Source organism: Streptomyces pactum, assembly GCF_002005225.1.
In the GTDB taxonomy this organism is placed as follows: domain Bacteria; phylum Actinomycetota; class Actinomycetes; order Streptomycetales; family Streptomycetaceae; genus Streptomyces; species Streptomyces pactum_A.
Genome location: NZ_CP019724.1, coordinates 7,330,850 through 7,558,406, shown reverse-complemented (window position 1 = coordinate 7,558,406; position 227,557 = coordinate 7,330,850). Strand labels below are relative to the sequence as shown.

Annotated in this window: 197 protein-coding genes and 10 pseudogenes (2 of these 207 cut by a window edge); 102 read left to right on the top strand and 105 right to left on the bottom strand. The window is 72.4% G+C overall.

Annotation, left to right across the window (positions count from 1 at the left end; all coding sequences use genetic code 11):
- Both B1H29_RS32960 and B1H29_RS32955 read left to right on the top strand, forming a co-directional pair.
- Positions 1-1,971, top strand: the 3' portion of a protein-coding gene (locus B1H29_RS32960) for a PI-PLC domain-containing protein (RefSeq protein WP_055420470.1). The gene continues 285 nt to the left of window position 1, outside the view; the window shows 1,971 of its 2,256 coding nt (coding positions 286-2,256); its start codon lies beyond the left edge, outside the window; its stop codon occupies positions 1,969-1,971.
- A 5-nt stretch (positions 1,972-1,976) separates the two neighbouring features.
- Positions 1,977-2,678, top strand: coding sequence for a DUF6215 domain-containing protein (locus B1H29_RS32955; RefSeq protein WP_055420471.1), 702 nt, complete (start codon positions 1,977-1,979; stop codon positions 2,676-2,678).
- On the opposite strand, the gene B1H29_RS32950 is transcribed toward B1H29_RS32955, so the two are convergent.
- The 4 genes from B1H29_RS32950 to B1H29_RS32935 all read right to left on the bottom strand — a co-directional run bounded on the left by B1H29_RS32950 (position 2,662) and on the right by B1H29_RS32935 (position 10,739).
- On the bottom strand, positions 2,662-6,045 hold the full coding sequence (locus B1H29_RS32950) for a CARDB domain-containing protein (RefSeq protein WP_055420472.1): 3,384 nt from the start codon (positions 6,043-6,045) through the stop codon (positions 2,662-2,664). The genes B1H29_RS32955 and B1H29_RS32950 overlap by 17 nt on opposite strands.
- Before the next feature lie 382 nt (positions 6,046-6,427).
- Complete coding sequence (gene argG, locus B1H29_RS32945; RefSeq protein ID WP_055420473.1) at positions 6,428-7,873, bottom strand: argininosuccinate synthase; 1,446 nt, start codon at positions 7,871-7,873, stop codon at positions 6,428-6,430.
- A gap of 46 nt (positions 7,874-7,919) precedes the next feature.
- Complete coding sequence (locus B1H29_RS32940; RefSeq protein ID WP_055420474.1) at positions 7,920-9,359, bottom strand: NAD-dependent succinate-semialdehyde dehydrogenase; 1,440 nt, start codon at positions 9,357-9,359, stop codon at positions 7,920-7,922.
- A 111-nt stretch (positions 9,360-9,470) separates the two neighbouring features.
- Entirely contained in the window at positions 9,471-10,739 is a 1,269-nt protein-coding gene (locus B1H29_RS32935; protein ID WP_055420475.1) for an aspartate aminotransferase family protein, read from the bottom strand.
- Positions 10,740-11,224: 485 nt separating this feature from the next.
- Here B1H29_RS32935 and B1H29_RS32930 point away from each other — a divergent pair, with 485 nt between their 5' ends.
- Positions 11,225-12,847 (top strand): PucR family transcriptional regulator, encoded by a 1,623-nt coding sequence (locus tag B1H29_RS32930; RefSeq protein ID WP_055420905.1) that lies wholly within the window; start codon positions 11,225-11,227, stop codon positions 12,845-12,847.
- Between the two features lie 207 nt (positions 12,848-13,054).
- Here the strand turns inward: B1H29_RS32930 and B1H29_RS32925 are convergent, their stop codons facing one another.
- From B1H29_RS32925 to B1H29_RS32905, 5 genes are all read right to left on the bottom strand, one after another.
- Positions 13,055-13,414, bottom strand: coding sequence for a DUF6463 family protein (locus tag B1H29_RS32925; RefSeq protein ID WP_055420476.1), 360 nt, complete (start codon positions 13,412-13,414; stop codon positions 13,055-13,057).
- Positions 13,415-13,543: 129 nt separating this feature from the next.
- Positions 13,544-15,925: a beta-glucosidase family protein gene (locus B1H29_RS32920; protein WP_079160591.1), complete on the bottom strand. Its 2,382-nt coding sequence runs from the start codon at positions 15,923-15,925 to the stop codon at positions 13,544-13,546.
- Complete coding sequence (locus B1H29_RS32915; protein ID WP_055420477.1) at positions 15,922-16,740, bottom strand: carbohydrate ABC transporter permease; 819 nt, start codon at positions 16,738-16,740, stop codon at positions 15,922-15,924. The genes B1H29_RS32920 and B1H29_RS32915 overlap by 4 nt, the downstream gene beginning before the upstream one ends.
- Complete coding sequence (locus tag B1H29_RS32910) at positions 16,737-17,693, bottom strand: carbohydrate ABC transporter permease (protein ID WP_055420478.1); 957 nt, start codon at positions 17,691-17,693, stop codon at positions 16,737-16,739. Before B1H29_RS32910 ends, B1H29_RS32915 begins: the two co-directional genes overlap by 4 nt.
- A gap of 7 nt (positions 17,694-17,700) precedes the next feature.
- Positions 17,701-19,005: an ABC transporter substrate-binding protein gene (locus B1H29_RS32905; RefSeq protein WP_055420479.1), complete on the bottom strand. Its 1,305-nt coding sequence runs from the start codon at positions 19,003-19,005 to the stop codon at positions 17,701-17,703.
- A gap of 137 nt (positions 19,006-19,142) precedes the next feature.
- On the opposite strand from B1H29_RS32905, the gene B1H29_RS32900 reads away from it, so the two are divergent.
- Positions 19,143-20,159 carry a LacI family DNA-binding transcriptional regulator gene (locus B1H29_RS32900; protein WP_167392572.1) on the top strand — a complete coding sequence of 339 codons (1,017 nt, stop codon included), beginning with the start codon at positions 19,143-19,145 and terminating at the stop codon, positions 20,157-20,159.
- 10 nt (positions 20,160-20,169) lie between these two features.
- Here B1H29_RS32900 and B1H29_RS32895 read toward each other — a convergent pair whose 3' ends face one another.
- The 6 genes and pseudogenes from B1H29_RS32895 to B1H29_RS32875 form a co-directional block, all read right to left on the bottom strand.
- Positions 20,170-21,177 (bottom strand): HEAT repeat domain-containing protein, encoded by a 1,008-nt coding sequence (locus tag B1H29_RS32895; protein WP_055420481.1) that lies wholly within the window; start codon positions 21,175-21,177, stop codon positions 20,170-20,172.
- Positions 21,178-21,233: 56 nt separating this feature from the next.
- On the bottom strand, positions 21,234-21,896 hold the full coding sequence (locus B1H29_RS32890) for a HEAT repeat domain-containing protein (protein ID WP_055420482.1): 663 nt from the start codon (positions 21,894-21,896) through the stop codon (positions 21,234-21,236).
- A gap of 155 nt (positions 21,897-22,051) precedes the next feature.
- Positions 22,052-22,714: a phosphoribosyltransferase gene (locus B1H29_RS32885; RefSeq protein ID WP_055420483.1), complete on the bottom strand. Its 663-nt coding sequence runs from the start codon at positions 22,712-22,714 to the stop codon at positions 22,052-22,054.
- Between the two features lie 678 nt (positions 22,715-23,392).
- Positions 23,393-24,103: a 2-phosphosulfolactate phosphatase gene (locus tag B1H29_RS32880; protein ID WP_055420484.1), complete on the bottom strand. Its 711-nt coding sequence runs from the start codon at positions 24,101-24,103 to the stop codon at positions 23,393-23,395.
- Between the two features lie 125 nt (positions 24,104-24,228).
- Positions 24,229-24,372 (bottom strand): hypothetical protein, encoded by a 144-nt coding sequence (locus tag B1H29_RS38270; RefSeq protein WP_159027865.1) that lies wholly within the window; start codon positions 24,370-24,372, stop codon positions 24,229-24,231.
- Positions 24,373-24,777: 405 nt separating this feature from the next.
- Positions 24,778-25,344, bottom strand: a pseudogene (locus tag B1H29_RS32875) (gluconokinase).
- 128 nt (positions 25,345-25,472) lie between these two features.
- On the opposite strand from B1H29_RS32875, the gene B1H29_RS32870 reads away from it, so the two are divergent.
- Positions 25,473-26,177 carry a FadR/GntR family transcriptional regulator gene (locus B1H29_RS32870; protein ID WP_055420487.1) on the top strand — a complete coding sequence of 235 codons (705 nt, stop codon included), beginning with the start codon at positions 25,473-25,475 and terminating at the stop codon, positions 26,175-26,177.
- 126 nt (positions 26,178-26,303) lie between these two features.
- Here the strand turns inward: B1H29_RS32870 and B1H29_RS32865 are convergent, their stop codons facing one another.
- The 9 genes and pseudogenes from B1H29_RS32865 to B1H29_RS32820 all read right to left on the bottom strand — a co-directional run bounded on the left by B1H29_RS32865 (position 26,304) and on the right by B1H29_RS32820 (position 37,485).
- Complete coding sequence (locus B1H29_RS32865) at positions 26,304-27,779, bottom strand: GntP family permease (protein WP_055420488.1); 1,476 nt, start codon at positions 27,777-27,779, stop codon at positions 26,304-26,306.
- A 246-nt stretch (positions 27,780-28,025) separates the two neighbouring features.
- A pseudogene (locus B1H29_RS40270) lies at positions 28,026-28,526 on the bottom strand (transposase); the annotation flags it as partial.
- A 791-nt stretch (positions 28,527-29,317) separates the two neighbouring features.
- Complete coding sequence (locus tag B1H29_RS32850; protein WP_010059700.1) at positions 29,318-29,473, bottom strand: hypothetical protein; 156 nt, start codon at positions 29,471-29,473, stop codon at positions 29,318-29,320.
- 809 nt (positions 29,474-30,282) lie between these two features.
- On the bottom strand, positions 30,283-30,450 hold the full coding sequence (locus tag B1H29_RS38265) for a transposase family protein (protein ID WP_159027864.1): 168 nt from the start codon (positions 30,448-30,450) through the stop codon (positions 30,283-30,285).
- A 327-nt stretch (positions 30,451-30,777) separates the two neighbouring features.
- Positions 30,778-31,473 carry a response regulator transcription factor gene (locus B1H29_RS32840; RefSeq protein ID WP_055420490.1) on the bottom strand — a complete coding sequence of 232 codons (696 nt, stop codon included), beginning with the start codon at positions 31,471-31,473 and terminating at the stop codon, positions 30,778-30,780.
- Positions 31,470-32,711, bottom strand: a complete 1,242-nt coding sequence (locus tag B1H29_RS32835) for a sensor histidine kinase (protein ID WP_055420491.1) — start codon at positions 32,709-32,711, stop codon at positions 31,470-31,472. Before B1H29_RS32835 ends, B1H29_RS32840 begins: the two co-directional genes overlap by 4 nt.
- Positions 32,712-32,807: 96 nt before the next feature.
- Positions 32,808-35,021 carry an MMPL family transporter gene (locus B1H29_RS32830; RefSeq protein WP_159027863.1) on the bottom strand — a complete coding sequence of 738 codons (2,214 nt, stop codon included), beginning with the start codon at positions 35,019-35,021 and terminating at the stop codon, positions 32,808-32,810.
- Between the two features lie 608 nt (positions 35,022-35,629).
- Positions 35,630-35,839, bottom strand: coding sequence for a hypothetical protein (locus tag B1H29_RS32825; protein WP_159027862.1), 210 nt, complete (start codon positions 35,837-35,839; stop codon positions 35,630-35,632).
- The gene (locus tag B1H29_RS32820) at positions 35,836-37,485 is read right to left on the bottom strand and encodes a glycoside hydrolase family 27 protein (protein WP_055420494.1); all 1,650 of its coding nucleotides are present in this window, start codon (positions 37,483-37,485) and stop codon (positions 35,836-35,838) included. The genes B1H29_RS32825 and B1H29_RS32820 overlap by 4 nt, the downstream gene beginning before the upstream one ends.
- A 357-nt stretch (positions 37,486-37,842) precedes the next feature.
- Here B1H29_RS32820 and B1H29_RS32815 point away from each other — a divergent pair.
- Positions 37,843-38,535, top strand: a pseudogene (locus B1H29_RS32815) (family 43 glycosylhydrolase); the annotation flags it as partial.
- 159 nt (positions 38,536-38,694) lie between these two features.
- On the opposite strand, the gene B1H29_RS32810 reads toward B1H29_RS32815, so the two are convergent.
- Positions 38,695-39,708: a LacI family DNA-binding transcriptional regulator gene (locus B1H29_RS32810; protein ID WP_055420495.1), complete on the bottom strand. Its 1,014-nt coding sequence runs from the start codon at positions 39,706-39,708 to the stop codon at positions 38,695-38,697.
- Positions 39,709-39,915: 207 nt separating this feature from the next.
- Between B1H29_RS32810 and B1H29_RS32805 the strand changes: the two genes are divergently transcribed.
- Positions 39,916-40,881 (top strand): glycoside hydrolase family 6 protein, encoded by a 966-nt coding sequence (locus B1H29_RS32805; protein ID WP_055420496.1) that lies wholly within the window; start codon positions 39,916-39,918, stop codon positions 40,879-40,881.
- Here B1H29_RS32805 and B1H29_RS32800 read toward each other — a convergent pair.
- From B1H29_RS32800 to B1H29_RS39950, 3 genes are all read right to left on the bottom strand, one after another.
- Positions 40,875-41,312, bottom strand: a complete 438-nt coding sequence (locus B1H29_RS32800; protein ID WP_432280064.1) for a transposase — start codon at positions 41,310-41,312, stop codon at positions 40,875-40,877. The two genes, B1H29_RS32805 and B1H29_RS32800, sit on opposite strands and share 7 nt — an antisense overlap.
- 383 nt (positions 41,313-41,695) lie before the next feature.
- Entirely contained in the window at positions 41,696-41,818 is a 123-nt protein-coding gene (locus tag B1H29_RS39955) for a hypothetical protein (protein WP_267891969.1), read from the bottom strand.
- Positions 41,819-41,872: 54 nt separating this feature from the next.
- Complete coding sequence (locus B1H29_RS39950; RefSeq protein ID WP_267891970.1) at positions 41,873-42,004, bottom strand: hypothetical protein; 132 nt, start codon at positions 42,002-42,004, stop codon at positions 41,873-41,875.
- 297 nt (positions 42,005-42,301) lie between these two features.
- On the opposite strand from B1H29_RS39950, the gene B1H29_RS32790 reads away from it, so the two are divergent.
- Positions 42,302-43,699 (top strand): MFS transporter, encoded by a 1,398-nt coding sequence (locus tag B1H29_RS32790; RefSeq protein WP_055420498.1) that lies wholly within the window; start codon positions 42,302-42,304, stop codon positions 43,697-43,699.
- 42 nt (positions 43,700-43,741) lie between these two features.
- Here the strand turns inward: B1H29_RS32790 and B1H29_RS32785 are convergent, their stop codons facing one another.
- From B1H29_RS32785 to lnt, 4 genes are all read right to left on the bottom strand, one after another.
- Entirely contained in the window at positions 43,742-45,742 is a 2,001-nt protein-coding gene (locus B1H29_RS32785) for a helix-turn-helix domain-containing protein (RefSeq protein WP_055420499.1), read from the bottom strand.
- Positions 45,743-45,911: 169 nt separating this feature from the next.
- Positions 45,912-46,712 carry a 3-hydroxybutyrate dehydrogenase gene (locus B1H29_RS32780; protein WP_055420500.1) on the bottom strand — a complete coding sequence of 267 codons (801 nt, stop codon included), beginning with the start codon at positions 46,710-46,712 and terminating at the stop codon, positions 45,912-45,914.
- A gap of 54 nt (positions 46,713-46,766) precedes the next feature.
- Positions 46,767-47,246 (bottom strand): NUDIX hydrolase, encoded by a 480-nt coding sequence (locus tag B1H29_RS32775; protein ID WP_055420501.1) that lies wholly within the window; start codon positions 47,244-47,246, stop codon positions 46,767-46,769.
- 68 nt (positions 47,247-47,314) lie between these two features.
- Positions 47,315-48,928 carry an apolipoprotein N-acyltransferase gene (gene lnt / locus B1H29_RS32770; protein ID WP_055420907.1) on the bottom strand — a complete coding sequence of 538 codons (1,614 nt, stop codon included), beginning with the start codon at positions 48,926-48,928 and terminating at the stop codon, positions 47,315-47,317.
- Positions 48,929-49,227: 299 nt separating this feature from the next.
- On the opposite strand from lnt, the gene B1H29_RS32765 reads away from it, so the two are divergent.
- Positions 49,228-50,232: an O-antigen ligase family protein gene (locus B1H29_RS32765; RefSeq protein ID WP_055420908.1), complete on the top strand. Its 1,005-nt coding sequence runs from the start codon at positions 49,228-49,230 to the stop codon at positions 50,230-50,232.
- Positions 50,233-50,314: 82 nt separating this feature from the next.
- Here the strand turns inward: B1H29_RS32765 and B1H29_RS32760 are convergent, their stop codons facing one another.
- Together B1H29_RS32760 and B1H29_RS32755 are read right to left on the bottom strand one after the other, a co-directional pair.
- Positions 50,315-50,857 (bottom strand): hypothetical protein, encoded by a 543-nt coding sequence (locus B1H29_RS32760; protein ID WP_055420502.1) that lies wholly within the window; start codon positions 50,855-50,857, stop codon positions 50,315-50,317.
- A gap of 79 nt (positions 50,858-50,936) precedes the next feature.
- Positions 50,937-51,722: a glutamate racemase gene (locus tag B1H29_RS32755; protein WP_055420909.1), complete on the bottom strand. Its 786-nt coding sequence runs from the start codon at positions 51,720-51,722 to the stop codon at positions 50,937-50,939.
- 84 nt (positions 51,723-51,806) lie between these two features.
- On the opposite strand from B1H29_RS32755, the gene B1H29_RS32750 reads away from it, so the two are divergent.
- The gene (locus B1H29_RS32750; protein ID WP_199832410.1) at positions 51,807-52,982 is read left to right on the top strand and encodes a glycosyltransferase; all 1,176 of its coding nucleotides are present in this window, start codon (positions 51,807-51,809) and stop codon (positions 52,980-52,982) included.
- A 22-nt stretch (positions 52,983-53,004) separates the two neighbouring features.
- On the opposite strand, the gene B1H29_RS32745 is transcribed toward B1H29_RS32750, so the two are convergent.
- Positions 53,005-54,315 (bottom strand): TerD family protein, encoded by a 1,311-nt coding sequence (locus B1H29_RS32745; RefSeq protein ID WP_055420910.1) that lies wholly within the window; start codon positions 54,313-54,315, stop codon positions 53,005-53,007.
- A gap of 319 nt (positions 54,316-54,634) precedes the next feature.
- Here B1H29_RS32745 and B1H29_RS32740 point away from each other — a divergent pair, with 319 nt between their 5' ends.
- The 4 genes from B1H29_RS32740 (at position 54,635) to B1H29_RS32725 (ending at position 59,298) form a co-directional block, all read left to right on the top strand.
- Positions 54,635-55,075: a DUF6643 family protein gene (locus B1H29_RS32740; protein ID WP_055420504.1), complete on the top strand. Its 441-nt coding sequence runs from the start codon at positions 54,635-54,637 to the stop codon at positions 55,073-55,075.
- Positions 55,076-55,117: 42 nt separating this feature from the next.
- The gene (locus tag B1H29_RS32735; RefSeq protein ID WP_055420505.1) at positions 55,118-55,945 is read left to right on the top strand and encodes an MOSC domain-containing protein; all 828 of its coding nucleotides are present in this window, start codon (positions 55,118-55,120) and stop codon (positions 55,943-55,945) included.
- 200 nt (positions 55,946-56,145) lie between these two features.
- The gene (locus tag B1H29_RS32730; protein ID WP_055420911.1) at positions 56,146-56,751 is read left to right on the top strand and encodes an Rv1733c family protein; all 606 of its coding nucleotides are present in this window, start codon (positions 56,146-56,148) and stop codon (positions 56,749-56,751) included.
- Positions 56,752-56,859: 108 nt separating this feature from the next.
- Positions 56,860-59,298 carry a right-handed parallel beta-helix repeat-containing protein gene (locus B1H29_RS32725; protein ID WP_055420506.1) on the top strand — a complete coding sequence of 813 codons (2,439 nt, stop codon included), beginning with the start codon at positions 56,860-56,862 and terminating at the stop codon, positions 59,296-59,298.
- Between the two features lie 65 nt (positions 59,299-59,363).
- On the opposite strand, the gene B1H29_RS32720 is transcribed toward B1H29_RS32725, so the two are convergent.
- Entirely contained in the window at positions 59,364-61,772 is a 2,409-nt protein-coding gene (locus B1H29_RS32720) for a hypothetical protein (protein WP_409350926.1), read from the bottom strand.
- A 286-nt stretch (positions 61,773-62,058) separates the two neighbouring features.
- On the opposite strand from B1H29_RS32720, the gene B1H29_RS32715 reads away from it, so the two are divergent.
- Both B1H29_RS32715 and B1H29_RS32710 read left to right on the top strand, forming a co-directional pair.
- Positions 62,059-62,880: a DeoR/GlpR family DNA-binding transcription regulator gene (locus B1H29_RS32715; protein WP_055420507.1), complete on the top strand. Its 822-nt coding sequence runs from the start codon at positions 62,059-62,061 to the stop codon at positions 62,878-62,880.
- 151 nt (positions 62,881-63,031) lie between these two features.
- Positions 63,032-63,505, top strand: a complete 474-nt coding sequence (locus tag B1H29_RS32710; protein WP_055420508.1) for an SRPBCC family protein — start codon at positions 63,032-63,034, stop codon at positions 63,503-63,505.
- A 45-nt stretch (positions 63,506-63,550) separates the two neighbouring features.
- On the opposite strand, the gene B1H29_RS32705 is transcribed toward B1H29_RS32710, so the two are convergent.
- Positions 63,551-64,675 (bottom strand): PLP-dependent cysteine synthase family protein, encoded by a 1,125-nt coding sequence (locus B1H29_RS32705; protein ID WP_055420509.1) that lies wholly within the window; start codon positions 64,673-64,675, stop codon positions 63,551-63,553.
- Between the two features lie 345 nt (positions 64,676-65,020).
- Here B1H29_RS32705 and B1H29_RS32700 point away from each other — a divergent pair, with 345 nt between their 5' ends.
- Positions 65,021-65,344 carry a hypothetical protein gene (locus B1H29_RS32700; RefSeq protein ID WP_055420510.1) on the top strand — a complete coding sequence of 108 codons (324 nt, stop codon included), beginning with the start codon at positions 65,021-65,023 and terminating at the stop codon, positions 65,342-65,344.
- Positions 65,345-65,528: 184 nt separating this feature from the next.
- Positions 65,529-66,077, top strand: coding sequence for an ATP-binding protein (locus tag B1H29_RS32695; RefSeq protein WP_055420511.1), 549 nt, complete (start codon positions 65,529-65,531; stop codon positions 66,075-66,077).
- Positions 66,078-66,657: 580 nt separating this feature from the next.
- Here B1H29_RS32695 and B1H29_RS32690 read toward each other — a convergent pair.
- Positions 66,658-66,942, bottom strand: coding sequence for an SHOCT domain-containing protein (locus B1H29_RS32690; protein WP_055420512.1), 285 nt, complete (start codon positions 66,940-66,942; stop codon positions 66,658-66,660).
- 187 nt (positions 66,943-67,129) lie between these two features.
- Here B1H29_RS32690 and B1H29_RS39610 point away from each other — a divergent pair.
- Positions 67,130-67,551, top strand: a pseudogene (locus B1H29_RS39610) (TetR family transcriptional regulator C-terminal domain-containing protein); the annotation flags it as partial.
- Positions 67,552-67,873: 322 nt separating this feature from the next.
- Entirely contained in the window at positions 67,874-68,272 is a 399-nt protein-coding gene (locus tag B1H29_RS32675; RefSeq protein ID WP_055420514.1) for a VOC family protein, read from the top strand.
- Positions 68,273-68,305: 33 nt separating this feature from the next.
- On the opposite strand, the gene B1H29_RS32670 is transcribed toward B1H29_RS32675, so the two are convergent.
- On the bottom strand, positions 68,306-69,544 hold the full coding sequence (locus tag B1H29_RS32670; protein ID WP_055420515.1) for an ROK family protein: 1,239 nt from the start codon (positions 69,542-69,544) through the stop codon (positions 68,306-68,308).
- 212 nt (positions 69,545-69,756) lie between these two features.
- Positions 69,757-70,407: an alpha-ketoglutarate-dependent dioxygenase AlkB family protein gene (locus B1H29_RS32665; protein WP_055420516.1), complete on the bottom strand. Its 651-nt coding sequence runs from the start codon at positions 70,405-70,407 to the stop codon at positions 69,757-69,759.
- Between the two features lie 193 nt (positions 70,408-70,600).
- Here B1H29_RS32665 and B1H29_RS39945 point away from each other — a divergent pair, with 193 nt between their 5' ends.
- Positions 70,601-71,734: a methyltransferase gene (locus tag B1H29_RS39945; protein ID WP_055420913.1), complete on the top strand. Its 1,134-nt coding sequence runs from the start codon at positions 70,601-70,603 to the stop codon at positions 71,732-71,734.
- On the opposite strand, the gene B1H29_RS32655 is transcribed toward B1H29_RS39945, so the two are convergent.
- Together B1H29_RS32655 and B1H29_RS32650 are read right to left on the bottom strand one after the other, a co-directional pair.
- Positions 71,724-72,584, bottom strand: coding sequence for a class II fructose-bisphosphate aldolase (locus tag B1H29_RS32655; RefSeq protein ID WP_055420517.1), 861 nt, complete (start codon positions 72,582-72,584; stop codon positions 71,724-71,726). The two genes, B1H29_RS39945 and B1H29_RS32655, sit on opposite strands and share 11 nt — an antisense overlap.
- A gap of 47 nt (positions 72,585-72,631) precedes the next feature.
- Positions 72,632-73,513, bottom strand: a complete 882-nt coding sequence (locus B1H29_RS32650; RefSeq protein WP_055420518.1) for an SIS domain-containing protein — start codon at positions 73,511-73,513, stop codon at positions 72,632-72,634.
- 133 nt (positions 73,514-73,646) lie between these two features.
- Between B1H29_RS32650 and B1H29_RS32645 the strand changes: the two genes are divergently transcribed.
- Positions 73,647-74,426 carry a DeoR/GlpR family DNA-binding transcription regulator gene (locus B1H29_RS32645; RefSeq protein WP_055420519.1) on the top strand — a complete coding sequence of 260 codons (780 nt, stop codon included), beginning with the start codon at positions 73,647-73,649 and terminating at the stop codon, positions 74,424-74,426.
- Positions 74,427-74,493: 67 nt separating this feature from the next.
- Here B1H29_RS32645 and B1H29_RS32640 read toward each other — a convergent pair whose 3' ends face one another.
- The gene (locus tag B1H29_RS32640; RefSeq protein ID WP_055420520.1) at positions 74,494-75,471 is read right to left on the bottom strand and encodes a hypothetical protein; all 978 of its coding nucleotides are present in this window, start codon (positions 75,469-75,471) and stop codon (positions 74,494-74,496) included.
- Positions 75,472-75,664: 193 nt separating this feature from the next.
- Between B1H29_RS32640 and B1H29_RS32635 the strand changes: the two genes are divergently transcribed.
- The 3 genes from B1H29_RS32635 to B1H29_RS38685 all read left to right on the top strand — a co-directional run bounded on the left by B1H29_RS32635 (position 75,665) and on the right by B1H29_RS38685 (position 78,741).
- On the top strand, positions 75,665-75,910 hold the full coding sequence (locus tag B1H29_RS32635) for a heavy-metal-associated domain-containing protein (RefSeq protein ID WP_055420521.1): 246 nt from the start codon (positions 75,665-75,667) through the stop codon (positions 75,908-75,910).
- A 76-nt stretch (positions 75,911-75,986) separates the two neighbouring features.
- The gene (locus tag B1H29_RS32630; protein WP_055420522.1) at positions 75,987-78,251 is read left to right on the top strand and encodes a heavy metal translocating P-type ATPase; all 2,265 of its coding nucleotides are present in this window, start codon (positions 75,987-75,989) and stop codon (positions 78,249-78,251) included.
- Positions 78,252-78,564: 313 nt separating this feature from the next.
- Positions 78,565-78,741 (top strand): hypothetical protein, encoded by a 177-nt coding sequence (locus B1H29_RS38685; protein ID WP_167392505.1) that lies wholly within the window; start codon positions 78,565-78,567, stop codon positions 78,739-78,741.
- Here the strand turns inward: B1H29_RS38685 and B1H29_RS32625 are convergent.
- The 4 genes from B1H29_RS32625 to B1H29_RS32610 form a co-directional block, all read right to left on the bottom strand.
- On the bottom strand, positions 78,714-79,166 hold the full coding sequence (locus B1H29_RS32625) for a phospholipase (protein ID WP_055420523.1): 453 nt from the start codon (positions 79,164-79,166) through the stop codon (positions 78,714-78,716). The two genes, B1H29_RS38685 and B1H29_RS32625, sit on opposite strands and share 28 nt — an antisense overlap.
- 210 nt (positions 79,167-79,376) lie before the next feature.
- Positions 79,377-80,141 (bottom strand): cupin, encoded by a 765-nt coding sequence (locus B1H29_RS32620; protein ID WP_055420524.1) that lies wholly within the window; start codon positions 80,139-80,141, stop codon positions 79,377-79,379.
- Positions 80,135-81,064, bottom strand: coding sequence for a PmoA family protein (locus B1H29_RS32615; RefSeq protein WP_055420525.1), 930 nt, complete (start codon positions 81,062-81,064; stop codon positions 80,135-80,137). The genes B1H29_RS32620 and B1H29_RS32615 overlap by 7 nt, the downstream gene beginning before the upstream one ends.
- A complete protein-coding gene (locus tag B1H29_RS32610) occupies positions 81,061-82,176 on the bottom strand; it encodes a Gfo/Idh/MocA family protein (RefSeq protein WP_055420526.1) in 1,116 nt (371 codons plus the stop codon). The genes B1H29_RS32615 and B1H29_RS32610 overlap by 4 nt, the downstream gene beginning before the upstream one ends.
- Before the next feature lie 209 nt (positions 82,177-82,385).
- Here B1H29_RS32610 and B1H29_RS32605 point away from each other — a divergent pair, with 209 nt between their 5' ends.
- The 3 genes from B1H29_RS32605 (at position 82,386) to B1H29_RS32595 (ending at position 85,642) form a co-directional block, all read left to right on the top strand.
- Positions 82,386-82,979 (top strand): Dps family protein, encoded by a 594-nt coding sequence (locus B1H29_RS32605; RefSeq protein WP_055420527.1) that lies wholly within the window; start codon positions 82,386-82,388, stop codon positions 82,977-82,979.
- A 150-nt stretch (positions 82,980-83,129) separates the two neighbouring features.
- Positions 83,130-84,194: a hypothetical protein gene (locus tag B1H29_RS32600; RefSeq protein ID WP_079160583.1), complete on the top strand. Its 1,065-nt coding sequence runs from the start codon at positions 83,130-83,132 to the stop codon at positions 84,192-84,194.
- Between the two features lie 245 nt (positions 84,195-84,439).
- A complete protein-coding gene (locus B1H29_RS32595; RefSeq protein ID WP_055420528.1) occupies positions 84,440-85,642 on the top strand; it encodes a cysteine desulfurase-like protein in 1,203 nt (400 codons plus the stop codon).
- Positions 85,643-85,730: 88 nt separating this feature from the next.
- Here the strand turns inward: B1H29_RS32595 and yicI are convergent, their stop codons facing one another.
- Complete coding sequence (yicI, locus tag B1H29_RS32590; protein WP_055420529.1) at positions 85,731-88,001, bottom strand: alpha-xylosidase; 2,271 nt, start codon at positions 87,999-88,001, stop codon at positions 85,731-85,733.
- 284 nt (positions 88,002-88,285) lie between these two features.
- On the opposite strand from yicI, the gene B1H29_RS32585 reads away from it, so the two are divergent.
- The 4 genes from B1H29_RS32585 to B1H29_RS32570 are packed head-to-tail and all read left to right on the top strand — an operon-like array spanning position 88,286 to position 92,794.
- Positions 88,286-89,572: an ABC transporter substrate-binding protein gene (locus B1H29_RS32585; RefSeq protein WP_055420530.1), complete on the top strand. Its 1,287-nt coding sequence runs from the start codon at positions 88,286-88,288 to the stop codon at positions 89,570-89,572.
- Between the two features lie 11 nt (positions 89,573-89,583).
- Positions 89,584-90,537, top strand: a complete 954-nt coding sequence (locus B1H29_RS32580; RefSeq protein WP_055420531.1) for a carbohydrate ABC transporter permease — start codon at positions 89,584-89,586, stop codon at positions 90,535-90,537.
- Between the two features lie 6 nt (positions 90,538-90,543).
- Complete coding sequence (locus tag B1H29_RS32575; RefSeq protein WP_055420532.1) at positions 90,544-91,371, top strand: carbohydrate ABC transporter permease; 828 nt, start codon at positions 90,544-90,546, stop codon at positions 91,369-91,371.
- 43 nt (positions 91,372-91,414) lie between these two features.
- Entirely contained in the window at positions 91,415-92,794 is a 1,380-nt protein-coding gene (locus tag B1H29_RS32570) for a GH1 family beta-glucosidase (RefSeq protein ID WP_055420533.1), read from the top strand.
- A 128-nt stretch (positions 92,795-92,922) separates the two neighbouring features.
- Here B1H29_RS32570 and B1H29_RS32565 read toward each other — a convergent pair whose 3' ends face one another.
- Positions 92,923-94,176, bottom strand: a complete 1,254-nt coding sequence (locus B1H29_RS32565) for an ROK family protein (protein WP_055420534.1) — start codon at positions 94,174-94,176, stop codon at positions 92,923-92,925.
- Positions 94,177-94,313: 137 nt separating this feature from the next.
- On the opposite strand from B1H29_RS32565, the gene B1H29_RS32560 reads away from it, so the two are divergent.
- From B1H29_RS32560 to B1H29_RS32550, 3 genes are all read left to right on the top strand, one after another.
- Positions 94,314-95,495, top strand: a complete 1,182-nt coding sequence (locus B1H29_RS32560) for an MFS transporter (protein WP_055420535.1) — start codon at positions 94,314-94,316, stop codon at positions 95,493-95,495.
- Between the two features lie 29 nt (positions 95,496-95,524).
- Positions 95,525-96,328 (top strand): maleylpyruvate isomerase family mycothiol-dependent enzyme, encoded by an 804-nt coding sequence (locus B1H29_RS32555; protein ID WP_055420536.1) that lies wholly within the window; start codon positions 95,525-95,527, stop codon positions 96,326-96,328.
- A gap of 176 nt (positions 96,329-96,504) precedes the next feature.
- Positions 96,505-96,789: a DUF6332 family protein gene (locus B1H29_RS32550; protein ID WP_055420537.1), complete on the top strand. Its 285-nt coding sequence runs from the start codon at positions 96,505-96,507 to the stop codon at positions 96,787-96,789.
- Here B1H29_RS32550 and B1H29_RS32545 read toward each other — a convergent pair.
- The 3 genes from B1H29_RS32545 to B1H29_RS32535 form a co-directional block, all read right to left on the bottom strand.
- Positions 96,750-97,415: a response regulator gene (locus B1H29_RS32545; protein WP_055420538.1), complete on the bottom strand. Its 666-nt coding sequence runs from the start codon at positions 97,413-97,415 to the stop codon at positions 96,750-96,752. The genes B1H29_RS32550 and B1H29_RS32545 overlap by 40 nt on opposite strands.
- The gene (locus tag B1H29_RS32540) at positions 97,412-98,725 is read right to left on the bottom strand and encodes a sensor histidine kinase (protein WP_079160582.1); all 1,314 of its coding nucleotides are present in this window, start codon (positions 98,723-98,725) and stop codon (positions 97,412-97,414) included. Before B1H29_RS32540 ends, B1H29_RS32545 begins: the two co-directional genes overlap by 4 nt.
- Before the next feature lie 105 nt (positions 98,726-98,830).
- The gene (locus tag B1H29_RS32535) at positions 98,831-99,526 is read right to left on the bottom strand and encodes a TetR/AcrR family transcriptional regulator (RefSeq protein WP_055420539.1); all 696 of its coding nucleotides are present in this window, start codon (positions 99,524-99,526) and stop codon (positions 98,831-98,833) included.
- 160 nt (positions 99,527-99,686) lie between these two features.
- On the opposite strand from B1H29_RS32535, the gene B1H29_RS32530 reads away from it, so the two are divergent.
- A complete protein-coding gene (locus tag B1H29_RS32530) occupies positions 99,687-100,139 on the top strand; it encodes a nitroreductase family deazaflavin-dependent oxidoreductase (protein ID WP_055420540.1) in 453 nt (150 codons plus the stop codon).
- 116 nt (positions 100,140-100,255) lie between these two features.
- Here the strand turns inward: B1H29_RS32530 and B1H29_RS32525 are convergent, their stop codons facing one another.
- Positions 100,256-101,533: a geranylgeranyl reductase family protein gene (locus B1H29_RS32525; RefSeq protein WP_055420541.1), complete on the bottom strand. Its 1,278-nt coding sequence runs from the start codon at positions 101,531-101,533 to the stop codon at positions 100,256-100,258.
- A gap of 180 nt (positions 101,534-101,713) precedes the next feature.
- Here B1H29_RS32525 and B1H29_RS32520 point away from each other — a divergent pair, with 180 nt between their 5' ends.
- On the top strand, positions 101,714-103,069 hold the full coding sequence (locus B1H29_RS32520) for a dipeptidase (protein WP_055420542.1): 1,356 nt from the start codon (positions 101,714-101,716) through the stop codon (positions 103,067-103,069).
- Between the two features lie 73 nt (positions 103,070-103,142).
- Positions 103,143-103,847 carry an MBL fold metallo-hydrolase gene (locus B1H29_RS32515; protein ID WP_055420543.1) on the top strand — a complete coding sequence of 235 codons (705 nt, stop codon included), beginning with the start codon at positions 103,143-103,145 and terminating at the stop codon, positions 103,845-103,847.
- A 2-nt stretch (positions 103,848-103,849) separates the two neighbouring features.
- Here the strand turns inward: B1H29_RS32515 and B1H29_RS32510 are convergent, their stop codons facing one another.
- The 3 genes from B1H29_RS32510 to B1H29_RS32500 form a co-directional block, all read right to left on the bottom strand.
- Positions 103,850-104,893, bottom strand: coding sequence for an NUDIX hydrolase (locus B1H29_RS32510; protein WP_055420544.1), 1,044 nt, complete (start codon positions 104,891-104,893; stop codon positions 103,850-103,852).
- A gap of 181 nt (positions 104,894-105,074) precedes the next feature.
- Positions 105,075-105,269, bottom strand: coding sequence for a hypothetical protein (locus tag B1H29_RS32505; RefSeq protein WP_055420545.1), 195 nt, complete (start codon positions 105,267-105,269; stop codon positions 105,075-105,077).
- Positions 105,270-105,358: 89 nt separating this feature from the next.
- The gene (locus B1H29_RS32500) at positions 105,359-106,312 is read right to left on the bottom strand and encodes an ROK family protein (RefSeq protein ID WP_055420546.1); all 954 of its coding nucleotides are present in this window, start codon (positions 106,310-106,312) and stop codon (positions 105,359-105,361) included.
- Positions 106,313-106,530: 218 nt separating this feature from the next.
- Between B1H29_RS32500 and B1H29_RS32495 the strand changes: the two genes are divergently transcribed.
- Both B1H29_RS32495 and B1H29_RS32490 read left to right on the top strand, forming a co-directional pair.
- Positions 106,531-107,607 carry a LacI family DNA-binding transcriptional regulator gene (locus B1H29_RS32495; RefSeq protein WP_055420547.1) on the top strand — a complete coding sequence of 359 codons (1,077 nt, stop codon included), beginning with the start codon at positions 106,531-106,533 and terminating at the stop codon, positions 107,605-107,607.
- Between the two features lie 339 nt (positions 107,608-107,946).
- Positions 107,947-108,822 carry a hypothetical protein gene (locus tag B1H29_RS32490; RefSeq protein WP_055420548.1) on the top strand — a complete coding sequence of 292 codons (876 nt, stop codon included), beginning with the start codon at positions 107,947-107,949 and terminating at the stop codon, positions 108,820-108,822.
- Here the strand turns inward: B1H29_RS32490 and B1H29_RS32485 are convergent.
- The 5 genes from B1H29_RS32485 to B1H29_RS32465 all read right to left on the bottom strand — a co-directional run bounded on the left by B1H29_RS32485 (position 108,803) and on the right by B1H29_RS32465 (position 113,384).
- Complete coding sequence (locus B1H29_RS32485) at positions 108,803-110,101, bottom strand: DUF6986 family protein (RefSeq protein WP_055420549.1); 1,299 nt, start codon at positions 110,099-110,101, stop codon at positions 108,803-108,805. The two genes, B1H29_RS32490 and B1H29_RS32485, sit on opposite strands and share 20 nt — an antisense overlap.
- Positions 110,102-110,259: 158 nt before the next feature.
- Positions 110,260-111,222, bottom strand: a complete 963-nt coding sequence (locus B1H29_RS32480) for an electron transfer flavoprotein subunit alpha/FixB family protein (protein WP_055420550.1) — start codon at positions 111,220-111,222, stop codon at positions 110,260-110,262.
- Positions 111,223-111,306: 84 nt separating this feature from the next.
- Positions 111,307-112,095 carry an electron transfer flavoprotein subunit beta/FixA family protein gene (locus B1H29_RS32475; RefSeq protein WP_055420551.1) on the bottom strand — a complete coding sequence of 263 codons (789 nt, stop codon included), beginning with the start codon at positions 112,093-112,095 and terminating at the stop codon, positions 111,307-111,309.
- A 253-nt stretch (positions 112,096-112,348) separates the two neighbouring features.
- Positions 112,349-112,858 (bottom strand): flavin reductase family protein, encoded by a 510-nt coding sequence (locus B1H29_RS32470; protein WP_055420552.1) that lies wholly within the window; start codon positions 112,856-112,858, stop codon positions 112,349-112,351.
- A gap of 145 nt (positions 112,859-113,003) precedes the next feature.
- Positions 113,004-113,384: a thioredoxin family protein gene (locus B1H29_RS32465; RefSeq protein ID WP_079160581.1), complete on the bottom strand. Its 381-nt coding sequence runs from the start codon at positions 113,382-113,384 to the stop codon at positions 113,004-113,006.
- Positions 113,385-113,649: 265 nt separating this feature from the next.
- Here B1H29_RS32465 and B1H29_RS32460 point away from each other — a divergent pair, with 265 nt between their 5' ends.
- Entirely contained in the window at positions 113,650-114,378 is a 729-nt protein-coding gene (locus tag B1H29_RS32460) for a lysophospholipid acyltransferase family protein (protein WP_055420554.1), read from the top strand.
- 21 nt (positions 114,379-114,399) lie between these two features.
- On the opposite strand, the gene B1H29_RS32455 is transcribed toward B1H29_RS32460, so the two are convergent.
- The 4 genes from B1H29_RS32455 to B1H29_RS32440 form a co-directional block, all read right to left on the bottom strand.
- The gene (locus B1H29_RS32455; RefSeq protein ID WP_055420555.1) at positions 114,400-114,978 is read right to left on the bottom strand and encodes a transglutaminase-like domain-containing protein; all 579 of its coding nucleotides are present in this window, start codon (positions 114,976-114,978) and stop codon (positions 114,400-114,402) included.
- Positions 114,979-115,063: 85 nt separating this feature from the next.
- Positions 115,064-116,134 carry a threonine aldolase family protein gene (locus B1H29_RS32450; protein ID WP_055420556.1) on the bottom strand — a complete coding sequence of 357 codons (1,071 nt, stop codon included), beginning with the start codon at positions 116,132-116,134 and terminating at the stop codon, positions 115,064-115,066.
- The gene (locus B1H29_RS32445; RefSeq protein WP_055420557.1) at positions 116,131-116,877 is read right to left on the bottom strand and encodes an SDR family NAD(P)-dependent oxidoreductase; all 747 of its coding nucleotides are present in this window, start codon (positions 116,875-116,877) and stop codon (positions 116,131-116,133) included. The genes B1H29_RS32450 and B1H29_RS32445 overlap by 4 nt, the downstream gene beginning before the upstream one ends.
- 62 nt (positions 116,878-116,939) lie before the next feature.
- Positions 116,940-118,343: a DUF6421 family protein gene (locus B1H29_RS32440; RefSeq protein ID WP_055420558.1), complete on the bottom strand. Its 1,404-nt coding sequence runs from the start codon at positions 118,341-118,343 to the stop codon at positions 116,940-116,942.
- Positions 118,344-118,571: 228 nt separating this feature from the next.
- On the opposite strand from B1H29_RS32440, the gene B1H29_RS32435 reads away from it, so the two are divergent.
- Positions 118,572-119,255, top strand: a complete 684-nt coding sequence (locus tag B1H29_RS32435) for a glycerophosphodiester phosphodiesterase (protein WP_055420559.1) — start codon at positions 118,572-118,574, stop codon at positions 119,253-119,255.
- A 19-nt stretch (positions 119,256-119,274) separates the two neighbouring features.
- On the opposite strand, the gene B1H29_RS32430 is transcribed toward B1H29_RS32435, so the two are convergent.
- On the bottom strand, positions 119,275-119,814 hold the full coding sequence (locus B1H29_RS32430; protein WP_055420560.1) for a GNAT family N-acetyltransferase: 540 nt from the start codon (positions 119,812-119,814) through the stop codon (positions 119,275-119,277).
- 90 nt (positions 119,815-119,904) lie between these two features.
- On the opposite strand from B1H29_RS32430, the gene B1H29_RS32425 reads away from it, so the two are divergent.
- Positions 119,905-120,297: a VOC family protein gene (locus B1H29_RS32425; protein WP_055420561.1), complete on the top strand. Its 393-nt coding sequence runs from the start codon at positions 119,905-119,907 to the stop codon at positions 120,295-120,297.
- Between the two features lie 98 nt (positions 120,298-120,395).
- Entirely contained in the window at positions 120,396-121,160 is a 765-nt protein-coding gene (locus B1H29_RS32420; protein ID WP_055420562.1) for a VOC family protein, read from the top strand.
- A 264-nt stretch (positions 121,161-121,424) separates the two neighbouring features.
- On the opposite strand, the gene B1H29_RS32415 is transcribed toward B1H29_RS32420, so the two are convergent.
- Both B1H29_RS32415 and B1H29_RS32410 read right to left on the bottom strand, forming a co-directional pair.
- Positions 121,425-121,982: a MarR family winged helix-turn-helix transcriptional regulator gene (locus B1H29_RS32415; protein ID WP_055420563.1), complete on the bottom strand. Its 558-nt coding sequence runs from the start codon at positions 121,980-121,982 to the stop codon at positions 121,425-121,427.
- Complete coding sequence (locus B1H29_RS32410; RefSeq protein WP_055420564.1) at positions 121,979-123,673, bottom strand: FUSC family protein; 1,695 nt, start codon at positions 123,671-123,673, stop codon at positions 121,979-121,981. The genes B1H29_RS32415 and B1H29_RS32410 overlap by 4 nt, the downstream gene beginning before the upstream one ends.
- 181 nt (positions 123,674-123,854) lie before the next feature.
- Between B1H29_RS32410 and B1H29_RS32405 the strand changes: the two genes are divergently transcribed.
- The 6 genes from B1H29_RS32405 (at position 123,855) to B1H29_RS32380 (ending at position 128,363) form a co-directional block, all read left to right on the top strand.
- Entirely contained in the window at positions 123,855-124,403 is a 549-nt protein-coding gene (locus B1H29_RS32405; RefSeq protein ID WP_055420565.1) for a DUF5134 domain-containing protein, read from the top strand.
- Positions 124,404-124,510: 107 nt separating this feature from the next.
- Positions 124,511-125,446 (top strand): M56 family metallopeptidase, encoded by a 936-nt coding sequence (locus tag B1H29_RS32400; protein ID WP_055420566.1) that lies wholly within the window; start codon positions 124,511-124,513, stop codon positions 125,444-125,446.
- Positions 125,447-125,548: 102 nt separating this feature from the next.
- The gene (locus tag B1H29_RS32395; protein WP_055420567.1) at positions 125,549-126,223 is read left to right on the top strand and encodes a phosphatase PAP2 family protein; all 675 of its coding nucleotides are present in this window, start codon (positions 125,549-125,551) and stop codon (positions 126,221-126,223) included.
- Positions 126,220-126,549 carry a hypothetical protein gene (locus tag B1H29_RS40075; RefSeq protein WP_063787530.1) on the top strand — a complete coding sequence of 110 codons (330 nt, stop codon included), beginning with the start codon at positions 126,220-126,222 and terminating at the stop codon, positions 126,547-126,549. Before B1H29_RS32395 ends, B1H29_RS40075 begins: the two co-directional genes overlap by 4 nt.
- A 230-nt stretch (positions 126,550-126,779) precedes the next feature.
- Positions 126,780-127,469, top strand: coding sequence for an HAD family hydrolase (locus B1H29_RS32385; protein WP_055420568.1), 690 nt, complete (start codon positions 126,780-126,782; stop codon positions 127,467-127,469).
- Between the two features lie 183 nt (positions 127,470-127,652).
- Positions 127,653-128,363 (top strand): TetR/AcrR family transcriptional regulator, encoded by a 711-nt coding sequence (locus B1H29_RS32380; protein ID WP_055420569.1) that lies wholly within the window; start codon positions 127,653-127,655, stop codon positions 128,361-128,363.
- Here B1H29_RS32380 and B1H29_RS32375 read toward each other — a convergent pair.
- The 4 genes and pseudogenes from B1H29_RS32375 to B1H29_RS32355 all read right to left on the bottom strand — a co-directional run.
- Complete coding sequence (locus B1H29_RS32375) at positions 128,351-129,853, bottom strand: LVIVD repeat-containing protein (protein ID WP_055420570.1); 1,503 nt, start codon at positions 129,851-129,853, stop codon at positions 128,351-128,353. The two genes, B1H29_RS32380 and B1H29_RS32375, sit on opposite strands and share 13 nt — an antisense overlap.
- Positions 129,854-130,007: 154 nt before the next feature.
- Positions 130,008-130,196 (bottom strand): annotated as a pseudogene (locus B1H29_RS32370) (integrase core domain-containing protein); the annotation flags it as partial.
- A protein-coding gene (locus B1H29_RS40265) for an IS630 family transposase (protein WP_432280061.1) occupies positions 130,197-131,275 on the bottom strand; the annotation gives its coding sequence in 2 pieces (ribosomal slippage) (positions 130,197-130,774 and positions 130,774-131,275; 1,080 coding nt in all). It abuts the pseudogene before it with no gap.
- A gap of 79 nt (positions 131,276-131,354) precedes the next feature.
- Positions 131,355-132,134 (bottom strand): annotated as a pseudogene (locus B1H29_RS32355) (IS481 family transposase); the annotation flags it as partial.
- Between the two features lie 155 nt (positions 132,135-132,289).
- Here B1H29_RS32355 and B1H29_RS32350 point away from each other — a divergent pair.
- On the top strand, positions 132,290-132,946 hold the full coding sequence (locus tag B1H29_RS32350; protein WP_055420572.1) for a DUF305 domain-containing protein: 657 nt from the start codon (positions 132,290-132,292) through the stop codon (positions 132,944-132,946).
- An 18-nt stretch (positions 132,947-132,964) separates the two neighbouring features.
- On the opposite strand, the gene B1H29_RS32345 is transcribed toward B1H29_RS32350, so the two are convergent.
- Positions 132,965-133,423, bottom strand: a complete 459-nt coding sequence (locus tag B1H29_RS32345) for a DUF6214 family protein (protein WP_055420573.1) — start codon at positions 133,421-133,423, stop codon at positions 132,965-132,967.
- 237 nt (positions 133,424-133,660) lie between these two features.
- On the opposite strand from B1H29_RS32345, the gene B1H29_RS32340 reads away from it, so the two are divergent.
- Positions 133,661-135,007: an FAD-dependent oxidoreductase gene (locus B1H29_RS32340; RefSeq protein ID WP_055420574.1), complete on the top strand. Its 1,347-nt coding sequence runs from the start codon at positions 133,661-133,663 to the stop codon at positions 135,005-135,007.
- A gap of 37 nt (positions 135,008-135,044) precedes the next feature.
- On the opposite strand, the gene B1H29_RS32335 is transcribed toward B1H29_RS32340, so the two are convergent.
- Entirely contained in the window at positions 135,045-135,407 is a 363-nt protein-coding gene (locus tag B1H29_RS32335; RefSeq protein ID WP_055420575.1) for an ArsR/SmtB family transcription factor, read from the bottom strand.
- 153 nt (positions 135,408-135,560) lie between these two features.
- Between B1H29_RS32335 and B1H29_RS32330 the strand changes: the two genes are divergently transcribed.
- A complete protein-coding gene (locus tag B1H29_RS32330) occupies positions 135,561-136,640 on the top strand; it encodes an NADH:flavin oxidoreductase/NADH oxidase (RefSeq protein ID WP_055420576.1) in 1,080 nt (359 codons plus the stop codon).
- A 250-nt stretch (positions 136,641-136,890) separates the two neighbouring features.
- Complete coding sequence (locus B1H29_RS32325; RefSeq protein WP_055420577.1) at positions 136,891-137,694, top strand: pectate lyase; 804 nt, start codon at positions 136,891-136,893, stop codon at positions 137,692-137,694.
- A gap of 33 nt (positions 137,695-137,727) precedes the next feature.
- Here B1H29_RS32325 and B1H29_RS32320 read toward each other — a convergent pair whose 3' ends face one another.
- Positions 137,728-138,480, bottom strand: coding sequence for a PaaX family transcriptional regulator C-terminal domain-containing protein (locus tag B1H29_RS32320; protein ID WP_055420578.1), 753 nt, complete (start codon positions 138,478-138,480; stop codon positions 137,728-137,730).
- Positions 138,481-138,582: 102 nt separating this feature from the next.
- Between B1H29_RS32320 and B1H29_RS32315 the strand changes: the two genes are divergently transcribed.
- From B1H29_RS32315 to B1H29_RS32295, 5 genes are all read left to right on the top strand, one after another.
- Positions 138,583-140,262 (top strand): acyl-CoA dehydrogenase family protein, encoded by a 1,680-nt coding sequence (locus B1H29_RS32315; protein WP_055420579.1) that lies wholly within the window; start codon positions 138,583-138,585, stop codon positions 140,260-140,262.
- Positions 140,263-140,343: 81 nt separating this feature from the next.
- Positions 140,344-141,498 (top strand): WD40/YVTN/BNR-like repeat-containing protein, encoded by a 1,155-nt coding sequence (locus B1H29_RS32310; protein ID WP_055420580.1) that lies wholly within the window; start codon positions 140,344-140,346, stop codon positions 141,496-141,498.
- Positions 141,499-141,567: 69 nt separating this feature from the next.
- Positions 141,568-142,245 carry a uracil-DNA glycosylase gene (locus tag B1H29_RS32305; protein WP_055420581.1) on the top strand — a complete coding sequence of 226 codons (678 nt, stop codon included), beginning with the start codon at positions 141,568-141,570 and terminating at the stop codon, positions 142,243-142,245.
- A complete protein-coding gene (locus B1H29_RS32300; RefSeq protein ID WP_055420582.1) occupies positions 142,242-143,234 on the top strand; it encodes an N-acetylglucosamine kinase in 993 nt (330 codons plus the stop codon). Before B1H29_RS32305 ends, B1H29_RS32300 begins: the two co-directional genes overlap by 4 nt.
- 135 nt (positions 143,235-143,369) lie before the next feature.
- On the top strand, positions 143,370-144,293 hold the full coding sequence (locus B1H29_RS32295) for a sirohydrochlorin chelatase (RefSeq protein WP_055420583.1): 924 nt from the start codon (positions 143,370-143,372) through the stop codon (positions 144,291-144,293).
- 176 nt (positions 144,294-144,469) lie between these two features.
- On the opposite strand, the gene B1H29_RS32290 is transcribed toward B1H29_RS32295, so the two are convergent.
- Complete coding sequence (locus tag B1H29_RS32290) at positions 144,470-145,504, bottom strand: lactonase family protein (protein ID WP_055420584.1); 1,035 nt, start codon at positions 145,502-145,504, stop codon at positions 144,470-144,472.
- 194 nt (positions 145,505-145,698) lie between these two features.
- Positions 145,699-147,189: an FUSC family protein gene (locus B1H29_RS32285; protein ID WP_055420585.1), complete on the bottom strand. Its 1,491-nt coding sequence runs from the start codon at positions 147,187-147,189 to the stop codon at positions 145,699-145,701.
- Between the two features lie 215 nt (positions 147,190-147,404).
- Between B1H29_RS32285 and B1H29_RS32280 the strand changes: the two genes are divergently transcribed.
- The 4 genes from B1H29_RS32280 to B1H29_RS32265 all read left to right on the top strand — a co-directional run bounded on the left by B1H29_RS32280 (position 147,405) and on the right by B1H29_RS32265 (position 152,544).
- On the top strand, positions 147,405-147,881 hold the full coding sequence (locus B1H29_RS32280) for an Lrp/AsnC family transcriptional regulator (protein WP_055420586.1): 477 nt from the start codon (positions 147,405-147,407) through the stop codon (positions 147,879-147,881).
- Positions 147,882-147,909: 28 nt separating this feature from the next.
- Entirely contained in the window at positions 147,910-148,605 is a 696-nt protein-coding gene (locus B1H29_RS32275; RefSeq protein ID WP_055420916.1) for an HAD family hydrolase, read from the top strand.
- A 129-nt stretch (positions 148,606-148,734) separates the two neighbouring features.
- A complete protein-coding gene (locus B1H29_RS32270) occupies positions 148,735-151,563 on the top strand; it encodes a beta-L-arabinofuranosidase domain-containing protein (RefSeq protein ID WP_055420587.1) in 2,829 nt (942 codons plus the stop codon).
- Between the two features lie 240 nt (positions 151,564-151,803).
- Entirely contained in the window at positions 151,804-152,544 is a 741-nt protein-coding gene (locus B1H29_RS32265) for a DUF4142 domain-containing protein (RefSeq protein WP_055420588.1), read from the top strand.
- Positions 152,545-152,572: 28 nt separating this feature from the next.
- On the opposite strand, the gene B1H29_RS32260 is transcribed toward B1H29_RS32265, so the two are convergent.
- Complete coding sequence (locus tag B1H29_RS32260; RefSeq protein WP_055420589.1) at positions 152,573-153,382, bottom strand: LysR substrate-binding domain-containing protein; 810 nt, start codon at positions 153,380-153,382, stop codon at positions 152,573-152,575.
- Between the two features lie 84 nt (positions 153,383-153,466).
- On the opposite strand from B1H29_RS32260, the gene B1H29_RS32255 reads away from it, so the two are divergent.
- Positions 153,467-153,874 carry a DUF5997 family protein gene (locus B1H29_RS32255; protein ID WP_055420917.1) on the top strand — a complete coding sequence of 136 codons (408 nt, stop codon included), beginning with the start codon at positions 153,467-153,469 and terminating at the stop codon, positions 153,872-153,874.
- A 165-nt stretch (positions 153,875-154,039) separates the two neighbouring features.
- Here the strand turns inward: B1H29_RS32255 and B1H29_RS32250 are convergent, their stop codons facing one another.
- The 3 genes from B1H29_RS32250 to B1H29_RS32240 all read right to left on the bottom strand — a co-directional run bounded on the left by B1H29_RS32250 (position 154,040) and on the right by B1H29_RS32240 (position 156,274).
- Positions 154,040-154,591 carry a DUF1360 domain-containing protein gene (locus B1H29_RS32250; protein ID WP_079160578.1) on the bottom strand — a complete coding sequence of 184 codons (552 nt, stop codon included), beginning with the start codon at positions 154,589-154,591 and terminating at the stop codon, positions 154,040-154,042.
- A gap of 86 nt (positions 154,592-154,677) precedes the next feature.
- Complete coding sequence (locus B1H29_RS32245; protein ID WP_055420590.1) at positions 154,678-155,064, bottom strand: DUF2267 domain-containing protein; 387 nt, start codon at positions 155,062-155,064, stop codon at positions 154,678-154,680.
- Positions 155,065-155,137: 73 nt separating this feature from the next.
- Entirely contained in the window at positions 155,138-156,274 is a 1,137-nt protein-coding gene (locus B1H29_RS32240; RefSeq protein WP_409350927.1) for an MGDG synthase family glycosyltransferase, read from the bottom strand.
- 235 nt (positions 156,275-156,509) lie between these two features.
- On the opposite strand from B1H29_RS32240, the gene B1H29_RS32235 reads away from it, so the two are divergent.
- The 4 genes from B1H29_RS32235 to B1H29_RS32220 all read left to right on the top strand — a co-directional run bounded on the left by B1H29_RS32235 (position 156,510) and on the right by B1H29_RS32220 (position 161,066).
- Positions 156,510-157,364 carry an SDR family NAD(P)-dependent oxidoreductase gene (locus tag B1H29_RS32235; RefSeq protein WP_055420592.1) on the top strand — a complete coding sequence of 285 codons (855 nt, stop codon included), beginning with the start codon at positions 156,510-156,512 and terminating at the stop codon, positions 157,362-157,364.
- 27 nt (positions 157,365-157,391) lie between these two features.
- On the top strand, positions 157,392-158,318 hold the full coding sequence (locus B1H29_RS32230; RefSeq protein WP_055420593.1) for a DMT family transporter: 927 nt from the start codon (positions 157,392-157,394) through the stop codon (positions 158,316-158,318).
- 81 nt (positions 158,319-158,399) lie between these two features.
- Complete coding sequence (locus B1H29_RS32225) at positions 158,400-159,239, top strand: polysaccharide deacetylase family protein (RefSeq protein WP_079160575.1); 840 nt, start codon at positions 158,400-158,402, stop codon at positions 159,237-159,239.
- 51 nt (positions 159,240-159,290) lie between these two features.
- Positions 159,291-161,066: a glycoside hydrolase family 15 protein gene (locus B1H29_RS32220; RefSeq protein ID WP_055420594.1), complete on the top strand. Its 1,776-nt coding sequence runs from the start codon at positions 159,291-159,293 to the stop codon at positions 161,064-161,066.
- A gap of 782 nt (positions 161,067-161,848) precedes the next feature.
- Here B1H29_RS32220 and B1H29_RS32215 read toward each other — a convergent pair.
- Genes B1H29_RS32215 through B1H29_RS32200 form a run of 4 tightly spaced genes read right to left on the bottom strand, consistent with a single transcriptional unit; the run spans position 161,849 to position 166,704 of the window.
- Positions 161,849-162,979, bottom strand: a complete 1,131-nt coding sequence (locus tag B1H29_RS32215; RefSeq protein ID WP_055420595.1) for an XdhC family protein — start codon at positions 162,977-162,979, stop codon at positions 161,849-161,851.
- On the bottom strand, positions 162,972-165,119 hold the full coding sequence (locus B1H29_RS32210) for a xanthine dehydrogenase family protein molybdopterin-binding subunit (protein ID WP_055420596.1): 2,148 nt from the start codon (positions 165,117-165,119) through the stop codon (positions 162,972-162,974). The genes B1H29_RS32215 and B1H29_RS32210 overlap by 8 nt, the downstream gene beginning before the upstream one ends.
- On the bottom strand, positions 165,116-166,108 hold the full coding sequence (locus B1H29_RS32205; RefSeq protein WP_055420597.1) for an FAD binding domain-containing protein: 993 nt from the start codon (positions 166,106-166,108) through the stop codon (positions 165,116-165,118). Before B1H29_RS32205 ends, B1H29_RS32210 begins: the two co-directional genes overlap by 4 nt.
- Complete coding sequence (locus B1H29_RS32200; protein WP_055420598.1) at positions 166,105-166,704, bottom strand: 2Fe-2S iron-sulfur cluster-binding protein; 600 nt, start codon at positions 166,702-166,704, stop codon at positions 166,105-166,107. Before B1H29_RS32200 ends, B1H29_RS32205 begins: the two co-directional genes overlap by 4 nt.
- A gap of 208 nt (positions 166,705-166,912) precedes the next feature.
- Here B1H29_RS32200 and B1H29_RS32195 point away from each other — a divergent pair, with 208 nt between their 5' ends.
- A complete protein-coding gene (locus B1H29_RS32195) occupies positions 166,913-167,512 on the top strand; it encodes a TetR/AcrR family transcriptional regulator (RefSeq protein WP_055420599.1) in 600 nt (199 codons plus the stop codon).
- Here B1H29_RS32195 and B1H29_RS32190 read toward each other — a convergent pair.
- Both B1H29_RS32190 and B1H29_RS32185 read right to left on the bottom strand, forming a co-directional pair.
- Entirely contained in the window at positions 167,475-168,221 is a 747-nt protein-coding gene (locus B1H29_RS32190) for a response regulator (RefSeq protein ID WP_055420918.1), read from the bottom strand. The genes B1H29_RS32195 and B1H29_RS32190 overlap by 38 nt on opposite strands.
- A gap of 203 nt (positions 168,222-168,424) precedes the next feature.
- Positions 168,425-170,071, bottom strand: coding sequence for a sensor histidine kinase (locus B1H29_RS32185; RefSeq protein ID WP_055420600.1), 1,647 nt, complete (start codon positions 170,069-170,071; stop codon positions 168,425-168,427).
- 567 nt (positions 170,072-170,638) lie between these two features.
- On the opposite strand from B1H29_RS32185, the gene B1H29_RS32180 reads away from it, so the two are divergent.
- Genes B1H29_RS32180 through B1H29_RS32170 form a run of 3 tightly spaced genes read left to right on the top strand, consistent with a single transcriptional unit; the run spans position 170,639 to position 173,665 of the window.
- Positions 170,639-171,625, top strand: a complete 987-nt coding sequence (locus tag B1H29_RS32180; protein ID WP_055420601.1) for a Bug family tripartite tricarboxylate transporter substrate binding protein — start codon at positions 170,639-170,641, stop codon at positions 171,623-171,625.
- Complete coding sequence (locus B1H29_RS32175) at positions 171,622-172,176, top strand: tripartite tricarboxylate transporter TctB family protein (RefSeq protein WP_055420602.1); 555 nt, start codon at positions 171,622-171,624, stop codon at positions 172,174-172,176. Before B1H29_RS32180 ends, B1H29_RS32175 begins: the two co-directional genes overlap by 4 nt.
- Before the next feature lies 1 nt (position 172,177).
- Positions 172,178-173,665: a tripartite tricarboxylate transporter permease gene (locus tag B1H29_RS32170; RefSeq protein ID WP_055420603.1), complete on the top strand. Its 1,488-nt coding sequence runs from the start codon at positions 172,178-172,180 to the stop codon at positions 173,663-173,665.
- Between the two features lie 402 nt (positions 173,666-174,067).
- Here the strand turns inward: B1H29_RS32170 and B1H29_RS32165 are convergent, their stop codons facing one another.
- Positions 174,068-174,490, bottom strand: a complete 423-nt coding sequence (locus B1H29_RS32165) for a secondary thiamine-phosphate synthase enzyme YjbQ (RefSeq protein ID WP_055420604.1) — start codon at positions 174,488-174,490, stop codon at positions 174,068-174,070.
- 181 nt (positions 174,491-174,671) lie between these two features.
- Here B1H29_RS32165 and B1H29_RS32160 point away from each other — a divergent pair, with 181 nt between their 5' ends.
- Complete coding sequence (locus B1H29_RS32160; RefSeq protein WP_055420605.1) at positions 174,672-175,796, top strand: NAD(P)-binding domain-containing protein; 1,125 nt, start codon at positions 174,672-174,674, stop codon at positions 175,794-175,796.
- A 12-nt stretch (positions 175,797-175,808) separates the two neighbouring features.
- On the opposite strand, the gene mltG is transcribed toward B1H29_RS32160, so the two are convergent.
- Positions 175,809-176,678 carry an endolytic transglycosylase MltG gene (gene mltG / locus B1H29_RS32155; RefSeq protein WP_167392570.1) on the bottom strand — a complete coding sequence of 290 codons (870 nt, stop codon included), beginning with the start codon at positions 176,676-176,678 and terminating at the stop codon, positions 175,809-175,811.
- 43 nt (positions 176,679-176,721) lie between these two features.
- Entirely contained in the window at positions 176,722-178,524 is a 1,803-nt protein-coding gene (locus tag B1H29_RS32150; protein ID WP_055420606.1) for an ABC transporter ATP-binding protein, read from the bottom strand.
- Between the two features lie 97 nt (positions 178,525-178,621).
- On the opposite strand from B1H29_RS32150, the gene B1H29_RS32145 reads away from it, so the two are divergent.
- Positions 178,622-179,083 (top strand): MarR family winged helix-turn-helix transcriptional regulator, encoded by a 462-nt coding sequence (locus B1H29_RS32145; protein ID WP_055420607.1) that lies wholly within the window; start codon positions 178,622-178,624, stop codon positions 179,081-179,083.
- Between the two features lie 46 nt (positions 179,084-179,129).
- Here B1H29_RS32145 and B1H29_RS32140 read toward each other — a convergent pair whose 3' ends face one another.
- The gene (locus tag B1H29_RS32140; RefSeq protein ID WP_055420608.1) at positions 179,130-179,882 is read right to left on the bottom strand and encodes a hypothetical protein; all 753 of its coding nucleotides are present in this window, start codon (positions 179,880-179,882) and stop codon (positions 179,130-179,132) included.
- Between the two features lie 182 nt (positions 179,883-180,064).
- Here B1H29_RS32140 and B1H29_RS32135 point away from each other — a divergent pair, with 182 nt between their 5' ends.
- The 4 genes from B1H29_RS32135 (at position 180,065) to B1H29_RS32120 (ending at position 185,240) form a co-directional block, all read left to right on the top strand.
- A complete protein-coding gene (locus B1H29_RS32135; RefSeq protein WP_055420609.1) occupies positions 180,065-181,954 on the top strand; it encodes an ABC transporter transmembrane domain-containing protein in 1,890 nt (629 codons plus the stop codon).
- Positions 181,951-183,732, top strand: coding sequence for an ABC transporter ATP-binding protein (locus B1H29_RS32130; protein ID WP_055420610.1), 1,782 nt, complete (start codon positions 181,951-181,953; stop codon positions 183,730-183,732). Before B1H29_RS32135 ends, B1H29_RS32130 begins: the two co-directional genes overlap by 4 nt.
- 701 nt (positions 183,733-184,433) lie before the next feature.
- Positions 184,434-184,904, top strand: coding sequence for a DUF5709 domain-containing protein (locus B1H29_RS32125; RefSeq protein ID WP_055420611.1), 471 nt, complete (start codon positions 184,434-184,436; stop codon positions 184,902-184,904).
- Positions 184,905-184,967: 63 nt separating this feature from the next.
- Entirely contained in the window at positions 184,968-185,240 is a 273-nt protein-coding gene (locus B1H29_RS32120; RefSeq protein WP_055420612.1) for a type B 50S ribosomal protein L31, read from the top strand.
- A gap of 23 nt (positions 185,241-185,263) precedes the next feature.
- On the opposite strand, the gene B1H29_RS32115 is transcribed toward B1H29_RS32120, so the two are convergent.
- Positions 185,264-186,058, bottom strand: a complete 795-nt coding sequence (locus tag B1H29_RS32115; protein ID WP_055420613.1) for a metal-dependent hydrolase — start codon at positions 186,056-186,058, stop codon at positions 185,264-185,266.
- 145 nt (positions 186,059-186,203) lie between these two features.
- On the opposite strand from B1H29_RS32115, the gene B1H29_RS32110 reads away from it, so the two are divergent.
- Positions 186,204-188,717 (top strand): DEAD/DEAH box helicase, encoded by a 2,514-nt coding sequence (locus tag B1H29_RS32110; RefSeq protein WP_055420614.1) that lies wholly within the window; start codon positions 186,204-186,206, stop codon positions 188,715-188,717.
- 19 nt (positions 188,718-188,736) lie between these two features.
- The gene (locus B1H29_RS32105) at positions 188,737-189,603 is read left to right on the top strand and encodes an acyl-CoA thioesterase (protein WP_055420615.1); all 867 of its coding nucleotides are present in this window, start codon (positions 188,737-188,739) and stop codon (positions 189,601-189,603) included.
- Positions 189,604-189,611: 8 nt separating this feature from the next.
- Here B1H29_RS32105 and B1H29_RS32100 read toward each other — a convergent pair whose 3' ends face one another.
- On the bottom strand, positions 189,612-190,550 hold the full coding sequence (locus B1H29_RS32100; RefSeq protein ID WP_055420616.1) for a DUF6397 family protein: 939 nt from the start codon (positions 190,548-190,550) through the stop codon (positions 189,612-189,614).
- Positions 190,551-190,688: 138 nt separating this feature from the next.
- Positions 190,689-191,102, bottom strand: coding sequence for a roadblock/LC7 domain-containing protein (locus B1H29_RS32095; protein WP_055420617.1), 414 nt, complete (start codon positions 191,100-191,102; stop codon positions 190,689-190,691).
- A 106-nt stretch (positions 191,103-191,208) separates the two neighbouring features.
- Here B1H29_RS32095 and B1H29_RS32090 point away from each other — a divergent pair, with 106 nt between their 5' ends.
- The gene (locus B1H29_RS32090; RefSeq protein ID WP_055420618.1) at positions 191,209-191,637 is read left to right on the top strand and encodes a PPOX class F420-dependent oxidoreductase; all 429 of its coding nucleotides are present in this window, start codon (positions 191,209-191,211) and stop codon (positions 191,635-191,637) included.
- Between the two features lie 60 nt (positions 191,638-191,697).
- On the opposite strand, the pseudogene B1H29_RS32085 reads toward B1H29_RS32090, so the two are convergent.
- Positions 191,698-192,198 (bottom strand): annotated as a pseudogene (locus B1H29_RS32085) (GTP-binding protein); the annotation flags it as partial.
- Between the two features lie 501 nt (positions 192,199-192,699).
- On the opposite strand from B1H29_RS32085, the gene B1H29_RS32075 reads away from it, so the two are divergent.
- Positions 192,700-193,299 carry a class I SAM-dependent methyltransferase gene (locus tag B1H29_RS32075; RefSeq protein ID WP_055420619.1) on the top strand — a complete coding sequence of 200 codons (600 nt, stop codon included), beginning with the start codon at positions 192,700-192,702 and terminating at the stop codon, positions 193,297-193,299.
- 172 nt (positions 193,300-193,471) lie between these two features.
- On the opposite strand, the gene B1H29_RS32070 is transcribed toward B1H29_RS32075, so the two are convergent.
- On the bottom strand, positions 193,472-194,368 hold the full coding sequence (locus B1H29_RS32070; protein WP_055420620.1) for an oxygenase MpaB family protein: 897 nt from the start codon (positions 194,366-194,368) through the stop codon (positions 193,472-193,474).
- 68 nt (positions 194,369-194,436) lie between these two features.
- On the opposite strand from B1H29_RS32070, the gene B1H29_RS32065 reads away from it, so the two are divergent.
- The 3 genes from B1H29_RS32065 (at position 194,437) to B1H29_RS32055 (ending at position 197,427) form a co-directional block, all read left to right on the top strand.
- Positions 194,437-194,763: a hypothetical protein gene (locus B1H29_RS32065; protein WP_055420621.1), complete on the top strand. Its 327-nt coding sequence runs from the start codon at positions 194,437-194,439 to the stop codon at positions 194,761-194,763.
- Between the two features lie 136 nt (positions 194,764-194,899).
- Complete coding sequence (locus B1H29_RS32060) at positions 194,900-195,850, top strand: hypothetical protein (RefSeq protein WP_055420622.1); 951 nt, start codon at positions 194,900-194,902, stop codon at positions 195,848-195,850.
- Between the two features lie 176 nt (positions 195,851-196,026).
- Positions 196,027-197,427, top strand: a complete 1,401-nt coding sequence (locus B1H29_RS32055) for a tannase/feruloyl esterase family alpha/beta hydrolase (protein WP_055420623.1) — start codon at positions 196,027-196,029, stop codon at positions 197,425-197,427.
- Positions 197,428-197,431: 4 nt separating this feature from the next.
- Here B1H29_RS32055 and B1H29_RS32050 read toward each other — a convergent pair whose 3' ends face one another.
- Complete coding sequence (locus B1H29_RS32050; protein ID WP_055420624.1) at positions 197,432-197,614, bottom strand: hypothetical protein; 183 nt, start codon at positions 197,612-197,614, stop codon at positions 197,432-197,434.
- Positions 197,615-198,033: 419 nt separating this feature from the next.
- On the opposite strand from B1H29_RS32050, the gene B1H29_RS32045 reads away from it, so the two are divergent.
- Positions 198,034-200,745 carry a DEAD/DEAH box helicase gene (locus tag B1H29_RS32045; protein ID WP_055420920.1) on the top strand — a complete coding sequence of 904 codons (2,712 nt, stop codon included), beginning with the start codon at positions 198,034-198,036 and terminating at the stop codon, positions 200,743-200,745.
- A complete protein-coding gene (locus B1H29_RS32040; RefSeq protein ID WP_055420625.1) occupies positions 200,742-202,010 on the top strand; it encodes a hypothetical protein in 1,269 nt (422 codons plus the stop codon). The genes B1H29_RS32045 and B1H29_RS32040 overlap by 4 nt, the downstream gene beginning before the upstream one ends.
- 349 nt (positions 202,011-202,359) lie before the next feature.
- Here the strand turns inward: B1H29_RS32040 and xylA are convergent, their stop codons facing one another.
- Positions 202,360-203,523: a xylose isomerase gene (gene xylA, locus B1H29_RS32035; protein WP_055420626.1), complete on the bottom strand. Its 1,164-nt coding sequence runs from the start codon at positions 203,521-203,523 to the stop codon at positions 202,360-202,362.
- A gap of 225 nt (positions 203,524-203,748) precedes the next feature.
- Here xylA and xylB point away from each other — a divergent pair, with 225 nt between their 5' ends.
- The 6 genes from xylB to exaC all read left to right on the top strand — a co-directional run bounded on the left by xylB (position 203,749) and on the right by exaC (position 212,219).
- Entirely contained in the window at positions 203,749-205,194 is a 1,446-nt protein-coding gene (xylB, locus tag B1H29_RS32030; RefSeq protein ID WP_055420627.1) for a xylulokinase, read from the top strand.
- Between the two features lie 644 nt (positions 205,195-205,838).
- The gene (locus B1H29_RS32025; RefSeq protein ID WP_055417183.1) at positions 205,839-206,906 is read left to right on the top strand and encodes an IS110 family transposase; all 1,068 of its coding nucleotides are present in this window, start codon (positions 205,839-205,841) and stop codon (positions 206,904-206,906) included.
- A gap of 23 nt (positions 206,907-206,929) precedes the next feature.
- Positions 206,930-208,138 (top strand): ROK family transcriptional regulator, encoded by a 1,209-nt coding sequence (locus tag B1H29_RS32020; protein WP_055420629.1) that lies wholly within the window; start codon positions 206,930-206,932, stop codon positions 208,136-208,138.
- Positions 208,139-208,550: 412 nt separating this feature from the next.
- Complete coding sequence (locus B1H29_RS32015) at positions 208,551-209,156, top strand: N-acetylmuramoyl-L-alanine amidase (protein ID WP_055420630.1); 606 nt, start codon at positions 208,551-208,553, stop codon at positions 209,154-209,156.
- A 99-nt stretch (positions 209,157-209,255) separates the two neighbouring features.
- Positions 209,256-210,560 carry a GAF domain-containing protein gene (locus B1H29_RS32010; RefSeq protein ID WP_055420921.1) on the top strand — a complete coding sequence of 435 codons (1,305 nt, stop codon included), beginning with the start codon at positions 209,256-209,258 and terminating at the stop codon, positions 210,558-210,560.
- Positions 210,561-210,695: 135 nt separating this feature from the next.
- Entirely contained in the window at positions 210,696-212,219 is a 1,524-nt protein-coding gene (gene exaC, locus B1H29_RS32005; protein ID WP_055420631.1) for an acetaldehyde dehydrogenase ExaC, read from the top strand.
- Positions 212,220-212,787: 568 nt separating this feature from the next.
- Here exaC and B1H29_RS31995 read toward each other — a convergent pair.
- A complete protein-coding gene (locus tag B1H29_RS31995; protein WP_055420632.1) occupies positions 212,788-213,063 on the bottom strand; it encodes a restriction endonuclease in 276 nt (91 codons plus the stop codon).
- Complete coding sequence (locus tag B1H29_RS31990) at positions 213,011-214,303, bottom strand: cation:proton antiporter (RefSeq protein ID WP_079160903.1); 1,293 nt, start codon at positions 214,301-214,303, stop codon at positions 213,011-213,013. Before B1H29_RS31990 ends, B1H29_RS31995 begins: the two co-directional genes overlap by 53 nt.
- Before the next feature lie 433 nt (positions 214,304-214,736).
- On the opposite strand from B1H29_RS31990, the pseudogene B1H29_RS31985 reads away from it, so the two are divergent.
- A pseudogene (locus B1H29_RS31985) lies at positions 214,737-215,017 on the top strand (IS5/IS1182 family transposase); the annotation flags it as partial.
- A 111-nt stretch (positions 215,018-215,128) separates the two neighbouring features.
- On the opposite strand, the gene B1H29_RS31980 reads toward B1H29_RS31985, so the two are convergent.
- Positions 215,129-215,521: an SgcJ/EcaC family oxidoreductase gene (locus tag B1H29_RS31980; protein ID WP_055420922.1), complete on the bottom strand. Its 393-nt coding sequence runs from the start codon at positions 215,519-215,521 to the stop codon at positions 215,129-215,131.
- A 34-nt stretch (positions 215,522-215,555) separates the two neighbouring features.
- Complete coding sequence (locus B1H29_RS31975; RefSeq protein ID WP_055420633.1) at positions 215,556-216,317, bottom strand: YqjF family protein; 762 nt, start codon at positions 216,315-216,317, stop codon at positions 215,556-215,558.
- 384 nt (positions 216,318-216,701) lie between these two features.
- Here B1H29_RS31975 and B1H29_RS31970 point away from each other — a divergent pair, with 384 nt between their 5' ends.
- From B1H29_RS31970 to B1H29_RS31945, 6 genes and pseudogenes are all read left to right on the top strand, one after another.
- Positions 216,702-217,892, top strand: coding sequence for a MerR family transcriptional regulator (locus B1H29_RS31970; RefSeq protein ID WP_079160570.1), 1,191 nt, complete (start codon positions 216,702-216,704; stop codon positions 217,890-217,892).
- Positions 217,893-217,993: 101 nt separating this feature from the next.
- A pseudogene (locus tag B1H29_RS40260) lies at positions 217,994-218,419 on the top strand (DUF4132 domain-containing protein); the annotation flags it as partial.
- Positions 218,420-218,956: 537 nt separating this feature from the next.
- On the top strand, positions 218,957-219,982 hold the full coding sequence (locus B1H29_RS31960) for a LacI family DNA-binding transcriptional regulator (protein ID WP_055420634.1): 1,026 nt from the start codon (positions 218,957-218,959) through the stop codon (positions 219,980-219,982).
- 222 nt (positions 219,983-220,204) lie between these two features.
- Positions 220,205-221,350: a GH12 family glycosyl hydrolase domain-containing protein gene (locus B1H29_RS31955; protein WP_055420635.1), complete on the top strand. Its 1,146-nt coding sequence runs from the start codon at positions 220,205-220,207 to the stop codon at positions 221,348-221,350.
- 157 nt (positions 221,351-221,507) lie between these two features.
- Positions 221,508-222,614, top strand: a complete 1,107-nt coding sequence (locus B1H29_RS31950) for a lytic polysaccharide monooxygenase (protein ID WP_055420636.1) — start codon at positions 221,508-221,510, stop codon at positions 222,612-222,614.
- Between the two features lie 136 nt (positions 222,615-222,750).
- On the top strand, positions 222,751-223,143 hold the full coding sequence (locus B1H29_RS31945; protein ID WP_055420637.1) for a luciferase family protein: 393 nt from the start codon (positions 222,751-222,753) through the stop codon (positions 223,141-223,143).
- Positions 223,144-223,195: 52 nt separating this feature from the next.
- Here B1H29_RS31945 and B1H29_RS31940 read toward each other — a convergent pair whose 3' ends face one another.
- Together B1H29_RS31940 and B1H29_RS31935 are read right to left on the bottom strand one after the other, a co-directional pair.
- Positions 223,196-224,788 (bottom strand): DHA2 family efflux MFS transporter permease subunit, encoded by a 1,593-nt coding sequence (locus B1H29_RS31940; RefSeq protein WP_055420638.1) that lies wholly within the window; start codon positions 224,786-224,788, stop codon positions 223,196-223,198.
- A 174-nt stretch (positions 224,789-224,962) separates the two neighbouring features.
- Positions 224,963-225,436 carry a MarR family winged helix-turn-helix transcriptional regulator gene (locus B1H29_RS31935; protein ID WP_055420639.1) on the bottom strand — a complete coding sequence of 158 codons (474 nt, stop codon included), beginning with the start codon at positions 225,434-225,436 and terminating at the stop codon, positions 224,963-224,965.
- Between the two features lie 135 nt (positions 225,437-225,571).
- On the opposite strand from B1H29_RS31935, the pseudogene B1H29_RS31930 reads away from it, so the two are divergent.
- Together B1H29_RS31930 and B1H29_RS31925 are read left to right on the top strand one after the other, a co-directional pair.
- Positions 225,572-225,835: pseudogene (locus B1H29_RS31930) on the top strand (DUF779 domain-containing protein); the annotation flags it as partial.
- A gap of 41 nt (positions 225,836-225,876) precedes the next feature.
- Positions 225,877-227,550 (top strand): recombinase family protein, encoded by a 1,674-nt coding sequence (locus B1H29_RS31925; RefSeq protein WP_055420640.1) that lies wholly within the window; start codon positions 225,877-225,879, stop codon positions 227,548-227,550.
- Here B1H29_RS31925 and B1H29_RS31920 read toward each other — a convergent pair.
- A protein-coding gene (locus tag B1H29_RS31920) for a hypothetical protein (protein WP_159027860.1) crosses the window boundary here: on the bottom strand, positions 227,441-227,557 show its 3' end. 366 nt of this gene lie beyond the right edge of the window; the window shows 117 of its 483 coding nt (coding positions 367-483); its start codon lies beyond the right edge, outside the window — the gene reads right to left on this strand; the stop codon is at positions 227,441-227,443. The two genes, B1H29_RS31925 and B1H29_RS31920, sit on opposite strands and share 110 nt — an antisense overlap.

The window sequence follows — 227,557 nt, the reverse complement described above, 5'->3', positions numbered from 1 at the left end:
CTGCGGGCCATGGGGGACCGGCAGATCACCGAGATGATCCACTATCTGGAGGGCGACCGCGACCGGCTGCGGATCACGGTCGACCTCGAGCCCGTCGTCGCCAACGTCGAACGGCTCAGCCGGGCCTACTTCGGTGATGCCGTCGCCGCCCTGCAGCAGCGGTCCGAACCCGACTTCCAGGCCTTCGTGCAACGCCTGTCCGAACTGACGGCGCAGGTGGTGGCCGGCGAGGCGCCGCTGGAGGGCCTGCCGTCCCTGCCGCTCAGCCACGCCCAGGCGGTCGCGGCCACGGACGCGCTGATGCGGCTGGTGCCCCGGGCCGCACGCGCCGACGTCAGACCAACCGTGCAGACGGCACTGGACCGCGGGGACGTGGTCCCGGCCCTGGCCGCGATCGCACCGGTCGCACTGACGGACCAGGTCCGGGCAGCCGCCGCGGAGCTGCTGCGGGAGGCGAACCAGGGCACCTGGGTCATCACCGTCGAACTCGACCCCTCGCAGGAGGCGCTGGCCCCGGTGGACCGCGCACGTGGCGTCACCCGGCTCTTCCAGGAGGTGGTGGAACCGGCTGCCGCGGTGCTCTGCGCCGCCGCGCTCACCCTGCTGTGGTTCTCCACGCCCTCGCCCGCCAAGCGCCGGCTGATGCCCCTCGGCTGGGTACCGGCCGCCGCCGCCTCGCTGCTGGCCCTGACGGTGCTCCTCCTGCGTCTCACCCTGGGGGACGCGCTGTTCGGCACCCCGTCCTCGTGGCCCCCGGCGGCGTCGGAGCTCCTCGGCGACGTCCAGGCCACCGCCCTCGACCGGCTCCTGACCACGGCCACCGTCGTCGCGGTGATCCTGCTCGCCGCCGGCGCCCTGCTGATCACCGTCGGATGGGTCTGGCAGACCAGGCCAGGCGTGCCGGTCCTGACCGATCCGCGTCACGGTCCGGCCCTGACCCTCGCCGTCACGGCGTGCGCGCTCGTCGGCACGATGCTCGCGCCGGTGGCGATCACCGGCTCCTCACCGCGCATCTGCCAGGGCAGCGCCGAGTTGTGCGACGCCCGCTACGACGAGATCGCCCAGCTCGCGTCGCACAACGCGATGGCCACGACGGCGGACCGGTTCATCGGCCCCCTGCAGGACCCGGACATCGTCGGCCAGCTCAACGCCGGGGTGCGCGTCCTACTCCTCGACACCCACCGCTGGGAACGGCCCGAGGAGGTCGCGGACCGGCTGAGCACCTCGGACTTCTCCCCGGCCCTGCGCCGCCGGCTCACCGGGCTCCTGGAGCGGGTGAACCCGCCTCACCCCGGCCTGTGGCTGTGCCACTCGGTGTGCGGCGCCGGCGCCCTCGAGCTGGTGCCCGCGCTCCGCCAGATCGGTGACTGGCTGCGCGCGAACCCCACGGAGGTCGTCACCCTGATCCTGCAGGACGGCATCGGCTCCGTGGCGAGCCAGAGCGCCTTCCTGGAGGCCGGACTGACCGATCTGCTGTACGAGCCGGACCCGGACCCGGGCCGCCCGTGGCCGAAGCTCAAGGACATGATCGACGACGGCCGGCGCCTGGTCGTCTTCGCGGAGAAGGCCGACGGGCCCGCCCCGTGGTACCGGAACCTCTACCGGTACGGCATGGAGACCCCGTTCGCGTTCCGCAGCCCGGACGAGATGTCCTGCCTGCCGAACCGGGGCGGCACGGACAAGCGGCTGTTCCTGCTCAACCACTTCGTCACGGCCGGCGGCGGACTGCGGCTGGACGCCGGGCTCGTCAACTCCCGGCAGCGGGTGCTGGAGCGGGCCCACACCTGCGAGCGACAGCGCGGCAGCCCGGTCAACTTCATCGCGGTGGACTACGCCACGATCGGCGACGCGCTCGGCGCGGTCCGCGAACTCAACGCCGAACGACTCGAGGACGATTCCCGCTTCCCCGCCGGACGATCACCGGATAGGCTCCGCGACGCGCGAGGAACGCGCACGTCAGACGGGGGGTAGGGGACATGGCGGACGATTCCGCGAGACCCGAGAGGGGCATGGGCGCGGCAGCCCAGGCGATCACCGCGGTGGTCCTGGTCGGCGCGCTGGCAGGCGGTATGTGGACCCTGGCGCGGGCCGACGCGCAGGGCTCCGCGGCACGCGAGCCGGCCACCTGCTCGGACACGGGCGACGCCCCGCCGTCGAAGCGCTTGTCGGGGGCTCAGTTGTGCACGGCGCTGAACCGACCGGACCTGCCGGCGCTCCTGGGAACGCCCGAGGAGCCGGCGCGGAACGCCTACGGCAACGACAGCTCGACCGAACTGGCCGGCGGCAGGCAGATCCCGACGCCCGGGGCGACCGTGAGGTTCGAGACCTACACGGTGGAGCTCACGGCGTCCTACGACGATCTCCCGGTCGCCGGGACGGCCGACCTCCTGGGCGAGGTGGCGGAGGTGAAGCAGGTGCTGGGACGCGCGGCGGTGCTCTACTCGAACCAGACCATCGCCATCACTTTCGGCGGTGACGGTGCGGGCGCCGGCCCCGGCGGCACAGCCCGCAGCCTGGTGGTCGCCGGGGACGCGAAGGACAGCGGCGGCTCCTACGAGCTCTCGGTCTGGCGCGAGGACGGGATGCCGCCCGACGACGCGCTGGTCCTCCGCGTCGCCGAGCGGGTGCTGCCGGCGGTCCCGGGCTGGACCGCCGGCCGGCTCACCGGTCGATCCTGAACTGGGATCCCGGCTCGATCCGTACGTCCTCTTCGGCCGAGTCGGTGATCGTGACGTCGGTCAGGGTGGCGCTGCCGCGGGCGCCGCTCATCGCGAGGATGCCCGAGCCGTTGTTCGACTTGTCGATGCGGACGCCGGTGATCCGCACGTCCGGCATCGCACCGCCTCCCGTCTTGAACTGGATGCCGTCGTAGGTCGAGTCGAGGATCTCGGTGTCCCGGATGGTCACGCCCGGGATGTCCTGGCCCTGCGCGAAGAGGGTGATGGCGCCGAACTCCTGCGCCTCGCCCCAGAACGCGCCCCCGGTCCGGTGCAGGGCGTTGCCCGCGATCAGGGTCTGCCCGGAGAAGGGCAGCGGGTCGTGGTCGGTGGCGAGCATGATGCCGGGGTAGTTCATCGTGTCGGAGATGACGTTGTTCTCGATGGTGTTGCCGTAGCCGCCGTAGACCGCGATGCCGTTGGCCCGCCAAGGGAGCTGGATGGTGTTGTTGCGGAAGTGGTTGTCGTGGCCGACGTCCACGGAGGTGTCCTTGACGTACTTGCTGGCCCACACCGCGAGCGAGTCGTCGCCGGTGTTGCGGAAGGACGAGTTGTAGACCGTGGAGTTGCGAGTGCCGTTGGCGAAGTTGATGCCGTCGGCGTACGTGTTGCGGATCCGCATGCCGGTGAACTCCAGGCCGTCGCCGGGGCCCCACAGCTCCGGGATGTTCGAGTAGTCGCGGCCGGCCCAGACGCCGACGTTGGCGTGCTCGATCCACACGTTGGTGATCTTGGTGTCCTTGCCGAAGCGGCCGTTGAGACCGACGCCCCCCTCGTGGTTGCCGTCGCCGCCGCGGATGGTGCCGGAGCCGAAGATGGCGATGTCGGAGATCTGGGTGTTGTGGTCGATGTCGAAGCCGAAGTTGCCCTCGTGCGGGTGGTTGATGCCGCCGGCCTCGTGCGGCGGGGTCAGGGTGTGGAGCCGGGAGTGCCACATCCCGGCGCCGCGGATGGTGACGTCGCGGATGCCGACCTGGTTGAACTGGCCGCGATTGAGCGGGTCGTCGGTGAGGATCTTCTGCTCCTGGCGCCACTGCCCGGCCGGGATCCACACGCAGGAGATCCGGCCCTCCTGGTCGGCGGTGACGGCGCGCTGGATGGCGTCGGTGTCGTCGAGTCCGTCGCCGGGGACGGCCCCGTACTCGGTGATGGACGTGCAGTTGTCCGGCTTGCTCTTCGGCGGCGCGACCTGCTCCAGGTCGATCAGGTCGATGACGTGGAAGGCGGCCGAGTCGTCCGCGTCGCGCTGGAGGCGGAACTCGGTGCCCTGCGGGAAGGTCTTCGACAGCAGCGCGTGGGACTCGTCGAACAGCCGCCGCGCGTCACCGCCGGGCCGGTTGGTGAGGCCCTCGGGGTCGTCGGTGTTGCCGTACAGCCAACTGTGCTTGGACGACAGGGTCAGCTTCTGTACGAACTCCCCGTCGGCGTAGAGGCTGATCGTGGTCTCCGCTCCCCCGCCGCCGGGCGCGTCGGGGACGGAGTTGCGCACCACGACGGAGTTGGTGGGTGTGGTGGAGGTGAACTCGACGTACTCGCCGGTGGAGTCGAGCCGGACGGACTTGCGACCGGAGGACTCGGTGCCGAAGTTGGTGTGGCCGAAGGTGCGCTTGGCGTCGGTGGTGAGCAGGGTGCCGTTGTGACGGCCGTCCTCCGCCTCGTACTCCGTGTACGGCACGGCGGCGCCGCGTCCGACGACGAGGGATCTGGCGAGCACGTTGTTGTTCTCGTTGGTCTCGGTGACGATGTCGGTGGCGTCGGCGGTGGCCGAGAGCGTGACGCCGCCGCCGGTGGCCGTCCAGGTGCCGCTGACGGGCACGTTCACGGTGGCGCCGGGCGCCACCTGGCCGGTGGTGCCGTTCAGGGTGGTGGAGCCGGCCTGGACCCGGGTCACCGAGCCGGGTCCGACGGCGCTCGTGCCGCGGTTGTGCACGGCGACCGTGAAGGAGACGCGGGCGCCCACGGCCGGGGCGGCCGGGTTGGTGGTGAGGGAGCGCACCTCGAGGTCGGGTCCGGGGGCCCGGTCGACGACCAGCCGGCCGGGGGCGGTGCGGCTGTTGTTGGTGTCGTCCAGTTCGGCGACCGTGTCGCGCGGGTCGGCGACCGCGGCGACCGCGTAGCTGCCGGCCGCGTGGGTGCCGGTGGAGACGGCGACCTCGGCCGACTCGCCGGGGTCGAGCGCGGGAACCTCCGCGCTGCCCGCGGCCGTTCCCTCCACGGTGACCTCGGCGGTCGTCGCCGCCGAGCGCGCGGTGCCGGCGTTGCGGACCGTGGCGTTCACGGTGACCTCGTCCCGCTCGGAGGGGTCGGCGGGTGACCAGTCGAGCCCGGTGACGGTCAGGTCGGGAGCGGGCGCGGCGGTGCCGACGACCTGGAACTCGGCGACCTGGCCGCCGGGCGCGCCGGTGTTGGAGAAGAACCTGAGCCGTACGTCGGACACGCGGCCGGTGACCGGGATGGTCACGGTGTTGTCCTTGCCCGGGCTGAAGGAGTAGTCGGCGCGGGCGCGCAGCGAGGTGAAGTCGCTCTGGCCCCGGGCACGGCCGAGGACCTGGATGCTCTGGGTCCGGGCGGCCCAGACGGGGTCCGGGTCGAGCTTGACGACCACGGCGCCGACGTCCGCGTCGGCGCCGAGCTTCACGGTGAGGTCGGCGGGGTGGCCCGCGGCCTCCCAGTAGGTCGAGGCGGAGTCGTCGGTGGCATTGGCCGCGACGTAGGAGTGCACCGACGAGGTGGCCTCGACCGGCTTGTTGCGGGCCAGGTTGGTGCCGGTGGGAGGCGGCTCGGTGACCACGTCCTCGCCGTACACCTCCAGCTCGGAGAGCTGTGCGGCGTTCCAGCCGGTGTTGCCGGTGACGTGGACGCGGACGTACCGCGCGTCGGAGGGGGAGGCGAGGTCGACGGCGACGGTGTTGGCCCGGTCGGGGCTGAACGCCCGTGCGGCCGATCCGGCGAGGGAGTGGAAGGCGGAGCCGTCGGCGCTGCCCTGCAGGGACAAGGTCTGGCTGCGGCTCTCCCAGCCGGCGGGCAGTTTGAGGACCACCCGTTCGATGTTCCGGGCCTCGCCGAGGTCGACCTGGACCCACTGGGGGAAGGCGCCGGCCGGGCCCTCCCAGTAGGACGCCTGGGTGCCGTCGGTGGTGTTGCCGGCCGGGTAGGCGCCGTGCGAGCCGCCCGCCGTGGCCGGACGACCGAGGGCGAGGTTGACGTCGGCGGCGGCCGTCGCGGCCCGCGCGCCGGCCGCGAAGGGCAGCGGGAGCAGCCCGACCGTCAGCAGCCCGGCCACGACGGCGCCCGTCAGCGACCGTCGGCCGAGGGATCTCCATCTCATGGGGGTCCTCTGTTCCGTGGGGAGTCGGGGAGCGCGACAGGCCGGCGACGAGGGAAAGTACCGACCATGCGCGCCAATTGAGCAGGGCAGTCGATTCTTTGCGGAAAGTGCGTCATCAGATTTCTATCGCGTCTTCTGTTTGTCAACGGTCCCCGTTGCGGCGGGATTTGGGACGTAAACAGCTTGCGGTGTTTGCAGAGCACTTGCGTTGAGTCTGGCCTGGCAGGTCGTCACCGCCCGGGCGTGAAGGCGGCGGCTGAACCTCACAGCGCACGCAAGTGATGCACCGGGCGGAGAAACTGACGGGTAAAACGGAAGAGGCCGGCCCGACGCCCGTAGGCGTCGAGCCGGCCCTTGCCGGTGCGGGTGTCGAGGGGACCGGTCAGTCCGTGCCGAACTCCATGGCGGCGCGGTCCAGCAGCTCGTCGTCGCCGGAGACCTCGCCGCGAGAGGCGATGGCCTGCGCACCACCCTCCGGCATGGCGCCGATCAGCCCGGTCGAGGCGGCCTGGGCGGCGCCGATGGCGGGGTTGGCGGTGCCGATCAGGCCGAGCCCGGCGTACTGCTCCAGCTTGGCGCGCGAGTCGGCGATGTCGAGGTTGCGCATCGTGAGCTGGCCGATGCGGTCCACCGGGCCGAACGCGGAGTCCTCGGTGCGCTCCATCGACAGCTTGTCCGGGTGGTAGCTGAACGCCGGGCCCGTGGTGTCGAGGATCGAGTAGTCCTCGCCGCGCCGCAGCCGCAGGGTGACCTCGCCGGTGACCGCCGAGCCGACCCAGCGCTGCAGCGACTCCCGGATCATCAGCGACTGCGGGTCCAGCCAGCGGCCCTCGTACATCAGCCGGCCCAGGCGGCGTCCCTCGGTGTGGTACTGGGCGAGGGTGTCCTCGTTGTGGATCGCGTTGACGAGGCGCTCGTAGGCCGCGTGGAGCAGGGCCATGCCGGGCGCCTCGTAGATGCCGCGGCTCTTGGCCTCGATGATCCGGTTCTCGATCTGGTCGGACATGCCCATGCCGTGCCGGCCGCCGACGGCGTTGGCCTCCATCACCAGGTCGACGGGGGAGGCGAACTCCTTGCCGTTGACCGTCACCGGGCGGCCCTGGTCGAAGCCGATCGTGACGTCCTCGGCGGCGATCTCGACCGACGGGTCCCAGAACCGCACGCCCATGATCGGCTCCACGGTCTCCACGCCGGTGTCGAGGTGCTCCAGCGTCTTGGCCTCGTGGGTGGCGCCCCAGATGTTGGCGTCGGTGGAGTACGCCTTCTCCGTCGAGTCCCGGTAGGGGAGGTCGTGGGCGAGGAGCCACTCCGACATCTCCTTGCGGCCGCCGAGCTCGGTGACGAAATCCGCGTCCAGCCACGGCTTGTAGATCCTGAGCTGCGGGTTGGCGAGCAGGCCGTACCGGTAGAACCGCTCGATGTCGTTGCCCTTGAACGTGGAGCCGTCGCCCCAGATCTGGACGTCGTCCTCGAGCATCGCCCGGACGAGGAGCGTGCCCGTGACGGCACGGCCCAGCGGCGTGGTGTTGAAGTAGGCACGCCCGCCCGAGCGGATGTGGAACGCCCCGCAGGTGAGTGCGGCCAGGCCCTCCTCGACCAGCGCCGCACGGCAGTCGACCAGGCGCGCGATCTCGGCGCCGTAGGCCTTCGCGCGGTCGGGCACCGAGGCGATGTCGGGCTCGTCGTACTGGCCGATGTCGGCGGTGTACGTGCAGGGGACGGCGCCCTTGTCACGCATCCACGCGACCGCGACCGAGGTGTCGAGGCCGCCCGAGAAGGCGATACCGACGCGCTCGCCGGTGGGAAGGGAGGTGAGGACCTTGGACATAGGAAGAGTATGCATGAGAACGCATGGCCATGCAAAGCCCGGGTGGTCACCGGGCCGGCATCGCGACGTACTGGTACTCCAGGAACTCCTCGATCCCCACCGCGCCGCCTTCCCGCCCCAGCCCGGACTGCTTGACACCGCCGAAGGGCGCGGCCGGGTTGGAGACGAGCCCGGTGTTGAGCCCGACCATGCCGACCTCGAGGCGTTCGCTGACGCGCAGGGCCCGGTCCAGACCCTCGGTGAAGACGTAGCCGACGAGCCCCCAGGGAGTGTCGTTGGCGCGGCGCACCACCTCTTCCTCGTCGTCGAAGGTGAGGATCGCCGCGACGGGACCGAAGATCTCCGTACCCATCAGGCGGCTGTCCGGACTGACGTCGGTGAGCACCGTGGGCGGGTAGAAGCAGCCGGGGCCCTCGGGCGTGCGTCCGCCGCACAGCACTCGCGCGCCCCTCTCGACCGCGTCGGACACCAGGTCCTCGACCTTGGCGCGCCCGGCGGTGTCGATGAGCGGGCCGACGTCGACGCCGTCCCGGGTGCCGGGGCCCACGACGAGTGCCTCCATCCGCCGGGCGAGGCGCCGCGCGAACTCCCCGGCCACCGAGCGGTGGACGAAGAAGCGGTTCGCGGCGGTGCACGCCTCGCCCATGTTGCGCATCTTGGCGGTCATCGCGCCGTCCACGGCAACGTCCAGGTCGGCGTCGTCGAGGACGATGAACGGAGCGTTGCCGCCGAGCTCCATCGAGGCGCGTACGACCGTGTCGGCGCACTGGGCGAGCAGGAGCCGGCCGACCTGCGTGGAACCGGTGAAGGAGAGCTTGCGGATCCGTCCGCCGCGCAGGAGCGGTTCGCACACCTCCCCGGCCCGGGAGGTGGTGACGACGTTCAGCACCCCGGCCGGCAGCCCGGCCTCCTCGAGGACCGCGGCGAGGGCCAGGCTGGAGAGCGGGGTCTGCGGGGCGGGCTTGAGCACCATCGTGCAGCCGGCCGCGATCGCCGGGCCGATCTTGCGGGTGCCCATGGCCAGCGGGAAGTTCCACGGGGTGATCAGCAGACAGGGCCCGACCGGGCGCCGGGAGAGGAGCATGCGGTTGCGTCCGTCGGGGAGGATGCCGTGACCGCCGTCGATGCGGACGGCCTCCTCGGAGAACCAGCGGAAGAACTCCGCCGCGTACGCCACCTCTCCCCTGGCCTCCGCCAGCGGCTTGCCCATCTCGGCCGTCATCAGGCGGGCCAGCTCGTCGGTGCGGTCGAGGATGATCTCGTAGGCGCGGCGCAGGATCTCGCTGCGCGCCCGCGGTGCCGTGCGGGCCCACGCCTCCTGCGCCCGGACCGCCGCGTCCTCGGCGAGCCGGGCGTCCTCGGGGCCCGCGTCGGCGACATGGCAGATGATCTCGCCGGTCGCGGGGTCGTCCACGGGCATGACGGCGCCGTCCGCGGCGTCCGTCCAGGCACCGCCGACGAACAACTGGGTCGGTGTGTCGGTCATGAGGTCCCTCCTCGTCGGCCGGCACGGGGGTCCGGCTCGGTCTGCGCGGCGCGGGCCGCCGTCCGGCGCACGGCGGCGGTCACCGGTCCGCCGTGCGCACGGCGGCGGCGGTCACCGGTCCGCCGCTCCCGACGTGCCCGCCTCGACGGCGGCCGTCCACGCCCGGAGCCCCTCGTCGACGGCCGACTCGTCGATGACCAGTGCCGGAATCATCCGGACCACCTGGTTCCAGGCCCCGCAGAGCAGCAACAGCAGGCCCTCGTCGACGGCGGCCCGCTGCACCCGGGCGGCGGTCTGCGGATCCGGGTCGCCGTCCTCGGTGACGAACTCGCTGCCCAGCATCAGCCCCAGCCCTCGCACGTCCCCGATGGCGGGGGTCCGGGCCGCCACCGTCTCCAGCCCGTGGCGCAGCCGTGCCCCCATGGCCTCGGCGTTCTCCACGAGCTTCTCGTCGCGTACCACGTCGAGCGTGGCGCAGGCCGCCGCGCACGCCACCGCGTTGGCGCCGTACGTGCCGCCCTGCGAGCCCGGCCACGCCTTGCGCATCAGCTCCTCGGAGGCGGCGATCCCGGACAGCGGGAACCCGCTGGCCAGGCCCTTGGCGGTGATGAGGATGTCCGGAGTGATACCGAAGTGCTCGTGGCCCCAGAACCGGCCGGTGCGGCCCACGCCGGTCTGCACTTCGTCCAGGATCAGCGGGAAACCGTGCCGGTCCGCGCGTTCCCGCAGGCCTTCCATGAAGGCGCGGGTCGCGGGGACGTACCCGCCCTCGCCGAGTACCGGCTCGACGATGACGGCTGCCGTGTCGGCGGGCGAGGAGATCGTCTGAAGGGTGTAGTCGAGCTCCTGGAGGGCGAAGCGGGTGGCGGTCTCCTCGTCCCAGCCGTATCGGTAGGCCGTCGGGAACGGGGTGACGACCACCCCGCTCATCAGCGGTGAGAAACCGGACCGGAAACGGGTGCCGGAGGTGGTCATGGAGGCGGCGGCGACGGTCCGGCCGTGGAAACCGCCGTGGCAGACCAGGACGTTGGGCCGGCCGGTGGCCTGGCGGGCCAGGCGCAGCGCCGCCTCCACCGCCTCGCTGCCGGAGTTGGTGAAGAACAGGCTGTCCAGACCGGCGGGCAGCACCTCGCCGAGCCGGTCGACGAGGTGGCGCAGCGGCTGGTGCATGACGGTCGTGTACTGCCCGTGGACCAGGGTGCCCACCTGCTCCCGGGCGGCGGCCACCACCCTGGGGTGGCAGTGTCCGGTGCTGGTGACGCCGATACCGGCGGTGAAGTCCAGATAGCGGCGGCCGTCCTCGCCATGGATGTGGACGCCCTCGCCCCGGACGGCCACCACGGGTGTGGCCTGGCGAAGGTGCGGCGACAGTGCGGTCATGCTCGTCTCCCGGCCTGCTCGTCGGTTCTGCTGCGGTCTGTCGAGCATGCCCGCGGTCCCGGCTTCGGCAACGCGTGATCTGTCCGGCCGGGCCGCGGTGTCCGGACGTTGTGTCAACCGCCCGGGTCGCGGTGCACCGCCCGTCAGGCGCGGCGTCCGCCGCCCGGACGCTCTTGCGCAGGTCAGCGAGGCTTGTCAGAGTGACAAGGGCGCGCGCGCAGGGAGGCACCGTGAGCGAGAACCCGCACCCGGACCCGGAGCGCGGCTCCGACGCCCCGGACGATCCCGGTGCCCCGGACGGCCCCAGCGCCCCCGACGACCCCAGCACCCCCAACGGCCCCGATACCCCGGACGACCCCAGCACCCCCAACGGCCCCGGTGTCCGGGGCGACCCCAGCACACCGGACGATGCCAGCGCTCCGGACGGCGCCGGCAGTGCCCCGGACGACTCCGGTGCCGCGGGCGATCCCGGTGCCCCGAGGGCCGTGCGGTGCCCGGACCCGGCAGGCCGTCCGCTCACCGTGGCCGACGTGCTCGCACTGCCCGTGCTGGCCGGCGGGGGCCCGCGGGTGGTCACCGGCGTGGACCGCGTCGACCGTCCGGTCCGGTGGGTGCACATCACCGAACTGACGGACCCGGCCTCCTTCCTCAAGGGCGGCGAACTCGTCCTCACCACCGGCATGCCCCTGCCCGACGACGCCGCCGGTGTGCGCCGCTACGTGGGCGAACTCGCCGCCGTGGGTGCCGCCGCCCTGGTCATCGAGCTCGTACGCCGCTACCACCGGCCGCCCGACGCCCTCGTCGACGCCTGCCGAGCCCACGGCCTGCCCCTGGTCACGCTCGCGAAGGACGTCAACTTCCTGGAGGTCACGCAGGTCGTCCACGCGCTGATCCTCGGCAACCAGGCGGACGCGATGCGCAGGACCCAGCGCGTCCACGAGGCGTTCACCGCCCTCACCCTGCGCGGCGCCGGTCCCGAGGACGTGGTGCGTGCCGCGGCGGAGATGAGCGGACGCACGGTCGTGCTGGAGAACCTGGTCCACCGGGCACTGGTCTGCGAGCCCTCCGGTGGCACGGTGGAGGCCGCGCTCACCGGCTGGGAGCGGCGCTCCCGGGCGACCCCGCCGGCCGACCACACGGAAGTCCTCGGTCCCGGGGGCTGGCTGGTGACCCCGGTGGAGTACCAGGGGGAGCGCTGGGGGCGGGTGGCCATGCTCCCCGGCCCGCCCGGCACGACCGCCGCCCCGTCCTTCGGCCCCGAGGACGTCACCGTGCTGGAGAGAACGGCGATGGCCCTCACCATCGCCCGGCTCACCCGATCCGCCCCGTGGGAGCGCACGGCACACCGGAACGCCCTGCGGGACCTGGTCGAGCAGCGCCACCGCTCCCCCGCCGACGCGCGCGCCCGGGTCGCGGCGCTGGGGCTGCCCACGGACCGCACCCGCTTCGTCGCCGTCCTCGTGGACGTACCGGCACGGGAGGACACGGCGAGAGCCGAGGCCCGCCTCTCCGAGGAACTCGACGCGACGGGACACCAGGCACTCGTCGGACTCCTCGCCCCCACCCGCCTCGGCGTTCTGCTGGCGCTGCGCCCCTCCCGGCCCTGGCGGCAGGCCGTCGAGCGGCTGAGCCGCGTCGCGCTCGCCCCGGCGCCGGGGACGACGGTGAGCGTCGGCTCCCCGGCCCCGGACCTCGCCGACGTCGCCCGCTCGTTCCGCGAGGCGGCCCGGGTGGCCGAGGCCACCGGGCCCGGTGAGCCCCTCCCGCCGGACCGCTCCTTCCACGAACGGTCCGACATCGGCCTGCGCCGCCTGCTGTTCGCGCTCCGCGACGACACCAGGATCCAGGACTACGCACAACGGCGGCTGGGCCCGCTCCTCGACCACGACGCCCGCCACGGCACCGACCTGGTGACCACCCTGCGCGGATATCTGGAGGCCGCCGGCAACAAGACCGTCACCGCCCGCCTCGGCGGTCTCTCCCGGGAGACCGTCTACCAACGGCTGCGCACGATCGAGCGGCTGCTCGGCCGGGACCTCGACTCGGGCGATCAGCGCACCGAACTGCACGTGGCGCTCCAGGTGCTCGACGTGCTGCGCGGCCGCTGACGCCGCCACGACGGACGACCGGCGAACGCGTCGGGCGGTGCCGGGTGCGCTTCCGGTCGCAGACCCGGGAGTGGAGGGGTGCAGGAGTTCCCCGGCCACTGGGTGACGGCGAAGTACGCCGTCTGCGCCCCCCCTTCACCGGCACCATGCGCGAGAACGCCGTAGACGTCGTCCGCCGAAAGGAGCTCCCCGCGCCGGCCCTGTGGCTCAGCGGCGCCGGGACCTGCGCAGCAGGAGGCCGCCGAGCCCCGCCAGGGCGGGGAAGCCGCCCTTCGGCACGGCCGCGGTGCCCGCCAGCCCCACGGCGGTCAGCACGACGCCCGCGGCGCGCTGGGCCGGGATGTCCCCGTGCTCCTCGGCGGACCGCAGCAGCCGGCCGCCCATCCACAGGGCGGGCGCGGCGGCCAGGAACCAGAAGGCGGTGGCGCGGTCGCCCCGGTCGGGCACGGAGCCGAGGGGGTTCGCGCGCGCCATGTCGGCGAGCACGTCTCGGTAGAGCACCGCGCCGACGGCGCCGTGTGCCACACCGACGACCTGGAGGCAGCGTCCGGCTGGACATCGCTTCATGCCCCCATCGTACGAGCGCTCGGGGCGCCGGAGCGGCCCGCCCCGCCCGCTCCGCCCCACAGACGCCGTACCCAACGAGCGGTGCTCACGGGCGAGTTGCCGTGAGCACCGCTCGTCGTCGCCGGCGGATCAGGCGTCGGCGGTGTCCGCCCGGCCGAAGACGGCGTGCAGGCGCCGCGTGTGGTCGGCGGGGCGTTCCGGGCCGGTGAGGGTGACCGTGGCCGTCAGGCGCGGGTCGGTGCTGGACGCGGCGAACCGCAGCTCCAGGTCGCCCGGTTCGACGACCCGGCGCCCGTCGCGGCCGGTGAAGGAGGCGAGGTCGGCCGGGACCGTGACGCGTAGCCGACGCGCCTCGCCGGGTGCGAGCGGCACCCGGGTGTAGCCGACGAGGCGCTGCACCGGCTGGACGACGGAGGCGACCGGGTCGTGCAGGTAGAGCTGGACGACCTCGGTGCCGTGCCGGTCGCCGGTGTTGCGGACGGTGAACGCCAGCGAGAACTCGCCGTCGGTCGCCGCTACCCCGGTGTGCGTCACGAGGTCGCTCCAGGCGAACGTGGTGTACGTGAGGCCGTGTCCGAAGCCGAAGGCGGGCGTCGGGTCGACGTTGGACACCTCGCTGGCGTGCGCGAGCCGCGCTCCGAGGTAGGTGGCCGGCTGGACCCCCGCTCCGCGCGGCACGCTGACCGGCAGCCTGCCGGAGGGGTTGACGCGTCCGCCGAGCACCCCGGCGATGGCGGCGGTGCCCTCCGCCCCCGGGAAGAACGACTGCACGATCGCGGCGGACTCCTCCACGGCCCGTCCGAGAGCGTAGGGACGCCCCGTGAGCAGCACCGTCACCACCGGCTTGCGGGTGTCGAGCAGCGCGTCGAGGAGCTGCTGCTGCGCGCCGGGCAGGGCCAGCGACTCGGTGTCGCAGCCCTCGCCGCTGGTGCCGCGGCCGAACAGTCCGGCGCGGTCGCCCAGGACGGCGACGACGACATCGGCGTCCCGGGCCGCCCGCGCCGCCTCGGGGATGCCGAAGACATCGCCGTCGTCGACGCCCGTGCCGCGTACGACCGTGACCTCGGCGTCGGGGAACTCGGCGGCCAGGGTGTCCCGCAGGGTGGGCAGTTCGATGCCGACCGGGGTCTCGGGATGGTGCACGCCGATGTGCTGGGGGAATGAGTAGCAGCCGAGTACGGCGGTGGGCTCGTCGGCGTTGGGCCCGATCAGGGCGATGCGGCGCGGCCGGTCCAGCGGCAGGGTGCCGTCGTTGCTCAGCAGCACGACCGCTTCCTCGGCGACCGTGCGGGCCAGCTCGCGGTTGCCGGGACCGTCGAGGTCGATCCTGCCGCGCAGAGCGTCCAGGTCGTCCAGGTCGGTGCCGTCCAGGGCGGGCGGCACGGGGTTCCAGTCCGGGTCGAGCAGCCCGAGCGCCGCCTTCTGGGTGAGTACCCGGCGCAGTGCGCGGTCGATCACCGCCTCGGGTACGCGGCCGGCGGCGACGGCCTCCACCAGGGGCGCGCCGAACGTCTTGACGGTGGGCAGTTCGACGTCGACGCCCGCCCGCAGCGCCGCGCCGGCGGCGCCCGCCCAGTCGGCGGCGATGCCGTGCAGCGTCCTGAGGAAGGCGATGCCGAAGTAGTCGGCGACGACGGTTCCGTCGAAGCCCCACGTGTCCCGCAGCAGCCCGGTCAGCAGGGTCTCGTCGGCCGCGGCGGGCACGCCGTCGGTGTCGGTGTAGGAGTGCATCACCGACCGGGCCCCGCCCTCGCGGATCGCCATCTCGAAGGGCGGCAGCAGGACGTCGGCGCGCTCGCGCGGACCCATGGGCGAGGGGGCGAGGTTGCGTCCGGCGCGGGAGGCCGAGTAGCCGACGAAGTGCTTGAGGGTGGCGACGATCCCGGCACCCTCCAGTCCGCGGACGTAGGCGGTGCCGATGGTGCCGACGAGGTACGGGTCCTCGCCGATGGTCTCCTCGACCCGGCCCCAGCGGGCGTCGCGCACCACGTCCAGGACGGGCGCGAGGCCCTGGTGGACGCCGACGGACCGCATGTCGCGGCCGATGGCGGCGGCCATGTCCCGCACCAGGTCCGGGTCGAAGGTGGCGCCCCAGGACAGCGGGACGGGGTAGGCGGTCGCGCCCCAGGCGGCGAAGCCCGCCAGGCACTCCTCGTGGGCGACGGCGGGGATGCCGAAGCGGTTGGCCGAGGCGATGCGTGCCTGGGTGCGCAGCAGGGAGAGCGCGCCGAGCGCCGGGTCGACGGGCGCGGTGCCGAAGGGGCGGGTCAGTTGGCCCAGTCCGGTGGGCAGGAGGGTGTCGAGGTCGACCGCCTCCTCCATGTCGTGCTGGTGGGGGGCCACGTCGCCGCCCTCGTCGGACGCGCCGACCCACACGCCGTACAACTGGGCGATCTTCTCTTCCGGGGTCATCGCGTCGATCAGTGCGGACACCCTGGTGCTGACGGAGTGGGCGGGGTCGTTCCAGAGGGGGACTTCGGGGGTGGTCTCAACGGCCACGTTGGCGATCACTTTCCTCCGACGCCCATCAGACCCTGGACCAGGGCGCGACGGGCGAACAGGTAGACGAGCAGGACGGGGACCATGGACAGCACCACGGCTCCCAGCAGACCGGGGATGTCGATGCCGTGTTCGGTCTGGAAGTTGTACAGACCCAGGGTGACCACCTTGGTGGAGTCGGACTGGGTCAGGACGAGGGGGAACAGGAAGCCGTTCCACGCCTGGAGGGCGGAGAACACGATGATGGTGGACAGCCCGCCACGGGACAGCGGCAGTACGAGCTGGAAGAACATGCGTCGCGGGGTGGCACCGTCCATGGCCATGGCCTCGAACAGCTCCGAGGAGATGTCACGCATCGCGCCGCTGAGGATCAGCGCCGACATGGGCAGGCAGAACGCCGCCGTGGGCAGGATGACGCCGAGCAGGTTGTCGTACAGCCCTGCCTCGCTGATCAGGTAGAACATCGGCACGATCACGGCCTGGGCCGGGATGGCGAGCCCGAGGAGGAACAGCCGGAAGACCGCCGAGGTGGCCCTTCCGTGGCTGCGCACGATGGCGTAGGCGAGTGGCGGGACCAGCAGCAGGACGATGCCGATCACGCACACGGTGACGACGAGCGTGTTGAAGAAGTACTGGCCGAAACCGGAGTCGAAGGCGCTGGTGTAGTTGTCCAGGGTGAAGCTGTCCGGGATGGACACCGGACCGTTCGCGGCGTAGTCCGTGCGGGTGCGCAGCGTCGCGGCGAGCATCACGTACAGCGGCAGGCCGACCAGGAAGAGCCAGACCAGGGAGCCCGCGCCGGCCAGGTAGTTGGGGCGGCGCCTCATGACACACCCTCCATGGAGCCGCGCATCTTGTCGTAGCCGGACACCCGGACGACGATCAGCGAGATGATGGTGGCGGCGATGACCAGGGCGAGGGCGATGGCCGAGCCGGTGCCGAAGTCGAAGCCTTTGAAGGCCTTCTGGTACATGTAGTAGGCGCTGATCGTGGTGTCGGTGCCCGGTCCGCCCTGGGTCAGGATGAGGACCGTCTCGAACGTGGTCAGGCCGCCGACGATCATCAGGATCATCGAGGTGATCATCGAGGTGCGCAGTTGCGGCAGCGTGATGTGGAAGAACTGCCGGTAGCGGCCCGCCCCGTCGATCTCCGCCGCCTGGTACAGCACCTGCGGGACGGCGCGCGCCGCACCTTGGTAGATCAGGGTGTGGAACGGGGTGAACTGCCAGGTGCTCACGAACGCCAGCACCCCGATGGCGGTGGCCTGTTCACCGAACAGGTTCCCGTCGCCGAACAGCCAGACGGCGTCGGCGGGGATGCCGAAGTTCGGGTCGAGCAGCGCCCGCCAGAGCACGGACACGGCCGTGGCGGACAGCAGCAGCGGTACGAAGTAGATGACCGACAGCACGGCGCGGTTGCGCTGGTGACCGGCGGCCCACACGCCGAGCACGATGCTCAGCGGCGTCTGGATGACCACGCCGAGCGCGGTCAGGAGCAGGGTCAGCCAGATGCTCTTGAGCATCACCGGGTCGTCGACCAGGCGCGACCAGTTGTCCATGCCGACGAACTCGGGCGAGCCGAGTCCGTTCCAGCTCATGAAGGACAGCACCGCGACCATGATCAGGGGGACGATTGCGAACAGGGCGAAGAACACGGTGGCGGGGAGCGCCCAGGTGAAGCCGGGGCGTCCCACGTTGGTTGCGGAGTAGCCGTCCGGCCGCCGCCGGGCTCCCTTGCGGGGCCCGGCGGCGGGACGGGCGCTCGTGATCTGTGTGGTCATGAGCCGTTCACTCGGTCGGGAGGGCCTGCATGGCCTTGATGAAGCCGTCGGCGTCCAACTGACCGTTGAAGAACTGCTGCACGGCCTGGTGCATGGGCGCGCTCGCCGACGGCGGGTACGCCTGGTCCCAGGAGAGCTGGAACGACGGCGCGTCGGTCACCAGGTCGTACTGGAAGCGGGAGTACTCGGGGGTGGCCGAGGTCTCGATGAACTCGTCGGTGTTGGTCGTGGTCGGCAGGTTGCCGATGTCCAGTTGCGCCTTGACGAACTCGTCGGAGTACATGAGCTTCAGGAACTCGGCGACGGCCTCGGGGTGCTCGGTCTTCTTCAGCACCGAGTAGAAGTTGTTGGTGTTGCCGACGATGTTGGCCGGATCGCCCTTGCCGCCCTCGACGGTCGGGAAGGCGGCGTAGCCGAGGTTCTTCTCGGCGAACTCCCTGGCGTCCGTCTGCTGCTGGGAGTAGTACCAGGAGCCCATCAGCTCGAAGCCGGCCTTGCCGGAGGCGAGCAGCGCGGGTGAGGCGCCGTTGGTGTACTTGACGGAGTCGTAGTTCTTGCCGAAGGCGCCGGCGTCGACGAGCTCCTCGAGCATGCTCAGGGCCTTCTTGCTGTCCGCGCTCTCCCAGGCGCTCTTGTCGCCCCCGACGGCCTTCTCGAACAGCTCGGGGCCGGCCACGCGGTCGTAGAGGTACTGGAACCACATCTGCGTCGGCCAGCGGTCGCCGCCGCCGAGCGCGATCGGGGTGACGCCCTCGTCCTTGAGCTTGCCCACCACGTCGAGCAGCTCGTCCCAGGTCTTCGGCGGCTGGACGCCGGCCTTGTCGAGGACCGCCTTGTTGTGGAAGAGCAGGATCGGCTGGGTGCCGCGCATCGGGATGCCGTAGGACTTGCCGTCCACGACCGCGCTCTCGAAGACGTTGGGCAGGAACTTGCTCTTGAGGTCCGGGTTCTTCTTGATCATGTCGTCGAGCGGCAGCAGCAGGTCGGCCTTGACGAACGGCTTGATGCTGCCGCCGCCCCAGTTGAAGAAGACGTCCGGCGCCTGGGGGGTGCTGATGATCGTCTGGAGCTTCTGCTGGTAGTCGGCACCGGGGATGGTGTCGAGAACGACCTTGACGTCGGACGTCTTGTTGAACGTGTCGACGATCCGCTTCTCGACCTTGTTGCTGGCGTCCCCGTAGACCAGGACATGGATCTTGCCGTCGTCCGACGACGCCCCGCCGCTCCCGTCGCCGCAGGCCGCGAGGCTCAGCGCCAGGGCGAGCGTCGCACCGCAGGCGACCAGTCTGGGCAAGCGCGCACGTGTCTTCATCGTTCGCCTTTCGAAAGTTTCGGCACCATCACCGAAAGTCCATGCTGACGGACAGTAAAGTCAGACGGGAATTCTGGTCAATGGCCCTGCACGCTCCGGCTCAAAACGTTATCCACGGCATGGCCTATCCTGCCGCTATGCACGACGAAGCTGAGGTGGACGCTAGGGTGACCCTGGCCGAGGTGGCGAAAGAAGCGGGGGTGTCCCCTCCGACAGTTTCGAAGGTCCTCAACGGTCGTTCGGATGTCTCCAGCCTCACCCGGGCCAAGGTCGAAAGCCTTCTGGAGGTCCACGGTTACCGTCGCCGGACCTCCGCCCCACCTCGCTCGCCACTCGTCGAGCTGGTCTTCCACGAACTGGACAGCGTCTGGGCGATGGAACTCGTCCGGGGCGTGGAGAGCGTCGCCAAGGCGAACCGGGCCACCGTGGTGCTCACCAGGAGCGGCACCCGGCACGCACCCGCACCCGACTGGATAGAGGGTGTGCTCCGGCGCCGGCCGCTGGGTGTCGTGCTGGTCTTCTCGTCGCTGCCCGCCGAGGTGAAGCACCGGCTCAGGGCGCGGGACATCCCGTTCGTCATCGTCGACCCGGCCGGCGACCCCGACCCCGACGTGCCGTCCGTGGGCTCCGCCAACTGGGCCGGCGGTCTCGCGGCGACACGCCATCTCACCGGCCACGGACACGAACGCGTCGCGGTCATCACCGGACCCGAGGACATGCTGTGCTCACTGGCCCGGCTCGACGGGTACCGCTCGGCCATGACCATGGCGGGCCTGCCGACCGACCCGCGCCTCGTCCGCTTCGGCGACTTCCATGTGCGAAGCGGCTTCGAGCACGCCATGGACCTGCTGAACGGCCCCGAGCGGCCGACGGCGATCTTCGCGGGCAGCGACCTCCAGGCCCTCGGCGTACTGGAGGCCGCCCGGTTGACGGGCCTGAGGGTGCCGGAGGACCTCTCGGTGGTCGGCTACGACGACGTGCCGCTGGCCCAGTGGGCGAGCCCGCCACTGACCACGGTCCACCAGCCGCTGCGGCACATGGCCGAGGAGGCGGCCCGCATGCTCTTCCGCCCGGACGAGCCCGGCAGGACCGCCCAGCGCATCGCACTGGCGACCCACCTCGTCGTTCGGCAGAGCACGGCGCCCCGGGGCTGACGAAGATCCGTCACCGTGCTCCGCGCAGCTCGAGAACATAGGTCGCGGTGAGCGCCACGGCACGGTCTTCGTCCTCGGCCAGATCCAGGAGGGCACGTGCCGCCGAGACCCCCGGGATGTCCGCGAGCGCCTGTGCCAGCCGTCGGCGCGCGGCCGGACCGGCGGTGCCACGGGTGAGGCGTGCGACGAGCCCGGCGGTGATCCGGTCCGCCAACGCGGGATCACGCGCCAGCGCGCCCAGCGCATCGGCCGCATCGACGTCGTGGGCCTCCTCGACGACCATGTCGACGAGGATCGGAACCGCTTCGGCCACCCCACGTGTCCCGAGCACCACGGCCGCATACCTGCGGACCACGGTGTCGGGATGGTTCATGAGGGCGTCCCGCAGCAGTGCGGTCGCCGCACCGTCCGCGATCTCGGCGATGGACTGCACGGCACGTTCGCGCACCTCGGGCTCGGGCGAGCCGAGTCCCTCGGCCAGCAGCGCCAGTCCGCCGTCACCCGAGTGTGCCAGAGCCCATCGCAGAGCTCCGGCGACGTTCGGGTCGGTCTCCCTCAGCGCCGCCTCGGCCAGTGCTTCCACCGGCACCGGCATCTCGTCGACCGAGGACAGGGCGGCCCGCTGGCGCGTTCCGGCGCTCTTCGACCCCAACGCCCGCAGGAGTGCCACGGTCTGGAGGACGTCCTCCCAGCCGGCGGGCTCCGCGGCACCGATCCGGCGGAGCCGCGTGAGCAGCTCCGTCTCACGCGCGATGCGTTCCCGCGTCCGGCGGACGAGGTCGTCGACGAGCTCCGAGGGCGTGAAGCCGGGATCGTCGAGCGCGCGCCCGATGTCACGCAGCGACAGCCCCAGCGCCCGCAGGCTCTCGATGTGGAAGATCCGCCGGATGTCCTCGTCGGAGTACTCCCGGTACCCGGCACCGGTGCGGCCCGTCGGCCGCACCAGGCCGAGCGACTCGTAGTGCCTGAGCATGCGGGCGCTGACCCCGGACCGTCGTGCCACCTCACCGATCAACACTGCCTGTCACGCCTCCCGGCCCGTCCCGCTGTCACGCCTCCCGGCCCGTCCCGCTGTCACGCCTCCCGGCCCGTCCCGCCGAGGGCCAGGATGCGCTTCGCCTCCTCGATCGCGAAGTCGAACCCGGCATCCGGGTCACGCAACAGCCGTTCCGTGGCGATCGCGTGCCGACGCACCCGTGGATCGGGACCCGTCATCGCGGCGCTCAGGGCCGGCGCGATCACCTCACCGAGCGCGCTCAGCGCCCGGCTCAGGCTCAACTGCGTCTCCCGCCCTCCACGCCCGAGCTGTGTCGCCAGCGCTTCGGCCAACTCGTGCTCCTCCCCCTCCGGTACGAGCACCACCGCTGCCCGCCAGGCGCTCCGCGCGACCTCGTCGTCGGCGTCGGTCACGAGCGCCCGGGTGATGGCCGGCCACGCTCGCCGGTCCCCGATCTTGGACAACGTGTGCAGGGCCTGGCTCCGTGCCTGCGCACGCTCCGAGCGGAGTTCCTCGAGCAGGGCCGGCAGCGTGACCGAGGCCGGGTGGCGGGCGAGTGCCCAGGTGAGCATGTCACGCACGTGGAATTCGGGTTCGACCGCGCATCGTCGCACGAGCGCGTCGACGCATCGGGGGTCGGGGCTCGTACCGGCCGCCAGCGCCGCCCGCAGCCGCACCGAGGAACTGCTGTCCTCCAGTTGCCGAAGAGCCTGATGCGCGACCTGGTTCTGTTTCGTCATGTCGTCGGGTCACCTCCTGGGCCGCAGTCAAGACCTTGTCACCGTGTCAAGGTCAACTTCGGCCCGGCGAACGCCCGACGACGCCCGGCGACATCCATGACACCCATGACGCCCATGGCGCCCGTGACACCCGTAGTGTGGCTTCGCCCCGTCCCTCAGCGCTGGTGCGGGGAGCGACCGTAGGCGTGGAGACCCTCGACGACCTCGTCGTCACCGACCTGCTCGAAGTCGTCGTACCACTGGCCGACCGCCCGGAAGTCCGACGGCCGGTGCAGGCAGATCACGTCATCGGCTTCCGACTCCATTTCGGCCGCGGTCTCGGCGGCGCCGACGGGGACGGCCAGGACCAGTCGCGCGGGACGCAGACGGCGCAGGTGGCGCAGGGCGGCGCGGGCGGTGGCGCCGGTGGCGAGTCCGTCGTCGACGAGGACGACGGTCCGGTCCCCGACTTCGGGCGGTGACTGGTCGCCCCGGTACAGCAGTGCGCGACGGTGCAGTTCGGCGCGCTCGCGGGCCACATCCGGGAGGAGCCGGTTCTCGTCCAGGCCGAGCAGGTCGAGCGCCCGCCGGTCGAACAGCGGCGGATCGTCGCCCACTATCGCGCCGATGCCCGTCTCCGGTTGGCCGGGAACGCCGATCTTCCGGGCGACCAGCACGTCCATGGGCGCTCCGAGTACCCGGGCGACCTGGGCGGCCACGGGCACGCCGCCCCGGGGCAGCGCGAGGACGACGAGGTCTCGGAGGTCGCCGTCGCCGGCCCATTCCCGGAGGCGGACGGCGAGTTCCTGGCCGGCTTCCCGGCGGTCGTGGAATCGCATGACCGGGTATCCGCCTTTCTCACGAGGGAGACGGCGTGCGAGCCGCGCGGCTTCACACGGCCGGTCGGGGCTGCCGCCGCCCTGCTCCGCACCGTCCCGGGCAGCCAGTCGCGGCACGCCACCGGCGGGAGCCGACCGTCCAGGACGATCTCCGCGCCCCGCCGGGGGCATTCGGTTCCCCGGCCGGCGTCACATCGTCCGGGTGCCCCGTACGGATTCGAAGGCCACGCGCGTTCGTCTCCCCTGGTGCTGTCCCATGGCCCGGTACGGGTACCCGGCGGGCGGCCGGCCACTCCGGCCGGCCGGGTGCCGCGGCACCCGGCCGCGCTCGCTGGGGCGAGACTGGCTCGCGGCGGGGCCGACGCGGCCGTGGCCCGTCATGGCCGGGGGAACCCGCCCTCGCCCCGCCGGCCCACCCGCGGCGAAGGCGAGCCCACACCCTTCCCGACGCCCCCGTCTTCTACGAGGCGGTCGAGGCCGCAGAACCCGCCGAAGCGGTGACGGGGCCACGGAAGCGGTAGGCACGCTTGTCGAGCCCCGTGCCGACGGTCCGGCCTCTCCGGAAGCCGGCCGTCCTCTCCCTCCGCATCCTCCGCCTCGCGTCGACGCCGGTGCCGGTTCCGGTGCCTGGGCCTGTGCCTGTGCCTGTGCCTCTGCCGGGCGGGAACGGCTCGTCGGTCACCGTGCGCGGTCTGCGGCGGACACCGCGTCCGGGCGGGTCCGCAGCGGCCGCAGCACCGCCGTCCCCTCCTCGAGTCCGACCTTCATGGCGAAGTCGAACCGGTCCACCTCCAAGCACAACTCCACATCGGCGGGGTGGGCACCACGGCGCCGCCCGCCGCGCAGGTCGTCCGCGGCCGGGGAGGTGGCGGCGCGGTGCAGATAGGGGCCGGGATCGGGACGGTTCCCGGCCAGGAGCCGGTCCAGGTACTCGGCGCAGGCCAGGTCCTCGGCGGCACGGCCGTCCTCGCCCGTGGCGACGAAGGTCACCGAGTCGGTGCCGGTGTCCGTCAGGACCCGGGCCGTGGCACCGGCCACGGCGAAACTGGCGCACAGCGCCAGTTTCGCCTCGACGACGGCCAGGGCCCCGACCGTTCCCGCGGTGGTCTTCTGAATCACCGTGCGACCGACCAGGTCGGCCTCCTGGATCAGGCGCGGGGAGTTGACCAGGTCGAAGCCGTCGGCGGATGCCCCGTCCTTGAGCGCGAGCCAGCCCGGGTGACCCGCCTTGACCGCCAGCGCCTCGTCCTCGTCGGCAGCGAGGACGATCTTGGCTGCCCCACGGTGGAAGGCCCATGCCGCGGTGGTGAACGCCCGCATCACATCGATCACCACGACCACCTGTTCGGTGCCGTCGACCTCGGGTATCCCCACCACACGCGAGTCCATGCCGGGATGATCGCAGCCCGCTGAAGCGGCCCACAAGACCGGCAACCTCCCGGCACGGCAGCGGTGGGGAACTTGGAGAGACCGCCACGCCAGGAAGAGGCAGCGCGCTGTGTTCCGGGGCGCTGCTACCCCTGCGTGGAGCGCCGGCTCCGCTTCTTCCACGGGATGTGGGTGGCGAGCATGTCGCCCACCGTGCCGACCACATTGAACGCGAGCCAGCCCACGCCCTTCAGGACGCGCACGACCGCCGAACCCGCAGCCTCTTCCATGTTCTGATCTCCTCTTCGACCGTAGCCGTCCCGCGGCTTGCTTCGATCTTGAAGATGCGTTCAGTCGCCACTCGGTTGTCCGGGGGAACGGCGATCTGGGCCACAGTCGAGAAGACGGGCCGCTTCGGGAAGACCGGATCCTTCCCGTGCTCACTCCCTCCAAGCGGTGGTGCACGCGGTCGCAGCGGGCTGCCGGACACGGCGTAGGCCGGCCACGTCGGATCGCCGCCGTGCAAGTCACGGATGGTCTGCCAGGCCTCCAGGGAAGCCTGACCGAGTGGCTGGCGGTGCGCAATGAACTGGTCGTAGCAGGCCTCGGCGAACTGCAATGCGGATCGTGACCGGACGGGCCGGAGAGTGCCGATGAAGGGCCCGCCTCCCGCGTTGAGGGACTGGGGTGCCCGCTCAAGGCTCTCGCCGAACCAGTCGATCTCCCCGGCACTTCGGCAGGCGTTGAAGAACACGAGAGCCGACGTCCCGTCCGCCCACCACCATGAGGCGTGCGTCCGCGGTGGGCGCCGTCCCGCACTCGTCCGCCTCCAACGGCTCCAACGTGGCGTACTGCGAGTCCAGCAGCGCCTGGGCATGACGTGGCGCCCGGCCAGCCGCCCGGCGATCAGCTCGCGGTCACCCGCGCAGGTGCGGGAAGTAGAACCCGGCCCCGGCCGCCCGCAACCGGTTGCGGTAGCTCCGTTCGAGCGCCGAGCAGCCGACCACACCGGCCAGGCCGGGCCCGTCGGCCTGCCGCTCCCGCGCCCACGCGGCGATCGCGTCGAGCCAGGGCGCCCGGTCGGTGTCGTCCAGCGGCGTACCGGCGGACATCTTGGCGATGTTCGCCGGTGGGTGGAAGTCGTCGGCCTCGGCGTAGGGCACGCCGAGCCGGGTGGCCAGCGGCTGACCCACGGTGGACTCGCCCGTGCCGGACACCCCCATCACGACCACGACCTGCTGCGCTGCGGACGCTGCGGACATCACTTCCTCGCTTGTCCTGCCTCCGTTTTCTTGCCCAGTACATCCAATGCGATAGATGCTACGTATCCAGGAAAAGATGGCGCAAAAGTCATACATATTCGGGGAGAGTGACCCGTAGGTTGAGTGTCATGAACAAGCAGCAGCACCAAGGTCTGCACGCGAAAGTGCTCGCCACCCTCGGCCCCGCCATCACCGGTGGCGACTACGCACCGGGGAGCGTGCTGCGCACGGACGAGCTCGAAGCCCGCTTCCAGGTGTCCCGTACGGTCATGCGCGAGGCGATACGCGTGCTGGAATCCATGCATCTGGTGCAGTCGCGCCGTCGGGTGGGAGTCACGGTGCTGCCGACCGAGGCATGGAACGTCTTCGACCCGCAGGTCATCATCTGGCGCCTGCAGGGCGCGGACCGGCCCCGGCAACTGCGTTCGCTCACCATGCTGCGGTCCGCCGTGGAACCGGCCGCCGCCCGGCTGGCGGCACAGCTCGCCACCGGCGAGGAGTGCGCAAGGCTGACCGAGCACGCCCTGGGCATGGTGGCCACCTCGCGGGGTCAGCAGCTCGAGGGCTATCTGGTGCACGATGTGGCCTTCCACCGGGTGATTCTGCGGGCGTCGCGGAACGAGATGTTCGCTCGGCTCGGGGACGTGGTGGCCGCCGTGCTGACCGGCCGTACACAGCATCAGGTGATGTTCTCCGACCCGGATCCGGCGGCCGTCACCCTGCATGTGCGGGTCGCCGAGGCGGTACGGGCCGGGGAGCCGGACGTCGCGGAGGAGCTGACCCGGCAGATCACCGTGGGCGCCATGGCGGAGCTGGACGTTCTGGCGCCGTGAGACCGGACGGTCACGCGCCGTGAGGCACGGGGCACCCCCGCTGCAGGAGCGCGGGGGTGCCCCGTGGACCGATGGCCACCGGTAACGGTCGGTGACGGCCGCCACCGGTGCGCCGGCACACCGGCGTCAGATCACGGCCCAGAGGCCGAGCGCGACGGCGAACGCGGAGAGACCGAGCGTCGTCTCCATCACCGTCCAGGTTTTCAGGGTGGTCTTCTCGTCCATCCCGAAGAACCGGCTGACCAGCCAGAAGCCCGAGTCGTTCACATGCGAGAGCACCGTGGCGCCCGCGGCGATGGCGACGACCAGCAGCGCGATCTGCGGGTTGCTCAGCCCCGCCTCGCCGACCGAACCGGCGATCAGGCCGCCCGTGGTGGTCAGCGCGACCGTGGCCGAGCCCTGGGCCACCCGCAGCAGCGTGGCGATGATGAACGCCTGGAGGATCAGCGAGAACCCGAGGTCGGACAGCGAGGAGCTCAGCGCGTCCCCGATGCCGCTCAGCTCCAGCACTCCGCCGAACATGCCGCCGGCGCCGGTGATCAGGATGATGGCGCAGATCGGCCCCAGCGCCTCGTCCACGATCTTGCGGACGCCCTCCATGGACGTACGGGGCTTCCCCAGGACCATGATGGCGACGATGACGGTGATCATCAGGGCGACCGGCGTCGTGCCGAGCAGCCCGAGGAACGCGGGGAACCCCTCATCGGCGTCGAGCGTGCCCGCCGTGCCCAGGGTGTCCAGCACGGTGTCGCAGGAGATCAGGACCAGCGGAATCAACAGCAGGCCGAGAACCGTACCGAAGCGCGGCGGCTGCTGCCCGAGGCGGACACCACGCTCGCCGGGGACACCCGCCTTGCCGGGGGCGTCGTCGTTGCCGGGGGCGTCGTCGTTCTCTACACGCTCCGCGTCCGTACGGCCGTGCGCGTCGCGGGCGGCACCGAAGACCACGTCGGACACGGAGACGAACACCCGGGCACCGAGGAAGCGGGAGACCAGGTAGACGCCGACGTACCAGGCGACGAGGGCGATCGGGATACCGATCAGCAGTGTGACGCCGATGTCACCGCCGAGCTGTTCGGTGGCCGCCACCGGACCCGGGTGCGGCGGCACGATGGCGTGCATGGCCGCGAAGGCACCGGCCGCGGGCAGCGCGTAGAACAGCAGCGAACCGCCGAAGCGGCGGGCCACGGTGAGGATGATCGGCAGAAAGACGACCAGCCCGGCGTCGAAGAAGATCGGGAAGCCGAAGAGCAGCGCCGCCACACCGAGCGCGAGCGGTGCCCGGCGTTCACCGAAACGGGCGATCAGGGTGTCCGCCAGCACCTGGGCGCCGCCGGTGACTTCCAGCAGCCGCCCGAGCATCACGCCGAAGGCGACCAGTAGCGCGACCGAGCCGAGCGTATCGGCGAAGCCGAACATCAGGACGTCCGGGATGTCGGCAAGCGGGAAACCGACTGCGAGCGCGGTCAGCACGCTGACCAGGACCAGTGACACGAAGGCGTGCAGTTTCACCTTCATGATCAGAAAGAGCAGCAGGGCCACCGCCCCCGCTGCGATCAGCAGCAGCGTGGCCGTGCCGTAAACCGGCTCTATTGCTTCCATGGCAACTCCTCGTTGAGACGCTCGGGAAGTTACGCCATAGGTAGTACGTATTCAAGAGTCTGACGAAAAAAGTCATACGAAAGAGCTGAAGGGGATGGCGCACACGGGTGCGCCCCTCGCTTCCGGCCTGGTCGGGAGCGGGGGGCGCACGGTGGCGGGGAGTCGCGGGGCTCGGGGGCGTGCGGGGCCGGGGGTGCCCGGAGGCAAGGCCCCTCGCCATATCACCCGCGCATCACACAGACGCCCCTATAACGCGGGGGTGCGGGAAACCGGTCTGACCAGGTTGATGACCTCGCGGGCGGCATACCGCTTGAGGCACCGGATGATTTCACGTCGGGTCTTGCCTTCCTGGGTACGGCGTTCGTAGTACGCCTGGGTGCGCGGGTCGTGGCGCAGCCGGGTGAAGACGATGCGGTGCAGGGCGGCGTTGGCCTGCCGGTCGCCGCCGTAGTTGAGCCGGCGCGTGCGCCGTCGGCCGGAGGAATACTCGATGGGGCTGACTCCGCAAGGGGCGGTGAGCTGTTCGATGCGCTCGGCGAGCATGCGTAACGTCATGTGGGTGGCCTGGATCACCGCGTCCTCGTCTCCCCCACCGTCGGGTGGGCCGAGGCGCGCACAGGTGCGGAACAGCTCGGCGCTGCCGAGGCTCGACATTCGTTCCCGCAGGGCGGGGTCGGCGATGACCAGGACGGCCTTGAGCTGGTTGATCGCCTGGGTGCGGGCCTTGACCGCGGAGTCCTTGGCGAGCTTGTACATACGGGCGCTGTGCACCGGGCCGTCACCGGACTTGGCCCGGGCCCGGGCCAGACCGCTGGCCGCCGAACTCGGCCTCGACGCGCTGGTCCAGCACGCGGTCGACGCCGCCACCCGCCTGGCCGGAGCGGGGCGGGGCGTTCGGCGCCAACGTCCTGGGCGAGACCGGGGAGTCGTACCTGCTTTACGTGATCTCGATGTCGACCGGTCGGCCTTCGACAAGTTCCCCATGCCGCGCAACACCAAGGTGTTCGATCCGCTACGGCACCATTGCCCGCCTGGACCGGCGTCGGCTATCTCACCGCAACCGCCTCCTGGGATGCTTTCCCGGGGCACACCCCCGACGACGTGCAGAGCGGCATCGGCGTCGTGCACAACGCGCTCCTCCTGGACGGGCCCGAGCGCACCGTGGTCCGGAGCCCGTTCCACCCCGCGCCCCAGGCTCTCCTGCACGGGGTTCAGCTTGATCGGGCGGGCACTCTGGGCACCGATGCAGCACGCCCGTCACTTCCTGACCAAAGCGGCGGCATCCGCCTCACTCCGCAGCCAGGTTCTGCCCTCGACGACCGGCGGGCAGGGCCCGGCTCAGGGCAAACCCATCGCCAACGAGACAGGGCGTGCGGCGCATGGCCCCGCCCACGGGGTCCCCAACTGTCTCTCTGGCCGGGCTCTCACCTCGTCCCGGCCTCGAGTGGTCCAGAAGCTCCTCATGGTGTGGACTTTCCGACGCGGAGGGAGTCACGGACACGTCACTCGTCGCAGAGAGTTGGTGAGGCGCCCTGACCTCAAAAGAAGTGCTTGCGTCCACCGACTGCGCGACCGGTCGCACCCAGGATCCACAGGATGGCGCCAACCAGAATGAGGATGCCACCGATCGTCGTCAGCAGACCCATACCAACAAGCAGGCCGATGATCAGCAGAATAAGCCCAAGAATGATCATTTAAAACCCCATCGTCAATTTCGGCTCAGGCGCGTGTGCGTATGAGCTTCACAAGGGCCTGAGTTCGTCCGTTAGTGGGTAGATCCCGACCAGCTCCGAATGCCAGGACCTCGGTGCGATAGTCCTTGTGCCCGGCGACACGGTGTTCACACCCTCTGCAGGAAGGCGCACCTCTGCCCGCTTCCGATCCCTTCCCTGCCTCGGACACCTACGGCTCCTGCGAGAGCTGCGCGCATGAGCACGACCCCCTCACCACGGTGACGGGGCACTGAAACTCCGGGTGGGTCGGTGGTCGCAGCCACGACGGAGCTTCAATGGTCCCTGACGGAAGACTTTTCTGGCGCCAGCCCCCGCCCTGCCTCCCCGCAGGGTTCCGTCGTCTCACTGCTGCAATGTTGACAGCGGATGCGATCGCAGATCCGTCGTCCCCACAAGCAAAGCAGGCACCTGCTGAGTGACGAGCCGAACGTGTCCTGTGCGCCAGCGCGTTCGACCTCATGGCGAAGCCGCACCGGAGTGCTCCGGTGCGGCTTCGCCGCTCACGGATCCGCGCAGAGCTCCCGCCCGGACGGACCTCGGTGGGGTCTCGCCGTATCACCCGCGTATCACAGACGCCCCTATAACGCGGGGGCGCGGGAAACTGGTCTGACCAGGTTAAAGACCTCGCGGGGCGATGAGGGCATCTGGCCCGTTCCCTCCGGCGGACCCAGTGGGCGACTCCATGACCGGATCGTGGCCGAGAACAGATGAGAGGGCGGTGATGCGCCGATAGCTGATCTCGACCTCCCCCGCCCTGCGCACCAGCGGTTTCAGCTCGGCTCGGTGAGCCCTTCCACCTGCTCGACGAACGTGCGGCGTCCGCACTCCGACGCCCGGCACCTGAACCGCCGCACCGCCAGGTCGATCACGACCCTCCGACCGGCGATGGCCAGGTCGGCCAGGCGCCGCCGGTACCCGCCGTGGACGCGTGCGGACACCTGCCACAGCCTGGGCAGGCCGCCTCCCGGGTTACCGTCCGCGCGGCGAAGGCCAGCGCGGCATCGTCCACCACAACCTCCTCGACCACCACAGATGACAGATGGCCAAAGGCCGTCGAGAGCACGTAGCAATCACACGAACGGCCATCCTTCCAGCAGCCTGTGACTGCCCGTCACCGAACCACAAGAAGTGGATCAGAGCCGAACGAAGCGGCCGTTGACAGCTATCCGCGGGAAGACCTCAGACAGATCCGGCCGCCGACGATCCGTCAGCCGTCCATCAGGGTCGACCGAGGCTCAGCGCCGGTTTTCGTTCCGCTGGAATTCCTATACCGCGGTGGGGGCCCCGTTCGCCCCTCCCGCCTGGACCAGGCCCGTCTGGTACGCGATGACGACGAGCTGTGCCCGGTCGCGGGCGTTGAGCTTCGTCATCGCGCGGTGGATGTGCGTCCGTGCCGTCAGTGGGCTGACCACCAGCAGCTCGGCGATCTCCGCGTTGGACTTGCCCTCGGCCGCCAGCGCCATCACTTGCCGTTCCCGTCCGGTGAGGTCGGCGAGCCGTTCCGGGGGCACCAGGTGGGTGCCGGGGGCCGGGGAGGTGAGGAAGCGGGTGATCAGGGTGCGGGTGGCGCCGGGGGAGAGCAGCGCCTCCCCGGAGGCCACCGTGCGGATGCCGGCCAGCAGGGCGTCCGCGGTGACGTCCTTGCCGAGGAAGCCGCTGGCCCCGGCTCTCAGCGCCTGGGCGACGTAGTCCTCGGTCTCGAAGGTGGTCAGGATCAGCACGCGGGTGGTCGCCAGCTCCGGATCGGCGCAGATCGCCGCGGTGCCGGACAGACCGTCCGTCCCGGGCATGCGGATGTCCATGAGCACCACGTCCGGGTGGTGGGTACGGGCCAGCTCCAGCGCCTCCGCCCCGTCGGACGCCTCCCCGACGACATCCATGTCCGGACAGGAGTCGATCAGGATGCGGAACGTGGCCCGCAGCAGGGCCTGGTCGTCCGCGAGCAGCACCTCCACGGTCATGGAGACTCTCCTTCGACGGCGGCGGCCGGTTGCAGCGGCAGCGCGGTGGTGACCTCGAAGCCACCCTCGGGGCGAGGGCCCGCGCACAGGTCGCCACCGATGGACTGGGCGCGCTCCCGCATGCCCCGCAGCCCGAAGCCGCCGGACGTCCCGTTGACGGCGGTGGCGGTGGCCGGGCCGTCGTTGCTGACGGTGATGAGCAGCCGGGAGTCGGCGTAGGTGAAGCTGACGTGGGCGGCGCGTTCGGGGGCGTGCTTGGCGACGTTGGTGAGGGCCTCCTGCACGATCCGGTACGCGGTCAGGTCCACGCCCGGCGTCAGCGGGCGGCGCACGCCCTCCTGGTGGACGACGACTTCCAGGCCCGCCGAGCGGTAGGAGTCGATCAGCTCGGGAAGGCGGGCGAGCCCCGGCGCCGGTTCCAGGCCCTCGCCCTTGGGCCGGTCGTCCTGGCGCAGCAGGCCCAGGGTGGCCTTGAGCTCGCGCAGCGCCGAGGAGGTGGTGCCGGTGAGGTCGTCGAGGATCTTCCGGCTCTGCTCGGGGTTGCTGCGCGAGAGGTGGGCGGCGGTGCCGGCCTGGGCGTTGGCGAGGGCCAGGTGGTGGGCTACGACGTCGTGCAGCTCGCGGGCGATGCGCATGCGTTCCTCGGTGACCCGCAGCCGGGCCTCCTCCTCCCGGGTGCGTTCGGCGTGCTCGGCGCGGGCCTTGACCGCTTCGAGGTAGTCGCCGCGCAGCCGGGCCAGGCTGCCGCCGACGAGCGGCAGGGCCATCCAGAACACCGGGCCGATCACGGTCAGGACCGGGGAGAGGTCGCGCATGCCGTCGGAGAACAGGTGCACGGTCAGCAGGGCCACCGTGACGACGAGCGCGTACAGGCGGACGGTCCGGCGGTCGCACAGGACGGCCAGCCAGTACATCGCGGCGAGCAGCGGGGCCAGCAGCATCGGGGTGAGCAGGTAGCCGCGCGCGATCGCGGCGATGGTCACCCCGGCGACCACGACCACGACCGTGCGGGTGTGGGTGCGGTACTTCAGCAGGACGAAGCAGGACAGGCCGAGCATGACCTCCAGCGACTTCCCCGCCTCCGGGCTGTTGACGCCGGGGAGGCTGAGCTGGGTGCCGAAGGAGGCACAGCCGATGAGGGCCAGCACCACCATCACGTCCAGGAAGCGGGGGAAGCGCGGGAAGCGCGACGCGTACTGCTCCACGCGCTCGGTGTAGCGCTCCAGGCTGCTGCTCATGGTCGGCTCTCTCGACGAGGGGACTGGCATCCATGGTGGACGATGCGAAGCCGCCCGGGTCGCTGGGACGACCCCGGGCGGCTCCTGCGCACCCGGTCAGGCGCGGGCGAGGTCCTTCTCGGCCGGTTCCGCCTCGGGCTCGGTCGGGCGGGTCAGCGCCTCGCCCTCCACATCGACCCGGGGCAGGATCCGGTCCAGCCACTTCGGCAGCCACCAGGCCCGCTCGCCGAGCAGGGCGAGGACGGCCGGGACGATCGCCATCCGGACCACGAAGGCGTCGAGCAGGACGGCCGAGGCGAGGCCGAAGCCGATCATCTTGATCATGGCGTCGCTCTCCCCGATGAACCCGGAGAACACCGCGATCATGATCAGCGCGGCGGCCACGACGACCCGGGCGCTGTGCTGGAACCCGGAGGTCACGGCCTGGGCGGGCCGCTCGCCGTGGACGTACGCCTCGCGCATCCGCGAGACCAGGAAGACCTCGTAGTCCATGGCGAGGCCGAAGACGATGCCCACCAGGAAGATCGGCATCAGGCTCATGATGGGGCCGGTGGTCTCCACGCCCAGCAGGTCGGCGCCGTGGCCCTGCTGGAAGACCACGACCACCGCGCCGAGCGAGGCGAGCACCGAGAGCAGGAAGCCGGCGGCCGCCTTCAACGGGACCAGGACCGAGCGGAAGACCACCAGCAGCAGGATCACGGCGAGCCCGACCACCACGAGCAGGTACGGCACCAGCGCGGACTGCACCTTCTCGGAGATGTCTATGTTCATCGCGGTAGTGCCGGTGACCTCGAAGGTCGCCCCGGCCTCGGACTCGATGCCGGGCCGGTCGCCGCGGACGGTGTTGACCAGGTCCTTGGTCTCCTGGTCGGTCGGCGCGGTGGTGGGGACGACGGAGAAGACGGCCGTGTCACCGGATTCGTTGAACTGGGCCCGCGACACCGACACCACGCCCTCGGTGCCGCCGATTCGCTCGGAGACGGTCTCGGCCGCGGCCTTCGGGTCGTCGGCGCCCTCGGCGTCCACGACCACGGTCAGCGGTCCATTGAAGCCAGGCCCGAAGCCCTCGGCGAGCGCATCGTAGGCCCGCCGCTGGGTGGTCTCCGTGGACTTGGCCTCGTCGCCCGGCATACCGAGCTGAAGGTCGGTCATCGGCAGCGCCAGGGCGCCGAGGCCCGCGACGGCGGCGAGCAGCACGGGCAGCGGGCGGCGCAGCACGAAGCTCGCCCAGCGGGTGCCGCCGTTGACCTTGCGCGTCTCCCGCGGCGTGCCGCCCGCTCGGCGAGCCTTGCGGTCCTTGCGGGTCAGTACGGCGTTGGGCCAGAAGCCGAGCAAGGCCGGGACCAGGGTCAGCGCGATGAGGACGCCGACGACGACCGCGCCCGCCGCGCCCAGGCCCATCTCGGTCAGCATCGGGATGCCGACGACGGAGAGACCGGCGAGCGCGATGACGACGGTGAGCCCGGCGAAGACCACGGCGGAGCCCGCGGTGCCGGTGGCGAGGGCGACGGCCTCCTGGGGCGCCCGCCCCTTGGCGCGCTCCTCGCGGTAGCGGGAGACGATGAACAGGGCGTAGTCGATGCCGACGGCCAGGCCCAGCATGATCGCCAGCGTGCTGGTGGTGTCGGTCAGGCCCAGCGGACCGGCCAGGGCCGTGATGGCGAACAGGCTGATGCCGACGCCGATGAGCGCGGTGAGCAGCGGGATTCCGGCGGCGGCCAGTGAGCCGAAGGTGATCAGCAGGACGACCGCGGCGACGGCGATGCCGATCGCCTCGGCGGCGCCGCTGGGTCCGCCCGTGTCCTCCATGGCGTCGCCGCCTGCCTCGACGGTGAGCCCGGAGTCACGGGCGTGCTCGAGCGACTCGTCCAGGTGGCTGCGGCTGGCGTCGGTGAGTCCGGAGGCGTCGACCTTGTAGGTCACGGTCGTGTACGCGGTGGAGCCGTCCTCGCTGACCGCGCCGGACTCGTACGGGTCGACGGTGCTCGCGACCTGCGTGCCGTCCCCGAGTTCGGCTATCGCGGCCTCGACGGCCTTCTTGTTCTCGGTGGCGGTGACCTTCTCGCCGTTCGGCGAGACGAAGACGACGCGGGCGGTCGCGCCGTCGGCGGCGGCGCCGGGGAACCGCTCCTCCATCAGGTCGAAGGCTTCCTGCGATTCGATCCCCGGCATGGAGAAGGGTTCCTCCTCCGCCTCCGGCGCGGTCATGCCGGCGAGTCCTACGGCGGCCAGCACGGCGGCCCAGACAAGGGCGACGGTCCAGCGTCGCCTGAAGGTCAAGCGGCCCATTCGATACAGAAAAGCAGCCACGGGGAGGTCTCCACATCCGGGTCTCGAAGGTGCCTCCAGACTCCTGAAGAGGGGGGTGTCCTGTCGTCGTGCGGCTGCCGACACTGCGCGGTACTGAATCCGCGGTACTACGCCCTCCGCGGGTCCCACCCGGGGACGAGAGCGGGTCGGTCTCAGGTAGCGGGGTTGAGTTCCTCAACCCTGAGAACGGCACCGGCGGTCATCCCGCTACAGCGTCCGGACGGCAGGGGTCGCGCGTCTCCGTCCACCGGTGCCGCCTTCCCCCGTCTCTCTGTCTTTCCGGGAGTACACCCATGCCGGCGCGCGGCAGCGAGTACGGCATGGACGACGGGGAGGCAGCCCAGCGGATCGCTGCCTGGACCGGCAACTGCGACGGCGAATCCGCCATGTACGCCACCGCGTGTGGCCTTCGCCAAGGAGACAGCCCGGACTGAAGTGACCCCTCAGGTCCCGACACCTGGCAGCAAGAGTGCGGTTGGAGCGCTACGCAGACGGTCGCGGGCTGCTCGACGACGCACTGCCTCACCGCGTCGGGAACCACGGTGACGGGCACGACGTCCTGAGCCGGGACCGTGCCCGCCCGGAGATCTCCCGGGCGGACACGGCGCTCAGCCGCAGGCGGTGCCGTGCAGGGTGCAGGTGCTCGGCGGGGAGGTGTTGCCGGTGTGGGTGGCCGGCCTGGAAGCCGATGCACCGACGCCCGGGGCCCCGCCGCAGCCGGAGCCGGGGCCGGCCGTGCCGGCCGATGCGGCAGCCGTGCGGGAGGCCGTGGCCAGGGTGTTGTCGCTCCGGCCATGACCCAGTGCCGTGTCGCTCACGCGCGGGTCCACTTCTGGTTGGCCTGGCCGTTGCAGGTCCACAGCACCAGCGGGGTCCCGTTGGCGGTGCCGGCCCCGTTGGCGTCGAGGCACAGTCCGGAGCGGACGTTGCGGATCGAGCCGTCGGAGCCGACGGTCCACTTCTGGTTGTTCTGGCCGTTGCAGGGCCAGGTGATGACACGGGTGCCGTTCGTGGTGCCCCGGTTGTAGGCGTCCAGGCACTTGTCGCCGTAGACGCGGATCTCGCCGCCCGCCCATGTGGTCCACAGCTGGTTGGCGGCCGTGTGGCAGTCCCACAGCAGAGTCGCGGCGCCGGCGGCCGTGGAGGCGTTGTCCACGTCCACGCAGCGGCCGGAGGCGTTGCCCCGCAGGCGTGAGGTGGTGGCGGCCAGCGGGCTGCCGCCGCTCACCCGGTACGCGGCGACGCCGTGCGCGGGGACGCTCGCCGAGATCTGCCCGGACGTGCTCGACGTGCCGCCGGTCCACAGGTCGGTGAGGGTGAACGGTCCTCCGCTCAGGCCGATCTGGGCGGCCGTCGTGGTGACCGTCGCCGCGCTCCCGCCCCGGTTGAACAGCCCCACCGCGACCGAACCGTCCGCCAGGGGCTTGGCGAACACCTCGATGTCGCCGTCGTCGCGCACCCTGCGTCCGCCCGCGCCCTGGGAGTCCTGGTTCACCGCCAGCAGGCGCGGGTTGCGCAGGATCGCGCTGACGTCGGCGGACATCGTGCGGATGTCGTTGCCGGCCATCAGCGGGGCACTCATCAGCGCCCACAGGGCGAAGTGGGAGCGGGACTCGGTCAGCGACAGGCCGGGGCGGCCGACGACCAGCATGTCGGGGTCGTTCCAGTGCCCCGGGCCGGACTGTGCGGCCAGCGGCGCATTGACGTCCAGGACGTTGCCGACGCCCATCGGGTAGCTGTTGGTGTTGCCGTTCTGCCAGATGTCGAGCAGGTCCTCGGTCGTCCGCCACAGGTCGGCGACCTCGCCCCAGTTGTACGTGGACCCCGTGATGGCGTGGAAACTGTTGGGGTTGATGCTGTAGACGATCGGCCGACCGGTGGCGCGCAGGGCATCACGCATCAGCTTGAACCGCGCGACCTGCTCGTCACGCGTGCCGCTCGAGGAACACCAGTCGTACTTGAGGTAGTCGACCCCCCACGTGGCGAACGTGGCGGCGTCCTGGACCTCGTGGCCCCTGCTGCCCGTGGAGCCCGGGTATGTGCCCACGGTCTGCGCGCAGGTGCGCTCGCCCGGCACCTGGTAGATGCCGAACTTCAGGCCCTTGCTGTGGATGTAGTCCCCGAGGGCCTTCATCCCGCTCGGGAACTTCGTCGGGTTGGCCCGCAGGTTGCCCTGCGCGTCACGCTGCGGGTCGAACCAGCAGTCGTCGACCACCACGTACCGGTAGCCGGCGTCCCGCATGCCCGAGGACACCATCGCGTCGGCGGCCTGACGGACCTGGGACTCGGTGATTCCGCACCCGAAGCTGTTCCAGCTGTTCCACCCAAGCGGTGGGGTGAGCGCCGGACTGCCCGGCGCGGCCGTCGTGGCGGTGGACTGCCCTGAGGCCGTCACGGACGCGGTCACCGTCAGCGCGGCGGCCGTGAGGAGGCGGAACAGCCGTCCGCCTGATCGTCTGGGCACCCGGAACTCCTTCGGCAGGCAAGAGAGAGGAGAGGAGAGGAGAAGTTCGAAATATCGATTGACGTTCGGAAACTTCAGATGCCCCACGGATACTAGAGAGGCGTCCGGTCATGTCAACACCTCCTGGAGGAACAGGTTTTGTCGCGTAATCAGCAAGGGAGTAAGGCTGAGGCGCACTGGCTCCGCCCCAGCCGCTTCGAACATTTCGAAGCGGCGCACGACTATATGCGAGAAGGGTTGACGGGGTACGCCAACCTCCTATCATCCAGAATGCTCGACAAGTCGCACTACGTTCGACATTTCAAACGCGACAGAGCCGCTCCGATCGAAAAACTCGAGGTGAACACCTCCTTGAATCTGTCATGTCCGCATCAACCCCTCACTCGTCGCCGCACGCTCGCGGCCGCCACCGGCCTGGCCGCCGGCGCCCTCCTCCCCGCCGGGCCCGCCCTCGCGACCGCGGCGCAGTACACGAACCCGGTGATCTGGCAGGACTTCGCGGACATCGACATCATCCGTGTCGGCGACACCTACTACGCCTCGGCCTCGACGATGCACTACTCGCCGGGCGCGCCCGTTCTGCGGTCGTACGACCTGATGAACTGGGAGATCGCCGGCCATTCGGTACCCGTCCTCGACTTCGGCGCCAAGTACGACCTGAACGGCGCCCGCGGCTATGTCAGAGGAATCTGGGCATCGTCACTGGCCTACCGGCCCAGCAACAGGACCCTCTACTGGCTCGGCCAGATCGACTTCGCCCGGACGTACCTCTACAACGCCACCGCGGTGGAGGGGCCGTGGAACAGGCTGACGACGATCAGCACCCCTTACTACGACGCCGGCCTGCTCGTCGACACCGATGACACCCTCTACGTGGCGTACGGCAACACCACCATCAGCGTGGCCCAGCTCTCGCCCGACGGCCGCAACCAGGTCCGTACGCAGGAGGTGTTCAGGACACCGTCCAGCGTCGGCACCTTGGAGGGCGCCCGGTTCTACAAGATCAACGAGCAGTACTACATCTTCCTGACCCGCCCCGCGAACGGCCAAGGGGCAGGCTGCAACCAGTACCCAAGCCATCGGATCGGACGGCAGTCGCTGCTTCCGCTGCTGAACCTCGACCACCCTGGCCGGCTCCCTGGACGCCCCGCGCCGCGTCCGAGAGCAACCCGTTCGGACCGGAGCCCGCCCCTCCCGGACAATGAGGAGTCAGGCGCTGGCCCGGAGGGCCAGGCGGGTGGGGAGGACCAGCGGGGTGGGGTCCTGCCCGTTGACGAGCGCGACGAGCATGCGCGCCATCTCCCGTCCGAGAGCCTCTACAGGCTGATGGACGGTGGTGAGCGGCGGATCGGCGATCTGGGCGGCCGTCAGGTCATCGAAGCCGACCACGGCGACGTCGGCGGGGACCCGTCGGCCGGCCTCCCGCACGGTGCGCAGCGCTCCCGCCGCCATGTTGTCGTTGGCGGCGAACACTCCGTCCACGTCGGGGTGTTCCGCCAGCAGCGCGGCCATGGCGGCGGCTCCGCTGCGCTCCGTGAAGTCCCCCTCCAGCGGCGGGAAGGGATCGAGACCGGCGCCCAGCATGGCGTCCCGGTAGCCGCGGTACCGGGCGCGCCCGGCCTCGGTGTCCAGACGTCCGCAGATCACGGCCACGCGCCTCCGGCCGAGTGAGACCAGATGCTCGGTCGCCTCGCGCGCTCCGCCGACGTTGTCCACGTCCACGTACCACCGGGGAGCAGAACCGACCGGGCGCCCGCCGAACACGACGGGCATCTGCGCCTCGTCGGCCATCCGGGTCAGCGGATCGTCCTCGCGCAGCGCCATCAGCATCACACCGTCCGCGCCCCTGGACCGCAGGAGCTCCTCGACCCGCTTGCGGCCCCGGTCGGAAGCGGCCAGGCACAGCATCAGATGCAGGTCCGCCTCGTCCAGGGCGGCCGACGCCCCCACGATCACCCGGGCGAAGAACGGATCGGCGAAGATCGACGGATCCTCTCCCGAGACGACCAGGGCGGCCGCTCCCGTCTGACGGGTGGCCAGCGCGCGGGCGGTCGGATTGGGTACGTAACCGAGTTGCCGCACGGCCCGTTCGACAGCCTCGCGCTTGGCGCGGCTGACGTGCGGGGCGTTGTTGAGGGCGCGGGAGGCCACGGAGCGGGAAACACCGGCGCGTTCGGCCACCTCGTCGAGCGTCGGATGCCGACGCGGCGCTGCTTCTGCCATGGCTCGTGAGTCTTTCACAGGCGGGGAGCACTCAGGGACGCAGGGATGGGACCGCTTCCAGTGCAGCGGCCTACAGGACCTACGTTTCCCTGTGAAAGTCGAATGCTGCGCCGACTATTGACAGCTCATCCGCCCACTCACACGATTGGGATCGCTTCCAGTGGGAGCGCTCCCAAAGCGCACATCCTCTGAAACCGAGGTACTGTCTTGAGCCGCAGACTCCGCACCCTGATGGCAGCGCTCTGTGCTCTGCCGCTGGCGTTCGCCGCCGCACCCTCCGCCCACGCGGCCGACCCCACCACCATGACCAACGGGTTCTACGTGGACCCCGACTCGAGCGCGAGGCGGTGGGCGGCCGCCAACCCCGGCGACGGCCGGGCCGCCGCGATCAACGCCTCCATCGCCAACACACCTATGGCCCGCTGGTTCGGCTCCTGGAGCGGCACCATCAGCACCGCAACAGGTGCCTACGTCGGAGCGGCGGACTACCGGGACAAGCTGCCCATCCTCGTCGCCTACAACATCTACCACCGTGACTACTGCGGCGGGCACTCCGCCGGCGGAGCCGCCTCGCCGTCCGCCTACGCCGGCTGGATCGCTCAGTTCGCCGGAGGCATCGCGGCCCGCCCGGCCGTCGTCATCCTCGAACCGGACTCCCTCGGAGACTACGGCTGCATGACCCAGGCCCAGATCGACGAACGCGAGGCCATGCTCACCGGTGCCCTCGCCGAGTTCAACCGCCAAGCCCCCAACACCTGGGTCTACATGGACGCCGGCAACCCGCGCTGGGCCGACGCGGCGACCATGGCCCGGCGCCTCCACGAAGCCGGCCTCCGACAGGCCCACGGCTTTTCGCTCAACGTCTCCAACTACATCACCACCGCCGAGAACACCGCCTACGGCAACGCCGTCAACAACGAACTGGCCGCCCGCTACGGCTACACCAAGCCGTTCGTCGTGGACACCAGCCGCAACGGCAACGGCTCCAACGGCCAGTGGTGCAACCCCTCCGGCCGCCGCATCGGCACGCCCACCCGGACGGGCGGAGGCGCCGAAATGCTCCTGTGGATCAAGACCCCGGGCGAGTCCGACGGCAACTGCGGTGTCGGAACCGGCTCCACGGCCGGCCAGTTCCTCCCCGAGGTCGCCTACAAGATGATCTACGGCTACTGATCCAGGACTCCCGCCGCCCGCACAGGCGACCAGCAGTCCGCCGGGGCGGCGGGCACTCCCCCGACCATCTCACCGGAGAGGGGCCGACGTGATCCCCCTTTGAGGGCCTGGACGTGCGATCCGTCTACAGAGCAGTCATCCAGTTCCAGCAGGTCGGCGCGACGCATCCCGGTCAGCAGGGCTGAATGCAGGCGCGGCCGGACTCCGGCCACGGTCCAGTCCCGCAGCCCGCGCCAGGCCGTCACCCCGGACCGGCCCACTACTTCTCTTGGCACGTCGCACCAGGCCACGCCCTTGTGCAGGACGTCAACGATGCCCGCCAGTGCGACCCTGTCCGGCACCGGGAGCCGTCCGGGATGGCGGTGCCGCCGTGGGCGCACCGGCAGCAGCGGGGCTGTCCGGTCCCAGGGATCACCGGGGACAAGGTTCACGTTCACGAGGCTGCAGCTTGCCGGAGAACCCGGTTGAGCACGCCGAGCCGGATCGACATACTCCCCGGATGAAGAGGTGGTCCCAAACTGGCGAGGAGTTGGGCGGCCGCTACTTCTGGTGCTCTGACGGACTGATAGTCCGGGACCCTGGCATCGACTGCATGACACGGGTACTCGCCGGCCCGCTCGAAACCGGTGACCTCACGCAGGTTCTTCAGCGACTCGATGGCGAGTAGCCAGTGCCCTCATCCCGCCACGACGGGCCTTGGGCGCCCGCTCGTCGATGCGCACACGGTGCTGATGCCGGGCGAGGCTATCTCGACCAGGGACACTCCGCGCACGGCGTACACGGAGCGGGACCTGTACGTCAGTGAGGAGACCGCTCAGGCCATCAGGGAGGCCGAGGAGGAGGGTTCCCCGCAGCGGCGCACCGCGATGCGGCTGTTCGAGGCATGGTGTGCGGAGCAGGGGAGGGTGGCGAAGTCGTGCACGACGGCGACGTACACCGAGTACGGCCGTCACCACATGGCGCAGGGCCTGAAGGTCACCACGATCCGGCACTACATGTCCCTGGTCCGTACGTCGATGCCGGCGGGGAAGAAGCCGGACAACAGCCTGTATCGGGCGCTGTTGGCGCAGTACCGGCGGAAGAACAAGCGGGCGCTGCGCAGGAAGGAGGCGTTCCCGCTCACGCTGCCGTACCTGGTGCCGATGATGGAGAAGGCGGAGGCGGCCGGCCGGCCGATCGGCTGGCGGGATGCGGCGATGTTCGCTCCGCACCGTCGAATCACCCTGAACTGCGCGTCCCGAACGGCACTCGTTTCGACCACCACCGATCCCCTGAGACACCTTTCCCTCAGCCGGCATGGTGGCCGCGCGCATAGCCGACCCTCGAACTATGTTGCGCCGCCACATGTGCGCTTGACCTGCGGTTTCCTACGGTATGGCGACACGCAAACGTCCCCGTCACACCCCAGGAAGTGGTGCCGATGTCGTCGCCCGCAACCGCTCCGCCAGCTCCGAACAACCTCAAGCGCATCGTCGCCGCGTCCCTCATCGGCACCACCATCGAGTGGTACGACTTCTTCCTCTACGGCTCCGCCGCCGCCCTCGTCTTCAACAGGCTGTTCTTCCCGGACTCCGACCCACTGGTCGGCACGCTGCTGTCGTTCCTGACGTACGCCGTCGGGTTCGCCGCACGTCCGCTGGGGGCCCTGGTGTTCGGGCACTACGGTGACCGGATCGGGCGCAAGAAGCTCCTCGTGCTGAGCCTGTTGATGATGGGCGGGGCAACCTTCGCGATCGGCCTGCTCCCCACGCACGCGACCATCGGCACGGCCGCTCCCGTGCTGCTGACCGTGTTGCGGCTCGTCCAGGGTTTCGCGCTCGGCGGCGAGTGGGGCGGGGCGGTGCTGCTGGTGTCGGAGCACGGGGACGCGCGGCGGCGCGGGTTCTGGGCTTCGTGGCCGCAGACCGGGGCGCCGGCGGGGCAGTTGCTGGCGACCGGCGTGCTGTCGCTGCTGACGGCCGTGCTGTCGGACTCCGCCTTCAACAGTTGGGGCTGGCGGATACCGTTCCTGCTCTCCGGCGTGCTGGTCATGGTCGGTTTGTGGATTCGTCTGTCTGTCGATGAATCGCCCGTCTTCAAGCAGGCGTTGGCGCAGGCGCAGACCCGCAAGACGCAGGCCGAGCCGCTTCCGCTGGTCTCCGTGCTGCGGCACCACTGGCGTGACGTACTGATCGCGATGGGCGCGCGGATGGCGGAGAACATCAGCTACTACGTCATCACGGCCTTCATCCTCGTCTACGCCACCACCTCGGCCGGTGTCTCCGAGCAGTCCGCGCTCAACGCGGTGCTGATCGCCTCGGCCGTGCACTTCGCGGTCATCCCGGCCTGGGGGGCGCTGTCGGACCGGATCGGCCGGCGCCCCGTGTATCTGCTGGGCGCGGCGGGTGTCGGCCTGTGGATGTTCCCGTTCTTCGTACTGATCGACTCCGGTGACTTCGGCAGTCTGCTCCTCGCCGTGACCGTGGGACTGGTGCTGCACGGTGCGATGTACGCGCCCCAGGCGGCCTTCTTCTCCGAGATGTTCGCGACGCGGATGCGCTACTCCGGTGCTTCGATCGGCGCCCAGTTCGCCTCCGTCGCGGCAGGGGCTCCCGCTCCGCTGATCGCCACCGCGCTGCTGTCCGAGTACGACAGTTCCACCCCGGTCTCCCTCTACGTCATCGCCGCGGCCGTGCTGACGCTGATCGCCGTGGGCGTGGCGAAGGAGACCCGGCATCGGGACCTCACCGACGTCATGTCCTGCCACGATCACGAGGCCGGGGACGGGGAGGAGCCGGAGGGGGGTGTCTCCCGGGAGCCGGGGGCGCGCACCATGTGACCTGGCCCGCCACCAACCCCCGTGCGCCCGTGCGTGCGGGGGTCAGTGCGGTGCCGGTATCGACAGCCGGTGGAGCCTGAGGGCCAGTTGTATCTCCAGTGCCCGGTCGGGGCTCTGCCAGTCGTCGCCCAGGAGGCGGCCGACGCGTTCGAGGCGCTGGGCGACCGTGTTGACGTGGACGTGCAGTGCGTCCTTGGTGCGGGCGGGGCTCATGCCGCAGGCGAAGTACGCGTCGAGGGTGCGCAGAAGTTCGGTACCGCGTCGCTCGTCGTAGGCCACGACCTCGCCGATGGTGCGCTCGACGAAGCCGGGGACGTTCTGGTCCCCGGCCAGCAGCAGACCCAGGAAACCGAAGTCCTCGGCGGCGGCACCGTCCCCGGAGCGACCCAGCAGGCGCAGCGCGTCCAGGCAGCGTCTGGCCTCGGTGTAGGCGGCGGCCACGGCGTCGGGATGAGCGGCGAGGTCCTCCACGGGGCCGGAGGCGCCGACGGTGACGGCCTCGTGGACGGCCGTCCCGAGGTGCCTGGCGGTGCGACGGGCCAGGTCCGTGGCACCGCCCCCGGCGGTCAGGGGCAGCAGCAGGACGGTGCCGCCGTCCCGGGCGGCGGCCAGGCCGTGCCGGGTCGCGGCCAGGTGGGAGGCGGCGGCCCACAGGCGTCTGCGCGCGTCCGCCTCCTGGTCGGCGTCGGGTGCGGTGGCGTCGAGGCGGGCGGCGAGTACGACGTGGGTGGCGTCCAGGTCGGCACGCAGCCGTCGGGCGCGGTCGCCCAGCAGGCGCGGATCGCGGTCCCGGGCGTCGAGCAGGTCGTCCAGCAGCTCGCCGCGCACGCGCTGTTCGGCCTCGGCGGCGGAGCGCCGGGCGAGCAGGAGGAGGGAGGTGACCATCGCGGCGCGTTCCAGGGTGAGCTGGTCGACGGGGTCGAGCCCGGGGTGGCCGCGCAGCACGAGGGCGCCGAGCAACTCGTCGCCGGCGGCGACGGCGGCGATCCAGTCGTCCTCGTGCCGCACCGCGTGACCCTCGGCCCGGGACGTCGCCAGGGCCCGCGCCGGCGCCGAGGCGGCCTCGGTGAATTCGACGGTGCCGGCCAGCACCTGGGAGACGGCGGCGGCGACGTCGTGGACACCGCCGCCGCGCAGCACGAGCTCGGCGAGCCGGTCGTGGACGTCCGACGCACGCTCGATCACGCCGCTGCGGTCCCGGATGATCTCGTTGGCCCGCTCCAGGCCGGCGAGGGCCGAGCGGGTCTCGGCGAGCAGGTTCGCGGTGTCGATGGCGGCTGCCGCGAGGGCGGCGAAGGAGCCGAGCAGGGCGATCTGCTCGCGCTCGAAGACGCGGGCGCGCCGGTCCGCGGCGAAGAGCACGCCGATGACGTGGTGGCCGAGCATGAGGGGTACGCCGAGGATCGCGACCAGGCCCTCGTCGTGTACGCCCGCGTCGATGGTGCGGGTGTGCTGGAAGCGGGCGTCCTTGAAGTAGTCGTCGGTGACGTAGGGGCGGGCGGTCTGGGCGACGAGGCCGCCGAGCCCCTCCCCCATGCCGAGCCGCAGTTGCTGGAAGCGGGCCGCGACCGAGCCCTCGGTGACGCGCATGTAGGTGTCGCCGCGGGCCGGGTCGTTGAGGCTGAGGTAGGCCACGTCGGTGCCGAGCAGCGAGCGGGCCCGCTGCACGATCGCGCGCAGGACGGCGTCCAGGTCGCGCAGCCCGGCGAGGTCGTGGGCCGTCTCGAACAGTGCCGACAGCTCGGCCTCACGCCTGCGCCGGCCCTCCAGTTCGGAGCGCACGCGCAGGGCGAGGTCCTTCGCCCGTTCGAGCGCGGCGATCCGCTCGGCCGGTCCCGCCTCGGCGCGGGCGAGCAGCACCGGCTGCTCGTAGGCGTCGGCGGACGCGCCCCGGGCCAGCAGCTCCAGGAACGGCGTCTCGACGGCGGCGGTCGCCGGGTGCACGGCGTCGCCGGCCTCGCGGAGCGACGCTTCGGGCTCCCCGGCCGGCGCTCCGGCGTCGTGGGCGAAGCGCTCGGCGGACTGCACGTGATCGCGGGACATGCTCTCAGGATTCCCCATCGCACGGTCGTCCCGGCAGCCCTGTGGAAAACCCGGGCAGCCGAGGCACCTCCAGGCTCGGTGAGCGGACCGCCACCGGTCTCGGTGCGTGGTCCAGGCAGCACGCCGCGGTCCAGGCAGCACCCCGCGGTCCAGGCAGTGCGCGGTCCGGTCAGTGCGCGGTCCAGCCGCCGTCCAGGACGAGTGAGGTGCCGGTGACGAAGGACGCCTGCGGGCCGCACAGGTAGGCCACGGCGTCGGCGACCTCCTCCGGTTCGATGAGCCGCCGCACGGCGCTGTCCCGCAGCAGTACGTCGGCCAGCACCTGTTCCTCGGGGATGCCGTGCGCCCGGGCCTGGTCGGTGATCTGCTGCTCCACGAGCGGGGTGCGCACGTAGGAGGGGTTCACGCAGTTGGAGGTGACGCCGTGGGCGGCGCCTTCGAGGGCGGCGGTCTTGGACAGTCCCTCCAGCCCGTGCTTGGCGGAGACGTAGGCCGCCTTGTAGGCCGAGGCGCGCAGACCGTGGACGGAGGAGATGTTGACGATGCGGCCCCAGCCCTGCCCGTACATGTGGGGCAGGGCGCCTCGGATGAGGCGGAAGGGTGCCTCCAGCATCACGGTGAGCACGGTGTGGAAGACGTCCGGCGGGAACTCCTCGATCGGCCGCACCAACTGCAGCCCGGCGTTGTTCACCAGGATGTCGGTGCCGGCGGCGGAGAGCTCGGCGGCGTCCAGGTCGGTCAGGTCCAGGACGTGGGGTTCGACGCCGCCCGCGAGGTCCGCGCAGCTCTCGGCGAGCGCGTCCAGCCCGGCGGCGTCCCGGTCGACCGCTCTGACCTTGGCTCCCGCCGCGGCCAGCCGCTGCGCGCAGGCACGGCCGATGCCGCCGGCGGCGCCGGTGACGAGGGCGGTACGGCCGCCGAGGTCGAGCGGGGAGGCGTGGAGGGCCGGGAGGACACTGGGCGAGGTCATGTCCCGACCCTACGGAGCGCCCGCCCCACCCCCCATGTGGGCACGCACCATACTTCAGCGGGAACCAGTGGGGTCGAACCATGTGGGGGCGTCGGACAGTGCCTGCTTGACCCGGGTCCGCCCGAATTCCCTGAGGTCCGGCAGCGCGTCCACCGCGAACCACCCCACGTCCAGCGACTCGTCGTCGTTGACCCGGGCCTCGCCGCCGACGGCCCGGCACCGGAAGGTGACGTCCATGTACTGGCAGACGTCGCCGTTGTCGTACGTGACCGGGTTCAGCGCCTGGACGAGGACCACCCGCTCGACGACGCACCGTACGGCCGTCTCCTCCTCGACTTCGCGCACGGCACAGGCGGCGGGCTGCTCTCCCGGTTCCGGGATGCCGCCGATCAGTGACCAGCGCCCATTGTCGGCCCGCCGGTTCAGCAGCACCCGGCCCTCGTCGTCGAAGACGACAGCGGTGACTCCGGGGAGCCACAGCAGTTGGTGTCCGGCCGAGGCGCGCAGGTCGCGGATGAAGTCGGGAGTAGCCATGCCCACGACCCTAACGGGCCGGTCGGGCCGCTCCCGCCGACGCCGCGGGGCATGCGGCGGGCGTACGGCTACACGCCACGGGCGCGCCGCCCGCGCACACCGGCGGCGACGGCCCAGCCGAGCCCGCCGGCCGCGACCAGCAGGAGTACGGTCTCCGGCACCACGCCCAGCCGGGTGGCGGGCGTCTCGGAGGAGCGCAGGGGCACCTCCTGGACCAGGGAGTCCGCCACGAACATGCCGGTCTTCTGGGTGATCCTCCCGTCCGGCATGATGATGGCGCTGACTCCGCTGGTCACCGGCACGGTGACGGTCCGGCTGTGCTCGACCGCGCGGATACGGGACATGGCGAGCTGCTGGTAGGTCATCTCGCTGCGGTCGAACGTCGCGTTGTTGCTGGGCACGGAGATCATCTGGGCGCCGTCGAGGACCTCGGAGCGCACCGCCCAGTCGAAGGCTGCCTCGTAGCAGGTGACGAGCCCGACCTTGGTGTCGGCCATGGTGAACACGCCGGGTTCGGTGCCCCGGCTGAAGTCCTGGCTGACCATGGAGGTCCAGTCGTCGTTGATCGCCCCGATGAGCGAGCGCAGCGGGAGGTACTCGCCGAACGGCTGGATCTGCCGCTTGTCGTAGGTGTCCACGGGACCCTTGTCCGGATCCCAGAGGATCTGCTCGTTGAACAGCCTGCCGTCGCGTTCCACCACGCCGCCGACCGAGATGGGCGCGCCGATCGCCTTGGCGGCCCGGTCGATGACCGCGCGGGCGTCGGGGTTGGCGAACGGGTCGATGTCCGAGGAGTTCTCCGGCCACAGCACGAAGTCGGGCCGGTCCACCTTGCCGGCCCTGACCTCGGCGGCCAGGCGGTCCGTCTCGCGCGCGTGGTAGTCGAGTACGGCCCGCCGCTGGGCGTTGAAGTCCAGGCCCGCGCGCGGCACGTTGCCCTGGATCACGGCGACCGTGGCGGTGCCGTCCTCCGCCTCGTCGCTGACCAGCGGCAGGGCCGCCAGGGCGCCCGCGATGGGGGCCGCCACGCCGAGGATGGCCACCGCCGCCGCGCCCCGCCGTACCTCCCGGGTGCGGCGCGCCCGGACGGCCAGGCGCACGACCTCGCTCAGGCCGAAGCCGCACAGGACGACCGCGAAGCCGAGCACCGGTGTGCCACCGACCGCGGCGAGCGGCAGGAACACGCCGTCCGCCTGTCCGAACGCGATCTTGCCCCAGGGAAAGCCCTCGAACGGCACGCGCGCGCGTGCGGCCTCTCCGGCGATCCACAGCGCCGCCGCCCAGACGGGCCAGGCCGGCAGCTTCGACACGGCGGCGACACCCGCGCCGACCAACGCGACGAAGAGCGCCTCGATCGCGACCAGGGCGAGCCAGGGACCGGGGCCGACCTCCACGCCGGTCCACACCAGCAGCGGCAGCAGGAAGCCGAGGCCGAAGAGGTAACCGAGACCGAGTCCCGCCTTCCAGCCGCGGCCGCGCAGCACCCGGCCGAAGACGGCGAAGGCGAGCGGGGCCAGCCACCACAGGGTGCGCGGCGGGAAGCTGACGTAGAGCAGCACTCCGGAGAGCGCGGCGGCGGCGGCCGGGAGGAGGCGCGGGAGCAGCGCGGCGACACGCGAGGCGGGCGCGGTCTGCGGCTGCGTCCGGTCCGACTCGCCGACGGAGGTTGCGGTGGCTGTCACCCCCCGGAGTGTACGGCGGATGACCACGCCGCCGACAGCACGGTCGGAGGCCGCCGGGAGCGCTGTCGGCCGGTGCCGCATCGTTTCGGCACATCCGGGTGCCGGGCGGTCCACAACCCGCCGACCGGCCGTTACGGTGTCCGCGAGCCTCAGTCGCCGGTCGACCCGGCCGGTTGGCCGGGGCCCGTCAGGTCGGGGGCGACGCGGGCGGGGGACACGTGGGTGCGAGGGGGACGGCGTCCGGGGCCGGTCCGGGCGCGGACGGCGGCAGACGGAGCGGCGCGGACACGGCGGGTGTGGTGATCCTCGGGGCATGCGCCTCCTGGTCCCTGATCACGGCAGCCGCGCGGGACGGGCGCCCGGAAGGCGTGCTGCTCGCGGTGCTGGCCGTGGCCGCCGGTTACGCCGCGGGACGGGTCTGCGGGGCGCTCCTTCCGGTCGCCGCCCCCGGTGCCGCGGCGCTCGCCGGCGTCGCACTGACGGTGGCGGTGCCGCATCTCTCGCCCGGGCCGCGGATCACGGCGCCGCTCGGACACGCCGGTGCGACCGCCGCCCTGCTCGCGCTGTCGGCGGGCGCAGCCTGCTGCGGGGCATGGGCGAGTCCGGTGCCGGCGGTGCGGGTCGTGCTCCGGCTGCTGGCCGTCGGGATCGCCGTCACCGCGGCGGTCCTGGGCTCGGCGGTCGGCTGCGCCGCCTGTGCGGGGGTGCTGCTCTGCTCGCTCGCCGCGGGCCGCGTGCGCCGCCGCGGTGCGGGTATCGCCGGGCTGGTGCTGGCGGCGGGCCTGGTGGCCGGCCTGACCTGGGTGGTCCTCGCGGACTTCGTGCCGGACGGGCTCGCCGATTCCGTGGAGGGACCCCTGACCTCCCATCGCCTGCGGCTGTGGGGCGACGCGCTGCACCTGCTGCGCGAACACCTCGCGCTCGGTGTGGGCCCCGGTCGATTCGGGGCGCTGAGTCCGACGGCGGCACAGTCGTCGGTGACCGACGGCAGACCCCACTCGGCGGTGTGGCAGCAGGCGGCCGAACAGGGTGTCGTCGGTGTGGTCCTGCTGGGCGCGGCCTTCGGCTGGATGCTGTACGCCCTGTGGGGGTCGTCGCGCCCCACGCCGGTGGTTCTCACCGCGGGCGTGGCCCTGACCGGCCTCGCGGCGATGGCCGCCGTCGGCAACGCGCTGAGCTTCACCGCGGTGTCGGTGGGCGCGGGTCTCCTCGCGGGACTGGCCACGGCACACCTCGTGGCCGACGACCCGTCCGCGCGGGCGGGCGGTGGTGTACGCCCGCGGGGAGACCGGCTGTCCGAGTGAACGCCGGTGCCCGGCCCTTCATGACGATGCGCGCTATGGCGATACGCGAGGAGGCGCCTTCCCCGCCCGGACCTCGCGGCGTTCAGTGGGCGGGGCCGGGAGCCTTCGGGCGCAGTCGGTCCTTGATGACCTGGACTGCCACTTCCGCGTCGTCCACGGTGATCGTGAAGGTGTGGCCGTCCCACAGGCGCAGAACCACGCCCTCCCCGCGCCGTACCACGACCGCGGTGCCCTTCTCCGGCCGCCAGCGGTAGCCCCAGCCGCCCCAGTGGCGCGGGGTGACGTGCGGGGCGAACTCGGCGCCCGCGACGTGGGAGAGGGGGATGCGGCGACGGGGCAGGCCGATGTGGCCGCAGCGCACCTCGAGGCATTCCTCGTCGACTCTCAGCGCGACGTGCACGAACGCCAGCGTGCCGAAGAGCACCAGCAGTCCCGCCGCGATGCAGCCGACGACCGCCATGGCGAGCGGGGCGACGCCGGACTCCCAGGCCGATTCGACGGCCAGCGCGATGCCGAGCGCCATGCAGGCGGCGCCGATGAGCGCCAGGAACCACTGGACCCGGTTGGTGGCACGTCCGGTCCAGACGTCCGGCTGTGGGGTGCTCTCGCCGCGGCGATGCCTCATGGATACGAGGTTACTCATGTTTCGCTGTGCGGGTACCTCGTCGCACAGGGTGACTGGGCCGACCGGGCGGGCCCGCCGGTCAGCGGGCGGGTGTGACCGCGCGCAGGAGCCGGCCCTCGGCGTAGGCCAGCGCGGGCGCGGGCAGCGTGCCCTCCCGTCCGCTCAGCAGGACGGTGAGCGTGCCCTCGGCCGGGGCGCCGGGGTCCGGGCGGGCGCCGATCCGGCGCAGTGCCTGGGCGGCGACCGCACCGGCGGAGCCGTGCAGGACGAGGCGCGGGGCGCCGGGGCGCTGAACGGCGGCACGGATGCGTTCGGCGACCAGTTCGTAATGGGTGCAGCCCAGGACGACGGTCGTCACCGCGTCGGGTGTCAGGGCGGCCGCGGCGGCGACGGCCGCGGTGATCGCGGTCTCGTCCGCGTGCTCGACGGCGTCGGCGAGCCCGGGGCACGGCACCTCGGTGACCGTCGCGTCGCCGGCGTAGTCCTCGATGAGACCGCGCTGGTAGGAGCTGCCGGTGGTGGCGGGTGTCGCCCAGATCGCCACGGGTCCGCCGCCGGCCGCGGCGGGCTTGATCGCCGGGACGGTGCCGATGACCGGCAGTGCGGGCTCCAGCCGGGCGCGCAGCGCGGGCAGTGCGTGCACGGTGGCGGTGTTGCAGCCGACGATCAGGGCGTCCGGGCGGTGCGCGGCGGCGGCCTCGGCCACGGCCACGGCCCGCGCGGTCAGGTCCTCGGGGGTACGCGGGCCCCAGGGCATGCCGTCGGGGTCCAGGGACAGGATGAGATCGGCGTCCGGTCGCAGGCGCCGTACCGCGGCGGTGGCCGCCAGCAGACCGATTCCGGAGTCCATGAGCGCGATCTTCACCCGGCCACCATAGACGATGCGCCGCCGCGGGCCGGTGCCGTGGGGCAGACTGCGCACGTGAGCGCCGATGCGTGGACTTCGCCCATGACCGTCGTGACCTTCGTGTCCGCCCTGTCCCTCGCCTCCTGGCTGTGGCTGCTGCTCGCCCGGGGCTTCTTCTGGCGTACGGACGTCGGGTTGCCGGCCCGGGAGGAGCCCGGCGCCTGGCCCTCCGTGTGCGTCGTCGTCCCGGCGCGCGACGAGGCGGCGGTCCTGCCCGGCAGCCTGCCGTCGCTGCTCGCCCAGGACTATCCGGGGCGGGCGGAGGTCTTCCTGATCGACGACGGCAGCACGGACGGCACGGGCGGGCTGGCGTGCGAGCTGGCCCGGCGGCAGGAGGGTCTGCCCCTCACCGTGGCCTCGCCGGGGGAGCCGCCCGACGGCTGGACGGGCAAGCTGTGGGCGGTGCGGCACGGCATCGACCTGGCACGCGCGCATGAGCCCGAGTACCTGCTGCTGACGGACGCCGACATCGCCCACGCGCCGGACAGCCTGCGCCGGCTGGTGGCGGCCGCCCGCACCGGCGGCTTCGACGTCGTCTCGCAGATGGCCCGACTGCGGGTGGAGAGCGTGTGGGAGCGGCTCGTGGTGCCGGCCTTCGTCTACTTCTTCGCCCAGTTGTACCCCTTCAGGTGGATCGGCTCGAGGGACACGCGGACGGCGGCAGCGGCGGGCGGCTGTGTGCTGCTGCGCGCGGAGACCGCCGAGCGGGCGCGGATCCCGGAGGCCATCCGGCACGCCGTCATCGACGACGTGGCCCTCGCCCGAGCGGTCAAGGGCGGCGGCGGGCGCGTCTGGCTGGGCCTGGCCGACCGGGTGGACAGTGTGCGGCCGTATCCGCGGCTGCACGACCTGTGGCGGATGGTGGCGCGCAGCGCGTACGCGCAACTGCGGCACAACCCGCTGGTGCTCGCCGCGACGGTCGTCGGCCTGGCCCTGGTGTACCTCGTGCCGCCGGTGTCGGTGGTCGTGGGCGCGGCGACGGGGAGTGCGGCGGCGGCCGTCCTCGGCGGTGGCGCCTGGCTGGTGATGGCGGGGACGTACGTGCCGATGCTGCGCTACTACCGGCAGCCGCTGTGGCTGGCCCCGCTGCTGCCGTTCACCGCGTTCCTGTACCTCCTGATGACGGTCGACTCGGCGGTGCGGCACTACCGGGGGCGCGGTGCGGCCTGGAAGGGCCGCACCTACGCCCGTCCGGACGCCCTTCCGGACGAGGGCTGAGCGCCCGCGCCGGGGAGGGGGTTCACTTCCGGCCGGGGGTCCAGTTCATGCCCCAGCCGTAGGCGTGGTCGACCGTCCGCTGCGGGCTCACCCCGCGTTCGGGCACCAGGTAGCGGGCCTCGCGCTGGACTACCAGGTCGCTGCCGGTGTTGGTGATCAGTGCGAGGGCGCACACCGTCGAGGGGACCGTGCACTCGTCGAGCGAGAAGTCGATCGGGGCGCCGTACTGCGGCTGGAGGGTGACTGTGGCGTGCAGGTCGGCGAAGGAGCGGGCCCCCTCGTAGATGGTGACGAAGACGAGGACGCGCCGGAAGTGCTGCTTGTGGTCGAGACTGACGGTGAGGTTCTCACCGGTCGTCACGGCGCCGGTGCGGTCGTCGCCGTCGAGGTGGATGAACGGCGGCTGGTGCAGGGATCCGAAGGCGTTGCCGAGAGCCTGGACGACTCCCTTGCTGCCGTCGGTGAGTTCGTACAGGCAGCACAGGTCGAGGTCGAGGTCGTCGTGCATGGCCATCGGGCGGCCGAGCTTGCGGGCCCAGCCGGAGAACTGCTTGCGCGTCTGCCAGTTGAGGTGGACGCGCATGGCGCCCGAGGTGCCGCCCTGTTTGGCCAGCGAGACGGAGGGCGCCGCCTTGGTGAGCGTGACCTTGGTCAGGCGGACCGGCTCGGCGGCCGGCGGCGGAGCGGCGGCCGGCGGCGTCGCGCTCGGGGCCGGGGGTGCCGGCGGGGGCGTGGTGACGGCGGGGGCCTGCGGTGCCGGAGGAGCGGGCGGGGTGGGCGGAGCAGCGGGCGGGGCGGCCGGGCTCGCCTGCTGCGGTTCGTCCACCGAGATGCCGTAGTCGGTGGCCAGGCCCTCGAGCCCGCTGTCGTAACCCTGGCCGACGGCACGGAACTTCCAGGCGCCCTGGCGGCGGTAGAACTCGCCGAGCACGAAGGCCGTCTCCACGGTCGCGCCCGGATTGTCGAACCGGGCCGCCACGGTGTTCCGCGCGGCGTCGCGGACCTCGATGTACAGCTCGGGCACCTTGCCGAACGGCCCGCCGTCCGAGGAGGCCGCGAGGATCACGGTCTCGATCGCGGGCTCCACGCGCGCGAGGTCGACGAGCAGGCTGTCGGTGACTCGGCCGCCGGCGTCCCGCTTGCCCTCGTGACGCACCGCGCCGGAGGAGTGCGCCGGCTGGTTGTAGAAGACGAAGTCCGCGTCGGACCGGACCCTCCCGCCGACCAGGAGCAGGGCCGAGGCGTCCGCGTCGGGCACACCGGGGCCGGATCGCCAGCCCAGTTCGACCCGCAGCGCCGTCGTCGGCACCGGGGTGTTCGATCCTTTCGACATGGACATGTCCGCCCCCATCACGTGTCACCGAACCGGGTCGCGTCCCGGCGGTTCGCCAAGTTCTCCCCGCCCAACCTATTCCCCTCGTCGCCCGCCCCTGGCGAGGAGTGGGGCAAGACGTCCGGACAACCGCGGGCAAGACGTCCGGCCAACCGCCGGTAACCCACCTGGAACTCGGCCTTTACCGCAAGATCGCGCCGCGCGATGCCCTATTTTGCCAAGTTCGCTCACATTGGGGATCCCAGGTCACTGCGGACACGTAAAACAACCCTCTTATCGGTCTCCCCAACCAGCACATCGTGGGCTTAACTTATGTGCCATGACCTCCCCCCGCTCCACTTATGGCGGCGGCTATTACTCCGCCTCCTTCCCGGACACTCCGATCTACGACTCGCTCGTGGCCGAGCGGGGGACCCCGCAGATCGCCCCGATCCGGGTCCCCGCCGCGTACGACGCGCCGGGCAGCCACCTGCCCGCCCTCCCGCCGGCTCTGCCCGCCCTCCCGGCCGGCCCCTCCCAGCCCTCCTACGGCTACCCGCAGCAGGTGCCGCAGCCCGCCCCGCTGCAGCAGGCCCCCGCCGCGTACATCCCGCACCAGGCGACCGCGCCGCGCGGATACCCCGGCCCCCAGCAGCCGCAGCAGCCCCGCCCGGCCGCGCCCGGCCCCGCGGGGTACGAGGCGATGCGCCCCGCGGCTCCCCGGCCGGCCCCGGCTCCGTATCAGGATCCGTACAACCAGCAGCAGTACCGCGGCTACTGAGCCGGACCCGGTGTTGTCGGTGCCACCTGGCACGATGACCCCATGGGGAACGCGCGACTGCAGTCGATCCACGTCCATCCGGTGAAAGCGTTCCGGAGCCTGTCGCTCCGGGAAGCCGTCGTGGAGCCCTGGGGGCTGACCGGAGACCGTCGCTGGATGCTGATCGATAACGGGGGAAAGGTCGTCACGCAACGCCGGCAGCCGCGCCTCGCCCTGGCCGCCGCCGAGCTTCTGCCCGGCGGCGGTGTCCGGCTGTCCGCGCCCGGCCGGGAGCCGCTTACGGTGCCGGTCCCCCGTGCGGGGGGTCCGGTTGTGACGCAGCTCTTCCGCGACAAGGTCGAGGCGCTCCCCGCGGAGGGCGGGGCCGCGCACGCCTGGTGCAGCGACTTCCTCGGCGCGGACGTGCGGCTGGTGTACCTGGACGACCCCGCCTCGCGCCGGCCCGTGGACCCGGAGTACGCGCTGCCGGGCGAGACCGTCTCCTTCGCCGACGGCTTCCCGCTGCTGCTCGTGACCACGGCCTCCCTCGACGCCCTCAACTCCCTGATCGCCGTGGGCGAGCACGCGGACGAGGGCCCGTTGCCCATGAACCGCTTCCGGCCGAACCTGGTCGTCTCCGGCACCGGCCCGTGGGCCGAGGACGGCTGGTCCCGCATCGCCGTCGGCGAGGTCGCCTTCCGGGTCGCCAAGCCGTGCGGGCGGTGCGTCGTGACGACCACCGACCAGGGCACCGCCGGGCGTGGCAGAGAGCCCCTGCACAGCCTCGGGCGGTATCGCAGCGTCAACGGCAAGCTGGTCTTCGGGCAGAATCTGGTCCCCGTCGGCCGCGGCACGGTCCGGGTCGGCGACCCGGTGCGGACCGTCGAGTGACGTGGCGCTGCCCGGGCCGCGTTCCGGACACCGGCGTGCACCCAGGAACCCGGTCCGCGGCCCGCGCGTTGGGCTTCGTGAGACGTTCATGAGAAACCCGGCCGCGAGCCCTGACGAGAGGCGATGGCGCGCTCTTCCGGTCCGGCCCGCGCGTGAACGGCTCGGCCGGGGGCGGCAGGAAGCGGAAGGGGGTGCGGATCGTGCGGGCGATCAGCGGGCTCTGGCGCTGGCGGCGCAATCCTCTGTGCCGCGCGACCGACCGGGCCGAGGCGTGGGTGGCGCTGGCGGGACTGCTGCTGATCCTGTTGGCGGCCCCACTGACCGGCGCGCTCGTGGGCGGCGCGGCGCAGGACGCCCTGCAGCGGTCGGTGCGCGACCAGCACGAGTCCCGGCACCGGGTGACGGCCACCGTGGTCCGCGCACTGGAGCGTCCGCCCATGACCGTCGACCCCGAGGGCGCTTCCGCCGGGGAGTTGCGCAGCCGTGTCCTGGCCGGCTGGACCGCACCGGACGGCTCGCGGCACGAGGGATCCGTCATGGCGAGCATCGGCGACCCGGCCATCGGCGACCGCTTCCCGATATGGACGGACGGACGGGGCCGGGCGGTGACCCGCCCGCTGGACTCCGCGACCGCGACGACCCACGCCGTGCTCGCCGGTTCCGGTGCCGCCGTGGTGGCCGCCGCCCTGGTCGAGACCGGCCGGCGGATCGTCGTGTGGCGCATGGTCCGCCGCCGCTACGCGCGCCTGGAACGGGAGTGGGACCGGGCGGGCCCGGACTGGGGCAGGACCGGCGCGGGCAGTTGACGGGCTTCCGCCTCCGGTCAACTCACCACCTGTGCGCACGCTACGGTGGACCGGCCGAACCGAATCGGCGACGACCCGCGTACGACGAGGTGGGGGCACAGCAACGCCATGGCACAGGGCACGGTCCAGGTGACGCACACCGGCACCTCGCGGTGGCGGCGCCGCACAGGTGAGTACGCATCGCTCGCCGCCGCCCTGGAGGCCGCGGCCGACGGTGACGTCCTCACCGTCGCCCCCGGGACCTACCGGGAGAACCTCGTCGTCCAGCGCGCGGTGACCCTCCGCGGGCCCGAGGGCGCCCAGGGTTCGGTACGGATCGCGCCGGTCGACGGGGTCCCGCTGACCGTGCGCGCCTCGGCGGTGATCCGGGACCTGCACGTGGAGGGCCAGGACGCGGCGGCTCCCGCGGTGCTCGTGGAGGAGGGGACGCCGGAGCTGCTGGACCTGCGGGTGGTCACGCGTTCCGCGTCCGGGATTGAGGTGCGCGGCAGCGCCCGGCCGACGGTGCGGCGGTGCACCGTCGACAATCCGGCCGGTGTCGGTATCGCCGTCCTCGACGGCGGGGGCGGCGTGTTCGAGGAGTGCGAGGTCGTCTCGGCCGGTCAGGCGGGCGTCGCGGTGCGCTCCGGCGCGCACCCCCGGCTGGACCGCTGCCGGGTCCACCACGCCGCGGGTTCGGGCCTGACGGCGACGGGTGAGGGGTCCTCGCTGGAGGCCGTGGGCTGCGAGGTCTACGAGGTGCGGGGCAGCGGCGTGCAGGTCACCGGCCGGGCCACCGCCCACATGACCGACTGCGACGTGCACCGCACCACCGGCGACGGCGTCACGCTCGACACGGACGCGGTGCTCACGCTCGCCGACTGCCGTATCCACGACATCCCGGAGAACGCGGTCGACCTGCGTTCCCGCTCCGTCCTCACCCTGACCCGCACCACCGTGCGGCAGTTCGGGCGAAACGGCCTGTCGGTGTGGGACCCGGGCACGCGGGTGGACGCCAACCAGTGCGAGATCTTCGACAGCACCGGCGACTACCCGGCGGTCTGGGTCAGCGACGGCGCGACGGCGGTGCTCGACTCCTGCCGGGTGCACGACGTGCCGGACGCGCTGTTCGTCCTGGACCGCGGTTCACGCGCGGACGTCGTCGACAGCGACCTGTCGCAGGTGCGCAACACGGCGGTGTCGGTGAGCGACGGCGCCACCGCTCAGCTCGACGACTGCCGCATCCGGGACGCGGCCACCGGCGCCTGGTTCCGCGACCACGGCAGCGGCGGCACCCTGAACAACTGCACCCTGGACGGCAACCGCACCGGCGTGATCGTCACCAAGGGCGCCGACCCCACCATCGAACGCTGCACGGTCGACTCCCCCTCCGAGGCGGGCGTCTACGTGTCGGCCGGCGGCCGCGGCAGCTTCCTGAACTGCCGGGTGACCGGCAGCGCCGGTTACGGCTTCCACGTGATCGACGGCTGCCGCACGACACTGCGCAAGTGCCGTACGGAGCGGTGCGCGCGCGGCGGGTACGAGTTCGCGGACGGCGGCCCGGACACGGCGTACGGCTCCGGGCCGCTCGTCGAGGACTGCACCAGCGACGAGAGCGGCGGCCTGACGCCGCCTCCCGCGCCGGAGCCCGTCGTGCAGACGGTGAGCCAGTCCCCCGGCCTGCTGGGCTCCATCCCGGGGCAGCGCAGCACGGAACAGGAGCCCCTGATCGCGGGCGCCGGGCCGCAGGAGCCGACGCGGACCTCCAAGGCCGTACTGGGTGAACTGGACGCGCTGGTGGGCCTCGACAGCGTCAAGCGCGAGGTGCGGGCCCTGACCGACATGATCGAGGTGGGCCGGCGCCGGCAGCAGGCGGGCCTGAAGGCCGCGTCGGTCAAACGCCACCTCGTCTTCACCGGCTCTCCCGGCACCGGCAAGACGACGGTCGCCCGGCTGTACGGCGAGATCCTCGCCTCCCTCGGCGTGCTGGACAAGGGACACCTGGTCGAGGTGTCCCGGGTCGACCTGGTCGGCGAGCACATCGGCTCGACGGCGATCCGCACCCAGGAGGCGTTCCAGCGGGCCCACGGCGGCGTGCTGTTCATCGACGAGGCGTACGCGCTGTCCCCCGAGGACGCGGGCCGGGACTTCGGCAAGGAGGCCATCGACACGCTGGTGAAGCTGATGGAGGACCAGCGCGACGCGGTCGTGGTGATCGTCGCGGGGTACACGGCGGAGATGGAGCGCTTCCTGTCCGTCAACCCCGGGGTGGCGTCCCGCTTCTCCCGGACCATCACCTTCGGCGACTACGGGCCCGAGGAGCTGCTGCGGATCGTGGAGCAGCAGGCCGACGAGCACGAGTACCGGCTGGCGCCGGGCGCGTCCGAGGCGCTGACGAAGTACTTCACCGCGATCCCCAAGGGCCCGGCCTTCGGCAACGGCCGTACCGCGCGGCAGACCTTCGAGGCGATGGTGGAGCGGCACGCGAGCCGGGTCGCCCAGGTGGCCGATCCCAGCACGGACGACCTGACCCTGCTGTACGCCGAGGACCTGCCGGAGCTGCCGTAGCGAGACCCACCGGGGCCGCGGTGGCAGCCCCGGCTGGCGGGTGGGCTCCGCGGGGATCCGAACGCCTAGCAGTCCTCCGGTCCGCCGTCCGCCGCCGGGACGGACGGCGGCCGGTCGGTGTGGCGCGGCGCCGGTACCTCCGGGCGCAGCCGGGCCAGCAGCCGCTGCCGCTCCTCGGCGAAGGCCGGGTCGGCCTGGTAGTCGGAGTGGCCCAGGATCGGCGCGGGCAGCGGGTGGAGTTCGGTGCGGCCGTAGGTGAGCGGGTCCCTGAGGGGGGCGCGGTCCACCGCGGGGCCCGAGTCGCCGGGCAGCCGCATCGGGCCGCCGATCGGGTCGGTGCGCCGGTACAGGTTGCGCCAGCAGTCGACCTCCTCGTGCAGCGAGGCGAGCGCGGCCGGTCCGAAGTGGGCGGGGAACCAGCGGCCGTACAACCGCTCCAGCGGTGAGCCGTAGGTGAGGAGGGCGACCCGTTTGCGGGCGGACGGCTCCAGTTGCCAGGCCGCCGAGGCGGCCAGCACGCTGCCCTGCGAGTGCCCGGAGATGACCAGCCGCCCGCCGGTGGCCCGGGTCCAGGTCGCCATCCGCCAGGTCAGGTCGGGCACCGCGCGCTCGGCGTAGCAGGGCGGTGCGAAGGGGTGGGCGGCGCGCGGCCAGAAGGTGCCGACGTCCCACAGGATGCCGATGGTGCGCCGCGCGGAGGCGTCCTTGTAGGCGCGCCTGCCCCAGGTGACGAACAGGATGAAGCCGAGGCCGATGAGCCAGGAGCCCAGCGCCTGCGCGGTCTGTGCGGCCCCTTGCACGACGGCGTACGTCCCGCGTGCGGCGTCGCCGGGCACCTGGTCGGTCGTCAGGGCGCCCACCAGCGCTCCGGCGCCCAGCAGCAGGGTGGCGGCGGAGGTGATGGCGACGAGGAGGGGGGCCCGGTCGGTGAGGGTGGCCATCGCGCGGATGAGCGCGATGCGCCGGGTGCGTCCCTGGTCCCCGGCCTCCCCGGGGTGATCGCCCTCCACGGCCTCCCGTTCGGCGCGGGCGAGGCGCCAGGTGTGCCGGGCGAGCGCGGCGCAGAGCAGCAGTACGACGACGAGCAGCGGTGGGATGACGGACGCCTGCCAGGTCAGCAGGACGGGCGGGCCGTCGATGGAGGCGCCGGTGCCGTCCAGCCAGTCCGACACGCGCTGGGAGACACCGCCGGACATCACGCCGCCCAGCGCGCAGGCCAGCATGGCGACGGCGGGCCCGCCGAGGCCGCGGACGGCGGCGCGGGCGTGGGGAAGACTGCGGTGGAGGAGGTGGGCGACCACGGCGAGAGCGATGACCAGCAGGCCCTGGACCAGGGCGATGCCGCCGAAGGTCATGTCCCCCGGCAGCCGGCCGGCCGACGTCCACTGCGGGCGGGCCCAGCCGCCGTACAGGAGTGCGAGGACGAACAGGACGAGGGCGGCGAGCGGCAGGCGTCGTACCAGGTGCTCGTCGAGTTCCCGGTCGAGGCGGTTCTCGCTGCGGCCCCGGCGGCAGACCACGGCGACCACGGCGACCGCCCCGGCGACGAGGGCCGCCACCAGGAGCCAGCCCAGCGTGTCGAGCAGCGCGGGTCCGCCGGGCCGGCGGTCGAATCGGGCCGCCGGCGCGCCGACCGCCGCGGCGACCGTCAGCAGGGCGGCGGCGGTGTGGGCGGCCCGCAGCCGGGCCACCAGGCGGCGCCCGTACCAGAAGCCGGGCCGGCCCAGGGCCGTGCGGGCGGCCTCCGCCTCGGGGTCGGTCTCGCGGTCCATCGGCTGCTGGGACTCGTACGCCCGCCAGGTGCGCAGCGACAGGTACCAGAGCAGGCCGGTGAGTGCGGCGGGCACCGCGGCCGCGAGGGCGAGCCTGCGGCCGGGCCGGCTCCACCAGCCGCCGTCCGACATCACGGGCGAGAGGAAGCCCAGCCAGGAGTGCCGCTCGGCGCACGCCCGCGTGCCCGCGCACTGCCAGGCCACGAGGTCGATCGCGACCTCGCAGGCCGCGGCGACCAGCAGCACCGTCAGGGTCAGTCCCACGAGCCGCACCAGCAGCCCGTAGAGGCGGACCGTCCGGATCCGGTCCTGTGCGGTGGGCCGCATCCAGTGGGCGAGGTTGACCACCATGAAGGGCAGGAGCAGCAGCCACAGGGCACGGGTGCCGTTGCCGGAGGTGAGGTTGCACCAGACGTAGGCCTCGGGCACCGGCCGGCCCCGGTAGTCCTCGGGCCGGGACTCGGCGTCGGCGTCCTCGGTGCGCCGGAAGACGGCCGCGATGTGGTCGCCGGTGATCCGCACGGTCCGCGGGTCGTCCAGCATCTCGGCGGGTGTCGTGCCGCCCACTCCGTGCACCAGGAGTTCCAGGGCGGTGCCGGTTCTCCCGTCCTCCCCGTCTCCTCTGCCCGTCCCGTCCGTCCCGTCGCGCGGTCCGGGGGCGCCCCGTCCGCCCGCCCCAGCCCGCTCCTGCGCCTGTTCCACTGTCCGCACTCCCCCGTGACGCGCCGTCGGCTCTGTCCGTGCGGGCACAAGGATCTCCGCTCGGCGGGCGTCGTACACCCCTCGGCACGGAATCTCCCCGAACCGTGTGCACGGTGACGCCGGGACGAGGTGGAAATGGCATGTGCACGGCGGACAGGTGGTGGCGCGGCCCCTGGCGGGGCGTGCGAGGATGGGACGTCCGCGCACCGGAGCGGGGAGAACTCCTCGTCGGTGCAGGTGCGCCGGGTGTGTCGGACGGTTTTGCGGCGAAAGGACCGAAGCGTACGTGAGCGAGAACCCGAACCTCCTCGCGGAGCAGCGGCGCACCCTGATCCTCGACGAGGTGCGCCGCCGGGGCGGAGTCCGGGTCAACGAGCTGACCCGCAAGCTCGGCGTGTCGGACATGACGGTCCGCCGTGACCTCGACGCGCTGGCCCGGCAGGGCGTGCTGGAGAAGGTGCACGGCGGCGCGGTCCCGGTGGTCGAGGCGAGCACGCACGAGCCGGGCTTCGAGGCCAAGTCCGGTCTGGAGCCGACCGCCAAGGAGGACATCGCGCGGGCCGCCGCGGAACTGGTCGCGCCGGGCGCGGCGATCGCCCTGTCGGGCGGTACGACGACGTACGCGCTGGCTCACCGGCTGCTGGACGTGCCGGATCTGACGGTGGTCACCAACTCGGTGCGGGTGGCCGACGTGTTCCATGTGGCGCAGCGCACCTCCGGGGCGCGGCAGGGCGCGGCCACGGTGGTGCTCACGGGTGGTGTGCGCACTCCGTCCGACTCCCTGGTGGGCCCGGTGGCCGACCAGGCGATCGCGACGCTCCACTTCGACGTGCTGTTCCTCGGCGTGCACGGGATATCGGCCGAGGCCGGCCTGTCGACGCCGAACCTGGCGGAGGCCGAGACCAACCGGCGGCTGGTGCAGTCGGCGCGGCGTGTCGTGGTGGTCGCCGACCACACCAAGTGGGGTGTCGTGGGACTGAGTTCGTTCGCGGCCCTGGATCAGGTGGACACGCTGGTGAGCGACGCCGGCCTGCCGGCGGACGCCCGCGCGGAGATCGCGGAGCACCTGGGACTGGTCGTGGCGGGCGAGCCGGAGACGGCCGACTGACCTCGGTGAACGCCCGGTGCGCGTCCCTGGCCCCGACCCGGGGCCGCCCTGGTCCGTCCTGGTCCCGCTGACACCCGGCGCAACCCCCGCTATCGTGACGCCTCCCGGCCGATCGTCCGCGTTCGCGGTTTCGCCCAAGGGGGTTGTACGCATGGCTCGCCGTCTGCGTCCGGTGGGTCTCGGCTTCGTCGGGACGGCTCCGGTACGCCTGGTCTTCGCGCGCGAGATCTCCGCCGCCCCGGACGCGGTCTTCCGCGCGCTGGCCGAGGACGTACCGGGCTGGACCGCCTGGTTCTCGGCGGTGACGTCCGCCCGGCCCATCGGTGCGGGCGCGGGCCGCGAGATCCGGCTCAGGGGCGGTACGCGCTTCGTGGAGACGGTGCTGGCGGCCGAGCGGCCCGAGGTGTACGCCTACCGCGTGGACGTCACCAACGCGCCCGGTGCCCGGGCCATCGCCGAGGAGTGGCGGCTGGCACCCGCCGGGACGGGTACGCGCGTGCGGTGGACGTTCGCGGCGGACGGCACGGCGCCGTTCCGGTTCGTGCTGAACCGCGCGCGTCCGGGTCTGGGCCGGGCCTTCCGGGACGCGGTCGCCTCGCTGGACCGGCGGCTCACCTGCCCGTAGCGCGCCGCCCGCCCCGCCCCGCGGCCCACGACTCGTCGCGCCGGGTCAGCCGGGCCAGGTGCCCGTGTGCAGCAGGGAGTCGATCGCCGCCGTGTACGGGCCGATGTCGAGGCCCTGTTCGGTGAGCCAGGCGTCCGAGTAGTACTTGTCGAGGTACCGGTCCCCCGGGTCGCACAGCAACGTCACCACACTGCCCTGGCGTCCCTCGGCCACCATCTCGGCGACGATCTTCAGCGCGCTCCACAGCCCGGTGCCCGTGGAGCCGCCGGCCTTGCGCCCGATGGCCTGTTCCAGGGCCCGGACGGCCGCCACGCTCGCCGCGTCCGGCACCTTCATCATGCGGTCGATGGCGCCGGGCACGAAGCTCGGCTCCATACGGGGCCGGCCGATGCCCTCGATCCGGGAGCCGCAGTCGCAGGTGACGTCCGGGTCGCCGGTGGTCCAGCCCTCGAAGAAGCAGGAGTTCTCCGGGTCGGCGACGCAGACGCGGGTGTCGTACTGCATGTAGTGGACGTAGCGCGCGAGGGTCGCCGAGGTGCCGCCGGTGCCGGCCGTGGCGACGATCCACGCCGGTTCGGGGAACCGCTCCAGCCGCAACTGACGGAAGATCGACTCCGCGATGTTGTTGTTGCCGCGCCAGTCCGTGGCGCGTTCGGCGTAGGTGAACTGGTCCATGTAGTGGCCGCCGGTCTCGGCCGCGAGGCGGGCCGACTCCTCGTACATCCGTCGGGAGTCGTCCACGAAGTGGCACCGTCCGCCGTGGAACTCGATCAGGCGGATCTTCTCCGCACTGGTCGTGCGCGGCATGACGGCGATGAAGGGGACTCCGATCAGCTTCGCGAAGTACGCCTCGGAGACGGCCGTGGAGCCGCTGGACGCCTCGATCACCGGGCGGTCCGGCCGGATCCAGCCGTTGCACAGGCCGTAGAGGAAGAGCGAGCGGGCGAGCCGGTGTTTGAGGCTGCCGGTGGGGTGGGTCGACTCGTCCTTCAGGTAGAGGTCGATGCCCCACCGCTCGGGCAGCGGGAAGAGGAGCAGATGGGTGTCGGCCGAGCGGTTGGCGTCGGCCTGGACCTTGCGCACGGCTTCTTTCAGCCATGCGCGGTAGGCGGTTTCACTGTGGTCGACGTCGAGGGTGGCGCCGGTGCTGATCTGCTGGGGGGTGCTCACGACGGGGCTCCTTACGCTGCGCGCCGACGGCGCGTCGCGCGGCCGACGCCTCGATCATAAGCACCTTCCACACGCTTCTCACCTGCATAAACACAGCTTTGGGAGCCTCAAAGGCACCCCTGGGGCCCGGCCGTCGGCCCGGTGGGGGCGCATTCGCGCGAGTGCTCCGGTCACCTCCGGAAAGGGGCGGGGCGTACTGGTGCTCGACGCGCGGTGCGGGCAGACTGCCAGCGGGCGGGACCGGGCTCCTGCCGCGGGCGCACACTGAGCACGACACGAGCCGGCCGGTACCGGGCCCAGCGAGGTGCACGGTCCGGTAACCGACGGGCACGAGGGGGCGACGGCATGGCGGAGCCGGAGTTCAGGGCCACGGGGGTGCGGATCGCCAAGCGGCTGCGCTCACTCACCCGGGGCGGAACGGTCCGGATCAGCGGCGGCCGCGTGGAGTTGCTCACCAGCTACGGCAGTGAGATCGACAGCGCTCCGGTGCAGGCGGTGCGCGCCTCCCGGCCCTGGTTCGCTCCTCAGGACCGGGCTCTGGCCGACCTCAACGGCAAGCGGTACCTGCTGACGCTCGGCGAGCGGGACCCCGCGCCCGGCGAGCCGGGGCCACCCGCGGCTCGCCGCTTCATCGAGGCGGTGCGCAGGGCGGCCGGGCACCGCGCTTGAGATGTCCGTAAGTTGCGGTGCCTCACCCCTTGCGTCACGCTGGCCTCACGTCACTCTGGGTTTACCGGCGATAACGCTGCGAACCAGCCCGCCGGCCTTGACAGCAGGCGGCGGCGTGCCGCGTGCGCCCTGCTGGATCCGAACTCCGTGTTCTTCCGGACCTCTATGTCGGGGAGTCGCAGCCGTGATCAGTCACCCAAGCAGACACTGCACGGTAGAGCTGCAAGCCCTGCCGTCGCGGATCGGCCAGGTCCGCAGAATCGTATCTGCGCAATTGCGCTACTGGCATATGGATCTCCTGATCGACCGGGCCGCGCTCGGCGTGACGGAGTTGCTGACCAACGTCCACCTGCACGCCCGGCCCGACAAGACGTGCACCGTGGAGATGGAACTGCTTCTCGACCGGCTCACCGTCTCCGTGCGCGATCACGACCCGCGGCTGCCCGTGGTGGACGACGCCGAGCCGCTCGCGACCTGCGGGCGCGGGCTCTCCATGGTGGCGGCGATGAGCGAGAGCTGGGGCGCCCGGCCGGACGGCGAGTCCGGCAAGATCGTCTGGTTCACGCTCCCTACGGCCGTCACCGCCGCGCCGGTCACCGCGTCGCCCGTGTCCGCGCGCCCGCCGCGGCGCCTGGTCGAGGAGGTGCCGGCCACCGCCTTCGCGGAGGTCGAGCACGCGGTCGACCTGGGCAGATCCCAACCCGCTCCCGCTCGGTCGGCCGTTGCCGGCTGACCGGGCGGTGACCCTTCGCTGCCGTGGGCCGTGCGGGCGGACACCGGCCTGGCCACCGGTGGCCGGGCCCGGCGCGCCGGTTGCCGGTCGGCGCCCGCCCGGTGGACGGGCCCTGAGGGATACGTACCGGCCGTCGCCGCACGGTCCACGGCCCGGAGCCACACCCACCGGCCACCACCCCACGGTGGACGGCCCCGGAGCAACGCGTGTCGGCCACCGCCCGGTAGACGCCGCCGGAGCCGCGCCCCCCGGCTGCCACCGCCCGGCAGTTGGGCCGGTCGCCGGTCATCGCCGTCCGGGGGACGCGCCCCTTCGCCAAGTGCCGGTCATCGCCTTGCGGTTACCCTGCGCGGGTGCCTGACCCGGCCTCCGCGACCGGCGCCGAGCCTGCATGCCTGCCGGAGGCCGGCCGGCCTCCGGCAGGCATGCAGGGCGCCCGGACGGCACCCGCGAGACCGCCCCCGCCGCCCCGGTACCACCGGGCGGGCCGGCCGTCGCAGCGGCGGCGTGGGCGGGCGGCGCGGTCCCGCCCGGTCGTCGTCGAGGAGGCGGGCGGCGGCCCGGATGGTGGTCGTCGTGGTCATGCCGCACCGCCCTTGCCCGTACGGCCGAACTGCTCGTCCAGCACGGACAGCCGGCGCCAGTACTCGTCCTCGTCGATCTCGCCGGAGGCGAAGCGGCGGCCGAGGACGCTGATGGGTGAGTTGTCCTCGACGGTGGGCGGCCGCCCGGGCGCGCGGCGTCCGCGCCAGACCGTGCGGCGCAGCAGGGTGATGCCGCCGGCGATGACCAGCGCCCAGATCACCGGGAAGAACAGGATCCACGGGCCGGGCCCGCCGTCGCCGAAGTGTGCCAGGGTCTGCATGTCGTCCAACTCCTCGGTAGCGGTCCTTGGTGATGTGCTGCCGACGTCCTCGGTGACGTCCTTGTTCGTCGCTTCCGAGCCTGGCCCCCGGGGCGGGTCCCGGTCGTCGTACGGCCAGCGGCAGTGTGCGTACCCCGCGGGGAGTACGCACGGGGTGTGTTCCTGCTTCCTGCGCCCTCGGTTTTCCAAGGGCAAGCCCGGTCTCGCGCCGGCCGCGGTCCGGCGGACCGCCGAGAAGCTGCGGGCTACCGCCGAGGAAGTACCGGCCGGTCCCGGGACGCCGTACGAGCACGTCGCGGCGTATCCGCGGCGCGAGCGGGACGTGCCGCGCGGCTGCCCGGTCGGGCGGCTGACGATGGACCCGCACGTGCTCGCCGAGGACGCCCCGCGCGCACCCGTCGACGAGACGCTCGACCGGCTCCGGGAACAGGGCGCCCGGATCGTCGAGGAGGGCGGGGAGCGGGGCGAACTCGCCCCCTCGGTGGACGGCGAGGAGACCGCGGCGGCGGTCGTCGCGACCGTGCAGGCGGCTACGTCCTCGCCCGCGCGTCCGGATCGCCCGCCGCCTTCGACGCGGCGGTCCTGGGCCTGCTCGCACTGCTCGCGCCGCCGAACACCCGTGCCCGGCAGCGGACTTCACGCCCGCCCACGGAGACACTCCGTGCACACCGAGCGGTACGCGTCCGCCCTCCCGCCGACCACCCGATGGACACCGTCCGGGAGTGGTCGCCCGCACCGGGCACCTGCGTCGCGATCACGCCGCGGTCGGGGCGGACGGCCGGGCGGCGGCAGGCGTCGTACCGGCGGATCGCCGCGAACCCGCCGAGGCGTACGCGGGTACCGGACCCCAGAACGTCTTCGTCACCCTGGCCGAGAACACCTCCGCCGACCGACCGCTGGGCCATGGGGCCGCCCACGTAGGCTCGGACCCATGCTGAGACTCGGTATCCCCGTCGTCGGCGTCACGGACCTGCCGCGCGCGGTGGCGTTCTGGACGGCCGCTCTGAATCTGACCGTCACCGAGGAGTGGGCGAGCGACACGTGGCGCACGCTCGTCCACGCGGACGGTTCCGGCCACGCCCTCGGCCTGCTGCGCAGCGAGTCACCGGCCGAGCCGCGTCCCCGTCTCCACCTCGACCTGTACACGGACACGGCGGAGGAGCAGCGGGCGGAGGTGCGGCGGCTGATCGGTCTCGGTGCGCGGACCGTCGACTGGGACCTCTACCCGCCAGATCCCGACTTCGTCGTCCTGGCCGACCCGGACGACAACATCTTCTGCGTCGTCGACCTCAGCCACGCTCCCAGCGGCGGCGCCCGGCCGGCGCCCTGAACCGACGGCGCCGCTCCGGCCGGACACGGGCCGCTAGGCCAGCGCGCCCAGCGGGTCGTCCAGGACCGGCTGCCAGGCCAACTCGGCCGCGCCGACCAGGCTGTTGTGGTCCAGACTGCACGGCAGGATCGGCACGCCCCCGCTCTGGCCCCACAGGCTGCGGTCGGCGACGACCGCGCGCAGGCGCCCGGGGTCGGCGTCGAGGAGGGCGCGGTGCAGTCCGCCGAGGATGATGCGGTCCGGGTTGAGGATGTTGACGAGGCCGGCCAGGCCCAGGCCGAGGCGGTCGATGAGGGTCTCGGTCGCGGTGCGGACGGCCGGGTCGGCGTAGTGGCCGCGGATGAGGTCCTTGGACTGCTGGAGGAGGGACACCTCGGGTCCCGGCTGGCGGCCGGCCGCGGTCAGGAAGGCCAACGGGTCGGTCTCCACGTCCAGGCAGCCCCGGCTTCCGCAGTGGCAGGGGCCGCCCTCGGGATTGACGGTCAGGTGGCCGACCTCCAGGGCGAGACCCGAACTGCCCATGTGCAGACGGCCGTCGAGGACCAGGGCACCGCCGACCCCGCGGTGGCCGGTGGCCACGCAGAGCAGGTCGCGGGCTCCGCGCCCGGCCCCGTGCCGGTGCTCGGCGAGCGCGGCGAGGTTGACGTCGTTCGCCGCGAACGCGGGGCCGTCGATGCCGGCGGCGCGCACCTGTTCGGCGAAGATCCGCCGCACGGGCGCGCCCGCCGGCCAGGCCAGGTGGAGCGGGTTCAGGGCCAGGCCCTCCGGTTCCGCCACGGCGGACGGTACGGCGAGGCCCGCGCCGACGCAGCGGCGCCCGGTCTCCCTCAGGAGTTCCGCGCCGGCCTCCACGACGGACCCGAGCACCTTCGCCGGGTCGGCGTCGACCACCTCGCAGCCGGGCGCGGTGGCGACGATCCGGCCGCCGAGGCCGACGAGGGCGGCACGGAATCCGTCGGCGTGGACCTGGGCGGCGAGGGCGACGGGCCCGCCCTCGGCGACCGCGAGGCGGTGCGAGGGGCGCCCCTGCGAACCGGCCGCGGCGCCGGGCCGGGCGTCCACCCGGATCAGGCCGAGCGCCTCCAGTTCGGCGGCGACCGCGCCGGCCGTCGCCCGGGTCACGCCGAGTTCCGCGGTGAGGACGGCCCGGGTCGGGGCGCGTCCGGTGTGCACGAGCTCCAACGCGGGTCCGAGCGCGCCGCGCCCCCGGTCCAGCCGCGTCCTCGAGGTGGTCCCTTCCCCCGCCGCCCGGGGGTCCGCCTTGCCGCTCATGAGGGGGAGTCTCCCATGATCCGCGGGTGCGGGGCGCTGGGCCGTGTCCGCAAAGTCCCTCCGTCCGCCCGGAGGGCGGGCCCCACGGCGTCTGGTGCGTGCTCTCGGTGGGCCGGGCGCAGTGCCTCGTACTTGGGCGCACTCGGGGCTGTGCCCGGTGCGGCGAGAGTGCGTGCCGGGCGTCGCGGGGCAGGGGGACGTCGCGGACAGGCCTAGAGGCCGCCGACCCGGAGCGTGATGTTCAGCCGCCCGGTGAGCCCCAACTCGGGCGGCCCGGTGCCCGCGTGCACCCGGGGCACCCCGTGGTAGGCGAGCCGGGACGGCCCGCCGAAGACGAACAGGTCTCCGCTGCGCAGTTCGACGTCGGTGTAGGGGCGGGTCCTGGTCTCGGAGTTGCCGAAGCGGAAGACGCAGGTGTCGCCGAGGCTGAGGGAGACGACGGGCGCGTCGGACCTCTCGTCGGCGTCACGGTGCATGCCCATGCGGGCGTCGGCGTCGTAGAAGTTGATCAGTGCGATGTCGTACGGCGTCCGCGCCACCGCGTCGGCCCCGAGCGCGTCGGTCACCGCCCGGCGGGCCAGGTCGCCGAGCCAGGCGGGGAAGGGTTTCACCGGCGCACCGTCGCCGTCGACGGCCGTGGGGGCGTAGGCGTACGGGTACCAGTGCCGGCCCAGGCAGACCTGCCTCGCGGTCATGGTGCCGCCGCCGGGGGTGCGGACCGTACGCAGTCCGGCCGGCGGGCGGGCCCACTCGCGGCAGGCGTGCAGCAGCTCGCGCTGCGGTCCGGGGCCGAGCCAGTCCGGCACGTGGACGGCGCCCGGCGCGGTCTCGGTACGGCTCCTGCGGAACAGCTCGGCGTCCATGTCTCCCATCCTGCCCGCCACCCCCCGCGCTCCGCTCCCGCCCGCGCCCCCCCTTCACCGCGCGTTACGCCGGGCGGACGAGCGCACGCTCCGCGAGGCCGGCCCGCACCCCGCGGGCCCCTCACTTCGCCCGGCACGGCCTGAGCTGCGGCTCGGCTAGCCTGGACGCACGATGAACGACCGCGACGACCGTATGACGACGCCATGGGGCGAGCACGTGCTGGCCCGCTTCCCCGAGGACCCGCGCGACCGGCTCCGTGCCTGGGACGCCTCCGACGAGTACCTGCTCGGGCACCTCGCGGAGCAGGAGGTTCCGCTGTACGGCACGGTCGTGGTCGTCGGCGACCGCTGGGGGGCGCTGGTGACGGCGCTGGCGGCGCACCGGCCGGTGCAGATCACCGACTCCCACCTGACGCGGGAGGCGACGCGCGCCAACCTGGAACGGGCCGACGCCGCGCCCGGCGCCGTGCGGCTGCTCACCACGCAGGACCCGCCGCCGGACCGGGTCGACGTGCTGCTGGTGCGGGTGCCGAAGAGCCTGGCGCTGCTGGAGGACCAGTTGCTGCGGCTGGCGCCCGCGCTGCACGAGGGCACGGTCGTCGTCGGCACGGGGATGGTCAAGGAGATCCACACCTCGACGCTCAGGCTGTTCGAGCGGATCGTCGGGCCGACCCGGACCTCGCTGGCCGAGAAGAAGGCGCGGCTGATCTTCGCCACTCCCGACCTCTCGCTGAAGCGCCCCTCGAACCCCTGGCCGCTCGGCTACCGGCTCCCCGACGACGTGGGGCCGCTCTCCGGCCGGACCGTCGTCAACCACGCGGGTGTCTTCTGCGCCGACCGGCTCGACATCGGCACCCGGTTCTTCCTCCGGCACCTGCCGGACACCGGCCGCGCCCGGCGGGTGGTGGACCTGGGCTGCGGCAACGGCGTGGTCGGTACGGCGGTGGCACTGGCCGACCCGGACGCCGAGGTGCTGTTCACCGACGAGTCCTTCCAGGCCGTGGCCTCGGCGGAGGCGACGTACAGGGCGAACGGGGCGGCGGGGCAGGCGGAGTTCCGGGTCGGTGACGGGCTGGCGGGAGTACCGGACGACAGCGTCGACCTGGTGCTCACCAACCCGCCCTTCCACTCCCACCAGGCGACGACCGACGCCACCGCGTGGCGGATGTTCACCGGGGCGCGGCGCGTGCTGCGCCCCGGCGGTGAGCTGTGGGTGGTCGGCAACCGGCACCTGGGCTACCACGTCAAGCTGCGGCGTCTGTTCGGGAACAGTGAACTGGTGGCCGGTGACCCGAAGTTCGTGGTGCTGAAGGCCGTCAGGAAGTAGTCCGGGCGACCACCCGGATGGTCGCCGCCACCGTCCGCACCATCGCCTCCCTGCCCGCGGTGAGGTAGCCGCGCGAGTCGACGGCTTCGGGGCGGGCGGCGAGGTACTCCCTGATCGCGCCGGTCATGGCGATGTTGAGCGCGGTGCCGACGTTGACCTTGGCGATGCCGCCCGCGACCGCCGCGGCGAGTTCGCCGTCCGGGACTCCGGAGGAGCCGTGCAGGACGAGTGGCACGTCCAGCGTGCCCGACAGTTCCTTGAGCAGGTCGTGGTCGAGGGCGGCGGTGCGGGTGGTCATGGCGTGGGAGCTGCCGACCGCGACGGCCAGGGCGTCCACGCCGGAGTCGGCGACGAAGGCGCGCGCCTCGGCCGGGTCGGTGCGGGCTCCGGGCGCGTGGGCGTCGAGGGGCGGTGCGCCGTTCTTGCCGCCGACCTCGCCCAACTCCGCCTCGATCCACAGCCCCTGGGCGTGCGCCCAGTCGGCGGCGGCCCGGGTCGCCGCGAGGTTCTCCGCGTACGGCAGCCGGGAGGCGTCGTACATCACCGAGCTGAACCCGGCGTCCCGGGCCTGGCGCAGCAGGCCGTCGTTCTGCACATGGTCGAGGTGCAGGGCGACGGGCACGGCGGCGCTCTCGGCCGCGGCGACGGCCGCGCGCGCCAGTGGCAGCAGGCGGCCGTAGCGGTACTTCACGGCGTTCTCGCTGACCTGGAGGACGACGGGCAGGCGCACGGACTCGGCGCCCGCGACGACTGCCTCGATGTGTTCCAGGGTGACGACGTTGAAGGCGGCGACGGCGCAGCGCGCGGCTGCGGCGCGGCCGGCCAGGTCGCCGGTGGTGGCGAGGGGCACGGTCTCTCCCTTCCCGGGCGCCGGAGCGCGGGGTGTCGGGGCGGGCGTCAGGGGGCGAGGATCACCGAGCGGGTGAGGTGGCGGGGCCGGTCGGGGTCGAGGCCCCGGGCGGCCGCGACGGCGACCGCGAGGCGCTGGGCGCGGACCAGTTCGGCGAGCGGATCGAGATCCCCGGGCACCCACAGGGCGCCGGTGTCGCGGACCTGGCCGGCCAGGCCGTCGGGCGCCTCGCCGAACATCCAGGTCGCCGTGCCCGCGGTGCTGATGCTGATGGGGCCGTGTCGGTACTCCATGGCCGGGTAGGACTCGGTCCAGGACAGGGAGGCCTCGCGCATCTTCAGCCCGGCCTCGTTGGCCAGTCCGACGGTCCAGCCCCGGCCGAGGAAGGTGAACTGGGTGCGTTCGACGAGCCCTTCGGGCAGCTCGGCCGCGAGTGCCGTGCGCGCGTCGGCGACGACCGCGTCGGTGTGCAGACCCAGGTGGGCGCGGAGCAGGGTGAGGGCGGTGGTCGCGAACCGGGTCTGCACGACCGACCGTTCGTCGGCGAAGTCGAGGACCACCGCGTCGTCGGCGGCGGTCATGACGGGTGTGTCCGGGTCGGCGGTGAGCGCGACGGTGCGGGTGCGGCCCCGCAACTCCGTGAGCAGTTCCAGCACTTCGGTGGTGGTGCCGGAGCGGGTGAGGGCGACGACACGGTCGTACGCGCGGCCCTTCGGGAACTCGGAGGCGGCGAACGCGTCCGTCTCGCCCTGGCCCGCGCCCTCACGCAGCGCCGCCGCCGACTGGGCCATGAAGTACGAGGTGCCGCATCCGACGATGGCCACCCGCTCCCCCGCCGACGGGAGCGCCGGCGCGTGCCGTGCCGCCTGGGCGGCGGCGCGGATCCAGCACTCGGGCTGGCTGTTGAGCTCGTCCTCGACGTACGTCATCCGCACACTCCCCGATCACGGAACGATCTGACTGTTCCTGCAAGATATAGCTATCTTTCGAGCACAATCAAGCAATGAATGGGAAGAGGGCGGTGCGCTAGGGTCGGCGGGAGATCGAGGAACGGAGGCGCGGATGTCGCGCGACGCCCGCTGGAAGGCGCTGCTGGAACTGCTCGTGGAGCGCGGCCGGCTGGACGTCGAGGAGGCGGCGACCGAGCTGGAGGTCTCGGCCGCGACGATCCGCCGTGACTTCGACCGGCTCGCCGAGCAGCAGATGCTCGTGCGCACGCGCGGTGGCGCGGTCGTGCACGGGGTGTCGTACGAACTGCCGCTGCGCTACAAGACGGCCCGCCGGGCCTCGGAGAAGCAGCGCGTCGCGCAGGCGGTCGCCGCCCTGGTTGCGCCCGGCGAGGCCGTCGGACTGACCGGGGGCACGACGACCACCGAGGTGGCGCGCGCCCTGGCCGTGCGCGCCGACCTGGCCTCCGGCACGCCCGCGCTGACCGTGGTCACCAACGCGCTCAACATCGCCAACGAGCTGGCCGTCCGACCACAGTTCAAGATCGTGGTGACCGGCGGCGTGGCCCGGGCGCAGTCGTACGAGCTGATCGGGCCGCTCGCGGACGGGGTGCTGGGTCAGGTGACCCTCGACATGGCGGTGCTGGGCGTCGTCGCCTTCGACGCCACCCACGGCGCCGCGGCCCACGACGAGGCGGAGGCCGCGATCAACCGGCTGCTGTGCGAGCGCGCCGAGCGCGTGGTCGTGGCCGCCGACTCCAGCAAACTGGGCCGGCGGGCGTTCGCCCGGATCTGCGCGGCCGAGTCCGTGGACACACTGGTCACGGACGGCGCGGCCGACCCGGACCTGGTGCGGCGGTTCGAGGAGGCGGGGGTCCGGGTCGTCACGGCCTAGGACGACCGATCCCGTCATCCGTTCCCCTCCGCCACCGCCCACCACCGCGACCGTCGGCGGCGGGCCTTCAGTGCCCGTGACCGTCGGTGTGCTCGCTCGGCGCCGGCGGAGCCGTCGGGGCGGAGTCCCGTGCCGCGGGTGCCGATCCGGTCCTTACGGTGAACGCGGCGGTATGGACCTTCCCCTGGTGCCGGAAGTCCAGGAAGAGGCGGTAGGTGCCGTCGCTGGGCGCGGTGGCCGTGAAGGAGATTTCCGGGCCGGGCCTCGTGGTGCCGTCGCCGGGTTCGCCGTTCGGGTGGACGTGGAGGTAGGCGAGGTCACCGGAGCGCAGCGCGACCAGGTGGCCGTAGGCGCCGAGGTAGGGCTGGAGGTCGTTGACGGGTTCTCCGTCGCGGAGGACCTTCAGCTTCAGCTCGCTCGCCTTGCCGGGGCGCAGGGTTCCGCCGAGTTCGACCTGGTAGCCGTCGGTCCGGGCGGTGCCGCCGGGGGCCGGCAGGCTCGCGGGCTCGTAGCGGCCGGCGGCGGCGAGGTCGGCACCCAGGGTGAGGTTCTCCGCGTTCGTCGCGGCCGGGGTGAAGTCCGCGAAGACACGGTAGCCGCCCGCGCGGGGCAGGTCGACGGGGGTGCTCCAGGTGCCGTCGGCGGCGCGGGTGGGGTGCAGGTGGCGGTAGGTGACCAGGTCGTGCGAGGCCAGGATGAGGTGGAGCTCCTTGTCGTGCTCGGGCTGGTACGCGGTGACGGCCTCGCCGCTGCCGTCCCGGACGGTGAAACGCAGTTCGGTGCACTGACCGGCGGTCACGCGCGGGGTGGCGAGGTCGAGGGTGTAGCCGTTCTCCGAGATCTGCAGTCCGCCGGGCGGGGTGCTCTCGTGTCCTCCGTGACCGTCGCCCCCCTCCGGTTGCGCTGACGGCCGGCCGTGCTCGTCGTGGGGCGCGGCCGTACTCTCCGCGACGACCGGGTCCACTCCCCTGCCGACGCCGTAGGCGGTGCCGAAGGTTGCGGCCAGTGCGGCGGTGAACGCGGTGATCCTCAGTCCGGTGTTCATGACGGTCGTCTCCTCGGATTCCGGGTCTCCGGCTCGTTCGTACGGAGGCCTCCCCGGGCACCTCACCATACCCCTAGGGGGTACTGAGTCAAGTCGGGAGAAGAGTTGCACTCGGTACCCCCTAGGGGTATACATGGTTGCGGCAGGGATACCCCGCCCCCGTATCGTCATCACACACATTCCGGAGGAAGACATGGCCGCGACCGTCACCAACCCCCTCACCGCGCCGGTCAGCGCCACCTACACCGTCGCCGGGATGAGCTGCGGCCACTGCAAGGCGACGCTCACCCGCGTGATCGGTGAGCTGGACGGTGTCACCGGGGTCGACGTCCAGGTCGGCACCGGCCGGGTCACCGTCACCGCGACCGCCGAGCCGGACGACGCCGCGATCGCCGAGGTCGTCGACGAGGCCGGCTACGAGCTGACCGGCCGCGTCTGACCGACCCGCACAGCCCGCCGCACCGCCGGGACCCGCGCGCCGGGTCCCGGCCCGACGACCCGCGTCAGGAGCAGCCATGACCACGAGTACGACCAGCGCACCGGCCGAGGTGGAACTCGCCATCACCGGCATGACCTGCGCCTCGTGCGCCGCCCGGATCGAGAAGAAGCTCAACCGGATGGACGGGGTCACCGCCACCGTCAACTACGCGACGGAGAAGGCCAAGGTCCACTACTCCGGCGACGTGTCCGTCACGGAGCTGATCGCCACGGTCGAGGCGACCGGTTACACCGCCCGCGAGCCCGAACCGGTACGGGTCGAGCCCGCGCCCGGCACGGACGCCCCCGAGGCGGCCGACGCGCTGCGCCCGCTGCGGGAGCGGCTGATCACCGCCGTGGTGCTGGCCGTCCCGGTGATCGCGATGGCGATGGTGCCGGCGTTGCAGTTCGAGTACTGGCAGTGGCTGTCGCTGACCCTGGCGGCGCCCGTCGTCACCTACGCCGCCTGGCCCTTCCACAAGGCCGCCCTCACCAATGCCCGGCACGGCGCGGCCACCATGGACACGCTGATCTCGGTCGGCACGTCGGCGGCGTTCCTGTGGTCGCTGTGGGCGCTGTTCCTCGGCACCGCGGGCACGCCCGGCATGACCCACCCCTTCGAGCTGACCATCGCCCGCACCGACGGCGCCGGGAACATCTACCTGGAGGCCGCCGCCGGGGTGACCGCCTTCATCCTCGCCGGGCGCTACTTCGAGGCCCGCTCCAAGCGCAAGGCCGGCGCAGCGCTCAAGGCCCTGCTGGAACTGGGCGCCAAGGACGTCACCGTACTGGACCCCGACGGCGGCGAACGGACGATCCCCACGGCGGAGTTGGCGGTGGGCGACCACTTCCGGGTGCGCCCCGGCGAGAAGATCGCCACCGACGGCACGGTCGTCGAGGGCACCTCCGCCGTGGACGCCTCCATGCTCACCGGCGAGTCGGTACCGGTCGAGGTCGGCGTGGGCGACCCGGTCACCGGCGCCACCCTGAACGCGGGCGGCCGTCTGGTCGTCGAGGCCACCCGGGTCGGCGCCGACACCCAGCTCGCGCGGATGGCGCAACTGGTCGAGGACGCACAGAACGGCAAGGCCGCCGCCCAGCGCCTCGCCGACCGCATCTCCGGGGTCTTCGTCCCCGTCGTGATCGCCCTGGCCCTGGCCACCCTCGGCTTCTGGATCGGCAACGGCTCCGGACTGACCGCCGCCTTCACCGCCGCCGTCGCCGTACTGATCATCGCTTGCCCCTGCGCCCTGGGCCTGGCCACGCCTACCGCGCTGATGGTCGGCACCGGGCGCGGCGCCCAGCTCGGCATCCTCATCAAGGGCCCCGAGGTCCTGGAGTCCACCCGCAAGGTCGACACCATCGTCCTCGACAAGACCGGCACCGTCACCACCGGCCGCATGACCCTGCTCGCCGTCCACACCACCGACGAGACCGACGACACCGAAGTGCTGCGGCTGGCCGGCGCGTTGGAGCACGCCTCCGAGCACCCGATCGCCCAGGCCGTGGCGGCGGGGGCGGCCGACCGCATCGGCACCTTGCCCGTCCCGGAGGACTTCTCCAACGTCCCCGGTCTCGGTGTGCAGGGCATCGTCGACGGCCACTCCGTCCTCGTCGGCCGCGAGCAGTTGCTCGCCGAGTGGGCCATGGCCCTTCCGGCGGACCTGGCACGCGCCAGGGCCGAGGCGGAGACGGCCGGCCGCACCGCGATCACCGTCGCCTGGGACGGCGAGGCGCGGGCGGTCCTGGAGGTCGCCGACGCGGTGAAGGAGACGAGCCCCGAGGCGATCACCCGGCTGCGGGCGCTGGGTCTGACCCCGGTGCTGCTGACCGGCGACAACCGCGCCGTGGCCGCCTCCGTCGCCCGTGCGGTCGGCATCGAGCCCGAACGCGTCATCGCCGAGGTCATGCCCGAGGACAAGGTCGACGTCGTCAAGCGCCTGCAGGGCGAGGGCCGTTCGGTCGCGATGGTCGGCGACGGCGTGAACGACGCCGCCGCACTCGCCCAGGCCGACCTGGGGCTGGCCATGGGCACCGGCACCGACGCCGCCATCGAGGCCGGCGACCTCACCCTGGTCCGCGGCGACCTCCGCGCCGCCGCCGACGCCATCCGCCTGGCCCGCAAGACGCTGGGCACCATCAAGTCCAACCTCTTCTGGGCCTTCGCCTACAACATCGCCGCCCTGCCGCTCGCCGCCGCCGGCCTCCTCAACCCGATGATCGCCGGAGCGGCCATGGCCTTCTCCTCCGTCTTCGTCGTCGGCAACTCGCTGCGCCTGCGGTCCTTCCGCGCCGCGGCCTGACCCACCACCACACCACCACACCGCCGAGCCGCCGGCCCGCCCCTCACGGGCCGGCCGGCGGCTCACACGTGTCTGCGGCCGCTCACTGGTCGCGCCGACGCGTGCCGACGTCGGCCGTCGCGGTCGCCCGGTGCAGGCCCGCGGACGAAGCGGGAGGCGGCGGTCGGTGCTCGCGGGGTGTCGGAGAGTCCCTGGCCGGTCCGGGCTGGCACCACGCACCCTCACGGTCGCGAGCACGGGCACGGGCACGGTCGTAGTCGCGGTCGCGGTCGCGGGGGCGGGTGCAGTCGCGGGCACGGGTGCAGTCGCGGGCGTGGGCGTGGGCACGGGCGTGGGCGTGGGCATCGCCGGTGCGGCCGCCGCGCTCGCTGTGGCGGCGGCCGCTCCGGTGCCGGGCCTGCGGTCCGTCTACTCGTCGGCGCCGTCCTCCGCGTCCGTGCGGGCCGGCGCGGCACCGGACCGTCAGCCGAAGGCCCGCACGGCCTGGTAGTACGTCCACGCCGTGCTGTTGCAGGCGGTCTTGGTGGCGCCGCCGTAGCGGGCGCAGACCCGCTTGAGGTCCTCGTAGAAGGCGCTGTCGAGGCGGGACTTGTTGGCGCTGAAGGAGCCGGCGTCCTTGTAGTTGCGGTAGCCGAAGTCGTGTCGTGCGCAGGAGGTGCTGAAGGGGAAGCCGAACGGGTTGTCCGGCGAGGAGGAGCAGTAGTCGGTGGTCCAGTCGAACCCGTAGGCGGCCCAGGCGGACTGGTTCGCCCGCGCGGCGGTCCAGGCGCTGTAGCTCGACGCGCTGGTCTGGGTCCAGCTCGCGAGTACCCGCGGTTTGTCGGCGGGAGCGGCGTCCGCGGTCGCGGCGGTGGCGACGACGGTGGTCACGGCAAGGGCCGAGGCCGCGAGTCCGGTGGCGAGTCTGCGGTGCATTCCACACCTCCATGAGGCTACGACCCGCCCCTCGGGCCGCAGGTTCATGTCAAGATGATGCGCATTCAGACCCTCCTTTCACACATCCGCCGCCCTAATGGTCCATTAACTCTTCCGCCCGGTGGGACATCGGGACGTGAACGTCCCGATGTCCCACCCTCCCGGCCGGTCAACTCCCCCGTGCGCGCGGCACGTCGGCGGCCGGGAGCGTCAACGCTCATCCTCGTACGGCAACGTCGTCCCCGGCAGCGCGTACTCGTCGCGGCGGCCGCACATGCCGTAGCCGCCGAGCCGGGTGGGCGCGGCCTCGTACGCGGTGGCCTCGGTGAGATACGCCGGGTCGCCGCCGGTGAGCGCGTCGAGCTGGGCGCCGGTGCGCTCGGCGGCGGCGAGCGCACCGGCCCGCCACAGGTCCCGCCAGCCGGGCACCTTGTCGCGCACCAGACGGGCGGCGGCCCGCTGGAACTCCCGGTACGGGCCGTCGTCCCCGGCGACCAGGGCCTCGCGCAGGACGAGGTAGCCCTCGACGGCGAGGTCCCTGCGGCGCCGGGCCGCCGCCGCCGTCTCCGGCCCGGTGCCGGGCGGCAGCGTGGCCGCCGCGGTGTACGCCCCGGGGTCGGCCAGTACCTCGGGCGGGAAGGTGAAGACGGCGTCCCCGGCCTCGGGCAGGCCGCTGTTCTGCATCAGCACCGTGACGCGCAGACCGCCGCCCTGCACCATGCGGTGCACGGTGCCCGGCGTGAACCAGGCGACCGAGCCGGGTTCCAGCGGCATCTCCCGGTAGCCGTCGGGGCTGAGCGTCTGCACCGCGCCGCGCCCGCCGGTGACGACGTACGCCTCCGTGCACACCAGGTGCAGGTGGGGACTGCCGCCGCACACGCCGTCGGTCGCCGCCCAGTCGTAGGCACTCAGGTGGGACAGGCCCACCGCGCCGGGCAGCGGATGGGGAGGGGCGGCCTCGGGACCGCTCACCACGGCAGCCTCTTCAGGTACGTCGCGGCCCGGTCGCCGTCCCAGGCTCCGTCGGCTACCACGACGCGGTAGCGGTAGGCGAAGGAAGCGCCCGGCGGCAGCTCGAACTCCTCGAAGAACGCCCAGGAGAACGCCACCGTCGGGATCGGCTCGGCGCGTACGAACCAGTGGGAGGGGTGGATCGCGGTCGTCTGGTCGAGGTTCTCGGGTGCGTGCGCGAAGACCAGCGTGGAATGGGCGTCGACGTCGTCGTGCTCGGTGGTGAAGGCGAGCCACGGACTGCGGGTGCCCATCAGCTCGGCGGCGTCCGCGTCGGTGCCCGGGGCGAAGGCGGTGCCGCCGGTGAAGTCGCGGGGGCCGCGCCACTGGAGGCCGGTGTAGCCGGCCATCTCCCGGCCGGCGGTGGTCGGGGAGCCGAAAAGCAACGGCTCGGCACGGGTGTTGGTGAGGCGGATCGACCAGTCCAGGGCCCAGGCACCGGCCTCCTCGTCGACCGAGTGGACGGTCAGGCCGCGCTCCTCGCGGGCCCACTCGGCGCCGGCGTTCTCGATCCAGGTGAGGTTCTCGGTGAGTGTGAGCCGGTCGTCCTCGACCGTGAAGCCGGGGAAGCCGTCGTGCCGCATCGATCCGATGCGCTCGGGCAGGGCCCGGTAACCCTCGCCGTGGACATAGCAGTTGCCGCCCCAGAAGTTCTGCCCGGAGAGGTGACTGGCCGTCATCTGCAGGCCCTTGTGCCAGCGGTGGTCGCTGGGGCGATAGCCGGTCACCGTACGTCCGGCGAGCGTGCGCACGGGGTGGGCGTAGGGCTTGCGGGACTCGAAGGCCTCGGGGTCGGGGCGGTAGACGTAGCGGAGGATCTCGGTGCCGTTCGCGGCGGTGACGGCGATGTGGTCGCCGTGCGTGTGACTGACGCTCAGGGTGCTCACGCGCGCTCCTCGGGGGCCCAGTCGGGGTGGTCGCCGTGCATGGCCGAGTGGAAGGGGTCACCGGGTGCGATCTCGCCCGCGAGGACGGGCCGCCCGGTGAACGCCGCCTTGTACAGCGCGGCGGCGAACTCGAGCGTGTCGCGGGCACCGGGACCGCTGCCGGGCGGCCTGGTGCCGGTGTCCCAGGCGTCCAGCACGGCGCCGAGCTGCGCGGTGTGGGAGCTGGGCACGTCCGCCGCCGGGGTGCGCCAGGCGGCGGCCCGCTCGGCGGCGACGTGCCGGGCGGGGGTGTAGGTCCAGTCGTCGTTGCGGTGCCCGTACAGGTGGGTCAGCTCGACCGTCGCGTCGGCGCAGTCGACACGGACGCGGCTCACCTCGTGCGGGGAGAGCACGCTGTTGACGACGGTGGCGAGGGCGCCGTTCCGGAACCGCACCAGGGCGGTGGAGACGTCCTCGCTCTCGGTGTCGTGGACCAGGCGGGACGCCATGGCCCGCACCTCCGCCCAGGGGCCGAGCAGGTGCAGCAGCAGGTCGTACTGGTGGATGCCGTGGCCCATGGTCGGGCCGCCGCCCTCGGTGGCCCAGCGTCCGCGCCACGGCACCGCGTAGTAGGCGGCGTCGCGGTGCCAGGTGGTCTGGCAGTGGGCGACCAGCGGGGCGCCCAGCTCGCCGCTCGCGATCAGGTCACGGGCGTGCGCGGCGCCCGAACCGTACCGGTGCTGGAAGATCACGGACGCGTAGGCACCGGACGCCTCCTCGGCCGCCGCGATGTCGTCGTACTCGGCGAGGGAGAGGCACAGCGGCTTCTCGCACAGCACCCAGGCACCGGCCTTGAGCGCGGCCACCGTCTGCTCCCGGTGCAGGGACGGCGGCGTACCGACGAGCACGAGGTCGGGGCGTACGGCGTCCAGCATGGCGCCCATCGACGTGTACCCGGCGACGCCGCCGCCCGCCTCGGCCCGGAAGGCGTCGAGCCGGGCCGGGTCCACGTCCACGGCGGCCACCAGTTCCGTACGGTCGGCGTGAGCTCTGAGGGCGGGCAGGTGGCTGCCGGTGACGATGGCACCGGTACCGACCACGGCGACCCGGCGGCGGGCGGGACGTGGGGACATGCGGTCCTCCTCGGACGCCGGCGCACGACATGCGCGCACGCCGCTAGAAAGCGCTTGCTCTGCGGCAGACCATAAGTGCGGAGCGAATGTCTGGACAACCCCCAGCGTTTGCGGGCCCGGCATGCGGCTGGTCGACTGTCGCGGGGGGACCGGAGCCGGTCCACCCCGCGCCGGCACACCTTTCAGTCCTTTCCAGAAGGAGTCCAGGCGTGAGCAACCCCGAGTCGTCGTCCGTGGAGCACCGGTCCGACGGCAGCCAGCCCTGGCTGCACCAGAAGGGCCGGACCATCCAGGAGTTCGGCACCGTCAAGCAGTTCCCCGTGGCCCTGACCATGGAGACCCGCCTCTACTCCTGCCAGCGGCTCAACAAGGTCCTGGCGGACACCCGGATCCTGCACGACCTGTACAAGAAGTACCACTGGCTCATGCGCGGGGCGACGTTCTACCAACTGCACCTGCTGCTGGACAAGCACGCGGGCGAGCAACTGGAGCTGATCGACACCATCGCCGAGCGCGTCCAGACGCTCGGCGGCGTCGCGATCGGCGACCCCCGGCACGTCGCCGAGATCACGACCGTGCCGCGTCCGCCGGACGGCGTCGAGGAGGTGCCGTCCATGCTCTCGCGGCTGCTGGAGGCGCACGAGCTGATCCTGACCGACTGTCACGACGCGGCGGCCCGCACGCAGGACCTCGGCGACGACGGCACCAACGACCTCCTCGTCTCCGAGGTCGTGCGCACCAACGAGTTGCAGGCGTGGTTCGTGGCGGAGCATCTGGTGGACACGCCGCTGGTGCACGCCTGACTCCGCGCCGGGGACCCCGCGCACGCGCGGCCGGCCCTGCTCACGGAGCGTCAGCAGGGTCCGCGCGGCCGGCCCCGCTGACGCTCCGTGACCCCCCGGGCGACGGCGCTCTTGGTGCCCTTCGGCCCCGGCTGTGGAAACGTCCTCGGCATGGCCCACATGTCCCACGGCGCCCATGCCCAGCCTCCGACGAGCGGGCAGCGGTGGTCCGCGTTCCGGCAGTCGCCGTTCTGGCCGGCCACCGTGCTGGTGCTGATCCTCGCGGCGGCGGCGGGCCTCTTCGCCGGCTCGTACACCTACTCGATGGCGGACCCGACGCCGCACTCGATCCCCACGGCCGTGGTCGGCTCGTACGAAGAGGCCCGGGGCCGAGCGTTCCTGGACGGCCTGGAGAAGGCGCTGAACGCCTCGGTCAAGGTGCGTCCCTACGAGAGCGAGGCCGCGGCCCGCGAGGCGATCCAGGACCAGGAGGTCTTCGCGATCTTCGAGCTGCGCGACGACGGACGGACCGCCGTGCTCGACCTCTCCAGCGCGTCGGGCGCCTCGGTCGCCCAGGTACTCGCCGACACCGCGCCGGCCGTGGGGAGAAGGACCGGCGTCGAGGTCACCGTCCGCGACATCAACCCCTTGCAGGAGGGCGACCCGCGCGGGCTGGCGATCTTCTACATCTCGCTGGCCGCGGTCATCATCGGCTTCGTCGGGGCGATCCAGCTAAGCGTGCACGCGCGCTCCCTGACGCCCGCCGAACGCATCCTCTTCACGGCCGCCTACGCCTTGCTCGGCGGGTTCGCCATCGCCGCGACGGTGGACTGGCTGCTGAACGCGCTCGATCTGCCGTTCGCCGAGTCGTGGCTGATCCTGGCGCTCACGATGTTCGCGTCCGGCATGGTCTTCACCATGTTCAACACCCTGTTCGGACGCTGGGCGATGCTGCCGACCTGGGGACTGATGGTGCTCCTCGGCAATCCCTCGTCCGGCGGCGCGGTGTCCTGGCCGCTGCTGCCGTCCCCGCTGGGGGCGATCGGCCAGTGGCTGCCGCCCGGGGCCTCGGTCAACGCCCAGCACACCGCGGTGTACTTCCAGGGCCATCAGCACGCGTTCCCGTTCCTGGTGCTGGGCGGGTGGGCGCTGCTGTCCTGCGCGGTCTTCTGGATCTGGCGGCACCGCCATCCCGGCGGCCGCGAGAAACAGCCGGCGCACGCCGCGGACTCCTGACCCGTACGGGACGCGCGACGGTCGCGTACCCCTCCGCGCTCGCCGCCGTCGCTCACCCCTCGCGTTCGCGGGCGTCGCGTGCCCGCCCGGACTCCCGGCCGCCGCGTTCCCACCCCGGACTCCCGGCCGCCGTATACCCGCCCGGACTCCTGACCATTGGGTACCCGTCCGTCACGCGCGTCTGTTCCGGACGCCGCTCGGCTGCGATCATGAGGCGCGAGTCCCCGCCTTCGGTTGGAGTGCACATGGCCCTCGACGTCGACGCGATCCGCGCGCAGATCCCCGCCCTGAAGTCCGGCTCGGCCCGCTTCGACGCGCCGGGCGGCACCCAGACCCCGCAGCCCGTCATCGACGCCGTCGCCGAGGCGCTGGCCAACCCGCTGGCCAACCGCGGCCGGACGACCGAGGGCGAACGCAACGCGGACGACATCGTCGCGGGCGCCCGGAGCGCGCTCGCCGACCTGCTGGGCGCCGAGCCGCGGGGGGTCGTCCTCGGCCGCAGCGCCACCCAGCTCGCCTACGACCTGTCCCGGACCCTCGCCAGGACGTGGCGGCCGGGTGACGAGGTGGTCGTCAGCCGCCTCGACCACGACTCCAACATCCGGCCCTGGACCCAGGCGGCGGAGGCGGCGGGCGCGAGCGTGCGCTGGGCGGACTTCGACCCGGCCACCGGTGAACTGCTCCCCGGGCACATCGAGGCGGTGCTCTCCCCGCGCACCCGCCTGGTCGCGGTGACGGCCGCGTCCAACCTCATCGGCACCATGCCCGACCTGCCGGCCATCGCCCGCCTGGCGCACGGCGTCGGCGCGCTGCTCCACGTCGACGCGGTGCACTACGCCTCGCACGCCGTCGTCGACCCGGCGGCGCTCGGCGCGGACACGCTGGTGTGCTCCCCGTACAAGTTCCTCGGTCCGCACCTGGGGGTGCTGGCGGCCCGGCCCGAGTTCCTGGAGACGCTGCGCCCGGACAAGCTGCTGCCGTCCAGCGACGCCGTCCCCGAGCGCTTCGAGCTGGGGACGCTGCCGTACGAGCTGCTGGCCGGCGCCCGTGCCGCGGTGGACTTCCTCGCGGGCCTGGAGCCGGACGCGCGGGGCAGCCGCCGGGACCGGCTGGTCGCCTCCTTCGCGGCGCTCAAGGCCCACGAGGACGCGCTGCGTGAGCGGATCGAGCGTGGGCTGGCGGACCTCGGCGGGATCACCGTGTACTCGCGGGCCGCGCGGCGCACGCCGACCCTGCTGTTCACCGTGGCGGGCCTGCGCCCGGCCGACGTCCACCGGCGACTGGCCGAGCGGGCGGTGGACGCGCCCGCCGGGTCCTTCTACGCCCTGGAGGCCTCCCGCCGGCTGGGGCTCGGCGACGAGGGCGGCGTACGGGTCGGGCTGGCGCCGTACAGCAGCACGGACGACGTGGACCGCCTGCTGACGGCGCTGGCCGGCCTCGACCGCTGACGGACGCGGTGCTGGGTGCGACGTCCCGTCGGCACGCGATCCGCCACGGCGTGCCGCCGGGCCTTCGCTCCCGTCACCGCCACCGGCCTCACCCCAGCGGCACGCTCACCTCCCCGCTGCCCTCCGCGCTCGCCCCGCCCGCGACGCGCACGGTGAACGGTCGGCCGGTGCCGCTCGCGGTGACCCGCAGGACGTCCCCGTCGCGCCGTACGCGGAACGTCGCGGCCGGCATGCCCAGCAGGTCGGGCACGGTGGCCTCGGCCGCGTAGTCCACGTCGGCGGGCGGGTGGACCAGCAGGGTGGGGGCGTCCAGCCAGTCGCCGTCGGGGCGGCCGTCGTCGGAGGCCAGCGGCAGGACGGCGCCCTCACGGACGTACAGCGGCAGACTGTCGTAGCCGTGCCGCTCGGTGCGCCAGGCCGGGCCGGTGACGCGCTCACCGGTCAGGAGGTGGGTCCAGGTGCCCTCGGGGAGGTAGACCTCGACCTCGCCGTCCTCGGTGAAGACCGGGGCGACCAGGAGGTCGGGGCCGAGCATGTACTGGCGGTCCAGCGGGCGGCAGCCCGGATCGTGCGGGAACTCCAGGACCATCGGACGCATCATCGGCACGCCGGTGCGGTGCGCCTCGGCGGCGACGCCGTACAGGTAGGGCATCAGGCGGTGCTTGAGGAGGGTGAAGCTCCGGGCGACGCCGACCGCCTCCTCGCCGAACTCCCACGGCACCCGGTACGACGAGGAGCCGTGCAGGCGGCTGTGCGAGGAGAGCAGGCCGAAGGCCAGCCAGCGCTTGAAGACGGCCGGGTCGGGTGTGCCCTCGAAGCCGCCGATGTCGTGGCTCCAGAAGCCGAAGCCGCTCAGGGACAGGGACAGGCCGCCCCTCAGCGACTCGGCCATCGCCTCGAAGGACGACCAGCAGTCGCCGCCCCAGTGGACGGGGTACTGCTGGCCGCCCGCGGTCGCGGAGCGGGCGAAGAGGACGGCCTCGCCCTGTCCGCGCTCCTTCTCCAGGAGTTCGAAGACGGTGCGGTTGAACAGGTGCGTGTAGTAGTTGTGCATCCGCTCCGGGTCGGAGCCGTCGTGCCAGACGACGTCGGTGGGGACGCGCTCGCCGAAGTCCGTCTTGAAGCAGTCCACGCCCTGGTCGAGCAGCGGCTTGAGCTTTCCGGCGTACCAGTCGCGGGCGGCCGGGCTGGTGAAGTCCACCAGGCCCATCCCGGCCTGCCACAGGTCCCACTGCCAGATGTCGCCGTCCGGCCGGCGCACCAGGTGCCCGAGCGCGGCGGCCTCGTCGAAGAGGGGGGACTTCTGGGCGATGTACGGGTTGATCCAGGCGCTGACCTTGAGGCCCCTGGCCTTGAGCCGGGCGAGCATGCCGTCCGGGTCGGGGAAGACGTCCGGGTCCCACTGGAAGTCGCACCACTGGTACTCGCGCATCCAGAAGCAGTCGAAGTGGAAGACGGACAGCGGGATGCCGCGCTCGGCCATGCCGTCGACGAACGTCGTCACCGTCTCCTCGTCGTAGGAGGTGGTGAAGGACGTGGTGAGCCAGAGGCCGAAGGACCAGGCGGGCGGCAGGGCGGGGCGGCCGGCGAGGGCGGTGTAGCGGGTGAGGACCTCCTTGGGGGTGGGGCCGGCGACGACGTAGTACTCCAGCGTCTGGTCCTCGACGCTGAACTGCACCTGGCCGACGGACTCGGAGCCGACCTCGAAGGAGACGGCGCCGGGATGGTTGACGAAGACGCCGTAGCCGCGCGAGGAGAGGTAGAAGGGGATGTTCTTGTACGCCTGCTCGCTGCTGGTGCCGCCGTCGGCCTGCCACATGTCGACGACCTGGCCGTTCTTGACGAACGGGGTGAAGCGCTCGCCGAGGCCGTAGATCTGCTCGCCGACGCCGAGCGCGAGCCGGCTCAGCATGTGGTGTCCGCCGTCGCCGGTGGTGGCGAAGGCCGTGCTCCTGGCGCCCGCGCGGGTCAGCTCGCGTCCGTCCGCGTCGTGGAAGGTGAGCCCCCAGGGGCCCTCGCGGTCCAGGCGGAGGGAGAGCGGGCCGCTGGTCAGTTCGGTGACCGTGCCTTCCTGGCGCACCGCGCCGGCACCGTCCGCGGCGCCCGTGAGGGCGAAGTCGGGGCCCGGCCGGCGCTTGCCGGCGTGGTGGGTGACGCGGACGCCGATGACGCCCTCGGCGGGAGAGAAGCATTCGGCCGTGAGGAGCGGCGCGTTGAGCGTGTCCCCCCTCCGCGTCACCTTCTTCACGGCGGCATGAGCGGTGAAGCGCTTCGATTCGGGGCGCACATCGCGTACCTCAGTGGCGTACGAGAGATGCACGCCCTCGCGGATGAGCCAGAAGCCGTCGGTGAACTTCATGATCTTCCTCGGGTGGGGCGGGAGCTGTCGGATGGGAGCACGGAAGCCGTCTCACAGCATTTTGATCGTACACAGAACAAATCCCCGCCAGGAGGGTCCCACCTCGACCTCACCGCACTGAACAGGGGTGATTACCCATGAGAACAGCATCCTCACGCCACGAAGTGTCGAGAGGGGGGCCACTTTGCTCTAGCGCGACAGCGGGTCCTTGACGTATTAGTCATCACATCAAACAAAACGGTCCGGCAAGGAAGCCGGACGGTACGACAGCAAGGGCCCGCACCATGTCGAAGCGCTTCACCTCGCTCGCCTTGACAGCACACCCTCCGGCTGCCACGCACCGCGGGCGAGGACGCTCACGCCGAGCCGTCGCCCCGTTCGCCGCCGCCTCCGTCCTGGTCGCCGGGGCGGCGCTCACGGGCTGCGGACAGCAGCGGGACGCCGACGTGTACACCGTGATGAACTCCTCGACCGACGAGTCGTACCACCGCTGGGACGCGGAGGCGATGGCCCGCTGCGGCGAACGGCTGGGCGTCACCATCGAGCAGCAGAGCGTCCCGGCGTCGCAGGTGATGACGAAGGCGCTGCGCATGGCGTCGTCCAAGTCGCTGCCGGACGTCGTGCAGTTCGACGCGTCCGAGATGCCGACCTTCGCCGACGCCGGGGGCCTGGTCGACCTGCGGACCCTCGGGCTGAGCACCGAGGACATCCCCGAGGGCATCGTCGACTTCGGCTCGTACCAGGGGACGTACTACGGTGCGGCCCGCTCCGTGAACACGCTCGCGCTCTTCTACAACAAGGACGTCCTCGACCGGGCGGGCGTCGAGGTGCCCACCACCTGGGCACAGTTGCGCGAGAGCGCGGAGAAGCTCACCCAGGGCAGGCGGTACGGGCTGGCGCTCAGCGCGGGCGGCGCGGAGGACGGCGTCTTCCAGTTCATGCCGTTCATGTGGTCCAACGGCGGTGACGAGACCGACCTCGACGGTCCGCGGGTCGTCGAGGCCCTCGACTACTGGAAGGGCCTGCTGAAGGACGGTTCGCTGTCGAAGTCGACGGTCAACTGGACGCAGGCGGACGTCAACGACCAGTTCATGGCCGGCAACGCGGCGATGATGATCAACGGGCCGTGGCAGGTGGAGACACTGAACAGCGACAAGTCGCTGCACTGGGGCATCGCGCCGATCCCCGTGCCCGAGACCGGTGACGACTCGGTGGGCCCGCTCGGCGGTGCGGTGCTGACCGTGCCCAACACCGGTGACGAGGCGCGGGAGAAGACGGCCGGGAAGATCGTGGCGTGTCTCTCCAGCGAGCAGGAACAGCTCACCTACGCGCTCAATAGCTGGATGGTCCCGGCCAACGCCAAGGCCGCCGCCGTCTGGCGCGAGCGGGTGCCGGAGCTGGACTCCCTCGCCGACCAGGTGGCCGTCGCCCGGTCCCGGACCGCGAAGCTCGGCGCCGGCTGGTCGAGCGTGTCGCTCGCCCTGCAGAGCGCCTTCCAGTCCGCCCTGACCGGCCAGTCCAGCGAGACCGCCCTGAAGCGCGCCCAGCAGCGGGCCACGAGCGGGAACTGAGGTACGCGCCCATGACCACGTCCACCGTCACCGCCCGGACGCCGGCGAAGGCGTCCACGACGGCCACCGCGCCGGACCCGGACCGGCTCAGGCGCCGGCGCCGGCTCGCCCAGTGGGGGTTCGTCGCCCCCGCCGTCGTCTTCATGCTGCTGTTCTTCGGCTACCCGCTCGTCCGCAACGTCGTGATGAGCTTCCAGCACTACACGCCGAAGACCTTCTTCACCGGTGAGGCGCCCTTCAACGGCACCGACAACTGGTCCAACGTGTTCCAGGACGCCCTGTTCGGCAAGGCGCTGTGGCACACGCTCGTCTTCACCGCGGGCTCGCTGCTGGGGCAGTTCTGCATCGGCCTGGCACTCGCGGTCTTCTTCAGCCGCCGCTTCCCGCTGAACGGGGTGCTGCGCTCGCTGATCCTGCTGCCCTGGCTGGTGCCCATGGTGGTGTCCGGCATCGTCTGGCGCCGCATCCTCGACCAGGACACGGGCGTGCTGAACTCGTTCCTGGACACCCTCGGGATCGGCGGCCACACGCCGTGGCTGACCAGTCCGGAGATGGCCCTGGTGTCGGTCATCCTGGTCAACATCTGGATCGGCATCCCGTTCAACATGGTCATCCTGTACGGCGGTCTGCAGGAGATCCCGAAGGAACTGCACGAGGCGGCCGCCCTGGACGGCGCGTCGGCCTGGCGGACCTTCCGCTCCGTCACCCTGCCGGTGCTCAAGCCGGTCGTCACGGTCGTGCTCGTCCTAGGCTTCATGTCGACCGTCAAGATCCTCGACCTGATCCTCGCCCTCACCGACGGCGGTCCCGCCGACGCCACCCAGACCCTCGGCACGCTGACCTACCAGAACTCCTTCGTGCAGTTGGACTTCGGCGCGGGCGCCGTCGTCGGCAACGTACTCATCCTGATCTCCGCCGTGTTCGCGGTGTTCTACCTGCGGGCCAACCGCACCGAGGGGAAGTGACCGACGATGGCAGCTCAGACGCCCACCGCGTCCCGGCGCCGCTGGGGCTCCACCGTCGCCGGTGTACTCCTCCTCGGCGTGATGCTGTTCCCGCTGTACTGGATGCTCAACACCGCGCTGCAGCCCGACTCCGGGCTCCTGCAGGTCGACCCGGTGCCGGGCAGCCTGGACCTGTCCGGCTTCTCCAAGGCCGTCAGCGACCAGGGCGGCAACCTGCTGACCTCGCTGGCCGTCTCGCTCGGCGCGGTCGCCATCTGCCTGGCGATCTCGGCGCCGGCGGCGTACGGGCTGGCGCGGTTCGGGCTGCGCGGCTCGCGCACCATCGTGTTCGGCACGCTGATCACCCAGATGGTGCCGGGCATCGTCATCGCCAACGCGCTCTACAACTCGTACGTCGACCTGGGCCTGGTCAACTCCTACTTCGGCCTGATGCTGGCGGACGCCTCGTTGGGCATCCCGTTCTCCATCGTGCTGATGCGCTCCTTCATGGTGTCGATCCCGGGCGAGGTGATCGAGGCCGCGCAGATCGACGGCGCCGGGCCGGTGCGGACGTTCGTGCGGGTGGTGCTGCCGATGAGCCGCAACTCGCTGATCACGGCCGGACTGTTCGCGTTCCTGTTCTCGTGGAGCGACTTCATGTTCGCGCTCACCCTGAACACGACCGACGACGTCAAGCCCATCACCCTGGGTATCTACCAGTACATCGGCGCGCACGTCGGCGACTGGGGCTCGGTGATGGCCGCCTCCGTGCTCTCCGCGGTACCGGCGGCGATCCTGCTGGTCCTCGCCCAGAAGTACATCGCCGCCGGGATCACCGGCGGCTCCGTCAAGTGACCCCTGAACGCACCCCCGTACGCATGGAGATGAGCTGCACAGCATGAGTGACTTCCCCAGTTTTCCGCCCGGTTTCGTGCTCGGTGCCGCGACCGCCTCGTACCAGATCGAGGGCGCGGCACGGGAGGACGGCCGCGGTCCGTCGATCTGGGACACCTACAGCCACACCCCCGGCCTGGTGGTGAACGGCGACACCGGTGACGTGGCCTGCGACCACTACCACCGCTACCGGGAGGACGTGGCGCTGCTGCGCGACCTGGGCGTGGACTCGTACCGCTTCTCGATCGCCTGGCCGCGCATCGTGCCGGAGGGTTCCGGCACGGTGAACCCCAAGGGCCTGGACTTCTACTCCCGTCTGGTGGACGAGCTGCTCGCGGCGGGTGTCGAGCCGGCCGCCACCCTCTACCACTGGGACCTGCCGCAGGCCCTGGAGGACCGAGGTGGCTGGCGGGTGCGGGAGACGGCGGAGCGGTTCGCCGAGTACACGGCCGTGGTCGCGGAGCACCTGAGCGACCGGGTGCCGCGCTGGATCACCCTCAACGAGCCGTGGTGCAGTTCCTTCCTCGGCTACTCCATCGGGCGGCACGCGCCCGGTGCCAGGGAGGGCCGGGGCGCGCTGGCCGCCGCCCACCACCTGCTGGTCGGCCACGGACTGGCGGTGCGGGCGCTGCGGGCGGCCGGGGTACGGGAGGTCGGCATCACGCTCAACCTGGACCGCAACCTGCCGGCCACCGACTCCCCCGCCGACCTGGCGGCCGTGGTCCGCGCGGACACGCAGCACAACCTGGTGTGGACCGAGCCGATCCTCGCGGGCCGCTACCCGGCCACCGAGGAGGAGACCTGGGGCGAGCTGATCACCGGGGAGGATTTCCGGCGGGACGGCGACCTGGAGCTGATCTCCCAGCCGCTGGACTTCCTCGGCGTCAACTACTACCGGCCCATCGTGGTCGCCGACGCCCCGCACCGCGAGAGCGACCCGGCGCGACGGGTGGCGACCGACAACCGCTACGAGGAGGTCGGGTTCCCCGGTGTCCGGCACACGGCGATGGGCTGGCCGGTCGTCCCGGACTCCTTCACCGACCTGCTCGTCCAGTTGAAGAAGCAGTACGGTGACGCGCTGCCGCCGATCCACGTCACGGAGAACGGTTCGGCGGAGGACGACGCGCCCGCCGCCGACGGCACGGTGCACGACGCCGACCGCGTCGCCTACCTGCGCGACCACCTCACCGCACTGCGGGCGGCGATGGACGCGGGCGTGGACGTACGCGGGTACTACGTGTGGTCGCTGCTGGACAACTTCGAGTGGGCGTACGGCTACGACAAGCGGTTCGGCATCGTCCGGGTCGACTACGACACGCAGGAGCGCACACCGAAGGACAGCTACCGCTGGTACCGGGAGCTGATCGCCGCGAACCGGGGGTGACATCGGAGCGCGGGGGCCTCGGCCGGGCGGCCCCCGCGTCGGCTCACGTCCCGCCTCGGCTCACGTCCCGCCTCGGCTCACGTCCCGCCTCGGCTCACGACCCGCCTCGGCTCACGACCCGCCTCGGCTCACGTCCCGCTTGAGCGCGCGTCCCGCTCGGCGCACGCCGCCGGATCGGCCAGCACCTCGCGGACGATCACGCCGGCCGCGCCCCGGGCCGCGTCACCGAGCGAGGACGACGCGCGCAGCCGCTTCCCGCCCTCGCTCCACAGCCCGGAGACGACGCGGAGGGAGAGTTCGCGGTCGACGGCGGGGGCCAGCCAGTCCATCAGCTCCCGGTAGACGCCGCCGAGCATCACCGCGTCGGGGTCGAAGAGGTTCACCGCGCCCGACACGACGACGCCCAGTTGCCGCCCGGCACGCTCGACCGCCGACAGCGCGGCCGGGTCGCCCCGCCGGGCGCGGCGTTCGAGTTCGGCGACACCCTGTACGCCCGCGTCCGGGTCGATGCCCGCGGCCCCCAGCAGCGCGGCCTGGCCGGCGTACTGCTCCAGGCAGCCGCGCGCGCCGCACCGGCACAGCGGCCCTTCCGGATCGACGACCATGTGACCGATCTCCCCGGCGAACCCGTGCGCACCGCGCAGCAGTTCGCCCCCCAGCACCAGGGCGCCACCGATGCCGATCTCGCCGGTCAGGTACAGGAAGCTGCGGACGCCTTCGGTGCCCGCGCCGAACCACAGCTCGGCGAGGGCGGCGGCGTTGGCCTCGTTGTCGGAGCTGACCGGCAGGGGGCGGTGGGCGGGGCGCAGGGCGAGGAGCGCCTGGGCGAACAGCCCCTCGACCGCGACCCGCTGCCATCCCAGGTTGGGGGCCTGGCGCACGGTGCCGCCGGTCACCAGGCCCGGCAGCGCGACATGGACGCCCGCCGGGACGAGGTCCTGCTCGGCAGCCGAACCGATGGCGCGGGCCGTCAGCCGGGCCGCGCGGGCCAGCACCTCGGAGGGCTGGACCCCTCGGTTGTCGAAGTGCTCCACGAGCCGGACCCGGTCGGTGCCCGCGAGATCGACGACGCACACGGTGACGTAGTCGATGTTGATCTCGACACCGAGACCCGCCGGGCCCGACCGGGAGACCTTCAGGACGGTGCCCGGCCGCCCTGCCTGACCGCTGCTGGTCTTGCCCCACTCGGAGACGAAGCCGTACTCCAGCAACTGCTCGACCAGGGACGACACCGCCGCACGCGTCAGCCCGACGTGCGTGGCGATACCGGCCCGGGTCGCCTCCCCCGCGTCGTGCACGGCCCTCAGGACGAGGCTGAGGTTGTGCCGTCTGACCGTGGCCTTGTCGGCCTTCGGCTCCAGGGGGGTGAGGTTGCTCTTCATGGTGCTGTCGAGCGTATGCGACGCCGGGGGCGCCGCCCCGAGCCCCCGCGCCCGGCCGGGATCCCCTTGCCCCTCCCCCGTCCCGCCCCTAGCCTGACTTTGTGCCGCAAATAAACAAAGCCCGATCGCACAACGCCGTGCCGGGCCCCAGCGACAACCTCACCCGCCTCCGCGTCGCCCTGACCGCCTTCTTCGCCCTCGACGGCTTCGTCTTCGCCGGCTGGGTCGTACGCATCCCCGCCATCAAGGAACAGACCGGCGCCTCCGCCAGCGCCCTGGGGCTGGCGCTGCTGGGTGTCTCGGCGGGTGCCGTCGTCACCATGACGCTCACCGGTCGGCTGTGCCGCCGCTACGGCAGCCACCCCGTCACCGTCGCCTGCGCGGTCCTGCTCTGCCTCAGCGTGGCCCTGCCCCCGCTCACCCATTCCGCGCTCGCCCTCGGCGCCGTACTGCTGGTGTTCGGCAGCGCGTACGGCGGGATCAACGTCGCCTTCAACAGCGCCGCCGTCGACCTAGTGGCCGTACTGCGGCGCCCGATCATGCCCAGCTTCCACGCGGCGTTCAGCCTGGGCGGCATGATCGGCGCCGGGCTCGGCGGGCTCGTCGCCGGGTCCCTGTCGCCGGTGCGGCACCTGCTCGGTCTCACCGTGACCGGCCTCCTCGTCACCCTCGTCGCGGGCCGCGCCCTGCTGCGCTGCGAACCCGCCGTGCCACCGGAACACACCGGCCGAACCGACCGGGACGGCAGCGCTCCCCGCCGGCTCGACCGCCGTACGCGCCGCCTCGTCATCACCTTCGGCCTGATCGCCCTGTGCACGGCCTACGGCGAGGGCGCCATGGCCGACTGGGGCGCTCTGCACCTGGAGCAGGACCTCGACGCCTCGCCGGGCATGGCGGCGGCGGGTTACTCCTGCTTCGCACTGGCCATGACCGTCGGTCGGCTGACCGGCACGACGCTGCTGGAGCGCCTCGGCCGGACGACCACGGTGGTGGCCGGCGGCACGACCGCCGTCGCCGGCATGCTGCTCGGTTCGCTCGCCCCGTCCGTCTGGGCGGCGCTGTTCGGCTTCGCGATCACCGGACTCGGGCTCGCCAACATCTTCCCGGTCGCGGTCGAACGGGCCGGGGCGCTGGGCGGTCCCAGCGGTGTCGCGACCGCGTCCACACTGGGCTACGGCGGCATGCTGCTCGGGCCGCCGGCCATCGGCTTCATGGCCGACTGGTTCTCCCTGCCGACCGCGCTCACCAGTGTGGCGGCGCTCGCGGCGGTGGCGGTACTCGTCACCGCCGCCACCCGGCGCGCGGCGGCAACGGGCTGAGGCCTGCCCCCATCCGGCAGAATCCCGCCATGGAGACTGCCACGTTCGTCCAAGTCCTGGACCGTGAAGGTGTGTTGCTCGCAAAGGCCGCCGAGGCGGCGGGCACCGGCGGCAAGGTGCCGACCTGCCCCGGCTGGCAGGTGCGGGACCTGCTGCGGCACACGGGGATGGTGCATCGCTGGGCGGCGGCGATCGTAGCCGAGGGGCACACCGCCCCCCGACGCGACGGTGGCCTGCCCGACCTCGACGGCACCGCGCTGCTGGCCTGGTTCCGGGAGGGACACCGCGGGCTCGTCGACACCCTCGCCGGTGCCTCACCCGACGTGCGCTGCTGGCACTTCCTGCCCGCGCCGTCGCCCCTGGCGTTCTGGGCCCGGCGCCAGGCGCACGAGACGACCGTGCACCGGATCGACGCCGAGTCGGCCAGCGGCGGCGAGCCCACCGGCATCGGCGTGGACTTCGCGGTGGACGGCATCGACGAGCTGCTGCGCGCCTTCCACGCCCGCCCGAAGAGCGCGGTCCGCACCGAGACACCCCGCACGCTCCGGGTGCGGGCGACGGACGCGCCCGGCGCCGTGTGGACCGTACGGCTGTCGACACGGCCACCGGAGACCGAACGCGGCGATGCCGGGCGCACCGGGGTCACCCATGACACCGAAGACACCGAGAACGTCGAGGACACCGAGGACGTCGAGGACGTCGACTGCGAGCTGGCCGGACCAGCCGCTCAGCTCTACTCGGCGCTGTGGAACCGTCGCCCGTTCCCGGAGGTGGCCGGCGACGCCTCGCTCGCCGCGTTGTGGCGTGAGAAGTCGGGCGTGACCTGGAACTGAGCGGGACCGCGCGGCGACGCCGGTCAGCCGGCCGGCACCCGGTGCGGCGCCGCCCGCCACCCCGGAGCACCTCGCCGGCCCCTGCCCGGCCCCGGACCCCAGGTCCGCACCGGTGCGAAGTGGCCGCGGCCGACGTCGTACTGCCGCATCGGCGCGGTTCTGGGAAGCTTGCCTGCATGGACACCTATGGGGGACGGCGCACGCAGGGCGAGCGGGACGCGATCACGGTGGAGATCGGATACGCGCTGAGCAGCGCGGCGTTCGCGGCGGCCGTGCTGTTCGGGGCCGTGGCGGGACCGGCGTATCTCTTCGGCCTGCCGTCCCGGATGCAGGGCGTGCTGGTCGGCTCGGGTACCGTGCTGGCCGTCGCGGTGTTCTCGGTCCGTGTGGTGAGCGTGCTGGTCCGGTTCGCCCGGGGCGGTCAGCCCAGCCAGCCCGGCCGCACCAACCCCGACTCGTAGGCCAGCACCACCAGTTGGGCCCGGTCGCGAGCGCCGAGCTTCACCATCGTACGGCTGACATGGGTCTTGGCGGTGAGCGGGCTGACGACCAGACGGCGGGCGATCTCCTCGTTGGACAGGCCGATGCCGACCAGCGCCATCACCTCCCGCTCCCGCTCGGTCAGCCGGGCCAGTTCGCCGGCCGCCGCGGGCTCCTTGGAACGGGCCGCGAACTCGGCGATCAGGCGGCGCGTCACCCCGGGTGAGAGCAGCGCGTCCCCGTCGACCACCGCCCTCACGGCACGCAGGAGTTCCTCGGGCTCGGTGTCCTTGACCAGGAAGCCCGAGGCGCCGGAGCGGATCGCCTCGAAGACGTACTCGTCGAGTTCGAAGGTGGTGAGCATGACGACCTTCACGTCCCGCAGTCCGGCGTCCCCGGTGATCCGGCGGGTCGCGGCCAGGCCGTCGAGGAGGGGCATGCGGATGTCCATCAGGACGACGTCGGGGCGCAGTTCGCGGATCGCGCGCACCGCCTCCTCGCCGTCGGCGGCCTCACCGGCCACCTCGATGTCCGGCTGTGCCTCCAGCAGCGCCCGGAAGCCGGCCCGTACCAGTGACTGGTCGTCGGCGAGCAGTACGCGGATCACCGGCCCTCCTCCTTGACGTCATCGACGTCCTCCTCGGCACCCCTGACGTCCTTGGCGCCCCTGACGCCCTCGGCATCCCTGACGTCCCTGGTGTGCTTCACGTCGATCGGCAGGGTCGCGAGCACCCGGAAGCCGCCGTCGGCGCGCGGACCCGCCTCGATGGTGCCACCCAGCGCCGCCGCCCGCTCCCGCATTCCGGCCAGCCCGTTGCCGCTGCCGCCCGCCTCGGCGCCGGTCGCGGGACCGTCGTCGTCGACGCGCAGCCGCAGCGTGCCGCCGTCCCGGCCCACGTGCACCCGCGCGCGCCGCGAACCCGAGTGCCGTACGACGTTGGTGAGGGCCTCCTGGACGATACGGAACGCGGCCAGGTCGGTACCGGGCGGCAGCCGTGGCGGCTCCCCCTCGAGCTCGACGGTGAGGCCCGCGCTCGCCGCCTGGCCGACCAGTTCGGGAAGCCGGTCCAGCCCGGGGGCCGGGGCACGGGGCGCGTCTCCGGGGGTGCGGAGGGTGTCGAGGACCTGGCGCACCTCGCCGAGCGCCTCCTTGCTCTTGGCCTTGATGGTGGTGAGCGCGGTGCGGGCCTGCTGCGGGTCGCTGTCGAGCAGGGCGAGACCGACCCCGGCCTGCACGTTGATGACGGAGATGCTGTGGGCGAGGACGTCGTGCAGTTCGCGGGCGATCCGCAGCCGCTCCTCGTCCGCGCGCCGCTTGGCCGCCTGGGCCCGTTCCGCCCGCTCCCGCGCCCACTGCTCCCGCCGGGCCCGGGTCAGCTCCGACAGTGCCACGATGGCCACCACCCAGGTGGCGATCACGATCTCCTGCCCCCAGGACGCGGCCGAGTCCCCGGACGGTGGCAGCCAGCGGTAGAGCCAGTGCGTCAGCAGGGCCAGCCCGGCCCACATCGTCCCCATCGCCGCCCACGCGGCCCTGCGGTGCCCGGCGACGACGGCACCGAAGCAGGCCACCGCGACGGCCACGAACACCGGCCCGTACGGGTATCCGGCGAAGAGGTAGACCAGGGTGGTGGCCGCCGTGCCGAACACCACGGGCACCGGGTACCACTGCCGCCACAGCAGGGCTGCTCCCGTCAGGAACAGCAGCACGCGCCCGAAGGGGTCCAGTGCGACCCGCTCCCCCTCCTGGGCGTGGGCGGCGAAGTTGGAGCCGACCAGCACGAACGCCGTGATCAGCAGGGTGGAGCGCCAGGGCCACCGGGCGCGGTGCCCCTCCTCGCCCCGGTGGTTCCACCACGGGGGTCCGGGCCGCCACCACTGCGGCGGCCCGCTCCCGTGCTCGCGCTGTCCGTCCATGGCCGCCACGCTAGACGCCGCGCACCGTGGGCAGCGTCACCCGCGCGTGGTGATCACGCGTACTCCCTGTGAAGTACGGCCTCCCCGTCCGGCCGCCCCGCCTCGCTACGGGAAGACCAGGCCCACCCCGTGGGCGAGCCGCTCCGCCGCGTGACGGAAGAACGCCTCCCGGTCCTCCACGACCCGATGGAACTGCCCGAACACCTCGAAGCCGACCAAACCGAACAACTCGGCCCAGGCGGCCACGAACGCCGTCACCGTCTCCGGTGGCAGGCCGGGGGCGAGATCCGCCGCCATCCGCTGGGCCTCGGGCCGCAGTTCGGCGGGCAACGGAGGCTTGGCCAGACCCGGGCCCCGGTGCGCGTCGCGCACGATGCCCATGAACACGTAGGCCACCCGGGCGGCGGCGGGGACGGTGTCGTCGGGCGCGCTGTAGCCGGGCACCGGCGAACCGTAGATCAGCGCGTACTCGTGGGGATGCGCCAGCGCCCACCCGCGGACCGCCTCGCACACCACGGTCCAGCGGCGGGCGTGCCCGGCACCGGCCGCCGCGTCACGGGCCGCCTCGGCGGCCTCACCCAGCGAGTTGTAGGCGTCGATGATGAGTGCGGTCAGGAGGTCGTCGCGGCTGGGGAAGTAGCGGTAGAGGGCCGAGGACGCCATACCCAGCTCGCGGGCCACGGCCCGCAGCGACAGCCTGGCGGCGCCTTCCGCCGCGAGCTGTGCGCGCGCCGCCTCCTTGATGGCGGCGGTGACCTCGATCCGGGCGCGGGCGCGGGCTCCGTGTGCGGTGCTGCTCATGGGGACCAGTGTTCCATGATCCAGAGCAGTGCACACAAAAGAGAGCAGTGCTCTTGCTTTGCCGTGTCGACCTCATGCAGACTGAAGCCCGGAGCGAGAGCAGTGCTCACAGAAGTGAGCAGTGCTCTCGCCGTCACCCAGCCGACCTGGAGGTCGTCCGATGTCGTCAGCGACGTATTACCGCAAGGGCAGCCCGATGGCCCTCCGGCTCAACAGCGTCATCGGCTGGCTGGCCCGGCACGGTGTCAGCCTCGCCGGCGCCGCGGAGATGTCCGTCCGCGGCCGCAAGAGCGGCCGGATGCAGCGGATCCCGGTCAATCCGCACAGTCACGGCGACGCGCGGTACCTGATCTCGGCGCGCGGTCACTCCCAGTGGGTCCGCAACATGCGCACCGCCGGGGGCGGCGAGTTGCGCGTCGGCCGCAAGGTCCGCTCCTTCACCGCGGTGGAGCTCCCCGACGAGGAGAAGCTCCCGATCCTGCGGACCTACCTGGAGAAGTGGGGTTGGGAGGTGAACCAGTACTTCCAGGGCGTCACCGCCAAATCCTCCGACGAGGAGATCGTCGCGGCCGCCCCGGACCACCCCGTCTTCCGGATCGAGACCGAGGACTGACGGACGACGCCCACCGGCGGAACGGCGACCACCGGCGGAACGACGACTGACGGAACGACCACCGGCGGATCAGGGCGGGCGGAATCCGGGACTCGCGGAATCCGGGACTGCCGAAATCAGGAACCGTTCTCGTCGCCCGCCCTCCCGGGAGCGTCCGCGGAGCCCGCCGCCCCCGCCGCCCCCGCGGGCCGGCGGTCCGTCGCCGCCAGCGCCCGCTGTGCCAGCGGGTGGCTGCGAATCAGCTCGCCCAGCGAGGTCGAACCCTGGGTGATGTCCTTGAACGCCTTCCAGGCCGGACGGAAACCGGTCAGGGCCGCGTGGAAAAGCCCCGGCCGGCGCTCGAACACCGCCAGCATGCGCTTGCCGACGCTCATCTCCACACCCAGCCCGGCCTTGATCGCGAAGGCGTAGTTCAGGGCCTGCTTGCGCGCGTCCACCGCGTCGTGCGCCTCGGAGATCCGCACCGCCCACTCCCCCGCGAGCCGCCCGGACCGCAGCGCGAAGGAGATCCCCTCGCGCGTCCACGGCTCCAGGAGCCCGGCGGCGTCACCGCACACCAGGACCCGGCCGCGCGACAGCGGCGAGTCGTCGGCACGGCAGCGCGTCAGGTGGCCGGAGGAGATGCTCGGTTCGAAGCCGGCGAGGCCGAGCCGGCCTACGAAGTCCTCCAGGTACCGCTTGGTCGCCGCACCCTCGCCGCGCGCCGAGATCACGCCCACGGTCAGCGTGTCGCCCTTGGGGAAGACCCAGCCGTAACTGCCGGGCATGGGTCCCCAGTCGATGAGGACCCGCCCCTTCCAGTCCTCGGCGACCGTGTCCGGCACCGGGATCTCCGCCTCCAGCCCCAGGTCGACCTGGTCGAGCTTGACTCCGACGTGCGCCCCTATCCGGCTGGCGCTGCCGTCCGCGCCGACGACGGCCCTCGCGAGCACCGTCTCGCCGCCCTGGAGTACGACGGCGACCGTGCGCCGGTCAGGCACCCCCGACCCGTGCTGCTCCACACGCGTCACCGTCGCCCCGGTGCGCAGCTCGGCGCCCGCCTTCTGGGCGTGCTCGACGAGTTGCTGGTCGAACTCGGGCCGGTTGATCAGCCCGAACAGCATCTGCCGGGAGCGCCGGGTCCGGGTGAACCGCCCGTTGTTCGAGAACGTCACCGCGTGCACACGGTCCCGAAAGGGCAGTTCGAAGCCGGGCGGGAGGGTGTCGCGCGAGGGACCGATGATGCCGCCGCCGCACGTTTTGTAGCGGGGCAGGTCCGCCTTCTCCAGCAACAGCACACGCCGCCCCGCGACCGCCGCCGCATAGGCGGCCGAGGCCCCCGCGGGTCCCGCGCCCACCACGACGACGTCCCAGACCTGACGCGCGTCGTCCGCCGAAGAGTTCTCGCTGCTCACGATGGTCTACTGCTCCCAACAAACCGCATGCCGCACCTGACCCCCGCATCCTACGGCGGGCATCGCCGCAGGCCACTGTGGGAGGATCGGGCCTACCAATCCCAGTACTCCAGTACTCCCAGTACTCGCGGTACTGCCAGTACTCCTCGGTACAACGTCGCACCCACAAGGAGCGTGCCCATGTCGTCGAATCCGGTCGCCGAGACCGTCTCCTCCCTGATGCCCAGGGCGAAGGAGGAGCTCACCGCGCTGGTGGCCTTCAAATCGGTGGCGGACTTCGACCAGTTCCCGCGCAGCGAGAGCGTGGGCGCGGCCAACTGGATCGCGGCCGCGCTGCGCGCCGAGGGATTCCAGGACGTGGACCTGCTCGACACGCCGGACGGCACGCAGTCGGTGTACGGGTTCCTTCCCGGGCCCGAAGGCGCGAAGACAGTGCTGCTCTACGCCCACTACGACGTGCAGCCGCCGCTGGACGAGGCCGGCTGGGCCACCCCGCCGTTCGAACTGACCGAGCGCGACGGCCGCTGGTACGGGCGCGGCGCGGCCGACTGCAAGGGCGGGGTGCTGATGCACCTGCTCGCGCTGCGCGCGCTGAAGGCGAACGGCGGCGTGCCGGTGCACGTCAAGGTGATCGCCGAAGGTTCGGAGGAGCAGGGCACCGGCGGCCTGGAACGGTACGCCGAGGCGCACCCGGAGCTGCTGGCCGCCGACACGATCGTCATCGGCGACGCGGGCAACTTCCGGGTCGGACTGCCGACGGTCACCTCGACGCTGCGCGGCATGACCCTCGTCCGGGTGCGGGTCGACACGCTCGAGGGCAACCTGCACTCGGGCCAGTTCGGCGGCGCGGCGCCCGACGCGCTGGCCGCCCTGATCCGCGTACTGGACTCGCTGCGCGCCGAGGACGGTTCGACGACCGTCGACGGACTGGCGGCGGACAGCGCGTGGGAGGGCCTGGCCTACGACGAGGAGCAGTTCCGCCGGGACGCCCGGGTCCTGGACGGCGTGGAGCTGATCGGGTCCGGCTCGGTCGCCGACCGGATCTGGGCGCGGCCGGCCGTCACGGTGCTCGGTATCGACTGCCCGCCGGTCGTCGGCGCCACGCCGTCGGTGCAGGCGAGCGCCCGCGCTCTGATCAGCCTGCGGGTGCCGCCGGGCGTGGACGCCGCCGAGGCCACCAAGCTGCTCCAGGCCCACCTGGAGGCGCGTACGCCGTGGGGCGCCCGGGTGGGCGTCGAGCAGATCGGCCAGGGCCAGGCGTTCCGCGCGGACACCAGCAGCCCGGCGTACCAGGCGATGGCGGACGCGATGGCGGTGGCGTATCCGGGCGAGGAGATGCAGTACGCCGGCCAGGGCGGATCCATCCCGCTGTGCAACACCCTGGCGGCGCTCTACCCGCGGGCGGAGATCCTGCTCATCGGCCTGAGCGAGCCGGAGGCGCAGATCCACGCCGTGAACGAGAGCGTGTCCCCCGAGGAGTTGGAGCGGCTGTCGGTCGCGGAGGCGCTGTTCCTGCGCAACTACGCGGCGAGCTGAAGGCGGCAGGCTCCGGTTCTGCCGTGGGCAGAGGGGCCTCGCCACCGGGCGGAGCCCTGCCTACGGTCGTTGCGTGGACGTCATCGAGCTCCTCCCCCGCCTGCACCTGCTGCGCTTCCCGGTCGGCCAGGCCTACCTCTGGCGCGACGGCGACGACCTGACGCTGATCGACGCCGGACCGGCCGGGTCCGGGGCACGCATCGCCGCGCTGGCCGGATCCCTCGGACGCGTACGGCGTGTCGTCCTCAGCCACTTCCACGAGGATCACGCGGGCGGGGCCCAGGAGGTCGCCGCGCTCACCGGGGCCGAGGTGGTGGCCCACGCCCTGGAGGCGCCGGTGGTGCGGGGCGAGGTGCCGGGCCCGCCGCCCGAGTTCGAGGACTGGGAGCGCCCGCTGCACGCGGACGCCCTCCGGCGGCTTCCCAAGGGCGGGTTCGACCGGCCGGCGCGGGTGACCGAGGTGTCCGACGGCGACGTCCTGGACTTCGGCGGCGGGGCGCGCGTCGTCCACGCCCCGGGCCACACGGACGGGAGCATCGGGCTGCATCTCGCACGGCACGGTGTCCTGTTCACGGGGGACGCCGTCGCCGCGTCGCCGGTCGACGGGAGTGTGATGCTCGGCGTGTTCAACGTCGACCGGGACCGGGCCGTCGGCTCCTTCGGGCGGTTGGCCGGCCTCGACACGGAGGTGGCCTGCTTCGGTCACGGCGATCCGGTGACCGGCGGGGCGGGTGACGTACTCCGGGCATCGGCGCGGACCTACGGGGCGGTGGGCTGACGTCAGCCCACCGGAGTGCCCGCCTCCAGGTACAGCGCCGCACCGCGTTCCCGGGCCCGCAGGGCCCAGCGCAGCCGCTCGTAGCGGACCGGGGGCAGCAGGCCGGCGGCCTCGTCCTCGGTGACGAAGCGCCAGTCGCGCAGTTCGGGGCCGGGCAGCAGCACGCGGGCGGCGTCCGCGGCGTCGAGCCGGCCGCCGTCGAAGAGCAGTCGCAGGCCGCCGTAGCCGGGGGGCACGGGCGATTCCCAGTCGACGACCAGCAGGGCGGGTACGTCGTCGAGGCGGATGCCGGTCTCCTCGGCGACCTCGCGCATCCCTGCGCGCGCGGGGGCCTCGCCGGGTTCCACGACGCCGCCGGGGAACTCCCAGCCGGGCTTGTAGGTGGGGTCGACGAGCAGCACCCGGTCCTGCTCGTCGAAGAGCAGGACCCCGGCGGCGATGGTCTCGGCGGTGGGCTCGGGCGTCTGCACGATGTCGCAGGCCGGCACGGCGCCGGTGCCGACGGCCTCGGCGATCCGGGCGGCGGCCTCGTACGGGGAGAGCGCGCCGGTGTCGATCGGGTGGGCGTCGGCGGTCAGCCAGGAGGCGAGGGCGGCACGATATGGCTCGATGTGATCGTACGACCACTGCCGTACGCGTATCTCGCCGTCCGGCAGGCCCTCCGGTATCTCGCGGCCCGCTATCCGCTTCCGCAGGATCGTTTCGGCCGGAGCGAGCAGGACGTGCCGGACCGCGATCCGGCGGGCGGCGAGTCCGCCGAAGATCTCGTCGCGGTACTCCTGCCGCAGCAGCGTCATGGGAACCACGAGGGTTCCGTCCAGCTCGGCGAGCATCGCGGCCGCGGTGTCGGTCACGAGGCGGCGCCAGATCGGCAGGTCCTGGAAGTCGCCGACCTCGGCGAGGCGTTTGGGCGGCAGCAGATGCGCGAGTGCGCCGCCGATGACCTCGGGGTCGAAGAGTGTGCTGTTCGGGATCAGTTCGATCAGTTCCCGTGCGGTGGTGGTCTTTCCCGCACCGAACGCGCCGTTGATCCAGACGACGGTCACAGGTCCCCCTCTTCTGTTGGCCCCCTGTGGCTTGCCCGCTTCACCCTGCCACGGAAACCAGGCCCAGTTGAGGGAGTGAGACGACGGCGCCGGCGCCCCCGCGAGGGACGCCGGCGCCGTGCGGTCCGGGTGGTGCGGACCGGGTGATGCGATCCGGGTGGTGCGATCCGGGCGGTGTGCGTCAGCCCAGCGGCCCGAGGGCGTCGTCGTCCACGTCCAGGCTGTCGACGGCGGCGGTGTCCTGGACGGTGCTGACGGTGTCCTCCACGTCGAGGTTGAGCGGGTGGTCGCCCGGGACCGCGTGGGACGGGCTGACGGCCGCGACGACGAAACCGGTGGCGAGGGACGCGATGGCGAGCATGCTGCGCTTCTTCATGCCTGCTTCAACTGCGCCACGGCGTCGGGGTCACGGGTGAGAGCGCGGGAGCGGCGGAAGAGACCCGGCGCCACGAGCCCGCGATGGGCTCAGACTCGCGCCGGGGTCGCGTCCGCCGTCCTCGTGAGCGCCGCCGCGGCCGCCCCCACCAGCCCGGCGTCCGTGCCCATCTGGGCGGGCACGACGGCCAGGCGCTGTACGAAGGACAGGGTCGCGTACCCCGCCAGGGCCTTGCGCAGGGGCGCGAAGAGCACGTCGCCCGCCTTGCCGACGCCCCCACCGATCACGGCGATGTCGATCTCGACGAGGGTCGCGGTGGCGGCGATACCGGCGGCCAGTGCCTGCGCGGCCCGTTCGAAGGACGCCACGGCGACGGGGTCGCCCAGGCGGGCGGCGGCGGCGACCGCGGCGGCGGACGTGTCGCCGTCCGGGCCGGGGCGCCAGCCGGCGTCGAGGGCGCGCCGCGCGATGTTGGGGCCGCTCGCTATGCGCTCCACGCAACCGCGCGCGCCGCACGGGCACGGGTCGCCGTCCAGGTCCACGCTGATGTGGCCGATGTGCCCGGCGTTGCCGGTCGGGCCGGGGTGCAGTCGGCCGCTCAGAACCAGGCCGCCGCCGACACCCGTCGAAACCACCATGCACAGCGCGTTGTCGTGGCCTCGGGCGGCGCCCTGCCAGTGTTCGGCCGCCGTGATGGCCACGCCGTCGCCGATCAGCTCGACGGGCAGGTCACCGGCGGCGTGGCGGACCCGCCGGACGAGCGGGTAGCCGCGCCAGCCCGGCACGTTCACCGGGCTGACCGTGCCGGCGGAGGCGTCCACCGGGCCGGCGCTGCCGATGCCGACGGCCGTCACCCGCCCCCACAGCGGCGACGCGGCCAGTTCCCCGAGCACCGCCTCGACGGCCCGCATCACGGTGTCGCCGTCCTCCCGGGCGGGCGTGGCACGCTGCGCGCGCGCCTGGATGCGGCCGTGGCCGTCCACCAGCGCCCCGGCGATCTTGGTGCCGCCGATGTCCAGCGCTGCCACGAGGTCGGTGTGCATCAGAGTCGGATCTCCCCGTCGGACCGAAAACAGCGAAAATGACGAACACAAGAAGGCACAACGGACCGGCCCCGCGGTGGGGACGAGGGCCGGAGAGTGCGATGGACAGTGTCTCCTGCATCTGACAACGTTGTCCAGGCTCTATGCTCGACGCCACATCCTCATACAAACGCATGACCGACACATCCCCCGTGGACGACAGGAGCCGACGCACTCCCGTGGACGACAGGACAGGACACCGCATCGTGCCCGACGCGACCCGCCGCGCAGACCGCCTCCCCGGGAACCGTTACGGCAATCGCCCGACCATGAAGGACGTCGCCGCCCGGGCCGGGGTGGGTCTCAAGACCGTCTCCCGGGTGGTCAACGGGGAGCCGGGTGTCACCCCGGAGACCGAGCGTCGCGTCCAGGAGGCCATCGACGCGCTCGGCTTCCGCCGCAACGACAGCGCACGAGTGCTCCGCAAGGGCCGTACCGCCAGCATCGGCTTGGTCCTGGAAGACCTGGCCGACCCCTTCTACGGGCCGCTCAGTCGTGCCGTGGAGGAGGTGGCCCGGGCCCACGGCGCCCTGCTGATCAACGGGTCCAGCGCGGAGGACCCGGACCGCGAGCAGGAGTTGGTGCTGGCGCTGTGCGCGCGGCGCGTGGACGGGCTGGTGGTGATCCCCGCCGGGGACGACCACAGGTATCTCGAGCCGGAGCTCAAGGCGGGCGTCGCCACGGTGTTCGTGGACCGTCCCGCGGGGCAGATCGACGCGGACGTGGTGGTGTCCGACAACTTCGGCGGCGCCCGCGACGGCGTGGCGCACCTCATCGCGCACGGACACCGCAGGATCGGCTTCATCGGCGACATGCCCCGCATCCACACCGCCGCCGAGCGGCTGCGCGGCTACCGGGCCGCCATGGAGGACGCCGGCATACCGGTGAAGGACTCCTGGATGTCCCTGGGCGTCACCGACCCCGTGCGGGTACGCCGGGCGGCCGAGGAGATGCTCGCCGACCCGCACCCGGTCACCGCGATCTTCACCGGCAACAACCGCGTGACGGTCACCGTGATCCGCGTCCTCGCGGATCACGCGCGCGGCGTCGCCCTGGTCGGCTTCGACGACATCGAGCTGGCCGACCTGCTCCAGCCGGGCGTCACCGTGGTCGCCCAGGACGCGGCGGCCCTCGGCCGCACCGCAGCCGAGCGGCTCTTCAGGCAGTTGGACGGCACCCTGATCGCGCCCGACCGCATCGAACTGCCGACCAGGCTGGTCACCCGGGGCTCGGGCGAGCTGCCGCCGGCGGACTGAGCGCACGGGGCGGACCGGCCGCCCCGGCCTCCGGGGACGGCCGTAGCGTGCGCCGTGCGACCGCACGAGGACGCCGGCCGTCCGCGGAGGGGCCCGCGCCGGCGCACGCCGGGCCGGGACGGACGGGCGCCACCCTCGCTCCGGCTCGGATCGCGACCGTTCGGAGACGGCCGGAGCGAGCCCCGCAGCCCCGCAGCCCCGCAGCCCCGCAGCCCCGCAGCCCCGCAGCCCCGCAGCCCCGCAGCCACAAGCCGCTACACCGCACAGCGCCACAGCCACAGCCACAGCCACAGCCACAGCCACAGCCACAGCCACAGCCACAGCCGGGAGGATCGCACCGTGTCGCAGTCAGCCGGCGAGGAGCGGGAGCCCGCGCGTCCGCGCGGCGAGGACCGGACGCTGCGGGCGCTCGGCCTGGCCGGCGTGCCGCGGGAGGAGCCGCTGCTGTATCCGGGCCCGTGGCCCCGGGAGTCGGGCCTGCTGGACGGGGACCGGCTGCTGCCGCTGGACCGGCCGGTCCACGAGGACGGGAACGGGGAAGGCCGGGTTCCGGTGCTGGCGATCGGTTCCAACGCCAGCCCGGGCCAGTTGCGGCACAAGATGGCCGAGTTCGGCATCGATTCGCCGATCCCGATGGTCAGGACGCGGGTCACCGGCCTCGACATCGGCGTGTCCGCCCACGTGAGCCGCATGGGATACGTGTCCGCCTCACCGGTGAGCGCCCCGGGCGTCGCACGGGAGCTGTTCGTCCTGTGGCTCGACGCGGAGCAACTGGCCGTGATCGACGCGAGCGAAGGTGTGCCGATGGCGTCCGGCAACTTCGACCGCGTCTGGCTCCCCGCACCCGACGTGCGCGTCGAGCCGGCGGACGGGGACGGGGACGGCACGGTGCTGCGCGGCGCGTACGCCTACGTCAACCGCCACGGCGTCCTGCACGACGGCACCGGAGCACCACGCCGGCACCCGGGCGACCAGCGCGTCCTGATCACCGAGCTGCTCCAGGGGTCGGCCCGGCTGCGAGAGCTGTTCGGGGTGACGCCCGAGGAGTTCTGCGCCCGGGCGCGGGTCGACCGGCGGCTGTGCGCGCGGGGGACGCGGCTGTTCGCCGAGGAAAAGCGGGTGACGGCGTCCGGCCTGGAGCGGTATGTACGCTCCGGCCGGACCGGCGAGCCGCTCCCCCGCACCCAGCCGCCGCCTACTGCGCCGATGCCGTGAGGTCACCGCGCCGCGGGGACGAGAAACCCTCCAGGTCGGCGCGGGTCAGACCGGTCAGCCGGGCGACCTCCCCGATGTCGAGGGCGCCGCAGTCCAGGCCGCGCAGCAGGTAGCCGCTGAGGGCCTTGGCGGTGGCGGGCTCGTCCATGACGTCGCCGCCGGTGCGGTTGGCGTAGCGGGTGAGGCGGGCGGCCGCCTGCTCGAAGCCCTCGCGGTAGAAGGCGAAGACGGCCGCGTACCGGGTCGGGATGTGGCCGGGGTGCATGTCCCAGCCCTGGTAGTAGGCGCGGGCGAGCGCGCGGCGGGTGAGGCCGAAGTGCAGGCGCCAGGCGTCGTGGACCTTCTCGGTGGGGCCGATGGGCAGGACGTTGGTGGAGCCGTCCGAGACGCGTACGCCGGTGCCGGCGGCGGCGACCTGCATGACCGCCTTGGCGTGGTCGGCGGCCGGGTGGTCGCTGGCCTGGTACGCGGCGGAGACGCCGAGACAGGCGCTGTAGTCGAAGGTGCCGTAGTGCAGACCGGTGGCGCGGCCCTCGGCGGCCTGGATCATGCGGGCGACGGCGGCCGTGCCGTCGGCGGCGAGGATGGACTGGCTGGTCTCGATCTGGATCTCGAAGCCGATCCGGCCGGGCTCCAGGCCGCGTGCCTTCTCGAACGCCTCCAGGAGCCGCACCATGGCGGTGACCTGCTCGGGGTAGGTCACCTTCGGCAGGGTGAGGACCAGCCCGTCGGGCAGGCCGCCGGCCTCCATCAGGCCGCTGAGGAAGACGTCGAGGGTGCGGATGCCGCGGGCGCGCACCGGGGCCTCCATGCACTTCATGCGGATGCCCATGTACGGGGCCGCCGTGCCCTGCTCGTAGGCCTCGGCGATCAGCCGGGCCGCGCGGGCGGCGGACTCGTCCTCCTCGGCGTCCGTGCGGTTGCCGTAGCCGTCCTCGAAGTCGACGCGGAGGTCCTCGATCGGCTCGCGCTCCAGCTTGGCGCGCACGCGGGTGTACACCGGCTCGGCGAGCTCGTCGGTGAGGCCGAGGACGGCGGCGAAGGACGCGGCGTCGGGTGCGTGTTCGTCGAGGGCGGCGAGCGCCCGGTCGCCCCAGGAGCGGATCGTGTCGGCGGCGAAGACGTCACCGGGGACGTAGACGGTGTGGACGGGCTGGCGGGTGCCCGGGTCTCCGGGGTAGCGGCGCTCCAGCTCCGCGTCGACCGGTGCGAGGGAGGCACTGATCTCCTCGCCGACGCCGCCCGCGAGACTCGTCGCCACCTTCTCCTGCTGACCCATCCCACACCCTCCTGTTTTCCGCTGAACGGAATCGAATATCCGTAGAGCGAAGTTATCTGTCGGTCACTCGCCGGTCAACACCATCCTGCGCAGACGCCGAGGCCCCCGCGACCAGGAAGGACGGTCGCGGGGGCCTCGGCCGAAGCTGCGAGCGGGTGTCAGCCCTTGCGGGTCTTGACTTCCTCGGTGAGCTGCGGGACGACGTCGAAGAGGTCGCCGACCACGCCGTAGTCGACCAGGTCGAAGATCGGGGCCTCGGCGTCCTTGTTGATCGCCACGATCGTCTTCGAGGTCTGCATGCCCGCGCGGTGCTGGATCGCGCCCGAGATGCCGGAGGCGATGTAGAGCTGCGGCGAGACCGACTTGCCGGTCTGGCCGACCTGGTTGGTGTGCGGGTACCAGCCAGCGTCCACCGCGGCGCGCGAGGCGCCGACGGCCGCGCCGAGCGAGTCGGCGAGGGCCTCGATGATCGCGAAGTTCTCCGCGCCGTTGACGCCACGGCCGCCGGAGACCACGATCGCGGCCTCGGTCAGCTCGGGGCGGCCGGTCGACTCACGCGGGGTGCGCGAGGTGACCTTGGTGCCGGTCGCCTGGGCGGAGAAGGACACCGACAGGGCCTCGACGGCACCGGCGGCCGGGGCGGCCTCGACGGCGGCCGAGTTCGGCTTGACCGTGATGACCGGGGTGCCCTTGGAGACGCGGGACTTGGTGGTGAAGGCGGCGGCGAACACCGACTGGGTGGCCACCGGGCCCTCGTCGCCGGCCTCCAGGTCGACGGCGTCGGTGATGACGCCGGAGCCCAGGCGCAGCGCCAGGCGGGCGGCGATCTCCTTGCCCTCGGCGGAGGACGGGACCAGCACGGCGGCCGGGGAGACGGCCTCGACGGCGGCCTGGAGGGCGTCGACCTTGGGTACGACCAGGTAGTCGGCGTACTCGGCGGCCTCGTGGGTGAGCACCTTGACCGCGCCGTGCTCGGCGAGGGCGGCGGCGGTGTCACCGGCGCCGTTGCCGAGGGCCACGGCGACGGGCTCGCCGACGCGGCGGGCCAGCGTCAGCAGCTCCAGGGTGGGCTTGCGGACGGCGCCGTCCACGTGGTCGACGTAGACGAGAACTTCAGCCATGGGACTTCTTCTCTCCTGCTTGCGAGATAGAGGGGCGGTCGGCGAATCCGGGGCTCAGATGACTTTCTGGCCCGCGAGGCTGCATCACACGAACTTTCGCTCCGCGAGGAAGGCGGCGAGCTGCTTGCCGCCCTCGCCCTCGTCCTTGACGATCGTGCCCGCGGTGCGCGCCGGGCGCTCGGTCGCGGAGTCGACCGTGGTGTAGGCGTTCTCGAGACCGACCTCGTCCTCGTCGATGTCGAGGTCGGACAGGTCCCAGGACTGAACCGGCTTCTTCTTGGCGGCCATGATGCCCTTGAAGGACGGGTAACGCGCCTCGCCCGACTGGTCGGTGACCGACACGACGGCCGGGAGGGAGGCCTCGAGCTGCTCGGTGGCGGAGTCGCCGTCGCGGCGGCCCTTGACCGTGCCGTCCTCGACGGAGACCTCGGACAGCAGCGTCACCTGCGGCACGCCCAGACGCTCCGCGAGCAGCGCCGGTACGACGCCCATGGTGCCGTCCGTGGAGGCCATGCCGGAGACGACCAGGTCGTAGCCGGCCTTCTCGATCGCCTTGGCCAGGACCAGGGAGGTGCCGATGGCGTCGGTGCCGTGCAGGTCGTCGTCCTCGACGTGGATCGCCTTGTCCGCGCCCATGGACAGCGCCTTGCGCAGCGCGTCCTTCGCGTCCTCCGGACCCACCGTCAGGACGGTGATCTCCACGTCGTCGTCGGAGTTCTCCGAGATCTGCAGCGCCTGCTCGACCGCGTACTCGTCCAGCTCGGAGAGCAGACCGTCCACGTCGTCCCGGTCGACGGTCAGGTCATCGGCGAAGTGCCGGTCGCCGGTGGCGTCGGGCACGTACTTCACAGTGACAACGATCCTCAAGCTCACGCCGGCTCTCCTACTGCGTCGACATTTCAGTGCTGCCTCTTGCAGGCAGCATAGGCGCCCCAAGCGGCCGATCCCGGTCGGGGCGACCTGCGCTCCGCCCGGAATATTACTCGTCAGTACACCCAGTTCTTTCCCGCTAAGCAAGCGCTTTGAACTGTGACCTTCGCAACGCAGCGTAACCGGAACCCGACGGCTTCGCAGAAGGGGCCCCCGGGTCCGGCCGGTCGCGCGGACCGGCCCCCCGGAGACCGGGTCAGTCGCGCAGGCCGTTGTAGCGCCCCTGGTGGTACAGCAGCGGACGGCCGGCACCCGCGGGGTCACCGAGGAGGACCTCCGCCAGTACGACGCGGTGATCCCCCGCGGGCACGCGGCCGACGACGCGGCACACGAGCCAGGCGAGGACGCCGCCCAGCACGGGCACGCCCTCGGGTCCCTCGCGCCAGGTGGTCGGCGTCGCGAAGCGGTCGGCGCCGCTGCGGGCGAAGGTGGCCGCCAGCTCCTCCTGGTGGTCGCCGAGCAGGTGGACGCCGACGTACTCGGCCTCGGACACCGTCGGCCAGCTCGAGGAGCCGGTACCGATGCCGAAGGAGAGCAGCGGCGGCTCGGCGGAGACGGAGGTGAGGGAGGTGGCCGTGAAACCGACCGGACCGGCCTCACCGCGGGCGGTGATCACGGCGACTCCCGCCGCGTGCCGCCGGAAGGCGGACCGCAGCAGGTCGGCGGTGGCGAGCCGCGGCGCGGCGACCTCGGGCGTGACCGTCATACGGGGTGTCCTTCTGCGTTGCGCCTCGGCCCGGGGAGAGGGGAGCGAGGGCCTACGGGCAGGCTGACGACGGGTGGCACACACAGTCAAATACGTCCCGGATGTGGAGACTGTGGAGAACGCCTCACAGGTGACGTGGCGGTGGTCACACCGCCTCGCCCAGTGCGGCGATCACGTCCGCCTTGCGCGGCTGCCCGACGGCACGCCGCACGACGCGGCCCTCGGTGTCGAGGACCAGTACGGTCGGCGTCTTGAGCACGCCGAGTGCGCGCACGAGCTCCAGGCGGGCCTCGGCGTCGATCTCGACGTGGGTGACGCCGGGGACCATACCGGCCACCTCCCCGAGGACCCGCCGGGTGGCCCGGCAGGGAGCGCAGAAAGCGCTGGAGAACTGCACGAGTGTGGCGCGCGCGCCCAGCTCCGCGCCCAGGTCGGCCGCGTCGAGCCGCGGATGGGAGATGTCGAGCCGCCCGCCGTCGCCCTGCCCGCGCACCCGTTCGCCCCTGTTCCGCCGCCACCGCGGCACTCACGGACGCGCGTGACCCGCGCGCCACCAGTCCGGTCGTCCTCAGGTGCAGCGCTCGCGAGACGCCCGGGATTCCCGGCTCACCGTCGTGTTTCAGCCACCCAGGGGCCGACGACGTGATGAGGATCTCGCCACGGGCGGGCACCAAGGCTGGTACACGGGCCGTTCTTGGGGCACGATCTGCCACAAGCCGTAAACCTACGGCTGCGTAACTTTCGGCTGGGAGTCCCCTTCCCAGGCTGACAAGAAAGGGTCCGACCCGCCCATGGCAGAACTCGCCTACCGCCCGGCCATCGGTCTCGCCCGCACCCTGTTCAAGGTGTGGGATCTCAAGATCGACTGTCAGGGTTCGGAGAACATCCCGCGCTCGGGCGGCGCCGTGCTGGTGAGCAACCACATCAGCTACCTGGACTTCATCTTCGACGGCCTGGCGGCGCTCCCCCAGAAGCGGCTAGTGCGCTTCATGGCGAAGGAGTCGGTCTTCCGGCACCGGGTCTCCGGTCCGCTGATGCGGAACATGAAGCACATCCCGGTGGACCGCAAGCAGGGCGAGGCGGCATACGCGCACGCCCTGGACTCGCTGCGGTCCGGCGAGATCGTCGGAGTCTTCCCGGAGGCCACGATCTCCGAGTCGTTCACACTGAAGAGCTTCAAGTCGGGCGCCGCGCGCCTGGCGCAGGAGGCGGGCGTCCCGCTGATCCCGATGGCGTTGTGGGGAACGCAGCGGCTGTGGACCAAGGGTCACCCGCGCAATTTCAAGCGCAGCCACGTCCCGATCACGATCCGGGTCGGCGAGGCGATGGAAGCCTCCCGCGAGCAGTACGCCGGCGCCATCACCCGCCGGCTGCGCGAGCGGGTGCAGGAGCTGCTGGAGGCCGCGCAGCGCGCCTACCCGGTGCGCCCCAAGGGGGCGGACGACACCTGGTGGATGCCGGCCCACCTCGGCGGCACCGCCCCGACGCAGGAGCAACTGCGCACGGCCGAGGCGCGCTGACCCCGGCCGGGGCGGTCGTTCCTACGACGCCAGCGCGGGCGGCAGCGTCTCCCACAGGTGGGACCGGTCCGCGGCCGCCCTCAGCACGTCCAGCACGACCGGATGGGGCGCGGCGTACAGGCCCGGGTAGTCCGCCTCGCCGGCCGCGGTGTCCGGCGTGAAGGCCAGCCGCTCCCGCCCCAGGGAGAACCGGGCGTCCACGCCGGGCTTGTTGCCGCGCGGGTCCTGGCGGTGCCAGGCACCGTTGAACCGCACCGCGACCAGCCCGTGCACCACGTCGAACCGCTGGTAGCACAGGGCGGTCGGGATGTCCTCGGCCCGCAGCAGCGCGGTCAGCGCGTGGGCCTTGGCATAGCAGATGCCGGTGCGCTGTTCCAGGACGTCCGAGGCGCGCCAGGTGACGCGGGGGTCACCGGAGTCCTGCGAGTGCGGGATGGTGTCACGCACGAACTCGAAAGCCAGCCGCGCATAGGCATACGAGTCCTCCGCCTCCTTGGCGAGCCGCCCGGCCACCTCCCGTACACGCGGGTGATCGTGGTCGATGACCTCGTCGGCGGCCAGGTAGGCGGACAGGTCGGGGTTGTTCTGGATCAGCTCCATGCCCGCAGAGCATAGAAACGCGATCACCCGTCAGTCAATGACTTTTCAGGTGACCGCATACCTATGCACTACTGGAGAGGCCTCGTCAGCGTGCCGTCTCCTCCTTGAGGGCGGCGACGAACGCGTCGACGTCCTCCTCGGTGGTGTCGAAGGCGCACATCCAGCGCACGTCGCCCGCGGCCTCGTCCCAGAAGTAGAAGCGGAACCGCTTCTGCAGGCGCTCGCTCACGTCGTGCGGCAGCCGGGCGAAGACCGCGTTGGCCTGCACCGGGTAGAGGATCTCCACGCCGTGCACGGCGCGCACGCCCTCGGCCAGTCGCTGGGCCATCTCGTTGGAGTGCCGGGCGTTGCGCAGCCACAGGTCCTTGGCGAGCAGCGCCTCGAGCTGCACCGACACGAAGCGCATCTTGGAGGCGAGCTGCATCGACAGCTTGCGCAGGTGCTTCATGTGGCGCACGGCGTCCTGGTTGAGGACCACGACCGCCTCGCCGAACAGGGCGCCGTTCTTGGTGCCGCCGAGCGAGAGGAGGTCGACGCCGACCGCGTTGGTGAACGTCCGCATCGGGACGTTCAGGGAGGCGGCGGCGTTGGCTATCCGGGAGCCGTCCAGGTGCACCCTCATGCCGTGCGCGTGGGCGTGCTCGCAGATGGCGCGGATCTCGTCGGGCGTGTAAAGCGTGCCCAGCTCGGTGCTCTGGGTGATCGAGACGACCTGCGGCATCGCGCGGTGCTCGTCGTCCCAGCCGTACGCCTGCCGGTCGATCAGGTCGGGCGTGAGCTTGCCGTCGGGCGTGGGCACGGTGAGCAGCTTGAGGCCGCCCATGCGCTCGGGGGCGCCGCCCTCGTCGACGTTGACGTGTGCGCTCTCGGCGCAGATCACCGCGCCCCAGCGGTCGGTGACCGCCTGGAGCGCGACGACGTTGGCGCCGGTGCCGTTGAAGACCGGGAACGCCTCGGCGCCGGAGCCGAAGTGGCTGCGGATCACGCGCTGGAGGTTCTCGGTGTAGTCGTCCCCGCCGTACGCGACCTGGTGCCCGCCGTTGGCCAGCGCCAAGGCGGCGAGCACCTCGGGGTGCGCGCCGGCGTAGTTGTCACTGGCGAAACCGCGGACCTCGGGGTCGTGATGGCGACGCGCGTCGGTCTTCGGTGGGTTCACGGCTTCTCGGTCAGCCACAGACGGTTTCCGTTCACTTCCGGGGCGGGCTTCTCCCAGACTCCGGCGACGGCCTCGGCGAGGTCACGCACGTCCGTGAAGCCCGCGAACTTCGCGTTGGGACGCTCGGCGCGCATCGCGTCGTGCACCAACGCCTTGACCACCAGGATCGCAGCCGCGGACGTCGGGCCCTGCTCGCCCCCCGCCTTGCGGAAGTAGTCCGCCATGGCCAGCGTCCACGCCTCGGCGGCGGCCTTGGCGGCCGAGTACGCGGCGTTGCCCGCGGTCGGCCGCGACGCGCCCGCGGCGCTGATCAGGACGTAGCGGCCGCGGTCGCTGCGCTGGAGCGCCTCGTGGAAGGCGAGGGAGGTGTGCTGCACCGTGCGGATCAGCAGCTTCTCCAGCAGGTCCCAGTCCTCGAGGTCGGTCTTGGTGAAGGTCTGGCTGCCGCGCCAGCCGCCGACGAGGTGGACCACGCCGTCGACCCGGCCGAAGTCCTTCTCGATGCGGTCGGCCCACGCACGGGTGGAGCCGAGGTCGAGCAGGTCGACCTTCTCGCCGGTGACCGTGGCACCGCCGTGCGCGTAGCGGGCCGCGTCGACGGCCTCCGCCAGCCGTTCCGGGTCGTTGTCCGAGCCGACGACCGTCGCGCCCGCCTCGGCGAGCCGCAGCAGCGCGGCCCGTCCGGCGGGTCCGCCCGCTCCGGCCACCGCGATCACCGCGCCGTCGAGCGTCCCGTTCCCCATGGTCCTCGCCTCCCGAGCCTGTGCTGTCTGCCGAGTCTGTTCCCGCGTGCCGGTGCCGTCGCTCACGCGGCGGCCCGCTCGGCGCCGTCCGCCGTGGCGGTGATGCCCTTGGTGGAGGCGATCACGTTCTTCAGCTTCTTGGACAGTGCCTCGTAGAACATGCTCAGCGGAAACTCGTCCGCAAGCACGTCATCGACGAGTTTGCGCGGCGGCAGGGACAGGTCCAGGGCGTCGGGACCCTTCGCCCACTTCGAGCCCGGGTGCGGGGCGAGGTAGGTGGAGACCAGCTCGTAGCCGGCGAACCAGTGGACGATCTTCGGGCGGTCGATGCCGTCGCGGTAGAGCGTCTCGATCTCGGCGCAGAGCTGGTTGGTGACCTGCGGGGCGCGCTGCCAGTCGATGAAGAGCTTGTTGTCGGTCCAGCGCACGACGTCGTGCTTGTGCAGGTAGGCGAAGAGGAGCTGGCCGCCCAGACCGTCGTAGTTGCGCACGCGCTCGCCGGTGACCGGGAAGCGGAACATGCGGTCGAAGAGGACCGCGTACTGCACGTCGCGGGCCTGCGGGACGCCGTCCGCCTCCAGCTTCACGGCCTCCTTGAAGGCGGTGAGGTCGCAGCGCAGCTCCTCCAGGCCGTACATCCAGAAGGGCTGGCGCTGCTTGATCATGAACGGGTCGAAGGGCAGGTCGCCGTGGCTGTGGGTGCGGTCGTGGACCATGTCCCACAGGACGAAGGCCTCCTCGCAGCGCTTCTGGTCGTCCACCATCGCGGCGACGTCCTCGGGCAGCTCCACGCCCAGGATGCCGACGGCGGCGTCGGTGACGCGACGGAAGCGGGCGGCCTCGCGGTCGCAGAAGATGCCGCCCCAGGAGAAGCGCTCGGGTGCCTCGCGCACGGCGATGGTCTCCGGGAAGAGAACGGCCGAGTTGGTGTCGTAGCCGGCCGTGAAGTCCTCGAAGGTGATGCCGCAGAACAGCGGGTTGTCGTAGCGGGTGCGCTCCAGTTCGGCCAGCCAGTCGGGCCAGACCATGCGCAGCACGACCGCCTCGAGGTTGCGGTCCGGGTTGCCGTTCTGCGTGTACATCGGGAAGACGACCAGGTGCTGGAGGCCGTCGGCGCGGTTCGCGGCGGGCTGGAAGGCCAGCAGCGAGTCCAGGAAGTCGGGCACCTGGAAACCGCCGTCGGCCCAGCGGCCGAGGTCCGTCACCAGGGCCTCGTGGTAGGCGCGGTCGTGCGGGAGCAGCGGGGACAGCTCCTCGACGGCGCCGGCGACACGGCGTACGGCGTCCTCGGCCTCGGCCCGGCCGGGCGCGCCGTCGGCGTCGAAGTCGATCGACCCGTCCTTGGACTGCCATGGCCGGACCCGCTCCACGGCATCCTTGAGCACGGGCCACGCCGGGTGCTCCACCACCCTGCTCGCCGGAGGAATGTTCTCCTCCACACCCACCTGCACAAGAATTTCCGTCATGTCCCATCCTCCACGGGAGAAGCTCGCGTCAGGACACCGTAGGCATACGAGGTTTCTCCCAGCAAGGGGAGCCTCCGTAAATTATCCTGCCAGACCCGGGCCTTCACCGCATTTCTTCCTGCCGGATGCCGGAGTCCGGATACCAGGCGCGGCAGTGGGGAAACGGTCCCGCAGGGCCGTTAGGCTGCCGCCCTGCCATCGCCGACGTCGACGGAAGCGAGTCGAGCCTTGAACTTCCTCACCATCGGTCACCGCGGAGTGATGGGTGTCGAACCCGAGAACACCCTTCGTTCCTTCGTCGCCGCCGAGCAGGCCGGCCTCGACGTCGTCGAACTGGACCTGCATCTGAGCAAGGACGGCGCGCTCGTCGTCATGCACGACGCGGACGTGGACCGCACCACCGACGGCACGGGCGCGATCGCCGAGCAGACCCTCGAGGAGCTGCGGGCCCTGGACGCGGGCCGCGGAGAGCGGGTCCCGGTCTTCGAGGAGGTGCTGGACGCCGTGTCGGTGCCGTTGCAGGCCGAGATCAAGGACGCGGCGGCGGCGCGTACGCTCGCCGAGGTGATGCACCGGCGGGACCTGGTGGACCGGGTGGAGGTGATCTCGTTCCACGACGAGGCCATCGTGGAGATCGCCCGGCTGGTGCCGGGCGTGCGGACCGCGCTGGTCGCCCAGTACTACGGCCCCGAGGTCGTGGACCGTGCCGTCGAGGCCGGCGCCGGCACGCTGTGCCTGGACATCAACCGGATCACACTGGAGATCGTGCAGCGGGCCCGGAAAGCGGGCCTGCGGGTCTTCTCCTGGACCGTGAACACGCAGGACCATCTGCGGCTGGTGCGCGCCCTCGGCCTGGACGGCGCGACGACCGACTACCCGGAGATCAAACGCACCGGCCGCTTCACCGCGTGAGCGCCACGGCGGACGGACGTCAGGCCAGCGGCTTGACCAGCAGCTCGAACTGAAGGTCGTCGCGCTGCGGAACGCCGAAGCGCTCGTCGCCGTACGGGAAAGGGGTCATCTCTCCCGTACGGCGGTAGCCGCGGCGCTCGTACCAGGCGATGAGGTCCTCGCGTACGGAGATCACGGTCATGTGCATCTCCGTCACGCCCCACGCCTCGCGGGCCTGCCGCTCCGCCTCCGCGAGGATCGTCTTGCCCAGGCCCTCGCCCTGCAGCGCGGGGCTGACGGCGAACATGCCGAAGTAGGCGTGCGCCCCCCGGTGCTCCAGTTGGCAGCAGGCCACGATCCGGCCGTCCCGCTCCACCGTCAGCAGCCGGCTGTCCGGCGACTTCACGACCTCCAGCACCCCCTCCGGGTCCGTGCGCTGCCCCTGGAGGATGTCCGCCTCGGTGGTCCACCCGGCCCGGCTGGAATCCCCGCGGTACGCGGACTCTATGAGGGCGACGATGCCGTCCACGTCGGCGTCGGTGGCGTCGCGGTAGGTCAGTGGGCTGGCGGCGGTGTCCATGTGGGGCGTCTCCGGTTCGTTCTCGACGATCCGCTCGCGGGCGCGGCGCGGGCACCGATGAGACTAACGCCGCCAGTAGTCTCGGGAAGCATGGTGCATGTACTCAGCAGCCGGATCCTGCTCCGCCCCTTGGACCCCGAGCGCTCCCGCGCCTTCTACGGCGAGCAGCTCGGCCTCGCCGTCCACCGGGAGTTCGGCACCGGACCCGAGCGGGGCACCGTCTACTTCCTCGGCGGCGGCTTCCTGGAGGTCTCCGGCCGCTCCGAGGAGCCCCTCGCCCCCGCGCTCAAGCTGTGGCTCCAGGTCGAGGACGCGGCGGCGGCCCACGACGAACTGCGCGCGAAGGGCGTCCGGATCGTGCGGCCACCGGTCCAGGAACCGTGGGGACTGGTGGAGATGTGGATCGAGGACCCGGACGGTACGCGGATCGTGCTCGTGGAGGTGCCCGCCGACCATCCGCTGCGCCACCGGCCGGGGATCTGAACCACCGCGCCGCCACGTGCCGGATGGCCGCCGCCCGCACCCGGCCTTAGCGTGCTGGAGAGGGACGGTTCCCGGCTCTGCGGAAGGACGGCCACGCGATGAAGCTCCACGAACCGGTGACCGGCGGGCCCTGCTGGGCGGAGCTGGGGACCAGCGACCTGGCAGCGGCCAAGCGGTTCTACACCAAGCTGTTCGGCTGGCGCCCCGAGACGGACTCCCGCCAGCAGGCGGGCGGTTACACGATCGCCCGCCTCGGTGACGCGGCGGTCGCCGCCCTGACCCCGCTCTACCAGCAGGCGCAGCCGGTCGCGTGGAACGTGTCGTTCGCCGTGCGCGACGCGGACGCCGCCGCACGGCAGGTGACGGCGGCCGGCGGGGCGCTCCAGCAGGGACCCACGGACGTCTTCGACTCGGGCCGGTTCGTGGTGGCCGCCGACCCGACCGGGGCGGTGTTCCAACTCTGGCAGGGGCGCTCGTTCCCGGGCGCCGGGCTGTTCAACGCGCCCGGCTCGCTGGGCTGGGTGGAGCTGCTGACCCGGGAGCCCGGCCGGGCCGCCGACTTCTACACCACGGTGTTCGGCTGGAGCGTCACCGCCTCGGACCGGTACCCGCAGTGGGGGATCGACGGGGCGGACTTCGGCGGCATGGTGACGATGGACGAGAAGTTCCCGCACGAGGTGCCCGCTCACTGGCTGCCGTATTTCGCGGTCGCGGACGTGGACACCGCCGCGGTCGACACGACCGACGGTGGCGGCACCGTGCTGATGGAACCCACTTCGCCTCCCGACGGACCGCGCATCGCGGTGCTGCGCGACCCGCAGGGCGCGATGTTCGGCGTGTACCGGGCGGGCGAGGAGCGCTGAGCCCCGGGCCCGTGCCCGGCCCGGCCCGGCTTGTCCTGGCCACGGCCCGCCTTGGCACCGGGCCCCGGGCCGCCCGCACGACTTCGTCGGGGAACCGGCCGGCACCCGCGACTTCCACGGTGACCGCTGGACCGAGACCGACGACCGCCGGTCCGGCCACCGCCGCACGCTCCATCACGTGCTCCGAGCACCGCACGGTCCGCTGCGTGCTCCGAGCACCGCACGGTCCGCTGCGTGCTCCGAGCACCGGACCGCGCCGGCCCGTCACACCCGCAGTGCGCCCAGGCGGCCCTCGAGCTGGCCCAGCAGCGCCCCGAGGAGCGCGGCCAGCTCACCCTGCTCGGGCCCGTCCACGCCGGACAGGACGGCGGACTCGTAGGCGAGCTGTTCGGGCAGGATGCCGTCGACGAGGTCGCGTCCGGCAGCCGTGAGGCGGACGTGGGCGACCCGGCGGTCGCGGGTGTCGCCGCGCCGCTCCGCCAGTCCGCGCTCGGTGAGCTGCTTGAGGCGCTTGGTGACGGCGGCGCCCGAGGAGAACGTCTCGCGGGCCAGGTCGCCGGGGGTCAGCTCGTGCCCGGTGCGGCGCAGCGCGCCGAGCAGGTCGAACTCGGCTCGGCTGAGGCCCGCCCGGCGCAGCGGGGCGTCCTCGGCCTGCTGGAGGAGGGCGGCGCAGCGGTTGATGCGGCCGATGATCTCCATCGGGCCGGTGTCCAGGTCCGGGTGGACGGCCCGCCACTGGCGTACGACCGCGGCGACGGTGTCCCCGCCCGGTCCGCCTCTCTCGTCGCCCCCGGTCGCCGAGCCCCCGTCGGTTGCGGTCATGGCCGTACGTCCTCCGTTCTCGTGCTCGTGCCCGTGTCCCGGTCCGGACGCGCTGCCTGGCGTCGCACCGTTGCGGCGAGCGTACGGTGTCCGGACTGTTCGGCGAGTACGACCCTCTCCTGGGGCAGGGCGCGCCCCCACCATTCGCCGGCCGCCGCGTCGACGGTGGCGCGCAGGTCGGCGAGCGCGGCGGCCAGTTGCCGGCGGGCGGCCTCCAGGGCGCCGGGGGCGGGGTCGGGCTCCGCCAGGAGACGGGCGGCGTGTTCGCGGGCGCGGTCGGCGGCGGTCACCGCCTGCCCGACGCGGCTCCCGGCGCGCCGGTTGGTGACGGCGACGGCGGCCAGGAAGCCGGCCAGGGCGCCGACCAGGGTGTCGGCCACCCGCTCGGTGATCAGCTCGCCGGGTGCCTGGTACCCGGCGAACTCGGTGATGAGCAGCGCCATCGGGGTCACGCAGACGCTGCCGAGCCAGTAGTTGCGGGTGATGAGCGCCTCGGCACCGAAGTTGAGGGCGAGGCAGAACAGCACGAGGAGCGCCTGCCCGAAGTGGGCCAGCGGGGCGATGGCGGCGAACAGCAGCACCCCGGCGACGTTGCCGACGACGCGCTGGACGGCGCGGCTCCAGGTCAGGGCCATGTTGGCCTGGTAGAGCGCGGCGGCGGTGACCAGGGCCCAGTAGGGGCGGCCGATACCCAGGGCGAGGGAGGCGTAGCCGGCCAGGGCGCAGCCGAGGGCGGTGCGGGCGGCGATCGGGGCCAGCGGGCCGAGCCGCCGCCACAGGGGCGTGGGGCGGGCGGCGAGCTCGGCGTCCACGCCGAGGAGTTCGTCGGTGGCGCCCGGCGTGTCGCCGGCGCGAGGGATCCGGCCGGTGCCGCGCAGGGCGCGGGCCCAGGCGCGCAGCCGCTCCGGGTCCGTGTCGGCGGGCGCGGCGAGCGCGACCTCGGCGCGGACGACGAGGCGCTCCAGGGCGTGCCGGGTGGTGGCGCGGGTGCCCGTCGCGGGGAGGGACAGCAGCGTCTGCCAGGCGGCCTGCACGGCGGCGTACCCGGCGGCGCGGGCGGCCGGGTGGCCGTCCCCGGTGCCGCGGGTGTCGGCGTACGCGGCCGCGGCGTTCAGGGCCTGGGCGGTGGCGCGGCGTTCCGGGCCGTGCGGGCGGACCAGGGCGGGCGCCATGCCGACGAGCCAGGCCCAGGCTCCCGCGGCGGCGCCCAGTGCCAGGTGAGAGGGGACCTGGCCGAGGGTCTGGGGTGCGAACAGGGCGGCGGAGCTGATGAAGGTCAGGACCACGTTGCCCGGCGGGCCGACGCGGGTGGCGTCGCAGAGCGCCTTCTGCGCGGCGGCGAGCAGGGCGCCGACGGTGACGAGGACGACGGCGTTCCGCGTGAGCGAGGCGGTGACCAGGGCGACGGCTACGCCGCCGAGCATGCCGAGCACCACCCGGGCCAGGGTGCGGGCCCGGGCGGCGTAGGGGCGGTTGTGGGCGTAGAGCGCGCACAGGGAGCCGGCCATGGTGTACATCGCCAGGTCGAGCCGGCCGAGTGCCAGCAGGATCAGGTTGGGCGGGGCGACGGCGGCGACCGAGCTCAGGGCGGGCTTGAACCAGATCTCGGAGGGCCGGCGCAGGCGCAGCACGCCGGTGAGGGACAGACGTCGGCCCGAAGAGGTGCCGGAGGTGGGGGTCGCACTGCTCATACGATGAAGCTTAACAGGTGTTTTACCAGTAAAGGAAAGGTCCAGGCGTCGCCGGTCGCCCACCGGCGACGATGCCCCGCGCTCCCCCAACACCCCCCGTGTACATCCTCGCGCTCGCGTGCGCGCCGCACGGTCCGGGCAGTTCTTGACCGACCGTCGAGCACCGAGCGGGGAGGCACCCGTGCACGGACCGGCCTCGTCCGGCTGGCTGCTGGTCGCGCTCTGCGCGGCGACCGGTGCCTACTGCCTGCTGCGCATGCGCAGCAGTGTCGAGGAGCAGCGCCGCGCCGCGGGCGGCGAGGCCTTCATGGGGTTCGGCATGGCCGCCATGGCCGTGCCCGCGGCGGTGTTCACCCCGCCGGGATGGGCCTGGCCCGGCTACGCGGTGGTGTTCGGCGCCGCCGGACTGCGCGCCCTGTGGGCGGCCCGGTCGGGGCGTCACCATCTGCACCATCTCGTCGGGACCGCGGCCATGGTCCACATGGCGGTGGTGATGGCCGGCTCCCCCGCCCGCGCCCACGGTCACGGCAGCTCCGGAACACCCCTGCTGACCGGGGCGTTGCTGCTCTACTTCACCGGCTATGTGCTGCTGACCGGCGTACGTCTGATACCGGTCGTCGCCGTGACCGGGGGCGGCCCGGCGGCCGGATGGGGCGACCGTCCGGAGCTGACGCGGGCGTGCCGGCTCTCCATGGGGATCGCGATGCTGACCATGCTGCTGACCATGTGACACCCGAGTGCCGCACCTACCCGGCAAACCCCGTACGCAACCGTTGCCTGCGTCACTTCGGACGGCGGGCCGCACCGCCGGCGGCGCGACGCTCATAGGCTGCCCCCATGATTCTCCCCGCGGCACTGTTGCTGCTCGCCGCTGTGGCCGCCGTGCTCGCCCCCAGGCTGCTCGCCCGGGCGGACTGGCCGGACCGGGAACCGGTGGTCGCGCTGTGGGTCTGGCAGTGCGTGGTGGCGGCCGTCCTCGTGTGCTGCGCGCTGTCGATGACGTTCAGCGCGGCGGCCGCCTGGCACGCGGTGGGCGGGCACGTCTTCGCGACGGCGCCGGGCCCGGTGGTCGAGGCCTACGCGCTCGGCACCTCCGGCCTGTGGGCGGACACCACCGCCGTCACGCTGGCCTGCGGGGGGCTGTGGAGCGCCGCGATGCTGGCGCGGGAGGTCGTACGGGCCAGGGCCCGGCGTCGCCGGCGCCGGGCCGAACTCCTGCTGCGTGCACCGGTGCTGCCCGGCGAGGTGCCCGGCTCGGACCCGCTCGTCGTCCTGGAGGGTGAGCGGCCCGACGCCTGGTGGCTGCCGGGCGCTTCCCCGCAACTGGTCGTCACCACCGCCGCGTTGCGGCGCCTCGAGGGCCGGCGACTGGACGCGGTCCTGGCCCACGAGAAGGGCCACGCGCAGGCGCGGCACGACTGGCTGCTGCACTGCTCGGCCGCGCTGGCGGACGGGTTCCCGCAGGTTCCGGTGTTCGCGGCGTTCCGCGACGAGATGCACCGCCTGGTCGAACTGGCCGCCGACGACGTGGCCTCCCGCCGCTTCGGCCGGCTGACGACCGCTCTGGCACTGGTCGAACTCAACGAGGACCGGGGCGTGTTCGGCCCGTGCCCCACCACGCAGGCCCAGGTCCCGCAGCGCGTACACCGCTTGCTCACGCCGCCGAACCGGCTGTCGGCGGCCCGGCGGCTGCGGTTGACGGCGGCGGCCGCGCTGGTACCGGTGGTGCCGGTGCTGGTGGCCTTCGTGCCGGGCCTGCGGGCGCTGGGGTAGTCCCTCGCCGCGCTCCCGCCCCCGGGACCGGCCCCCGGGTGCCTGCCCGGAGGCCGGCCCGCGAATTGGCCCCGGACCCCCCGGGTCGGCGAGTATCGCAGGATGCAGACGCCGCCCGTCGACTCCCCGCCCCGTCCGCCGCAGCCCCGCACCGCCCTCCGCGTCACCTGGGCGCTGGCCCTGTGCTCCGCGCTGCTGCTCTCCCTGGTCGCCGTGGAGTGGCGCCCGTTGACCGGCCTGGACGACGACATCGCCGGCACGACGCACCGCTGGGCGGTCGACGAACCGGGCATCACGCACGCCATGCGGATCCTCACCGACTGGGTCTGGGACACGTGGACGATGCGGCTGCTGTGCGCGGCGGTGGTGGTGTGGCTGTGGTTCCGGCGCGGGGACGACCGCTGGACGGCCGTGTGGCTGGGGGTGACGTGTCTGCTGGGCAGCCTGTCGCAGCAGGCGCTGAAGGCGGCGGTGGACCGCGCCCGCCCGGTCTGGCCCGATCCCGTGGACTCCGCGCACTACGCGGCCTTCCCCTCCGGCCACGCCATGACCGCGACGTTCGTGTGCGGCCTGCTGGTCTGGCTCCTGCACTACTACGGCGCCGCCCGCGCCGCACGCCTGGCAGCCCTGGCCGTGGCGGTGGTCTCCGTGGCCGGAGTCGGCGTGACGCGGGTGTGGCTCGGCGTCCACTGGGCCACCGACGTCGTCGGCGGCTGGCTCCTGGGCTCCCTGGTCGTGGCCGTCGCGGTGCTGGTCCACCGGCGTCGGCACCCGTGACCACGCCGGCGCACGGCCTGCGGTCCGTCTGCGGCTACGTGGGCCCGCCCGAGCTGCGGGCTGCCGCCCGGTCCGGCACGGAGGGCCGTTCGATCCGCTCGGCCGCCGACGTCGGGACCTGGGTGACGGATCGGGGCCCGGCGGCGGGCGCGGAGCCGTTCACCCGCGTCGTCGGCCTCGACGGTCCGCTGCGGCTCGCTCCGCGCCGCGGCGAGCACGTGGCGTGCGCCGGCGGCCGGAACGTGCTGGGCGCGGGCGGCCGGAACGTGCTGGGCGCGGGCGGGATCGCCTTCGACCGCGTGGCCGGGACGTGGACGGTCACCTAGCTCGGCAACCACTCCACCGGCTACCGCCCCGACCTCGTCCCGTGGGGCCCGGTCGCCCATGCCCCGGACCGGGCCGGCCTGCCCCGCCCCGGCCGCTTCACCCACGAAGTCGCCTACTGGCGCTGCCCGTCCTGCGGGGCGTGCTCCGTCGTCCGCGAGCAGGACTTCGCCTGCGTCCTCCGCGGCCGGGATCTGCCCCGGAGTGGAACACCGCCTCGTAGGATCGGCCCATGGCCGCCGTCCTGTTCGACTTCTCCGGGACCCTCTTCCGCGTCGAATCCGCCGACGCCTGGCTGCGCGCGGCGCTCGCCGGTGCCGGACTGGCCCTCCCCGGCCCGGAGCTGGCCGAGACGGCCCGGGCGCTGGAGGCGGCGGGGGCGCTGCCGGGCGGCGCGAATCCGCTGCGGGTGCCCGAGGAACTCGCCGAGGTGTGGGAGACCCGCGACCAGAGCCCCGAGCTGCACCGGGCCGCGTACACCGGGCTCTCCCGGCAGGTGCCGCTGCCCGGCCCGGGGCTGCACGACGCGCTGTACGACCGGCACATGGCACCGGTCGCGTGGCGCCCGTACCCCGACGCCGCCGAGGTGCTGGGCGCGCTGCGCGGGCACGGGATCGCCGTGGGCGTGGTCAGCAACATCGGCTGGGACCTGCGCCCGGTCTTCCGCGCGCACGGCCTCGACCGGTATGTGGACACCTACGTCCTGTCGTACGAGCACGGCATCCGCAAACCCGACCCGCGGCTGTTCGCGACCGCCTGCGCGGCGCTCGGCGCCGAACCGGGCAGGACGCTGATGGTCGGTGACGACCGGCGGGCGGACGGCGGTGCGGCGGCCCTCGGGTGCGCGGTGCACTTCGTGGACCATCTCCCGGTGACCGAGCGGCCGGCCGGACTGCGGCCGGTGCTGGATCTGGTGCGCTGACGGCACCCCGCGCGGGGAACGCCCGCGCGGGCCGGGCACGTGGCCCGGGGCAGCCGGGCGTCCGCCCGCCTCAGACGATCCCCCGTGTCGCCCGAGGCAGACGGTGACCGGACCTGGCCCGCTGGGCCCGTCCGTCTGCGCCGAGTATGGTTGGCTGTCGGCCAGTCAACGCAGGAGTACAGCATGTCCCCGCGCAGCGCCTCGGTCAATGAAGAGTTGCGGAAGCGTTCGAAGGAGCGCCTCCTGCAGTCCGCGGTGGAGCTGGTGGGTGAGCGCGGGTACGACGCGACGACGCTGGGCGACATCGCCGACCGGGCGGGCTCGGCGCGCGGTCTGGTCTCGTACTACTTCCCCGGCAAGCGCCAACTGGTGCAGTCCGCCGTGCACCGGCTGATGCACCGCACGCTGGAGGAGGCGCTGGAGCGGGAGCCGCACACTTCCGAGGGGCCGGAGCGGATGGCGCGGGCCATCGACGCGATCCTGGGCCTCGCCCGGGACCGGCCGGTTCTCATGCGCCAGCACATGGCGGGCCTGCTCCAGGCCGAGGTGGGTTTCGTGCCCTGCCCGGAGCAGCGACGGCTCGCGGAGCTGCTGCGCGACACCGTGGCCCGGCACGGCTCGCAGGACGTCGACCGGGACTACCCGATGCTGCGCGCGCTGCTGATGGGCGCCGTCTTCGCCGCCCTGATGCCGGGGGCGCCGATGCCCGTGCCGCTGCTGCGCGCCGAGTTGTTCGAGCGCTACCGACTGGAGTGGGAACGGGGCGTCCCGCCGGACGCCGAGACGCCCGACGGGACGAGGTGCGACACGGATCTGTCACGGTTCTTCTCGACCGGAGTGCCCGGTCGGCCGGCCCCGACGGATCGGACCGGCCGGACGGCTCAGTCGAAGTAGTCCGGCTGCGTCTGCGCGTTGAGTTCGCGCAGGTGGACCCGCTTGGCCGGGTCGGTGCGCCGGTCATTGAGCTTGAGGACGTCGAAGCCCTTGGCGATGTCGTTCGAGTAGATGTAGCCGTTGTAGTAGTACGCGGACCAGGAACCGCCGGTGGTGATGTTGTCCGTGGTCAGCGGGCCCCGCTCGAAGTAGGCGATCTCCCTCGGCCGCTCGGAGTCGGTGAACTCCCAGACGGAGACGCCGCCCTGGTACCAGGCCTGGACCATGATGTCGCGGCCCTTGACCGGGATGAGCGAGCCGTTGTGGGCGACGCAGTTCTCGGTGTCCGCCTGGTGGCGCGGGATCTTGTAGTAGCTGCGGAAGACCAGTTCGCGGTGGTCGCCCCTGCCGACGATGTCGTAGATGCCGTCGGCGCCGCGGTGCGGGCCGATCTCCGCGTTGCAGGTGGCGGCTCCGCCGCCGCCCAGTTCGTCGGTGAAGACGACCTTGTCGGCGTCCTGGTCGAAGGTCGCCGAGTGCCAGAACGCGAAGTTGACGTTGTCCTGGATCCGGTCGATGACCTTCGGACGCTCGGGGTCCTCGATGGAGAACAAGATGCCGTCGCCCATGCAGGCGCCCGCCGCGAGGTCCTCGGAGGGCAGGACGGTGATGTCGTGGCAGCCGGTGGTCTTGGAGACACCCGGGTTGGTGGGCCCGCCCGGGTTGCCGCCGCCGTCGGGCCCCTCACCGGGGAACAGCACGGGGAAGTCCACGACCGCCGCCCGCTCGGGGGCCTTGCGCGGCACCTTGATGACGGAGATGCCGTCGTGCGGCGGCTGGCAGTCGGGGTAGGCGGCGTTCGGTGAGTACGAGGAGACGTAGACGTAGACGTTCCTGCGCTCGGGCACCAGCGTATGGGTGTGCGAGCCGCAGGCGGTCTCGACGGCCGCGACGTACTTCGGGTTGCGCTTGTCGCTGATGTCGAAGACCTTCATGCCCTCCCAGGAGGACTTCTCGGTCGCGGGCCGAGTGGTGCTGTTGCAACTGCTGTCGCTGCGCGAGGAGTCGGTCGACAGGAACAGCAGGTCGCCGGAGACGGAGATGTCGTTCTGGGAGCCGGGGCACAGTACCTGGGCGACGGTCCTCGGCTTCTTCGGGTTCTTGATGTCGAAGACGCGGAACCCGTCGTAGTTGCCGGCGAAGGCGTACCGTCCCTGGAAGGCCAGGTCCGAGTTGGTGCCGGACAGCGCGTCCTTGGGGATGTTGGTCAGGTGCTCGATGTTCTCGGAGTGGACTGTCTCGTCCTGCCCGGGTATCTCGCCACTCTCGATGGCGTCGCGCACCTCGGCGCGCGCGCTCTTGGACACCTCCTTCGACGTGGCCGGACCGTCCCCCGGGTCGGGGGTCGCCATGGCCGGGCCGGCGGTGAGCAGCGCGGACAGGAGTCCGGCGGCGGCGGCCGCGACTCCCAGGCGTCTGCGCCGCGTTCGCGGGTCGTTCAACAGGGTCACTGTTTCCTCCCTACGTCCGTTCCCGTCGGAACGGTTCACCCATCCCCGCAGTATCGTATTGACCATGTACATATCAAGAGGGCCTCAACAAACTCGCACGGAGGTTTCTTGATCAGTGAGGCACGGAAGCCTGCCAGGACGCTCATCGCACCCACTAGGTGTATTGACCTGAAGCGTTGTTCACGCGGCTGATGGGTGGGTGGCCGCCGAGTGCGGTGTGGCAACGGTGGTGGTTGTAGGTGTGCAGGAAGTCTGCCAGGGCGGCGGTGCGTTCAGCGTTGCTGGTGTAGGGCCGCAGGTAGGCCCATTCGTCGAGCAGGGTGCGGTTACTGACTTCGGCTCGTCAGGGTGAGGCAGGTTCGTCGAGAGTCAGGCCGGTGCCGGCTATGAAGCCGTCGAGGGTGCCGGGCCGGTACTGAAGGCGCTTGAGTCGGTTACGGACGAGTGCTTCGAGCCGGTCGAGCGCGACGACGGCGAGGTTGGCCAGGCTGCGTTTGATGTGTGCCCATACCCATTCGACGGGGTTGAGGTCGGGTGAGTAGGCGGGCAGCAGGAACACTGTCAGCCATGCGCGCTCGGCGATCAACTTGCGCATGGCGTGAGAGACGTGGGTGTTGAGGCGGTCCCAGACCAGCACGATAGGTGCCTTGAGGAGCTGGTGGACGCCGTCGACGAGCGCGATGAAGTCACGCTCGCCCATGCTGCGGCGTTTGCCTCTGCCCGCCCGGTGGGCGCGCAGGCGGTGGCACAGCCGGGTACGGGAGCCGGGCCGCATGGCGATCAGTCCGGCCACCGACAGCCGCCCCGAGCGTCGCCCGCTGACGGTCACGACCGGGGTGTGCCCGCGCCGGCCCCAGGTTCGTCCCCGGGGCGGCTTCCGCGTGAACCCTGCTTCGTCCTCGAAGCAGATGTAGCCCCCGCAGGCCGCCCGGGCTCTTTTACCTCCGCCCAGGTCACCTCCTTCCACACGGTGACGGCCCTCTCGTCGCGCTCGGCGACCCGCCGTGCGGGGACCTGCGGGCTGAAGCCGAGCCGGTGCATCAGCCTCGTGGCACCGGAGACGCTGTAGGAGACGTGGAACTTCCGGCCGATCAGCGTGGCCACCCTCGCCGCGGTCCACACCTGGTCCTCCACCCAGCCGTGGGCGGCCGGGCCCTCATCGAGGTACGCAGCCAGTTTCTCCAGACAGCGCGGGGACAGCCGGCAACGGGATCCGCTCGGGCCGCGGGAGGCCAGAGCCTCATGACCACCGTCCCGCCACAGCTGGTGCCACTGGTAGGCCGATTTCAGGCTCACCCGCAGTCGCCGTGCCACCTCCGGCGGCTTGATCTCCTGCTCGAACAGCTCGGCCGCCTGCATCCGCACCGACTCCCGGCGCCGACGTCCCGCAGCGGTCAGCCCGCCCCCATCCGCATATCTCACACACCACGGAATACAGCCACCGCTCCAGACCCATCAGGGACTTCGCAAAGATTCACCCTGGCGAGCCGAAGTCAGTAAAGCGTTCGACCTTGCCGTTGGTCTGCGGCCGGTAGATGCGCGTGAGCTTGCCGGACGCGCCGAGGTCGGCAAGCGCCTGCCGCCAGGCGAAGCTCTTGCGGTAGGGCCAGGCATTGTCTGTCAGGACGCGTTCGACGCGGAGGATGCCACAGGTGGCGAAGAAGGCTGCGGCCCGCTGCAGGAAGGCCGCGCAGGTGGCGGCCTTCTCGTCCGGGTGGACTTCGCTGTAGGCGAGGCGGCTGTGGTCGTCGACTGCGGAGTGGATGTAGTCGAAGCCGGTGGTGCGGCGGCGGTCGGGGCAGGCGGCACGGCCGTGGATGCGCCATCCGCCGCCGTCGGGGATGCGGCCGAGTTTCTTGACGTCGACGTGGACGAGCTCGCCGGGCCGGCTGCGTTCGTAGCGGCGGATGACCTGTCCGGTGGGGCGGTCCAGGAAGGCCAGACGGTTCAGGCCGTGTCGGGCCAGGACCCGGTGGACGGTGGAGGCGGGCAGGCCCAGGATCGGTCCGATGCGGGCCGGGCCCAGCTTGCGTTCTTGCCGCAGTCGGCAGACCCGGTCCTCCAGCGCGGCCGGGGTCCGGTGCGGCGTCCTGCGGGGCTGGCTGGAACGGTCGTGCAGGCCGGACTCGCCCTCTGCTCGCCAGCGCAGCAGCCATTTGTGAGCCGTGGGCCGTGAGACGCCCATCTCGGCCGCGACATGCGCTACCGGACGGCCGGAACGGACACGCTCGACCAGCAGCCGCCTGCCGTGAACGGTCAGCCGGGCATTACGGTGGGACATGAAGACCTCCGTGTGGTGCGTTCCTAGACAGCTTCACCACACCGGAGGTCTTCGCCGTGATCAAGCCCCGCCGGCGTTAACAAGGCTCGTGATCAATACAACTAGGTGCCTCGCATCCCTCCCCGACAGAGCACGCCCAGCCACAGGAGGTCGTTGTGCCCTTCAGCCCCGCACTGTCCCGAGCGTCGCTCGTCACGGCCTCACTGACCGCACTGGCCGTGCTCGGGCTCGGGGCCTGCGACTCCGGTCCGGACACCGGACCGGCTGCCGCGGCCGGGCCATCGGTCATCGCTCCGGGCGAGCCGGGCGAGGGGAACCGCACGCTCTCCGCCGAGGACGCCGCGAAGCAGCGCGCCGACGACGACTCCCCCAACTCGGCGGACGTCTCCTACGCGCGGATGATGATCCAGCACCATGCCCAGGCGCTGGAGATGACCGAACTCGTGCCGGAGCAGGCCGAGTCCGGCCGGGTCGAAAAGCTCGCCGCACGGATCTCCGCCGCGCAGGGGCCGGAGATCGAGGCGATGAGGGGCTGGCTCGAGAACCACGGCGAGAAGGAGACCGGCGGCGGCCACGACCACGCCTCGATGCCGGGGATGGCGACCAAGGCCCAGTTGGAGAAGCTGCGCGCGGCGAAGGGCGAGGCCTTCGACCAGCTCTTCCTCAAGCTGATGATCACTCACCACGAGGGCGCGATCACCATGGCCACGGACGTGAAGTCGCAGGGCAACAACGTGCGGATCGAGGAGATGGCCGATGACGTGGTGGCCCAGCAGACCAGCGAGATCTCGCGGATGCGCGGGATGCTCTGACGGGCCGTCGGCAGCGCCTCAGCGCCGTGCGCGACGCGGGGCCAAGAAGCCCTCGTCGCGCGCCTGGCCGATCAGCCTGAGCGACCTGCGCCGGCTGTGCCCGGTCGCGCGCATCACCGCGAGGACCGGGTCGCCGCCCACCTCCCGGGCGGCCCGGTACTCCTGCGCCGCGAGCCGGCGCCCCTCCCTGCCGCGCGGCCAGGCCGGACGGGCCCGTCGCCGCGCGGCGGCGGGCGGGTCATCCGCGGAGCCCGCCACACACGCCTCGAAGAGCGGGTTCTCCAGCCACTCGGCGAGCACGGCCAGGTCGTCGAGGGACAGTGGCGGGTCGGCCCGTACGTCCTCGACCCGCACGCCCTGACCGGACAGCACGGCGAGCGCCTCCACGCGGGCGCCGTCGGCGAACGTCAGGTGGACCTCGAACCACGACGTGACGGTGTCACCCTCACGCACCACCCAGGTGTGCCGCACGGACATCTCACCGTCGTCCGGACAGCGATCGGAAAGCTGGAGAGAACGATCAACGAAGGATGCTTCGAGCACACACGCAACGTAACCGAATGATCACATTCCATACGAACGGAACACGCACGGAACATGCGCCGTTCACCGGGCGCGGCACCCTGTCAGCGGAGCGCCGGCGGTGGGATGCTGGGAACACCAGCGAACCCTCTGGCTTCCGGACCATTCGCCTCCCGGACAAGGAGTTCCGCCGTGCTGCGTGTCGCCGTCGTCGGCTCGGGACCGAGCGGGTGCTACACCGCCCAGAGCCTCGTCCAGCTCGGCCGTGACGTGCGCGTGGACGTCCTGGACCGGCTGCCCTGCCCCTACGGGCTGGTGCGGTACGGAGTGGCGCCGGACCACGAGAAGATCAAGTCGCTGCAGAACACCCTGCGCACCGTCCTGGAGCACGAGCGGGTGCGGTTCCTCGGCGGCGTCCCGGTCGGCCCCGGGGGCGTGCCGTCGGCGCGGCTGCGCGAGCTGTACCACGCGGTGGTGTACTGCGTGGGCGCCGCCACCGACCGGCGGCTGGGCATCCCCGGCGAGGAACTGCCGGGAAGCTGGTCGGCGACCGAGTTCGTGTCCTGGTACAGCGCCCATCCGGACGCGGTGGACGACGGCTTCCTGCGCGGGGCGCGGTCCGCGGTCGTGATCGGGGTGGGCAACGTCGCCGTCGACGTGGCGCGGATGCTGGTGCGCGGCACCGCCGAGCTGAGCGGTACCGACATGCCTCAGGCGGCGCTCGACGCACTCGCCGCCGGGCGGGTGGCCGACGTGCACATGGTGGGCCGGCGGGGCCCTTCGCAGGCCCGCTTCACCACCAAGGAGCTGCGTGAGCTGGGCGCCCTGCCGGACACCGCCGTCGTGGTGGACCCGGCGGAGCTGGCGCTGGACGCCGGGTACCGGGATCCCTCCGGACTGCCCGGTGCGCAGCGCCGCAACGTGGAGGTGCTGCGCGACTGGGCAGGGCGGCCCGCGCCGGACGCCGCCCGGCGGATCCGGCCGCGCTTCTTCCTGCGCCCCGTGGAACTGACGGCGGACGGCGACGGCCGGGTGGGCGCCGTGCGCTTCGAGCGGACGGCGCCGGACGGGCGCGGCGGCGTGACGGGCACCGGGCGGTACGAGGAGATCGAGGCCCAACTGGTGCTGCGGTCGGTGGGCTACCGCGGGGTGCCGCTGGAGGGGCTGCCGTTCGACGCGGCGAGCGGCACGGTGCCGCATCGGGCGGGGCGCGTGCTGCGGGGCGGCGTGGTCGCCCCCGGGGAGTACGTGGCCGGCTGGATCAAGCGTGGCCCCACCGGCGTCATCGGCACCAACCGCCCCTGCGCGAAGGAGACGGTGACGTCCCTGCTGGCGGACGCCGCCGCGCTCACCGGACGGGCCCTTCCGGCGGACCCCCTCCCGCTCCTGCGCGCCGAGGGGCTCGAGCCGGTCGAGTGGTCCGGGTGGCGGGCCATCGAGCGGGCGGAGGCGGACCTCGGCACCTCGCTGGGGCGCCACGTGGTCAAGCTGCCCGACTGGGAGTCGCTGCTGGCGGCGGCACGGACGGCCACGACCTGAGGGCGGACGGCCGCGCCCCTGGTACGCGGGTCCCGGCTCAGCCGGCGCCGAGGCGGGCGGCCTGGCGGGCCGCGGCGGCCAGGAGGGCGTCGAGCAGCCCCGGGAAGAGGGCGTCCAGGTCGTCCCTGCGCAGGCCGTTCATCTTGGCCGTACCCCGGTAGGTCTGCCGGATCACCCCGCTCTCGCGCAGCACCCGGAAGTGGTGCGTGGTGGTGGACTTGGTGACCGGCAGGTCGAAGTAGGAGCAGGAGAAGAGCTCGTCGCTGTCGGCGGCGAGGTCCCGTACGATCCGCAGCCGCACCGGGTCGGACAGGGCGTGCAGCAATCCCTCCAGCCGGATCTCCTCGCGTGCCGGGTGCGGCAGGTCGCGGGGGCCGGCGGCGGTGGCGGCGGGGGTCACGGCGGCTCCAGTTCGTCCGGGAGGTCCCACCGCTCGGGAAGGACCTCCGTTGGCCCACTCATTGTACGAGAACCATCATAGTTTGACACTCGCCGTACTACGAGGTTTATCGTACGAGCTGTTCCTCCTGCCGCGACCAAGGGAGCAGCCCTCATGAGCGCCCTCTTCCAGCCCCTCCGACTGCGTGACACCACGATCCCGAACCGGGTGTGGATGCCGCCCATGTGCCAGTACTCCGCCGCACCGGAGGGCCCCCTGGCGGGCGTCCCCGGCGACTGGCACTTCGCGCACTACGGCGCACGCGCGGTGGGCGGCACCGGGCTGATCGTCGTCGAGGCCACCGGCGTGTCCCCCGAGGGCCGCATCTCCCCCCAGGACCTCGGCCTGTGGAACGACACCCAGGTGGAGGCCTTCCGCCGGATCACGGACTTCCTGCGGTCCCAGGACACGGTTCCGGCGATCCAGCTCGCCCACGCGGGCCGCAAGGCGTCGACCGCGCAGCCCTGGAAGGGCGGGGCTCCCGTGGGTGCGGACGCGCACGGCTGGCAGCCGGCGGCCCCGAGCCCGCTCGCGTTCGACGAGCGCCACCCGGTGCCGACCGAGCTGACGGCCACGCAGATCCGGGAGATCGTCCGCCAGTTCGCGGACGCCGCGCGCCGGGCCCTGGCGGCCGGTTTCGAGATAGCCGAGATCCACGGCGCGCACGGCTACCTGATCCACGAGTTCCTGTCGCCGCACTCCAACCACCGCACCGACGCCTACGGCGGCTCGTACGAGAACCGCACCCGGTTCGCCCTCGAAGTCGTCGACGCCGTGCGGGAGGTGTGGCCGGACGACAAGCCGCTGTTCTTCCGCGTCTCGGCGACCGACTGGCTGGAGGAGGGCGGCTGGACGCCCGACGACACCGTCCGCTTCGCCCGCGACCTCCGGGCACACGGCATCGACCTGCTCGACGTCTCCACCGGCGGCAACGTCCCCCGCGTCCGGATCCCGACCGGGCCCGGCTACCAGGTCCCGTTCGCCGCGCGCGTGAAGACTCAGGCCCCGCTGCCGGTCGCCGCCGTGGGCCTGATCACCGACGTCGAGCAGGCCGAGAAGATCGTGGCCAACGGCGAGGCGGACGCGGTGCTGCTGGGACGCGAACTGCTGCGCAACCCGTCGTGGGCCCAGCAGGCGGCGCGGGAACTCGGCGACCCGGTCCGGATGCCGGACCAGTACGGCTGGGGCATGTGAGGCGGCGCGTCGCTGGGGCATGTGAGGCGGCGCGTCCTCGCGTGCGCGAGGCGGCGCGCCCTCGCGCGAGGCGTTGACTAGAAAGCGCTTGCCCTCTACGGTCCGTTCATCAGCATGACCGTCGCGAGCGCGGTGGGTCACCCAGGACCCCACCAGTGACCCGCCGCGTTCGCGACACCGAACAGGACGACGCACAGCGTTCACGTACATGTTCCGTTCCACCCCCACTCCCTATGGAAGGGATCAGAACATGACCGCTACGACACGCCCCCGCGCGCGGCGGCGCGCCGCGACCGGCGCACTGGCCGCACTCGGGCTATCGGTTGGCATGCTCATGACCTCCGGAACCTCCGCGGCACACGCCGCCACCTGGCCGACCCCCAACGGCAGCGAAGGGGTCTCCTCGACCATCCCGGTCTCCGGTACCAAGGACTACGGGATGAAGCGTCTCTACGGCACCGGCGACCTCGGCTCCGGCGGCCAGGACGAGGACCAGGGCCCGATCCTGGAACTGGCCCCGGGCGCCGTCCTCAAGAACGTGATCATCGGCGCCCCCGCCGCGGACGGCATCCACTGCAAAGGCGGCTGCACCCTGCAGAACGTCTGGTGGGAGGACGTCGGCGAGGACGCGGCGACCTTCCGGGGCTCCTCGTCGTCGAACGTCTACACCGTCTCCGGCGGCGGCGCCAAGGAAGCCAGTGACAAGGTGTTCCAGTTCAACGGAGCCGGAACCCTGAACGTCTCCGGCTTCGCGGTCAAGAACTTCGGCACCTTCATCCGCTCCTGCGGCAACTGCTCGACGCAGTACAAGCGGACGATCAACCTCAACACCATCGAGGTGAACTGGAAGGGCAGCCGGATCGCCGGCATCAACACCAACTACGGCGACAGCGCGACGCTGCGCAACATCACGATCGTCGGGGACGGCGACAAGAAGATCGTCCCGTGCCAGAAGTACATCGGCAACGACGACGGCGACGAGCCGGACTCCAACGGCTCCGGCCCCGACGGCACGCACTGCAAGTACGCGTCGTCCGACATCACCTACAGGTGACGCGGCGAACGACGGCGGCCTGACGCCGTCGCCTCAGGTCCGGGTGCCCCGCGCCCGGACCTGTCCGGCCTGCTCCCGCTGGTAGTCCGTGTAGGCGTCGCGCAGGGCCCGGCCCGGCCAACGTGCCGGGAGGAGCTCCGGGGGCAGGACCGGGTCGGCGAGCAGGTGACGGACGACGGCCGCGAAGGCGGTGAGGCGGTCGGCCGGACGCCGGGCCCGGTCGACATGGGCGAGCAGCGCCCGGGCCGTGGCGGACCAGGCGTCCAGCGGCCACAGGCTCGCGGCCAGTTCGGCGGCCGGGCGGCCGGGGCGCGTGGCACAGCGCTCGGCCACCAGGTCCAGCTCGGCCGGCAGCGGGCGGCGCAGGTTGGCCGGGCGCAGCCAGACGCCCTCGCGGAGTTCGGCGAGACGCAGGACGGTCAGCCGGGTGCGCAGGTCGGCGCGTTCGGCGGGACCGCGCCCCGTCGCGGTGATCACGACCATCTCCCAGTCCCCCTCCCACGCGCGCGTGTGCGGGTGTACGGCCTCGTCCTGGCGCCGCTGGCGCTCCAGCAGCCGCTCACTGAGGCGGTAGCCGGCGTCCGTGCGACGCAGGTCACCGGCGGCGGCCATCCGGCTCAGCGCGGCGCGCACGGTGGACCCGCCGACGTCGAATCCCTCGACGAGCCGAACCAGCTCCCGCACCGGCAGTTCGGGGGGATGGGCGCCGAGCAGCAGGCTCAGGACGACCGAGCGCGCGGACAGCGGGCGCAGCACGAGCTCGCCGGGGGGCGCGGAGCCGTTCATCCGCGCGGGCACGTGTCGTCCGTCCACATGAGCACGTACTGTACGTGCGCCTCCCGTGTTGCACTATTGCTGCGGTCGCAGGAACAGTGCAACACTCCCGTCATGACGACACTCGCGCAGGAGCCGTACGAGTCCGCGGGCCGACCGGCGGGGTACGCCACGCACGACGTCACCAATCAGCCACCTCCCCTGGCCCCCTACGACGCCTCCGACGACACGGCCCTGCTGGAGGGGGTGCGGCGGGAGGACGCCGGGTGGGCCGAGGAGGACCTGCGGCGGCTCGGCAGGCGGGCGGGGAGCGCGCAGGCACAGGAGTGGGGCGACCTGGCCAACCGCCACGAGCCCGTGCTGCGCACGCACGACCGGTACGGCAACCGGGTCGACGAGGTCGAGTACCACCCGAGCTGGCACCATCTGATGCGCGTGGCGGTCGGCGAGGGGCTGGCGGGCGCGCCCTGGGCCGACGACCGGCCGGGCGCGCATGTCGCGCGGACCGCGGGCGGGCTGGTGTGGGGGCACACCGAGGCCGGCCACGGCTGCCCGACCTCGATGACCTACGCGGCCGTCCCCGCGCTGCGTGCACAGCCCGAGCTCGCGAAGGTCTACGAGCCGCTGCTCACCGGCCGGGAGTACGAGCCGGGGCTGCGCACGCCCACGGAGAAGCGGGGCCTGCTGGCCGGCATGGGGATGACCGAGAAACAGGGCGGCTCCGACGTCCGTACGAACACGACGGCGGCCACCCCGACCGCCGAACCCGGCGTCTACACGCTGCGCGGGCACAAGTGGTTCACGTCGGCGCCCATGTGCGACGTGTTCCTGGTGCTGGCCCAGGCCCCGGAGGGCCTGTCCTGCTTCCTGGTGCCGCGGGTGCTGCCGGACGGCGGTCGCAACACCTTCCGCATCCAGCGGCTGAAGGACAAGCTCGGCAACCGGTCCAACGCCTCGTCGGAGCCCGAGTTCGACGGGACGGTCGCCTGGCGGGTCGGGCCCGAGGGGCAGGGCGTCAAGACGATCATCGAGATGGTCAACTGCACCCGGCTGGACTGCGTGATGTCCTCGGCGACGCTCATGCGCAAGACGCTCGTCGAGGCCGGGCACCACGTACGGCACCGCGGCGCGTTCGGCGCCCGGCTGGTCGACCAGCCGCTGATGCGCAACGTCCTGGCCGACCTGGCGCTGGAGTCGCAGGCCGCGACGACGCTCACCCTGCGGCTGGCGGGCGCGGCGGACCGGGCGGTGCGCGGCGACGCGGGGGAGGCGGCGTTCCGGCGGATCGCCACCGCCGTCGGCAAGTACTGGGTGACCAAGCGGGGCCCGGCGTTCACCGCGGAGGCCCTGGAGTGCCTCGGCGGCAACGGCTACGTGGAGGAGTCGGGCATGCCCCGCCACTACCGCGAGGCGCCGCTGCTGTCGATCTGGGAGGGCTCGGGGAACGTCAACGCCCTCGACGTCCTGCGGGCGCTCGGCCGCTCCCCCGCCACCGCGCACGCCTTCTTCGACGAACTCGCCCTCGCCCGCGGCGCGGACACCCGGCTGGACGCCGCCGTGGCCCGGCTGGAGTCGGGGCTGGCGGAGGCGTCCGAGACCGGTGCCCGCCGCCTGGTGGAACTGATGGCTCTCACCCTCCAGGCCTCCCTCCTGGTCCGGCACGCCCCGCCCGCCGTCGCGGACGCGTTCTGCGCGAGCCGGCTCGGCGGCGACTGGGGCCATGCCTTCGGCACGCTGCCGACCGGGGCCGACCTCGGCGGCATTCTGGCGCGGGCGCTGCCCGGGGAGGGCTGAGCGGTCGGCGCGAGGACCGCTCGCCGGACCCGACGCCACCGCTCTGACCTGCGGCGACGGCCTTTCCAGAGGTGACTGTCAGTGCTGGGGTGCAGACTGGCCCGTGTCCGAGATGAAGGCGTCGACGACGACGCCGCGGAGGTGATCGGCATGACCGAGGTACTGCTCGCCGTGGGCACCCGCAAGGGCCTGTTCATCGGGCGCCGGCGGGGTGGCACCTGGGAGTTCGACGAGAGTCCCTACTTCAACGCGCAGGCCGTCTACTCGGTCGCCCTCGACACCCGCGGCGACACCCCGCGGCTGCTGGCCGGCGGGGACAGCGCCCACTGGGGCCCGTCGGTTTTCCACTCCGACGACCTGGGCCGCACCTGGACCGAACCGGCGCAGCCGGCCGTCAAGTTCCCCAAGGAGACCGGCGCTTCGCTGGAGCGGGTGTGGCAGCTCCACCCGGCCGCCGCCGAGCCGGACGTGGTCTACGCGGGCACGGAGCCGGCCGCGCTGTACCGCTCGGAGGACCGCGGCGAGAGCTTCGAGCTGGTCCGCCCCCTGTGGGAGCATCCCACGCGCTCCCAGTGGGTGCCGGGCGGTGGCGGCGAAGGGCTGCACACCGTGCTCACCGACGAGCGGGACCCCAAGTCGGTGACGGTCGCCGTCTCCACCGCCGGTGTGTTCCGGACGGCCGACGGCGGCGCGAGCTGGGCACCGTCCAACTCCGGGGTCTCCGCCGTCTTCCTGCCGGACCCGAACCCGGAGTTCGGCCAGTGCGTGCACAAGGTGGCGCGGGACGCGGCGACCCCGGACCGGCTGTATCTGCAGAACCACTGGGGTGTGTACCGCAGCGACGACGCGGGCGGGCACTGGACGGACATCGGCGCGGGCCTGCCGTCCACGTTCGGCTTCGCCGTGGCGGCCCACCCGCACCGCGGCGACACGGCCTACGTCTTCCCGATCAACGCCGACGCGGACCGGGTCCCGGCCGACCACCGCTGCCGGGTCTTCCGGACGGCGGACGCGGGCAAGAGCTGGGAGCCGCTCACGGCGGGACTGCCCCGGGAGGACCACTACGGCACGGTGCTGCGCGACGCGCTGTGCACCGACGACGCGGAACGGGCGGGCGTGTACTTCGGCAACCGCAACGGCGAGGTGTTCGCGTCCGCCGACGACGGCGACAACTGGCGGCAGTTGGCGTCCCACCTGCCGGACGTGCTGTGCGTGCGGGCCGCGGTCGTCGGGTGAGGCGGGCCGGAGGACCGGCCTCGGCCACCGGTTGCCGGGCGTCACCCGTACGGCAGTAGGGTGACGCCCGTGGCACCACGACCCTTGCATGAAATCGTCGAAGCGGGCTGGGCGCAGGCTCTGGAACCCGTCGCCGGGCGGATCACCTCGATGGGTGAGTTCCTGCGCGCGGAGATCTCCGCCGGACGCACCTACCTGCCGGCCGGATCCAACGTCCTACGGGCCTTCCAACAGCCCTTCGACGACGTCCGAGTCCTGATCGTCGGACAGGATCCGTACCCGACCCCGGGGCACGCGGTGGGGCTGTCATTCTCGGTCGCGCCCGAGGTGCGTCCGCTGCCCGGCAGCCTCGTCAACATCTTCCGGGAACTGAACAGCGACCTGAACCTGCCGCAGCCCTCCAACGGGGACCTGACCCCGTGGGCCCGGCAGGGCGTGCTGCTGCTCAACAGGGCGCTGACCACGGCCCCGCGCAAGCCCGCCGCCCACCGCGGCAAGGGCTGGGAGGAGGTCACCGAACAGGCGATCCGCGCCCTGGCGGCGCGCGGCAAGCCGATGGTGTCCATCCTGTGGGGCCGCGACGCCCGCAATCTGCGGCCGCTGCTCGGGGACCTGCCGGCCGTCGAGTCAGCGCACCCGTCCCCGATGTCGGCCGACCGGGGCTTCTTCGGCTCCCGCCCCTTCAGCCGGGCCAACGACCTGCTGGTCCGACTCGGAGGTCAGCCGGTCGACTGGCGCCTGCCGTGAGCGGCGGCTTCCTGGCCGTGGACTCCGGCGGCTCGGGGCTGCGCGTCGTCGTGGGTGCGGCCGGGGACGACGCGGGCGGCGGTTCGGGCGGGCTCGGGCGGCGGGCGTCGCGGGAACCGGTCCGCACCGGTGCGCGCGGCATCGATCCCGAGCATCTGATGGCGCAACTGGTTCCCATGGCCCGGGCGTTGACCGCCGAGACCGGGGTGGCCGGGTTCGACACCGTCGTCGTCGGGGCCGCCGGGCTCGCCACGCTGGGCGACGCCCTGCGCGCCGAACTGCCGGGCGCGCTGGCCCGGGAGCTGGGTGCGCGCACGGTCGCACTGGCCGCCGACGCCGTCACCGCCTATGCCGGTGCGATCGGCCCCCGGGCAGGAGCGGTGGTCGCCGCCGGCACAGGACTGATCGCCACCGGCACGGACCTGACCCGCTGGCGCAGGGCGGACGGCTGGGGGCATCTGCTGGGCGACTGCGGGGGCGGCGCCTGGATCGGGGGGGCCGGCCTTCAGGCCGCGCTGCGCGCCCACGACGGGCGCCAGGGCGGCTCGGCGCTGCTACTGGCCCGCGCCGAGGAACGGTTCGGGCCGGTCGCGGGCCTGCCCGGTCAACTGTATCCGCGTACCGACCGTCCCGCCGTCCTCGCCTCCTTCGCGCCCGAGGTGGCCGCCTGCGCCGCCGGCGACCCCGTCGCCGCGGAGATCCTGCGGGCCGCCGCCCGGCACATGGCCGACTCGGCCGCCGCGGTGTGCCCGGCCGGCGGCGAGCCCCGCGTCGCGGTCACCGGCGGCCTGCTGAAAATGGGCGACCACCTCGTCGTACCGCTGGAGGAGGAGCTGGCGAAGCGGCTGCCGCATGCGCGGCGGACGGCCGCCGAGGGTGATCCGCTGGACGGTTCGGTGCGGATCGCGACCGCCCTGGCGACCGGCTCGCTCGCCCTCCCGGGCGACGAAGGCATGCTGTGGGTGACGACCGCGCCGGGCGGCCGATAACCGATCCGCCGGTGAGGTGAATCATGCCGATGTCGGCCGATCCGTACATCACTCATCAGACAAAACCGGACGGATACCGCTCACCTGCACCCTCCCCGAACAGGGAAACCGGGGAAACCAGTAACATGCGGCGCCATGAGCTCCCCCACTGGGCCCGCGTCCGGCCTGCCAGTACGAATGCCGCGCCCCCGCCAGCCAGGACGGCACCGCCGTCCCGAACCCCTGGTGGCTCCCGAGGGCGCGCCGGCGCTCGTCCTCGCGGTGCCGGGGACGCCCAGTAGCGCCACCCGGGGCCTCGCCGACGAGGTCATCAGCATCGCCCGCTCCGAGCTTCCCGGCCTCGACGCCCGGATCGGCCACCTCGAAGGGGACGACGAGGAGTTCCTCTCCCTGTCGACCGTCCTCGTGCGTGCCGCCGAGGAGCGCACCGCCCGCTACGAGCAGGCGCGCGCCGCCGGCCTGGAGGTGAAGGAGCCCGAGGGGCCCGTCGCCGTCGTCGTGCCGCTGCTCGCCGGCCCGGACGGCGCACTGCTGCGCCGGATCCGGCAGGCCGTCATGGACAGCCGGATCGCGGCCGAGCTGACCGACGTGCTCGGCCCGCACCCGCTGCTCGCGGAGGCGCTGCACGTGCGCCTCTCCGAGGCCGGTCTGGCCCGCGCCGACCGTGCCCGCCTGTTCACCGTGGCGACCGCCGCGGACGGCATCATCCTGGCCTCCGTCGGCGGTGACGAGGCCGTCCAGGCGGCCGGGATCACCGGTATGCTGCTCGCCGCGCGCCTCGCCGTGCCGGTGATGGCGGCGGCACTGGACGAGGACGGCTCGATCGCGTCCGTGGCCGAGCAACTGCGCTCCTCGGGCTCGCAGCAACTGGCGCTGGCACCGTATCTGATCGGCCCGGAGATCGAGGCGTCCCTGCTGGAGGAGGCGGCCAAGGAGGTGGGCTGCTCCACCGCCGAGCCGCTCGGCCCCTACCCGGCGATCGGCAAGCTGGCGCTGGCCAAGTACACGACGGCGCTCGGCATCTCGCCGCAGCAGCCGCAGGGCACGCCGGTCCGCTGACACGCACGGACGTGCGGGCGCGCGGCGTCCGCGCGGGACGGTACGACCGAAAGGGCCCGCTCCGGTGGAGGAGCGGGCCCTTCGTCATGTCCTTCTCGTCTCGTGCTCGTCTCGTGCTCGTCTCCTGCCCGCCTCGTGCTCGTCCGGTGCGGCGCGGCAGGTGGGCCGCCGCCGGGTCAGCCGAAGACCACGCAGGACGCCGCCGGGACCGCGAGCGAGCCGGAGCGCCGCGGTACGCCGGTCTCCGGGTCGAGGGCGAACCAGGTCACGTCTCCGGAACGCTCGTTGGCCGCGTACAGGAAGCCGTCCGACTCGGCGATCTCCCGCGGCCAGTGCCCGCCGCAGGGCACGGTCCCGAACAGCCGGAGCCCGTCCGGCTCCACGACGAACACGGAGAGGACGTCTTCTCCGCGGGTCGCGGTCCACACGAAGCGGCCGTCGGGCGAGACCACGACGCCGGACGGGAACGCGTCGCCGGACGGGGCACCGGGCAGTACCGGTACCTCGGTGAGGGGCTGCAGTACGCCGTCGGCGGCGTCCCAGCGGCAGGCGGTGACGGTGGGCGCCAGTTCGTTGACCACGTAGGCGCGGGTGCCGTCCGGGTGGAAGGCCAGGTGGCGCGGGCCCGAGCCGGGGCGCAGCGCGATCTCCCGGTGCACGGCGAGGGCGCCGTTCGTCAGGGTGCAGACCCGCACGGAGTCGGTGCCGAGATCCACACTGACCGCCCACCGCCCGCTCGGGTCGGGCCGCACCTGGTGGGCGTGCGGCCCCTGCTGGCGCTGGGCGTGCGGGCCCGATCCGGTGTGCTGGAGGACGCCGGACGCGGACCGGGCGAGGGCGCCGTCCGGGCGGACCGGCACGGCCGTGACGCTGCCGGATCCGTAGTTGGCGGTCAGGACGTGCCCGGCGTACAGGCTGAGGTGAGTGGGCCCGTCACCGCCCACGGGTACCGGCCGCCCGGCGGGCTCGGGCTTGTCCCCGGCCACGCGGTAGGCGGCCACGGCGCCCTCGGCCGTCTCACTGACGGCGTAGAGCATGTCCCCGTCGGGCGCCAGCGCCAGGTAGGAGGGGTCGGGCACCCGGTCCGTGCCGCTCAGGACCGTGAGCGCGCCGCTGTCGGGTGCGACGGCCGCCGTCAGGATTCCTGGGCCGCCGGCCGCCGTGAACGACCCGATGTACGCCCGCCGCTGCCGCCTGTCACCGTCCGTCACCGCTGTCCCTCTCATCCCGCGTCGTCCCGCATCGTCCCGCGCCTCGGTACGTGCCTTGGCCTCGGTGCGTGCCTCGGTACGTGCCTTGGCCTCGGTGCGTGCCTCGGTGCGCCGACCGATCGTCTGCCCCGGGGCGACGGTAGCAGTCGATCACTTGCGGTCCAGACCAAATGGGTGGCACGGGGCCGGGCGGATCAGGCGCCGACGAGCGGCGAGCCGGAGGGGGTGCGCAGGGGTGCGGCGAGTTCGGCCAGGGCGCGTTCCAGGCCGTGGAGGTGGGCCAACGCGGGTTCGGTGGCGCGTGGCCCGTCCGCGTGGGCGGGAACGGTCCCACCGCCCGTGAGCGCCTCGACCGCGGTCTCGACACGCCAGCAGGCGGCGGCCAGCCGGGCGTCGTGCGAGGCCTCGGGGTCGGCCGCGACGGCGACCAGACCGCGGATCTCCCGGGCGCATTCGTCGAGCAGGGCGAGTACGCGGCGGGCGCGCCGCTTGCGGCCGTACATCGGGTTCAGCGGGTGTACGAGCGGGGCGACCGAGAGCCTTACCCGGCCGAGCAGTTGCTCCAGTTCGGCCACGCGCGGCGCCGGGTCGGCGCCCTCGGTTCCGGCGAGGCGGGCGGCGGCCTCGGCGGTGCAGGCGTGGACACAGCGCAGGGCCCGCTGGATCCAGGCGTCGGTCACGGTGTGCGTGGTGACCGGCAGGACGACGAGCACCGCGAGAGCGGCGCCGAGCGCGCCCACGCCGGTCTCGGCGAGCCGCAGGGCGAGCAGGCCGGGGCTGAGGAAGTCCAGGAGACCGTAGAGCAGCTCGGCGAGCAGGGTCACGCAGAGCATCATCCAGGTGTAGGAGACCGCGGCGGTGTAGAAGATGCCGAAGACGCAGGCGGCGGCGAGCACGGCCGTGGGCACCGCGGATCCGGCCAGCGGGACGGCGACCAGGAAGCCCAGGCCGATGCCGACGACGGTGCCGAGGACCCGGCGGAAGCCGCGGACCAGGGTCTCGCCGCGCGAGGTGGTGTTGACGAACACCCACCAAGTGGCGCCGACGGCCCAGTACCAGCGCTCGTCGGACACGAGCTGGCCCACGACCAGGGCGAACCCGGCGCCGACGGTGGCCTGGACGGCCTGGCGGGTGGTGATCCGGTCGAGTCCGGTACCGGCGGGCGGTGCGGGGGCGGCGGGCGGCGGCAGGCGGCGCTCGTAGCACCACAGGCCGAAGCGCACCGCCGCGGCGGCGGCCACGGACAGCAGGACGGCGGCGAACATCTCGGGCAGCCGGTCCGTGGTCGCGTGCAGGAACTGGGCGACGAAGAAGGTCATGAAGGCGAACACGCCGAGGCTGTGCCCGCGCGGGCCCCAGCGCCGGGCGTACACGCCCGCGCCGACGACGGCGAGGAAGGTGAGGTCCCTGGCGACGGGAAGGTCGTGCAGCGCGGCCGCGGCGGTCAGCACGGGCAGCCCGGCGACCGGCAGCAGCGCGGTGGTGACCGCCTGCCCGCGCACGGTGGCGTCGGTGACGGTGAACAGCGCCAGCAGTGCGGCGAGCCCGCCGGTGACGGCGCCCACGAGCGAGGTGCCGGCCAGGCCGCAGACGACGACGGCCAGCCCGATGCCGAGGACGGCCCGAGCGGCGAACCGCAGCCGGGACCGTCCCGGGTCCGGGCTCACGAACACCCTCTTCAGCACTGATTACCGCCCCCTCGCGCACTGGCGCACTCGGACCCGAAGTCACCGGCATGAAAAAGGCGCCGCGGGATCCGCAGCGCCATCGACCCTCCTATAGGAGCATCTTCGCCACCAGTGGCTCAACAGGCTCGTCTCAGAGTGGGCCATTGGTACAGTACAGAAGGCATTCCTACGGCCATCGAAGAGCCAATGGCCGACGAGGGGACCCGGACACCGTGGCCGTCGACGAACTCGACACCCGCATTCTGCGGCTGCTGCTGGAGCAGCCGCGCACCAGTGTGCGCGAGTACGCCCGCCTCCTCGGGGTCGCCCGCGGCACGCTCCAGGCCCGGCTCGACCGGCTGGAGCGGGACGGCGTGATCACCGGCACCGCACCGTCCCTCTCCCCCGCCGCTCTGGGCCACCCGGTGCTCGCGTTCGTGCACATCGAGGTCACCCAGGGCCACCTGGACGAGGTGGGCGAGGCGCTGGCGGCCGTGCCGGAGATCGTCGAGGCCTTCTCCATCACCGGCGGCGGAGACCTGCTGACCCGGGTCGTGGCCCGCGACAACGCGCACCTGGAGGACGTGGTCCAGAAGCTGATCAGCCTGCCGGGGGTGGTCCGTACCCGCAGCGAGGTGGCGCTGCGCGAGCGCGTCCCGCACCGGCTGCTGCCCTTGGTGGAGTCGATCGGGCGCACGGCGAGAAAGTGACCGCCGGGTCCTTGGCATGCTGGTCCTCATGAGCACTCTCGGCGGCATCTCGGTCATCTTCGATCTCGACGGAACGCTCGTGGACAGCGAGCCGAACTACTACGAGGCGGGGCGGCAGACCCTCGCCGAGTACGGCGTCCCGGACTTCACCTGGGCGGACCACGAGGGTTACGTGGGCATCAGCACCCAGGAGACGGTCGCCGACTGGAAGCGGCGGTACGGTCTGAGCACCCCCGTGGAGGAACTGCTCGCCGTCAAGAACCGCCGCTATCTGGAGCTGGCCCGCACCTCCGCCCGTGCGTACCCCCGGATGCGCGAGTTCGTCGAGCTGCTGGCGAGGGAGGGCGTGCCGCTGGCCGTGGCGTCGGGTTCCTCGCCCGCGGCCATCGAGGCGATCCTGTCCCGCACCGGCCTGGACACACACCTGCGCACGGCCGTCTCGGCCGACGAGGTCGCGCGGGGCAAGCCCGCACCCGACGTCTTCCTGGAGGCGGCGCGCCGGCTCGGGGCGGACCCGGAGAACTGCGTGGTCCTGGAGGACGCCGCCCCCGGGGCCGCCGCCGCGCACGCGGCCGGGATGCGCTGCATCGCGGTCCCGTACGTCGCCGCACAGGCCGACGCCCCGGAATTCGCCACCGCCGGCCTGCTGCTGCGCGGGGGCCAGGGCGAGTTCACCGCCCGCGCGGCGTACGACTGGCTCGTGCGGGCGGTCCGGACCGGCTGACCGTACTCGTCGGTACCGTTGACGCTCCGGTGCCCCTTGCCTATCTTCTGGGCGACCTTTCGAACGGCATTCGATATTTCGAACCGACGAAGCACCGAAGAGACGAAGCACCGAAGAAACGAGGAGCACATGGCAGCGCCCCTCTCCCGGCGGGCCCTTCTGCTGGCCGCGGCGATCGCCGCGGGAACACCCGCGGTCTCGTACGCGGCGAGCGGCCGGCCCGGCGCCGGGCCACGGGCACCGGGCGCGCTCGCGGGCCCCGCGGCACCGGTGGCCTGGTCCGTACGGCCCTTCGGACTGGAGGAGGTGACACTCGGCCGGGGCGCCTTCGCCGACAAGCGGCGGCTGATGCTGGACCACGCCCGCGGCTACGACGTGAACCGGCTGCTCCAGGTCTTCCGCGCCAACGCCGGTCTCTCCACCCTCGGCGCCGTCGCCCCCGGCGGCTGGGAGGGGCTGGACGGCGAGGCCAACGGCAACCTCCGCGGTCACTACACCGGCCACTTCCTGACCATGCTGTCCCAGGCGTATCGCAGCACCGGCGAACAGGTCTTCGCCGAGCGGATCGGCACCATGGTGGGCGCGCTGACCGAGGTGCGCGAGGCCCTGCGCCACGATCCGGCCGTGCTGAGCGTCCAGGGCCGCTTCGGCGCCGCCGCCGAGAACGTGCGCGGCTCCCACCAGTACGTCGACCTGCCCGCCGGTGTCCTCGGCGACACCCCGGAGATCACGCTGGCCGCCTGGGTCAAGCCCACCCACGACGGCGACTGGGCCCGTGTCCTCGACTTCGGCGACGACACCAACCGCTACCTCTACCTCGCCGCCCGCAACTCCGACGGCGTGCCGCGCTTCGCCATCACCGACAGCGGTGCCGCGGGCGAGCAGGGCCTCGACGGCACGGCCGCGCTGCCCCTGGACGAGTGGAGCCACCTGGCCGTGACGCTCTCGGACGGCACCGGCACCCTCTACGTCGACGGCACCGCCGTGGCACGGAACACGGCCATGACCCTGACCCCGGCGGCCCTCGGCCCGCTCGCCCACCACTGGCTCGGCCGCTCGCACTACCCGGCCGACCCCGTCTTCGCGGGTGCCTTCGAGGAGTTCGACGTCTGGTCGCGCGCCCTGAGCGCCACCGAGATCGGCGCGCTGCGGGACCGCCGCGCCGCCGGATCACCGGCCGGCCGGGGCGATCTGGCGTCGTACGCCTTCGAGGAGACCGACGGCAAAACGTTCGCCGACGCCTCCGGCCGGGGGCTGACGGCCACTCTGCGCCGCACGTGGGGCGGGCCCAGCCATCCCGGGTTCCTCGCGGCGTACCCGGAGACGCAGTTCATCCAGCTCGAGTCGATGACCGGCAGCGACTACACCAAGGTCTGGGCGCCTTACTACACCGCGCACAAGATCCTCCGGGGCCTGCTGGACGCCCACCTGGCCACCGGTGACCAACGGGCGCTGGATCTCGCGTCCGGCGTGTGCGACTGGATGTACGCGCGGCTGTCCGCTCTGCCCTCGGCCACCCTGCAGCGGATGTGGGGCATCTTCTCCAGTGGTGAGTTCGGCGGCATCGTCGAGGCGATCTGCGATCTGCACGCGGTCACCGGCGCGGCGGAACACCTCGCGCTGGCCCGCCTGTTCGACCTCGACCGGCTGATCGACGCCTGCGCCGAGAACACCGACGTCCTCGACGGTCTGCACGCCAACCAGCACATACCGATCTTCACCGGTCTGGTGCGGCTGTACGACGAGACGGGCGAGGAGCGCTACCTCACCGCGGCCAGGAACTTCTGGGGCATGGTCGTACCGCACCGCATGTACGCCATCGGCGGCACCAGCGCCGGGGAGTTCTGGAAGGCGCGGGACGTGATCGCGGGCACGATCGGTGCCACCACGGCCGAGACCTGCTGCGCGTACAACATGCTCAAGCTGAGCCGGACGCTGTTCTTCCACGACCAGGACCCGGCGTACATGGACTACTACGAGCGGGCCCTGTACAACCAGGTACTCGGCTCCAAGCAGGACGAACCGGACGCGGAGAAGCCGCTCGTCACCTACTTCATCGGGCTGACGCCCGGGCATGTGCGCGACTACACGCCCAAGCAGGGCACGACGTGCTGCGAGGGCACCGGAATGGAGAGCGCCACCAAGTACCAGGACTCGGTGTACTTCGCCGCGGCCGACGGCAGCGCCCTGTACGTCAACCTCTACAGCCGCTCCACCCTGACCTGGGCCGAGCGCGGCGTCACCGTGACCCAGACCACGGACTATCCCCGGGAGCAGGGCAGCACCCTCACCATCGGCGGCGGCAGCGCGTCCTTCGCACTGCGGCTGCGGGTGCCCTCGTGGGCCACGGCGGGGTTCCGCGTCACCGTCAACGGGCGCGCGGTGCCGGGTACTCCGACACCGGGGAGCTACTTCACCGTGTCCCGGACCTGGCGCCGGGGTGACACCGTGCGGGTCCGGGTGCCCTTCCGGCTGCGGGTGGAGAGGGCCCTCGACGACCCGTCGCTGCAGGCCCTGTTCTACGGCCCCGTCAACCTGGTCGGCCGCGACCCGTCCACCGGTCACCTGGAGTGCGGCCTGTACGGCAACGCGGCTCTCTCCGGCGACCTGCTGCCCACGCTGACCCCCGTCCCCGGCAAGCCGCTCCACTACACGCTGGACGGCACCGAGTGGGCGCCGTTCGCCGAGGGGACCGAGGATCCGACGCACGCCTACTTCCGCCGCTCGGAACCCCGGGTGGTCCTCGGCGGCACCGACTCGGGCGTCGCCAACCCGGCGAAGGACGACGGCACCACCCTGCTCGACGAGATCTGGGCGGCGGCCCCGTTCCGCGGCAAGGGCGCGCTGGTGACGCACGTGCGGTCCACGGTGGACGCGTGGGTGGAGGCCGGGCTGCTCGGGGGCGACGAGGGCGAGCGGGTGGTGCGGACCGCGCGGAAGGCGTCTTACGCGGACTGACGGGAGGACGAGACCGACGGGAGGGTGAGACCGACGGGAGGGTGAGACCGACGGGAGGGTGAAACTGACGGAGAGCGAGGCTGACGGAGAGCGAGGGACCGAGGACCGAGGGACCGACGAGAGGTCGACGGGGGCGACGAGGGGGCCGACGCGAGCAAGTTTTTACCCGGGGACGTGATCGGTCGGCCGTCCGTATCCGTACCTCCTGGTGTCCGAGCCTGTCTTGCCCCAGGAGGCACGATGCGCATCACGCGCACCACGGCAGGGACCGCCTTCGTGGCCGGTGCCCTGGTCCTCACCCTCACCGCGCTCGCCTACCCGACCATGCTCGGGGTGCGGAACACGGCCAGTACTCAGGACCGTGTCATCACCAACACGGTGTTCGGGCCGCTCACCGAGGCCGACCGGGACTTCGTGGTGAAGGTCCGTGCCGCGGGGCTGTGGGAACACCCTCTGGGGCTGATGGCCATGGAGCGGGGCTCGTCGCCGGAGATGAAGGAGGCCGGCGAGCACCTGGTCGTCGGGCACGCCCGGCTGGACGCGACCTGCCGCAAGATCGCGCCCGAGCTGGGCATCACCCTGCCCAACCAGGCGTCCCCCCAGCAGCAGCAGTTCGTGTCGACCGTGGACGGGACCACGGGCAAGCAGTTCGACACCACCGCGGTCAACATCATGCGGATCACTCACGGCCAGATCTTCCCGGTCATCGCCAAGGTCCGCGCCAACACCAAGAACAGCCTGGTGCGGCAGTTGGCCGATCAGGCCAACGACACCGTGCTCGACCACATCACCGTGCTGGAGAAGACGGGCCTGGTCAACTTCGACCAGGTCAACTTCCAGCAGTCGGCCCCACCGAGCCTGCCCAAGGTGCAGCTCACCCCGCCGGCTCCGCAGCCGGGTGAGCCGGTGCTCTCCCTCACCGCGCCGCCGGGGCTGGAGGTCAACACCTCGGCGCCGACACCGAGCCCGACGGTTCGCTGACGGTGCGGCAAGGGGCGCGGCGGCTGCGTCAGCCGCGGCGGGGCTTGCCGCGCCTGCCACCTCTGGTGCCGCCGCTCCTGGCGCCGCCGCCCCTGCTGCCGCCCTTGCCGCCGGTCACGGGGCCGCCGGCACCGCGCCGAGCGCCGCCGGTCTGCTTCCCGGGCGGCGGTGTGCGCCGCCCGGGGGCCCCTTCGGTGCGCCCGCCCTTCGCCGGCGCCTGGGCGGGCTGCCGGCCACGGGTGCTGTTGACGGTCCGGCCGCGGACGATGCCGATGAAGTCCTCCACCCGGTCCGTGTGCGCGTCCTCGGGCCAGGACAGCGCCACGCTCGACTCGGGGGCGTCCGTGACCGTCCGGTGCGTGAGGTCCTTGCGGTGGTGCAGCCGGGCCAGCGACAAGGGCACGAGCAGCACGCCGATCCCGGCCGCCACCAGCTCGACGGCGTCCACCGTGGTGGCCGGACGCTCGAGGGCGGGCCTGCCCGGCGGCCGTTCCCAGCCGAGGACGTCGTCCAGCGGGTGCAGCACGATTTCGTCGGCCAGGTCCTCGACGGTCACCTCGTCGGCCGCGGTGACGAGGTGATCCTTGGGGATCACGACCACCGTGGTCTCGGTGTAGAGGGGGATCGCGCTGAGGACGGTCCGGTCGACGGGCAGCCGCACCAGCCCGGCGTCGGCGTCGCCGCCCAGCAGCACCTCGTCCGCCTCGGCGGCGGGAACCTGGGTCAGGGACAGCGGGACGTCGGGCAGTCGCTCGTTCCAGATGCGCACCCATTTGTCGGGCGTCACCCCCGGGACGTACGCGAGCCGGAACGAGGGGGTTTCTTCCGAGCCTGTCACCCGGCCAGGTTACCGGGCGTGGTCGGACCCCGCGGTCCCCCGGCGTGGTCGGCGATCGCGCAGACGCTCGATACCCTTGACACCATGACGTCGCACCAGAACACCCAGACCATGAAGCCCGCGACCGCGGCGAAGAAGCTGGGTGTGTACCTCGAGGCCACACCCGCCGAGTTCCGGGAGGGCGTCGTCACGCGCGCCGAGCTCAACGCGCTTCAGACCGATCCGCCCGCGTGGCTGCGGGATCTGCGGCGCGACGGCCCGCACCCGCGGCCGGTGGTCGCGGCCAGGCTGGGCGTCTCCATCGCGGGTCTGCACCGGGGCGGGGTCGCGGAACCGCTCACCACGGAGCAGATCGAGGCGCTGAGGCAAGAGCGCCCGGAGTGGCTGGAGCGGGAGCAGGCCGTCCAGGCCGACGTCCGCAAGGAGGCGGCCCGTGTGAAGAAGCTGCACGCCGAGCAGGCGGAGCGGGCCGAAAGCGCGAAGCGCGACTGAGGACGGGGCGGGCGCGCTCGCGCGCCCGCGCTCCGCCCTCGCCCAACCTCAGCCCGTCCCTCGCCCAACCTCAGCCCTGTCCCTCGCCCCCCGTCCCTGGGTCATCCCGTCCCTCGTCAATCACCGTCCCTCGGTGGTCCCCTCCCTCGGTGACCCGCCCCGCTGTCACTCCTCGGCCTTCTGTTCCGTCACACTCCACGCGTACTGCAGCCAGTCCGACACCACGACGGCGCTCAGGCCCGCGCACACCAGCCGGGCCGCCCGGGGCGCGACGGCGTAGGTGCCGACGAGCCCGCCGGCCACCCAGGCGGAGGTGCAGAAGGGGCAGGACACCAAGTCGCCGACGGCGCGGCGCAGTCCGTCGCCGCGCGGCGCGTCCATCACCTCGTTGGCGTTGCTCTCGCGCTCGCGCCGCGTGAACGGGGCACGCAGGAAGCTGGTGACCTTGTCTTTGGTCAGCAGCCGGGACGCCTTGAACGTCGCCACCCCCAGCAGTGCCACGTCCCAGGCCGGGACGGTGTCGGGCAGTCGCACCCCCCGGCGCCACGCGGTCGCGGCGAAGATCGCGGCACTCGCCGCGAAGGTCGACGTGAGCGCCGCGTAGCCCCCGAGCGGCGCGTTCTCCTCTTCGTCGTAACGTGCGTCGGGGCGTGCGTCGGGACGTGCGTCATGGTCTGCGTCGTGGCGTTCGCCGGGGTGCTGCTCGCCGTCCGTCATCAGTGCCTCCTCACGGGTACCGTCTCTTCGGCCGGGACCGGGTGCCCGCTTCCCGCCCTGTCCAACGCGGGCGTGCGAAGCCGCGCTCAGTGCGGTGCCGGTCCCCCGAAGAGGTCGGCGCAGTCCGCGGGCAGGTGGTCCAGGAGACGGTCGACGTGCTCGCCGGGGACCGCTTCGGTCAGGGTGGAGAGCACGGCGCCCGCGTCCCATTCCGCGGTGCGCGGCCGGGCGCCGGTCTGCCGCGCCACACGCCGCAGGAACTCCTCCCGGTCGAAGGACTCGGGACGCCCGCGTTCCAGGCGGAGCGCGTCGTCCAGGGGCGCGGGCAGGCCGGCGGCCAGGCGCGCGGCCTCCTCGGGGCCGACCCGGGACGCGAGCACCCACAGCACGGCCGTACTGACCTGCTCGGCCTCCTCCTCGCTGTGGTATTCGCCGCGGTCGCGGACCAGGGTCAGGAATTCGTCGAGCCGCACGGCGTCGCCTCCTTCGCCGGTTCACGCTCCGAGCCGGGTGCCCAGCGTCCGGGCCGGGGAAACGGCCGCGGTCTCACGGGTGCGCGCTCGGCCTCACCGGGTGTGCGCGCTCGGCGTCGACGAGGGCGGTCACCCGGGCCACCGCGTCGTCCGTGAACAGCGCGTGTCCGGCGGCGATCCGGTCCCGGCGGGCCCGGCCGGGGGCGGTGAGCCGCCGCAGTGCGCCGAGCAGCGCGGTCCCGTCCTCGGCGAGGTCGGACACGCCCAGTGCGGCCATCCGCCGGACGCCGTCGGCGCCGTGTCCGGGTATCGGGCGGTATCCCACGACCGGCAGTCCGGCGGCGAGCGCCTGAACGGCGGTCTGGCCGGCGGCGTTGTCGATCAGGGCGCGGGCGGCGTGCAGCAGGCCGGGCATGTCCGTCACCCAGCCCAGCGGGACCACGTCCGGTGTGCCGGACAGCTCACGGCGCAGCCGTTCGTTGTCCCCGCAGAGTACGACCGGCAGGAAGCCGTGGTCCGTCAGGATCCGGACGGTGGCCTCCAGGTGTGTGCCGACCCCCCAGGCACCGGCGGACAGCACCACGGCGGGCCGCCCCGGACCGGTCCGGTCGAAGAGCTCCCGCCATCCGGCCACTCCAGGAGGGGAGGGAGCGGAGGTGTCGGCGGTCGCAGGGTCGGCGAGGAACTCCGGAGCCACGACCGGGCCACACGTCCACGCGGACCCGCCGGTACTCTCCCGCACCTCGCGCGCCGCCTGCTCCGTGAGGCACAGGTGGTGGTCGTTGCCGGGGTGCAGCCACTGCCGGTGGACGGCGAAGTCGATCACGAGGACGACGCTGGGCACCGGCAGCAGGCCGCGCGCGCGGAGATGGCCGGTCAACTGGGCGCCGAGATGGAAGACGGGGACCACCACGTCCGCGCCCGAGCGCTCGGCCAGCTCGCGCAGCCGCCCGCCGGCGAGCCGGGCGAGGGGTGTCCCGCCGGGGCGGCGACCGGCGCCGGGACGCAGGAACAGGCGGTACAGGACGGCGTACACCCAGGGGAAGTGGCGTACCGACCCGCGGTAGAAGCGCCGCAGCGCCCCGCCCAGCCCGTACGGCAGCAGCGCGAGGACGTCGACGATCAGGGCGTCGTCCCCGCGTTCCCGGGCCCGGCGGACCAGTTCGGCCGCGACGGTGTCGTGCCCGGCGCCCATGCTCGCGCTGACCACCAGCAGGCATCTGCCGGCCCGGGACGCGCGCGGGATCGCGGGCCGGCGGGGCGCTGATGAGCTGGGAGGACGCACGGCGCTCCAAGTTGCCCCTCCGAAAGACTCCAAACCACTACACAAGTGAATGTTTCGGGCATTCCGCCAGGGATACTCCGTGACCGCCCGTCCGGTCGAACACCGGAGCCCGACCGTCCGGTCGGTCTCCCGATGTCCGCCCCGAGCCAAGGTGGTCCTCATGGTCCATGCGTTCTCCCGTCCCCGGCCCGCCCCCGGACCGCAGGTCGTCGCGCCCGGCGCGGATCTCGCCAGGATCCGGCGGGAGCCCGACGGCGTCCGGGGCGCGCTGACGCGTACCGCGCTCGTGACGGGAGCGTCCTCCGGCATCGGCGCGGCCCTGGCCCGACGGCTGAGTGACGAGGGCGGGTGGCGGATGGTGCTCAGCGGACGCGACCCGGCCCGGCTGCGCGAGGTCGCCGAGGACGCCTCGGCCACCGCCTTCGCCGCGGACCTCACGCTGCCCGGCGCGGACCGGCGGCTCGCCGACTTCACGCTGGCCACGGTGGGGCCGGTGGATCTCCTGGTGGCGGGTGCCGGGGTCGGCTGGGCCGGGGAATTCCTGGACATGCCCCCGCACACCATCGACGAGGTGCTCGACATCAACGTGCTGGCCACCCTGCGGCTGGTGCGACTGGTGCTGCCGGGCATGGTCGAGGCGGGGTCGGGGCGGGTAGTGCTCATCGGATCGCTGGCGGGGAGTGTGGCGGTGCGCGACGAGGCCGTGTACTCCGCCGCCAAGGCCGCGGTCGGCGCCTTCGCGGACGCGCTGCGCTATGAGTTGCGAGGTACCGGCGTGGGGGTCACGCACGTGGTGCCCGGTGTCGTCGACACACCGTTCTTCGAGCGCCGCGGCGCTCCCTACCTTCGGTCCAGGCCGCGTCCGGTGCCCGCCGAGCGGGTGGCCGAAGCGGTGCGGACGGCGGTGGCGCGGCGCAGGGACGAGGTCTATGTCCCCGGCTGGCTGCGTCTGCCGTGCCGGGTGCGGGGCGCGGCTCCGGGGCTGTACCGGCGACTGGCCGCGCGGTTCGGGTGACTGCCGGATGAGCGGGAGCGCGCGACGGTGAGTGTCCTCACCGTCGTCCTGGCCCTGTTCGCGGCGTTGTCCAACGCGGCCGCGTCGGTGCTGCAGCGCCGGGCCGCGGCGCAGGACGAGGACCGGGCCGGCGCCGTCCACACGGTGGTGCGCTCGCTGCTGCGGCTGGTGCGCGACCGGTACTGGGTGGCCGGCGCGGCGCTGCTCGCCCTGACGACGGTGCTGCAGGCGGCCGCGCTCGCGGTGGGCAGTCTGGCCGTGGTCCAGCCGCTGATGGCCAGTGAGCTGCTGTTCACCCTGATGATCGGCAGCGTGGTCTTCCACCGGCCTCCCGACGGGCGGACCTGGCTGGCGTTCGTGGCGCTGGCCGCGGGGCTGGCGCTGTTCCTGGGTGCCGCCGCGCCGGCGCCCGGCCACGACACGGCGACCGCGGGCCGGTGGGGCTGGGCGGGCCTGGCGCTGTTCGTCGTGGTGACCGCCCTCGCCTCGATCGGCAGCCTGGTACGGGGCGCTCCCCGCGCCGCGCTGTTCGGGTCGGCGTCCGCGGTGGCGTTCGGCGGTACGGCGGGGCTGCTGAAGGAGGTCACCGGGCGACTCCCCCAGGGGGTCGGTGCCGTGCTGACCCAGTGGCCGCCGTACGCCACGGCGGTGGTCGGTGTGATCAGCTTCCTGCTGCTGCAGAGCGCGCTGCGGGCCGGGACCCTCGCGGCGTCGCAGCCGGCGCTGACCCTCGGCGACGCGCTGACCAGCGTCGCCCTCGGCTGGGCCCTGTTCGGCGAACAGATCGCCCTCGGCGTGCGGGTGCTGCCCGAGCTGATCGGCGTCGCGCTGATCGGGCTCGGCAGTGTCGGACTGGCCCGCGCACCGTCGGTCCACGGCGCGTGGGACACGGCCCCGGCGGCCCGGGACGGTCCGGGGCCGGCCGGACGGAACCAGGAAGAGGGAGGGTCATGACCGGGCCGCGCGAAAGAGTGAAGTCGCGTCACCGCACAACCGCAGAGCCGCGTAACCGCGCAACACACGGGAGGCAGACGGATGCGTGAGGGGTTCGGGTTCCCCGCCGGGCCGGCGGCGTACGCCGTCGCGCCGGTCCTCGTCACCGCCGCGCTGGCCCACATCGGTCCGGCCGCGACCTGGCTGCCGAAGCTGCGCCGGCGCCGCTTCCCGGGCCTGGCGGGGCAGGGCCGCCCCGGCCACGTCGCCCTCACCTTCGACGACGGCCCCGATCCGGCGTCCACACCGCGCTTCCTCGACGTACTGGACGGGCTCGGTGTACGGGCCACGTTCTTCGTGCTGGGCGAGAACGTCGTACGCCACCCGGAACCGGCCCTCGAACTGGCCCGGCGCGGGCACGAACTCGCCGTCCACGGCTGGGCGCACGACCGCCCCTGGCTGCCGTCGCCGGCGCGGGACGCGCGCGAGCTGCGGCGTGCCGTCCACGCCGTGGGCGAAGTCGCCGGGTGCGTCCCACGCTGGTACCGCCCGCCCTACGGCATCCTCACCTCCGGGCGCTGGGCCGCCGCCCGCCGGGCCGGTCTGCGGCCGGTGCTGTGGACGGCGTGGGGCAAGGACTGGCGGCCGGACGCCACGCCCGCCTCGGTACGGGCCACCGTCGCTGCGGACCTGTGTGGGGGCGGCACGGTCCTGCTTCACGACACCGACCACGCCTCCGCCCCCGGGAGCTGGCGGGCCGCCCTCGGCGCCCTGCCCGGCATCGTGCGCGACTGCCGAGAGGCGGGGCTGGCGGTGGGTCCGCTCAGTGAGCACGAGGTGAACGGGGCGGAGGAGCGGGGGCTGGACCGCGCGGAGGGGGCGGGGCAGCGGGGCACGTCCGACGCCACGCCGTCCGACACCCTCCCGCGCGCGTCCCGGTGACGTCGGTGGCCTCGCCGTTTCGGTCACCGGCGCCGGGATAGGCGTAGCGGCATGAACGACAGCGGCGATCAGCGCGCGGCGGTGCCGGACCCGTCGTGTCCTCCCTGGGCCCTGCGCGAGTACGCCGTGCTCGCCGACGGTGAGCGGGGGGCGGTCCTGGACCCCCGGGGCCGGATCGTGTGGCTGTGCGCCCCGCGCTGGCACGACGACGCGGTGTTCTCCGCGCTCATCGGCGGGGCGGGGCACTTCACCGTCGAACCGGCCGACCCCTGGCACGTCTGGGGCGGCTCCTACGAGGAGGGCACGCTGATCCGGGTGAGCCGGTGGGTGACCTCCGAGTGCGTGATCGAATGCCGTGAGGCCCTCGCCTTGCCGGCCCGTACCGACCGGCTCGTCCTGCTGCGCCGGATGCGTGTGGAGCGGGGCGAGGCACACCTGGACCTGGACCTGGATCCGCGGCCCGGCTTCGGGAACGGCCGCATGCGCGACCCCCGTCAGGAGAACGGGGTGTGGACGGCCGGGACCGAAGGGCTGCACATGCGGTTCGCCGGGGCGCCCGAGGCGGTCTGGCGGGCCGGTGGCGGGCTGCGCGGGCGGTTTCGGCTGCGCGAGGGCGAGACCCACGACCTGGTGCTGGAACTGGCCGAGAGGCAGGAGACCGAACCGCTCGACCCCGACGCGTTGTGGCGGTCCACGGAGCGCGCGTGGCAACGGGCCGTCCCGGACTGCTCGCGGCTGGTCGCGCCACGCGACGCCCGGCACGCGTACGCCGTGCTGCGTGGGCTGACCAGCGTCTCCGGCGGCATGGTGGCCGCCGCGACCACGTCGCTGCCGGAGCGGGCCAACAGCGGGCGCAACTACGACTACCGCTTCGCGTGGCTGCGCGACCAGTGCTACGCCGGTCTCGCGGTCGCCGCGCACGGCCCCCACCCGCTGGTCGACGACGCCGTGCGCTTCGTCGCCGAACGCATCCTCGAGGACGGCGACAAGGTGCGCCCCGCCTACACCGTCGACGGACTGCCGGTGGGCGGGGAACGCTCGCTGCGGCTGCCCGGCTACCCCGGCGGCACCGACCACGTCGGCAACGACGCGGGGGCCCAGTTCCAGCTCGACACCTTCGGCGAAGCGCTGCAGCTCTTCGCCGCGGCCGCCGCGCACGACCGGCTGACCGAGGACGCGGAACACGCCGCCGCCGTCGCCGTGGACGTCGTGGAACGGCAGTGGCTCAAACCGGACGCCGGGCTGTGGGAGCTGGAGGACCGGTGGTGGACCCACTCGCGACTGAGCGTGGTGTGCGGTCTGCGGCGGATGGCGCAGGTGCTGCCCGGGGCGGCGGGGCAGCGCTGCACCGCACTCGCCGACGCCGTGCTGCGGGAGACCCGGCGCCGGTGCCTGAACCGCGACGGCCGCTGGCGGCGGGCCGAGGACGACGACGGGCCCGAGGCCGCGCTGCTCGTGCCGATGGCGCGCGGCTGCGCGTTCGGGGACGACGGCGGTGCGGCCACCCGCGCCTACATCGAGTCCCGGCTGGCCGAGGACGGGTACCTGTACCGGTTCGAACACACCGGAGAGCCGCTGGGTGACGCCGAGGGGGCCTTTCTGCTCTGCGGCTTCACGATGGCGCTCGCCACCCACCGGGTCGGTGACCGGGCCGGCGCGTTCCGCTGGTTCGAACGGACCCGGGCGGCCTGCGGACCGCCCGGGCTGTTCGCCGAGGAGTACGACGTGCGCCAGCGGCAGTTGCGCGGCAATCTCCCGCAGGCCTTCGTGCACGCGATGATGCTGGAGTGCGCCGTTCGTCTGGCCGGCGAGTCGGCCCTGCCCTGACGGGCCGGCGCGCGCCCGGCCACCCGTGCGGGGCGACGGTCCTGGAGCCGTCGGCGGCCGCCACGCCGGTCACCCGGCACCCGGCCGACCGAGCGGCTCACCCACGGTCACCGCCGGCCATCGTCGGGCCATGGGGAGGCAGCCCACCGAGCCGGCCATCGTCGGGCCACGGGGAGGCAGCCCACCGAGCCGGCCACCGCGGGTCGCCAGGAGCCGGCCCACCGAGCCGGCTACCGGTAGCCGCCGGGGGCCAGCCCTCCGAGCCCGTCACCGCCGGCCATCGGGAGGCAGCCTGCCGAGCCCGCCACCGCGGGGTCGCCGGGCGGGAGCCCACCAAGCCCGCCACCACCGGGCGGCCGGCTCGGCGGGACCTCACGGGCCGCCGCCGGACACGTGCTTTCCGCTGGGCCGGCCCGACCAGTCGCCGACAGGCCGCCGGCCGCCCCGGCTCAGCCCCCGGCGGCAGCATCAGCGCGTCTCACCGGGCGACCGCCGGCGTCGGGCCGCGCCCGCAGTGCTGGGCCACCGCCGCCCGCGCCGGCCCGCGCCGGGCAGCCTCTACGGCACTGCCCTGCCCCGGTCAGGTGCCGTCGGGCAGTCGCCCTGGCCACGCCCATCAGGCGCCCGCCACGGCCCTCCTCCCGCCGAGCAACCACCTGCGGGCACCCCCCTCAGGGCACCCCGCACCGGCCACGCCCCCTCAGCACACCCGCACCGGCCAAGCCCCCTCAGGGCACCCGCACCGGCCACGCCCCCTCAGGCTCCCCACCCGGCCGCACCCCTCAGGCCGCCACCCCGGCGACGTCCCGGTGGATCGGCGCCGCCCCGCCCGTCAGCGGTACGCCCGTTCCGCCGCGCCGGGAGGCGACGATCTCCGCCGTGATGGAGAGCGCGGTCTCCTCGGGTGTCCGGGCACCGAGGTCGAGGCCGATCGGTGAGCGGAGCCGGGACAGCTCGCGCTCGGTCAGGCCCGCCTCGCGCAGCCGGCGGTTCCGGTCCTCGTGGGTGCGGCGCGAGCCCATCGCGCCGACGAACGCGACCGGCATCCGCAGCGCCTCCGTCAGCAGCGGTACGTCGAACCTCGCGTCGTGGGTCAGGACGCACAGCACCGTGCGCTCGTCCGTGCGCGTGCTCCGCAGGTAGCGGTGCGGCCAGTCGACCACCACCTCGTCGGCCTCGGGGAAGCGGGCCGCGGTGGCGAAGACCGGCCGGGCGTCGCACACGGTCACGTGGTGGCCGAGGAACTTGCCGGCCCGCACCAGTGCCGCCGCGAAGTCGACCGCGCCGAAGACGATCATGCGGGGCGGCGGCACACTCGACTCGACGAGCAACGTGAGCCCGCCGGGGCAGTGCGAGCCGTCCTCCGAGAGGCCCACCGTGCCGGTGCGGCCGGCGTCCAGCAGCGCGCCGGCCTCGGCCACCGCCGTGCGGTCCAGGTCCGGGTGGCCGCCGAGACCGCCCTCGTGCGAGCCGTCGGGGTGGACCAGCAGGGCCCGGCCCAGGAGCCCGGACGGCCCCCGGACGACCCGGGCGAGGGCGGCCGTACCGCCCCCGGCGGCGGTCGACAGCGCCGCCCGGAACACCTCGCGCGAGGGCGAGTCCGCCCCGACCGGCGTGACCATCACGTCGATGATCCCGCCGCAGGTCAGCCCGACCGCGAAGGCGTCCTCGTCGCTGTAGCCGAACCGTTCGCGCACCGTCTCGCCGCTCCGGAGGGCGTCGGAGCACAGCTCGTACACCGCGCCCTCCACACAGCCGCCGGAGACCGAGCCGATCACCGTGCCCCCGCTGTCGACGGCGAGGGCGGCACCGGGCCCGCGCGGCGCGCTGCCGCCGACCGAGACGACGGTCGCGACGGCGAACTCCCGGCCCTCGGCGAGCCAGTGGTCCAGCTCGTCCGCGATGTCAAGCATCGGCCGCTCCCCCGCCCGCGGCCCCCGCCGACAGCACGCGGTCGGGCCGGATCGGCAGGTTCCGGTGGCGTACGCCCGTGGCGTGCCAGACGGCGTTGGCGACGGCCGCCGCGGCGCCGACGATGCCGATCTCGCCGACGCCCTTGATGCCGACCGGGTCGTCCTGGTCGGGGTCGTCCACCCAGTCGGCCTCGATGTCCGGGACGTCGGCGTGCGTGGCGACGTGGTAGCCGGCGAGGTCGGGGCCGTAGAGGCCGCCGCTCGCCCGGTCCCGGACCGCCTCCTCGTGCAGGGCCATGGAGATGCCCCAGACCATGCCGCCGACGAGCTGGTTGCGGGCGGTGAGCGGGTTGACGATGCGGCCCGCCGCGAAGACGCCGAGCATGCGCCGCACCCGCACCTCGCCGGTGGCGGTGTCCACGGCCACCTCGGCGAACTGCGCACCGAAGGAGTGCCGTTCCTTCTGGGCGAGGGCGCCGAGGGCCTCGGTGGTGTCGGACCGTACGGTGATGCCCTCCGGCGGAATGCTCGCGCCCAGGGCGAGCCGCTCGCGCAGTTCACGGGCCGCGATGGTGATCGCCCAGGCCCAGGAGCGGGTGCCCATCGAGCCGCCCGCGATCATCGCCGGCCCGAAGTCGCTGTCCCCGATGCGGACCCGGACCCGCTCGGGCGCGGCCTCCAGCGCGTCGGCCGCGACCAGGGTGAGCGCGGTACGGGCACCGGTGCCGATGTCGGCGGCGGCGATCCGCACGGTGAAGGTGCCGTCGGCCTCGGCGGTCACGAGAGCCGTGGAGGGGCCGGCGCCGGCGGGGAAGGAGGCCGCGGCCGTGCCGGTGCCCAGCAGCCAGCGTCCGTCGCGGCGCAGGCCGGGACGCGGGTCGCGGTCGGCCCAGCCGAACCGCCGGGCGCCCTCGCGGAAGCAGGCGGCCAGGTTGCGGCTGCTGAACGGCTGTCCGGAGACCGGGCCGGCCTCGGGCTCGTTGCGCAGGCGCAGTTCGACCGGGTCGACCCCGCAGCGCTCGGCGAGTTCATCGAGGGCCGCCTCCAGCGCGAAGGAACCAGGCGCCTCGCCCGGCGCCCGCATGAAGGTCGGGGACGGCACGTCGAGCCGTACGACATGGTTGGCCGTGCGGTGGGCCTCGGCGTCGTACATCACCCTGGCGACACCGGCGCTGGGCTCGACGAACTCGTACACGGTCGACGTCTGGCTCAGTGAGCGGTGTTCGAGGGCGCGCAGCCGTCCGTCGGCGTCGGCGCCGAGCCGGACGCGCTGGGTGGTGGGGCTGCGATAGCCGGCCAGCGAGAACATCTGACGCCGGGTCATGACCACGCGCACCGGCCGCTGCAGGACGGTCGCGGCCATCACGGCGGAGACCTGGTGGGCGCGCAGCCCCTTGCTGCCGAAACCGCCGCCGACGTGTTCCGACCGCACCCGCACGGCGGTCTCGTCGAGGGAGAACAGCTTGGCCAGTTCGCTCTGGATCCAGGTGGTGCCCTGGTTGGAGTCGACGACCTCCAGCCGGCCGCCGTCCCAGAGGGCGGTGGCCGCGTGCGGCTCCATCATGCTGTGGTGCTCTTCGGGGGTGGTGTACTCCGCGTCCAGGACGACGGCGGACGAGGCCAGTGCGGCCGCCAGGTCGCCCTTCTCGGTCTCCGCGGGCATGTGTCCGTCGAGCGGGTAGGCGTCGGGACGGTCGGCGGTGAGCGTGCTGTCGTGCGGTTCCTCGTCGTAGGCGACGACGAGTGCCTCGGCGGCCTCCCGGGCCTGCTCGGGCGTCTCGGCGACGACGAGCGCGACCGGCCAGCCCACGTGCGCCACCCGGTCGTTCTGGAAGACGGCGGCGGTCGGGTCCGGCGGGATGCCCAGCATGCCGACGTAGTCGGTGTCGACGCGCGGGGCGTTGCCGTGGTGCAGGACGGCGAGCACGCCCGGCATGCCGAGGACGGAGTCGGTGTCGATCGAACGGATGCGGCCGCGGGCGACGGTGGACAGCACCAGCCAGCCGTGCGCGAGGTCGGCGAAGGGGATCTCCCCGGCGTAGCGGGCCGCTCCGGTGACCTTGTCCCGGCCCTCCACGCGGGTGTGTGCGGTGCCGACGACGCCCTTCGGCGTCGTACGGCCGGTCGTGGCGGTGGTCATCGGGCGGCCTCCTCTGCGAGTTCGGTCAGGACGGCCACGACGAGGTTGCGCATGAGGGGCACCTTGTATCCGTTGTCGGGCAGCGGCCTGGCGGCGGCGAGTTCGGCGTCCGCGGCGGCGGCGAAGGTCTCGCCGTCGGCCGGCCGGCCGGTCAGCACGTCCTCGGCGGCGCGGGCTCGCCAGGGCCGGGAGGCGACCGCGCCGAGGGCCAGCCGCGCGTCGCGTACGACGCCGTCCTCGATGTCGAGCGCGGCGGCGACGGAGCCGATCGCGAAGGCGTACGAGGCGCGCTCGCGGACCTTGCGGTAGCGGGAGCGGGCGGCGACCGGGGCGGGCGGCAGGGTGACGCCGGTGATCAGCGCGCCGGACGGCAGCGCGGTCTCCCGGTGCGGGGTGTCCCCGACGGGGAGGTAGAAGTCGGCCAGCGGCAACTCGCCCGGCCCGTCGGGGGTTTCGTAGGTGACGACGGCGTCGAAGGCCGTGAGGGCCACCCCCATGTCCGAGGGGTGCACGGCCACGCAGTGGTCGGTGGCGCCGAGGACGGCGTGATTGTGGTGCTCGCCGGTGACGGCGGAGCAACCGCTGCCGGGTACCCGCTTGTTGCACGGCTTGCTCACGTCGGTGAAATAGCCGCAGCGGGTGCGCTGGAGCAGGTTGCCGCCGACGGTGGCCATGTTGCGCAGTTGCCCGGAGGCGCCGGCCAGCACCGCCTGGGTCAGCGCCGGGTAGCGGCGGCGCACTTCGGGGTGGGCGGCGAGGTCGCTGTTGGTGACGGTCGCGCCGACGCGCAGGCCGCCGTCGGCGGTCGGCTCGATGCCGTCCAGGGGGAGCCGGCGGACGTCGACGAGCCGGGTGGGGCGTTCGACGCCGGTCTTCATCAGGTCGACGAGGTTGGTGCCGCCGCCGAGGAAGCGGGCTTCCGGGTCGGCGGCGAGCAGGGCCACCGCGCCGGAGACGTCGTCGGCGCGCTCGTAGCCGAACTCCCTCATGCCGCCGCCTCCTTCGCGGTCCCGCCCTGGTTCGCGTCGCCCCCGGGCGCCGTCGCCTCGTGGGCCTCGGCCGCTCGGGCGACCGCCTGGACGATGGAGACGTAGGCGCCGCAGCGGCACAGGTTGCCGCTCATCCGTTCGCGGATCTCGTCCGGCGTCAGGGGTGGCGGTCCGGCCTCGGGCCGTACGTCGTCGGTGACGGCGCTGGGCCAGCCTGCCGCGTGTTCCTCGATGACGGCGACGGCCGAGCAGATCTGGCCGGGCGTGCAGTAGCCGCACTGGTAGCCGTCGAGGTCGAGGAAGGCCTGCTGCACCGGGTGCAGCCGGTCGCCCTCGGCCATTCCCTCGATGGTGGTGATCTCGCTCCCCTCGGCGGCAACGGCCAGGTTCAGGCAGGACACCTCGCGGCGCCCGTCGACCAGGACGGTGCAGGCACCGCATTGCCCCTGGTCACAGCCCTTCTTCGTGCCGGTGAGGTCGAGTCGCTCGCGCAGGGCGTCGAGCAGTGTGGTGCGGTGGTCGACGGTCATCTGGTACTTCTCGCCGTTGATGTTCAGGACGACGGCGCTGGACGTCGACGAGGGCGCTGGGGCCATGGTCAGCCTTCTCTGGTGTCTGGTGACAGGGAAATGGGCTGTAGGCAGCAAATTCGACATGGGCGGAGGTTTCCGGCCGGTCCCGCCGGCCGGCATCCGCCGCTAAAGTGGGCGGGCAACCGGACAACTGTCCGCTCACTGGAAACGTAACGGACAGTTGTCCGCTTAGCAAGCACGGGATTCGGCCACGAACCCGGGAGGAGGACGCGTGCCACCGCCGAAGAAGGACCAGAAGGATCAGAAGGACACTCCGCTGCGCTCGGACGCCCAGCGCAACCGCGAGCGGATCCTGCAGGTGGCCACGGAGGAGCTGACGCGCTGCGCGGACACTCCCCTGAGCGCCATCGCCAAGAAGGCGGGCGTCGGGCAGGCCACCTTCTACCGCAACTTCCCGAACCGCGAGGCGCTCGTCCTGGAGCTCTACCGCTACGAGATGCAGCAGGTGGCGGACGCCGCTCCCCACCTGCTGGCCACGCGGGAGCCCGAGCCGGCCCTGCGCGAGTGGCTGGACCGCCTGGCCGGGTTCGCCATGACCAAGGCCGGCCTGGCGGACGCGATCCGGCTGGTCACCAGCGCCCCCGGGGGGCCGGAGAAGCCGCGCCCCACCCCGGTCATGGACGCGGCCCAACTCCTGCTGCGCGCCAACGAAGAGGCCGGCACCATCCGGCCCGGCATCTCCGCGGACGACTTCTTCCTGCTCATCGGCGGTCTCTGGCTGATCGATCCCGGCGAGGACTGGCAGCCGCGGGCCACCCGGTTCCTGAACCTCGTCATGGACGCGCTGCGGGCGGGAGCGCCAGGCCGGTGACCGCGCCGCGGAAGCGGTAACGGCGTTCGGGACGGCCCGCCACGCCGTAGCGCAGGGAGACGTCCGCGCTGCCCACGGTGTGGAAGTACTCCAGGTAGCGGCGGGCACTGACCCGGGAGACGCCGGTCAGCGAGGCGCACTCACTCGCCGACAGAGTGCCGTCGGCCTCGCGGAGAGTGCGCTCGACCAGCTCCGCGGTCTCCACACTCATGCCCTTGGGCAGGGCCGGGGCCGGCGCGGCCGGCGCCGCTCCCGCCAGCACGCGGTCGACGTCGGCCTGGCTGCGCACCACCGTGCCGAGCAGCCGGCCCCGCTGGACGGCGTAGCGCTCCAGCCGGACCCGCAGGTCCTCGAACTCGAACGGTTTGAGCAGGTAGTCCACCACGCCGTGCCGGACGGCACCGCGCACCGCGTCGGCCTCCCGGGCCGCGCTGATCACCATGATGTCGCAGTCGTGGCCGGCGGCGCGCAGCCGGGGGATGACGTCGAGGCCGAAGACGTCCGGCAGGTACAGGTCGAGCAGGACGAGGTCGGGGCGGAGTTCCCCGACGGCCGCGAGGGCCTGCTCCCCGGTGCCGGCGACCCCGACGACCCGGAAGGGCTCGACACGCTCCACGAACGCGCGGTGGACCCGGGCCACCATGAAGTCGTCGTCGACCACCAGCACGCCGATCGCGGCGTCGACGGCGCGGGGCGCCGCCCCGGACACGGCGGCCGGACCGGTCGCGCGTGCCGTACCGGTCGTTGCGGTGTCGTGGGCTGTGCCGGCCGTTGCGGTGTCGTGGGCCCTGCCGGTCGTGGCGGTGCCGTGGGCCCTGCCGGCCGTTGCGGTGCCGTGGGCCCTGCCGGCCGTGGCAGTGTCGTGGGCCGTGCCGGTCGTGGCGGTCGCGTCGGCCGGGCCGCTCGAACCCGTCATGGTGTCGCTCCTTCCGCCACCGCGTCGGCGAGGTGGCTGACGGTCATGCGTGCGGTGAACATGGCCCCCTCGGGGGTGTTGGTCACCGAGATCTCACCGCCGTGACGCTCGCAGACCAGCCTGGTCAGCGCCAGGCCGATGCCGCGCTCGCCCTGCCTGGCGGCCTTGGTGGTGAAGCCGTGGGAGAAGACCTCGCGGGCGAGTCCGGGCGCCACGCCCGGCCCGGAGTCCCGGACCACTATCTCGACACTGGAGGCGTCCTGCCTCAGCTCGACCTCGACCCAGGCCTCGTGGTCGTCACCGGTCGCCGCCGCGGCGTCCACGGCGTTGTCGACGAGGTTGCCGACCACGGTCGCCACGTCCGCGGCGTCCTCCGGGGCGAGCCGGTCGAGGGCCGTGCGGTCCGATACGTGCAGGGCGACCCTCCGCTCGGCCGCGAGGGAGGACTTCGCCGTGAGCAGCGCGGCGACGGTGGTGTCGCGGACCCGGCGGCTGAGGGTGACGTCCAGGGACTGGCGGCGCTGGTTGAGCGCGCGGATGTAGCGGACGACCTCGTCCTGCTCGCCGATCTGGATGAGTCCGGAGATGGTGTGCAACTGGTTGGCGAACTCATGGGCCTGGGCGCGCAGCAGCTCGGAGGTGCTGCGGAAGGAGCCGATCTCCCGTTCCAGGCGGGCCAGTTCGGTGCGGTCGCGCAAAGTGGTGACCGAGCCGAGCGGACGGCCGTCCTTGGTGACGGTCATACGGTTCATCACGAGGACCCGACCGTGGCGGACGACGACCTCGTCGCGGGGCTCGGCCTCGTTCGCCGTGGCGCCGGCCAGGACGTCGCGCAGTCGTCCGTCGATGCCGAGCCCGTCCAGGCTCTGGCCCACGCAGTCGGCGGGCAGGTCGAGCAGGCGTCGGCCCATCTCGTTGACCAGGGTGAGCCGGTGCTGCGGATCGAGGGCGACGACGCCCTCGGCGATGCCGTACAGCATGGCCTCCCGGTGCTCGGCGAGCCCGGCGATCTCGCGCGGCTCGAGACCGAGGGTCTGCCGCTTGACGCGCCGGGCGAGCAGCCAGGAACCGGCCACGCCGAGGCCGCTGGCGATGCCGAGGTAGGCGAGCAGGTAGGAGGAGGCGCCGCTGAGGCGCTGCCACACCGTCGGGTCGGCCTCGCCGACCATCACCGTGCCGAGGTGCCGGCCGAGGGTCTGCCGGGTGGCGCCGAGCACGGGGACCTGGGCGACGAGCTCCCGGCTGCCGTGCAGCGTCAGCGGTCCCGACCAGCCGCGCCCTGCTGCGGCGCCCTCGCCGCTCGGCAGCCGCCCGCCGATCATCGTCGGGTCGGTGGAGCTGACGACGCGGCCGTCGGCGTCGGCCACCGTGACCGAGGTGACCCCCGACTGGGTCTGCGTGGAGTTCACCAGCGGGGCGAGGGCCTCCTGCGGCACGGGGCGCAGGAGCTGGCTGCGCACCAGGGGCGTGGCGGCGAGCTGCTCGGCCAGGGCGGTGACCCGGCGGCCCTCGACGCGGTTGAAGGTGGCCTTGGACTGGGCGAGCGAGACGGCGGCGACCGCGAGCAGGACCACCACGACAATGGCGAGCTGGAGGACCAGCATCTCGCCCGCGAGGGTCTGACGGCGGAAGGTGGGGGCCACGGCGGACTCGATCTCGGCTGACGGGGGGCGGGGGTGACCGGCGGGTGCACCGGGTCGCCATCATGGCGCCCACCTGCGGCGAAGGAAAGGGATGTGCTGTCTTCGCAATGAACCGGCGATCCACCGGCGACCTACCGGGACGCTCCACCGGTGATCCGCGAGCAATCCACCGGCCACCAGCCAGGACGCTCCACCGACGATCCGCGAGCGATCCACCGGCCACCAGCCAGGACGCACCACCGACGATCCGCGAACAATCCACCGGCCACCAGCCAGGACGCACCACCGACGATCCGCGAACAATCCACCGGCCAGGACGCACCACCGGCGCCCCACCGGGACGATCCACCGGTCGCTCCGCCGGCCTCCACCAGGCGGCCCGGGTCACTCCACCCAGACTGCCCCGGCCACTCCACCCAGGCGGCCCCGCGACCGCAAAGACCACAACCTCCCTTGGTTCCGCAAGGAAGACAGGCCACCGCCGCCCGGGCACCATGTGGCCCACGTCACCCTCCCCCACAGGGTTCTCCCCTTACCGCTCTACCCAACCGACAGGTGGTGTCATACGTGCGCCTGCGCACTCCCCTTGCCCTGCTCGGGGCCGCCGTGCTCGTGCTCGCGGGACCGCCGTTGCTCTCCACGGGCAGCGACGCCGAGACCGGCACGCAGATCCCCGGCCTGCGCTTCATGGTTCCGAACACGCCGGGCGGCGGCTACGACATCACCGCCCGCACGGCCGCGAAGAACGCCGAGGACGCCGGGCTCACGCACAACATCGAGGTGTTCAACCTGCCCGGCGCGGGCGGCACCGTGGGCCTGAGCCGCCTGGTGAGCGAGCACGGCAACGGCAAGCTCGCCATGTCCATGGGACTCGGCGTCGTCGGCGCGGTCCGCTCCAACCACGCCCCCAAGACCCTCGCCGACACCACCCCGATCGCGCGGCTCACCGAGGAACAGGACGTCGTCGTGGTCGGCAAGGACTCGCCGTACAAGACGATCGACGAGCTGATCACCGCTTGGAAGAAGGACCCGGGCAAGATCCCGGTCGGCGGCGGCTCGTCGCCGGGCGGGCCCGACCATCTCGCGCCGATGCTGATGGCGCAGGCCGCCGGGATCTCCCCCAAGTCGGTCAACTACATCCCCTTCGACGGCGGCGGCGAACTGCTCGCCTCGATCCTCGGCAACAAGGTCGGCTTCGGCGTCTCCGGTGTCGGTGAGTACCTGGACCAGATCAAGGCGGGCGAGCTGAGGGTCCTCGCGGTGACCGGACCGGAGCGGGTCGACGACCTGAAGGACGCGCCCACGCTCAAGGAGTCCGGCTACGACGTGGACTTCACCAACTGGCGCGGCATCGTCGCCCCGCCCGGCTTGTCGGAGGCGGAGCGCAAGAAGCTGACCCGCCTGGTCGAGGAGCTGCACGACTCTCCCGAATGGAAGAAATCCATGGACCAGAACGGCTGGGACGACGCCTTCCTCGCCGGTGACGAGTTCGGCGCGTTCCTGGACGCCCAGGACCAGCGTGTGGTGTCGGTACTGAAGGAGCTGGGACTGTGACGACGCGGACCGACTCCTCCCCGGCGCCGGACCCGGTTCCGGCCCCGGCGACCGAGCGGCGCTCGTGGCTGCGAGACCGCTCCGAACTGGGCGTGTGCGTGCTGCTGCTGGCGCTCGGCGCCCTGGTCCTGACCGATGCGCTCACGATGGACGTCGACATCACCCAGCGCGGGCCGGTCGGCCCCAAGACCGTCCCGATCGTGGTCGGCATCGGGCTGCTGGTGATCGCCGCGCTGCTCGCCGTGGACGTCCTGCGCGGTGGCCGGGGCGAGGCGGAGGGCGGCGAGGACATCGATCTCTCCGAACCCGCCGACTGGCGCACGGTGCTGCTGCTCTCCGGGATCTTCCTCGGCGCGGCCGTGCTGATCGAGCCGGCCGGCTTCCCGGTCGCGGGGGCGCTGCTGTTCTGGGGAGCCGCCTTCGCCCTGGGCAGTCGCCGCCTGGACCGCGACCCGCTGATCGCCGCGGTGCTGTCCCTGTTCACCTACGTCGTCTTCGACAAGCTGCTCGGCGTTCCGCTGCCCGGCGGTCCGCTGATGGGAGTGCTCTGACATGAACGCCCTCAACTCCCTCATGGACGGCTTCGGAACGGCCCTCACGCCCCTCAACCTCCTGTGGGCCGCCCTCGGCGTGCTGCTCGGGACCGCCATCGGCGTCCTGCCCGGCATCGGACCCGCGATGGCGGTGGCACTGTTGCTGCCGGTGACGTACGGCCTCGACCCCGTCGCCGCGTTCATCATGTTCGCCGGCATCTACTACGGCGCGATGTTCGGCGGTTCGACCACCTCCATCCTGCTCAACACCCCCGGTGAGAGCGCGGCCGTGGTCGCGGCCATGGAGGGCAACCCCATGGCCAAGGCGGGGCGCGGCGCCCAGGCGCTGGCGGCCGCCGCCATCGGTCACTTCGCGGGCGGCATGATCGGCACGATCCTGCTGGTGGCGCTGGCGCCGACGGTCGCCGACCTGGCGGTGGACATCGGCGCGCCGGACTACTTCGCCATCATGGTGCTGGCGTTCATCGCCGTGACGTCGGTGCTGGGCTCCTCGCGCGTCAGAGGTCTGGCCTCCCTGCTGATCGGCCTGACGATCGGCCTGGTGGGCCTGGACCAGATGACGGGCCAGCAGCGGCTGACCTTCGGCTCGCTGCAACTCGCGGACGGCGTCGACGTCGTGATCGTCGCGGTCGGCCTGTTCGCGATCGGCGAGGCGCTGTGGGTGGCGGCTCATCTGCGGCGCGGGGCGGCCGAGCCGATCCCGGTGGGCCGCCCCTGGCTCGGGCGCGCCGATGTGAAGCGGACCTGGAAGTCCTGGCTGCGCGGCCCGTTCATCGGCTTCCCGTTCGGCGCCATTCCGGCGGGCGGCGCCGAGATCCCCACGTTCCTGTCGTACGTCACGGAGAAGCGCCTGTCCAAGAACAAGGACGAGTGGGGCAAGGGTGCCATCGAGGGCGTGGCGGGCCCGGAGTCGGCGGCGTCGGCCTCGGCGGCGGGCACGCTGGTCTCCATGCTGACCCTGGGGCTGCCGACGACGGCGGTCGCGGCGGTCATGCTGGCCGCCTTCCAGCAGTACGGCATCCAGCCCGGCCCGCTGCTCTTCGAACGCGAACCCGAGTTGGTGTGGGGCCTGATCGCGTCCCTCTTCGTCGGCATGGTGCTGCTGCTCGCGCTCAACCTGCCGCTGGCGCCGGTGTGGGCCAAGCTGCTGCGCATCCCGCGGCCGTACCTCTACGCGGGGATCATGTTCTTCGCGGCGGTCGGCGCGTACGCGGTCGGCGGCGAGGTCGTCGACCTGGTGATCCTGCTGATCATCGGCCTCGTCGGTTTCGGCATGCGGCGCTACGGCCTGCCCATCCTGCCCGCGGTGATCGGCGTCATCCTCGGCCCGAACGCCGAACAGCAGTTGCGCCGCGCCCTGCAGATCAGCGACGGCAGTGTGACGGGTCTGGTCAACACGCCGTTCGCGGTGACGGTGTACGCGGTGATCGTGCTGCTGCTGGCGTGGCCGCTGCTGAAGCGGCTGGTACGGCGGGTGAGCCACTGACGGTGTCCGCGGCGCCGCCGGGACCGGCCGGTGGCGGGGCCCGGCGGCGCCGTCCGCCGTCCCCGCCGTCCGCCGTCCCCGCCGGCCGGGTCCGCGTGGCCGGGGCGCCGCCCCGGTCGCGCCGACGGTCTCAGACGGGGGCTTCGTCGTCGTCCGTCAGTTCGTCAGTTCGTCCATCAGCCTGCGCTCGATGGCCTCGATCTCGTACCGGGCATCCGGGTCACCGCCCCGCCCACGGACCCGCGCCCCGCACCAGAGCGAGGTAGAGTCCAGGCCGACGACGCCGGACCTGCCGCCGTGCCCTCGCCGTCGGGTGTCCGGGCGGCCCAGCCGTTCGGGCCGGGTATGGGCCCCAAAGGATGAAACGCCTCCCGAACGGTGGACGACGTCCACGGGCCCGGTCTACCCGAGGAACGACAGGCGCACGCGACGGTCGGGGTTGTCCCGGTTGGTGTCCACCAGGCACACCGACTGCCAGGTTCCGAGTTCCAGCCGTCCGCCGATCACCGGCAGCGTCGCGTGCGGTGGTACGAGGGCGGGCAGGACGTGGTCCCGGCCGTGGCCGGGGCTGCCGTGGCGGTGCTGCCAGCGGTCGTCGGCGGGGAGCAGCGTGTGCAGGGCGGCCAGCAGGTCGTCGTCGCTGCCCGCGCCCGTCTCGATGACCGCGATCCCGGCGGTGGCGTGCGGGACGAAGACGCTGAGGAGACCGTCGCGCCCGGCCGCCGTCTCGCGCAGGAAGGACTCGCACTCACCGGTGATGTCGGCGACCCGCTCCGCCGAGCCGGTGGCGAGGTTCAGTACTCGGGTGGTGAAGGCATCTGGCATGTCTCCCATCCTGACGTAAGCGGCGGGCCTGGCGCCGGAACGTCGGGCTCGCGGTCGTCCCGGGGCGGGGCGGGGAAGGCCGGGACCCCGGTCGTCCCGGGGCGGGCGGGGAAGGCCGGGACCCGGGTCGTCCCGGGGCGGACTGGGGAAGATCGGGGCCCTCGGCTCCGTTGGCAGAAGCGTGAACGACTCATACGAGGCCGCGACGCATGAGACCGGGACGCCTGAGGCCGCGAAACGCGAGGTCGAGGTCGTCGTCATCGGTGCCGGTCAGGCGGGACTCGCCGCGGCCTACCACCTGCGGCGCACCGGGTTCGAACCGGAACGCGACTTCGTGGTGCTCGACCACTCCCCCGGGCCCGGCGGCGCCTGGCAGTTCCGCTGGCCGTCGCTGACGTACGGCAGGGTCCACGGGATGCACGCCCTCCCGGGTATGGAGCTGACCGGGGCGGACCCGGCGCGGCCGTCCGCCGAGGTGGTCGGCGAGTACTTCGCGGCGTACGAGCGGACCTTCGGCCTGCGGGTGCGGCGGCCCGTCGACGTCCGCGCGGTGCGCGAGGGGGCGGACAGGCGGCTGCTCGTCGAGACGTCGGCAGGGGCCTGGTCGACGCGGGCGCTGATCAACGCGACGGGCACCTGGGACCGGCCCTTCTGGCCGCGTTATCGCGGGCAGGAGACTTTCCGGGGACGGCAGTTGCACACCGCGCGGTACGCCGGTCCCGAGGAGTTCGACGGGCAGCGGGTGCTGGTGGTGGGCGGGGGCGCCTCGGGGACGCAGCATCTGCTGGAGATCGCCCCGTACGCCGCTGCCACCACGTGGGTGACCAGGCGGCCGCCGGTCTTCCGTGAGGGCCCCTTCGACGAGGACGCGGGCCGGGCCGCGGTGGCGCTGGTGGAGGAGCGGGTTCGGCAGGGGCTGCCGCCGAAGAGCGTGGTGTCGGTGACCGGGCTGCCGCTGAACGACGCGATCCGGGCGGGGCTGGAGTCGGGGGTGCTGGACCGGCAGCCCATGTTCGAGCGGATCACACCCGAGGGGGCCGAGTGGAGCGACGGGCGGCGGGTGGCTGCCGACGTCATCCTGTGGGCGACCGGGTTCCGGGCCGCCATCGACCACTTGCGGCCGCTGCGGCTGCGGGAGGCGGGCGGCGGGATCCGTGTGGAGGGGACGCGCGCGGTCACCGACCCGCGGATCCACCTGGTCGGCTACGGGCCGTCGGCCAGCACCATCGGTGCCAACCGGGCCGGGCGCGCGGCCGTACGGGACATCAGACGGCTGCTGGCCGAGCGGGAGCCGGTCGCCGCGTGACGCCCCGCCGGCTCACTCGGCCTCGGCCGCCTGCTTCGAGGCGCTCTCCCGGATGCGGTTGAACTCCGCGACGTTGCGCTGGTGTTCGGCGTAGTCGGCGGTGAAGCGGGTGTCGCCGGACTTGACCGTGACGAAGTACAGCCAGTCGCCGGGGGTCGGGTTGATCGCGGCACTCATCGCCTCGTCGCCGGGGTTGTCGATGGGGGTGGGCGGTAGCCCCATCCGCTGGTACGAGTTGTAGGGGCTGTCGATCTTGGTGTCCTCGGTGGTGGTCCTCAGGTCGGAACGGCCCAGGGCGTAGTTGACGGTGGAGTCCATCTGCAGCGGCATGCCGCGTTCCAGCCGGTTGAAGATCACCCGGGCCACCTTGCCCATGTCCTCCTTGGCGGCGGCCTCCGCCTGCACGATGCTGGCGATGGTGACCGCCTGGTAGACGTTCAGCGCGTTGCGCTGGGCGCCCGCGGCGATCGGCGCGCCGGTGAACTTCTCGTTCGCCTTCCCGACCATGGCCGTCAGCAGCTTCTCCGGCGTCGGGTTCTCGCCGAGCGGGTAGGTCGCCGGGAAGAGATAGCCCTCGGGGTTGCCCTCGGCGTCGTTCGGCAGCTTGAGGTCGGCCTTGGCGAGAGACTTCTTGGTGGTGCCGGGGGGCAGGGCGAGGGTCTTGTCGACGGCCTCGTAGACCTGGGTCGCGCGCCAGCCCTCCGGGATCACCAGGGACGTGGGCCGGGACTCGCCCTCCTCTTCCGTCATCAGCAGCGGCACCGCCACGGCGGTACCGGCCACGACGGCGCCGGTCACGATCAGGGCGATGCGGCCCCGGCGCGTCAGTCGGATCGTTCTCCTGGTGCCTCTCGTGCTCCGTCGCGGAGTGTTCGTCTGCATGCGGGCACGGTAACCTCCATTCGCACACAAACCCGGCATATCGTCATTTTGTCGGCTCCAGTCGGGCGTCCCTGCGGAGCAGGGCCGCATACCGCCCGTTCCGCTCCAGCAGCTCCTCGTGCCTGCCCTGTTCGGCCAGGCGCCCGGAGTCGAGGACCACGATTTGGTCGGCGCCCCGGACCGTGGACAGGCGGTGCGCGATCGTGATCGTGGTCCGGTTGGCGGACAGGGCGTCGACGGCGTCCTGCACGGCTGCTTCGGTACGGGTGTCCAGGGCACTGGTCGCCTCGTCGAGGACGAGGACGGGCGGGTCCCGCAGGATGGTGCGGGCGATGGCCAGGCGCTGCTTCTCACCGCCGGAGAAACGGTGCCCGCGCTCGCCGACCACCGTGTCGTAGCCGTCGGGCAGGGCGGCGATGTGGTCGTGGATCTGCGCCGCCCGCGCCGCCGCCTCCAGTTCCGCGTCGGTGGCGTCCGGCTTGGCGAAGCGCAGGTTCTCGGCGACCGAGGCGTGGAAGAGGTACGTCTCCTGCGAGACGACTCCGACGGCACGGGCGACGGTGTCGAAGTCCAGGTCGCGCACGTCGACCCCGTCGAGGGTGACCCGGCCGCCGGTCACGTCGTACAGCCGGGGCACCAGGTGGCCCAGCGTGGACTTGCCGGCGCCGGTCGGGCCGACGACGGCGAGGCTGCTGCCGGCCGGGACGGTGATGTCGATGCCGTCGAGGATCGCACCGGCCTTGCCGTCGTAGCGGAACTCGACGTTCTCGAAGCGGACCTCGCCCTTGATGTGGTCGAGGTGGACGGCGTCGTCCCGCTCGGTGATGTCGACCGGCAGGTCGAGGTACTCGAAGATGCGCTGGAAGAGCGCGAGCGACGCCTGGATCTGGACGCCGGTCGACAGCAGGCTCACGGCGGGGCGGAAGAGTCCCTGCTGGAGCGAGACGAAGGCGACGATCGTGCCGAGGGAGACGTCCGGGCCGCCTAGTTGCAGGGCGATGCCGGCGGTCCAGTAGATGACGGCGGGCATGGCCGCCATGACGATCGTGATGACGGCCATCCGCCAGCGGCCCGCCATGTTCGACTTCACCTCCAGGTCGACCAGCCCCTCGGACTCGTCGGAGAAGGCGCGGGTGAGCGAGTCGGAGCGGCCCATGGTGCGGCCCAGCAGGATGCCGCTGACGGAGAGCGACTCGGTGACCGTGGCGGCCATCGCGGCCATCTGCTTCTGCCGCCGGGTGGTGATCTTCCTGCGTTCCCTGCCGACGCGGCGGCTGATCCACACGAAGACGGGGAGCAGGAGCAGTGAGACGACGGTCAGGCGCCAGTCGAGGACGACCATCGCGGCGATCGTGGCGACCACGCTGGTGAGGTTGGAGATCAGGGAGGTCGCGGTGGAGGTGACGGTGGCCTGCATGCCGCCGATGTCGTTGGCGATACGGGACTGGACCTCGCCGGTGCGGGTGCGGGTGAAGAAGGCGAGGGACATCCTCTGCAGCCGGCCGTAGACGGCGGTGCGCAGGTCGTGCATGACGCGCTGGCCGACGGTCGTGGAGATCAGCGTCTGCAGCACACCGAAAACGCTGGTGAGGACGGCGCCGAGGATCATGCCGAGGGCGAGCAGACTCAGCAGGCCCGTGCGCCCCTGGGGGATCGCGACGTCGAGGATCTCCTTGAGCAGGAAGGGGGTGGCGACCGTCACCAGCGACGCGGCGCCGACCAGGAGCCCGACGATCGCGAGGCGGCCGCGGTAGGGGCGGAACAGCTTCAGGATGCGGCGCACCTGCCGGGGCTGTTCCTCGGCGTCGGCGGGTGCGGTCCAGGTGGATTCGCGGTCGGGGTGCATGGGCTCCTTCGGAGGGCGACGCGTCTGTCGAACCTAACGGATCGTAGTTCATTGTTACCTATACTCACAATGAACATCATCCTGATATTGTTCCCGCATGACCGCCCCCGATTCCGACGGCCCGCTGGCCGAGCAGTTGCTGCGGCTCACTCGCCGGGTGCACCGCATCCAGAAGCGCCACCTGGAGCATCGCGACCTCGGCATCACACCGGCCCAGTCCCGGCTGCTGCGCACCCTGGCGCACTACGGCTCGCCGCCCCGCATGGCCGATCTGGCCGAGCGCCTGGAGGTCGTGCCGCGGGCGGTGACGACGCTGGTCGACGGGCTGGAGACGGCCGGGAAGGTACGCCGCGTCCCGGACCCGGCCAACCGCCGGGTGATCCGGATCGAGCTCACCGACGACGGGCGCGCCGCCCTGCGGGAACTGCACGGCGCGCGCCGGTCCGCCGCGGAGGAGATCCTCGCCCCGCTGACGGACGAACAGCGCGCGGTGCTCGGCGGGCTGTTGGACGCGTTGATCGACGGACCCGGAACCGCGCCAGGCCGGTCCGGGGCGTGACCTCGAGTCGGGCGAGGCCGGACAGAAGCGTGTTCCCGGGGCGCGGTCAAGCCCTCAGACGCGCCCGGTCCCCCATGACCACCACCGGGTGCCGGTCCGGGTCCAGCGTGCGCAGCAGGTACTCCATCGCCGGCTTCGGCAGGCTGACGCAGGCCGACGTACCGCTGCCGTGGTCCATGTGCAGCCAGATCCCGCCACCCTTGGACGCGCCCTCGGGACGGGTCGGGTCGTTCGGCGGGGTGCCCTTGACCCGGTTGTAGTCGATGGCGATGACGTAGTCGAAGTCGTGCCGGTACGACGCGTCCCACCACCTCGGCGCCGCGAAGGCGGCGGACCGGGTGTACGGCAGCCCGGCGCCGGGGGCCGGGTCCGGGAGGACGCCGCCCGCGTCGCTGAGCGTGAACACCCCGACGGGGCTGCGCCTGTCGTTCTCGTGGTGGTCGGTCGCCCACCCCTTCGTGCCGTTGTGCGCCGCCCAATCGCGGGCGCGGTGCCAGGCGGAACCCTGCTTCGTGTACAGCACGACGGTCGAGTCGGGGGAGTCCCTGCCGTCGCCGTACACCGCGACGACCTGACGGGAGTCCGCGGGGATGCGGCGCTGGATCCGGTCGCCGACACCGGGAATCCGTGCCGGGTCGGCCGAGGTGGCACCGCTGCGGCCCCCGCCGTCGTCGGCGGGATCGCCCGCCGATGTGCTCGTGCCGTGCCCCGACGGGCCGCCGCACGCGGACAGTGCCGTCATCAGGGCCCCGAGGCCCGCCCACGCGACCGCCGTACGCCGTACTCCACCGCTCCGCATCGGTCCATGGTCGCACTCGCGACGGTGCGGCACGGGGCGGTGCGACGGGCGGCAGCCGGATTCGTACCCCACCGCGGAAAACCGCTTGATTTTGGGCACCCCGCGACGCGAACCTTTCACGGTTTGCAGTCTCTTGATGCCGCATCGCAACGGCACCCCCTGACACGAGCCACTGGGACGTCATGCAGATCCAAGACCTTCCGTATCCCGACCCGGGCGTGCCGGACGCACGCTCGGGCCCCCGATTCCTTTGGTGGCTGTTCCGCAACCAGCTCGGTGGACAACTCAAGTCACTGGCCTGGGGCCTGCTGCACTTCGCCTCCGTCTCCGCCCTGCCGTTCTGCGTCGGTCTCGCCATCCAGGCCGTCGTCGACCGTTCCGGCACCCGGCTCGCCCTCGCGGGCGGGGTCATGGTGCTGTGCTGCGCCGGCAACGCGATCGGCGACACCTTCCTGCACCGCGCCGCCGTCACCAACTGGATCACCGCCGCGGCCCGCGTCCAGCAACTGCTGGCCCGCAAGACCGCGCTGCTGGGCTCGGCGCTGACCCGGCGCGTCGCGGCCGGCGAGGTCGTGGCCGTCTCCACCGGCGACGTCGAGAAGATCGGCTGGTTCGTGGAGGCCGTCTCCCGCTTCACCGCGGCGGCCCTGACCATCGTCCTGGTCTGCGTGGCCCTCGTCGTCTACGAACCGGCGCTCGGCGTCGTCGTGGTCCTGGGCCTGCCCGTGCTGGCCCTCGCGGTACTGCCTCTGCTGCCCCGGGCCACCCGGCGGGCCGACGTCCAGCGCGAGAAGGCCGGCCGCGCCACCGAACTCGCCTCTGACACCGTCGCGGGGCTCCGCGTCCTCCGCGGTATCGGCGGCGAGGAACTCTTCCTCGACCGCTACCGCGGTGCCTCCCAGGACGTACGCCACGCGGCCGTGCGCAGCGCCCGCATGTGGTCCCTGATCTCCGCGATCCAGGTGCTGCTGCCTGGGCTGCTGCTGATCGCGGTGGTCTGGCACGGCGTCCACCTGGCCCGCGAGGGCCGCATCGGCGTCGGTGAACTCGTCACCGTCTACAGCTCCGTCATGATTCTCACCTACCCGCTCCGGCACTTCGAGGAGATCGCCATGGCGTACTCCTTCTCGCGGCCCTCGGCCAAGCGGGCCGCACGGGTGCTGGCACTGGAGCGGGCCACCGACACCGCGGGGTCGCGCGCCGCCGAGGTCCCCGCCGGGGACCTGTACGACCCCACGACCGGTCTCCTCGCCCCTGCGGGTCGGTTCACCGCCGTGGTCTGCGGCGACCCCGACGAGGCCGGACGCCTGGCGGAACGGCTCGGCGGGCACCCCTCGGAGCAGGGTGCCTCGGCGCTGCTGGGCGGGGTGCCGCTCGACGAGCTGCCGCTGAACTCCGCGCGTACCGCCGTCCTGGTCCAGGACAAGGACCCGGTGCTGCTCTCCGGCACGCTGCGTGAGCTGCTCGACGTGCCCGCGTCCGGTGCGGTCGCCGCCGAGGACGCACTGGCCGCCGCCCAGTGCGACGACGTCCTGACGGCCCTCGCGCAGGGTTCGCTCGGCGCCGACGACGCGATGGACGCCCGCATCACCGAGCGTGGCCGCTCGCTGTCGGGCGGCCAGCGCCAGCGGCTGGCTCTCGCCCGGTCCCTGATCACGGACCCGGAGGCACTCGTCCTGGACGAACCGACCTCCGCCGTGGACTCGCACACCGAGGCACGGATCGCGCACGGGGTGCGTACCCTGCGCGCCGGACGCACCACGGTGGTCTTCACCTCGTCGCCGCTGCTGCTGGACCGCGCGGACCGGATCGTGTTCCTGCACGACGGCGCGGTCTCGGCGGTCGGCACGCACCGGGAACTGCTGCACACCGAGCCCCGGTACCGGGCGGTGGTGACCCGCGAGACCGACGAGGAGACCACGACGCACCGGGACGGGACGCCCGCCGGTAACCAGCCGGCGAAGACCCTCGGCAAGAGCCTCGACAAGAACGCCGGCAAGACCCTGGACGACGATGCCCTCGCCGACGACGACGTACTGCACCGACTGGAAGAGATCGAGGAGACGGCATGATCGGCGTCGCGCCACCGTCGTACGACCCGGCGGCCCCCACGACGGCGAGCACCCTGCCCGTCGGCGCGCCCGCGACCGTACGCGCGTACGCGGGAGAACTGCTGCGTCGGCACCGCCGCGCGTTCCTCTTCCTCGTCACCGTCAACACCGTCGCCGTGATCGCCTCGATGGCGGGGCCCTACCTGCTGGGCGGGCTCGTGGAACGGGTCTCGGACAACGCGCGCGAGCTGCACCTCGGCCTCACGGCCACGCTGTTCGTGCTCGCGCTCGTCGTGCAGGCCATGTTCGTACGCGAGGTGCGGCTGCGTGGGGCCATGCTCGGCGAGCGGATGCTGGCCGATCTGCGCGAGGACTTCCTCGTGCGCTCGGTCGGCCTGCCGCCCGGCGTGCTGGAACGGGCCGGCACCGGCGATCTGCTCTCCAGGATCACGACCGACGTCGACCGGCTCGCCAACGCCATGCGCGAGGCCGTGCCCCAACTGGCCATCGGCGTGGTGTGGGTGGTGCTGCTGCTCGGCGGGCTCGTGGTCACGGCTCCCGTGCTGGCGCCCGCGGTGCTCATCGCGGTGCCGCTGCTCGTCGTCGGCTGCCGCTGGTACTTCCGGCGGGCACCCTCCGCCTACCGCTCGGAGGCCGCCGGGTACGCCGCCGTGGCCGCGGCGCTCGCCGAGACCGTGGACGCCGGGCGCACCATCGAGTCCCACCGCCTGGACGCCCGTCGCATCGATCTGTCGGAGCACCGGATCAAGGAGTGGACGGCCTGGGAGCGCTACACGCTCTGGCTGCGGTCGGTGCTCTTCCCGGTCATCAACGTCACCCATGTGACCGTGCTCGCCTCCGTCCTGCTGATCGGCGGTGTGTTCGTCCTGCAGGGCTGGATCGGAGTCGGTCAGCTCACCACCGCGGCCCTGATCGCCCAGATGCTCGTCGACCCGGTCGGCATCATCCTGCGCTGGTACGACGAGCTCCAGGTGGCGCAGGTGTCCCTGGCCCGGCTGGTGGGCGTGCGGGACATCGAGCCGGACGCCGGTGACCCCTCGCTGGCCCCCGACGGACGGCACGTGCACGCCGACCGCGTGCACTTCGGCTACCTCGAGGGCGTGGACGTCCTGCGCAAGGTCTCTTTGGAGGTCGCCCCCGGTACGCGGCTCGCCCTGGTCGGCCCCTCGGGCGCCGGCAAGTCGACGCTGGGCAGGCTGCTGGCCGGCATCTACGGTCCCCGCGACGGCCGGATCACCCTGGGCGGCGCGGAGCTGTCCCGGATGCCGGCCGAGCGGGTCCGCTCGCACGTCGCCCTCGTCAACCAGGAGCACCACGTCTTCGTGGGCTCGCTGCGCGACAACCTCCGCCTCGCCCGGCCCGGCGCCACCGACGCCGAGCTGTGGGCCGCGCTGGGCGCGGTCGACGCGGACGACTGGTCCCGCGCGCTCGATGAGGGCCTGGACACCGAGGTCGGCTCGGGCGGCTTCGCGCTCACCCCGGCACAGGCCCAGCAGATCGCGCTGGCCCGCCTGGTGCTGGCCGACCCGCACACCCTGGTGCTGGACGAGGCGACGTCCCTGCTCGACCCGCGGGCCGCACGCCACCTCGAACGGTCCCTGGCCCGGGTCCTGGACGGCCGCACGGTGGTCGCGATCGCCCACCGTCTGCACACCGCCCACGACGCGGACGTCATCGCCGTGGTCGAGAAGGGCCGGATCAGCGAGCTGGGCAGCCACGACGAGCTCGTCGCGGCGGACGGCGCCTACGCGGCGCTGTGGCGGTCGTGGCACGGGTGAACACGCTCCTTCGATCGACTGCCCGGCCGGTGCGACAGACCCCGGCCGGGCCTTCGTGGCCGGCGTCGGGCACGACTGCCCGGCCGGTGCGACAGGCCCTGACCAGGCCTCCGTGGCCGGCGTCGGGCGGTTGGGGCGGACCGGTGTTGATCTCTCTCATCGCAGTTGGCGAAGCAGCGGCTTGTTCGCGGTTCGGAACCCGGTCGGGCGCGACGAGTCGCGACGGGCGCTGACGGTGCCCGGCCGGAACCCACGAGCCTTCGGCGGGGGCCGACCGGGGGACCGGCGCGTGCCCGGAGGGCGGCGCATGACCGGACCGACCCCACCAGCACTCGGCCGGAACGGCGGGAGCTCGGCCGGGCTCGGCAGTCCCTTGGCGGGACCAAGCCGTACCCGGACGGAGAGACCGGGGTTCGGTCGTAGCCGGCAAGGGCCGGGCGGGCCCCGGCCGGCCGGAGCGGGTCCTGGTCGGCCCGAGCGGGGCCCGATCGGCCTGCTGGGCCGCGGGTGCCGGGGCCGCCGGTCGGCGGCCGTGCCGTTGCGCGGTCCCGAACGGAAGTGGAAGTCTGGGAGGAGGCACCGGCTCGGGGTAGACCCGAAAACCGTGCGGTTCCGAGACAGGTGACGCCTGTGCCCCGTGCAGCGGCGGCCCGCCGCGGTCCACGGCGAGAAGGGGCCCGTCCCCACCCCTGGAGGTACCCGTGAACAGCGCCGACGGATGGGGAGATGACGTCTACCAGCCCGACGGATCCGAGCAGCGGGAGGACACCGGCCTGCTCGACGGCGAGGACACCCTCGAGTACGACGGTGTCGACGATCCTCTCGACCGGGGCTGGTCCCCGCCCGAGCGCCCCTGGGCGGTGGAGCACACCGGCGTGACGGCCGCTGAACGGCAGCGAGGCGAAACGCTGGACCAGCGGCTCGCCGAGGAACGGCCGGACGTGCTCGCACCCGACGGCGACGGACTGGGCGACTCCGACGGCACCGACGGGGAACTGCTGGACAACGAGGTAGGCGCGGACCGCTCCGGCCGGCTCGTGGCACCCGACGAGGGGACGCACGAGGACGAGGAGCCGGCGCTGGTCGCCATGGACGTGGGCATCGACGGCGCGGCCGCCTCCGCCGAGGAAGCCGCGATGCACGTCGTCGACGAGGACTCCCTGCCCGGCTGACGCCACCCACGGCGGCGTTCGAGCGCCGCCGACCCGATGATCCGCGCCGTACGAGGAGCAGCCATGCAGCAGGACAAGCATTCCGACTACCGGCCCGTCGTCTTCCGTGACCGCGGTGCCGGGTACGCCTTCCTCACCCGGTCCACCGCGACCAGCGACCAGACCATCGCGTGGGACGACGGTGAGACCTACCCCGTGGTGGACGTGGAGATCTCCTCGGAGAGCCACCCGTTCTACACGGGCAAGGCGCGGACGGTCGACTCGGAGGGGCGCGTCGCCCGCTTCGAGCGGCGCTACGGCCAGGGCGAGGCGCAGGGTGCCGACGGAACCGGCTGAGCGGGCCGGCCCCCGCTCGTCCCTCAGATGAAGTTGAGTGCGGCCGCGCCGCCCACTCCCCCGAGCAGCATGAACGCCGGCATCAGCACCTTCAGCTCCACCCAACTGCCCGCCCTGAACCGCATGGCCTTCGGCGGGCCGATGGGGTACCAGCGCTTGCGGCCCACGGGTATCGGCCAGAGTATGGGGCAGCCCGAGACGGTCAGCGCGTCCCCGATGTCGTGCACCAGCGCGCCGAGCACGATCGGCAGCCCCAGCCACAGGTACTCCTGGCCCGGTGCGGTGAACAACCAGTCCGCGCCGCCATCCGGCTTGTCCAGTATCCCGGCCAGGATCCACGCGCTGGTCCCGGCCAGCAGCCAGACCAGTACGTCGCTGCTGGAACCGCGGGTCGCCCGCCAGAGCAGGCCCTCGATCGCCAGCACCATGTGCACGAAGAGGATCGCCAGTACCGCCCAGCGGCCCCCCGTGACGGCCAGCACCGAGGTACCCCCGCCGATCAGGACCGCCCACAGCCAGGTGTGCGTCAGCGTGCGGTGTCCACCGGAGCGGCGCGGGTCGCCCTGCTTCTTCGTCGCCTTGTAGACGGCGTACGACAACTTGTCGACGATTTCGCACAGCGCCCGTGAGACCGGTCCGAAGGCCCGGGAGATGGTGGCCGCCTTGTGATCGAGGTCCGGGGCGAGCGCTGCTCCGGCGCAGATCAGGCCTCCGGCGAGCAGCACCGGCCAGGGCATCGGGTGCCCCGCGGCGGCTGTCGCCGCCCCGACTCCGAGCCACGCCGCGGCGCCCGACAGTGAGTGCGCTGGTCCCATCATCGCCGTTGCCCGCCCCATTCCTCGTGTGCCGCTGTGCAGTTGTCCCGGTCCGCCGAAGCCTCGTCGGCGACCCAGCGTAGCGTTCGTGATCTTCACACGGACAGCCGATTCCCTCATCACGGCCGAGGCCAGGCAAGATGGGAGCGTGACCCTCATCGATCAGCTGCCGCGGACCGCCGACCCCGATGCCCTGTACGAAGCCTTCGAGGCGTGGGCCCAGGAACGCGGTCTCACGCTCTACCCCCATCAGGAGGAGGCGCTGATCGAGGTGGTCTCCGGCGCCAACGTGATCGTGTCGACGCCCACCGGCTCCGGCAAGAGCATGATCGCGGCGGGTGCCCACTTCGCCGCCCTGGCCCGGGACGAGGTCACTTTCTACACGGCCCCGATCAAGGCGCTGGTGTCGGAGAAGTTCTTCGAGCTGTGCAAGATCTTCGGCACCGAGAACGTCGGCATGCTGACCGGCGACGCCTCCGTGAACGCGGACGCCCCCGTGATCTGCTGCACGGCCGAGGTCCTGGCGTCCATCGCGCTGCGTGACGGCAAACACGCGGACATCGGCCAGGTCGTCATGGACGAGTTCCACTTCTACGCGGAACCGGACCGGGGCTGGGCCTGGCAGATCCCCCTGTTGGAACTGCCGCAGGCCCAGTTCGTCCTGATGTCGGCCACGCTCGGTGACGTCGCCTTCTTCGAGAAGGATCTCGCGCGCCGCACCAGCCGTCCCACGGCGGTGGTCCGCTCGGCCACCCGGCCGGTGCCCCTCTCCTACGAGTTCCGCTACACGCCGCTCACCGAGACGCTCACCGATCTGCTGGCGGCCCGGCAGGCGCCCGTCTACATCGTGCACTTCACTCAGGCGCAGGCCGTGGAGCGGGCGCAGGCGCTGATGAGCATCAACATGTGCACGCGGGAGGAGAAGGACCGGATCGCCGAGTTGATCGGCAACTTCCGGTTCACCACGAAGTTCGGCCGCAATCTCTCCCGCTACGTCAGGCACGGCATCGGCGTCCACCACGCCGGCATGCTGCCCAAGTACCGGCGGCTGGTGGAGAAACTCGCACAGGCCGGCCTGCTGAAGGTGATCTGTGGAACGGACACACTGGGCGTGGGCGTCAACGTCCCGATCCGGACCGTGCTGTTCACGGCGCTGAGCAAGTACGACGGCACCCGGGTACGCACACTGCGGGCCCGGGAGTTCCACCAGATCGCCGGCCGGGCGGGGCGCGCGGGGTTCGACACGGAGGGCTTCGTCGTCGCCCAGGCCCCCGAGCACGTCGTCGAGAACGAGAAGGCGCTCGCCAAGGCCGGTGACGACCCGAAGAAGCGGCGGAAGGTCGTCCGCAAGAAGGCTCCCGAGGGCTTCGTGGCCTGGTCGGAGAGCACGTTCGAGAAGCTCATCGGCTCCGAGCCGGAGCCGCTGACGTCCCGCTTCCGGGTCACGCACACCATGCTGCTGTCGGTGATCGCGCGGCCCGGCGACGCCTTCGCGGCGATGCGGCGCCTGCTGGAGGACAACCACGAGCCGCGCAAGCAGCAGCTCAGGCACATCCGGCGGGCGATCGCCATCTACCGCTCGCTGCTGGACGGCGGCATCGTCGAGAAGCTCGACCGGCCGGACGCCGAGGGACGTGTCGTCCGGCTCACCGTGGACCTGCAGCAGGACTTCGCGCTCAACCAGCCACTGTCCACGTTCGCCCTGGCCGCCTTCGAGCTGCTGGACCCGGAGTCGCCGTCGTACGCGCTGGACATGGTGTCGGTCGTGGAGTCCACCCTGGACGACCCTCGGCAGATCCTCGCCGCCCAGCAGAACAAGGCGCGCGGAGAGGCGGTGGCCGCGATGAAGGCGGACGGCGTCGAGTACGAGGAGCGCATGGAGCGCCTCCAGGACATCACGTACCCGAAGCCCCTGGAGGAACTGCTCTTCCACGCCTACGACACGTACCGCCTCAGCCACCCCTGGGTGGGCGACCACCCGCTGTCGCCGAAGTCGGTCATCCGGGACATGTACGAGCGGGCGCTGACCTTCACGGAACTGGTCTCCCACTACGAACTGGCCCGCACCGAGGGCATCGTGCTGCGTTACCTGGCGAGCGCCTACAAGGCCCTCGACCACACCGTCCCGGACGACCTGAAGTCGGACGACCTGCAGGATCTGATCGAGTGGCTCGGCGAGATGGTGCGCCAGGTCGACTCCAGCCTGCTGGACGAATGGGAGCAGCTCGCCAACCCGGAGGAGATGACCGCCGAGGAGGCGCAGGAGAAGGCGGACCAGGTGCGGCCTGTCACCGCCAACGCGCGCGCCTTCCGTGTGCTGGTCCGCAACGCCATGTTCCGTCGTGTCGAGCTCGCCGCCCTCGACCAGGTCGACGCGCTGGGCGAGATGGACTCCGACGCCGGCTGGGACGCCGACGCGTGGGGCGAGGCGATGGACAAGTACTGGGACGAGTACGACGACCTCGGCACCGGTCCCGACGCCCGCGGCCCCAAACTGCTGGTGATCGAGGAGGAGCCGCAGAACGGCCTGTGGCGCGTACGCCAGATCTTCGACGACCCGAACGACGATCACGACTGGGGCATCAGCGCGGAGGTCGATCTCACAGCCTCCGATGCGGAGGGCCGGGCGGTCGTCCGCGTCACCGATGTCGGCCAGCGGTGAGTACAGGAGAATCCCACCGATGACGAATCCGGCCGAGAGCCTCGTCGCCCTGCTCGATTTGGAACAGATCGAGGTCAACATCTTCCGTGGCCGCAGCCCCGAAGAGTCGCTGCAGCGGGTCTTCGGCGGCCAGGTGGCCGGCCAGGCGCTGGTCGCCGCCGGCCGCACCACCGAGGGCGACCGCCCGGTGCACTCGCTGCACGCGTACTTCCTGCGCCCGGGGCGCCCGGGCGTGCCGATCGTGTACCAGGTGGAACGGGACCGGGACGGGCGGTCGTTCACGACCCGCCGGGTCACCGCCGTGCAGCAGGGCCGCACGATCTTCACGCTCACCGCCTCCTTTCACAAGCCTGAGCAGGGGAGTTTCGAGCATCAGTTGCCTCCGGCCCGCAAGGTCCCGGATCCCGAGTCCCTGCCAACGGTCACCGACGAGGTGCGGGAGCACCTGGGCGCGCTGCCGGAGCAGTTCGAGCGGATGGCCCGCCGCCAGCCCTTCGACATCCGTTATGTGGACCGGCTGCGCTGGAGCGCGGAGGAGGTCGAGGGCGCCGAGCCCCGCAGCGCGGTGTGGATGCGCGCGGTCGGGCCGCTCGGCGACGACCCGCTCGTGCACACATGCGCCCTGACCTACGCCAGCGACATGACCCTCCTGGACGCCGTACGCATCCCGGTGGAACCTCTGTGGGGTCCACGTGGCTTCGACATGGCGTCGCTGGACCACGCCATGTGGTTCCACCGGCCGTTCCGCGCGGACGAGTGGTTCCTGTACGACCAGGAGTCGCCGATCGCGACCGGCGGACGGGGCCTGGCGCGGGGACGGATCTATGACACGGAGGGGCGCCTGCTGGTGTCCGTCGTGCAGGAGGGGTTGTTCCGGACCCTGTAGGTCATAGGTCAGGATTCTCTGCCCAACAGCCGGCCGAGCAGGCCACGGAACCGTCCGGATTCCCGCGCGTCGTGCGGCGTGGGTTTCCGGTCGGGTGGGGCCGGCACGGGGCGAAGGGCCGGGCGTGGTGCCGGACGCTGTCCACGTGCGGCTTCCACCGCGTCCGCCAGGTCCGTGCGGAGCCAGTCGACCTCGTCCGGGTCCGCCGCCGTCATGATCTCTTCGGCGAGCCGCGCGGCCGGGGAGCCTGGTGAACCGTGGGCGGGCGGCGCCGGCCGGAACCGCAGCAGGTGGGAGCGCTCGTACGGGTCCCTGACGACGTCGGCGACCTCGACCGGGTCGAGCAGCGACGCGACGGCCGCGGCCCGGGCCCACGGGTCGTCGGCCTGGCGGAGCAGGAATCCCAGGTGCCGTCCCCGCCAGTGGCGGGGGCGCAGGTCCAAGCCCTCGGCCAACTGGTCCCGCAGGCCCTCGGGCGTACGACCCTTCAGCAGTGGGGCGTTCCTCTCGTCGGCCGCGAACTGTCGTAGCTCGTCGGCCAGGTACAGCCAGACGACGGCGCGGTAGCGGTTCACATAGAACTTCACGGGCACCAGCAGCCCCAGCCGTGCGAGGCGGGTGTACCGGGCCCTGGTCACTTCCATGAGAGCCGCGCCCTCCGTGGTGCCGACGGCCCGGACGCCGGCCCTCAGCGCCTCGGGGAAGCCCTCACCCTCCCGGATCCGCTCGATCTCCTCCCGCGCGATGCGTCGGCGGCCACCTCCCTCGTCGTCGGGTACGGTGCGGATGCGACCGAGGTGCACGGCGAGGTCGAACTCACTGCGCCTGAGACCCAGTTCCCGTGCCGCGCGGTTTGGTGCGAGCGAGCCGTCGCGGGTGGTGCCGCGGGTGGTGCCGATCGGCTCGGCAGTGGCTGCGTTCTCGTGCGTGATGGTGTTCCCGGACATGGTCGTCTCCCCCGTGGAGTGTGCGGCCGAGCGCTGTCCGCGCCCGACTGACACAAGACCGTAGCCGCTGCCGGGACAGCCGTGGCGAGCCTGTGGAAAACTCCGCAGCCGCCTTCACGAAAGCAGAGAAAGCCCAGGTCAGAGATCTGTGGGCGATATCCGGCCCGGCTGTCGCGCGTCGACGTCGAGGTGTTCACCGACCCGGTTCACGAGCAGGGTCATTTCGTAGGCGATCTGGCCGATGTCGGTCTCCGCACCGCTGAGCACGCACAGGCAACTGCCCGAGCCCGCCGCTGTGACGAACAGCACGGCGTCGTCGAACTCGACCATCGTCTGCCGTACCTGACCCGCGCCGAAGTGGCGGCCCGAGCCTTTGGCCAGGCTGTGCAGTCCGGACGAGACGGCCGCGAGGTGCTCGGCGTCCTCGCGTCGCAGGCCCGTACTCGCCCCGGTCACCAGCCCGTCGTTGGACAGGACCAACGCATGCCGGACGTGTTCGACGCGCTCGGTCAGGTCGTCCAGCAGCCAGCCAAGTCCCTGGTTCTGCACCATGGTCCGGTCTCCCCGTGTTGTCCCCGTATGCATGCTCTCCTCCTGGCCGGAGGATCTGCCCGCCAGCCTTCACCACGCTTGTGCTCCGGGCAAGGAGGATGGGGGCATGGCACAGAAGATGACCGATGAGGAATGGCGGGCGTTCGTCTCGGACGGCACCCGCACCGCAAAGCTCTCGACCGTCCGGGCGGACGGCAGCCCGCACGTGGCACCGGTCTGGTTCCTGCTGGACGGGGACGACGTGGTGTTCAACACCGGCAAGGACACCGTGAAGGGACGCAATCTGGCCCGTGACGGCAGGGTCGCCCTGTGCGTGGACGACGACCGGCCGCCCTTCGACTTCGTCGTGTTGCAGGGGCGCGCACGGATCTCGGAGGACCTCGCCGAACTCCGGTACTGGGCCGCCAGGATCGGGGCCCGGTACATGGGCGAGGAACGCGCCGAGGAGTTCGGGGCCCGCAACGGCGTGCCGGGCGAACTCCTCGTCCGCGTCACCGTCGACAAAGTCCTGGCTCAGAAGGCCGTGGCGGACTGAGACTCCCTCCGGCCGAAGGGCCCCGCAGCCGGCCGGCCCAGCCGGAGGAGGCTGGACCGGTCAGCGCACGGAGTCGAGCAGCCGGGCGGTATGCATCCGTCCGGCGTACTCGACGAGCCGGATCAGCACCTCCTTCCCCGAGTCCCGGTCCCGGGCGTCGCACAGCCCCACGGGCGTTCCCCGGTCGAGGTCGAGGGCCCGCAGGACGTCCTGGGCGTCGTACCGGCCCGCCCCCTTGGAGCAGTTGACGGCCACCACGAACGGGATGCGCCGGTGCTCGAAGTAGTCCACGGCCGGACAGCAGTTCGCGTGGCGCCGGGTGTCCACGAGGACGACGGCACCGAGGGCGACCTGCGGGAGTTCGTCCCACAGGAACCAGAAGCGGTCCTGGACCGGTGTGCCGAACAGGTACAGGGAGAGGTCGGACCGGATGGTGACGCGCCCGAAGTCCATGGCGACGGTCGTGGTGACCTTGCGGTCGATCCCGTCGGTGCCGCCCACCAGTTGACCGGCCTCGCTGAGCATCTCCTCCGTGCGCAGCGGCCCGATCTCGCTGACCGCGTCCCGTGGGGCCGGGCCGGGTGCGTCCGCCGGTCATCGCGCAGGGCCGCACCGGAGGACCGGTCCCGTCGTCGTACCACTGGCTGCCCGGCCGCTCGCGGCCGCCGCCCGTGGTGTCGTCGGCCACCCGCGCGGCCCTCCCGCGTCGTCCGCCGACGGGCGGCCGTTCCGATCACCGGGGCCGCGGGGAGGAGCCGGTCGCGGCGCGCGCACGGTGGCGGAGAGGTCGTGCACGATGACGAGACGGCGCGCACGGTGCGGCGCGGTCTGAGGGCTGCGCCGGTACAGGTCCTCGCGTACGACGGCGCGGGGGCCAGCCCGTCCAGGGCGGCGTGGTGCAGGTGTCCCATGGCCCGGGACGCTCGCCTTGGCAAGGGCGCACAACGGGGGCGCACTTCGAGAGGTGGTGCTGTCTGACACAGGAACGCGCTGGAATGATCGCGTCACGTCCGGACGTGTGCACTGCGGCATCCTCTGTGCCGTTGAGGGATCATGCGGAGCATGAGCGACGACCACACGCACGTCCAGGAGTTCTTCGGCGCCCGCGCCGCCGACTGGGACCGCCGGTTCCCCGACGACGGACCCGCCTACGCCGCCGCGGTCGCCGAGCTGGGGCTACGGGAGGGGGATCGCGTGCTCGACGCGGGATGCGGCACGGGACGGGCCCTGCCTCCCTTGCGCGCGGCTGTGGGGCCCTCGGGCCTGGTCGTCGGGGCCGATCTGACGCCCGCCATGCTCCAGGCCGCCGTACGAGCCGGGAGGGACCGGGACGGACGGTTGCTGCTGACCGATGTCGCGGCGCTGCCACTTCGGTCGCGGACGCTCGACGCCGTGTTCGCGGCGGGCCTCCTGGCGCACCTGCCCGATCCGGCAGGGAATCTGCGGGAGTTGGCGCGCGTTGTGCGGCCCGGCGGTGTCCTGGCGCTGTTCCATCCGATCGGAAGAGCGGCACTCGCAGCCCGGCAAGGGCGGCGGATCACCCCGGACGACCTGCGCGCCCAGCCCAACCTCCGGAGCCTGCTCGCCGGTTCCGGGTGGTGCATGACGTCGTACGTCGACGAGGAGGCCCGCTTCCTGGCCCTGGCCGTACGCGAGGGCTGACCGCTCGCGGCGAGTACAGGCCACCGGTACAAGCGCCGAAGGCTCGGCCCAGTCCCGCGACCATCGCCGCGTGGCCGCCTTGGACGTGACCGTCCTCGTCGCAGGAGGCGATGCGGCTGCTGTCCGCGGCCGGTCCCGGTCCGGCCTCAGCCGGCTGCGCGAGCCGATCGGTTCACTCGCCGGCCGACGTGTCGATGTGGCGGACCGGGCACCCCCGCACGCCGGGGACCGGGCGGGTGCCCAGTTCGGCCAGCCGGTAGCCGTTCGGGTAGCCCTTGATCTCCCAGTTCTGCCGGGCGTGGTGCGGAGTGCGCCTCGGTGGCATCAGACGGACCGCGCGCCCGCGCAGCCACACCGCGCGGCGTACGAGTGACCGGGTGGCGGGGCTGGGCGGTGTGTAGCGGAAGGCCCGCAGGAGGGGCTCGTCGAGCAGGGCGAGGGTCCCGGTCCGCAGAACCGGTGCGAGGGGACTCGGGTACCAGGAGGCCATGAGGTCGAGTGTGGCGTCGGAGACCCGGCGCGCTCCTTCGTCCCAGGCGAAGTGGGTCTCCTCATAGGCGTCGAGACAGGCTTCGAATTCCTCGTAGGACCCGGGAATGTCCTTGATGCCCATGTGCCGCCCCAGCGTGCGGTAGTGGACGGCGGACGCGATGGTCTCGTGACGCGACATCCTGCGCCACCCATAGGCGTCGATCCAGCGTTTGGGGGTCACGACGAACGTGCACAGGACATACCGCATGTCGTCGTTGGTGATGTCGTATGCGTGGTGCATCTGGTTGATGCGCCGGATGGCCGTGCGGCCCTGCTCGCTGCCGAAGCCGTGCTCGACGACGGCGTCCAGCAGGAGGGCCGTGTCGTCGTACCGCTTCTGCGCCCGGTCGGTGAACTGCGCCGTCTCGGCCAGCAGTCGCCCGATGCTCGGAACGGCGTAGGTGCGGTAGAGAGCCAGCTCGAGAGCGCGGGCGACGTCCCACGGGAACTCATAGGCCGAGGCCAGTCGATAGATCTCCGAAGCGTCCTCGTACGGGTCCATCCGCCGGATCTGTGCCAGCCGTTCGAAACGCTTCACCGTGGCTGTTCCCTTCTGCCGTCGAAGGTTCAACTCTACGTTGAGCAGCAGGAGATGAACGATCAGTCATGGCTATCGACAGGGCAGGGGTGGTCCGATTGTTCGGCAGGATTCACGAGGCCTGGGACAGATCTCGCGCCGCTCGGCGCACGGAGCGGAGAACGGGAGGGGAGCGGCGCTCGCACAATCTGTTCGAGGCTGCCGCCGCGTACGTCGCGGCGTGCGCGGACGACGATCAGGAGCGGATCGACGAGGCGGCGGGCTGGGTGTCACCGGAGGCCCTGTCGTTCGGGGTGAACGAGTTGGCGTGCAGGGCCGTGATCGCGCTCGCACGGGAACGCGACGAGTCGCCGCGGGACGTGGCCCGAGCGCTCCTGGGGCTGCCCGCGGCGTGACCCGCCCGCCCGGCACAGGCGGGCGATTCGCCCCGTCCACCCGGAAACCTGCAGCTCGGGTGCGTCTGCGAGTCGTGACAAGGGCTTCCCCGGCGCATTAGGGTGCGCGCCATTGGACAACCGAGGGGAGGCTGGGATGGCCGGGACGGACGAGGACGCCGTCGCCGCCGAGGACGATGCGCTCTATGTGCTCACGGCGGTGCTGCTGACGCCGGCGAAGTTCCCGAGTGTGCTGGGCGACGACTACCCGGAGGCGTGCGCGGCGCTCGGTCTCCCCCCGCTGGCGGACGGCTACGGCCTGGTATTGGGCCAGGACGGGGACGGCGCTCGTTGGACGGTCGTCGTCGACGACGTCTCGCTGGTGGCCGTCGCCGTGGCCTCCTGGGACTGCGGCATGGAGTACGACCTCTCGCCGGACGGGCGTACGGTCGTCGCCGCGCTGCCCGGCTGGCCCCTCGCGGTCGCCGTGGCGGCTCCTGGCGTGCCCGCGCCGCACGACCCCGGCCCCGAGTCCGCCGACCAGCCCGCGCTGTCGCCGCCGGACACCAGCGTGTGGGGGCCCGCGCAGCGGCGTCTGGGAGCCGACGAGATCGCCCTGCAGTGGGCCCAGTGGCGGGACCAGATCGACGACGCGGACTTCCCGGTGGCGGGCGGCGACGCCGGTTCCGTGGACAGCGCGGCGGACCGCGACGCTGCGGGCGAGGAGACCCCCGAAGGCGCGGAGGCCGGGGCCGCGGACGTCGAGGTCGGCGCCACGGACGACGAGGTCAGGGCCACGGACGGCGGGACCGGTGCCGGTGCCGATGCCGGGTCCTTGGGGCACGGTGGCGTCCGGCGGGTGCTCGCGGAGGCCCGCGCCTACGTCGACACGCCCCCGCCGCTCGGCCGGGTCCGGTCCTCGTTCGCGCCCGGGGACGCTCGGACGCTGCGTGCCGACGGCCCCGGTTGGTCGCTCGTCGCCAGAACCGACGACATCGCCTTCATCCTGCTCGACGAGGAACCCGGTGAGGTGCTGCCGGTGGGCCGAGGGCCGTCGCTGCCCGGACTCCTGGAAGCCCTCGACAAGATGGCCGTCCGGCCGAGCTGACCCGGGATAGCGAGGCCCGTCACCTCACGGAACCGGGAGCGTACACGTCCCGACTGTCTTCAACCTCTATGCCCGGCCCCTTTCCCATGTGGCTCCCGCCCATGGAAGAGGCCGTCGCGGGCCCGCACGATGAGGCAACCCTCAGCTCCACTCCCCCATCGCGCCTGGAGGTCCTGATGCGTCCGCCCCGTGGTGTCCCGTTCCTCGCCGCCATGCTGACGGCGGTCTCGCTCATCGAGCCGTCGCCGGTCGCCGCGGCGACCGGCGGCGGGGACGGAGCCGGACACTGCGCCCGCCAAGAGCGTGTACGGGTACCGGGCGCGGCCCTCCAGCGCAGGGCCTGTCTGGACGACCTGACCACCACCGGGCTGGCGGGCACCCCCTACACCGACCTGGCCGACCAGGCCGGGCTGACGGCCGAAGGCACCCGGACGCCGTCCGGAGTGCCCGGCATCCAGGTCGACGGGTACTTTCCGGACTCCTCCCGCTTCAACGACACGCACGGCTGGCGGCACGACGCACAGTTCGTGATCCGGTTGCCGGACGACTGGAACGGCGGCCTCGTCGTGACGGGCGCGCCGGGCACCCGCAAGCAGTACGCCACGGACAGGGCGATCTCCGACCGGGCCCTCGCACAGGGGTACGCGTATGCCTCGACCGACAAGGGCAACAGCGGAACGGACTTCTACCGGGACGGTGTCCGGCCCGGAGACGCGGTCACCGAGTGGAACGCACGCACCACCCAGCTCACCCGGGCCGCCCGCCGGGTGGCCGCCCAGCGCTACGGGCACCTGCCGCGGCGCACCTACATCGCCGGCATCTCCAACGGCGGCTATCTCACCCGCTGGCAGTTGGAGAACCACCCGGAGCTGTACGACGGCGGCGTGGACTGGGAGGGGGCGCTGTGGACCGCGGACGGCCCCAGCCTCCTCACGTCCCTGCCGGTGGCAGTGGCTCGGATGTTCGGCACGACACGGGACGAGGAGCTGTACACGGCGGGCTTCGCGCGCGGCTCCGAGTTCCTGTGGCCCTACCACGAGACGGCGTACTGGGGCCTGACGCAGAAGATCTACCGGGCCGAGTTCGACCCGGCCCACGACCCCAGATGCCCCGGTCCGACCGCCGGCTCGACGCCGGAGGCGATCCTGGCGCCGTGCCGCTCCGACGCCACCTACGACTACGCGGAACGCCCCGCCTCCGTCCACCGTGCGGTGGCCCGGGTCGCACTGACCGGACGCATCGGCAAGCCCCTGATCACGCTGCACGGCGATCTGGACGCACTGCTGCCCAAGGCCGCCGACTCCGACGTGTACGCGCGCATGATCGACGCGAGGGGGCGAGGCCGCCTGCACCGCTACTACACGGTCGCGGGCGGCACGCACGTCGACGGACTGTACGACACCTATCCCGACAGGTTGCGGCCGATCCTGCCCTGTTTCCGATCGGCCTTCGACGCGCTGACCGCATGGGTGGAGCGGGACACCACGCCACCCGCGGACCACACGATCGGCAGGCCCGCGGACGGCGACGTGGTCAACTCCTGTGCCCTTGCCGCGCCAGCCGAGACGCGGCGTTAGCGCCTCAACGACCGATCTCCTTGCGTGTGCCGCGGCGCAGCCTGCGCCGCTGCGCGGGGTCCAGGGTGAGGTACGCGGCGGCCGGCACTCCCAGGACTATGAGCAGGGCGGCCCACCAGGGCAGCCAGATCAACAGGATGAGCCCGGCCGCCACTCCCCCCGCTGCGACTTTGGCGTTCTTCGACATGGTGTCGCCTCCTTCGCGGCCACTGCCGCTCTCTGTCCTGAAAACGGACCCGTGCTCCCGGCGGTTCCGGCCCGCGACCCTGAGACGTCCCTGAGGCCGGACCCTTACGCGCCCCTGAGAGCCCGCCGGCGACTCCGTCCTGGAGAGAGCACCTCCTTACTTGAATAGTGACCCACACCACAGCTTCACCCCACCCCGCAACCGCAGAAATCATGTACAGTCGGCGACCGCGTCCCGGAGTAGTCAAATTTGAGGAATACATCATCGCTGCGCAGACCGCTCTTCCGGCCACACAGTCCGAGATTGCCGAACTCGCCCGCTGCTGTGCTGTCTTCGTGCCCGGTGATCCCGCCCGCAGCGGCAGAGTCGCCTTCTGGCGGCCCGACGGCGAGGACCCCGCCGCCGTCTCCTCGGGGACCATGGAAACTCTGACGGTCGCACTCCCCCACTGGGACGGCGTGGGTACGGCCGGCGTGCCCGCAGTGCTGCTGCCCGTGCGAACGGCCCTGCCGATTCTCACGCGCGCGCGTGAGGGCGTGGACGGCCACCGGGCGACCGTGTTCTGGGGCACGGTCGTCGTGGAGGCACTGCACGTCGTGGCCCGCGGCCTGCTGCTGCCCGGCCTGTCCGCGGCCGACCACGATGCCTGGCGCACGGGCCCGCTGGGTGCGGAGGAGACCGAACGGATCCGCCATCTCGCCGCCGCCATGCCGCCGGAGGCACATGCCGTCCCGGTCGACGTCACCGAACCGCTGCGGCTGCCAGACCCGGAACAACTGGTGCGCGCCTTCCTCGACGCGGTCGCCGACACGCTGCCCCGCTCCCCCGCCGCCGAACTCGTCACGGGCCAGCCCGCCTACGCCTCGCGAAAGCCGCAGCGGATGCCCGAACTGCGCGAGTGGGCGGCCGATGTCGCCGCGGGACACGACACGGGAGTACGGCTGTCGCTGCGCGTCGAGGTACGGGGCCTGTCGGCCGCTGCTTCCCAGGAGGCCCGACCCGCCTTCCGGGCCGTGCTCCAGGTGCACAGCGTGAGCGACCCCGCGCTCGTCGCGGACGCCGCCGAGGCGTGGGCGGGCACCGTGAGCGACGGGTTCGGCAAGCGCGCGCGGATGGACGCCCTGCTCGCGCTCCGCCGTGCGGCGCGGGCCTGGCCCGCGCTCACGCCGCTGCTGTCGGCCGCGGTGCCGGACGCCGTCGAGCTCGCCGACGAAGAGGTCACCGAGCTGCTCGGAGTGGGCTCCCGGGCACTCGCCGGCGCCGGCGTCGACGTGCACTGGCCGAGGGAGCTGGCCCGTAACCTGACCTCCCGCGCGGAGGTCGGGCCGCCCGATGACGAGCCGTCGCAGCGCATGGCCGCGTCGGACACCGGTCCGTCCTTCCTGTCCGCCGACGCGCTGCTCGCCTTCAACTGGTCGTTCGCCCTGGGCGAGCGGCGGCTCACGCGCGAGGAGCTGGATCTGCTCGCCGAGGCCAACCGCCCCGTGGTGCGCCTGCGCGACCAGTGGGTGCTCGTGGACCCCGAGGAGGCACACCGCGCCCGCACCCGGCAGGACCACAAGGTCACGCCCGTCGACGCGCTCGCCGCGGCCCTGACGGGCTCGACGGAGGTCGACGGGCGCCGCGTCGAAGTGCGTCCCACGGGGTGGCTGGCGTCCCTGCGGGAACGGCTCGCCGACCCCGAGGTGCAGGATGCCGTCGCCCAGCCCGCCGCCCTCGACGCCACGCTGCGCGACTACCAGCGACGGGGGCTCAACTGGCTGGCCCGCATGACGTCGTTGGGCCTGGGCTGCTGTCTCGCCGACGACATGGGCCTGGGCAAGACCATCACGCTGATCGCCCTGCATCTGCACCGCCAGACCGACGAGTCCGCGGCCGGCCCCACTCTGGTGGTCTGCCCGACCTCCCTCATGGGCAACTGGCAGCGCGAGATCGAAAGGTTCGCGCCCGGCACGCCCGTACGCCGCTTCCACGGCACCCGGCGCGACCTGGAGGGCCTCGCCGACGGCGAGTTCGTCCTCACCACCTACGGCACCATGCGCCTGGACACCGACCGGCTCTCCGCCGTGCCGTGGGGCATGGTCGTGGCGGACGAGGCCCAGCACGTGAAGAACCCGTACTCGGAGACCGCGCGGCGATTGCGTTCCATCAGCGCACGCGCGCGGGTGGCGCTCACCGGCACCCCGGTGGAGAACAACCTGTCGGAACTGTGGGCCATCCTCGACTGGGCCACCCCGGGACTGCTGGGCCGGCTCGGCACCTTCCGCAGGCACTACGCGCAGGCCGTCGAAGGCGGCCAGGACCCGGCGGCGGCGGAGCGGCTGGCGCGGCTCGTACGGCCGTTCCTGCTGCGACGCCGCAAGTCGGACCCCGGCATCGCGCCCGAATTGCCTCCGAAGACCGAAACCGACCACCCGGTGTCGCTGACCGCGGAACAGACGGGGCTGTACGAGGCGGTGGTGCGCGAGGCGCTCGCGGAGATCGCCGGAGTCGACAGCATGGCGCGACGCGGCATGATCGTGAAACTCCTGACGAGTCTCAAACAGATCTGCAACCACCCGTCGCAGTTCCTCAAGGAGGACCGGCCGACCATCAACGGCCGCTCGGGAAAGCTGGAACTGCTGGACGAGCTGCTCGACACCATCCTCGCCGAACGGGCGAGTGTGCTGGTCTTCACCCAGTACGTGCAGATGGCACGGCTCCTCGAACAGCACCTCGCCGCCCGCGGCGTGGCCTCGCAGTTCCTGCACGGCGGCACGTCCGTCACGGCGCGGGAGTCCCTGGTGCGGCGGTTCCAGGACGGTGAGGTCCCGGTCTTCCTGCTGTCGCTCAAGGCGGCGGGCACCGGACTGAACCTCACGCGCGCGGAGCACGTCGTGCACTACGACCGCTGGTGGAATCCGGCCGTCGAGGCGCAGGCCACCGACCGCGCCTACCGCATCGGCCAGACCCGCCCCGTGCAGGTGCACCGTCTGATCGCCGAGGGGACCATCGAGGACCGCATCGCAGCCCTGCTGAACCGCAAGCAGGATCTGGCCGACGCGGTGCTGGGAACGGGCGAGGCGGCGCTCACGGAGCTGACGGACGCGGAACTGGCCGACCTGGTCGAGCTGCGAGGGGGTACGCGATGACCCGGTACGACGACGACACGGAACGGACGTTCGCCGCGCTGCCGCCCGCCCACGGACAGGGCTTCGCCCAGAGCTGGTGGGGCCGGGCCTGGTTGAAGGCGCTGGAGGACGCGGCACTGGACACGGCGCAGGTGAAGACGGGCCGTCGGCTCGCGCGCGCGGGAGCGGTCGGCGCGGTGTCGGTACGTCCGGGACGCATCACCGCGGTCGTGCACGACCGGGACCGCACCGCGCACCGGGCCGACGTCCTGCTGGAGCAGTTGTCCGACGCGCAGTGGGACCGTTTCGCCGACATGGCGATCGAGCGGTCGGGTCACGTCGCGGCGCTGCTGGACCGCGACATGCCGCCACACCTCGTGGAGGACGCAGCGGGCGCCGGCATCGACCTGCTGCCGGGCCTGGGCGACTTGGAACCGGAGTGCGACTGCGGCGCCTGGGACCACTGCGGGCACACCGCGGCGCTCTGCTACCAGGTCGCCAGGCTGCTGGACCAGGACCCCTTCGTCCTGTTGCTGATGCGCGGCCGGGCGGAGGGCGCCGTACTCGACGCCCTTCAGACGCGCGGCGACGCAGCCGCACAGGACGCCGCCTCCCATCCGGAGGGTGTGGACGCCGCGGAGGCGTACGCGGCGGGGCACGTGCTCCCGCCGCTGCCCGCCCTGCCCGACCTCCGGGAGGAACCGGGCGTACCGCCCTCACTGGACACCGAGGGCGCGCCGCCTCCGGGCGTCGACCCGGCCGCCCTGGCCTTCCTGGCCTCCCGGGCCGCGGCGGAGGCGCACCGCCTGCTCGCCGAGGCCCTGCGGAGCGGACACGGCGGGCAGGCGGTGGAAGCGGAACCGACCGCCTCGCAGGACGCGGTGCGTCTGGCCGCGGGCGATCCCGTGTCGGAGGTTCTGCACCGCCTCGGCGACGGCTCGGGGCGCACCCAGGAAGCACTGGCTGCCGCCGTACGCGCGTGGCGGCTCGGGGGCTCAGCCGCTCTGTCGGTGCTCGATGAGGAGTGGGCGGTGGAGGGCGACTCGCTCGCACGCGCGCGTGCGGCGCTGGCATCGGCCTGGGACGAGGACGAACGACCGTCACTGCGCGCGCGGGCCAACCGATGGACCGTCGTCGGCGCGCCGCACCAGCTCCGTCTGGACCGCGACGGCCGTTGGTGGCCGTACCGCAAGGAGCACGGCCGTTGGGTCCCCGTGGGCGGCGCCGCCCAGGACCCGGCGACGGCTCTGGCCACGGCGGTACTCGCGGCCGGAGACGAGCCCTGAGAGCCACGTCCCGGCGTCGGCCCGGCATCGACCGCGCGGAGGGCGGACCGGGTGAGGAGCGGGCCGGCGTCCGGGACGAACGCCGGTGCCGGGCCGGGCCGCCCCGCCACAGCCACAGCCACAGCCACAGCCACAGCCACAGCCACAGCCACAGCCACAGCCACAGCAGCCAACCCCCGTGCGGACTGTCTGGTGACGGTTACGCGGCCAGGACGTACGCCGGCAAACGCCCCTCCTTGCCGGCGGCGGTGACGGACGTTCGGCCGCCGAGCCGTATCCGACAACCCGACGGGCTCCGGCCCCGACCGTCAACCGGAAGGGGCCGGAACCTCGCGCAGCGGAAGATCGCTCAGCGGGCCCCGAGGAGGTGGTCCATGGCGAGCTGGTCGAGGTGCTCGAATGCCATGCCCCGGGCTGCGGCCGCGTCCACGTCGAAGGTGTCGTAGGCGGTCGGGTCGGCCAGCAGGGCCGCGAGACCGTCCTCGGCGGTCGGCTGGGCCAGTTCGTCCAGCCGGGCCGCGGCCAGCGCCTCCCGCACCTGCGGATCGGCGCGGAAGGCGGCCGCCCGGTCCTTGAGGATCAGGTAGTTGCGCATGCAGCCGGCCGCCGAAGCCCACACCCCGTCGAGGTCCTCGGTCCGCGGCGGCTTGAAGTCGAAGTGCCGCGGACCGGCGTACCCGGCCCTCTCCAGCAGGTCGACGAGCCAGAACGCGGCCCGCAGGTCGCCCGCCCCGAAGCGCAGGTCCTGGTCGTACTTGATACCCGACTGGCCGTTGAGGTCGATGTGGAACAGCTTGCCGGCCCACAGCGCCTGCGCGATGCCGTGCGGGAAGTTCAGCCCCGCCATCTGCTCGTGACCGACCTCCGGATTCACGCCGTACAGCTCCGGCCGCTCCAGCCGCTCGATGAACGCCAGCGCGTGCCCCACCGTCGGCAGGAGGATGTCACCGCGCGGCTCGTTCGGCTTGGGCTCGATCGCGAACTTCAGGTCGTAGCCCTGCTCGGTGACGTACTCGCCCAGCAGGTCGAAGGCCTCCTTCATCCGGTCCAGCGCGTCCCGTACGTCCTTGGCCGCACCGGACTCCGCACCCTCACGGCCGCCCCAGGCGACGTACACACTGGCGCCCAGTTCCACCGCGAGGTCGATGTTGCGGATGGTCTTGCGCAGCGCGTACCGGCGCACGTCGCGGTCGTTCGCCGTGAAGGCGCCGTCCTTGAACACCGGGTGCGTGAACAGGTTCGTCGTCGCCATCGGCACCTTCATGCCGGTCGCGTCCAACGCCTGCCGGAACCTCTTGACGTGCTCCTCGCGCTCGCTGTCGCTCGACCCGAACGGGATCAGGTCGTCGTCGTGGAACGTGACCCCGTACGCGCCCAGCTCGGCCAGGCGCCGCACCGACTCCGCCGGGTCCAGCGCCCGCCGGGTGGCATCACCGAAGGGATCCCGGCCCTGCCAGCCGACCGTCCACAAACCGAACGTGAACCTGTCCTCGGGAGTGGGCTGGTAGTTCATTCCGTGACTCCTCACTCGCTGCCGATCACTCGCTGCCGACTATTTCGTCATGGCGCTTTACAAATTAGTATGCACACAGGGACCTGGGAAGGCACAAGGTGTGTCCCCGAAGGAGTGACGTCCGGGCCGCGAGGACCGGAGGAACCACGAAACCCCTGTTCAGCGCAGGTCTCGTCCAGGCAGTCCAGTCAGATCCCGCAGAGCCGCGGAAGAGGGAGAAGCCCGATGTCAGCAGCCGAGGGTCCGCTCGTCGTCGGCGTGGACACGTCCACCCAGTCCACCAAGGCGCTGGTCGTCGACGCCGCCACCGGCCAGGTCGTCGCGAGCGGCCAGGCCCCCCACACCGTGTCCTCCGGGCCCGGCCGTGAGAGCGACCCACGCCAGTGGTGGGACGCGCTCCGCGAGGCCCTGCACCAGTGCGGTGACGCCGCGCGGGAGGCCGCCGCGGTGTCCGTCGGCGGGCAGCAGCACGGTCTCGTCACGCTGGACGCCCAGGGCGACCCGGTGCGCCCGGCCCTGCTGTGGAACGACGTGCGCTCGGCCCCGCAGGCCCGCCGCCTGATCGAGGAGCTGGGCGGCCCCAAGTCGTGGGCGGAGCGCACGGGCAGCGTGCCCAGTGCCTCCTTCACGGTCACCAAGTGGGCCTGGCTGGCCGAGCACGAGCCGGACGCGGCGCGCGCGGCGAAGGCCGTACGCCTTCCCCACGACTACCTCACCGAACGCCTCACCGGTGAGGGGACCACCGACCGCGGCGACGCGTCCGGCACCGGCTGGTGGGCGTCCGGCACCGAGTCGTACGACGAGGATGTCCTCGCGCGCGTGGGACTGGATCCGGCATTGCTGCCCCGAGTGGTCCGGCCCGGCGAGGTGGCCGGCACCGTGCGCGACGGTCACGGGCTGCCGTTCTCCAAGGGCACCCTGGTCGCCGCCGGCACCGGCGACAACGCGGCCGCCGCGCTGGGCCTCGGGCTGCGTCCCGGCGTACCCGTGATGAGCCTCGGGACGTCCGGCACCGTGTACGCCGTGTCACGCCGACGGCCCGCCGACCCGACCGGCACGGTGGCGGGCTTCGCCGACGCACGCGGCGACTGGCTGCCACTGGCCTGCACCCTCAACTGCACCCTCGCCGTCGACCGGGTCGCGGCCCTGCTGGGCCTGGACCGGGAAGCCGTCGAACCCGGCACCGACGTCACGCTCCTGCCCTACCTGGACGGCGAGCGCACACCGAACCTGCCGCACTCCTCCGGCCTCCTGCACGGGCTGCGCCACGACACGACCGCCGGTCAGGTACTCCAGGCCGCGTACGACGGCGCCGTGCACTCGCTGCTCGGCGCGCTGGATCTGGTCCTGGACACCGACGCGGACCCCGCCGCGCCGCTGCTGCTGATCGGCGGCGGGGCGCGCGGGAACGCCTGGCAGCAGACCGTACGGCGGTTGTCGGGACGTCCTGTCCAGATCCCCGAGGCCAAGGAACTGGTCGCACTCGGCGCCGCGGCACAGGCCGCCGGCCTGCTGACCGGCGAGGACGCGGCAGCGGTCGCCCGGCGCTGGAACACGGCCGCCGGACCGGTGCTCGACGCCGTGGAACGGGACGAGGCGACGCTGACCCGGATCACCGGGGTACTCTCCGATGCGGCACCGCTGCTGGAGCGGAACACTGACTCGCTCTGAGGACGCGTTCCCGCGGCGACGTCAACGACAGGTACCGTCACGGGCCGTTCCCCCGGTACGCCGTCGGCGCGTGACGTCGGCGGCGGCGCGTCGGCGTGGACCTCGTCCGACGCACACCGTCGCAGGGCCTGGCCATGGGCCGCGACGACGCTCGCCGCAGAAGGGGATCCCGGTGGAACGTGACCGGCGTCCGCCGACGGGAGGAGTGTCCGTGGGACTTCGACTCGACAGCCACCGTCGGAGGGCGTTGTGAAGCCATCGTCGGAGGGCGTCCCGAGGCGGGTCTGCGACGGCCGTCGCCCACGGGCGCCCCGGTGCTGTCTCCGGGAGCACCTTCGGAGGCGTTCTCCGACGCCGCCCACCGCTCACCTGGGCGAGGACCGGACCGACCGAAGAGCGACCGAGGACTGACAGTGATGATTGCTGTGGCTCCGCCCGGGGGTCTGACTCAAGGACTGACTGGCGCTACGGCTGTCCTTCTCTCGATTTGTCGGCCGTCCGGGCGGGACCACAGCGCGCGTGGCCGGTCAGGCATCTGTGACTTCATAGGAGCCCGGCCAAAGGTCCCATCACTGTCTTGTCCGTCTGCCCGACCGGCACGTGCCCTCGTGTACGCGTCGTACGGAAGGACACCAGGCTCCAGCATGGCAGCAGACGAGATAGCGGTCATCGGCGGCATCGATACCCACACCGACGTCCACCAGGCCGCAGTGATCGACACGGTCGGCCGGCACCTGGCCACCGAGGCGTTTCCCACCACCCCGGACGGCTACCAGCAGTTGCTGGACTGGCTGCGCCCGCATGGCGAACTGCTGGCGGTGGGCCTGGAGGGCACGGGCGCCTACGGCGCCGAGATCGCCCGTTTCCTGACCGCCAACGGCATCACCGTCGTGGAGGTCGACCGCCCTGACCGCAAGGTCCGTCGGGACAACGGCAAGTCCGACCCGGTCGACGCCTACGCCGCTGCGACCGCCGTGCTGTCCGGCCGGGCCTCGGGCACGCCGAAGACCCGCAACGGGATCGTGGAGGCCATCCGTACCCTGCGCGTGGCCCGCAGCTCGGCGGTCAAGGCCCGCACCCAGACCATCAATCAGATCCGCAATCTCATCGTGACGGCACCCGCGGTGGTCCGGGAGAAGCTGCGGGCTCTGACCACCAGCGAGCTGATCGGCACTCTCGCCCGGTCCCGTCCCGTCGGTGACCTCTCCGATCCGGAGCACGCGGCCAGGGTCACACTGCGCAGGCTCGCCCGCCGCTACCAGCGGCTCTGCGAGGAGATCGCCGACGCCGACGCCGATTTGGGCCCGCTGGTCACCCGGGCCGCACCCCGGCTGGTCGCCCTGCCTGGCGTCGGCCCCGAGACTGCGGGCCAGTTGCTGACCACCGCGGGCGACAACCCCGACCGCCTCCGCTCGGAAGCCTCCTTCGCGCACCTATGCGCAGCCTCTCCAATCCCGGCATCATCGGGCCGGACACACCGGCACCGGCTCAACCGCGGAGGCGACCGGCAGGCCAACCGGGCTCTCCACACCATCGTGCTGGTCCGTATGCGCTACGACCAACGCACCCGCGACTACGTCGCCAGACGCACCACCGAAGGCATGACGAAGAAGGACATCGTCCGCTGCCTGAAACGGTTCGTCGCTCGCGAGGTCTACCGTCACCTGCCCCGTCCTCAGATCACCACTGAACAACTCGCCCAAGCCGCTTGACGATCTATAGGAGCTTCGGAGGCATGACCGCACCGCCGCACGAAACACACCCGGCCCGCCCCGGGCGCGCACTGCCGGACACCCAGCAGGGGATGCGCCGCCGCAACCTCGCCCGGGTGATGCACACCGTCAGTGCCGACGGCCCGTTGTCCCGGGCCGCCGTCGCCTCACGGATCGGCCTGACACGTGCGGCGGTGTCGACCCTCGTGGACGAGCTCATCCGCTCGGGCCTGCTGGAGGAGTTGGGCCCCGAGCGGCCCGGCCGGGTGGGGCGGCCCGGGTCGGCGCTGGCCGTCAGCGCTCGCGGCCCGGCCGGTATCGGAGCGGAGGTCGGCGTCGACCACCTCGCGGTGTGCGCGGTCGACCTGCGCGGCCGGGTACGGTCGCGTGTCGTGCGGTACGGCAGCAACAGGGGCCGCTCGCCGGCGCCGGTACTCGAGCAGCTCACCGGCCTGGTGCGGCGGGTCGTCTCGGAGGCGGAGGCCGAGGGGTTGTGGCCGGCCGGGCTCGCGGTGGCCGTGCCGGGTCTCGTGGCCCGGGACGCCAGGACCGTCGTACGCGCTCCCAACCTCGACTGGCACGACGCGGACCTCGGCGCGCTGCTGCCCGGGGACCTGCCGCTGACCGTGGACAACGAGGCCAACTTCGGCGCACTCGCCGAGCTCTGGCTGGGCGACGGCATCCCACGCGACTTCCTGCACGTCTCGGCCGAGATCGGCATCGGCGCGGCCGTGGTCGTCGACGGGCGACTGCTTCGCGGTACCCGCGGATTCGCCGGCGAGCTGGGCCATGTGCCGGTCCGCCCGGACGGGCTGGAGTGTGCCTGCGGCGGGCGGGGATGCCTGGAGCAGTACGCCGGCGAGAAGGCGGTACTGCGCGCGGCCGGCGTGGAGGCGGGCGAGGATCGCGTCGGACTCCTCGCGGGGCGTGCCGCGGAGGGCGACGAGTCCGTACGGCGTGCCCTGCGCGAGGCGGGCACCGCGCTCGGCATCGCGTTGACCGGGGCGGTCAACCTGCTGGACCCCGAGAGTGTGGTGCTGGGCGGCGCGCTGGCCGCACTCGCGCCCTGGCTGCTGCCGTCGCTGCGGGACGAACTGGCCCGGCGCACGGCAGGTCCGGCCTGCCCGGTCTCGGTGTCGGCGCTGGGCCCGCAGGGGCCACTGCTCGGCGCGGCACACTCGGTGGTCCGTGCCGTTCTGGACGACCCGGCGGTGGTGGCGGAACGGGCCTGAACCCGATCCGGTGACGGACGCGGCGCGGACATTATGGGCGCCGGCACCGGCATAGGCACAGGCAGCGACAGCGACAGCGACAGCGACAGCGACAGCGACAGCGACAGGAAATACGACCGTGGGGCTGTGGCGGCACCGCCCCTAGCCGAGAAGCGCTCCGTTGTCCTCGTTACCTCCCCATCACTCATTCGAGTGAGCGCGTTGTCCACACGGGCGGGGCTGTCCACGGAACGGCGCGGCGCCCTTCTGCGCAATCCCCGCTGGCCGTACGGTGATTCGCGTGGACGCACCTCGGCACACGGCGGCAGAAGTCCCCGTCAGCATCCGTCAGCGTTCCCTTCTCAGCCACGTCGCACAGCCAAGCCCCCCCACGAACAGGGGCCCGAGGGCCCCATCGACGAAAGGCAGTTCCATGGAAAGGGAGAGGACAGCACCGGTTCCGACCAGGCGGCGGCTCCTGATGGGCGCCGCGCTCGCCACCGTCCCGTATGCCCTGCTCTCCGGCAAGCGGGCCGCCGCACGGCCCCAGACCGTCGACGACCCCTCCGCCGAGTGGCAGCCGGCGAGCACGTCCAACTACACCCGGTCCAGCCGCCCCACCGCCTATCCCGTCGACTACGTGGTCATCCACGTCACGCAGGAGACGTACGCCGACACCCTCGACATCTTCCGCAACCCCGAGAAGCAGGTGTCCGCGCACTACGTCGTCCGGTCCTCCGACGGGCACCTGGCACAGTGCGTCAGCGAGGCGGACATCGCCTGGCACGCGGGAAACTGGGACTACAACACCCGCAGCATCGGCATCGAACACGAGGGGTGGGTGGACCGGCCCGAGTACTTCACCAACGCCCTGTACGAACGGTCGGCCCGGCTCACCGCGGCGATCTGCACCAGATACGGCATCCCCAAGGACCGCGCGCACATCATCGCGCACCATGAGGTACCGGGCAGTGATCACACGGACCCGGGGCCCCTGTGGGACTGGACCCGCTACATCAGACTGGTCAACTTCGCCTGACTCGCAGCGGGCCGCCACATCCCGGTGATCCGGCCGGTCGAAGTGGTTGTCCGCGCGTATCCGCGGAGTGACGATGTCCGCGAACGCTTCGTCGTCGGCATGAAGGTCCAGCACCGTCCGGGGGAGGCCGAGTTGACTGATTCGTCGACTGATTCATGGCTGGCTCTGGAACCGGGGGCCGACCCTGTCGAGCGTGCCCGGACGCTGCGCCGGGCGCACGAGACGTTCACCGAGGCGGGGACGGTGCCGCGGCCCGTACGCGCCGTGGTGGCGGAGTCGTGGCGGCGGTCGGTCCGGGCGGGAGTCGGCCCGGACGGCACGGCGAGTGTGGAGCTCATGGACGGTGACCTCGGCGCCTACCGGGCCGAGCATCCGCTGGCGCGGGTGATGCCGCTGGTCCGGGAACTCCTGGGCACCTTCGCCGCCGACGGCGAGCATCTGCTCGCGGTGTGCGACGCGCACGGCAGACTGCTGTGGGTCGAGGGGCATCCGGCCACCCGGCGCCGGGCGGGGCGGATGAACTTCGTGCCGGGCGCCAGGTGGGCGGAGTCCGCGGTCGGGACGAACGCCCCGGGCACTGCGGTGGCCGTCGGCCGGCCGGTCCAGGTCTTCGCGGCGGAGCACTTCATACGGCGAGTCCAACCGTGGACCTGTGCGGCGGCTCCGGTGCACGATCCCCGCACCGGGCGAGTGCTGGGCGCCGTGGACATCACCGGTGGGGACGGACTGGCGCATCCGCACAGTCTGGGGTTCGTCCAGGCGGTCGCGCGTGCGGCCGAGTCACAACTAGCGCTGCTCGCCCCGGAGCGGCCACCGACCGAGTCGGCCGAGCTGACCGCGTTGGGACGGGACGAGGCGCTGCTGAGCGCGGACGGCCGCAGAGTCCGGTTGAGTCGGCGGCACAGCGAGATCGTCTTGCTGCTCGCCCACCATCCGGAAGGACTGACCGGCGACGAGCTGCTCTGCGCGCTGTACGAGGACGAGACGGTGCCCCCGGTGACCCTGCGTGCCGAACTGGCCCGGTTGCGCGGAGTCCTGGGACCCGGCCGACTGGTGTCCCGGCCGTACCGGCTCGCGATGCCCGTCGAGTCCGACGCCACCGTTGTCGAGCGCCGTCTGCGGGCCGGTGCGGTCACAGCGGCCGCGACGGCGTACGCCGGTCCGCTGCTGCCCGGCTCCCAGGCTCCGGCGGTGGTACGTCTCAGGCGCCGGCTCGCCGACGAGGTGCGCGCCGCGCTGATCTCGTGTCGCGATCCCGATCTGCTGGCCGACTGGGTGCACGCGCCGTGGGGCGAGGACGATCTGGACGTGTGGCGTGCACTGGCCGCGGTCCGGCCCACGGCGGCGGTCCGGTCCCGGCTCGCGGCGCTGGAGGCCGAACTGGCGGCATCGAACGCGTGGTGACCGCCCGCCCATGCGTGGCAGCTCGGAGCCGGGCTTCGGCCCCCCGAGCGCAACGTCTCTGCAACGTCCCGCTCCCTAGCGTCACGCGCGGAGCTGCCCAACGGCGGGCAGCGCTCGATGAGGGAGGCAGACAGGATGACCCGTTACGCGGCGCCCGGCACCGAGGGCGCGATCGTCTCCTATCAGTCGCGTTACGACCACTTCATCGGCGGCGAGTACGTGCCGCCGATGCGCGGGCGGTATTTCGAGAACCCGTCACCGGTGAACGGGCAGCCGTTCACGGAGGTCGCGCGCGGTACGGCGGAGGACGTGGAGCGGGCGCTCGACGCCGCGCACGAGGCCGCCCCTGGCTGGGGCCACACCTCGGTGACCGCGCGTTCCGACATCCTGCTGAAGATCGCCGACCGCATGGAGGCGAACCTGGAGCGGCTGGCCGTCGCCGAGAGCTGGGAGAACGGAAAGCCGGTGCGCGAGACGCTGGCGGCCGACATCCCCCTCGCCATCGACCACTTCCGCTACTTCGCGGGCGCCATCCGCGCGCAGGAGGGCTCGCTGGGCGAGGTCGACGACGACACCGTGGCGTACCACTTCCACGAGCCGCTGGGTGTCGTCGCCCAGATCATCCCGTGGAACTTCCCGATCCTGATGGCGACGTGGAAGCTCGCCCCCGCGCTCGCCGCCGGCAACGCGGTGGTCCTGAAGCCCGCCGAGCAGACCCCTGCGTCGATCCACTACTGGCTGAGCCTGGTCGCGGACCTGCTGCCGCCCGGCGTCCTCAACGTCGTCAACGGCTTCGGCGCGGAGGCGGGAAAGCCGCTTGCCTCCAGCCCGCGCGTGGCCAAGGTGGCGTTCACCGGGGAGACCACAACCGGGCGGCTGATCATGCAGTACGCCTCGGAGAACATCAAGCCGGTCACGCTGGAACTGGGCGGCAAGTCACCGAACATCTTCTTCGACGACGTCTGGTCCCAGGACGACGACTTCCGCGACAAGGCTCTCGAGGGCTTCACCATGTTCGCGCTCAACCAGGGCGAGGTGTGCACCTGCCCATCCCGGGCGCTGGTCCAGCGTGGCACCTACGCCGAGTTCATGGAGGCCGCCGTCGCCCGCACCGAGCTGATCAAGCCGGGCCACCCTCTGGACACCGACACGATGATCGGTGCGCAGGCTTCCAACGACCAGCTTGAGAAGATTCTCTCCTACCTGGACATCGGCCGACAGGAGGGCGCCAAGGTGCTCACCGGCGGCGAACGCATCGAGCACGACGGTGAGTTGAAGGGCGGCTACTACGTCCAGCCGACGATCTTCGAGGGCCACAACCGTATGCGGATCTTCCAGGAGGAGATCTTCGGCCCGGTCGTGTCGGTCACACCGTTCAACGACTTCGACGACGCGATCAAGACCGCCAACGACACCCTGTACGGCCTCGGTGCCGGGGTCTGGACCCGCGACATGAACACCGCCTACCGCGCGGGCCGCGCGATCCAGGCGGGCCGTGTCTGGACGAACTGCTATCACGCCTACCCGGCGCATGCCGCCTTCGGCGGCTACAAGCAGTCGGGGATCGGCCGGGAGAACCACAAGATGATGCTGGATCACTACCAGCAGACGAAGAATCTCCTGGTGTCGTACTCGCCGAAGAAGCTGGGCTTCTTCTAGACCCAGGAGGAGGGCGCCTGACCAGGGCAGATGCCCGGCAGGCGTCCTTGTCGGCGTGCATCTGAGAGCGTGTCTCACGTGGGCCAGACGGATGCGGCATGATGCGGTGTCATGGGTGCTGGTCTGTCCCAGCGGCTGGTCCCTGACGAACTCTGGTCGTTGTAGCTCCGTTGCTGCCGTCGTTCCCGTCACGGCCTCAGGGAGGCGGTACCGCTCCGGTTGACGAGCGTGGCCGAGCCTCTTCCGCGGTTCCGGCCAGGCGGAGTTCACCGCCCTCAGCACCGTCTGGGACGTCACGCCGAACTTGCGCTCCAGGGCCCGCATCGACGTACCGGCACGGTGGTCACGCCGGTCGCCGCGCAGTCGACGGCGATGACCGAGGCCGAGACCGATCCCAGCCGCCGTGACTTTCTGGAGGCGTTCCCGGACGGCTTCGGACTCGTGGAGTAGTTGCCAGCCAGCGCAGGCTGGGCGGCTTGGAGGGCCGTACTACACGAGTGGGAGCTGAACCGGGAGTGGTCCCGCCTCCCTGCCCTGATGCAGGAGGTTACTCGCTGTACACCTGCTCTCAGCGTGTCCGATGCCGGGTATCGCCCTGGCCGGCACCGTTCAAATCGGCGAGTGACATCAAGGAGGCTCCCCCGTTCCACACTCCCAGGTGATCACGATGTACGGCGAGAATCCCGTGCCGCAACGCGAACTCCTCGGACGGGCGGCTGAACCGCGTGGTCGTCACGAACACGGCCAGGTCAGCGCCGAAATGCACCCGGGCTCCCAGCAGATCGCGCAGCTCACGGCTCGCGATCGCGCTGGTCGGCGCGTGCCGTTTGCACTGGATCACCATGCTCCGGCCGTCCGTCCTCCTCGCTCGCGACCCGCGTCTGCGCGCTGCTCGCCGACTCGGGAATGCCGGTCAGGTCCTCGACGTCGAAAAGCCTCGCGATGGGCACGTCGGTGCTGCTGTGAGCGATGATCGAGAAGGCGATGCAGACGGCGATGAGCGTGTACGCCTGCTCCCCCTGGGGGATGCCGGCCTGCAGCACGAGAAGGCCGTAGACCACCGACGCGAAACCCTTGGGGCCGAACCACGCGGCCACCAGCTTCTCCCGTCGGTCGAACTGCGTGCCCGCGAGAGAGATCAGCATCGATGCCGGGCGCACCAGCAGGATCGTCAGGAGTACGGCCACGTAGCCGGTCCAGGACAGGTCGGCGAAGAGCTGGGGCGTCAGCAGTGCTCCGAAGACCAGCAGTGCGGCGAACTTCGCCAGTTCCGCGAGCGCCTCACCCAGCGGTTCGAAGGCCGTCTTCGCCTCGGGCGACACGGCGGTGAGAACGGCGCCTGCGGAGAAGGCAGCCAGGTACGGATTCGCATGGGTCAGATGGCACGCTGCGTACAGGGTGATCCCGGTGGCCAGTGGCAGTAGTGGCTGCAGCTTGGGCTCTGCTCCCAACAGCCGGAACCGTACGAGTCCGTTGACCAGGAGCGGCAGCACCACACCGAAGGCGAGCCCCAGCCCGAGCTCCAGGGCGATCATCCCGAAGGATGCCTCCGCGTGGCCGCCGGTCGGTCCGGCGGCGGCGATGAGGATGAGTACCACCGGCAGGGCGAGCCCGTCGTTGATACCACTCTCCACGTTCAACAACTGCCGCAGCTTGGGCGGTACTTCCTTGCGTCCCACGATCGCTGACGCGAACACCGGGTCTGTGGGGGCCAGGACGGCGCCCACTAGGAAGGAGGTCGTCCAGTCCAGTCCGACCAGGTAGTGGGTGATCAGAGCCATGCCGACGAAGGCGAGGGGCATGCCGAGACCAAGGGCGCGGGCCGGGTTCTTCCAGTTCTCCCTGAGCTTCGGGAAGGACACGTGCATGCCGTCGGTGAACAGCACCGCGAACAGCGCCAGATCGGCGGTGACCGCGACGATGTCGCTGTCCGGGGTGATGTGGATCAGCCCGAGGAAGCCGTCGCTGACGAGCGCGCCGCCGACCAGGAAGAGGAAGGAGGTGGACAGTACGGTCCGGGCCGCGAGTCCGGAGAGCAGAACCGCGATGAGCAGAGCGGCGCCGAAAACCGCGACGAGCACCATGAAGACCAACCCCGATCGACGAAGACAGATATTCCCTGCCGCCGACCAGACTTCCCGGCACTCCGCGACGGACTTTACACGCTTCTTACGACTCCCTGGCAGGTGCCTGACGGGCAGCGACGGCCGCCGAAGACTGCCGTGCTCCGGCACAGCGCGCGAGCATGCAGTGCCCGCGCCCGTCCTGGCACCACGGCCGAGTAATAGCGCACAAAGCCCGGGGCCTTCACATGTGGTGAAGGCCCCGCCTGCCCACCTGAGCGCGGACGGCCGCTGCCGCCCCCTGTCCCAGGTCCTGACGGGTGGACAGCGGGCCAAGTGCACGCAGTCCGAGCCGCCGGTCCTGGAGAAGATCCGTGTCCCCGCAACCGGCGCGGGTAAACGCGCAAGGAGCCCGACGGTCTGACGGCCGGCAAGGTCTACTGGCTCCGACAAGTGGGAGTACCTGCCGCAGGAACTCGGCTTCGGCTCGGGCATGACCTGCTGGAGGCGCCTGGCGGCCTGGAACGAGGCCGGCGTCTGGGACCGTCCCCACCATCTGCTGAACGAGCTGCGGTCGAAGGACCAGCTCGACTGGGAACGGGCGGTGATCGACTCCTCGCACGTGCGGGCCGCCCGACGGGGCCCGCAAGCGGGCCCAGCCCGGTCGACCGCGCACGGCCGGGCAGCAAGCACCACCTCATCGTCGACGGCCAGGGCATCCCGCTCGCAGGCACGCGGCGTGAGCCGGTCGCCGCGCAGCTCCAAGGTGACCCGGGGCAGTCGGGCACCCACGCTGCGTGGCGACGCGGGGACGATGCGCGCCTCGGTGCCCGTCGGCGCCAGTCCCTAGCCGGTCTGGACTTCGGTGTTCTGGCAGGCGTGCAACAGCCACCTCCCGTCGTCCTGCCTGGTCATGACGCACAGCGGGGCGCCCTCCGTGTCGCCCTCGGCCGAGTGGTAGACCTGCCTGACCTTGACGGCCGCCACGTCGGGCCGCAGAAACTGGATGTGCACCGCCTCGTAGGTGACGTCACCGTCCCAGACGGCGCCGGGCAGCACGGCACGGGTGAACTCGGCGATCGCGTCGAATCCCAGCAGGACCTTGCCGTGGCCCGTGGTCCAGAGTGCGTCGGGGTGGAAGAGGGCCAGGAAACCCTCGGCGTCCTTGGCACGCTGGGTGCGCTCGACGGTGGCCACGACCTGCTCGATGGCCTTGATGTCTGCCGCGTCGGTGTTCATGGTGGCCACTCTCGGACCTCGAGCACACTTGAGGTCAAGGGCCGGGGCTGACGGAGCCCCGGGCGGTGCGGGCGGGGCGGCCGAGGCGAACCGGGACGCCCGGTGAGTACAGGACGCTGACCGGGGCCTCGGCGGGGGCCGGGATCCCGGCCCCCGCGACCAGGTCCTCTTCGCAGGTGACGAGTTCGGCGCGGTACAGGGGCCAGCGGGGATGGTGGTTGGGCAGGTACGCCGCCCCGCCGAAGAACACGTTGTGCATGCCCCAGCGGGCGGTGAGGAAGTGCTCCAGCTCGGTGGGCTCGCGGACGCGCTCGCCGGTCCGTACGGTGATACGGCTGTACGCGCCACGCGGGCCGGGCCAGCGGCGGGAACTGGTGTAGGTGACGGTGTCGCCGACGGAGCGGACAGTCATCCGGGACCACAGATAGGGCAGCCGGAAGCCGACGCGGCCCATCACCACCGGTATCAGCCGCGGGGCGTCCATCGACCGGAACACCACACCGCGCCGCCCGTGCGCGTCCACCGAGTACAGGCGCACGTTGGTCTCCGGGAACGAGCCGAAGTACGGCACGCCGGGCAACCCGAACCACCCGACCCGGTGCATCCGAAAGGCGACAAGCCCGGCGTACGTGAGCCCGTCGTGCGTGTCGGGAACGGTGCCTCGCGGCATGAGCCCCGCCACGGCGGCCGGCTCGACGGCCCAGTGGACGAAGGCGAGATCGAGCCACTCCTGGGTGAGGAGCGGCATCGGTATCGCTGCGGGCGCGTCGGGAGTTACGACGGTGGGCTTCTGCACGACGCAACAATGGCAGAGGGGCGGGGCACGCCGGTGCGAGGTGGATCACGGGCGCGGACATGGGTAGACCGGGCTACGACGGTGGCGTGCGCCGGCGGTGTGTGGTGGCTGTGCGTGCCGGTGGTGTGTGGTGGCTGGGTACGGCGACGGGGTCCGGCGCTGGCGTGCGCCGGTGGTGTGTGGTGGCTGTGCGTGCCGGTGGTGTGTGGTGGCTGGGTACGGCGACGGGGTCCGGCGCTGGCGTGCGCCGGCGGTGTGCGGACGCGCGCACGGCACGGGCCGCTGCGGCGCAGGACGGTGCCCTGCGGCCGAGGCCCTGCGCGGCGACGTCGGATTGACCCTCGACCTGGTCAAGGGCTCAGGGTTGCGGACGTGGAGAGCGAGATGCGCAGCATTGGGGAGATGGCCCGCGACAGCGGACTGGGCGTGAGTGCCCTGCGGTTCTACGACCGTGCCGGTGTACTCGTCCCCGCCTGGGTGGATCCGGTGAGCGGCTACCGCTGGTACGCCCCCGAGCAGCTCGACGAGGCCCGGCTGCTGGCCAGGCTGCGACGGGCCGGCATGCCGTTGGCGGACATCCGGCTGGTGCTGGCCGGCTGGTCCAGTGCGGAGACGGACCTGGTGCGCGGGCTTCTCCAGGCGCACCTGCGCCGTCTCGAACTGGGGCTGTCCGATGCCCGCAGAGAGTTCTCCACACTCCGAGCGACACTCGACCACAGGGAGAACGCCATGGCTGTTTCATCCACCGCCACCGCCACCGCCACCGCCACCGCCACCGCCACCGCCGTCCGACTGTCCGTCCCGGCGCCCGAGTTGGCCGCCGCGCTGGACGCGGTCCGTTTCGCGGTCGGCACCGACCCCGATCTGCCGATGCTCGGCGGAGTCCTGTTCGACGTGGAGGGCGACGCGCTCCGTCTCGTGGCGACCGACCGGTACCGGATGGCCGTCGCGCGCACGTCCGCCGCCGGACACGACGGGCCGCGGGTGCAGGCCATCGTGCCCGCCCCGCTCACCGACGCGATGCGCGCCCTGCTGAGCGGCGACGAGGCCGTCGGCTTCATCGTGGACGGTGCCCGGGTGACGCTGGACGCCGGGGACCGCCAGGCGGCCGGGCAGTACCTCGCGTACGACTTCCCCGACTACCGTCGCCTCGTCCACCTGCCCTCCGGGCGGCGGGCGCTCATCGACGTGCCCGCCTTCCGGAGGGCACTGGAGACCGGTCCCGTCCGCGCGAGCGCAGTGCGCGAGGACGAGCAGCGCGGTGGTGAGATGCGCGGTGGTGAGATGCGCGGCGGTGACGTGCGCGGCGGTGACGTGCGCGAGCAGGAGGGTGCGTCGCACGGCCTCAGTGTGCTCCGGGTGATCGCCGACGGCACAGTGACCGTCTGCGAGGACGGTGACGACGGCCCGAACAACGTCGCCGTCAACCGCGATTACCTGCTGGACGCGCTCACCGCCGGGGGCCGGGACCGGCTGGTCCTGGAAATCGGCGCCCCCACGGCTCCCCTCGCCATCCGCCGGACGGACGACGAGACGGCGTTCTCACTGCTGATGCCGGTCCGCCTGGACGACTGACGGTCGGGCGCGTGCCCTGACGTCCCTTGGCATTCGCGGCGTTGTCAGTGGGCTGGCCTAGAGTTCCCAGCAGTTGATCACTGCGGTGCGGGGAGGCACTCATGGGGTGGGTGACGACCGGGGACTACGAGGTCGCCCTGGACGACGGGAAGGTGGTGTGCCGCAACGCCGCCGGACGACGGCTCAAGTCGGTGCCGGCCAAACTCGCGGACGATCCCGCCGTGGTGGGGCTGCGGCAGCTCGCCGAGTGGCTGGAGCGGCACGAACGCCAGTGCCTGACCGACGTGGAGCAGTGGATGGTGCGGTCGCTTCCCGTCCCGCTCGCCGTTCTCACCCGGGTGTGGCCCGACCCGGCCTGGCGGTCCGCTCTGCGCGATCTCGTGGTCACCGGCGCCGACGGCGAGGTCGCGGGGTTCCTGCGGGACGCCGACCCCGAGCGCGGCCTCGGACTCGTCGACCTCGACGGGGACACGGTCCGCATCGCGCCCGACCTCGTCCGTCTTCCGCATCCCGTGCTCCTCGAAGAGCGCCTCGCCACCGCGGGCGAACTCCTCGCCGAGTTGCACGCCGCCGCGGCGGACCGCGCACGCGACCCGTTCGGCCGGCTGCTTCCGGCCGACACCGGCCGCTTCGCCCGCGCGTGGCTCGCCGCCGCCGTCTACACCGGGGAACTGGACCGCGTCCTGTGCGCCGCCGCATGGGGCGCGGACCTCACGGACACCACCGCCCCAGTCCCCTCCGCCCTCCGACAGGCCCCCTGAACTCCGTCGACCCGATCAACCCCGTGGGCCCCGTAACCCGAGAGTCCTGTGCGCCCCGAGAGTCCCATCAGCCCGCCGGGCCGAACACCCGAACCCGCACTGCGCACCGAAGCACTGGGCACTGGGCACTGCTCACCGAGCGCACAAGGAGCCCGCCGCCCCCCCCAAGCCCGCGAACCCCGCCCGCCCGCCCAGCCCCGCCGAACCCGGCCGACCGCCACCGATCCCGGGCGCCCTCGCGATCTGCCCGCTGAGCCGAGCAGATCGCCGTAGTATCGGATGATCTCGTGGGGGGAGGCGGACATGAGCAGGCAGCGTCCCGGTACGCCGACGCTGGAGGAGGTGGCCGCCCGCGCCGGTGTGGGGCGGGGCACCGTCTCCCGGGTCATCAACAACGCGGACGGCGTACGGGACTCGACGCGCCGTGCCGTGCGGCAGGCCATCGCCGAACTGGGGTACGTGCCGAATCTCGCGGCGCGTTCCCTGGCCGGGCACCGCGCGGACGCCATCGCGTTGGTCATGACGGAGCCGGACTGGCGGCTGTTCGGGGAACCGTTCTTCACCGAGATCGTCCATGCGGTCGGCGACGCCCTCACGGACACCCCGGTGCAACTGCTGCTCACCCTGGTCCGTACGGACGCCGAGCGGCAGCGCTTCGTCGAGTACGCGCGGGGAGGACGGGTCGACGGCGTACTGCTGATGTCCGTGCACGCCGAGGACCCGCTGCCGGACATGCTCGCCAAGGCGGGGCTGCCCACCGTCATGCTGGGGCGGCGTTCCGGCGACGAGAGTGTCACGTACGTCGACGCCGACAACGCCGGCGGCGCGCGTGGCGCGGTCACGCACCTGCTGAACGGCGGTCGGACCACGATCGGGGCCATCGGCGGCCCGCCCGACATGTACGTCGCCCAGTGCCGGCTGCGCGGATACCGCGAGGCCCTGGAGCTGGCGGGCGTCGAGGTCAGGCCCTCGCTGGTCGTCGAGGGCGGCGACTTCACGGAGGACAGCGGGCACCGGGCGGCGACCGATCTGCTCGCCCGTCACCCGGAGCTCGACGCGGTGTTCGCCGCCTCGGACACCATGGCCGCCGGGGCGCTCAGAGCGTTGCGCGCGGCGGGCCGGCGGGTGCCGCAGGACGTCGCCGTGATCGGTTTCGACGACTTCCAGCCGGCCCACCCCACGGATCCACCGCTGACGACGGTCCGGCAGCCGTTGGAGGAGATCGGCCGCACGTTGGTGCGGCTCCTGCTGGAGGAGATGGAGGACTCCCCCGTCGCCTGGCGGCACGTCATCCTCCGCACGGAACTGGTACTCAGGGACTCCGGCTGAGTGACCCGGCCGCAGGAGCCCGCCGGGAGCGCTCCCGGCGTCACGGCTCCCACCTGGGGCTTCGAGATTTCTTCGACAACAGCCGCACGCACAGTCTTGTCAGGAACATGAACCGCTTCTACAGTCACCGGCAACCGGTAAGTGGGAGCGCTCCCATCAGTGGGGAGTTGGGAGCGCTCCCGCGCCGGCCCCTCCTTCCCCCGCACCCTCCCGGAGAGCCCCATGCGACCGTTACGCCCCCAAGTCCGCACCCCGAGAGGCCTCTTGGGCGCACTGCTCGCGACCTTCGCGGTCGTCGCGTCGCTCATGACCGCGGCCGCGCCGGCCCAGGCGGACACCACGATCTGCGAACCGTTCGGAACGACGACGATCCAGGGACGGTACGTCGTCCAGAACAACCGCTGGGGCTCCAGCGCCACCCAGTGCGTCACCGCCACCGAGACCGGCTTCCGGGTCAGCCAGGCCGACGGTTCGGTGCCGACCAACGGGGCGCCGAAGTCGTACCCGTCGGTCTTCAACGGCTGTCACTACACGACCTGTTCGCCGGGCACCAACCTGCCCGCCCGCCTCGACACCATCTCCGAGGCGCCCTCCGGCATCTCCTACGGCTATGTCGGCGACGCCGTCTACAACGCCTCGTACGACATCTGGCTGGACCCGACTCCGCGCACCGACGGGGTGAACCGGACCGAGATCATGATCTGGTTCAACCGGGTGGGCCCGATCCAGCCCATCGGGTCCCCGGTCGGCACGGCCACCGTGGGCGGGCGCACCTGGGAGCTGTGGACCGGCAGCAACGGCGCCAACGACGTGCTGTCCTTCGTGGCCCCGTCGGCGATCACCGACTGGAACTTCGACGTCATGGACTTCGTCCGGGCGACCGTCGCGCGCGGGCTGGCCGAGGACGACTGGTACCTGACGAGCGTCCAGGCCGGCTTCGAGCCGTGGCAGAACGGCGCCGGACTGGCCGTGAACTCCTTCTCCTCGACCGTCCGTACCGGCGGCGACCCCGGTACCCCCGATCCGGACCCGGGAGGCCCCGGTGACCCGGCGGCGTGCGAGGTGACGTACGGCACGAACGTCTGGCAGAACGGCTTCACCGCGGACGTCACCGTCACCAATACCGGAACAGCCCCCGTCGACGGCTGGCGGCTCGCCTTCACCCTGCCCTCCGGTCAGCGGGTCACCAACGCCTGGAACGCCTCCGTCAGCCCGTCCACGGGCGCCGTCACGGCGACCGGCCTGGGGCACAACGCACGGATCGCACCGGGCGGCCACCTGGCGTTCGGCTTCCAGGGCACCCACGGCGGCGCGTTCGCCGAGCCGGACGGCTTCGCCCTGAACGGCACCTCCTGCACCACGGCGTAGCGGCCACGCGCCGCCCACCGCCCCCTCGCCCGTCCGGTCGAAGCGCCTTCCCCGGACGGGCGGGGGTTCCATCCGACGGTCATGAGCGGATCGCTGGCGAGGGGAGGTCCCGGCACCCGGCATCGGAAGATCCAGCACCCGGAAACAGGAGACCCCTATGGCTCGACGCAGCAGACACATCTCCGGATACATCTCCCTGGCGGCGGTAATGGCCACCCTGCTCGGCGCCCTCGGCGTGACCTTCCTGCTGGGGCAGGGGAAGGCGGACGCGCACGGCGTGGCGATGATGCCGGGATCACGCACCTATCTCTGCCAGTTGGACGCCAGGACCGGCACCGGCGCCCTGGATCCGACGAACCCGGCCTGTCAGAGCGCCCTCGACCAGAGCGGCGCGACGGCGCTGTACAACTGGTTCGCCGTGCTCGACTCCAACGCGGGCGGACGCGGCGCCGGTTACGTGCCGGACGGCACCCTGTGCAGCGCCGGCGACCGGTCGCCGTACGACTTCTCCGCCTATAACGCCGCCCGCGCCGACTGGCCCCGGACGCATCTGACGTCCGGTTCGACGATCCAGGTGAACTACAGCAACTGGGCCGCCCACCCGGGTGACTTCCGGGTCTACCTGACCAAGCCGGGCTGGTCGCCCACGTCCGAACTGGGCTGGGACGACCTGGAGCTGATCCAGACGGTGACCGACCCGCCCCAGCAGGGCTCGGCGGGCGCCGACGGAGGCCACTACTACTGGGATCTGGCGCTGCCGTCGGGCCGCTCGGGTGACGCGCTGATCTTCATGCAGTGGGTGCGTTCGGACAGCCAGGAGAACTTCTTCTCCTGCTCGGACATCGTCTTCGACGGCGGCAACGGCGAGGTGACCGGCATCGGCGACTCGGGCGGCACCCCGACGACCCCGCCTCCTACGACCCAGCCTCCTACGACGCCGCCGCCCACGCACTCCGGTTCCTGCATGGCCGTCTACAACGTGGAGAACTCCTGGAGCGGTGGTTTCCAGGGCTCCGTCGAGGTGATGAACCACGGGACGGAGCCACTGAACGGCTGGGCCGTGCAGTGGCGGCCGGGCAGCGGGACCACGCTCGGCGGTGTGTGGAACGGCTCGCTGTCCAGCGGCACCGACGGCACGGTCACGGTCCGGAACGTGGACCACAACCGCGTCATCCCACCGGACGGCAGCGTGTCCTTCGGCTTCACCGCCACGTCCACGGGCAACGACTTCCCCGTGGGGACGATCGGCTGCGTGGCACCGTAGTACGACCGGGGGAGGCGCCGCGCGACCGGTCGCGCGGCGCCTCCCCCGGGACTCCGGCGCGGACTGAAACCTCACGTGCCGGTTACAAATCGCTCAACCTCTGGTTGCGGCGCGGTGATCGGGCGACGATGGGGCCATGAATCTGGCTCAGCGCGCCTTCGAGCGGCTGCATGCCTGGCCCGACCTCGCCTCGGGTCCGGCCAGTTGCGGAACCGGACGGGCTCTGCGCTCCGTCCGCGACGAGATCGTCCACTTCCACTCGGACCGGGACGTGGACCTCCACCTCACCCACCGGGCCATCCAGCGTTTCCAGTACGACCTCGGCGGCTCCAGCGCCATCCGCATGGTCCCCGGCTCGCGGTGGGTGACCGTGCACCTGGACTGCGACGCGGACGTCGACCTGCTGCTGAGCCTGGTGAGCATCGCGCTGAAGGCCCATCAGAACCGTCCCCCGACGGACCTGCCCTCGGGGTGCAACCACCACCGTGTCACGGTGCTCCCGCGCTCCACGGCCGGGGAGATCTGCTGAGGTACGCCGACGGCGGTGCCCCGCGCCGGAGGGGGCACCGCCGCTCACGGCGTCAGCGATCCGCCGGCTGCTCCGCGCCGCGCCGGATGCCGGCCGCGGCGAGCGCCGCGCCGAGCACGCACAGGACGCCGGTGACGGCCACGGCCACGTGGACGCCGTTCATGAACGCCTGCCCGCTGCCCTGCACCACGGCGGCCCGCAGGCCGGCCGGCATGTCGCCGGAGACGGGCGCCACGCCCATCGCCACGGCGTCCTCGGCCTCCTGGAGGCCGTGGGCCATGGCCGGGGGGACACCCGCACCGGTCAGCTCCCCGGTGAGGGTGGCGCCGACCTTGCCGCTGATCAGGGAGACCAGCACGGAGGTGCCGAGCGCGCCGCCGATCTGCAGGGTCGTCGCCTGCAGCCCGCCGGCCACACCGCCGTCCCGGACCGGGGCGTTGCCGACGATGGCGTCCGAGGAGGCGGACATCACCATGCCGACGCCGAGGCCGAGCGCGATGAACGGCGGCCACATGGCGGCGTAGGAGGAGTCGGTCTGCCAGGTGAGCATGCCGAAGCAGGAGGCGGCCTGGAGGAGCATGCCCAGCGGCATGGTCAGCCGGGGTCCGAAGCGCTGGGTCAGGGCCGCGCCCAGCGGCGAGGCGACCAGCGAGGCGAGGCTGAGCGGGAGCGTCCGCACACCGGCCTCGACCGGCGTGAAACCGCGCACGTTCTGCAGGTACAGCATGACGAAGAAGATCACGCCGAGCAGCACGAAGAAGTTGAGCGCGGTGATGATCGCGCCGATCGTCAGCGCGCGGCTGCGGAACAGGCGCATCGGCAGCAGCGGGAACTCGACGCGGGTCTCGTACCAGCCGAAGGCGAGCAGGAGTACGAGCCCGGCGGCGACGGACCCCAGCGTGCCGGCGGAGGTCCACCCCCAGGTCTCGCCCTTGACGACGCCGAAGACCACGGCCGGCAGGCCGAGGGCGAGCAGGACCAGGCCGGGGATGTCGAAGGGTTCCCGGCCCCCGGCGTTGCGGCTGTCGGGGAGGACGAGGACGCCGAAGGCGATGGCCACGATGCCGATGGGAGCGTTGATGTAGAAGACGGACTCCCAGTCGACGTGCTCCACGAGGAGGCCGCCGACGATGGGCCCGAGGGCCGTCGCGACGGCGGAGACCATGGCCCAGATGCCCACGGCCATGCCGAACTTCTTCGGCGGGAAGACGGAGCGCAGCAGGCCGAGGGTGTTGGGCATCAGCAGGCCGCCGAAGGCGCCCTGGAGGGCACGGAAGGCGACCACTGCCTCGATCGAGGAGGACAGGCCGATGGCGACCGAGGCGAGGGTGAAGCCGGCGACGCCCACGAGGTAGTAGGTGCGCCGGCCGAACCGGTCGCCGAGCTTGCCGCCCAGGATGAGCGTGGCGGCGAGCGCGAGCAGGTAGGAGTTGGTCACCCACTGCAGCTCGGCGGTCGACGCGTGCAGGTCACTGCCGATCGCGGGGTTGGCGATGGCGACCACGGAGCCGTCGAGCTGGACCATGAACAGTCCGAACGCGACGGCGAAAAGGGTCAGCCAGGGGTTGGACCGCAGGCGCCCGGCCGCTGGTGGGGCGGTCGCGGCCGTAGGCGCGGTGGAGTGATCCACGGACGTGGACGGCATGGATGAGCCTTCTCTTCCGAGTTCAGGGGTGGTGCGGAAGGGGGATCGCGGGGGCGTCGCGGGGGCGGTACGGGCCGCCGCGGCGCGGCGGGGCGGCCCCGTGGAGCACGGCGGGCCGGCCCCGGGCACGACGGTGTGCCCGCGGCCGGCGGGGTATGCCCGGGCCCCGCCCGGTCAGCGGGCGGCGGGGTGGAGGTGTCGCGTCAGCGCGTCGAGGGCGTCCAGGGCGGAGCCGAGCGCGCCCTGCTGGCCCTCGGTGAGGGAGGTCAGGGCGTGACGGATGAACTCGGTCTCCAGTTCGCGCACCTCGGACAGCCGCCTCCGGGACGTCGCCGTGAGGTGGAGGTGGGCGACCCGCTTGTCGGCGCTGTCCTGCCTGCGCTCCAGGTCGCCCCGTTCGGTGAGCTGGGAGACCAGGGCGCTGACGTTGTTCGGCTTCATCAGCAGGGCCTCGGCGGCCTCGCGCACCGTGGCGCCCTCGCGCTGGGCGACGAACCGCAGCAGCGCGAGCTGGCCCTCGGGGGGCTTGGGGTGCGGGTACCGGGCAACGACCTGTCGGTCCAGCGCCCGGTGCAGCGCGGGGAGGCATGCCGCGAGCCCGGAGGCCACACGGTCGATGTCCCGGCGAGGGGTGCTGGAGTCGGTCACCCGAGGACAATAGATATGACCAGATAGGTATGTCAAAAGAGGTAGGCCACGGAGGCAGGCCGGAAAGTGCGGGTAGCGGTGGTGAAGCCGGGTGTGCAACCGTCGCGCAACCTTTCCCGTGGTGGCATGCACGGCATGCGCGACACATACGAGGAGACGCCCCGCGTCGAGCTCACTCCCGAGGCGGCCCTGCTGCTGCGCCGGCTCCGCGAGGCGCACGGTCCGCTGATGTTCCACCAGTCCGGCGGATGCTGCGACGGCAGCGCCCCCATGTGCTACCCGGCAGGCGAGTTCCGCACCGGCGGCGCGGACGTCCTGCTCGGTGAGCTGGTCGTCGAGGGCGTCCGTGAGCCGGTGGAGTTCTGGATGTCGCGCAGCCAGTACGAGGTGTGGAGCCACAAACTCACCTACTGATGGCTCTACTTCGCTAGCATCTCCATATGCCCTACGCGCCCGAGTACCTGCACTTGGTCATTCCCGGCGTCGCCTTCGAGGCCCTGCTCTACGGCCGTAACAGCGACGATGCCACCGGCTCCGGCAGTTCTGTCAAAGACCAGCTCGCCGCGGGCCGGACGCTCTGCGGGCAGAACAACTGGCGCATCGCCCACGAGTTCAAAGACACGGACATCTCCGCCAGCCGCCACACCAACAGAAGGCGCGAAGATTTCGAGGCCCTCATCGACGCCATCACAGGCAGCGCCGCCCCACCCGGCGTCCGCCGTATCGTCGTCGCCTTCAACGCCAGCAGGTACTACCGCGACTTGGACGCCTACGTCCGGCTACGGAAAGCGTGCATAGTCGGCAACGTCCTGCTCTGCTACAACGGCCAGGTTTACGATCTCTCCCGCCGCGACGACCGCAAGACCACCGCCCAGCATGCAGTCGATGCCGAGGACGAAGCCGAAGGCCTGCGAGACCAGAACTTGCGAACGGCCAGCCAGCAGGCCAAGGCAGGCATGCCGCACGGAAAAGCGATCTACGGGTACACGCGGACGTACGACACGGTCAACGGACGCAAGCGCTGCACTGGGCAGGAGGAAGACACTCGCGGCCCTTACGTGCTGGAGATGCTGCAACGCCTGGACGCCGGCCACACCCTCGGCTCGGTGAAGCGCTGGCTCAAGTCGGACCCGAACGCTGCACGGCTGAACGGAAGTCCGTGGGCGGAAGACCTGATCCGCATGACGGTCCTGAACCGCGCCTACCTCGGCGAGCGCCTCCATCGAGGCGAGTACATCAAGGCAATCTGGGCCCCGCTCAAAGGGCTGGAGACGCCCCAGGGCCGGGCCATGTTCTTCCGTGTCACGGCAAAGCTCACCGACCCCACCCGTACGATGCACCGCGGCACCGAGGTCCAGCACCTGATGTCGTACCTCGGCCTGTGCGGCGAGTGTGGTGACCACTCGTGGCTGCGCTACCTGACGACGACCGGCCGGCGGAAGAACCCGACGCTGGCCTGCACGGAGAAGTACGACACGTCCATCGTCGAGCACCTCTTGAACGCCTATGTAGAAGAGGCGGTTCTGGAGTGGTTCGGAAACAAGCAGAAGGCCCGCGCCGCCCTCGTCCCAGCGGACGACAAGGTCGAGGAGACGGTGGCCGCCGCACAAAAGCTGATCAACTCTTACGAGGAGCAGCTGGCCGAGGCGCGGAAACTCGCTCAGACCTTCGACGAGAAGACCGGTCGCTTCAAGCTGTCGGCCATGTCCCTGTCGGGGATCGAAGCGCAGGTCGAGCCGAGGCTGGAGGCGGAGCGGAAGAAGCTACAGAGCGCCACGGGCACCTCGCCGCTGCTGCTGCGGATGCTGAACGAGGACCCGGAGAGCGTGTGGAACGGCCGTCCGGCGTCGGAGAACCGGCCGGAGGCGCCAGGGCTGACGCTGGAGCAGAAGCGGGAGGTCATCCAGAGCGTGGTGACCGTGCGCCTGTACAAGGCGAAGACGCCCGGCGAACGCAAGTTGAAGCCGGGACGCATTCGCCTGTCGTGGGTGGGCGAGCCGGGGTTCAGGGCCCGCCCACTCCGTGCTCCCGCGACCGCTCCGCTTCCGGGGCCGCGGGCTGCTTCTTCGGGAACGTCAGCAGGTTCCCGCGGACGGGCTGCTGGCGCTTCTTGAAGACGCC

Coding starts and splice junctions, on each gene's coding strand:
- B1H29_RS32520 (WP_055420542.1), top strand. CDS start 101,714: ATGTCGTCGAATCCGGTCGCCGAGACCGTCTCCTCCCTGATGCCCAGG.
- B1H29_RS32440 (WP_055420558.1), bottom strand. CDS start 118,343: ATGACGGAAATTCTTGTGCAGGTGGGTGTGGAGGAGAACATTCCTCCG.
- B1H29_RS32455 (WP_055420555.1), bottom strand. CDS start 114,978: ATGGAGCTGATCCAGAACAACCCCGACCTGTCCGCCTACCTGGCCGCC.
- B1H29_RS32890 (WP_055420482.1), bottom strand. CDS start 21,896: ATGACGAAACAGAACCAGGTCGCGCATCAGGCTCTTCGGCAACTGGAG.
- B1H29_RS31990 (WP_079160903.1), bottom strand. CDS start 214,303: ATGGTGCTCGTCGCGGTTTTCGGCGCCGCTCTGCTCATCGCGGTTCTG.
- B1H29_RS32650 (WP_055420518.1), bottom strand. CDS start 73,513: ATGACGTACGTCGAGGACGAGCTCAACAGCCAGCCCGAGTGCTGGATC.
- B1H29_RS32865 (WP_055420488.1), bottom strand. CDS start 27,779: ATGGAAGCAATAGAGCCGGTTTACGGCACGGCCACGCTGCTGCTGATC.
- B1H29_RS32540 (WP_079160582.1), bottom strand. CDS start 98,725: ATGGACGGACAGCGCGAGCACGGGAGCGGGCCGCCGCAGTGGTGGCGG.
- B1H29_RS32725 (WP_055420506.1), top strand. CDS start 56,860: ATGGCACAGGGCACGGTCCAGGTGACGCACACCGGCACCTCGCGGTGG.
- B1H29_RS32700 (WP_055420510.1), top strand. CDS start 65,021: ATGGCGGAGCCGGAGTTCAGGGCCACGGGGGTGCGGATCGCCAAGCGG.
- B1H29_RS32785 (WP_055420499.1), bottom strand. CDS start 45,742: ATGTCCCGCGATCACGTGCAGTCCGCCGAGCGCTTCGCCCACGACGCC.
- B1H29_RS32835 (WP_055420491.1), bottom strand. CDS start 32,711: ATGAGCAGCAGCCTGGAGCGCTACACCGAGCGCGTGGAGCAGTACGCG.
- B1H29_RS32215 (WP_055420595.1), bottom strand. CDS start 162,979: ATGCTTGACATCGCGGACGAGCTGGACCACTGGCTCGCCGAGGGCCGG.
- B1H29_RS32315 (WP_055420579.1), top strand. CDS start 138,583: ATGACGACACTCGCGCAGGAGCCGTACGAGTCCGCGGGCCGACCGGCG.
- B1H29_RS32010 (WP_055420921.1), top strand. CDS start 209,256: ATGAAGGTCCAGCACCGTCCGGGGGAGGCCGAGTTGACTGATTCGTCG.
- B1H29_RS32740 (WP_055420504.1), top strand. CDS start 54,635: ATGACCTCCCCCCGCTCCACTTATGGCGGCGGCTATTACTCCGCCTCC.
- B1H29_RS32025 (WP_055417183.1), top strand. CDS start 205,839: ATGGCAGCAGACGAGATAGCGGTCATCGGCGGCATCGATACCCACACC.
- B1H29_RS32900 (WP_167392572.1), top strand. CDS start 19,143: ATGCACGACGAAGCTGAGGTGGACGCTAGGGTGACCCTGGCCGAGGTG.
- B1H29_RS32065 (WP_055420621.1), top strand. CDS start 194,437: ATGGCTATCGACAGGGCAGGGGTGGTCCGATTGTTCGGCAGGATTCAC.
- B1H29_RS32640 (WP_055420520.1), bottom strand. CDS start 75,471: ATGAACACCGGACTGAGGATCACCGCGTTCACCGCCGCACTGGCCGCA.
- B1H29_RS32690 (WP_055420512.1), bottom strand. CDS start 66,942: ATGCAGACCCTGGCACACTTCGGCGACGGCGGGCCCGGCCCGTGGATC.
- B1H29_RS32530 (WP_055420540.1), top strand. CDS start 99,687: ATGTCGTCAGCGACGTATTACCGCAAGGGCAGCCCGATGGCCCTCCGG.
- B1H29_RS32750 (WP_199832410.1), top strand. CDS start 51,807: ATGACCGTCGTGACCTTCGTGTCCGCCCTGTCCCTCGCCTCCTGGCTG.
- B1H29_RS32330 (WP_055420576.1), top strand. CDS start 135,561: ATGAGCGCCCTCTTCCAGCCCCTCCGACTGCGTGACACCACGATCCCG.
- B1H29_RS32130 (WP_055420610.1), top strand. CDS start 181,951: ATGATCGGCGTCGCGCCACCGTCGTACGACCCGGCGGCCCCCACGACG.
- exaC (WP_055420631.1), top strand. CDS start 210,696: ATGACCCGTTACGCGGCGCCCGGCACCGAGGGCGCGATCGTCTCCTAT.
- B1H29_RS32235 (WP_055420592.1), top strand. CDS start 156,510: ATGGTCCATGCGTTCTCCCGTCCCCGGCCCGCCCCCGGACCGCAGGTC.
- B1H29_RS31950 (WP_055420636.1), top strand. CDS start 221,508: ATGGCTCGACGCAGCAGACACATCTCCGGATACATCTCCCTGGCGGCG.
- B1H29_RS32550 (WP_055420537.1), top strand. CDS start 96,505: ATGGACACCTATGGGGGACGGCGCACGCAGGGCGAGCGGGACGCGATC.
- B1H29_RS32050 (WP_055420624.1), bottom strand. CDS start 197,614: ATGTCGAAGAACGCCAAAGTCGCAGCGGGGGGAGTGGCGGCCGGGCTC.
- B1H29_RS32015 (WP_055420630.1), top strand. CDS start 208,551: ATGGAAAGGGAGAGGACAGCACCGGTTCCGACCAGGCGGCGGCTCCTG.
- B1H29_RS32780 (WP_055420500.1), bottom strand. CDS start 46,712: ATGACCTCGCCCAGTGTCCTCCCGGCCCTCCACGCCTCCCCGCTCGAC.
- B1H29_RS32295 (WP_055420583.1), top strand. CDS start 143,370: ATGAGCTCCCCCACTGGGCCCGCGTCCGGCCTGCCAGTACGAATGCCG.
- B1H29_RS32265 (WP_055420588.1), top strand. CDS start 151,804: ATGCGCATCACGCGCACCACGGCAGGGACCGCCTTCGTGGCCGGTGCC.
- B1H29_RS32645 (WP_055420519.1), top strand. CDS start 73,647: ATGTCGCGCGACGCCCGCTGGAAGGCGCTGCTGGAACTGCTCGTGGAG.
- B1H29_RS32710 (WP_055420508.1), top strand. CDS start 63,032: ATGGCTCGCCGTCTGCGTCCGGTGGGTCTCGGCTTCGTCGGGACGGCT.
- B1H29_RS32935 (WP_055420475.1), bottom strand. CDS start 10,739: ATGACCGCACTGTCGCCGCACCTTCGCCAGGCCACACCCGTGGTGGCC.
- B1H29_RS32420 (WP_055420562.1), top strand. CDS start 120,396: ATGAAGCTCCACGAACCGGTGACCGGCGGGCCCTGCTGGGCGGAGCTG.
- B1H29_RS31940 (WP_055420638.1), bottom strand. CDS start 224,788: ATGCCGTCCACGTCCGTGGATCACTCCACCGCGCCTACGGCCGCGACC.
- B1H29_RS32120 (WP_055420612.1), top strand. CDS start 184,968: ATGCAGCAGGACAAGCATTCCGACTACCGGCCCGTCGTCTTCCGTGAC.
- B1H29_RS32205 (WP_055420597.1), bottom strand. CDS start 166,108: ATGAGGGAGTTCGGCTACGAGCGCGCCGACGACGTCTCCGGCGCGGTG.
- B1H29_RS32395 (WP_055420567.1), top strand. CDS start 125,549: ATGCAGACGCCGCCCGTCGACTCCCCGCCCCGTCCGCCGCAGCCCCGC.
- B1H29_RS32840 (WP_055420490.1), bottom strand. CDS start 31,473: ATGACCGTGGAGGTGCTGCTCGCGGACGACCAGGCCCTGCTGCGGGCC.
- B1H29_RS32915 (WP_055420477.1), bottom strand. CDS start 16,740: ATGAGGCGCCGCCCCAACTACCTGGCCGGCGCGGGCTCCCTGGTCTGG.
- B1H29_RS32425 (WP_055420561.1), top strand. CDS start 119,905: ATGGTGCATGTACTCAGCAGCCGGATCCTGCTCCGCCCCTTGGACCCC.
- B1H29_RS32950 (WP_055420472.1), bottom strand. CDS start 6,045: ATGAGATGGAGATCCCTCGGCCGACGGTCGCTGACGGGCGCCGTCGTG.
- B1H29_RS32905 (WP_055420479.1), bottom strand. CDS start 19,005: ATGAAGACACGTGCGCGCTTGCCCAGACTGGTCGCCTGCGGTGCGACG.
- B1H29_RS32850 (WP_010059700.1), bottom strand. CDS start 29,473: ATGATCATTCTTGGGCTTATTCTGCTGATCATCGGCCTGCTTGTTGGT.
- B1H29_RS32105 (WP_055420615.1), top strand. CDS start 188,737: ATGACGAATCCGGCCGAGAGCCTCGTCGCCCTGCTCGATTTGGAACAG.
- B1H29_RS32925 (WP_055420476.1), bottom strand. CDS start 13,414: ATGAAGCGATGTCCAGCCGGACGCTGCCTCCAGGTCGTCGGTGTGGCA.
- xylA (WP_055420626.1), bottom strand. CDS start 203,523: ATGAACTACCAGCCCACTCCCGAGGACAGGTTCACGTTCGGTTTGTGG.
- B1H29_RS32165 (WP_055420604.1), bottom strand. CDS start 174,490: ATGCCAGATGCCTTCACCACCCGAGTACTGAACCTCGCCACCGGCTCG.
- B1H29_RS32095 (WP_055420617.1), bottom strand. CDS start 191,102: ATGGTGCAGAACCAGGGACTTGGCTGGCTGCTGGACGACCTGACCGAG.
- B1H29_RS31955 (WP_055420635.1), top strand. CDS start 220,205: ATGCGACCGTTACGCCCCCAAGTCCGCACCCCGAGAGGCCTCTTGGGC.
- B1H29_RS32735 (WP_055420505.1), top strand. CDS start 55,118: ATGGGGAACGCGCGACTGCAGTCGATCCACGTCCATCCGGTGAAAGCG.
- B1H29_RS32150 (WP_055420606.1), bottom strand. CDS start 178,524: ATGCACCCCGACCGCGAATCCACCTGGACCGCACCCGCCGACGCCGAG.
- B1H29_RS32505 (WP_055420545.1), bottom strand. CDS start 105,269: ATGAAGAAGCGCAGCATGCTCGCCATCGCGTCCCTCGCCACCGGTTTC.
- B1H29_RS32675 (WP_055420514.1), top strand. CDS start 67,874: ATGCTGAGACTCGGTATCCCCGTCGTCGGCGTCACGGACCTGCCGCGC.
- B1H29_RS31945 (WP_055420637.1), top strand. CDS start 222,751: ATGAATCTGGCTCAGCGCGCCTTCGAGCGGCTGCATGCCTGGCCCGAC.
- B1H29_RS32665 (WP_055420516.1), bottom strand. CDS start 70,407: ATGGACGCCGAGCTGTTCCGCAGGAGCCGTACCGAGACCGCGCCGGGC.
- B1H29_RS32595 (WP_055420528.1), top strand. CDS start 84,440: ATGGCCCTCGACGTCGACGCGATCCGCGCGCAGATCCCCGCCCTGAAG.
- B1H29_RS32790 (WP_055420498.1), top strand. CDS start 42,302: ATGTCGTCGCCCGCAACCGCTCCGCCAGCTCCGAACAACCTCAAGCGC.
- B1H29_RS32670 (WP_055420515.1), bottom strand. CDS start 69,544: ATGAGCGGCAAGGCGGACCCCCGGGCGGCGGGGGAAGGGACCACCTCG.
- B1H29_RS32020 (WP_055420629.1), top strand. CDS start 206,930: ATGACCGCACCGCCGCACGAAACACACCCGGCCCGCCCCGGGCGCGCA.
- B1H29_RS32325 (WP_055420577.1), top strand. CDS start 136,891: ATGACCGCTACGACACGCCCCCGCGCGCGGCGGCGCGCCGCGACCGGC.
- B1H29_RS32275 (WP_055420916.1), top strand. CDS start 147,910: ATGAGCACTCTCGGCGGCATCTCGGTCATCTTCGATCTCGACGGAACG.
- B1H29_RS32940 (WP_055420474.1), bottom strand. CDS start 9,359: ATGACCGACACACCGACCCAGTTGTTCGTCGGCGGTGCCTGGACGGAC.
- B1H29_RS32320 (WP_055420578.1), bottom strand. CDS start 138,480: ATGAACGGCTCCGCGCCCCCCGGCGAGCTCGTGCTGCGCCCGCTGTCC.
- B1H29_RS32430 (WP_055420560.1), bottom strand. CDS start 119,814: ATGGACACCGCCGCCAGCCCACTGACCTACCGCGACGCCACCGACGCC.
- B1H29_RS32485 (WP_055420549.1), bottom strand. CDS start 110,101: ATGGGTCAGCAGGAGAAGGTGGCGACGAGTCTCGCGGGCGGCGTCGGC.
- B1H29_RS32400 (WP_055420566.1), top strand. CDS start 124,511: ATGATTCTCCCCGCGGCACTGTTGCTGCTCGCCGCTGTGGCCGCCGTG.
- yicI (WP_055420529.1), bottom strand. CDS start 88,001: ATGAAGTTCACCGACGGCTTCTGGCTCATCCGCGAGGGCGTGCATCTC.
- B1H29_RS31960 (WP_055420634.1), top strand. CDS start 218,957: ATGAGCAGGCAGCGTCCCGGTACGCCGACGCTGGAGGAGGTGGCCGCC.
- B1H29_RS32250 (WP_079160578.1), bottom strand. CDS start 154,591: ATGACGGACGGCGAGCAGCACCCCGGCGAACGCCACGACGCAGACCAT.
- B1H29_RS32385 (WP_055420568.1), top strand. CDS start 126,780: ATGGCCGCCGTCCTGTTCGACTTCTCCGGGACCCTCTTCCGCGTCGAA.
- B1H29_RS31925 (WP_055420640.1), top strand. CDS start 225,877: ATGCCCTACGCGCCCGAGTACCTGCACTTGGTCATTCCCGGCGTCGCC.
- B1H29_RS32480 (WP_055420550.1), bottom strand. CDS start 111,222: ATGGCTGAAGTTCTCGTCTACGTCGACCACGTGGACGGCGCCGTCCGC.
- B1H29_RS32955 (WP_055420471.1), top strand. CDS start 1,977: ATGGCGGACGATTCCGCGAGACCCGAGAGGGGCATGGGCGCGGCAGCC.
- B1H29_RS32270 (WP_055420587.1), top strand. CDS start 148,735: ATGGCAGCGCCCCTCTCCCGGCGGGCCCTTCTGCTGGCCGCGGCGATC.
- B1H29_RS32060 (WP_055420622.1), top strand. CDS start 194,900: ATGGCCGGGACGGACGAGGACGCCGTCGCCGCCGAGGACGATGCGCTC.
- B1H29_RS32535 (WP_055420539.1), bottom strand. CDS start 99,526: ATGAGCAGCACCGCACACGGAGCCCGCGCCCGCGCCCGGATCGAGGTC.
- B1H29_RS32200 (WP_055420598.1), bottom strand. CDS start 166,704: ATGGCCCCAGCGCCCTCGTCGACGTCCAGCGCCGTCGTCCTGAACATC.
- B1H29_RS32630 (WP_055420522.1), top strand. CDS start 75,987: ATGACCACGAGTACGACCAGCGCACCGGCCGAGGTGGAACTCGCCATC.
- B1H29_RS32635 (WP_055420521.1), top strand. CDS start 75,665: ATGGCCGCGACCGTCACCAACCCCCTCACCGCGCCGGTCAGCGCCACC.
- B1H29_RS31980 (WP_055420922.1), bottom strand. CDS start 215,521: ATGAACACCGACGCGGCAGACATCAAGGCCATCGAGCAGGTCGTGGCC.
- B1H29_RS32745 (WP_055420910.1), bottom strand. CDS start 54,315: ATGTCGAAAGGATCGAACACCCCGGTGCCGACGACGGCGCTGCGGGTC.
- B1H29_RS32555 (WP_055420536.1), top strand. CDS start 95,525: ATGGAGACTGCCACGTTCGTCCAAGTCCTGGACCGTGAAGGTGTGTTG.
- B1H29_RS32810 (WP_055420495.1), bottom strand. CDS start 39,708: ATGGCAGAAGCAGCGCCGCGTCGGCATCCGACGCTCGACGAGGTGGCC.
- B1H29_RS32225 (WP_079160575.1), top strand. CDS start 158,400: ATGCGTGAGGGGTTCGGGTTCCCCGCCGGGCCGGCGGCGTACGCCGTC.
- B1H29_RS32585 (WP_055420530.1), top strand. CDS start 88,286: ATGTCGAAGCGCTTCACCTCGCTCGCCTTGACAGCACACCCTCCGGCT.
- B1H29_RS32255 (WP_055420917.1), top strand. CDS start 153,467: ATGACGTCGCACCAGAACACCCAGACCATGAAGCCCGCGACCGCGGCG.
- B1H29_RS32565 (WP_055420534.1), bottom strand. CDS start 94,176: ATGAAGAGCAACCTCACCCCCCTGGAGCCGAAGGCCGACAAGGCCACG.
- B1H29_RS32880 (WP_055420484.1), bottom strand. CDS start 24,103: ATGGACTCGCGTGTGGTGGGGATACCCGAGGTCGACGGCACCGAACAG.
- B1H29_RS32140 (WP_055420608.1), bottom strand. CDS start 179,882: ATGCGGAGCGGTGGAGTACGGCGTACGGCGGTCGCGTGGGCGGGCCTC.
- argG (WP_055420473.1), bottom strand. CDS start 7,873: ATGTCCAAGGTCCTCACCTCCCTTCCCACCGGCGAGCGCGTCGGTATC.
- B1H29_RS32775 (WP_055420501.1), bottom strand. CDS start 47,246: ATGGCTACTCCCGACTTCATCCGCGACCTGCGCGCCTCGGCCGGACAC.
- B1H29_RS32055 (WP_055420623.1), top strand. CDS start 196,027: ATGCGTCCGCCCCGTGGTGTCCCGTTCCTCGCCGCCATGCTGACGGCG.
- B1H29_RS32910 (WP_055420478.1), bottom strand. CDS start 17,693: ATGACCACACAGATCACGAGCGCCCGTCCCGCCGCCGGGCCCCGCAAG.
- B1H29_RS32625 (WP_055420523.1), bottom strand. CDS start 79,166: ATGCACCGCAGACTCGCCACCGGACTCGCGGCCTCGGCCCTTGCCGTG.
- B1H29_RS32115 (WP_055420613.1), bottom strand. CDS start 186,058: ATGATGGGACCAGCGCACTCACTGTCGGGCGCCGCGGCGTGGCTCGGA.
- B1H29_RS32135 (WP_055420609.1), top strand. CDS start 180,065: ATGCAGATCCAAGACCTTCCGTATCCCGACCCGGGCGTGCCGGACGCA.
- B1H29_RS32220 (WP_055420594.1), top strand. CDS start 159,291: ATGAACGACAGCGGCGATCAGCGCGCGGCGGTGCCGGACCCGTCGTGT.
- B1H29_RS38270 (WP_159027865.1), bottom strand. CDS start 24,372: ATGGAAGAGGCTGCGGGTTCGGCGGTCGTGCGCGTCCTGAAGGGCGTG.
- B1H29_RS32870 (WP_055420487.1), top strand. CDS start 25,473: ATGAACAAGCAGCAGCACCAAGGTCTGCACGCGAAAGTGCTCGCCACC.
- B1H29_RS32580 (WP_055420531.1), top strand. CDS start 89,584: ATGACCACGTCCACCGTCACCGCCCGGACGCCGGCGAAGGCGTCCACG.
- B1H29_RS31970 (WP_079160570.1), top strand. CDS start 216,702: ATGCGCAGCATTGGGGAGATGGCCCGCGACAGCGGACTGGGCGTGAGT.
- B1H29_RS32600 (WP_079160583.1), top strand. CDS start 83,130: ATGGCCCACATGTCCCACGGCGCCCATGCCCAGCCTCCGACGAGCGGG.
- B1H29_RS32380 (WP_055420569.1), top strand. CDS start 127,653: ATGTCCCCGCGCAGCGCCTCGGTCAATGAAGAGTTGCGGAAGCGTTCG.
- B1H29_RS32415 (WP_055420563.1), bottom strand. CDS start 121,982: ATGACCGCAACCGACGGGGGCTCGGCGACCGGGGGCGACGAGAGAGGC.
- xylB (WP_055420627.1), top strand. CDS start 203,749: ATGTCAGCAGCCGAGGGTCCGCTCGTCGTCGGCGTGGACACGTCCACC.
- B1H29_RS32345 (WP_055420573.1), bottom strand. CDS start 133,423: ATGTCCGTGCGGCACACCTGGGTGGTGCGTGAGGGTGACACCGTCACG.
- B1H29_RS31995 (WP_055420632.1), bottom strand. CDS start 213,063: ATGGTGATCCAGTGCAAACGGCACGCGCCGACCAGCGCGATCGCGAGC.
- B1H29_RS32090 (WP_055420618.1), top strand. CDS start 191,209: ATGGCACAGAAGATGACCGATGAGGAATGGCGGGCGTTCGTCTCGGAC.
- B1H29_RS32760 (WP_055420502.1), bottom strand. CDS start 50,857: ATGAGGCATCGCCGCGGCGAGAGCACCCCACAGCCGGACGTCTGGACC.
- B1H29_RS32575 (WP_055420532.1), top strand. CDS start 90,544: ATGGCAGCTCAGACGCCCACCGCGTCCCGGCGCCGCTGGGGCTCCACC.
- B1H29_RS32570 (WP_055420533.1), top strand. CDS start 91,415: ATGAGTGACTTCCCCAGTTTTCCGCCCGGTTTCGTGCTCGGTGCCGCG.
- B1H29_RS32210 (WP_055420596.1), bottom strand. CDS start 165,119: ATGACCACCGCCACGACCGGCCGTACGACGCCGAAGGGCGTCGTCGGC.
- B1H29_RS32885 (WP_055420483.1), bottom strand. CDS start 22,714: ATGCGATTCCACGACCGCCGGGAAGCCGGCCAGGAACTCGCCGTCCGC.
- B1H29_RS32470 (WP_055420552.1), bottom strand. CDS start 112,858: ATGACGGTCACGCCCGAGGTCGCCGCGCCGCGGCTCGCCACCGCCGAC.
- B1H29_RS32145 (WP_055420607.1), top strand. CDS start 178,622: ATGACCGCCCCCGATTCCGACGGCCCGCTGGCCGAGCAGTTGCTGCGG.
- B1H29_RS32410 (WP_055420564.1), bottom strand. CDS start 123,673: ATGAGCAGTGCGACCCCCACCTCCGGCACCTCTTCGGGCCGACGTCTG.
- B1H29_RS32045 (WP_055420920.1), top strand. CDS start 198,034: ATGGAAACTCTGACGGTCGCACTCCCCCACTGGGACGGCGTGGGTACG.
- B1H29_RS32100 (WP_055420616.1), bottom strand. CDS start 190,550: ATGTCCGGGAACACCATCACGCACGAGAACGCAGCCACTGCCGAGCCG.
- B1H29_RS32170 (WP_055420603.1), top strand. CDS start 172,178: ATGAACGCCCTCAACTCCCTCATGGACGGCTTCGGAACGGCCCTCACG.
- B1H29_RS32445 (WP_055420557.1), bottom strand. CDS start 116,877: ATGGGGAACGGGACGCTCGACGGCGCGGTGATCGCGGTGGCCGGAGCG.
- B1H29_RS32075 (WP_055420619.1), top strand. CDS start 192,700: ATGAGCGACGACCACACGCACGTCCAGGAGTTCTTCGGCGCCCGCGCC.
- B1H29_RS32610 (WP_055420526.1), bottom strand. CDS start 82,176: ATGTCCCCACGTCCCGCCCGCCGCCGGGTCGCCGTGGTCGGTACCGGT.
- B1H29_RS39945 (WP_055420913.1), top strand. CDS start 70,601: ATGACGACGCCATGGGGCGAGCACGTGCTGGCCCGCTTCCCCGAGGAC.
- B1H29_RS32500 (WP_055420546.1), bottom strand. CDS start 106,312: ATGCACACCGACCTCGTGGCAGCGCTGGACATCGGCGGCACCAAGATC.
- mltG (WP_167392570.1), bottom strand. CDS start 176,678: ATGCAGACGAACACTCCGCGACGGAGCACGAGAGGCACCAGGAGAACG.
- B1H29_RS32460 (WP_055420554.1), top strand. CDS start 113,650: ATGGCAGAACTCGCCTACCGCCCGGCCATCGGTCTCGCCCGCACCCTG.
- B1H29_RS32040 (WP_055420625.1), top strand. CDS start 200,742: ATGACCCGGTACGACGACGACACGGAACGGACGTTCGCCGCGCTGCCG.